This is a genomic window from Edaphobacter sp. HDX4, from assembly GCF_036877565.1.
In the GTDB taxonomy this organism is placed as follows: Bacteria; Acidobacteriota; Terriglobia; order Terriglobales; family Acidobacteriaceae; genus Edaphobacter.
Genome location: NZ_JAEDXW010000012.1, coordinates 1 through 172,148, shown reverse-complemented (window position 1 = coordinate 172,148; position 172,148 = coordinate 1). Strand labels below are relative to the sequence as shown.

At 58.5% G+C, this 172,148-nt stretch carries 141 protein-coding genes, 1 other RNA gene, 1 pseudogene and 1 riboswitch; of the genes and pseudogenes, 75 read left to right on the top strand and 68 right to left on the bottom strand.

Going from position 1 to position 172,148, the window contains the following annotated elements:
• Both JAO29_RS13345 and JAO29_RS13340 read left to right on the top strand, forming a co-directional pair.
• Nucleotides 1–431, top strand: a 431-nt coding sequence (locus JAO29_RS13345) for a hypothetical protein (protein ID WP_334268724.1), incomplete at its 5' end; no start/stop codon positions are given.
• Between the two features lie 323 nt (nucleotides 432–754).
• Nucleotides 755–1,621 carry an FkbM family methyltransferase gene (locus tag JAO29_RS13340; RefSeq protein WP_334268723.1) on the top strand — a complete coding sequence of 289 codons (867 nt, stop codon included), beginning with the start codon at nucleotides 755–757 and terminating at the stop codon, nucleotides 1,619–1,621.
• 92 nt (nucleotides 1,622–1,713) lie between these two features.
• Here JAO29_RS13340 and JAO29_RS13335 read toward each other — a convergent pair whose 3' ends face one another.
• The 8 genes from JAO29_RS13335 to JAO29_RS13300 form a co-directional block, all read right to left on the bottom strand.
• On the bottom strand, nucleotides 1,714–1,953 hold the full coding sequence (locus tag JAO29_RS13335) for a peptide ABC transporter substrate-binding protein (protein ID WP_334268722.1): 240 nt from the start codon (nucleotides 1,951–1,953) through the stop codon (nucleotides 1,714–1,716).
• A gap of 80 nt (nucleotides 1,954–2,033) precedes the next feature.
• Nucleotides 2,034–2,816, bottom strand: a complete 783-nt coding sequence (locus JAO29_RS13330) for a phage baseplate assembly protein V (protein ID WP_334268721.1) — start codon at nucleotides 2,814–2,816, stop codon at nucleotides 2,034–2,036.
• 138 nt (nucleotides 2,817–2,954) lie between these two features.
• Nucleotides 2,955–3,155, bottom strand: coding sequence for a hypothetical protein (locus JAO29_RS13325; protein ID WP_334268720.1), 201 nt, complete (start codon nucleotides 3,153–3,155; stop codon nucleotides 2,955–2,957).
• 319 nt (nucleotides 3,156–3,474) lie between these two features.
• Nucleotides 3,475–3,936 carry a response regulator gene (locus JAO29_RS13320; RefSeq protein ID WP_334268719.1) on the bottom strand — a complete coding sequence of 154 codons (462 nt, stop codon included), beginning with the start codon at nucleotides 3,934–3,936 and terminating at the stop codon, nucleotides 3,475–3,477.
• Between the two features lie 38 nt (nucleotides 3,937–3,974).
• Nucleotides 3,975–5,084: a two-component system sensor histidine kinase NtrB gene (locus JAO29_RS13315; protein WP_334268718.1), complete on the bottom strand. Its 1,110-nt coding sequence runs from the start codon at nucleotides 5,082–5,084 to the stop codon at nucleotides 3,975–3,977.
• Between the two features lie 291 nt (nucleotides 5,085–5,375).
• The gene (locus JAO29_RS13310) at nucleotides 5,376–6,392 is read right to left on the bottom strand and encodes an alcohol dehydrogenase (protein WP_334268717.1); all 1,017 of its coding nucleotides are present in this window, start codon (nucleotides 6,390–6,392) and stop codon (nucleotides 5,376–5,378) included.
• Between the two features lie 186 nt (nucleotides 6,393–6,578).
• Nucleotides 6,579–7,994, bottom strand: a complete 1,416-nt coding sequence (locus tag JAO29_RS13305) for a PP2C family protein-serine/threonine phosphatase (RefSeq protein WP_334268716.1) — start codon at nucleotides 7,992–7,994, stop codon at nucleotides 6,579–6,581.
• Nucleotides 7,995–8,197: 203 nt separating this feature from the next.
• On the bottom strand, nucleotides 8,198–9,367 hold the full coding sequence (locus tag JAO29_RS13300) for an acyltransferase family protein (RefSeq protein WP_334268715.1): 1,170 nt from the start codon (nucleotides 9,365–9,367) through the stop codon (nucleotides 8,198–8,200).
• A gap of 185 nt (nucleotides 9,368–9,552) precedes the next feature.
• On the opposite strand from JAO29_RS13300, the gene JAO29_RS13295 reads away from it, so the two are divergent.
• Nucleotides 9,553–9,927: a BON domain-containing protein gene (locus tag JAO29_RS13295; protein ID WP_334268714.1), complete on the top strand. Its 375-nt coding sequence runs from the start codon at nucleotides 9,553–9,555 to the stop codon at nucleotides 9,925–9,927.
• 52 nt (nucleotides 9,928–9,979) lie between these two features.
• Nucleotides 9,980–10,666, top strand: coding sequence for a general stress protein (locus tag JAO29_RS13290; protein WP_334268713.1), 687 nt, complete (start codon nucleotides 9,980–9,982; stop codon nucleotides 10,664–10,666).
• 179 nt (nucleotides 10,667–10,845) lie between these two features.
• Here the strand turns inward: JAO29_RS13290 and JAO29_RS13285 are convergent, their stop codons facing one another.
• The 3 genes from JAO29_RS13285 to JAO29_RS13275 all read right to left on the bottom strand — a co-directional run bounded on the left by JAO29_RS13285 (nucleotide 10,846) and on the right by JAO29_RS13275 (nucleotide 14,407).
• Nucleotides 10,846–12,822 (bottom strand): ArnT family glycosyltransferase, encoded by a 1,977-nt coding sequence (locus JAO29_RS13285; protein WP_334268712.1) that lies wholly within the window; start codon nucleotides 12,820–12,822, stop codon nucleotides 10,846–10,848.
• A 515-nt stretch (nucleotides 12,823–13,337) separates the two neighbouring features.
• Nucleotides 13,338–14,072: a glycoside hydrolase family 43 protein gene (locus JAO29_RS13280; protein ID WP_334268711.1), complete on the bottom strand. Its 735-nt coding sequence runs from the start codon at nucleotides 14,070–14,072 to the stop codon at nucleotides 13,338–13,340.
• Nucleotides 14,030–14,407, bottom strand: coding sequence for a hypothetical protein (locus JAO29_RS13275; protein ID WP_334268710.1), 378 nt, complete (start codon nucleotides 14,405–14,407; stop codon nucleotides 14,030–14,032). Before JAO29_RS13275 ends, JAO29_RS13280 begins: the two co-directional genes overlap by 43 nt.
• Nucleotides 14,408–14,547: 140 nt before the next feature.
• On the opposite strand from JAO29_RS13275, the gene JAO29_RS13270 reads away from it, so the two are divergent.
• Nucleotides 14,548–15,468, top strand: a complete 921-nt coding sequence (locus JAO29_RS13270) for a diacylglycerol/lipid kinase family protein (RefSeq protein ID WP_334268709.1) — start codon at nucleotides 14,548–14,550, stop codon at nucleotides 15,466–15,468.
• Nucleotides 15,469–15,519: 51 nt separating this feature from the next.
• Here JAO29_RS13270 and JAO29_RS13265 read toward each other — a convergent pair whose 3' ends face one another.
• Entirely contained in the window at nucleotides 15,520–15,891 is a 372-nt protein-coding gene (locus JAO29_RS13265; protein WP_334268708.1) for a hypothetical protein, read from the bottom strand.
• 43 nt (nucleotides 15,892–15,934) lie between these two features.
• Between JAO29_RS13265 and JAO29_RS13260 the strand changes: the two genes are divergently transcribed.
• Both JAO29_RS13260 and JAO29_RS13255 read left to right on the top strand, forming a co-directional pair.
• Nucleotides 15,935–17,209, top strand: a complete 1,275-nt coding sequence (locus tag JAO29_RS13260) for an amidohydrolase/deacetylase family metallohydrolase (protein WP_334268707.1) — start codon at nucleotides 15,935–15,937, stop codon at nucleotides 17,207–17,209.
• A gap of 94 nt (nucleotides 17,210–17,303) precedes the next feature.
• A complete protein-coding gene (locus JAO29_RS13255) occupies nucleotides 17,304–17,864 on the top strand; it encodes a PEP-CTERM sorting domain-containing protein (RefSeq protein ID WP_334268706.1) in 561 nt (186 codons plus the stop codon).
• Nucleotides 17,865–18,128: 264 nt separating this feature from the next.
• Here the strand turns inward: JAO29_RS13255 and JAO29_RS13250 are convergent, their stop codons facing one another.
• Nucleotides 18,129–18,656: a pyridoxamine 5'-phosphate oxidase family protein gene (locus tag JAO29_RS13250; protein ID WP_334268705.1), complete on the bottom strand. Its 528-nt coding sequence runs from the start codon at nucleotides 18,654–18,656 to the stop codon at nucleotides 18,129–18,131.
• A gap of 136 nt (nucleotides 18,657–18,792) precedes the next feature.
• On the opposite strand from JAO29_RS13250, the gene JAO29_RS13245 reads away from it, so the two are divergent.
• Both JAO29_RS13245 and JAO29_RS13240 read left to right on the top strand, forming a co-directional pair.
• The gene (locus JAO29_RS13245) at nucleotides 18,793–19,200 is read left to right on the top strand and encodes a cupin domain-containing protein (RefSeq protein ID WP_334268704.1); all 408 of its coding nucleotides are present in this window, start codon (nucleotides 18,793–18,795) and stop codon (nucleotides 19,198–19,200) included.
• Nucleotides 19,201–19,317: 117 nt separating this feature from the next.
• Nucleotides 19,318–20,430, top strand: coding sequence for an acyltransferase family protein (locus tag JAO29_RS13240; RefSeq protein WP_334268703.1), 1,113 nt, complete (start codon nucleotides 19,318–19,320; stop codon nucleotides 20,428–20,430).
• Nucleotides 20,431–20,506: 76 nt separating this feature from the next.
• Here JAO29_RS13240 and JAO29_RS13235 read toward each other — a convergent pair whose 3' ends face one another.
• The gene (locus JAO29_RS13235; RefSeq protein ID WP_334268702.1) at nucleotides 20,507–20,716 is read right to left on the bottom strand and encodes a hypothetical protein; all 210 of its coding nucleotides are present in this window, start codon (nucleotides 20,714–20,716) and stop codon (nucleotides 20,507–20,509) included.
• A gap of 89 nt (nucleotides 20,717–20,805) precedes the next feature.
• Here JAO29_RS13235 and JAO29_RS13230 point away from each other — a divergent pair, with 89 nt between their 5' ends.
• A complete protein-coding gene (locus tag JAO29_RS13230) occupies nucleotides 20,806–21,372 on the top strand; it encodes an NINE protein (protein WP_334268701.1) in 567 nt (188 codons plus the stop codon).
• Between the two features lie 102 nt (nucleotides 21,373–21,474).
• Here the strand turns inward: JAO29_RS13230 and bla are convergent, their stop codons facing one another.
• The 3 genes from bla to JAO29_RS13215 form a co-directional block, all read right to left on the bottom strand.
• Nucleotides 21,475–22,350, bottom strand: coding sequence for a class A beta-lactamase (bla, locus tag JAO29_RS13225; protein ID WP_334268700.1), 876 nt, complete (start codon nucleotides 22,348–22,350; stop codon nucleotides 21,475–21,477).
• 73 nt (nucleotides 22,351–22,423) lie between these two features.
• Nucleotides 22,424–22,957: a dihydrofolate reductase family protein gene (locus tag JAO29_RS13220; protein WP_334268699.1), complete on the bottom strand. Its 534-nt coding sequence runs from the start codon at nucleotides 22,955–22,957 to the stop codon at nucleotides 22,424–22,426.
• 106 nt (nucleotides 22,958–23,063) lie between these two features.
• Nucleotides 23,064–24,011 (bottom strand): glycerophosphodiester phosphodiesterase family protein, encoded by a 948-nt coding sequence (locus JAO29_RS13215; RefSeq protein WP_334268698.1) that lies wholly within the window; start codon nucleotides 24,009–24,011, stop codon nucleotides 23,064–23,066.
• Between the two features lie 59 nt (nucleotides 24,012–24,070).
• Here JAO29_RS13215 and JAO29_RS13210 point away from each other — a divergent pair, with 59 nt between their 5' ends.
• The 4 genes from JAO29_RS13210 (at nucleotide 24,071) to JAO29_RS13195 (ending at nucleotide 27,984) form a co-directional block, all read left to right on the top strand.
• Nucleotides 24,071–25,186, top strand: coding sequence for a glycoside hydrolase family 76 protein (locus tag JAO29_RS13210; RefSeq protein WP_334268697.1), 1,116 nt, complete (start codon nucleotides 24,071–24,073; stop codon nucleotides 25,184–25,186).
• A gap of 239 nt (nucleotides 25,187–25,425) precedes the next feature.
• Nucleotides 25,426–26,358, top strand: coding sequence for a hypothetical protein (locus tag JAO29_RS13205; protein WP_334268696.1), 933 nt, complete (start codon nucleotides 25,426–25,428; stop codon nucleotides 26,356–26,358).
• Nucleotides 26,359–26,507: 149 nt separating this feature from the next.
• Complete coding sequence (locus JAO29_RS13200; protein ID WP_334268695.1) at nucleotides 26,508–26,843, top strand: hypothetical protein; 336 nt, start codon at nucleotides 26,508–26,510, stop codon at nucleotides 26,841–26,843.
• A gap of 160 nt (nucleotides 26,844–27,003) precedes the next feature.
• Entirely contained in the window at nucleotides 27,004–27,984 is a 981-nt protein-coding gene (locus JAO29_RS13195) for a zinc-dependent alcohol dehydrogenase family protein (protein WP_334268694.1), read from the top strand.
• Between the two features lie 4 nt (nucleotides 27,985–27,988).
• Here JAO29_RS13195 and JAO29_RS13190 read toward each other — a convergent pair whose 3' ends face one another.
• A complete protein-coding gene (locus JAO29_RS13190; RefSeq protein WP_334268693.1) occupies nucleotides 27,989–29,047 on the bottom strand; it encodes a hypothetical protein in 1,059 nt (352 codons plus the stop codon).
• 166 nt (nucleotides 29,048–29,213) lie between these two features.
• Here JAO29_RS13190 and JAO29_RS13185 point away from each other — a divergent pair, with 166 nt between their 5' ends.
• Both JAO29_RS13185 and murQ read left to right on the top strand, forming a co-directional pair.
• Entirely contained in the window at nucleotides 29,214–30,851 is a 1,638-nt protein-coding gene (locus JAO29_RS13185; protein ID WP_334268692.1) for a VWA domain-containing protein, read from the top strand.
• Nucleotides 30,852–30,953: 102 nt separating this feature from the next.
• Nucleotides 30,954–31,859 (top strand): N-acetylmuramic acid 6-phosphate etherase, encoded by a 906-nt coding sequence (murQ, locus tag JAO29_RS13180; RefSeq protein ID WP_334268691.1) that lies wholly within the window; start codon nucleotides 30,954–30,956, stop codon nucleotides 31,857–31,859.
• Nucleotides 31,860–31,963: 104 nt separating this feature from the next.
• Here the strand turns inward: murQ and JAO29_RS13175 are convergent, their stop codons facing one another.
• A complete protein-coding gene (locus JAO29_RS13175; protein ID WP_334268690.1) occupies nucleotides 31,964–33,190 on the bottom strand; it encodes a GGDEF domain-containing protein in 1,227 nt (408 codons plus the stop codon).
• 133 nt (nucleotides 33,191–33,323) lie between these two features.
• The gene (ruvB, locus tag JAO29_RS13170; RefSeq protein ID WP_334268689.1) at nucleotides 33,324–34,391 is read right to left on the bottom strand and encodes a Holliday junction branch migration DNA helicase RuvB; all 1,068 of its coding nucleotides are present in this window, start codon (nucleotides 34,389–34,391) and stop codon (nucleotides 33,324–33,326) included.
• Between the two features lie 80 nt (nucleotides 34,392–34,471).
• Here ruvB and JAO29_RS13165 point away from each other — a divergent pair, with 80 nt between their 5' ends.
• Entirely contained in the window at nucleotides 34,472–35,257 is a 786-nt protein-coding gene (locus JAO29_RS13165) for an NIPSNAP family protein (RefSeq protein WP_334268688.1), read from the top strand.
• Here the strand turns inward: JAO29_RS13165 and JAO29_RS13160 are convergent.
• The 3 genes from JAO29_RS13160 to JAO29_RS13150 form a co-directional block, all read right to left on the bottom strand.
• Nucleotides 35,254–36,621, bottom strand: coding sequence for a glycoside hydrolase family 27 protein (locus JAO29_RS13160; protein ID WP_334268687.1), 1,368 nt, complete (start codon nucleotides 36,619–36,621; stop codon nucleotides 35,254–35,256). The two genes, JAO29_RS13165 and JAO29_RS13160, sit on opposite strands and share 4 nt — an antisense overlap.
• A gap of 76 nt (nucleotides 36,622–36,697) precedes the next feature.
• A complete protein-coding gene (locus tag JAO29_RS13155; protein ID WP_334268686.1) occupies nucleotides 36,698–37,171 on the bottom strand; it encodes a DUF4126 family protein in 474 nt (157 codons plus the stop codon).
• A 123-nt stretch (nucleotides 37,172–37,294) separates the two neighbouring features.
• Entirely contained in the window at nucleotides 37,295–37,789 is a 495-nt protein-coding gene (locus JAO29_RS13150) for a GNAT family N-acetyltransferase (RefSeq protein ID WP_334268685.1), read from the bottom strand.
• A 71-nt stretch (nucleotides 37,790–37,860) separates the two neighbouring features.
• Between JAO29_RS13150 and JAO29_RS13145 the strand changes: the two genes are divergently transcribed.
• The 5 genes from JAO29_RS13145 to JAO29_RS13125 all read left to right on the top strand — a co-directional run bounded on the left by JAO29_RS13145 (nucleotide 37,861) and on the right by JAO29_RS13125 (nucleotide 43,647).
• Nucleotides 37,861–39,042 (top strand): fibronectin type III domain-containing protein, encoded by a 1,182-nt coding sequence (locus tag JAO29_RS13145; RefSeq protein WP_334268684.1) that lies wholly within the window; start codon nucleotides 37,861–37,863, stop codon nucleotides 39,040–39,042.
• Nucleotides 39,043–39,071: 29 nt separating this feature from the next.
• Nucleotides 39,072–39,902, top strand: coding sequence for a fumarylacetoacetate hydrolase family protein (locus JAO29_RS13140; protein ID WP_334268683.1), 831 nt, complete (start codon nucleotides 39,072–39,074; stop codon nucleotides 39,900–39,902).
• Between the two features lie 116 nt (nucleotides 39,903–40,018).
• The gene (locus JAO29_RS13135; RefSeq protein ID WP_334268682.1) at nucleotides 40,019–41,014 is read left to right on the top strand and encodes a transaldolase; all 996 of its coding nucleotides are present in this window, start codon (nucleotides 40,019–40,021) and stop codon (nucleotides 41,012–41,014) included.
• Nucleotides 41,015–41,218: 204 nt separating this feature from the next.
• A complete protein-coding gene (locus JAO29_RS13130) occupies nucleotides 41,219–42,364 on the top strand; it encodes an acyltransferase family protein (RefSeq protein WP_334268681.1) in 1,146 nt (381 codons plus the stop codon).
• 125 nt (nucleotides 42,365–42,489) lie between these two features.
• A complete protein-coding gene (locus JAO29_RS13125) occupies nucleotides 42,490–43,647 on the top strand; it encodes an acyltransferase family protein (RefSeq protein ID WP_334268680.1) in 1,158 nt (385 codons plus the stop codon).
• Between the two features lie 33 nt (nucleotides 43,648–43,680).
• Here the strand turns inward: JAO29_RS13125 and JAO29_RS13120 are convergent, their stop codons facing one another.
• Both JAO29_RS13120 and JAO29_RS13115 read right to left on the bottom strand, forming a co-directional pair.
• Entirely contained in the window at nucleotides 43,681–44,622 is a 942-nt protein-coding gene (locus JAO29_RS13120) for a cation diffusion facilitator family transporter (protein ID WP_334268679.1), read from the bottom strand.
• 44 nt (nucleotides 44,623–44,666) lie between these two features.
• Nucleotides 44,667–45,137: a DUF3592 domain-containing protein gene (locus JAO29_RS13115; protein ID WP_334268678.1), complete on the bottom strand. Its 471-nt coding sequence runs from the start codon at nucleotides 45,135–45,137 to the stop codon at nucleotides 44,667–44,669.
• A 134-nt stretch (nucleotides 45,138–45,271) separates the two neighbouring features.
• Here JAO29_RS13115 and hslV point away from each other — a divergent pair, with 134 nt between their 5' ends.
• Entirely contained in the window at nucleotides 45,272–45,907 is a 636-nt protein-coding gene (gene hslV / locus JAO29_RS13110; RefSeq protein ID WP_442886388.1) for an ATP-dependent protease subunit HslV, read from the top strand.
• 84 nt (nucleotides 45,908–45,991) lie between these two features.
• Nucleotides 45,992–47,575, top strand: a complete 1,584-nt coding sequence (gene hslU, locus JAO29_RS13105) for an ATP-dependent protease ATPase subunit HslU (RefSeq protein ID WP_334268677.1) — start codon at nucleotides 45,992–45,994, stop codon at nucleotides 47,573–47,575.
• Between the two features lie 344 nt (nucleotides 47,576–47,919).
• Here hslU and JAO29_RS13100 read toward each other — a convergent pair whose 3' ends face one another.
• Complete coding sequence (locus JAO29_RS13100) at nucleotides 47,920–48,969, bottom strand: mechanosensitive ion channel family protein (protein WP_334268676.1); 1,050 nt, start codon at nucleotides 48,967–48,969, stop codon at nucleotides 47,920–47,922.
• 194 nt (nucleotides 48,970–49,163) lie between these two features.
• Entirely contained in the window at nucleotides 49,164–49,595 is a 432-nt protein-coding gene (locus tag JAO29_RS13095) for a hypothetical protein (protein WP_334268675.1), read from the bottom strand.
• A 94-nt stretch (nucleotides 49,596–49,689) separates the two neighbouring features.
• Between JAO29_RS13095 and JAO29_RS13090 the strand changes: the two genes are divergently transcribed.
• Entirely contained in the window at nucleotides 49,690–50,025 is a 336-nt protein-coding gene (locus tag JAO29_RS13090) for a winged helix-turn-helix transcriptional regulator (protein ID WP_334268674.1), read from the top strand.
• A 247-nt stretch (nucleotides 50,026–50,272) separates the two neighbouring features.
• Here JAO29_RS13090 and JAO29_RS13085 read toward each other — a convergent pair whose 3' ends face one another.
• Entirely contained in the window at nucleotides 50,273–51,481 is a 1,209-nt protein-coding gene (locus JAO29_RS13085) for a serine hydrolase domain-containing protein (RefSeq protein ID WP_334268673.1), read from the bottom strand.
• Nucleotides 51,482–51,695: 214 nt separating this feature from the next.
• A complete protein-coding gene (locus JAO29_RS13080; protein ID WP_334268672.1) occupies nucleotides 51,696–52,337 on the bottom strand; it encodes a TetR/AcrR family transcriptional regulator in 642 nt (213 codons plus the stop codon).
• Between the two features lie 121 nt (nucleotides 52,338–52,458).
• Here JAO29_RS13080 and JAO29_RS13075 point away from each other — a divergent pair, with 121 nt between their 5' ends.
• The 3 genes from JAO29_RS13075 (at nucleotide 52,459) to JAO29_RS13065 (ending at nucleotide 54,389) form a co-directional block, all read left to right on the top strand.
• Nucleotides 52,459–53,238, top strand: a complete 780-nt coding sequence (locus tag JAO29_RS13075) for a VOC family protein (protein ID WP_334268671.1) — start codon at nucleotides 52,459–52,461, stop codon at nucleotides 53,236–53,238.
• A gap of 100 nt (nucleotides 53,239–53,338) precedes the next feature.
• On the top strand, nucleotides 53,339–53,830 hold the full coding sequence (locus JAO29_RS13070; RefSeq protein ID WP_334268670.1) for a VOC family protein: 492 nt from the start codon (nucleotides 53,339–53,341) through the stop codon (nucleotides 53,828–53,830).
• 97 nt (nucleotides 53,831–53,927) lie between these two features.
• Complete coding sequence (locus tag JAO29_RS13065) at nucleotides 53,928–54,389, top strand: DUF1569 domain-containing protein (RefSeq protein WP_334268669.1); 462 nt, start codon at nucleotides 53,928–53,930, stop codon at nucleotides 54,387–54,389.
• A 119-nt stretch (nucleotides 54,390–54,508) separates the two neighbouring features.
• Here JAO29_RS13065 and JAO29_RS13060 read toward each other — a convergent pair whose 3' ends face one another.
• Both JAO29_RS13060 and arsM read right to left on the bottom strand, forming a co-directional pair.
• Complete coding sequence (locus JAO29_RS13060; RefSeq protein WP_334268668.1) at nucleotides 54,509–54,904, bottom strand: arsenate reductase ArsC; 396 nt, start codon at nucleotides 54,902–54,904, stop codon at nucleotides 54,509–54,511.
• A 9-nt stretch (nucleotides 54,905–54,913) separates the two neighbouring features.
• Nucleotides 54,914–55,807, bottom strand: coding sequence for an arsenite methyltransferase (gene arsM / locus JAO29_RS13055; protein ID WP_334268667.1), 894 nt, complete (start codon nucleotides 55,805–55,807; stop codon nucleotides 54,914–54,916).
• Nucleotides 55,808–55,880: 73 nt separating this feature from the next.
• Here arsM and JAO29_RS13050 point away from each other — a divergent pair, with 73 nt between their 5' ends.
• The 6 genes from JAO29_RS13050 to JAO29_RS13025 all read left to right on the top strand — a co-directional run bounded on the left by JAO29_RS13050 (nucleotide 55,881) and on the right by JAO29_RS13025 (nucleotide 62,598).
• Entirely contained in the window at nucleotides 55,881–56,291 is a 411-nt protein-coding gene (locus tag JAO29_RS13050; RefSeq protein ID WP_334268666.1) for an ArsR/SmtB family transcription factor, read from the top strand.
• Entirely contained in the window at nucleotides 56,292–57,347 is a 1,056-nt protein-coding gene (arsB, locus tag JAO29_RS13045; protein WP_334268665.1) for an ACR3 family arsenite efflux transporter, read from the top strand. It abuts the gene before it with no gap.
• A gap of 404 nt (nucleotides 57,348–57,751) precedes the next feature.
• Nucleotides 57,752–58,231, top strand: coding sequence for a nuclear transport factor 2 family protein (locus JAO29_RS13040; protein WP_334268664.1), 480 nt, complete (start codon nucleotides 57,752–57,754; stop codon nucleotides 58,229–58,231).
• 111 nt (nucleotides 58,232–58,342) lie between these two features.
• A riboswitch (cobalamin riboswitch) is annotated at nucleotides 58,343–58,484 on the top strand.
• 143 nt (nucleotides 58,485–58,627) lie between these two features.
• On the top strand, nucleotides 58,628–60,904 hold the full coding sequence (gene metE, locus JAO29_RS13035; protein WP_334268663.1) for a 5-methyltetrahydropteroyltriglutamate--homocysteine S-methyltransferase: 2,277 nt from the start codon (nucleotides 58,628–58,630) through the stop codon (nucleotides 60,902–60,904).
• A gap of 97 nt (nucleotides 60,905–61,001) precedes the next feature.
• Nucleotides 61,002–61,817, top strand: a complete 816-nt coding sequence (locus tag JAO29_RS13030; protein WP_334268662.1) for a hypothetical protein — start codon at nucleotides 61,002–61,004, stop codon at nucleotides 61,815–61,817.
• Nucleotides 61,810–62,598, top strand: a complete 789-nt coding sequence (locus JAO29_RS13025) for a tetratricopeptide repeat protein (RefSeq protein WP_334268661.1) — start codon at nucleotides 61,810–61,812, stop codon at nucleotides 62,596–62,598. Before JAO29_RS13030 ends, JAO29_RS13025 begins: the two co-directional genes overlap by 8 nt.
• A gap of 110 nt (nucleotides 62,599–62,708) precedes the next feature.
• Here JAO29_RS13025 and JAO29_RS13020 read toward each other — a convergent pair whose 3' ends face one another.
• Complete coding sequence (locus JAO29_RS13020) at nucleotides 62,709–63,188, bottom strand: rhodanese-like domain-containing protein (protein ID WP_334268660.1); 480 nt, start codon at nucleotides 63,186–63,188, stop codon at nucleotides 62,709–62,711.
• 69 nt (nucleotides 63,189–63,257) lie between these two features.
• Between JAO29_RS13020 and JAO29_RS13015 the strand changes: the two genes are divergently transcribed.
• Together JAO29_RS13015 and JAO29_RS13010 are read left to right on the top strand one after the other, a co-directional pair.
• Nucleotides 63,258–63,596: an ArsR/SmtB family transcription factor gene (locus JAO29_RS13015; protein ID WP_334268659.1), complete on the top strand. Its 339-nt coding sequence runs from the start codon at nucleotides 63,258–63,260 to the stop codon at nucleotides 63,594–63,596.
• On the top strand, nucleotides 63,593–64,987 hold the full coding sequence (locus JAO29_RS13010; protein ID WP_334268658.1) for an MBL fold metallo-hydrolase: 1,395 nt from the start codon (nucleotides 63,593–63,595) through the stop codon (nucleotides 64,985–64,987). Before JAO29_RS13015 ends, JAO29_RS13010 begins: the two co-directional genes overlap by 4 nt.
• A 186-nt stretch (nucleotides 64,988–65,173) precedes the next feature.
• Here the strand turns inward: JAO29_RS13010 and JAO29_RS13005 are convergent, their stop codons facing one another.
• The 4 genes from JAO29_RS13005 to JAO29_RS12990 form a co-directional block, all read right to left on the bottom strand.
• Nucleotides 65,174–66,982, bottom strand: a complete 1,809-nt coding sequence (locus JAO29_RS13005; RefSeq protein ID WP_334268657.1) for an ArnT family glycosyltransferase — start codon at nucleotides 66,980–66,982, stop codon at nucleotides 65,174–65,176.
• Entirely contained in the window at nucleotides 66,919–68,838 is a 1,920-nt protein-coding gene (asnB, locus tag JAO29_RS13000) for an asparagine synthase (glutamine-hydrolyzing) (RefSeq protein WP_334268725.1), read from the bottom strand. The genes JAO29_RS13005 and asnB overlap by 64 nt, the downstream gene beginning before the upstream one ends.
• Before the next feature lie 585 nt (nucleotides 68,839–69,423).
• Entirely contained in the window at nucleotides 69,424–69,849 is a 426-nt protein-coding gene (locus tag JAO29_RS12995) for an OsmC family protein (RefSeq protein WP_334268656.1), read from the bottom strand.
• A gap of 126 nt (nucleotides 69,850–69,975) precedes the next feature.
• A complete protein-coding gene (locus tag JAO29_RS12990; protein WP_334268655.1) occupies nucleotides 69,976–70,209 on the bottom strand; it encodes a hypothetical protein in 234 nt (77 codons plus the stop codon).
• Between the two features lie 31 nt (nucleotides 70,210–70,240).
• Between JAO29_RS12990 and JAO29_RS12985 the strand changes: the two genes are divergently transcribed.
• The 3 genes from JAO29_RS12985 (at nucleotide 70,241) to JAO29_RS12975 (ending at nucleotide 74,433) form a co-directional block, all read left to right on the top strand.
• Nucleotides 70,241–71,614, top strand: a complete 1,374-nt coding sequence (locus tag JAO29_RS12985; protein WP_334268654.1) for an MFS transporter — start codon at nucleotides 70,241–70,243, stop codon at nucleotides 71,612–71,614.
• A gap of 31 nt (nucleotides 71,615–71,645) precedes the next feature.
• Complete coding sequence (locus JAO29_RS12980; protein ID WP_334268653.1) at nucleotides 71,646–73,898, top strand: GH92 family glycosyl hydrolase; 2,253 nt, start codon at nucleotides 71,646–71,648, stop codon at nucleotides 73,896–73,898.
• A 97-nt stretch (nucleotides 73,899–73,995) separates the two neighbouring features.
• Entirely contained in the window at nucleotides 73,996–74,433 is a 438-nt protein-coding gene (locus JAO29_RS12975; protein WP_334268652.1) for a DUF1761 domain-containing protein, read from the top strand.
• A gap of 23 nt (nucleotides 74,434–74,456) precedes the next feature.
• On the opposite strand, the gene JAO29_RS12970 is transcribed toward JAO29_RS12975, so the two are convergent.
• Together JAO29_RS12970 and JAO29_RS12965 are read right to left on the bottom strand one after the other, a co-directional pair.
• Nucleotides 74,457–76,139 carry a M28 family peptidase gene (locus JAO29_RS12970; RefSeq protein WP_334268651.1) on the bottom strand — a complete coding sequence of 561 codons (1,683 nt, stop codon included), beginning with the start codon at nucleotides 76,137–76,139 and terminating at the stop codon, nucleotides 74,457–74,459.
• Complete coding sequence (locus JAO29_RS12965; protein WP_334268650.1) at nucleotides 76,136–77,374, bottom strand: A/G-specific adenine glycosylase; 1,239 nt, start codon at nucleotides 77,372–77,374, stop codon at nucleotides 76,136–76,138. Before JAO29_RS12965 ends, JAO29_RS12970 begins: the two co-directional genes overlap by 4 nt.
• A gap of 46 nt (nucleotides 77,375–77,420) precedes the next feature.
• Here JAO29_RS12965 and JAO29_RS12960 point away from each other — a divergent pair, with 46 nt between their 5' ends.
• Nucleotides 77,421–78,776: an MGH1-like glycoside hydrolase domain-containing protein gene (locus JAO29_RS12960; protein WP_334268649.1), complete on the top strand. Its 1,356-nt coding sequence runs from the start codon at nucleotides 77,421–77,423 to the stop codon at nucleotides 78,774–78,776.
• A 65-nt stretch (nucleotides 78,777–78,841) separates the two neighbouring features.
• Nucleotides 78,842–80,977 (top strand): chitinase, encoded by a 2,136-nt coding sequence (locus JAO29_RS12955; protein WP_334268648.1) that lies wholly within the window; start codon nucleotides 78,842–78,844, stop codon nucleotides 80,975–80,977.
• 76 nt (nucleotides 80,978–81,053) lie between these two features.
• Here JAO29_RS12955 and JAO29_RS12950 read toward each other — a convergent pair whose 3' ends face one another.
• Nucleotides 81,054–81,674, bottom strand: a complete 621-nt coding sequence (locus JAO29_RS12950; protein WP_334268647.1) for a YdeI/OmpD-associated family protein — start codon at nucleotides 81,672–81,674, stop codon at nucleotides 81,054–81,056.
• 192 nt (nucleotides 81,675–81,866) lie between these two features.
• On the opposite strand from JAO29_RS12950, the gene JAO29_RS12945 reads away from it, so the two are divergent.
• From JAO29_RS12945 to JAO29_RS12925, 5 genes are all read left to right on the top strand, one after another.
• Nucleotides 81,867–83,186 (top strand): Y-family DNA polymerase, encoded by a 1,320-nt coding sequence (locus tag JAO29_RS12945; protein ID WP_334268646.1) that lies wholly within the window; start codon nucleotides 81,867–81,869, stop codon nucleotides 83,184–83,186.
• Between the two features lie 96 nt (nucleotides 83,187–83,282).
• Nucleotides 83,283–84,110, top strand: coding sequence for a rhomboid family intramembrane serine protease (locus JAO29_RS12940; RefSeq protein WP_334268645.1), 828 nt, complete (start codon nucleotides 83,283–83,285; stop codon nucleotides 84,108–84,110).
• A 226-nt stretch (nucleotides 84,111–84,336) separates the two neighbouring features.
• Complete coding sequence (locus JAO29_RS12935; protein WP_334268644.1) at nucleotides 84,337–85,836, top strand: hypothetical protein; 1,500 nt, start codon at nucleotides 84,337–84,339, stop codon at nucleotides 85,834–85,836.
• A gap of 139 nt (nucleotides 85,837–85,975) precedes the next feature.
• Nucleotides 85,976–86,926, top strand: coding sequence for an aldo/keto reductase (locus JAO29_RS12930; RefSeq protein WP_334268643.1), 951 nt, complete (start codon nucleotides 85,976–85,978; stop codon nucleotides 86,924–86,926).
• 60 nt (nucleotides 86,927–86,986) lie between these two features.
• Nucleotides 86,987–88,477: a tannase/feruloyl esterase family alpha/beta hydrolase gene (locus JAO29_RS12925; protein WP_334268642.1), complete on the top strand. Its 1,491-nt coding sequence runs from the start codon at nucleotides 86,987–86,989 to the stop codon at nucleotides 88,475–88,477.
• A gap of 27 nt (nucleotides 88,478–88,504) precedes the next feature.
• Here JAO29_RS12925 and aspS read toward each other — a convergent pair whose 3' ends face one another.
• From aspS to JAO29_RS12905, 4 genes are read right to left on the bottom strand one after another with little or no spacing between them, the layout of a single operon-like run.
• Nucleotides 88,505–90,370, bottom strand: coding sequence for an aspartate--tRNA ligase (aspS, locus tag JAO29_RS12920; RefSeq protein ID WP_334268641.1), 1,866 nt, complete (start codon nucleotides 90,368–90,370; stop codon nucleotides 88,505–88,507).
• A gap of 36 nt (nucleotides 90,371–90,406) precedes the next feature.
• Nucleotides 90,407–91,348: a PIG-L deacetylase family protein gene (locus tag JAO29_RS12915; RefSeq protein ID WP_334268640.1), complete on the bottom strand. Its 942-nt coding sequence runs from the start codon at nucleotides 91,346–91,348 to the stop codon at nucleotides 90,407–90,409.
• Nucleotides 91,349–91,371: 23 nt separating this feature from the next.
• Nucleotides 91,372–92,664 (bottom strand): histidine--tRNA ligase, encoded by a 1,293-nt coding sequence (hisS, locus tag JAO29_RS12910; protein ID WP_334268639.1) that lies wholly within the window; start codon nucleotides 92,662–92,664, stop codon nucleotides 91,372–91,374.
• 45 nt (nucleotides 92,665–92,709) lie between these two features.
• Nucleotides 92,710–95,871 carry a DUF3857 domain-containing protein gene (locus JAO29_RS12905; RefSeq protein WP_334268637.1) on the bottom strand — a complete coding sequence of 1,054 codons (3,162 nt, stop codon included), beginning with the start codon at nucleotides 95,869–95,871 and terminating at the stop codon, nucleotides 92,710–92,712.
• Nucleotides 95,872–95,986: 115 nt separating this feature from the next.
• On the opposite strand from JAO29_RS12905, the gene mgrA reads away from it, so the two are divergent.
• On the top strand, nucleotides 95,987–97,018 hold the full coding sequence (gene mgrA / locus JAO29_RS12900) for an L-glyceraldehyde 3-phosphate reductase (RefSeq protein WP_334268636.1): 1,032 nt from the start codon (nucleotides 95,987–95,989) through the stop codon (nucleotides 97,016–97,018).
• A gap of 46 nt (nucleotides 97,019–97,064) precedes the next feature.
• Here the strand turns inward: mgrA and JAO29_RS12895 are convergent, their stop codons facing one another.
• Nucleotides 97,065–98,066, bottom strand: coding sequence for a substrate-binding domain-containing protein (locus JAO29_RS12895; protein ID WP_334268635.1), 1,002 nt, complete (start codon nucleotides 98,064–98,066; stop codon nucleotides 97,065–97,067).
• 173 nt (nucleotides 98,067–98,239) lie between these two features.
• On the opposite strand from JAO29_RS12895, the pseudogene mfd reads away from it, so the two are divergent.
• From mfd to JAO29_RS12865, 6 genes and pseudogenes are all read left to right on the top strand, one after another.
• Nucleotides 98,240–101,907: pseudogene (mfd, locus tag JAO29_RS12890) on the top strand (transcription-repair coupling factor).
• A 135-nt stretch (nucleotides 101,908–102,042) separates the two neighbouring features.
• On the top strand, nucleotides 102,043–102,468 hold the full coding sequence (locus JAO29_RS12885) for a cupin domain-containing protein (protein ID WP_334268634.1): 426 nt from the start codon (nucleotides 102,043–102,045) through the stop codon (nucleotides 102,466–102,468).
• 129 nt (nucleotides 102,469–102,597) lie between these two features.
• Nucleotides 102,598–104,385 (top strand): DUF885 domain-containing protein, encoded by a 1,788-nt coding sequence (locus JAO29_RS12880; RefSeq protein WP_334268633.1) that lies wholly within the window; start codon nucleotides 102,598–102,600, stop codon nucleotides 104,383–104,385.
• Nucleotides 104,386–104,510: 125 nt separating this feature from the next.
• Nucleotides 104,511–105,386, top strand: coding sequence for a UTP--glucose-1-phosphate uridylyltransferase GalU (gene galU / locus JAO29_RS12875; RefSeq protein WP_334268632.1), 876 nt, complete (start codon nucleotides 104,511–104,513; stop codon nucleotides 105,384–105,386).
• Between the two features lie 220 nt (nucleotides 105,387–105,606).
• Nucleotides 105,607–106,662, top strand: coding sequence for an alkene reductase (locus JAO29_RS12870; protein WP_334268631.1), 1,056 nt, complete (start codon nucleotides 105,607–105,609; stop codon nucleotides 106,660–106,662).
• A 91-nt stretch (nucleotides 106,663–106,753) separates the two neighbouring features.
• On the top strand, nucleotides 106,754–107,227 hold the full coding sequence (locus tag JAO29_RS12865; RefSeq protein WP_334268629.1) for a ferritin-like domain-containing protein: 474 nt from the start codon (nucleotides 106,754–106,756) through the stop codon (nucleotides 107,225–107,227).
• Between the two features lie 56 nt (nucleotides 107,228–107,283).
• On the opposite strand, the gene JAO29_RS12860 is transcribed toward JAO29_RS12865, so the two are convergent.
• From JAO29_RS12860 to JAO29_RS12850, 3 genes are all read right to left on the bottom strand, one after another.
• On the bottom strand, nucleotides 107,284–110,343 hold the full coding sequence (locus JAO29_RS12860; RefSeq protein WP_334268628.1) for an LssY C-terminal domain-containing protein: 3,060 nt from the start codon (nucleotides 110,341–110,343) through the stop codon (nucleotides 107,284–107,286).
• A gap of 173 nt (nucleotides 110,344–110,516) precedes the next feature.
• Nucleotides 110,517–110,900: a hypothetical protein gene (locus JAO29_RS12855; RefSeq protein ID WP_334268627.1), complete on the bottom strand. Its 384-nt coding sequence runs from the start codon at nucleotides 110,898–110,900 to the stop codon at nucleotides 110,517–110,519.
• 26 nt (nucleotides 110,901–110,926) lie between these two features.
• Nucleotides 110,927–111,547, bottom strand: coding sequence for an FMN-dependent NADH-azoreductase (locus JAO29_RS12850; protein WP_334268626.1), 621 nt, complete (start codon nucleotides 111,545–111,547; stop codon nucleotides 110,927–110,929).
• Nucleotides 111,548–111,665: 118 nt separating this feature from the next.
• Here JAO29_RS12850 and JAO29_RS12845 point away from each other — a divergent pair, with 118 nt between their 5' ends.
• A complete protein-coding gene (locus JAO29_RS12845) occupies nucleotides 111,666–112,292 on the top strand; it encodes a TetR/AcrR family transcriptional regulator (protein ID WP_334268625.1) in 627 nt (208 codons plus the stop codon).
• 213 nt (nucleotides 112,293–112,505) lie between these two features.
• The gene (locus JAO29_RS12840; protein WP_334268624.1) at nucleotides 112,506–113,594 is read left to right on the top strand and encodes an SGNH/GDSL hydrolase family protein; all 1,089 of its coding nucleotides are present in this window, start codon (nucleotides 112,506–112,508) and stop codon (nucleotides 113,592–113,594) included.
• Nucleotides 113,595–113,987: 393 nt separating this feature from the next.
• On the opposite strand, the gene JAO29_RS12835 is transcribed toward JAO29_RS12840, so the two are convergent.
• Nucleotides 113,988–114,269: a hypothetical protein gene (locus JAO29_RS12835; protein ID WP_334268623.1), complete on the bottom strand. Its 282-nt coding sequence runs from the start codon at nucleotides 114,267–114,269 to the stop codon at nucleotides 113,988–113,990.
• 1,138 nt (nucleotides 114,270–115,407) lie between these two features.
• Here JAO29_RS12835 and JAO29_RS12830 point away from each other — a divergent pair.
• The gene (locus tag JAO29_RS12830) at nucleotides 115,408–115,590 is read left to right on the top strand and encodes a hypothetical protein (RefSeq protein WP_334268622.1); all 183 of its coding nucleotides are present in this window, start codon (nucleotides 115,408–115,410) and stop codon (nucleotides 115,588–115,590) included.
• 12 nt (nucleotides 115,591–115,602) lie between these two features.
• Here JAO29_RS12830 and coaBC read toward each other — a convergent pair whose 3' ends face one another.
• From coaBC to JAO29_RS12815, 3 genes are all read right to left on the bottom strand, one after another.
• A complete protein-coding gene (coaBC, locus tag JAO29_RS12825; protein WP_334268621.1) occupies nucleotides 115,603–116,880 on the bottom strand; it encodes a bifunctional phosphopantothenoylcysteine decarboxylase/phosphopantothenate--cysteine ligase CoaBC in 1,278 nt (425 codons plus the stop codon).
• A gap of 223 nt (nucleotides 116,881–117,103) precedes the next feature.
• Complete coding sequence (gene ruvA / locus JAO29_RS12820) at nucleotides 117,104–117,703, bottom strand: Holliday junction branch migration protein RuvA (protein ID WP_334268620.1); 600 nt, start codon at nucleotides 117,701–117,703, stop codon at nucleotides 117,104–117,106.
• A gap of 363 nt (nucleotides 117,704–118,066) precedes the next feature.
• On the bottom strand, nucleotides 118,067–119,350 hold the full coding sequence (locus JAO29_RS12815) for an MFS transporter (protein WP_334268619.1): 1,284 nt from the start codon (nucleotides 119,348–119,350) through the stop codon (nucleotides 118,067–118,069).
• A gap of 327 nt (nucleotides 119,351–119,677) precedes the next feature.
• Between JAO29_RS12815 and JAO29_RS12810 the strand changes: the two genes are divergently transcribed.
• On the top strand, nucleotides 119,678–119,902 hold the full coding sequence (locus tag JAO29_RS12810; protein ID WP_334268618.1) for a hypothetical protein: 225 nt from the start codon (nucleotides 119,678–119,680) through the stop codon (nucleotides 119,900–119,902).
• 206 nt (nucleotides 119,903–120,108) lie between these two features.
• Nucleotides 120,109–120,996, top strand: a complete 888-nt coding sequence (locus tag JAO29_RS12805) for a Nif3-like dinuclear metal center hexameric protein (protein ID WP_334268617.1) — start codon at nucleotides 120,109–120,111, stop codon at nucleotides 120,994–120,996.
• Between the two features lie 22 nt (nucleotides 120,997–121,018).
• Here the strand turns inward: JAO29_RS12805 and JAO29_RS12800 are convergent, their stop codons facing one another.
• Nucleotides 121,019–121,858, bottom strand: a complete 840-nt coding sequence (locus JAO29_RS12800) for an ATP-binding response regulator (RefSeq protein WP_334268616.1) — start codon at nucleotides 121,856–121,858, stop codon at nucleotides 121,019–121,021.
• Between the two features lie 178 nt (nucleotides 121,859–122,036).
• On the opposite strand from JAO29_RS12800, the gene JAO29_RS12795 reads away from it, so the two are divergent.
• Nucleotides 122,037–123,167, top strand: a complete 1,131-nt coding sequence (locus tag JAO29_RS12795; protein ID WP_334268615.1) for a phosphatidylinositol-specific phospholipase C1-like protein — start codon at nucleotides 122,037–122,039, stop codon at nucleotides 123,165–123,167.
• 425 nt (nucleotides 123,168–123,592) lie between these two features.
• Here JAO29_RS12795 and JAO29_RS12790 read toward each other — a convergent pair whose 3' ends face one another.
• The 3 genes from JAO29_RS12790 to JAO29_RS12780 form a co-directional block, all read right to left on the bottom strand.
• Nucleotides 123,593–125,182, bottom strand: coding sequence for a carboxylesterase/lipase family protein (locus JAO29_RS12790; RefSeq protein ID WP_334268614.1), 1,590 nt, complete (start codon nucleotides 125,180–125,182; stop codon nucleotides 123,593–123,595).
• 74 nt (nucleotides 125,183–125,256) lie between these two features.
• A complete protein-coding gene (locus JAO29_RS12785) occupies nucleotides 125,257–126,903 on the bottom strand; it encodes an ankyrin repeat domain-containing protein (RefSeq protein WP_334268613.1) in 1,647 nt (548 codons plus the stop codon).
• A 175-nt stretch (nucleotides 126,904–127,078) separates the two neighbouring features.
• Nucleotides 127,079–128,368, bottom strand: a complete 1,290-nt coding sequence (locus JAO29_RS12780) for an MFS transporter (RefSeq protein WP_334268612.1) — start codon at nucleotides 128,366–128,368, stop codon at nucleotides 127,079–127,081.
• Nucleotides 128,369–128,540: 172 nt separating this feature from the next.
• Between JAO29_RS12780 and JAO29_RS12775 the strand changes: the two genes are divergently transcribed.
• Nucleotides 128,541–129,344, top strand: a complete 804-nt coding sequence (locus JAO29_RS12775) for a 3-keto-disaccharide hydrolase (RefSeq protein WP_334268611.1) — start codon at nucleotides 128,541–128,543, stop codon at nucleotides 129,342–129,344.
• 68 nt (nucleotides 129,345–129,412) lie between these two features.
• Here JAO29_RS12775 and JAO29_RS12770 read toward each other — a convergent pair whose 3' ends face one another.
• Together JAO29_RS12770 and rnpB are read right to left on the bottom strand one after the other, a co-directional pair.
• Nucleotides 129,413–130,585 (bottom strand): Gfo/Idh/MocA family protein, encoded by a 1,173-nt coding sequence (locus JAO29_RS12770; RefSeq protein WP_334268610.1) that lies wholly within the window; start codon nucleotides 130,583–130,585, stop codon nucleotides 129,413–129,415.
• Nucleotides 130,586–130,864: 279 nt separating this feature from the next.
• Nucleotides 130,865–131,303, bottom strand: an RNA gene (gene rnpB, locus JAO29_RS12765) — RNase P RNA component class A.
• A gap of 249 nt (nucleotides 131,304–131,552) precedes the next feature.
• Between rnpB and JAO29_RS12760 the strand changes: the two genes are divergently transcribed.
• From JAO29_RS12760 to JAO29_RS12740, 5 genes are all read left to right on the top strand, one after another.
• Nucleotides 131,553–133,190: a tachylectin-related carbohydrate-binding protein gene (locus JAO29_RS12760; protein WP_334268609.1), complete on the top strand. Its 1,638-nt coding sequence runs from the start codon at nucleotides 131,553–131,555 to the stop codon at nucleotides 133,188–133,190.
• Between the two features lie 216 nt (nucleotides 133,191–133,406).
• Nucleotides 133,407–133,772: a PadR family transcriptional regulator gene (locus JAO29_RS12755; RefSeq protein ID WP_334268608.1), complete on the top strand. Its 366-nt coding sequence runs from the start codon at nucleotides 133,407–133,409 to the stop codon at nucleotides 133,770–133,772.
• A complete protein-coding gene (locus JAO29_RS12750) occupies nucleotides 133,769–136,444 on the top strand; it encodes an ABC transporter permease (protein ID WP_334268607.1) in 2,676 nt (891 codons plus the stop codon). Before JAO29_RS12755 ends, JAO29_RS12750 begins: the two co-directional genes overlap by 4 nt.
• 41 nt (nucleotides 136,445–136,485) lie before the next feature.
• Nucleotides 136,486–138,117, top strand: coding sequence for a hypothetical protein (locus JAO29_RS12745; protein WP_334268605.1), 1,632 nt, complete (start codon nucleotides 136,486–136,488; stop codon nucleotides 138,115–138,117).
• Between the two features lie 96 nt (nucleotides 138,118–138,213).
• The gene (locus tag JAO29_RS12740; RefSeq protein WP_334268604.1) at nucleotides 138,214–139,170 is read left to right on the top strand and encodes an NAD-dependent epimerase/dehydratase family protein; all 957 of its coding nucleotides are present in this window, start codon (nucleotides 138,214–138,216) and stop codon (nucleotides 139,168–139,170) included.
• A 47-nt stretch (nucleotides 139,171–139,217) separates the two neighbouring features.
• Here the strand turns inward: JAO29_RS12740 and JAO29_RS12735 are convergent, their stop codons facing one another.
• Both JAO29_RS12735 and JAO29_RS12730 read right to left on the bottom strand, forming a co-directional pair.
• Nucleotides 139,218–140,102 carry a pirin family protein gene (locus JAO29_RS12735; RefSeq protein WP_334268603.1) on the bottom strand — a complete coding sequence of 295 codons (885 nt, stop codon included), beginning with the start codon at nucleotides 140,100–140,102 and terminating at the stop codon, nucleotides 139,218–139,220.
• A gap of 3 nt (nucleotides 140,103–140,105) precedes the next feature.
• The gene (locus JAO29_RS12730) at nucleotides 140,106–140,606 is read right to left on the bottom strand and encodes a MarR family winged helix-turn-helix transcriptional regulator (RefSeq protein ID WP_334268602.1); all 501 of its coding nucleotides are present in this window, start codon (nucleotides 140,604–140,606) and stop codon (nucleotides 140,106–140,108) included.
• 658 nt (nucleotides 140,607–141,264) lie between these two features.
• Between JAO29_RS12730 and JAO29_RS12725 the strand changes: the two genes are divergently transcribed.
• Entirely contained in the window at nucleotides 141,265–141,396 is a 132-nt protein-coding gene (locus JAO29_RS12725; RefSeq protein ID WP_334268601.1) for a hypothetical protein, read from the top strand.
• Nucleotides 141,397–141,708: 312 nt separating this feature from the next.
• On the opposite strand, the gene mnmE is transcribed toward JAO29_RS12725, so the two are convergent.
• On the bottom strand, nucleotides 141,709–143,052 hold the full coding sequence (gene mnmE, locus JAO29_RS12720; protein ID WP_334268600.1) for a tRNA uridine-5-carboxymethylaminomethyl(34) synthesis GTPase MnmE: 1,344 nt from the start codon (nucleotides 143,050–143,052) through the stop codon (nucleotides 141,709–141,711).
• Nucleotides 143,053–143,267: 215 nt separating this feature from the next.
• Between mnmE and JAO29_RS12715 the strand changes: the two genes are divergently transcribed.
• Nucleotides 143,268–144,359 carry a glycoside hydrolase family 88/105 protein gene (locus JAO29_RS12715; protein ID WP_334268599.1) on the top strand — a complete coding sequence of 364 codons (1,092 nt, stop codon included), beginning with the start codon at nucleotides 143,268–143,270 and terminating at the stop codon, nucleotides 144,357–144,359.
• Nucleotides 144,360–144,451: 92 nt separating this feature from the next.
• Here JAO29_RS12715 and JAO29_RS12710 read toward each other — a convergent pair whose 3' ends face one another.
• The 3 genes from JAO29_RS12710 to JAO29_RS12700 all read right to left on the bottom strand — a co-directional run bounded on the left by JAO29_RS12710 (nucleotide 144,452) and on the right by JAO29_RS12700 (nucleotide 153,238).
• Entirely contained in the window at nucleotides 144,452–145,942 is a 1,491-nt protein-coding gene (locus JAO29_RS12710; RefSeq protein WP_334268598.1) for a TonB family protein, read from the bottom strand.
• 275 nt (nucleotides 145,943–146,217) lie between these two features.
• A complete protein-coding gene (locus JAO29_RS12705; RefSeq protein WP_334268597.1) occupies nucleotides 146,218–149,625 on the bottom strand; it encodes a TonB-dependent receptor in 3,408 nt (1,135 codons plus the stop codon).
• A 229-nt stretch (nucleotides 149,626–149,854) separates the two neighbouring features.
• Nucleotides 149,855–153,238, bottom strand: a complete 3,384-nt coding sequence (locus JAO29_RS12700) for a TonB-dependent receptor (protein WP_334268596.1) — start codon at nucleotides 153,236–153,238, stop codon at nucleotides 149,855–149,857.
• 304 nt (nucleotides 153,239–153,542) lie between these two features.
• Here JAO29_RS12700 and obgE point away from each other — a divergent pair, with 304 nt between their 5' ends.
• Nucleotides 153,543–154,643: a GTPase ObgE gene (gene obgE / locus JAO29_RS12695; RefSeq protein ID WP_334268595.1), complete on the top strand. Its 1,101-nt coding sequence runs from the start codon at nucleotides 153,543–153,545 to the stop codon at nucleotides 154,641–154,643.
• 304 nt (nucleotides 154,644–154,947) lie between these two features.
• Complete coding sequence (locus JAO29_RS12690) at nucleotides 154,948–158,109, top strand: TonB-dependent receptor (RefSeq protein ID WP_334268594.1); 3,162 nt, start codon at nucleotides 154,948–154,950, stop codon at nucleotides 158,107–158,109.
• A 422-nt stretch (nucleotides 158,110–158,531) separates the two neighbouring features.
• Here the strand turns inward: JAO29_RS12690 and JAO29_RS12685 are convergent, their stop codons facing one another.
• From JAO29_RS12685 to JAO29_RS12675, 3 genes are all read right to left on the bottom strand, one after another.
• Complete coding sequence (locus JAO29_RS12685; RefSeq protein WP_334268593.1) at nucleotides 158,532–161,060, bottom strand: ABC transporter permease; 2,529 nt, start codon at nucleotides 161,058–161,060, stop codon at nucleotides 158,532–158,534.
• A 156-nt stretch (nucleotides 161,061–161,216) separates the two neighbouring features.
• The gene (locus JAO29_RS12680) at nucleotides 161,217–163,874 is read right to left on the bottom strand and encodes an ABC transporter permease (protein WP_334268592.1); all 2,658 of its coding nucleotides are present in this window, start codon (nucleotides 163,872–163,874) and stop codon (nucleotides 161,217–161,219) included.
• Between the two features lie 2 nt (nucleotides 163,875–163,876).
• Nucleotides 163,877–164,206, bottom strand: a complete 330-nt coding sequence (locus tag JAO29_RS12675; RefSeq protein ID WP_334268591.1) for a PadR family transcriptional regulator — start codon at nucleotides 164,204–164,206, stop codon at nucleotides 163,877–163,879.
• Nucleotides 164,207–164,455: 249 nt separating this feature from the next.
• Between JAO29_RS12675 and JAO29_RS12670 the strand changes: the two genes are divergently transcribed.
• The 4 genes from JAO29_RS12670 (at nucleotide 164,456) to JAO29_RS12655 (ending at nucleotide 166,744) form a co-directional block, all read left to right on the top strand.
• Nucleotides 164,456–164,965 carry a hypothetical protein gene (locus tag JAO29_RS12670; RefSeq protein ID WP_334268590.1) on the top strand — a complete coding sequence of 170 codons (510 nt, stop codon included), beginning with the start codon at nucleotides 164,456–164,458 and terminating at the stop codon, nucleotides 164,963–164,965.
• Nucleotides 164,966–164,999: 34 nt separating this feature from the next.
• Complete coding sequence (gene nadD / locus JAO29_RS12665) at nucleotides 165,000–165,635, top strand: nicotinate-nucleotide adenylyltransferase (protein ID WP_334268589.1); 636 nt, start codon at nucleotides 165,000–165,002, stop codon at nucleotides 165,633–165,635.
• Nucleotides 165,636–165,707: 72 nt separating this feature from the next.
• A complete protein-coding gene (gene rsfS / locus JAO29_RS12660) occupies nucleotides 165,708–166,289 on the top strand; it encodes a ribosome silencing factor (RefSeq protein ID WP_334268588.1) in 582 nt (193 codons plus the stop codon).
• Nucleotides 166,289–166,744, top strand: coding sequence for a 23S rRNA (pseudouridine(1915)-N(3))-methyltransferase RlmH (locus tag JAO29_RS12655; protein WP_334268587.1), 456 nt, complete (start codon nucleotides 166,289–166,291; stop codon nucleotides 166,742–166,744). The genes rsfS and JAO29_RS12655 overlap by 1 nt, the downstream gene beginning before the upstream one ends.
• 62 nt (nucleotides 166,745–166,806) lie before the next feature.
• Here JAO29_RS12655 and JAO29_RS12650 read toward each other — a convergent pair whose 3' ends face one another.
• Nucleotides 166,807–170,079 carry a TonB-dependent receptor gene (locus JAO29_RS12650; protein WP_334268586.1) on the bottom strand — a complete coding sequence of 1,091 codons (3,273 nt, stop codon included), beginning with the start codon at nucleotides 170,077–170,079 and terminating at the stop codon, nucleotides 166,807–166,809.
• 308 nt (nucleotides 170,080–170,387) lie between these two features.
• On the opposite strand from JAO29_RS12650, the gene cobO reads away from it, so the two are divergent.
• Together cobO and JAO29_RS12640 are read left to right on the top strand one after the other, a co-directional pair.
• Nucleotides 170,388–170,951, top strand: coding sequence for a cob(I)yrinic acid a,c-diamide adenosyltransferase (cobO, locus tag JAO29_RS12645; RefSeq protein WP_334268585.1), 564 nt, complete (start codon nucleotides 170,388–170,390; stop codon nucleotides 170,949–170,951).
• Nucleotides 170,952–170,998: 47 nt separating this feature from the next.
• A complete protein-coding gene (locus JAO29_RS12640) occupies nucleotides 170,999–171,823 on the top strand; it encodes an alpha/beta fold hydrolase (RefSeq protein ID WP_334268584.1) in 825 nt (274 codons plus the stop codon).
• A gap of 52 nt (nucleotides 171,824–171,875) precedes the next feature.
• Here the strand turns inward: JAO29_RS12640 and JAO29_RS12635 are convergent.
• Nucleotides 171,876–172,148, bottom strand: a 273-nt coding sequence (locus tag JAO29_RS12635) for an energy transducer TonB (protein WP_334268583.1), incomplete at its 5' end; no start/stop codon positions are given.

The window sequence follows — 172,148 nt, the reverse complement described above, 5'->3', positions numbered from 1 at the left end:
ACCGCTCTGCCGAAGGCCAGGAGTGGAGCCCGCAGGGGAAACGACCGATCTTATTCCGCTCTGGCGGAGTGGCTCGGGTGGCGCATCTCATGCCGCCTCACCGCACGGCGGACATTCGCGCGAAACCTCTCCCATCTCCTGTCAAGCCCCCGAACCCACGAAGGACGATCTCGAAATCCCTATCCACCACCATCCAGATCACTTCCGGGACAGAGATAAACCGCCGGAAAGTGCGCATTGTCATGCCCCGATTTTCTACAATAGAAGCAGGTCAACAAAAAGAAGCCCCGGCACCCGCCGGGGCTTTCTTATTGATCTATCAAATAACCTCTTTTGAATATTTTGCAAGCGCCCAAGTCGATTTCATTGGGCTTTCTCCTGTTTGGCAACCGGATTGCGCTAGAAGTCCAGACCTAAATTATCTATTTTGAAGATTTTGCACAAAAAAGAAAGGGGTACCCATATGTACGGCGACGCTGACATCGAACCAGGCTCAACGCCCTGGCCCCTACCAAAGAACTCCGCCGGGTGCCGGGTGCCGGGTGCCCCATGTCTCGCCTTGAGACATGGGAACCATCGAGTGAAGTTCAACCTACTCACCATCCCGGCAAACGCGCTTGGCCTTTGAAGACTGCTCCGAACACGCCTCAGGGAGACCTAAGTGGAAATCCTCTATCAAAATCCATTTGCCCTTGATCGCGCTACGGTATAGCGTTTCCCCATCGGGCAAGCCATCACTGTGCAAGGGAAGCCGATGAATCTTCAGGCCGAAACAGTCGCGGCACTTAACACGACATCAGTCGGGCGCATCATTCGCAGAGCGGCGCGGCCTGCAGTCCACCTTGCCCGCCAGGTGCTGCATCCCGGAGTTCCGCCGCAACTGCAGTTAACCCGTCTCAACTGCAACGGCCAGCGCACCGCCATTCTGCATCGCCGCACCTTTGCGGATTATTCCGTGATTCGACAGTGCTTCGAAGATCGACAGTACGATCTTCCTCGACGCGCGCATTGCATCATGATCGATAACCTCTACCAGCAGATTCTCGCCTCAGGACGACAGCCTCTCATCGTGGACTGCGGCTCCAACATCGGCGCGAGCGTCTTGTGGTTCGCTTCGCGTTATCCGCGCGCGCATGTCCTTGCTATCGAACCTGCGCCAGACAACTTCGAGCTTCTCCGGCGCAACTGCGCGCACCTCGATGCGGACCTGCATCTGGCAGGAATCGCATCCGAGGACGGCTTCGCCTCACTCATCGATCCAGGAGAAGGAAGCCTTGCCTACCGCACCATTCCCGCAGGCCCTGAGAGCGGCCTGCCTACCTTCAGCCTGCCAACCCTTCTGAAACAGAAGTCACCTGCGACCTACACACCGTTTCTGCTGAAGCTCGATATCGAAGGCGCGGAGAAGCCCCTGTTCGATGGCGACTGCTCGACCATTGCACAGTTCCCCATCATCATCATGGAACCCCACGACTGGTTCCTTCCCGGTCAGGCGACGTCGCTCGGCTTCTTTCGCTTTCACGCGCAGGCCGGGCGCGAGCTTCTTATCCAGCACGAAAACATCGTCTCGATTGACTGCCGAGCCGCTGCGGGTGCCATCGGGCAGGTAGCACATACATAAATTCCCATCTATTCTCCGGGTGCCCCGTTCACGCGACTCATTCGCATTATTCCGCATTCGAAGCGAATGCTTCGAACCTTCACCGCATCCGCTTAGCCCACTTCCCCGCGCTTCCTAATCACAAGCTCATCCACCGTAAGCTTGCCGATGCTCAGCTCCTCAATCCTTCCCGTGCCCATCCCCAGCGCGTTGATCCCCAGGGCGCCGATCGCGAGCGCACCGATCGCCATTGCTCCCACGGCCATCGCTCCCACCGCCGTCCCCACCATGGCCACGCCAACAATGGTCGCGCCCTTCCGTGCTCTCGCTTTGAGGCTGCGGTTGCGTATCATGCAGACGATCTTACCCCCCGCTTGAACCCGCGCCGGTGGTTATTCAAAGCGCAGGGTGGTTTTGGGAGATCAGATATCGACTACACACAGCCGCTAAGCGCATCAACAGCCGCTCTTACAGCATCGATATCCGCCAAAAGTCCGGCAGGATCACTCAGCACGGACAGCCGGATCGGTGGCACACCCGCTATCTCGAAGAAGGAGCGGCCAAGGTCCAGAACCCCTTGAATCCCAATCGCGGCTCGTGCCTGCTCAACAGGCGGCAAAGATTCGAGACACGTCAGCGACTGCAGACTGAGGCACAGCAGATCCCTCACCAGCGGCACCGCATCGGCAGGCGAGTTCATCAGCAGCGCGGGCTGGAGAGCCATGGCCGCCCTGGCAAACTCCTTGAGAGACGCTGGCGGCGCCGAGGGCAAAGTCTTCACAATCTCGATCAACGGCTTCAACAGCGCCAGTACTCTCAACAGAGGCTCGGTCGATGCAAGCCACGGAGCTACCTGCCGCTCGAGGTCTGCACTCGCCGCACAAATGCTGGAGCCATCAGCTCCGGCGATTGGGTGCAGACTTGCCCCACTCGGTAGCCGCACCGCGTGCGTGCCTGCCTGCTCAGGTGGTGAAGAACTGCCTTGCCACAACCTTCCAATCACATAAGGACGATTCGGATCACTGTTCTCAAACGCCACCAATACCTTGTCATTCACCTGCAGTTGTCCGTCAGGGCCGACGGCGCTGACAACCTGCGCCCATTCCTGCGTGCCGGTAGCCATCGGGCCCGACAAACGGATCAGGACGCGTCCCTGCGCCAATGGGTCCGCCAGATCAGAGATGGTCGCAACGGCTACACCGCTGATAGTGCTCACGCATCCCTCCCGCCTATTCCCAGGCAGCGATGCTCTCGCTCAGGGGCACGGCTTCGGAACTCGCCTGAGCATAGCCCCTCGGCTGTCACACCCTCTTCATACGGAAACGAGCTTCAGCCCGGGCGGTTCCATTCACCGCTAGGCATTGCCGTACGGCAGCTTCGGCTGGATCGCCAGCACAGGAGAATCAGAAGCAATCTTCTCGAACGCGCTATTGATCGTGTCCTGTGTGTTTCGCGAGGCGATATGCAGCCGGCGCGTTGTCTTTGCTGCCGTCTGGCAGAGTTGATAACGATTGGAAAGAGTCTCTTTTGCACGAAAGATCACTTCAGAACGCATGAGGCCTCCGATACTTCTTTGCGGCGGATCAGATGGGCAAAGTATTTCTCTGAAGCGCGGATGAACTGCAGTGTCTTTGATCACATTGGCAGGCGATGACCGCGTGCCAATTCGTGCGGCCTCTTTGTTACATCGTGGATCAAGCTGGATCCGGGCTTTTGCGCCGATTCACCATCATAGCCCTAAAAAGATCCGCGAGGGCACTTAACGCGAGCGGCGTACTGCCCTATCTCGGGGGGCCATTCATGGAGCAGCCTCATCGCGACATGAGTGGGGGTGCCCGTCATGGTCCCGTCATACGCTGGGCTACAACCTGCTGTTATTTCTTTTTTAGCCTTTCCATCAATCTCTCCGGATGGATGGGCTTTGCAATAAGTTCAAACGAATAACCTTTTCGTTCACCCCGGCTCAGGGCATCTGAGACTCCAGCCTGTCCGGAAATGAGCAGGATCTTCGTTGCAGGCAGCATCTTGCTGATGGCAATTGCAAGCTCCACTCCGTTGATGCCGGGCATCAGCACATCTGTAAGTAGATAGTCCGGCTTGAGCTTTGCGGCTATCTCCAGCGCCGTTTTTCCGTCATAGGCGAAGACCGCCCGGAAGCCAAACCTATTCAGAATCTCCACCGTGGTGTTGGCGATCAGCTCCTCGTCGTCGACCACCAGGACCGTAGGCTTCTCAGCCGCAGATCTCTTAGACTCCGTGTTGCGCTTGTTGCCACGGGCGAGATTCGGTCCAAACTTAACCGCCGCTTGAAAGATTCCCGGGTCAACTCCCTGCATGTACACACCTCCCCTGTTCACGCTATCTGCTCGATTGCCTATACGGAAGTCCCACTCTGGGGGATGGCGAATGGAAGGAAGATGACCAGAGTCGTACCGCAGTTACCAGTATCCGTGCCACTGGTGATTGCAATCTGCCCCCGCTGTTTTTCAATCAGCTGTTTGGCTACCCAAAGGCCGATGCCCGTGCCGAGCTGGCCTTTCGTGGTGAAAAACGGCTCGAAGATCCGCTCCAGATTCTCCTGGGGGATACCCGTCCCGCTATCCTGGATAACAATCTGAATCCCTTCTTCTGAATGCTTCGTCTCCCCGATCTGAACCTGCAGGACTCCACCTTCAGGCATGGCATCAATGGAGTTGGCGATCACATTTGAGAGCACCTGCACCAGCTCACCCTTGTTGACCGTGATTGGGCGATGATGATCGAACTGGCAATCGACCGAGATATTGTAGGCACGGAGCTTCCTCTGATAAACCATCAGCACATCTTCCGTCAATTCCCGGACGTCCACCTCCACGGGAGCACCCGTCTCACGGTAGTAGCCCAGCGTCTGCCTCACGATGTGTGCAACGCGTTCCAACTCTTCTTCCGCGGTCTGCAGGTAGCCTTTCACCTGCTTCAGAGAGTCGCTGGTGCGCGCGAGAAAGACAAGATTCATCACTGCATCGAGCGGATTATTAATTTCATGAGCGATGGTTGCGGCCATGCGTCCGGTGGCAGCGAGCTTTTCCGACTCAATCAGCGTCTGCTCGATCTTCTTCCGGTCCGAAATGTCGCGGGCCGTCTTGGAAGCGCCGACGATCTGACCCGTCCTGTCTTTAACAGGCGAGATGGTTACCGCGACCTCAAACCGCTCCCCGTTCTTCCTGATCCTTGTGGTCTCATAGTGATCGATCCGTTCTCCAGATCTCAGCTTAGTGAGGATCATCTCTTCTTCATGACGCAGATCCGGGGGAATCAGCCTCACGATAGACTCGCCAACCATCTCTTCCGCCGTATACCCGAACATTCGTCCTGCGGCGTCATTCCAGCTTGTAACGATTCCGTTTAGATTCTTACTAATGATCGCGTCATCGGACGACTGGACGATCGCAGCCAGCAAAGAGTGTGAATAATCCTCTTCATGCTTCCCCGATTGCGGTGACATTTTATCCTGCTCAGCCATTGCGGTCTTTTCTGCCCTAAAAGATCGACCAATGAAAGTCATCCCACATCACAAGTATTCTTCACCTCGGCAATTAAGACAATGGGGCAGGTACCCATGCCATAAAACTTGCCGGACCGCGGGGGGCAGGGACACTACCGAATCCCCCGCACATCGAGTGCTCCATTAGTACTGCGGAGATGGCACGGATAGCTGCAGTGGATCACTGCCTCCCTTCCAGGGAACGCTCGCAGACGGAGGAGCATCGCTCATGCAGGCAATCCATGCCCAGTCTTACTCCATCGTCATCACGACCCGGAACCTTGCCTTCCCGCTCATCATCTGTTCGTACCCTTCCTTGAACTGCTCAAACTTGTATATCTCGTTCATCGGACGAACCCCCTCCAGCAAACTGAAGTTCAGCGTATCTTCCGAATCCATCGATGTTCCCGAGTACCATCCCTGCACCGTCTGCGACTGCAGAATCATCTGGATCGCAGGAACCTCCATCTTTGGTACTGCACCCACGATCATGAACGTACCCGTCACTCCGAGGCCGCCCATCACCGCTGCCATGGCATCCGCATTTGTAACTGTAGCGAGCACAACCTGTGCTCCACCCAGCTTCTGCAGCTCCGCCGCCGGATCCTCTGTCTGGCTATCGATATAGACATCCGCGCCCAGCTTCTTTGCCAGCTCGCCCTTGTCCGCACCCCGCGCAATCGCCGCCGTTCTGAATCCCATCTTCGCCGCGTATTGGACACCCAGGTGGCCCAATCCGCCCAGTCCCAGCACGGCGACCACATCACCGGGTCGCGCACCCGCATTCCTCAAGCAATTGAACGTCGTCAGCCCCGCGCACATCAGAGGAGCAGCCTCGACTGCGCTCAGCCCCTCCGGAATCTCCGCCAGCCCTATCGCCGGAGCCACAACATACTCCGCATATCCGCCATCGAAGCTCACGCCCGTCGTCTGCAGATCATTCGTGCATGCAAAGAAATTTCCTCGGCGGCAGTTGTGGCAGTATCCGCAGTTGCCACCATGCCAGCCGATACCGACGCGCTGGCCGACCGTCCACCCCTTGACACCCTCTCCCGGCTTGTCCACCACGCCCACTATCTCGTGGCCCGGAACCCGCGGGTACTGAATCCCTGGAAGAAGTCCGTCCTTGGTCACCGAATCACTGTGGCAGATACCGCACGCCTGTACCTTCACCCGAACCTTCCCCAGACCCGGCTCCGGAATCTCCCGCTCCACCAACTCCCACTCGCCACCTGCCTTGGGAACCTGCACCGCACGCATCTTCGCCATAAAAAATCTCCTTGTCAAAATTGAAGTAGAACTCAAAGTCCGAATGCCAGGCCCGGTAATCCTTGATTCCATGTCAGCAGCTTGTTGCTGTAGCTGCCATCAACATCGCATCAATCCTTAGACCGTCATAACCCGTCTGCTGCACCCCGCCACAGGCCCTGTTACAGCCCCGCATGCGGCCACATTTCAGACGACCAGCGGTTTTCCGGTCTCCGCATCCACTCGCTTGATCACTACCGCAGTCAGATCATCCACCTGCTTCGTTCCGTCCGCGAAGGCCTTCACCGCGCTGTAAAGCTCCGCTATGATCTGTTCCGATGGAAGATGACGCGCATTCCGCACTGCCTGCGTCAGCCTTGCGACTCCAAACTGTTCGCTTTCTGCGTTCTCCCACTCGAAGAAGCCGTCTGTTGCCAGCACCACCATGTCACCGACTTCCATGTGCAGCGTGACCGGCTCCGATGAATTCAACTCCGGAAGAAGACCCAGCGGAATCGCCTGCGCTGCGAGCTCTTCAAAACTGTCGCGGACCGACGAGTACACAAACAACGGGCCATGCCCCGCCGACAGCAGCTCCACCCTGCTCTCGTCCGCCGAACACACCGCCGCCACAAACGTCGCAAAGCGGCCACCGCCGATCAGGTCTTCCCCGAAGAACTGGTTCACATGCTCAAGCGCCTTCACCAGGTTGTCATGCGTATCGAAGCTCGATCTCGCATACGCGCGGCACACCGAAGCCAGCAGCGCCGGACCTATGCCATGTCCGGTCACATCCGCCAGCGTCACCACCAGGCGGCCGTCACGCATTCTCTTCCAATCAAAGTAGTCGCCTCCCGTCGCATCGGCTGGAAGGTTCCATCCGCTGATCTCCATGCCACGGATGGTCGGCCTGATCGTTGGTAGCAGCGACTGTTGAATCGACCTTGCTATCTCGAGATCGTGCTCTACCTCCTTCAGCTGCCGGGTCATCTCCGCCTCGTGCAGCGCGGCCTTCACATGCTTCGTAATCTCGCTGCCGATCATCCCCGCAATCAGACCGCTCGCCAGCAGGATCGCTGCGTAGAATGCGACTGCCGTCTGGGCCACGGTATGGTGGCTCAGGCTCTCTAGGCTGGGACGCCAGCCGTCGATATACGCTGCCACCAGATATCCCACCGCGGCAGCGGCTCCTGCAATTCGCGAGACGAGCGGGTTCAGGCGCAGCACCGACAGCATAATCAGGGGAAAGAACGCCAGGACCCACGGTGTCTCGATCGCTCTGTACTCGCCCAGCAGCGGGTTCGAGAAGTACGCCACTCCCACTGCCGGGGCCGCTATCTCCAGAACGATATTGAACATCCACATCGCGGCCGGAAGGTCCCGCCCACCCCTCAGTGCACGTCTCACCACACCAAGGGTCCACGCCTCATACGCCACCAGCAGCAGCAGAATCACCGTTCCCCACATGCTCATATGCGAGGAATAGAGAATCCCGCGAACCACGATTGCTGCTGTAAACACCAGCAGGAATGTGGTTACGCCATAGATACGACGACATTCACTCTCCAGCAGGGCCTTGCGAAAGGCCAGCGAGTCCACATCGACGGTGTTCATCGGACTCATGACCGCATGCGCTCTCTTATCTCAGGAACGGTTGCATTCCGTGGAGACCAATTCTTCCTATCGCGGCGTCAAAACGCAAGACATTAAACAACTCGCCGCAGCCGGCATCGCAGAACGATGCCAATCGAAGCACGAGACTTATTTGCCTTCGCAAAACCTGCCGTTCGGCCGCGCGCGCCGATTCCGCCACCCAGACTCGCCTCTCAGCGAGCTGCTTTCACAGAATCCTTCCTCACGCCACCCTCGCTGCGTGTCCCCATATACCGTTCGCTCAGCCACTTCCGCACCGGCTCGTCGTACAACTTCAGGGACCCATAGGCAATCGTCACCGCCGCGACAAACAGCAGCACACCGCCTGCAACGCCGTAAGCGAAAGGCACCTTCTGACGCGTCACCCACGCCGTGTACACATAGATCAGCGGATAGTGCGTGATGTACAGCGGGTACGAGATGTCGCCCATAAACCGGCACACCCTCTCTTCCACTCCCGCCACCACGCGATCTCCCGCACCCATCGCCACCACTACCGGGAAGACAACGATGATGGCAAACGCCTCGTACAGTCCATTCATCCACAGATGCTCCGGTCCACCGATCCTCGGAATGGAAAAGGCCGCGATCAGAATCAGGCTGCACCACGCGAACGCTCCGCGCACATGGATTCGTTTGCCCACACGCATCAGCAGCATGCCCGCAAGAAATGGAAACAACAGGCGCGCAAAACCGATGTGCAGTTGCTCCGCCGTCACGCTCCACCCGCCGATCACGTCTCCCCTCGGTCCCCACACCAGCAGATGGATCAGGAACCCGGCCGACAACACCACCAGCACCGACAGAGCCTTGTTCGAGATCTTGCGCAGGCCCAGCGCATACAGGACGTTCGCGATGTACTCGAAGAACAGCGACCACGCCGGGCCATCCAGCGGATGCATCTCCTGCCATCCGCGGATATCCATCGACGGCAGCAGGGGAATCATCGTGAAGCCCACCAGCATCACCAGCAGGACCTTCCATACCGGCGTTGCGCTCACCAGGTTGAACATCGGGCAGGATTGAAAGTAAAACAGCAGCGCACCGATGATGTTGCCCATCACGATCATCGGCTGCAGCCGTATCAGGCGCCGCTTATAGAAATCCCACTGCGTCATCTTCCCCCAGCGATCATCGTAGGCATACGCCACCACGAAGCCGGACAGCAGGAAGAAGAAGTCCACCGCAAGATATCCGTGATTGATGATCTGCCGGAACACGCTGCCCCCGGCGTGCGCCTCAAAGGTGTGGAACAGCACGACCATCATCGCCGCTACGCCGCGCAGCCCATCGAGAATCTCGTAGTGAGCTTTAGTCTGCAGGTATCCAGGTCGCTGGCTCATAGGCCCACAAGGATAAATGCTCCTGACACGCAGCGGCTCACCGAATCCGGGCAACCTTTTGTGAAGACAACTCTCCCTCCCCACCGGCCATCACATCCACAGTACAAGCTCGACGGAGCCGCGTTCGATCGATGTTTCGCGGCCCGGGAAACCGAAGCAGGCCCGCTTCGGGAAAGGTTCACTCTATGGCTTCGATGCAGTGGAAACATGCGGCTTCGGCCGCAACGGTAATGTTGTGTCTCGCAACAGGTTCGTTCGCTGTCGCGGCGCAGATGCCTGACAACTCAAATCAGAACAAGAACAAGCCCAATCAAACCCAGAGCGCTGACCAGCAGAGCAACAGCAAAACCGACCGCGAGACGACAGCGAAGATCAGGAAGGCCCTCATGGCCGACAAGGATCTCTCGACGTACGCCCACAACGTCAAGATCATCACCGTCGACGGCGCAGTCACTCTCAAGGGACCCGTCAAATCCGAGGAAGAAAAGGCGAAGGTCGCCGACCTCGCCGGCGGCATCGTCACGGCAGATAAAGTCACCAATCAGCTCACCGTCAAGTAATTAAACCCCGGAGCCCTCTCCGGTACGCTGCATACGCAGCAAGGAGCTATCTATGGCAGGCAAAAACACAGCGGTCTACGGCATCTATGCCAATCCCGAAACAGCAGAAGCGGCAGTCGACCAGCTTCTTCGAAATGGCTTCTCCAACGCATCCATCTCCGTTCTTCTCCCCGACGATGAAAGTTCTCGTGCCTTTGCGCATGCCAAGAGCACCAAGGCTCCCGAAGGCACAACCACCGGCGCTACCACGGGCGGCCTCGTCGGAGGTGCCGTCGGTCTGCTCGCCGGCATCGGAGCACTGGCTATCCCCGGCGTAGGTCCGCTCATCGCCGCCGGTCCCATCATGGCTACACTCGCCGGAGTCGGCGTTGGCGGCGCGGTCGGTGGACTCGTCGGAGCCCTGGTCGGAATGGGCATCCCGGAGTATGAGGCCAAGCGCTACGAAGGCGCCGTCAAAAGCGGCGGAACGCTGCTCTCCGTGCACTGCGATACCTCCGAGCAGGTGGACTCCGCAAAGCGCTCGCTCGAAGAGACCGGCGCCAAAGACATCTCCTCCGCCAGCGAGGCAAGCTCTTCAAAGAAAGAGGGAGCCCATAGCACCTACGGCGACCTGTCTTCCGGCGACAACATCCAGGACCGCGATCTGGAAGATCGTCGCCTCAGCAACGACAAAACCGCTGACGTGGTCGTGTCCGACACTGCCATCGAAGATGATGTCGCACCCAATCGCAACATGTAACTCCCTCGGCTATTACACCGGGGCGGAAGAATGAACAAGAGGCTGCGATCGCTCACAGCCTCTTGTTTCGCATCTCCATCGCGTCCTTACAGCGAGACAATACCAACCTTCAGGCATTCCTATTATGGCCGCGCCGAGATCTGCCTTGCCTGCGCGTCCGCAGGAGAACTCGCATCTCTTCAATGCGACCTTGCCGCCCGAGCCCTCTCAACCGCCTTCGAAGCCTCCGTCACATCAAAGCGCCCGTCGTACACCATCACCCCGCCATCCAGAATCGCAGCGGGCTTCAACTTCCTGAACGCCGCATACGGATTCGGTGCTCCGTATGGCAGGTCGATCCCCTCCAGCTCATCATCGCTGATCAGCACCGGCCCCTCGATCTCCCTCGGCACCTCCATCGGTGCCGGGATCCACCACAGGTTGACCATCGTCGACAGCGGACGGCAGGGCACGCCGTAGTATCTCTCGTCCGCTACACCGCTCGCCGTGTACGCCATCCAGCACTGCTTCACGCCGCGCTCATTCAGATATGCCGCCACCGTCTTCAACTGCTGCCCCCAGTCCGAGTTCGAATCGCTCAGCAGCCGATGAACGTTTCTCTGTCCGCCCCAGGCCTCGTTGGCATACGCCATGTATCCCGGAAACGATCGCGCCGAGCTGACCACCTGAAACACCAGAAGCGCCGCCACGCCCACCAGCCATCGCGTGTCCCGCGCCACCAGCCAGCCCACCGCCGACGCGCCGACGATGTACAGGAAAGGATAGATGGGCAGAATATGCCTCAACCCGATGTTCATGTCCGAGTGCATCGCCAGACCCAGGAACACGGCAACCGGAACCAGCAGCATCAGCCACCGCCGGCGCAGGCTCCTCTCGCGCACCGCGACGTAGATTGCAAGCGCCAGCATCGCGAGAAACGGCAGCGTAGACTTCACCGCAATCACCGCCGGAAAGTACATCCACGTGCCGTGCCTCCGCAGCCTGCCGAACAGGTGGCTGATGTCGCGCTGCTCGGTGAGCTTCGTGTTCGCCAGCCCCCAGAGGTACGCCTCCGGCAGAACGTGCGCCCGCGCCATCACGCGCAGCGGCGCCGGATTCGCCACCGCTGCATACTGGTTCAGGTACGCCGCCAGCCCTGGATTCTGCGCCCGGCCATCGGGCCGGGCCGCATAACGAAATCCGTATGCAGCCCACAGCACGGCCAGCGCCACTGCACCCACCACCGCCACTCCTGCAAGCCGCTTCAGCGCCAGTCTGCGGTCACGATCTTCGAGATAGGCCACCCCGACCATAAGCACCATGCATGGCGCGAGAAAGATGCCGGTGAACTTCGTCGCGCACGCCAGCCCCGCTAAAACCCCCGCCAGCAGCAGTCGGGGGAGATCGGGCTTCAATATGTAACTGTACCAGGAATAAATTGCAGCGAGGACCATGCACGTGATCGCGGCATCCGTCGTCACCAGCGCACCATGCGCCAGCAGGTTTGGATCGAAGACCAGAAACGCCAGCGCGATCAGACCTGTCGTCACTCCAAACATGCGGCGGCCAAGAAAGAAGACCATCACCGCCAGCGCCAGCGTGAAGAACGAGATCGCTACTCGCCCGCGCCCCAGCACGTGGTCCGCATCGTTCCGAAACAGAAACTCCCGCCCATCGACAAACGCCTCCAGCTGCGAGTCGCGCCCCTGCTGCAGGGGCTCATACAGCCGCATCGGGAGCACCGGCAGCGCCGCCACCACCTTTGCCAGCGGAGGCGCCTCCGGGTTCAGCCCGTAGTCGTGATGCCGCACGATGGTGTAGCCGTCAAAGAGATGATGCCCCTCGTCCCAGCACATCGAGGTACGACGGTTCACTGCCAGCAGCTGCGCAAAGAACACCACCAGCAGAGCCGCAACACCTGCGCCATACCAGACCGCCCTTCGATCCTTCTGCACCTTCTGCGCGATCTGCAGCATCCGCATCTCTCTCCGGAACTCTTCCCGATTCTGATGCCCACGCCCGGCAAACTCCAGAGGCTCGTGCAGGAAATGTGACAGAACGCACGCGACCTCAAGCTCACCGTTCCCCCGCACAGGAACCCAAGCCGATCCAAACTCTCCGTACACAATGCAATCAAGACCGATGCCCTCGATCCCATCGCCTACGCAAAGCCGCATTGTGATCGCAGCGCAACGTGAAGGGCAGCCCTCATCACATAAGTCACTAAATCGTTGTCATCCTGAGCAAAGCGAAGGATCCCTGTATTTCCCCCGGCGCGCCTACACCGCCGGGTGCCCCATCTTCGCGACGGTCTCCTCGTCGCTAAGGTGGGTTCATTCAAGCGAAGCTCGAACCTTCCTCATCCCGTGTCAAGCTCCAACCTTCTGCAAGTCAATCAATGCAAAGGTCATACGGCCTGCCGACGAATACCTCTCCCCGTGCCACACTTTAAATAGGTCTAGAACCGGACCGTATCCGCGTGTTTGCCGAGCGATATTTGATGTACAGGGAAGGAAAACTCGCCGTCAAAAAACGCAAAAAACGAGCTAACTAATTTTTATCAATAATTTGTCTTATAGCTTTTTATTATCAATATCTTGCAGCTGAGGTCCAAAGCTAAGCCCCGCGATATGAAGAATTTGCACAAAATACAGGCAGGGGGGTGGGACGTGTTTTGGACAGGATGATGCCTCTACTCCTGCCTGCCCTTCGGCACCGGACGCGGTCCTGGACCATCCGCCGTCATCTTCACCGGCTCAATGTCGCCCTTGGCATCGAAGGTCATCCGGTCGATCGCCAGCACTCGCTGATTTGCCCCGGTCGTTCCCAGCGGATGCCGATGGTACACGATGTACCACTCGTCCGTTCCCGGAATCTGCAGCACGGAGTGATGTCCCGGTCCGTTGGCGATCTTCGGATCGGTCTCAAGGATCTTGCCCACACGAACGAACGGGCCCGTCGGACTCGTACTCTTGGCATACGCAACCCCGTAGGTCGAGTTCTCCCAGCTTCCCTCCGACCACATGAAGTAGTACACGCCCTTTCGCTTGATCACGAACGGACCCTCGACATAGTGCTCCGGCGTAATCTCGCGATACATCGCGCCGTCCTTCATGGGCACGACGCTCTTCAGGTCCCCGGCCAGCCGAGCCACATTACAGTGACCCTGGCCGCCGTAGTACAGGTAGATCGTGCCGTCATCATCCTTGAAGACGAACGGATCGATCGGCTGCGCACCGTTGTGAAACTCTCCGACCAGCGGCTTGCCCAGAGCATCGACAAACGGACCTCCCGGCGCAGCGCTGACCGCTACGCCAATCCCGCCGGGAAACGTGTCCGTCTTCTGAATGTCATTAGCCGCGAAGAAGAGATAATACTTGCCCTTCAGCTCGATTGCGGAAGCGCCCAGATCGCATACGCCGCCCATGAGACGTCCTTCACATCCATCACGTCCTTGTGCTTCGTCCAGTGCACCAGATCCGGAGACGAGAGCGCGTCGAGCGAGGTGTGCAGCAGGTACACCGGATGAATCACATGCCCGGCGCGCAGCTTTTGCTGCGGCGGATTGAAGCTCTTGTCCTGGCTGTCCGACTCCGGGCTCGATGAAGTCGGATAGATCCAGTACCGCCCTCCGAAGATGTGAATCTCAGGATCGGCATACCACCCCTGCCGACTCAAATTTGCGGTCGCCTGAGAGTACGAGGTCGAGACCAGTTGCAAGGAGAGGATAAGCATCAGGGCGCGGCGGAGATGTCGATTCACGATTCTTCCAGGGTCTTCAAGTTGGATCGTCAGAAAGTTAAGATCAGATTTCGGCAGCACAACGCCGCCCACAAAACATTCTACGGATCAACCGGACCGTTTTCCGGATGTAGCATGAGACCGTGCGCAGGATCGCAATTATGGTTAATCCCGTCTTCTCGCCATGGCGACGGAGAACCATCCCGCGCATCCAGCAGATCTTCGAGCATGCAGGCATCGAGGTCCGCCTTCTTGAGACCGCGCCCCAGCCCAGCTCTGCGGCCGTGCTGGACGAGCACGAACTCGACGCGGTCATCGTCTGCGGCGGTGACGGAACTGTCTTCGGACTCCTGCAGCAGCTCGCCGGAACACGAATCCCGATCGGCATCTGCCCCTTCGGGACGGGCAACATCCTCGCCGGAAACCTCGGACTTCCCCGGAATCCGGTAGCTGCAGCACGCGCTCTTCTTACCGCAAAGCCAGTAGCCGTGCCACTGGCTAAGCTCACCTGTGGGGCTCCGCCAAAGAGCTTCTTCTTCGCCATGTCGGCGGGGATCGGCGGACATGCCGCGATGATGCGCACAGCCCACCGTTACCGGAAACATCGCACCGGCAGGTTGGCGTACTTCGCTGCGGGATTCGAAGTTCTTGCGAAGCATCTCCTCGAACCCTTCGATCTCGAGATCACCACGACCGAAGGAGACGTCATCACGCGCCGCTCCTCTGAGATGATCGCCGTTCGTGTCGAAGCTCTCAATCTCTGGCGGCCCGGCGGAGGATTGCATCTGCCCTTCCTGCGCCTCGCCAGCGTCGAGGGATCTTCGCGTATGCGACTCCTTCAGGCCTCGATAGAAGCCCTGGCCCTCGGAGCGGGGCAGCGTGATCGCAGGCCCAGCTCACGCGCCGCTGCACACTATGAAGATGTCCTGCGCGTACAAGCGCGAACCATTCCTGGAGCCACCTACACTGCGGTTCCTGCTCTCCAGGCCGACGGAGAGATTCTCGACCTTCTCACCCCCGATGCCCCGATCACTCTCGAGATGGCGGAAGTCCAGGTCAATTTTCTCTCGCTCTCCACATAGAGCGTGGTCTTTTACTGCCAGCGATCGTCCATTGATCCTGTTTCTTCATATTCAGATCCCGAACGCGAGGATGCTGACGATGCCCGCTGCAACTCCGAGAATCATTTCTACATACATTCCCAGAAAAATTGCATTTACATGGGTTTGATAGAACTCTTCTGAGCTGAGCTTTCGCTCTCTTCGATACCAGAGCTCGATGGTAGTAGCGATTCGCTTCGAAAAAGATCGCCTTTTCCCCATATCAAAGGAAGGCGTCAGAAGAGGGTGCGCGAACTGTTTTGAGGAAAGTGAGCCACCAAGTGGCAGAGTCTGCTGTGCGATAGCTGAATGAAGGAAACTCATGGTGAAATCCTCCTCGACTGATCGAACGATAGCTCCACCACAGAAAGGCTGCCACGACATAAATACAGCAAAAACAGACATCAGAACCTCTCTTAGGGCAGCTTCAAGGTTTAGAAGCTGTGGTGTGTTTGATTTCGATATACTTCCACCCATGCTTCGCATTCTGGCTGCCACCTTCCTGGTCTGCGCACTTGCTGCGCACGCTCAGCAGTACGACCTCGTCCTTCGCAACGGCCACGTCATCGATCCCAGAAACAATGTGGACGCTCAACGTGACGTAGCCATTCGCGACGGAAAGATCGCCGCCATCGAAGCGTCCATCCCCGCGAGCGCTGCAAAGAAATCTGTCGACATCACCGGACTTTATCTCACACCCGGTCTCGTCGATATTCACGAGCACGTCTTCATCGGGCTTCGCCATAACGCCTGGGGCAACGGCGATCTCTCCGTCCAGGCCGACGTGATGGCTGTTCCCAACGGAGTCACCACGATCGCCGACGCCGGCTCCTCAGGCTGGCGGGACTTCGCCGAGTTCCGCCACCGTGTCATCGAGACATCCAAAACGCGCATCTTCGCGTTCATCAACATCGTCGGAGCCGGGATGGCCAACGCCGATGACGCTGCCGAGCAGAACGAGCACGACATGGACATCGACGAATTGTCGAAGGTCATTCAACAGAACCGTGACATCGTCGTCGGCATCAAGACCGCTCACTGGCAGCAGCCCAATTTCATCTCGGTGAAGACAGCTATCGAGGCCGGCAATCGCAATCATCTTCCTGTCATGGTGGACTTCGGCTGGTTCGACAACAAGTCCTATCAGCAGATGATCTCCACGCTGCTGCGCCCCGGCGACATCAGCACCCATGTCTTCAGAATGCCCGCGCCACTGTTGACACCTGACGGCAAACCCGCGCCGTACATGCTCGAAGCCCGCAAGCGCGGAATCAAGTTCGACGTCGGCCACGGCGGCGGATCCTTCAACTTCGCTCTCGCTGAGCCCCTGGTCAGGAACGGCTTCTTCCCCGACTCCATCTCGACCGACCTCCACATCAGCTCCGCCACAGGAGTCATGCTCAACATGCCCAACGTGATGAGCAAGCTGCTCGCGCTGGGTATCCCTCTCCCCGAGATCATCCGTGAATCCACAACCAATCCCGCCACAGAGATCGGGCATCCTGAACTCGGCCAGATCTCCGTCGGCTCTACGGCAGACATCGCTGTTCTGCGCATTGATCACGGTCACTTCGGTTACGCAGACCTTGCTGGCGGAAAGGTCGATGGAACCGAGCGCATTGTGCCGGAGATGACAGTGCGTGCAGGCCAGATTGTCTTCGATCTGAATGCACGCACCGCGGTTCCCTGGCGCGAAGGGCACCTGAAGTACGCAGCCCACTGAGCCGACCTGACCGATGAAGGACGGGCCACCGTGCTACGATGAGCGGAAACACCGGGCCGCGTTTCTCCTATCGATTGGAGTCTCCCCCATGAGAATGAACTCTCGTCTTCTCTGCCTCGGCGTGTTCGTACTCGCAGCCTTTCAGGCTCCCCCTCTGCTCGCTGCGCCACTTCCGGTCGGTGTCTACAACCTCTCCGCCATTACACCGACCTCAGGGATTCATTCCGGATCCGATGTAGGCACGTTGAGTGGCACACTGATCTTCGATGCGAGCTCAAACCTGACCTCCGCCAATCTGTCCTTCGACGATATGACCTCGTCTGAGATCTTCACCTTCACGAATCCCGGTCCCACCACGATCGACATTCCGCCCGGCCTGCTTGGCGCGACTGTCTACAATGCGGTCGATCCCAGCCAGTACTACGCCTTCAGCATTCGCGTCCCCAGCAATCCGTCCGGAGCCTTCTCTCTCACCTGCGGGACCGACTGCGATAACTGGCTGCTTGTGGATGACGGCCTGCCCACCCTGGTCTATGTTGAAGTCACGGGTTCCATCACGCCTGCGATATCACCTGTTCCTGAGCCCTCAACGATAGCTTTGCTGGAAACAGGCGCCCTCGCGATCCTGGGTTGGCGTCGGCGTCTCTTCTCTTAAAAACAATCGTAGAGCATCGGCTAGCCCTAGACTCTCCCGAGAGATGCCTACCCGGCTTTCCTCATGGCATGCCAACCACGAATGCGGACCAGATCAATGCAGATATCCTCGAATTCATCACAACATCTCAGGCCCAGACCGGAAAAGCTGCTTAACGTGCGTACGGATTCACCCCGGCCGTCTACAAGCATCTGAGGTGAATCCGTAATAACGAATCGGCTCTGATAAGGCTCGCGAACGGAGACTCGCGAAGAGTCCTATCGGTTACACGCGCACGTGCCCTGCCTCGCCGACCGCCACTTTGCCGCCGGTGACGGAAGCCGCCACATATTTGGCCAGCATGATCAGCTTGCTTGAGGAGGCCTCCCAGTAATCTGCCTGGTTCACCTCGACACGCAGTACGGCAATCTCGGGATCGTCCTCGCCCTTGGGAAACCATGCTTTGTACATCGGGTTCCACAACTCTTTGATCTTGCTACGATCCTGACTGACGCTCGCCATCCCTTTCAAGGCGATGTACTTGGAATCCTTCGGCTCTGCAAAGGTCAGGGTGACATGATGATCCTGATCGAGTTCATCCACCTTCTCTGAACCTCTTCGCGTGAGAAACCATAACGTTCCGTTGAACGGCTCGTCCTGCACCGCCATCGGGCGCGAACTCATCGTGCCATCCTTGGCCTCTGTCGTCATCATGGCGATGCGAATCCCTTTGACCAGTTCCGCGATCTTTGCCAGCCCCTCGTGGCCGCTCAGTTCCTTGTAGTGGCTGTCATGGTCGTGTTTTTCACTCATATCGCATGCTCCTCAGCTTTCTAGGATGCGAATTTCCCGGATACCGGCGGCTCACCATATTCTTCTAATAGCGTTCGCTTAATGGCTGCCCGGCAGTGGAGAGCGCGCCGGAAACATCGGAAATCGTGAGGAGCCCATGTCCACAAACAGCAGATTCTTCAACATCACCCAGCTTGCCGCCACACTGCCCGATCACGCAGAAACCATGCTGACGGACATTCGCCTCACCGACGAGACGGCTGCCAGCTGCCGGATCTTCCGCGTGCACCGTCGCGCCCCCGCCCATTACCACACCAGCTGTGACGAATATCTCTACGTTCTCACCGGCCGCGCAGAGATCGTCATCGAAGGACAATCTCCAAAGGAGATCGGTCCTGGTGAGCTCGTCTTCTTTAAGAAGAACACAGTTCATGCTCTCCAGACGATCTTCGAGCACCCCTTCACCGTTCTCGCCATCGATACGCCGCGACGTCCTCCCGAGGATATCCACTTCGTCAATCCCGCGGATGGCACACCCGAGAGCTTCATCAAAACGCAGTATTGAGGTCTATCGGAGAGCGAGCTTTTCCTTCTGCAGCCATGCGGGCGAGAACAATCGAAGATTTACATCTTCTCCTAACCCATAAGAGCGCTAAGCTTTTATAGGCCCCTAGATTTGCAGATGAATACCGAGACCCCAGTTCTGGCTTCCCATACACCGCTGGCCGTTGAGAATCCCGCCAGCCCGCTTCGCCCCGGTGCGCGCATTCCCCGCCTCGACTTCCTTCGAGCTGTCAGTGCAGGAATCGTCGTCATGTATCACAGCGGATATGAGGCGATCCCCGCCGGCTTTGGGGTGCTCACGTTTTTCGTCATCAGCGGCTTCCTGATCACCCACCTGCTCATTCGCGAGAAAGAGGCGACGGGCACCATCTCGTTTCGCAACTTTTACATTCGCCGCTCGCTCCGCATCTTCCCGCCGTTCTACGTCTACTGGATCATCGCCATAGCGGCACTTCTGCTGCGCCACGCCAAAATCATCTGGCCCCAGGCGATCTGCGCGCTGCTCTACGTCAACAACTACTACCAGGGCCTGCATAACTATCCCAGCAGTCTTTTCAGCCATACGTGGTCGCTGGGTGTCGAAGAGCAGTTTTACCTTCTCTGGCCTGCCGCCTTCGTTCTCTTGCGCAACCGCCTCGGCACACTCGCACGGGGCCTTCTGTTCCTCATACCGGCGCTCTGGATCTATCGCAGCTTTCTGTACTTCCACGGTGTAAGCGATCCGTACATCTACACCTCGTTTGAGACTCGCATCGACGCCATCCTTGTGGGCTGCCTCTTCGCCATCCTGCTCCACATCAACGCCGCACCCCGCCTTATGGTTCAGCTGCGGCGGCGAAGGTATCTCCCCCTCACCCTCGCGGCGCTGGCGTTCTCCGTCTTCGGCGGAGGTCCGCTCGGACTTGCCTATCGCGATGTCGTGGGATTCGCGATCGACCCGCTGCTGCTCATGCTGCTTATCCTTCAGCTCATCGAGACGCCGCAGGCCAGCTGGATGGATAACCGATTCATCGTCTATCTGGGCGGCATCTCGTACTCAACGTATCTCTATCAGCAGCTCGTTATTCCGGCGGTAACATCGCCCATGCACGGGCTTCCAAAGCCCCTCATCTCGATGGCTTGTCTCGCAGGAGCGTGGATCATCGCCAGCATCTCCTTCGAGCTGGTGGAGAAGCCCTTCCTTCGACTCAAGGAACGCTTCACCGCGCGCTCCGTTCGTGCCGACAGATAGTTGAGAGGCTCCTCCTTAGACAACATGAGCCCGGCACGTGCCGGGCTCATGTTGTCCTCTAGAGGGGGAATCTCGCTTACGCCTCCGCCGCTGGCGTAAAACCATCACAGCCGCTGATCGGCGTGACCTTCAGGTGAAGCGTTGCATGCTTCGGGTGGCCGCACTCATCCACCATGTTCAAAGGCGCCTCATGGCTCTTGAGAATTGTAATCAGCGCCGGGGCCGAGTGATGGGTCTCACCAAAGTGAGTACAGAGACCACACTGTCCATTCTGCAGATGTTCCATAGCTTGCCTCCTCCTGCTTGCTTTGAGTCGCCAATGTCAAAAGCTGTTGCCCGGCTGTCGGGCACCATTCTGAGTTCAATGTAGTCCCGGTGCGAGAACCTGTAAATTGGGACCAGCCTGGTCCGCTGACAAGCCACACCACGGCAGTCGCAGGGCCATCGTGGAACTTCCCGCCTGTCGCGGGCGTATCTTCATCAGCAGACGGAGGTACGGCAGCTTTGAACTTCACCGATCCCATCTACACCGCTGGAATGACTGAACATCAGCGCGCCTGGTTCTACGCCGAATATGAGCATGCCCGACGCGACGAAGTTGTCGGAGTTCTTCTTGCCGTGTTTCTCGGCAACTTCGGACTTCATCATTTCTACCTGCGCCGCAACGGGCTCGGCATCCTGTATCTGCTCTTCAGTTGGACGGGGCTGCCCGCGATTGTAGCCTTCGTTGAAGCCTTCCTGATGCCCCGGCGCGTTCGCGACTACAACGCCATGCAGGCAAGCTATATCTCCGGTCAGATTCGTGCCAATGGTGCCAACGTCGGCGGCTATCCGCTGGCCATCAACTCCACCACCTGCAGCGCATGCGGGACTCCCCTGGCCGCGGGCGCAGGATTCTGTCCTCGTTGCGGACTCGCGGTGGCGGGTCAGCCCAGCGCCTGATTCCTGTCCGCTTTATAACTCCGCCCGTATAGCCTGTTCGATGAAGTCCTCGCCCCAGGGTCTTCATGTCAATTCGGCACCACGAAGGACGAGGCGCTACACCTATCTCAGGCTCGCCAGAATCGCCCTCGCCACATCCGCGTGGATTGCATTCTTCTCGTCCGTTGTTAGGGTTGTCTCCGTCAGGTAGGAGGCAATCAGGATCGGCTTTCCCGAAGGCCGGTACAGCACGCCGATATCGTTGTTCGAGCCGTGGCCGCCCGATCCCGTCTTGTCCGCGACCTTCCAGTCTGCCGGCAACCCTGCAACAAACTTTGCCTTGCCTGTCGTGTTGTCCAGCATCCAGTCCGCAAGCTGCTTTTTGGAATCTGCCTTCAGCACATTGCCAAAATAAATCTTCTGCAGATTGCCCATCATGGCGTTCGGTTCCGTCGTGTCGCGCGGATCACCCGGCGTCGCCTCGTTGAGAGTCGTCTCCGTGCGGTCGAGCCGCGTCACCTTGTCGCCGATCGAGCGCGCAAAGGCCGTGATCGCCGGTGGTCCGCCAAAGCTCGCCAGCAGCAGATTGGCCGCCGTGTTATCACTCAGCGTCAATGCTGCTTTGCAGAGCTCCGCCACCGTCATGCTTTCTCCGGCGTGCTTCTCCGTCTCCGGCGAGTACTCTACAAGGTCGCTCCTGGTGTACTTGATCGCTCGATCAAGATGTTCCTTCCCTGCATCCACTCGCTGCAACACGAGCGAAGCCGCCATAAATTTGAAGGTGCTGCACATCGGGAAACGCTCATCGCCGCGATGTGCGACTCGTTTGCCGGATGAAAGCTGAATCGCGACTCCAAGCCGGCCTTTGCTTTTGGCCTCGATCGCCGCCAGTCTTTCAGCGAGGTCTCCGGCCGAAGCGGCCAGCAACGCAGTCGGGCTGGTGAGTGCTGCGGCGATGGAGACGAGGGCGGAACGGCGGGTAAGTGTCAGATTCGGCATGGGGTGTATGCGATTCTATGCACGCCCCTTGTGGAACCCCTGTGAATCGGGAGGCGTACCCGCTTGAGTAACCTCAATGCCTTACGCGATAGAACATCTGGACCAGTCCCGTCGGAAATTGCTTGCACCCCGAAAGCTCCAGCTCAGCCTCCGGATATGGTTCCGGAAACAGCGGAACACCCTGCCCCAGCAGGCGAGGATGGACCGAGAGGATAACCTCGTCCACCAGCCGCTGTTGCAGAAACGACCGCACCATCTCACCGCCGCCCACCAGCCAGATGTCCCTGCCCGGTTGCTGGCGAATGCTCCACAGCCACTCACCGATGTCGCCGGCGACAAAGGTGGTGTCCTGGTAAACTCCCGGCGGTCGTGTGCGCGAGAATACAAAGTTCGTAATGCCCGGCCCGAAGCCGCGGCCCGGCGCAAGCTCCTGGACTTTTTCCCATGTCCTGCGGCCCATCACCGCAATGTCCACCCCTCTGAAGAACTCGGCCATTCCGTAGTCTTGGTCCGTGAACAGCCAGTCCACGCTCCCATCCCTCCGCGAGATGTATCCGTCCAGCGAGCAGGCGACGTAGTACTTCAGTCGACGCATAATACCGAGCATAGCGCGTCCCCTGCGCGGTGTCGTCCAATTTTGACGTCAGAGCTCTCCTGCACCTGAACCATCTTTTGCTGGCCTCCTGCGAAACTGGCGAAGTGTCATGAAAGGTCTAGCGGTGCAGCGGAGGGTTCTGCGTTCTCAGCCACTCCAGCAGGCCCGCAGGATCATCGGTGAGGATAGCGTCGACCTTAGCGTCCGCCAGCCTCTTCCATCCCGCCGCGTCGTTGCTGGTGTAAGGAACCACCTTGTAGCCTGCCTGGTGGGCCGCTTGGACCTCTTCCGGGGTCGCGAGGCTCTCATCCGGCGAGAGAAAGTCGCCCTTACGCAATCCAGCCGCCTCGCCGATATGCGCAAAGCTCTTATCCTCGTCGCTGATGCCCATCAGCTTGTCGTACTTCGCCTGTCCGAAGAGAGCCGAGAGACGGATCTGAGGATCAATCTCCTTCATCTCCCGCAGCGTGCGAAAGTCGAAGCTCTGCAGGATCACTCTCGACTGCAGATGGTGCCTGCGCACCGCTTCGTCGATCATCTGTACAAAGACCTCGGGAGACGGCGTGATCTCCGGATGATTGGGAAAGATCTTGGTCTCGACGTTGAAGTCGAAGCTGCCCAGCGGCGCCAGCGCCAGCACCTCTTCGAATGTAGGAATCGTCGTGTGCGGAACCGCAACCTGGTTCGGAAAAGCCTTCAGAGTGTTCGCACCGCAATCGTACTTCTTCAGCTCGGCCAGGGTCAGTGAGTGAATCGTCGTTCCCGGCGGAAGCTCTGGTCCGTCACAGTGGCGCTCTCCGGTAAGCGCGGCGTTGATGCGCGGATCGTCGAAGTGTGGCTGCGTCAGGTAGGGCGAGTGCGAAACGACCAGCACGTTGTCCTTGGTCACCGCTACGTCCAGCTCCACCGCATCGACCTTCAGCCCTGCAGCGTACTGGAATGCGGGAATCGTATTCTCCGGCCGGGCGGCGCGACCCCCGCGATGCGCATGGACAAGAATCTCCGAAGTCTGGGCGAAGGAAGGCAGTGCTGCGGCCAGCAGCAGGGCGACAAGATGTCCACGCATAACAGCGATTGTGACCGCCGGTAGTTACAACGCGATGAAGGTGCTGATAGAACGGAGGGATGACTTTGCGCCGTATCATCGTCTCCGCTCTTTGTCTTGCCGCCGCTGCCGCCTGCCTGGGTCAAACCGCGCCAACAGACGCTAAGCAGCGTGCAGAGCTCGGCGTTCAAGCGCTGCAACAGTGGTACGTGCCGAAGATGGGCCTCTATCGCACCACCGGATGGTGGAACGCGGCCAACGCAATCACCACCATCACCGATTACATGCGCGTCACAGGCTCGAAGCAGTACGAGAAGGTGCTCGCCAACACCTACAAGCAGGCCCAGATCACCATCCCCAAAGAGCAGCGCATCGACGCCAAAAAGGAGCTGACCGGCTTTCCCGGTTTCCTCAACAATTACTACGACGACGAAGGCTGGTGGGCGCTCGCGTGGATCAACGCCTGGGACCTGACCCACGACCCGCGTTATCTGACCATGGCGCGATCCATCTTCGAGGATATGGCTGCCTCGTGGGATCAGACCTGCGGCGGAGGAATCTGGTGGAGCAAGGATAAGAAGTATAAGAACGCCATCGCCAACGAGCTCTTCTTTTCCGTCGCCGCTCACCTCGCCTCGCGCGTCTACTCCGCCGAAGGTCAGGCCTACGCCGACTGGGCCTCGAAGGAGTGGCAGTGGTTCCAGGCAACAGGCATGATCAACAGCGATCATCTCGTCAACGACGGTCTCGTCATCGACACTGCTACAGGCAAGTGCCGCAACAACCAGAAGACCATCTGGACCTACAACCAGGGGGTGCTCATCGGAGCGCTCGCGGAGTGGTCTCGGACAGGTGGCGGCGGCGACGTCCTCACCAATGCGCGGCAGATCGCGGACGCTGCCGTGACTCACTTCAGCGACAAGACCGGCATCATCCATGAGCCCTGCGAGCCCAACTGCGGAGCCGACGGCATCCAGTTCAAAGGAATCTTCCTGCGCAATCTGCGCGACCTGAACGCCATTGCTCCCGAACCGGTCTACGGCAGAGCCTTCTCCGTAAATGCGGACTCCATCTGGGCCAAAGACCGCACTCCGCAGAACACCTTCGGGACTGTCTGGTCAGGACCTCCAGGCGAATCGAATGCGGGAACGCAAAGCTCGGCGCTGGATGCTCTGGTAACAGCGATAAAGCAGTAGAAGGTGCTCTCAGCGCCCTAGCCCCGGAGGTTCACAAGTCCGGAGAGCAGACCCCCGTATTCTTTCGTGCCCGCGCTCCACTCACGTGAAGGAATCATCCACATTCAGCCTTAGAGTGAGAGATTCCTCGACTCTGCGCCTCACCCTTCGACCAACCGTATCTCCTTGATTCTGGGAAACGAGGCCCTTGGCGGTAAAATAAGCAGGTTGCGGGAAAATCTGATTCAGGAAGACAGGCAATGAGCACAGTAGCGCAGACGGCAGTGGCGGGGCAGGTGGAAGCAGCAGCTAAGGCGGCAGGACTGGTTGTGGTCTCAGTGGAAGAGGGCAAGGACTTCTCCGGGGGTCCGACGGCGCGGTTCACCCTTGCGCTCGCCTCCAATAATGCAAAGCGTCAGGCGTTCGAGCTGAGCGCTGCCTTCGACTTCTCTCAGGGTGCCCTGAAGAGCGTGGTTGAAGCCTACATGCGGGAGTCCGCGACCCGGCTCCGGAACCCGCGTCCGGACTGTTATCTGACCATGCTCGGTCTCCCCCTTAGCTTCGGCAAGTTCGAGTGGCCCTTCCACTCTTCCACTTCGGGCGCTGACACCCACATCGTTCACGGCGAGGCCCGCCTCGAGGATGGAAAAGAGAGCATCCTCCACGCCAAGGTCGCCGCGTCCATGACAGTCACCTTCGCTGAGGTGGTACCTGCGCTCGAGCAGCCCTTCGCCGAGAGCTTCATCTACAACGCGGTCCGAAAGACCATGGACCAGGGACAGCTTGAGCTGGTCAAGAGCGGCAACCGTCAGCCGGTTCCTGTCACCACCCGCTACTACAGCTCGAAGCAGAAGCGCTTCATCTTTAATGACACCACCGAGGCGCAGCGCATGGAGTTCCTGGCCGCCAAGGTCTTCTGGCTTTCGGGAGTCCTCGGCGGAAGCGAGCCGGTCTGGCTGGCCGACCCCCGCGATGCCCAGTACCTGAACACCACGATCGAAGACCTTCGCAAGACAGCCCAGGCCCTCGCCGGCGAAGGGATCGTCTGTCTCGCCGCGGACACCGACTTTGCCATCCCCACCGAGGCTTTGATGGGACATCGCGACGGCTACTTCCAGGAGTTGGAAGCGGGACTCAAGTTCACCAGACCCAGCTTCAACGAGGAAATGCGGGCCGGTCACACGAATATGTAGTTAAAATGATGCAATTCGGTCACTTAACTCTCAAATAATTGCAACCCCTCCAGAGTCTGGCGTATCTTATAGGGCGGCCTGACTAAAGAGGTACCACGGCGTGCCTCTTAGGACCCTTCTTGTACAGGGCTCCTGGCCGTGAGGGATACATGAAGCTTAACCGCATTGCAACACCACTGATGGCAGTGGTCCTTATGAGCGGCGCCCCGTTTTTTGCGCATGCCCAGAACTCCCAGCAGCAGAACCCCCAGTCGCAGATCCAGGACTGGAATACACCACCTGCCGGTACCGAGCAGGCGCAGCAGGGTTTCCGCGACGGTATCGAAGCAGCCAAGCTGGACAAGGCAGCCAAGCGCAAGATCGACGCCAAATCGTCTCATCTTTACAAGAATCCCCCCGTCAAAGGTGCAGCCCGCGACTCCTATCGCGACAGCTTTGAGAAGGGGTACCAGGCCCAGCTCCAGCACGACAACTCCGGCATGTAATTGCCCGGAGCGCGAACGAGAACTCGCTCGGTGAGCGATTCAAAGAAGAGGGTCCCGTCGCGGGACCCTCTTCTTTTTGCCTCGCGCTTGCAGATTCTTTCATCTCTCATCGAGTCTTGGAGTGCAAACAGAAGTGGCGGTTCCCTTGAGTGACTCTGATATGAAAGCTGCCGTCCTTCGTGCCTCCGCCTCCTCTCTCTCGATCGAGGAAGTTCCTCGTCCCCAGGTCACCCCCGGATACACCCTGCTACGCGTCCTGGCCTGCGGGGTCTGCCGAACTGACCTCCACATCTTCGAACACGACCTTCCTACCGTCCGCGACCCTCTCATCCCCGGCCACCAGATCGTCGGCGAGGTCATCGACGGAGCCACCCCGGAGCTTCCGCTCGGCTCCCGGGCTGGAGTCTCCTGGATCGGAGGGGCTGACCTGACCTGTCCGTTCTGCAAACGGGGGGAGGAGAACCTCTGCGATTCACCCACGCTAACCGGCTATACCGTGGATGGCGGTTACGCGGAATTTGCCCTCGTGCGGTCTGATTTTGCCTTCTCTCTACCCTCTGCCATCGAACCCCAACTGCTCGCCCCGCTGCTCTGCGCCGGAATTATTGGCTTCCGCAGCCTGCGCGTGGCAGGCACCCAGCCCGGCGAACGCGTGGGCCTGTTCGGCTTTGGAGCCTCCGCCTCGCTCGCCATCCAGGTGCTTCGCCACTGGGGATGCGAGGTCTACGTCTCCACCCGTGGCGAGCAGCATCGGGCGCAGGCCGCGTCGCTGGGGGCATTCTGGATCGGCACGGAGAACGATAGGCCACCCGTCCCCCTGGATCGCGCTGTCACATTTGCTCCCTCCGGCGAGGTTGTCGTCTCGGCACTCGCCAGTCTGCGCAAGGGTGGCGTGGTGGCGATCAATGCGATTCACCTGGATCAGATGCCCGCGTTCGACTACGACAAACTGCTGTGGGGAGAGCGCCAGATCCGTTCCGTGACCAACATGACGCGGCAGGACGCACGCGACTTCCTCGACCTTGCAGCGCAGATCGGGATCCGTCCGCACGTGCGCACCTTCCCGCTCGATCAGGCGAATGAGGCATTGCAGGCGGTGAAACACGAGACCGCCGACGGCCCGTGCGTCATCCTGCCCTGATCGACTACTGAACGGTCTGGGGATTGGGGAGCGGGTTTCGCTTGTCCCGCAGCGTGTCCAGGGAGACCGAACCAGGGGCAAGCGCCTGGCCTACATCGGGCAGGAACATCTCCAGGCCCTTCTCCGGAGTCATTCTGCTGTAACCCTTTACGAGTTGCTCGTGGTACTTCGTCAGATCCAGATCGAACCACCGATCGCCCGAGGCATCGATCAGGGTAAGATCGGCGTCGCGCATTATCAGCTTGCCAAAACTCACGGAGCCTCCGCGCAGCCGCAGAAAGTTGTGCCACTTCGCCAGTTCGCTATCGTCCTCCGCCGATGTACTCCCATAGGTCACCACGACATCCGGAGCCCGCAGCGAGATGGACGAGATGTTCCCGCGGATATGAGGTGGCGGCAACAACTCGGTCGTATTGAAGTAGATGTCGTTATCTTTCACCGCCACCCCCTCGATCGGCTGCTTCCCGATGAGGTCGTCGACCTCGACCTTCAATCCGCTCAGGAGTCCCTTGACCGGCATCTTCAGCACGTTTATCTTCGCGATTCGCAGCAGAACCCTTCCGTCCGGAGTCGGCGAGACGGTCCCGGCAACCTCGACCGGCAGCGGAAGCAGAAGCTTATGCATGGTTCCGGAGAGTTTGATCTGCTGCCCTTCGCCGGTCAACTTCATGTTTGTGAGCGGCGAGCGCGCAGCCATCGAGGCGTTCAGAAAGTTGGTGATGTCGCCGATGTTGACATGGACGAGGCCGCGATCGATCTGGAGAATAAAGCTGTTCTCGTCATCCAGGGAAGGCACCACGGTGGGCCGCGTCGGAACCATCTCTCCGCGAAGCCACCGGACATAGATTCGGAACTGCGGCCCCTTTCGAAGCTCGAGATTATGCGCATAGACCGTCGTCACAGCGGAGTCCGCAGGGCTGCCGCCTGGAGCCGCGACCTGATTTGCCTGCGGGCCTGTGGCCGGCGCCTGGCTCTTCTTCGAGCCTGAGGGCCATAGGACCCAGACAAGAAAAAAAACAATGGCGGTGGCAGCTGCGGCGAGGACGTAGCGTGAGGTCTTCATAGGTGGGTCTTTCCGCTGTTTAAGAGGTCGATACGAAAGTATGCGCATTCGTGTGATGCAAAAACAAATGCAATCACTATCCGGCGGCCCGACAAAGTCGGCGATACCATGGCCCGGATCGAAACTTGACTGATACGACGGGGTTTCGATCTGTAAGGGGGAAGATATGAGGTTCGCCAGCATCGCTGTGCTTGTCTTGGCCGGACTCACGCTTCCGATGATTGCGCAGAGCCCAGCGAGTTCCCGGCAGACACCACCCACTGCTCCACAGGCAGGTGAGAGCAACACCCAAAGCGGCACCGCAGTCGAGCCCACGCGCGACACAAACGGCGTCTACACCATCACCCGCAACTCTCGAATCGTCATCCTGGATATGGTGGTAACTGACGCGAGGGGCAAGGTTGTCACGGATCTCAAAAAGGATGATTTCCACGTTACCGAGGCGGACGAGCCGCAGACCATTCTGAACTTCGAGCCCACTGGAACGCACTCACTCTCTTCTCAACTCGATATCGATTCGACCGCCGCGCTCGACAAGGTCGCTCCTGGGGCTCCCGTGAACATCGTCCTGCTCGATGAGTTCAACACCCGCTTCGAAGACATGGCCTTCGCCCGCTATTCGCTGAAGAAGTTTCTTGAGCGCCAGCCGGGCAAACTCTCTACCCCCACCATGTTGGTCGCTGTCAGCCTGCAGAACTTCACCGTGCTGCACGACTACACGCAGAGCAAGGATGACCTGATTACTGCGCTCAATCATCATCTCGCAGCCTATCCGTGGCAGACGCATCAGTATGCGTGGATCGGCGAGCGCTACACCACCGCCTTTCTGACGCTGCGCCGTGTTGCCCTGGCGACAGCCGGTCACCCCGGGCACAAGAACATGATCTGGATCGGCCGCGGCTTTCCCAACCTCAGCATGGGAGACTTTCCACTGGATACAGCGAACCGGATCGACACCGCGGTCCAGGACTGCGTCAATACTCTGCGTGACGCTCGCATTACGCTCTACACCATCGATCCGGCAGGGGTGCAGATCGACCCGGCGGCCTACGGTGCCGGAGCAGCTTTTTCAGACCCCTTCGGCGGGAACTACCAGTTTGCCAGACTCGCGACCGCTACCGGAGGCCGCGCCCTGTATGGCCGCAACGATGTAGATATGGAGATCGGCACCGCAATTCGCGATGGCGCCGCCTTTTATTCGCTCACTTATCGACCGACCAACGACTCCAGAGATCTAAAGAAGTTTCGCCGGATCAATGTTACGGTCGATCGCCCCGGTCTGACCGTGACCACGCGCGAAGGCTATTACCTTCAATACGGGCCCGAGAGGCTGACCCCGGCTAATCCCTCAAAACGCCTGATGGCCGATCTGCTTCTGGCAGATGCCAGCACCATGGTCTACGACGGTGTGCCTCTCTCCGTCGAACGAGTCCCGGAGTCTCCCGATCGCTTCAATATCCATATAGAGGCGAAAGGACTGGCATGGACCTATGCCACCGCGACGGAGCCACGCCGCGCCGAGGTCATCCTGATGGCCTCCACCTTTGACAAGAAGAACAAAGAGCTCCAGCGTGATGCCAAGATCATCCGTGCAAATGCGACAGGCGACGTTCTTCCGACAGGCAGGCTGGAACGGGCTCTCGATATTCACTACAGGATGCCGCATGATTCCAAGGCTGTCCGCGTCCGCTTCGTTATCCGGGTGGCGGCTACGGGCCATATCGGAACCGCTGATATTGATCTGACCAAGCCTTTGCCGTCCACCACAACATCCGTCTCACCCACTGGAGAAGCTGCGCGTTGATACCGGCTGCCTGTTGATGGCGACTCTCTCGATCCGGCGTGCTGCATGGCCGGCGCTCTGAGCAGTCCACAATGGCAGAAAACGACCGTATCATGGTCCTTGATGAACGACCTGAACCTAGCCGCACTCTCTACCGAAGCACGAAACCCTCGCACCACGGATATCGACCAGCTCTCCACCCTCGAGATGCTGACCGTGATCAACCAGGAGGACCAGACGGTTCCCCAGGCAGTCGCGACCCAACTGCCGCAGATTGCGCGCGCCGTCGACGAGGTCGCCACACGATTCGAAAGAGGCGGCCGCCTGTTCTATATCGGTGCCGGAACCAGCGGAAGGCTTGGTGTACTGGACGCCAGCGAGTGCCCGCCTACCTTCTCCGTGCCGCCGACGCTGGTGCAGGGCCTCATCGCAGGCGGCGACTCGGCCCTGCGGAAGTCGAGCGAAAAATCTGAAGATTCGCGCGAACAGGGCGCGGCCGATCTACTGGCTGCCGGCTTTGGGGAGGATGGCTCCCCCGATACGCTGGTCGGCATCGCTGCCTCCGGCCGAACACCCTATGTGATTGGTGCGATGGAGCAGTCGAAGCAGATGGGATTGCTGACTGTCTCGCTGACCTGCGTCGCCGATTCGCAGATGGCGGCCATCGCCGACATTGCGATTGCTCCGGTTACGGGACCGGAGATCGTCACTGGATCGACGCGTCTGAAGGCTGGTACCGCGACCAAGCTTGTGCTCAACATGCTTTCGACCGGAGTCATGATTCGCACCGGCGCCGTCTACGGCAACCTGATGGTCAACGTTCAGCCAACCAACGAAAAGCTTGTGGATCGTGCGCAACGCATTATCGCCGAGGCCACTGGAGTAGACAGGGCCACCTCAGCCAGACTGCTGGAAGAGGCGGGAAGCGTGAAGACAGCGATTGCCATGCAGAAGCTGGGGCTTAACCGCGAGGCAGCCGAGGAGCGGCTGAAGGCTTCCGGCGGAAGTCTGGCTCGCGCCCTCGCGTAAGTCGCAAAGTGACCGGGAGTCCCCCGACGACAGAGTGGAACGGCCCATGGGCCCAGGCTTCCGGGCGATCTGCTGGGCCGCCACTCAGCGAGAGAGCAACTGTCTCAAGCGGTCTTTCCGCTCTGCTGACGCTGCCCACCGAACCGCTCTACGAGCACCGGTTTTGCCGGATACGGGATCGAATCATCGGTGACGACACGATTTCTGCCTTCCGACTTTGCGCGGTAGAGCGCGGCATCAGCGCGTTTGAGTATCTCTGCCAGCGAGTCGCCGTCTTGCAGCTCCGCCACTCCGGCGCTGGTGGTCGTCTGAATCATGCGGCCATCGTAGTGAATTCGCATTCGCTCCAAAGTGCAACGCAGCTCCTCTGCCACCAGGGTTGCGTCGATGGCATCCATGCCGGGCAGGATGACGACAAACTCCTCGCCCCCCATGCGGGCGATCATATCTTCGGGACGCAGCTGCTCCTTCACCAGATCGACGAAGGCGCACAGGGCGACATCGCCGCCGCCATGTCCATAGGTATCGTTGACTCGCTTGAAGTTGTCGAGATCCATGGCGATGATTGCGATGGGACGCTCGCGCCGCTGGCACCGCGCCATCTCGCGCGCGGCATGCTTCATCATTGTCCGGCGATTAAGAGTGCCGGTCAGAGCATCGACGCCGGCCGCGTGCGCTATGCTGCTGTGCATTTCGACCACCGTGAAGAGCACATACATCAGCAGCATGCAGTACGACATCAGCATGATTCCCAGCATGGAGTACATCCAGTGCGGGTTCATCCAGGGGTCAGAGGTCGAGGCCTCCGACAGACCGTGCAGCGATAACACGCAGCGATACGCCAGCAGAAGGGTGTAGATTCCGAGAAAAGCCGCCGTAAGCCGCGAGGCAATCATGAAGCGCTTGTCCGTCTGCTGCACCATCATCCAGGTCAGTGCCATGGTGATGGCAAGCACGGGCAATGCAGCGACGCTGAATGACCACAGCCAGATACCTCTGTGAAACATCTCGGCGTACGCCACCATATCGACCACGACCAGCGCCATAGCCACCCAGTTGCGGAAAGGAGTGCGGGCCACAAACCAGCGCAGGCCTATAAAGGCCAGGACGAAGGAAGCGATGTTCAGCTCATTCGCAACAAAGACACTAATGAATCTTGGCGCGTAGCCGTTTAATCCCTGCAGAGAGGTCTTCGCAAAATCTACGAGGGTAGAGGCGGCAAGCCAGCGCGCCCCGACCACGGTACGATCGACGACCGAGAGGGAGAAGAGAGCAACGGTAAACAGACCAAGAGAGACAAGAAAAAAAACAAAAGAAGTTGTGTAATCCATTAACTGGGGCCCCATTACAACGCAATACAAATCGGGCCACAGAGTAGCGCCCGCGAAGCGGTCAATCAAATAAATTGACCTTCATGCCGACACCAAAGTTACTGTTCTGTCCCGGATGAAACCGGGAGGCAGACTAAAACAGACTGAGCTTCCTTGGCATCTCGATATTGAGATGCTCATAAGCGAGCCGGGTGGCCACGCGACCTCGAGGAGTTCTGTCTAAAAAGCCAATTTGAATCAAAAAAGGTTCATAAACCTCTTCCAAGGCATCCTGTTCTTCAGCCAGAGCGGCTGCCAGGGTATTTAACCCGACCGGACCCCCGTCATATTTTTCGATGATCGTACGCAGCAGACGCCTGTCCAGCTCATCGAACCCATGAGCATCCACCTCGAGCAATTCCAGGGCCCTTTGCGCTGTCTCGCGATCAATTTTCCCTGCCGCACGTACCTGCGCATAGTCCCGCACGCGCCGAAGCAGACGATTGGCGATACGCGGTGTTCCCCGTGAGCGCATCGCGATCTCGGCAGCGCCATCCTGGTCGATGGGCACGCCCAGAACCTCGGCAGAGCGCTCGACTACAAATCGAAGCTCGTCGTCAGTATAGAACTCCAGCCGCAGAAGAATCCCAAATCGCGATCGCAGGGGAGAACTCAGCAGACCCGGACGCGTCGTCGCTGCCACAAACGTGAACGGCTTGATGTCCATGACGTGGGTGCGCGCCGCCGGACCCTGTCCGATCATGATGTCGAGTTTGTAGTCTTCGAGCGCTGTGTACAGCTTTTCCTCAAGTACGGGCTGCAGCCTGTGGATTTCGTCGAGGAACAGCACCTGCTTCTCCCGCACATTGGTCAGGATGGCGGTCAGATCGCCTTGAATCTGCAACGCCGGTCCGCTGGTCTGCTGGAAACCCACTCCCAGCTCGTTCGCAATAATCGTGGCAAGAGTGGTCTTTCCCAGTCCGGGCGGTCCGAAGAGCAGCACGTGGTCCAGCGCCTCGCCACGAGACCTCGCGGCCTCGAGCGCGATCGCCAGCTGCTCCTTCGCTTTTGTCTGCCCGATAAATTCCCTCAGACGCGTAGGCCGCAGCTTGAGCTCGAACGCCACATCATCATCCACCCGTCCGGCCGAGACCAGCCGTTCCGCGTCTTCCTTGGATCCACGGTTGAGATCGATCTTCGACTTGTTCTTCGGAAAGTCCACTGAAGGCGATGGTAAGGCGAAGCCACGGGGGAAGCAACCGAACATTACAGTCAATGCACAGTTGATATACCGTAGACACAATGAACCGCCGCCAGATGATCACAGGTGCCGCCGCAATGTCCGCAGTCCTCTCTTCCTCCGCCCATGCGACCGGCGCCGACCGAAGCTTCCTCGAGATCACAACCTGGCGTCTTCACAACAGCGACGAGGACCAGGCAAAACGCGTCTCGGATTACCTGGAAGGCGGTCTCTTTCCGGCGCTGACCCGTGCCGGAGCCAGACCCATCGCGGCCTTCGCCACGCTGATCGGCCCGGACACCCCCACTCTCTTCAGCATCGCGGAGTACACCTCGCTCGGCTCCATGCAGGAGGTCCTCAGCCACCTGGGCTCGGACGCCGAGTACAACAAGGCATCGCAGACGGTGGGCTCCGGTCCCGGTATGCCGTTTGTGACCATGGAGAGCAGTCTCTTCCACAATCTCGCCGTGCTTCCACAGGCGGTTCTGCCGACCGACGCCTCCAGTCGTCCCGCCCGAATCTTTGAGCTGCGCACCTATCAGTCGCAGTCCATGGCAGCCCGCCAGAAGAAGGCCGGTATGTTCAACAATGGCGAGATCGGGGTCTTTCAGCGCCTCGGCATGCGCCCCGTCTTCATCGGTGAATCCATCGTCGGTCCGCGCCAGCCAAACATCACCTACATGCTCTCCTTCGACAATCTGGAGGGAAGAGAGACGCACTGGAAGACCTTCGGCTCCGACCCGGAGTGGAAGAAGATCAGCGCTCCTGCCGAGCTCAAAGACTCCCAGATCGTCGCAAACATCAGCAACATCATCCTGAGGCCGTTGGCGTTTTCCCCCATGCGCTAGTGGCCGCCGGGCTCAGCCTTCAGCTCCAGCAGCATAGCCCCGTGTGCCGGAATCACCCCGACGATCTGACGAACCTTCTCCCAGGGAGAACCTTTCCAGAGATCGCGGGATCCGCAGGTGACGGTCTTGATTCCGAATTCGCTCAGCGGCTCAATGACCCTGTGCGTCCGGTCTCCCACATTGAACAGTGCGAGGTACCGCGTGCCGGAGCCGCTCGTTGAAGTCCACGCGACGAGGTTGTTGTGCTGGAACAGAAGCCGCTGATCGTGCCCATGCTGATTCATAGCGATGACCTCACGATTCGTCAGCAACCTGGTCGTCTGGTCATCCAGCTCAGTCAGATTCGCTCCCACAAAGAGCGGAGACCGGGCCATCGCCCAGAGTGTTATCAGCGTTCTCTGTTCGTCCTCGGTCAGCCTCGTCTTTCGCGGCTTGCCCCATCCTGGCACAGGCCCCAGCGTACCCACGGGGAGCATATCTGCATCGGGCCAGTTTCCGGGCTTTACATACGGAACCCAGCTTGCAATGACGGCGAACTGGTTCTTGATGCCCTGTGGAAAGTGCTCACCCTCCGGGCGCTCCCACCGATCCCACACGTCGTCGGAGATGCGCCACAGCTGCGCATTCGCCGCGACCTCCGCGTTCTTGTCCAGAGGCGCCGGACCCGGGGATAGACTCAGAACGATAGGACGCCCGCTCTTCACAATAGCCTGGTGAATCATCCGAATCTCATCGCCCTTGTAGGGGTGGGAGGCGATGCAGTCCACCTTGATATAGTCCACTCCCCATGCGGCGTACTGCTTCATCAGGGAGTCGTACCATGCCTGTCCGGCCGCGTTGTCCCGCACGCCGAAGTTGTCCGGGTTCCATGGGCAGGTATCGCTCGTCTCCGCGACATCTGCTGCGTGGAATCGGCTGCCCGCGACGGGTGTGTTCTTCTCGACCGCTCCTTTAGGGACTCCACGGATAATGTGAATTCCAAACTTCAATCCCTTGGAATGCACGTAGTCGCTGATCGGCTTGAAACCCACGCTGCCTTTCGCGCTGACAAAGCGGTTCATCGCAGGCTCGTACCGGCCAAACTGATCCATGCGATAGCTGAAGGCCTCGCTCTTCGACTTCTCCGGATTGAGGAGATACCATCCCTCATCCACGACCGCGTACTGATAGCCAACGGGCCGGAGTCGTTTTGCGAGGGCCTCCACGTTCGCTCGAAACTGCGACTCGGTGATCGTCAGTCCATAGGAGTCCCAGCTGTTCCACCCCATCGGCGGCGTCGGAGCCAGAACCTTCTGAGCGACTCCAGACGCACAGACCAACAGCATCGCAACCATGACGGCCACACGGCCATATTGTTTCAGCAAACGATATCCTCCATATCTGTTGGACGGCATGACTTCGCGATGAGGCCCCGGTACAGACTCCAGCGGCAGGATCCTGCTACATGCGCGAGACGACATACAAGCCGCCGGAGATCGCCAGAAGGTCCTCGATCACCGCGATAACGAAATCCGGCACCTCCATGTGGGTCACAAGGCCGTGACGAACGTAGTAACCCGCGAATGCGCCCACAACACCACCTATGGCTCCCAGCACAGCCCCGATAGCCAATCCCTTGCCGGCGCTTACAGCCAGCGCAGCACCGGATAATGCACCGGTGACAGCCCGTGGAATCAGGCCCATCGGCGCTGTTCTCGGCGGAGTCTTGGGCAGCTTATCTACGACCAGTTCTCCAATCGCAAGTAACGTAAACAGACTGAGCGCCACCATCGTGTTCATGAAAGACAGCGGAGTTCCGTCCAGATGGATCCAGTGAAGGTATGCCGCAGCGCAGATGATGGCGGGCGCCATCATGGAGCGCAATCCGGCAACGCACCCGATTAGAAAGCAGAGCAGCAGGACTGTAAAAACCATCTGCCTCACATCCTTTCCGTTTACGAAGTTCAGCAGGCAGCTCACGCAGAGTGCCTGAGTGCGCAAAGGCTATCAGATCACGCGCATACGCGCTGTCTTTTTCTGAGCGGCAATCACCTGCCTTCAAAGCTCGCGCTGCATCAGCGTAATGTTCTGCGGCTGATCGAACTTCCACCCGGCACCCCGCAGAACCCCCACTGCCGCAAAGCCAAGCGCGCTGTGAAGGGCCACGGATGAGACATTCTCGCCGCCGATCACGGCAACCATCTGCTTGCAGCCGGCCTTCCGACACGCGTCCATCACGGCCTGCAGCAGACGCCTGCCCAGGCCGCGACCACCACAGTCCGCGCGAAGATAGATAGAATCCTCCACCGTAAACCGGTACCCGGGCCTTGGTCGGAAAGAGGTCGCATATCCATAGCCGACGATCTCCCCCTGCTCTTCTGCCACCAGGAAAGGAAGACCACGTCGTCGTACCTCTTCCATACGGCTCAGTATCTCTGTGGCGTCCGGTGGATCGAGCTCCATGGTGGCGGTGCTCGAAAGCACGTACGTGCGATAGATGGCGGCAATCACATCCGCATCTTTAGAGCAGGCATCACGCACTTCAACGGGCATCTCCCCACTCTATAACGGCGGCGAGCGCCACACGCTCAACCCGGTGGGGGATGATGCTAGGCTGGAAACCGATGCGCCTCCCGCCTCTTCGATCCTCATCAGGCAGCAAGCAGCAACTCCTTGCTGCATTCGCAGCCTCGGGTGCCAGTCTCTGGATAGCCGCCTGCGCCAGTCCCGGTCTGCCACGGCCGCCCTCGCTCCATCTGGCGGAGGTGGTCACCGATCTATCGGCTAAGCGCGTGGGCGACGAGGTCCATCTGCAGTGGACCACCCCTTCGCGCACGACGGATGGCTCCAGCCTGCCCACACCGCTGCGGGCGGAGATCTGCCGCGAGACGAATCCCCCACCAGTCACGCCGGTTCCCCGGAGCCGCAGATCACCAGCCGGGCTTTCCTCTGCTCCCGGCTGCGACACGGTCCTGACTCTCACCGTCAAGCCGGGCGCGACGGAGGCCGAGGATCGACTCCCGGCGGCACTTACCGCCGCACCGGTGCAGTTACTCGGCTACCGTGTCCGCCTGCTGAACCAGCAGGGCCGGTCCGCCGGCTTCTCCCACACAGCACTGGCTGCTGCGGGAGAGGCTCCCCCACCAGTAGCGGGGCTGCATGCGACAGCCGCGCGGGAGGGGGCGAGGATCGAGTGGAACCGCGTCAACTCCGCCTCCCTGGTCGAACTGGATCGCCTGCTGATTCCGTCTGCTGCGGCACCGTCATCCAGCAAGAAGTCCGGCATCGCTCTCGCGGACGATCAGCCTGACGAGGTTCGACTTCGTACGGCGAAAGAGGACCCCCCAGTGGCGGATCCCGGGGGAACGCTCGACCGTACCGCACTCCGCGGGCAGAAGTACCAGTACCGGGCGCAGCGCGTCCGCGTCGTCGAGATTGCAGGGAGCAGGTTCGAGATCCGGAGCGCGGATTCGGCTCCCGTCACTCTCGCAATGACCGACAGGTTTCCTCCGTCTGCTCCCACTGGGCTTGCGACGATCCCCGGAGGCAGCAATGGAAGCCTCGGCGTCGACCTCTCCTGGCAGGCCAACAACGAGAACGATCTCGCAGGCTATAACGTGTATCGCCGCTCCGGCACAACGGGAACCTTTAAGCGTCTGACAGTCAAACCCGTGGCGGGGCCGGCGTTTTCCGATACCGCCGTTACCGCTGGAGAGAACTATATCTATCGCGTGACTGCTGTCGATAATGATGGCAATGAAAGCCAGCCATCCAACGAAGCGACCCAGATGGTGCAACAGCAGTAGCGGGAAGACTTGAAGGAAGGACAACGACGATGAAGTACTGCAAATATCTCTCTCATTCAGGTGTTGCTCGATATGCTTTTGTGGAGCGGCAGGACGGTGAGCTGTGGGCTGTGCGTCCCATGGTCGCTCCCGAGGAGGATCTGGCGACGCGCCTTATCTCTCTTGAGGACCAATCGACTGAAGCCTTCGCGGCAGCACCTCTCGGTAGCTTGTCGTTGCTCTCTCCGGTAACGCCCTCCAAGATCGTATGCGTAGGCCGCAACTACAGCGAGCACGCTGCCGAGTTGGGCAACGAGGTCCCGAAAGAGCCCCTGCTGTTCCTCAAACCTCCGTCATCCCTTCTGGCTCCGGGCAAATCAATTCGTATGCCAGCTCTTTCGAAGCGTGTGGACTATGAGGGCGAGCTCGCAATCGTCATCGGCAAACGCTGTCGCAATATCGGTCCCGAGGAAGATGTGCGCCAATATATCCGTGGCTACACCATCGTGAACGATGTAACCGCTCGCGATATTCAGAAGTCCGACGGTCAGTGGACGCGCGGCAAAGGCTGGGATACGTTCTGTCCCGCCGGCCCAGTCGTCGCACTTACGGGACACGACGAGATCGATCCTCTCGATGGTGAACCGGTAACCGTGACAACACGCCTGAATGGAGTGGTGAAACAGGAAGGTTCCACGAAAGACCTCATCTTCCCGATCGACTTTCTGCTCCGCTACATCACCGCCTTCACAACGCTCGAACCCGGCGATCTGATCCCCACCGGAACTCCCTCCGGAGTCGGTCCCATGCAGCCCGGTGACACGGTGGAAGTGGAGGTCAGCGGTGTGGGGATTTTGCGAAATCTTGTTGAAGCAGAGTAACCCTAATCGCTGCTTGTACATACGAGTGCTGGCGACTCATTTCGATAAGCTCGGGGAAAGCGGCGCAACTTACCAAGGCTTGATAAAATCAAAGTAAGCAGCGAAGGAGCGCACAAATGGCGACAATTCTCGAACAGCTTCGTAGCATGACGACCGTGGTTTCCGATACCGGCGACATCAATTCCATCAAACAGTTCAAGCCGACGGACTCGACCACGAATCCGTCACTCATCCAAGCCGCAGCAGGGATGCCGGAGTACCAGTCCATTGTGGACGATGTCCTGCAGCAGGCGCGCAAGGATGCCGGCCCCAGCGCATCCGACAAGGACGTAGCGGCGCTCGCATTCAAGTCGCTGGCAGTTGCCTTCGGCCGGAAGATTCTTGACATCGTTCCCGGTCGTGTCTCGACCGAGGTTGATGCCCGTCTCTCCTACGACACCGAAAAATCTATCGACACCGCGCGCGACATCATTGCGCAGTATGAGAAGGCCGGGATCTCGCGCGATCGCGTCCTGATCAAGCTCGCTTCGACGTGGGAAGGCATCAAGGCCGCAGAGATCCTCGAGAAGGAAGGAATTCACTGCAACATGACCCTTCTCTTCGGTATGCATCAGGCAATCGCCTCGGCTGAGGCCAAGGTCACCCTCATCTCGCCGTTCGTCGGCCGCATTCTCGACTGGTACAAGAAAGACACCGGTAAGGATTACGTCGGCGCCGATGACCCGGGCGTGCAGTCCGTAACCAAGATCTACAACTACTACAAGCACTTCGGTTACAAGACGGTAGTTATGGGCGCCAGCTTCCGCAACGTGGGCGAGATCAAGGAACTTGCCGGGTGCGACCTGCTGACCATATCGCCAAAGCTGCTGGGCGAGCTTGAAGCGGAACAGGGAACGCTGGAGCGCAAGCTCGATCCCGAGAAGGCGAAGGACCTGCAAATTGAGAAGATCTCCATCGACAAGGAAACCTTCGACAAGATGCATGCCGCGGACCGTATGGCCAGCGACAAGCTCAAGGAAGGCATCGAAGGCTTCTCCAAGGCTCTGGAAGAGCTTGAAACGACGCTCGCAAAGCGTCTCGCTGAGATCAGCGAGCCCGCTGTCAGCCGGTAAAGAGATTTTTATCTACAGCAAGAACGATCTGATTTATCTTTAAACAAAGGCCGCGTTTACGAACGCGGCCTTTTCTTCACCGCTTCAGAACCATTCTCCCTTGGGCTGCATTGACGATATGGAAGGATACAGGGCCACGGCTACGGACTACACCCGATCCTTGTCTAAACAGGCGTTGTGCCGCCAGCAAAGGATTGAGTTAGGATGGCCGACACGTTAGCCGTAACAGTTCCTTCGTCCGAAAAGACAACTTCACAACACCATCGGATGCCCCACATTCGCGCGCTCGATGGCGTCCGCGGATTAGCGATCGCGTTGGTTCTGCTGATTCATCTGTTGCAGTCGAACGATAAGCCGACAGGCTCTCTGCTGATCAATGTGATTCTCAAAGTCAAGCAAACAGGCTGGATCGGTGTTGACCTGTTCTTTGCCCTCTCCGGATTTCTCATCACCGGCATTCTCATCGATTCTCTCGGTGAGAAGCACTACTTCCGTAACTTCTACGCTCGCCGTGCGCTTCGTATCTTCCCTCTCTATTACGGCGTCCTGCTGATCATTTTCCTGATTCTCCGGCCAACCTGGACCGATGGACGGCAGTTCTATCTACTCCTTGTCTATCTGCAGAACACTGCGCTCTGGTGGCACGGAAGCCAGCCCGCTCTTCTCCAGAGCCTGACCGGTCACCTGTGGTCTCTGGCAGCCGAAGAGCAGTTCTATCTGATCTGGCCGATCATTGTCGTCCTGGTTCGCGACCGTCGTAAACTCATGTGGGTCGCCGCAGGGCTCGTCATAGCAGTCCCGTTCTTTCGAACCTTTCTCTTCCTGCATGGCGTCAGTTACAAGGTGATCTACACGTCCACCTTTTGTCGCGCAGATTCCCTGCTGGCTGGCGCTTGGCTGGCTCTGGCTGCCAGGGGAGGACTCAAAGAAAGGCTCCTCCGCATAGCCCCTTTCACCTTCTCGATCTCGCTGCTTTGTTACATCGCAATCGGACTGAAGGGCGGCAGCTTTTACTGGGACAACCCGCTCATTGCGACCTTCGGTTACACCGTCCTTGCCGTCGCAGGATCCTCTCTCATTGCCATGGCCCTCCGTCCCGGCTCAAGGACTGGAGCTGTGATGGACCTGTCTCCCCTTCGGTGGCTCGGCAAATACAGCTATGGCATCTACATCATTCACCCGATGATCGGCTTCCTGTACATGCCATGGATCGACAGGCATATCCATGGAAAAGCTGCATCGCATGCAGCCGTCTTTGTCGCCGGGTTGCTGGTTACACTTCCGGTCGCATGGCTGAGCTACAACTTCTATGAACGTCGTTTCCTCCGCCTGAAACGACACTTCGCTTAGCCGATAGGGCGCGTAGCAATAGGAGAAGGACAGCCTCACTTCCTTCTCAGGACGGAGCTCCAGGCCTGCTGGACTCCTCACCGGAATTCTAAGTTAGTCACAAACACAGGATGGTAAAGAACACGTTGAAGGATCGCGGCGCGACGATACATGCACAGGAAAAGAGTGGCAGCCGCTTTCCCAGGCTGGGCCATCTGCCTGAACTTGACGGCATCCGCGGCATCGCAGCCCTGATGGTCTTTTTTCATCATCTCTGCGCCACGAACCTCGATATCGCTCCCTGGACCAACCCGGTCGTGCGGGACCTTTACTGGCTGGGAGGGTTTGGTGATATCGGCGTCGACGTCTTCTTCGTCCTCTCCGGATTCCTTATTACCGCGATCCTCATCCGCGATCGGGACAATCCGGACTACTATCGCGACTTCTACTGGAAGCGGGCACTTCGCATCCTGCCTCTCTACGCTCTCTGCGCGCTTGGGATTCTCTTCTTCATACCCGACTCCCACCGCTTCGTTCTGCTGTGCGTATTCTTTATCGCCAACTTCGCCAATGTCTTCCATGTAACGGCAGTCGGCGGTTTCTGGTCTCTCGCGGTAGAAGAGCAGTTCTATCTCGTGTGGCCGACCGTGGTTCGCAGGCGTTCTGTCGCTACGCTCCGGCACTGGGCGTTCGCCATCATCTGCTGCGTGATCGGATTGCGGTACATCTTCGCCTTCTTCGGTCACCACAACTACTGGCATACCTATCTGTGCTGCGATGCCCTGGCGATCGGCGCTATGCTGGCCTGCATGCTCGAACGCTGCCAGCGCGAGGGAGTCGGCCTGAAGGCCAGAAAGGGAACATTGCTCACTATGGCTGGCACCGGTCTGCTTCTGGTGGGCGTCTGCTCGCTTATCCCGACCGATCCCCGGCACATCGCCTTTTTCACGGCCACCGGGGCGACTGCGATCACCTTCTGCTGCGCCGCCTTTGTGGGTACCGCGGTCGCATACTCCGGACACCCGGCTCTCTTTTGGCTACGCTCTCATGTCCTTACTTTTTTCGGTCTCATCAGCTATGCGTTCTACATGTTCCATCTCTTTGTTCTCGACGCCTACGACCACTTCCACGGTCGGCTGCGGCCCGACGACCTGACTGGCTACTTCATGCGGATCGCAGTCGTTCTGGTCATCACCGTCGTGCTCACGCTGATCTCCCGCTATGCGTTAGAACTTCCAATTATGTCGTTGCGGAAATACGTGCTCAACCGACCGACAAAACCCGCCGTTGCAGAGTCGCTCTAGATTTAAGGTCTTGGACGCTAGCCGGCTATAGCATCAGTGTGCGTGGCCGTGACTATGCCCATGCGCCACCGTCTCCGGCTCCGGTGGTGAGCTGCAGCCATGGGTGGTCTCGCAGCCCGACGTCTCAAACTGGATGGTCGTATGGGTGATGTGAAAGCGATCATGCAGCCGGCAATTGATCTGGGCAAGAATGCTCGCGCACTCCGACGCTGGCATCTCGTGGACCATGACATGACTGGCAAGCGCGTGCGACTGTGCTCCGAGGCTCCAGATGTGCAGATCATGAACATCAAGGACACCGGAAACCCCTGCCATAGCTTCGCGCACGGCCTCCAGCTCCATGTTGCGCGGCGTTCCCTCCAGAAGAATGTTCAGCGTCTCGCGCAGAATTCCGATCGAACTCCAGAGGATCATTGCCGCAATTAGCAGCGATAGCGCCGGATCGACCCAGCTCATACCGGTAAACAGGATTGCCGCTCCACCGGCGATCACTGCTGCCGTCGAAAGCGTATCGCCCAGCATGTGCAGAAAGACGCTGCGGATGTTGACATCCCCGGAGAAACGCCACAGCAGCGCCGCCACCGTTCCATTCATCAGGACGCCGGCGACTGCTACCTCCATCATGAGCCGGGGCTGCACCTCCACCGGGGCATTCAGCCGTTGCACAGCCGTTACCGCTATCCAGACCGAAAGCACCACCAGCGTAGCCGCGTTCACGAAGGCCGCCAGAACTCCCGCTCTCTGGTACCCAAAGGTCTTTGTATCCGTCGCCGGACGGGCCTGAAAATAGACGGCCACGTACGACAGGATGATGGCAAGCAGATCGCTCAGGTTATGTCCGGCCTCTGAGATCAACGCCAGCGAGTGAGCGCGCAGGCCAAATACAAAGGTCGCCAGCACATACCCGAAGGTCAGCCCCATGGACACCTTCAGGACCCGTTGCATTCGCCGGTTGGGAGTGGCGACCATGTGCATAGACCCCAGTGTAGTCTCCGGAGGCCTATCGCATCTACGTCAGTTCAGCTGCTTTGTGTTGTTGGCGGGTTCGGTTCCGGATGGTGGTGGTGCGGTCCAGGGCGAAGTCCGCTCCAGCCTTCCGCTACGACGATGCTGTTGGCCGGATTGTGCGGCTCGTAGCGAATCTGGATCGGAAGATCGGTCCTGATGTCCTGCACCAGCTCACTCAGCGTGGTCACGTCCTGGGTAGCCTCGTAGGTAACGCCTGCAATCCGGTAGTTGTACTGGATCAGTTTCGGCGTGGGATCCGCCTCATCCTGAAGAGGCGTCTCGGTGATGCTGCCATCGGTGATCCGGCCCTGGGTGGCCAGCAACTCTCTTCGGGCGCGTTCCATCTCTTCCGCTGTAGGTCGCGGACGACGGAAGACGTACCAGGCAAGCCCTCCAACCGCTGCGGCTGCAGTAACCGCCACCACCACGTTTCGCGGAGAGCGCAAAGGAACCGAGAGATACTCTGGTACTGTCGTCAACACGGCTGTCTAGCCAAAGCATAGCCCAGGTCACGCCACTTGCAATGAAGAGTTTGCGCGATATCTCCTGGGGGCCCCTCTCCCGATCCATTCCGGTCCACCCGACCTCTCCAGCACGGCTGGCGATATACTGAGATGTGAGCAAAAACCGTGTTTTTCCGTCACCTGGAGACTCTTCCCCCCTGCTGAAATCCTCTTCTGCAGCTCATCCACTCGATCTGGCTGAAGGTCGTCGCATCCGGTCCACTACCGTCGTCTGTGTTCGGCGCGAGGATTCTGTCGTGATGGCCGCCGATGGCCAGGTATCCATGGGCTCGACCGTGATGAAGCACTCTGCCAAGAAGATTCGCAGGCTCTACCAGGATAAGGTTCTGGCCGGATTCGCCGGCTCTACCGCGGATGCCTTCTCCCTCTTTGCCCGCTTCGAGACCAAGCTCGAGCAGTATGCCGGAAACCTCAGCCGCGCCGCCGTCGAACTGGCAAAGGACTGGCGAACCGATAAGATGCTGCGCCAGCTCGAAGCCCTGCTCATCGTGGCCGATGTCAAGCAGACCCTCATGCTCTCAGGAACCGGCGACGTCATTGACCCGGACGAAGGCATCTGCGCCATCGGCAGCGGCGGCAGTTTCGCTTTGGCAGCCGGACGTGCGCTGCTTGAAAATACATCGCTGTCCGCACGGGAGATCGCAGAGAAGTCCATGAAAATCGCGGGCGACATCTGCATCTATACCAATCAGAACTTTACGATCGAAGAACTGAAATCAGCGTCTTAGGCCCTCGCCCGGCTCGCAGCGCGGGCTCTTTCGAGATAGTTTGATTTCGCTTTCAGCTTGAGCTGAAAGCCAGGAGTTTTATTGATGGCAATCTTTCTTCCAGGAACCGCAGAAGACCAGGCACTCGCACTCGACGAGATGACTCCGCGCGAGATCGTCGCCGAGCTGGATAAATATGTCGTCGGTCAGAAGGCCGCCAAGCGCGCCGTCGCCATAGCTCTGCGAAATCGCATGCGCCGTCAAAAGCTTGCCCCCGATCTAGCCGACGAGATCATGCCCAAGAACATCATCATGATCGGGCCCACCGGCGTCGGAAAGACCGAGATCGCCCGGCGGCTCGCCAAACTCACCAACTCGCCCTTCCTCAAGGTTGAGGCCTCCAAGTTCACCGAGGTCGGCTACGTCGGCCGCGATGTGGAATCCATCGTCCGCGACCTGGTGGAGATCGCCATCGACATGGTTCGCGAAGAAAAACTCGAAGAGGTCGAGGACAAGGCAGAGCTCTCTGCAGAAGATCGTCTGCTGGACCTTCTGCTGCCTCCAACACCGGCTGCAGCAACCGCAGCTGCTGCAACCCACGAACCGGGAACGAATATCATCCAGCTTCCCGCCAGCATGCCGGAGACTCCCGTCGGTGCCGAAGAGAAACCCGGCGACCGGGAGCAGCGAACCCGCGAGAAACTGCGCCAGCAGTTCCGCGAAGGCAAGCTCGACGACCGTATCGTCGAGATGGATGTGCGCGACCGCAACCAGCCCAGCTTCGAGATCATCACCAACCAGGGCACCGAAGAGATGGACATCAACCTCAAAGACATGATCCCGGGGCTCTTCGGACAGCGCACCAAGAAGCGCAAGATGAAGGTCTCTGAGGCCTTCGAATACCTGGTCCAGGAAGAAGAGGGCCGCCTGATCGATATGGATCAGGTCACCCGCCTCGCCGTCGAACGCGTCGAAGATTCCGGAATGGTCTTCCTGGACGAGATCGACAAGATCGCCGGACGCGAAGGTGGCCACGGCCCCGACGTCTCCCGCGAAGGCGTCCAGCGCGACATCCTCCCCATCGTCGAAGGCACGACCGTCAACACCAAGTACGGTATGGTCTCCACCGACCACATCCTCTTCATCGCCGCGGGGGCCTTCCACGTCTCCAAACCCTCCGACCTCATCCCCGAGCTGCAGGGCCGCTTCCCCATCCGCGTCGAGCTGCAGTCGCTCACCGTCGAGGACTTCGTCCGCATCCTCACCGAGCCCAAGTCCTCACTCGTCAAACAGTCCGTCGCCCTGCTCGAGACCGAAGGCCTCAAGCTCGAGTTCACCAGGGAGGCCATCGCCGAGATGGCGCAGTTCGCCTTCCGCGTCAACGAGACCACGGAGAACATCGGCGCCCGCCGCCTTCACACCATCCTCGAGCGGGTACTCGACGAGATCAGCTTCCAGGCTCCGGACCTTATGAAAGCGCCCCGCAGCCAGGCTACCGAAGAAGGGGTTGTCGCCCAGATCGACGCTGCAGCGCCTGCTGATGGAGCCACGCCAACATCGCCTCTTCCCGTCATTGAACGCGAGACTGCAGGCGTTCGCGAAAAAGTCATCGTCGTCGATCCGGAGTACGTTCGCCAGCAGGTCGCCTCCATCGTCAAGGATCAGGACCTCTCGCGTTACATCCTCTAACTCGAGGCAACTGTGGTCTGCACATCGGGTGCCCTGGTCATGCGTAGCTTCATCGCAACATGATCAGAGCATCCGGCCGCGACTAAGCTGAACCTGTTTTCACCGTGACTCGCCCGATGTATGCCCGTAATTTTGCAACTTGGCCGGTGACAAGCCGACCTCTGAAAGGGGACGCCCCCCGCAATCGACCTGGTGGTCGGCTACAAACCTCGCGATGGAGATGTCGTTGATTGCATCCACACGTGGCGTGGCGCTCATTTCGATTGTTAACGCCAGCAGAGCAGCGGAACAGAGAACTCGTATTGCAGGCGTTCCAAACCGTCTTCAACGAGCGTTGATAGCGGCTAGCCAGCCCGATCCGTCTCCAAGCGGATCGGCGGCAGGCCGACGATCTCGTATGTCCCCGAAGCGATGCCGATTCCTGCAGCATCCAGGCCATCCATAATGTCGCGACTGATCCTGTCCTTTAGGGCACGAACATTCTGCACGGGAGCCAGAAAGCGAAACGTGAACTCGATCCAGTTATCCGTGATGCGCATATACGAATGCGGGTTAATATCGGCTGCGGTGATGAAGAAACGTTCCTTGAGGCGGGCGAGCTCAGGTTCGGCAAGATTAGCGATCTCGCGGGTGTTACGCGTGATTGCGTCCCGGATGATCGCTTCGGCCCTATAACGATCGTCTTTGAAGGAGATCGGGAAGTGCATCTCCTCCCAGATATAGGGGAAATCGCGAGAGTAGTTATAGACGGGGTCGTCGAATATCTGTGAATTCGAGACCGTAACGATACGGCCGGAGTACTGGCGCGCCTCGACCCACATGCCCGGCGATTCGGTCTGCTCCGCCGGCGTCTCTCCCATCTCCATGATGACGGTCTGCATGAAATTCAGCGCTATCACATCGCCGCGCACCGGACCCATCTTAATGCGATCACCGACATTGAAGGTCTTTCCGCGCAAGATGACGAAGTAGCCGGCAAAACTGGCAACGACCTTCTGCAGCGCAAAAGCGAGTCCGGCCGAGACAAGGCCGAAACCGGTCGCAAGCCGCGCCGGGTTGTCGAACCAGATGGAGAAGAAGCCAAGGACCGCAACCAGGAACGTCGTCAGGCTGATACCCTGCCTGGCCCAGAAGGCGGTCTTCTGCCGGGTGCCTCCGAAGCGATGAGAGAACCAGCGGAGCAACTTGCTTAGAGCGAACAGGAAGACGAAAAAAATAAGCGTGAAGACAAGCTTCCGAACGCTGCCTTGATCCATCCCCAGGAGTTTGACGCCACCGATGGTGAGATTATGCTGCTCGCCTGTGAAAGTGATGAACGGACCCGCCATGTTGATTTTGGATGCGCGGCGCGTGCTCGGGGAACATTCCGCCGCCGGATCCGTCGCTTGAGACATAGACCAGTCCAATACGCGGGCACTCTTCCTTCCACCAGCCGGTTGTTTCTCCGAATCGACCTTCCCGGGGGGTGGAGGAATGGATCACTCCCCATAAGTGGGCTTATGTGACCCGTCTCAGGCCTCTTGGGCCTGATAACCGGTCCAACTTCGCACATGTGCGCTTTCCAATATTGATCTGAGTCGGAACCCGCTCAGCACACGAGCACGTCTGTGAGCAGAAGGGCTGCGATGGCGAGAGCGGCGATCCGCATGCGATGCCTCCTGTCCCAGATCCGATGTATCCGCTGCCAATCGGCAACACCTTCTGCGATGCGGCTATTCAGTGGAACCAGAAAAAAGATCGATACCACCGAAGTAAGCACCCAGATCGCATCCGCTGTGAGCAGGAGTCCGAGCCCCGGCGCGTACCAATGAAGCCAGGTCTGAATGCCGAGCATTAAGGTGCAGACTGGATACCAGACCGGCATCACCCTTCCAAGGACGGAGGCGAAACGGCCAAGCATCTTCAACTGTGCTTCGGGATCAAGTCGCGATGCGGCGGGGTTTACGAAGGCAGAGACAGAGAACTCGACGCCGACCAACGTGAGAATGAAAAAGTCAGTGGCCATGTTGAACAAGTGCATGAGCGGCTCCTATTGACTCCTTGGCTTCAGATGCCATCCAATTGGCACTGATACAAAAAGGAGCACTGACAAAGTTGTCAGTGGATACAACACTATGGGCGTCTCGAAGAAGGAGATCTCGCCATGCCCGATCGATGTCACGCTTAGCGTGATCGACGGGAGATGGAAGGGCACCATCCTATGGCGATTGCTGGATGGGCCGATGAGAACGAGCGAACTGCGGAAGAGTATCCCTGAGATCACAGAACGGATGCTCCTCCGGCATCTCCGAGACATGACTGAGAGTGGCATTCTCGACCGGCATCAAGAACAAGGCTTGCCTCTGCGAGTGCGGTACTCGCTGACGCCGTATGGGATGACGTTGGTTCCCGTGTTGGACGTTCTCTGCACATGGGGCAGAGAGCACCTCAAACGCGAGCGTCCGGCCTGAGCGCTCGCGGAGAATCCTGCGTGCTCATCCTTCCACAAACCTGCGATGCGGTCACCCGATAAGTACGGGAAGTCAAACCTCCGTGGCGATCCTCTCCTACCAAATGCATGTTGGTCTAAACTGATGTCCGCGGCATGAAGACGCCATCTGGACATTTCTAACAATCGCCCGACCCTCCAAAATCAAGTCTCCCGACCATGCGGTGCCCCGATGCTGCAAGCGATCTTTTTACGAGCGAAAAGAGCCTCTAGGACTTTCCGGCGTAGTCTCCGTACTCCCAGTCGTAGGGCACGCCTGTATCGCCGAGGATGAACTTAACCAGTTCAGCGAAGCCTGCCTCCGCCCGAACATCGTTCGAGAGAATGACCACGCACCGCAGACTCTTTTCGAGGCAAACGACGGTGTTGGCTGTCTGCTCGTTGTGTCCGCCTTTGAAGAAGCCGTGTCCCTGCGGTCCATCGAATACGACGATGCCAAGTCCCGCGTACAGATCTTTGCGTCGCTCGCTTACGGGAAGCGAAGCTGCAAAGTTGGGGAACTGGTGCGCTGTGGTGATCTTGAGCTGCGGCTTCGTCATCTCCCTGCGAGAGGCCGTGCTGAGTCCATCGCCACGCACAAGGGCCGCGACGAACTTCGAGATGTCGGCGATGGTGGTATCCATCGATCCTGCTACGCGCACCTTGCTGCGTTCATCATGGGGCAGCGGCTGGCCCTTATCGTTCCAACCATCGGCAAGGCTGGCAGCAAAGTCGGGCCGCCACATCAGGCGCGTGCGCGTCATGCCAAGGCGGTCGAAACTCGCCGTGGTCAGATCGTCCATGTCAACGCCCAGACCCTGCGACTGCTTGCCGTGCTCGATGGCGAACTGCAGCAGACTCAGACCTTCGCCGGAATAGCTGAAGCGGGTGCCGGGATCGAAGTGAATGCGCAGCTTCTGGTCGGGCTCGATGAACCAGAAGTTTGCGAATCCCGTCGAATGCGTGAGGGTCATGCGCGGCGTGATCTTCTCCCAGCGCGGATCGCCGGCAAGATCGGTATACGGCCCGTACTTGCTGAGAAACTTCTCATCGGAATGGGAGCCGTATTCGATTAGTGGTTTTTCAAGATCATCTTTGATCGGCGTATCAAGCTTGAGCTTGCCCTGATCGACCAGCTGCAGCACGTGATAGCTAAAGACCATCTTGGTAAGCGAGGCTCCGTACATCACCGTGTCCGTGGTGAGCGGTTCACCTTTAGCATTGCGAATACCGTAGGCCTGTACATAGCCGACCTTGCCATGATCGATGAGAGCGATAGCGAGACCGTTCGCATGCGTGCGAGCCATCACGTGCCTCACCTCTGCGTCGATGGCGGTTCCACCTGGAAGAGTGTGTGTGGCCTTTTGCGCCAGCGCGTCCACGGTAATTAAAACCACAAGCGCAGCGAGCAATGCAGGCTTCAAGTGTGAACTGTTCATCGTGAGCGAGATTCTAGCGTACAGCGATAGAAGATCTTAAAACGCCAAAAATTGTGCCCAGTTCCCTGGAAAACCCAAACACCTCACCGCCACATACCCCGCCATCGCATCGGTATCAGATTTATGCATCGCGGTAGCGATCCTCTGAGGCTGAGATACCTGTTTGTGAGACTTATAGCGCCTTCAAAGATAAGCTCGGGGCAGTCCGGTTCCGTTAGCTCAGACCACGTTCCACCATGACAACCAACCGCTCTCCCAGCGCCAGAACCATTTGTGGCGGCATCGCGTGCAGCGGCCCCTCAAGCACCAGAAGTGCCAGCCCATGAACCGTCGACCACGCAAGGTACTCTGCACCTTTGCGATCCTTCTTGCTAAGCAAGCCGCTCTCCTGCATGCGATCCAGAGCCAGCGAAAGCAGCTGAAACGGGTTCAGCCCCATCGACGCCGTATTTGCCGGATCAGGGGAATGAACCGGCGGTGGAACTGAGAAAGCTGTACGAAACATGCCCGGCTCCCTCATTGCGAATCCTAAGTACCCCATGCCCACTGCACGTAGGCTCTTTCGTGCAAATACTTGGGGATTGCTTCCTGGACGGCACTTTTTCAACTCATCTTCAATTGCCGCCGCGACCCGTGACAGACATGCCGACCGCACCGCATCCAACAGGTCAGCCTGTCCAGCGAAGTGTCTGTAAGCCGCATTCGGAGAGACACCCGCCTGCCGAGTCGCCTCTCGCAGGACAACCGCATCGGGGCCTCCAGCTCGCGCCATTTCGAGTCCTGCTCTTACGAGCGCATTGCGCAGGTCGCCATGACGAAAAGTCTTGCGTTTCTCAGGGGTGACGTTCTTTTTCATCGTGTATTCAAGGAAGAGTGTATCTCGGGGAGGGTTCGTGTGGACAGCGTCCACTTTCGGTGGTAGCGTATGTGGACGATGTTTACTTGGTGCTGATACATCGCGAAACGGAAGGTGCGCAATGGCAGACGGATTCATCTGGTACGAACTCGTAACCAATGACATGGACAAGGCAGTCAGCTTCTACAAAAAGGTAGTTGGTTGGGATATCAAGGACGCCGGTATGCCTGGTTTTACCTACATGATCTTCGGTAAAGACGGCAAAGATGTTGGAGGCATGATGACCTGGGCTGGCGCGGGCGCGCCTGAGCTTCCTACTCAGTGGGTGGGCCACATCCACACCGCGAATCTTGATAAAGAGCTGAACGCGGTAACAGCAGACGGCGGGACCATCGTGAAATCTGCTCAGGACATCCCTGGCGTGGGCCGTTTCGCAGTCGTGCTCGATCCGCAAAAGGTGAAGTACTTACTCTTCGAACCCGGCAAGCAGGATGCTCCGCCGCGTCTCGATCAGATGGCGGTGGGCAATGTGGGCTGGCATGAACTGCTCACCGATGATGCAGCAAAAGCATTCGACTACTACTCCAGGCACTACGGCTGGCAGAAAGATTTAGCGCACGACATGGGACCCATGGGAACCTACCAGACCTTCCGGACCGACAAGCCTCTCTATACCGGAGGAATGATGAACCGTACAGGCCCCGGCATGCCCGAAGGTATTCCGCCGCACTGGCAGTTCTACTTCACCGTCGACGACATTGAGGCTGCCCAGCAACGAGTGATCGAAGCCGGCGGTAAGGTGGTTTTGCCTCCAATGGACGTGCCTGGAGGCTCACGCATCCTGCAGGCCACGGACGATCAGGACGGCCACTTTGCCTTGATGCAGGGGCCAAAATCGTAACCGCGATGTACTTGATGTCCGGCGAAACCGTTCTCCTCTTCCAGAAGAACGGCCGCAGAACTTGCAGCGAAGCTTGAGAAGCTGAGAGGAGAAAAATACGATGTCCGAGAAGATGATCACCTGCCTGTGGTTCGACCACGGGAAAGCCCGCGAAGCAGCCGAGTTCTATGCCGCCACCTTCCCCGACAGCCACATTGGTGAAGCCAGCGCATCACCCACGGACACGCCATCCGGCCCGGAGGGCCAGGAACTGATCGTTAAATTCACTGTCTGCGGGCGCAATTTCCTGGGGCTCAACGGCGGTCCGAAGTTCGTCCCCAACGAAGCGGTCAGCTTCATTTTCCTGACCGAAGACCAGGCCGAGACCGACCGCCTGTGGAACGCGATTGTCACCAACGGCGGCCAGGAAAGCATGTGCGGTTGGTGCAAGGATCGCTGGGGCTTTTCGTGGCAGATCACGCCGCGGGCATTGCTTGCGGCCACGCAGGATTCGGATCGGGCTGCAGCTAAGCGGGCGATGAATGCAATGATGACCATGCGGAAGATCGACATCGCCGCGATCGAGGCTGCACGCGCCGCCAAGCCCGACTGATGAGCCCGCATAAGTATTGAATGCGTGGCGCTTGCCGGTATCGAATTACATTCGAAACTCTGTGCTCAAACCTCTACTTGCAATGGAGACAGCTGCGATGAAGGACCTGTTCGATCCAATCTGGGTAGAGGACGTTAACCGGCGCATTCTGCGACTAGGACCTGAGAGCGAGCGGCAGTGGGGCAGCATGACTGTCGCTCAAACGCTCGCCCACTGCACCTCGGGCATAGACATGGCGACAGGTATCATCAATCCCAGACGTGCGTCATTTCCTGCGCCCCTGATTGGCCGGCTCGTTAAACCGCTGGTCTTCCGCGATGACACGCCGATGCGCCGCAACTCGCCCTCATCGCCGGAGCTGTTCTCTGGGGATCCGGCAAAGTGCGAACTTGAGAGCGAACGCTCCAGGCTCAGCGCAGCAATCGGCAGCTTTGCCAGTCGAGGCCCTGCGTGCTGCTCCCGCTCGCCACACCCCTTCTTCGGTCCACTAAGCCCGCAGCAGTGGGCCATTCTCATGTACAAACACATCGACCATCACTTGCGGCAGTTCGGCGTCTAACGCGGTACGTACACCCGGATTCGCAAGAACGGCTTCGCCATTACATTCGATAACGGCAAGTCGGATTTCCGGAATAATTTCGGCAAGTGTCCAGATGACGAAAAGCGCGTTTAGCAGGATCAACAGAACCCCTCTCGCCCCAGAAGATCGGTTACCCGCCCCTTTACCTCATCCCGTATTGCCCGCACTTCCTCTATGGGCAGCCCTTTCGGGTCACGTAGAGGCCAGTCGTCACGAGGGAGACCCGGGACGTACGGGCATGTATCACCGCAACCCATTGTGATCAGAAGTTGAGCCTCCCTCGCCAGTTCCTCAGTAAGTCTCTGGGGCATGGCGTAGCTAAGGTCGATGCCGACTTCCCGCATCACGGCCATGACTTCAGGATGGACACGCTCACCCGGTTCTGTGCCTGCTGACACCGCTTGCGCCTTATCAGGGTCTGCAAGCTGATTGAAGAACGCGGCAGCCATCTGGGACCGCCCCGCATTATGTACGCAAGCAAATATAACCAACATGGCGTTCCCTTAGGAGCAGCAGCTCGGTCCGCAGCATGTAGCTGTTGCCGTGGACTGTGGCTTGATGGCGTAGACCTTTACGCTGGCAGCGGCTTCGTTCACGTCGTATTTGCTCAGAAGATCGGACAGCTCCTCATGAAGCGTGGGCGTATCAGATGCCGGGGTGCAGCAAGAACCTTCTTCCATCGCAGGAGTGCAGCAGCCCAATTGGTTCTCTACCTTTGTATAAGCATTCAAGTCTTTCCCGCTATCCACGATCTCAACATGTTCGAATCCGGCAGACATCAACCCGGCACGGTAGTCCTCCCTGCTAATAGCGCCAGCGATGCAGCCGACGTATGCCGCCATGCTGCGGGCGATGGCTTCGGGCAGCTCACTCTTCAGCGCGATATCACTGACGGCAAGGCGACCGCCCGGTTTGAGGATGCGGGCGATTTCACGGAAGACAGCGGGCTTATCTGGTGCGAGGTTGAGAACGCAATTTGAGATGACGCAATCGACTGAAGCATCTGCCAAGGGAATGCTGTCGATAGTGGATTGATAGAACTCCACATTGGTATATCCGCCCGACGTCGCGTTCGCTCTTGCGCGTTCGATCATGGCAGGAGTCATGTCAATGCCGATGGCGCGACCCTCTTCCCCTACCATCTTCGCCGCAAGGAACACATCTAGCCCGCCCCCACTGCCAAGATCGACGACCACCTCCCCCGGTCTCAGGTGAGCGATCGCCGTAGGGTTGCCGCACGATAACCCCATGTTGGCTTCTGCGGGAATGGAGGTTAGCTCTTCTGCGGAGTAGCCGAACGCCTCGGCTACAGCCTTCACGCCCTCGTAGTTGCTGGAGAGAGTGGACTCTGCCACCGCGCCATACTTCGAGCGGACTGCATCAAGAATCTCTGCCATGCCTTTTCACCTCATATACGTAAAGGTGAATATATTCATTGCCTTCACATTCGTCAACGCGTATATATAAAACATGGCTCGTCAAACGCAGTTTGACATGGAACAGTTCTTTCAGGCTCTCGGGGACAACACCCGCCTCCGGCTGCTCAATCTGATGGGAGATCAGGAAGTGTGCGTCTGCTACTTCGTGGAGATACTGGGCGGCCCTCAGCCAAAAATATCCCGCCATCTCGCCTATCTGCGCAGCGCGGGCATCGTGTCAGCCCGCCGCGAGGGCAAGTGGATGCACTATCGCATCGTCATGCCGCCACACATCGGGGCATCGCAGATACTCCGGCAGACGCTCGATTGGCTGAAGGAAGACAAGGCGATGGTGGCAGACCGGGCGCGACTCACTAGGGCTTGCTGCTCTCCCGCGAAGTACGCACTGGATGGTGCCCCGCTTCCTGCCACCGTCTCTGAGCAGAACTGCGAGTCCTGCTAAATGGCCACCACATGTGCTCCGGCGCAACGTAAGCGCCTGTCTTTTCTGGACCGTTTCCTCACGCTCTGGATATTCCTCGCAATGGCCGCAGGCGTGAGCATCGGTCACTTCGTCCCCGGTTCCGCTGCCTTCGTCAACCGCTTCCAGACCGGCACGACGAATATTCCTATTGCCATCGGCTTAATCGTGATGATGTTCCCACCGCTGGCGAAGGTTCGCTATGAAAAGCTGGGGGAGGTCTTCCGCAACAAGCGGGTTCTGGGGCTGTCGCTGGTGCAAAATTGGCTCATCGGCCCGGTGCTCATGTTCGCGCTGGCTGTCCTGTTCCTACGGAGCGAGCCTGCCTACATGCGTGGCCTCATCTTGATCGGGATTGCCCGGTGCATTGCGATGGTGCTGGTTTGGAACGAGCTTGCAGAAGGCGACACGGACTACGTTGCCGGGCTGGTGGCAATTAATAGTGTCTTCCAGGTGCTCTTCTACAGCATCTACGCGTGGCTCTTCCTCACCGTTCTTCCGAAGTGGCTAGGGCTGCAAGGAAGCGTTGTGCAGGTTGGCATCGGGCAGATAGCGAAGAGCGTCAGTCTGTATCTCGGCGTGCCGTTCGCGTCGGGCTTTCTCACCCGGTACGTGCTCATCCGCGCAAAGAGTGAAGAATGGTATCGAACGCGCTTCGTGCCGCTCATAAGCCCGCTAACGCTTATCGCGCTGCTCTTCACCATCCTCGTCATGTTTTCCCTCAAAGGCGACTTGATTGTGCGGCTGCCTCTGGACGTGGTAAAGATCGCCGTGCCTCTGGTCGTCTATTTCCTCGTGATGTTTCTGGTGAGCTTCTGGATGGGTAAGAGGTTGGGTGCGGACTACGCGCGATCCGCCGCGCTTTCATTTACAGCAGCCGGGAACAACTTCGAGCTGGCGATTGCTGTTGCGGTCTCGGTCTTCGGATTGAGCTCCGGGGAAGCGTTCGTTGGGGTGGTAGGCCCGCTGATCGAAGTGCCGGCGCTAATCGGACTGGTGAACGTCGCATTTTGGCTACGGCAGAAACTGTTCGCCTAGTCGAGGTTCAGGGATTTAGTCTCGACAGTCAGCTTATGATCACCGACCTCGCAATTTCCGCCACAGCGTTCAGCATCATCAGCCATTGTTCGCGGTGAGGTGGGCTCGTGCCATACGAACCAGATCCGCACATATCGGGCTCACTGCACATGGCGCAACTTCGTCACGACAAGTGTAGGACCGGGCAAGCGCAAGTCTCTCACAGCAGAACCCCGCATCAGAGGCGCCCCGCCCCTCCTGCTACATCGAGCGGGTGCAGCCTCCAAGGTCGATGGTGGCGTGTATCCGCCAATGTCGCCATGATGTCCTTCCCACAACCTGCTATGCCACGTAATGCTGGGAACAACTTCCACCTGCCACTCGTACTAACCCTTGCGTGCGTTTTCGCAGAGAGGGTTTTCTACATGAAGAGACTTCATCTTTTGCTGCTGTTCCTGGCAGGTATTGGAGGCGTGTGTGCACAAGCCCAATCCGGAACCCAGCCTGACGCCTTGTTCCTCACCGTAAAATCCTTGGACGCCAAACTCTTCGATGCGTATAACCACTGCGACCTGACGACGCTGGGAGCGATGGTCTCCGATGACCTGGAGTTCTACCACGACCAGACAGGACTGTCGGTCGGGAAAGCACCCTTTCTCACCGCGATCAAGCAGAACATATGCGGAAAGGTGGAGCGGGAACTGCTCCCGCAAACCCTTGAAGTGTATCCGCTGAAAGGTTACGGAGCCGTTGAGATTGGGATACATCGGTTCCACCACCCTGGCCGCCCCGAGGACGGCGTGGGGGACGCCAGATTTATAACCTTGTGGCAGAACAAGGACGGTGCGTGGAAGGTGACACGCGTGATCAGCTATGAACACAATCACGGCTTGCTGGTGAAATAGCCTCTCGACCGTTGCCGCAGGACGGGAATGCTCTGCTCCATGCTTGCTCCCTGCCTGTTTTCCTAAAGCCCGTCTAAATCTGTAAATCCATCAACGAACGCTTACCATCCGGTAAACTTTTCATGTGCAGGTCAGGCCGTACTTCGAAAGGCCTGTTAAATGGGGAAGCCGGTTCGAGTCCGGCGCTGTCCCGCAACGGTAATGGGATCATTCATCCCAGAGTCCGAACACCAACCTGCCGCCACCACCATGGAAGCGCTGGACGCTGACCGTGTGTGCGCTGAGGCCTACCGCTCTCGTGGATTGGATCGGTGACCATCGCTTGCTAACGCGCCGTGTGCGCTGAGGCATGCCTGCGCATGGGTGGTTCCCTCAGGTACCAAGGAGAGAACCAGGATGATCGCAGGTGCAGTAAACACATTCCCCAGGCTCAAGACAGCCAATCTCGGCTTTCCCCGTATAGGAAGGCAGCGTGAACTGAAGTTCGCCCTTGAGGGCTTCTGGTCTGGTAAGCAGATTGAGAGCGAGCTTCTTGAAACAGCGGCAACGCTTCGCGCAGAACACTGGAGGCTCCAGCAGGCCATCGGGCTCGACTTCATTCCGTCCAACGACTTCACGCTCTACGACCAGGTGCTCGACATGCTGGTCCTGCTTGGCGCCACACCCGCTCGTTTCGGCAGCGGATCCGTGACGCTCGAACGGTACTTCGCGATGGCGCGGAACAATAAAGAGCAGACCGCGATGGAGATGACGAAGTGGTTCGATACCAACTACCACTACCTCGTGCCGGAATGGAGCGCATCGCTGCCGTTCTCCGTCGACCTCACAAAGATTTTCAATGAGATCACGGAGGCTCGTGTTCTCGGCATTGAGACTCGCCCTGTTCTCATCGGGCCGCTCACCCTTCTCCTGCTTGGAAAAGGCGCCGACGGATTCGATCCATTCACACTCGCGGAGAAGTTGATCGCGGCCTACAAAACCGTGCTTGCAGCCCTCGCAGAGCAGAAGGTGGAGTGGGTGCAGATCGACGAACCCATCCTCGCGACCGATCTGCCCGACAGCGCCGCCGGATTCTTCAGGAAAGCCTACGCGGATCTGACGCAGAGTCCCGTCAAGCTGATGCTGACGACCTACTTTGACCGCGTGGGCGACAATCTGCCGCTCGCTGTCGAATCCAATACGGCAGGCATTCATATCGACCTCGTACGTGCACCGGAGCAGCTGCAGGACGTTCTTCCGGCACTCGCGCCGCGACAGGTGCTCAGCCTCGGCTGCGTGGAAGGGCGCAATGTCTGGCTCACCGACTTCGCCATCGCGAAGAGCTTTATCGCTGAGGCGGTCTCCAGGCTCGGTCCTGAGCGTGTCATCCTCGCGCCCTCGTGCTCGCTGCTGCATGTGCCGCACGATCTGCGCAGCGAAACCAACCTTCCCGCTCGTGTCAAAGGATGGCTGCGCTTCGCGGAGGAGAAGCTCGCCGAAGTCATAGCACTTGCAAACTCCGATGAGGCGGCAGCCATCGCGAACGCCATAGCCATCGCAGATCGCGAGGCGGCTGAATCCTCTACCGATCGCGAAGTACGCCAGCAGCTGGGAGCCCTCTCCGAGAGCGACTTCGCTCGCATCTCGCCTTACAGCCAACGCACCCTGGCCCAGCGCGCCGAACTTCAACTGCCGCTGTTCCCCACGACCACCATCGGCTCATTCCCTCAGACCGCTGAAGTACGCAGGCGTCGCGCCGCGCACAAGCACGGACGCGAGACGACGGAATCCTACGAGGCATTTCTCCGCGAAGCCATCGAGAGCTGCATCCGCCAGCAGGAAGAGATCGGGCTCGACGTTCTGGTTCACGGCGAGTTCGAGCGGAATGACATGGTGGAGTACTTCGCCGAGTATCTCGAAGGCTTTCTCTTCACGGAGAATGGCTGGGTACAGAGCTATGGCTCACGCTGTGTCAAACCACCCATCATCTTTGGCGACGTGTCTCGTCTCCGGCCAATGACGGTGAAGTGGACAGACTATGCCCGCTCACTCACCTCTCGCCCGATGAAGGGAATGCTCACCGGACCGATCACCATGCTGCAGTGGTCCTTCGTACGCAACGACATCCCTCGACAGCAGACCGCCTGGCAGATCGCACTCGCTCTGCGTTCTGAGGTCAAAGACCTGGAGTCGGCAGGCATCGGCATCATTCAAGTAGATGAACCGGCACTCCGCGAGGGTCTGCCCTTACGGAACTCAGACCGCGAGCAGTATCTCGACTGGGCCGTGAAGGCGTTCCGTCTCGCCACCAGCGCTGTAAGCGATCGTACGCAGATTCACACCCACATGTGCTACTGCGAATTTGAGGATGTTCTTCCGTCGATCGCCGCACTCGATGCAGACGTCATCTCCATGGAATCTGCGCGTTCCCGGATGGAGTTGCTCCAGGCCTTTCGTGCCCACAGCTACCCCAGCGAGATCGGCCCCGGCGTGTATGACATACACTCACCGCGTGTTCCCTCGGCGGAAGAGATGCGCGAGCTTCTCGGCCTGGCAATCGATGTCTTCAAGCCGGAACAGATCTGGGTCAATCCCGATTGCGGCCTGAAGACGCGTGCCTGGCCCGAAACCATCCTCGCACTCAAGAACATGTGCCAGGCCGCTGCATCTGCTCGCTCCGCAATGCCCCGTTAGCAAGATGGGACGCGGGATCGCCTCTGTGGCCATCCCGCGTCCCACCGGCATGCGATCGCGCCGCACCTCCGATAAACTGGAACTTACGGGAAGCCGCATGCCAGCCGAAATCATCCTTCAGCAGACCCCGGACGACGCCGCGCTCCTCGCCAGGCTGGAGCATCTTGCCACCGTGCGTGCAACGCTCGCCGAACGCGAATCCGAGCTCGCCCAGATCCGCGCCCAGCTCAAGAGCTTCGAAGGCCGTTACCTTCGCCAGGTCGGCGTCCTCTACGCCGAGCTCGACGACATCGAAGCCCGCATCGCCGAGCGCGAAGTCGACCTCTACGACTCCGACTCGGCCCGCAGCCGTGCCCGGGAGAGCCGCCAGCGCGCGCAGGAGACCCACGACGCGGCCTACTCCTCCGCCTCGCAGGCCGAGGAGTTCGATCCGCCCCCCGGCCTCAAGACCCTCTTCCGCGACGTCGCCAAGCGGATCCACCCCGACTTCGCGCGCGACGACGCCGAACAGAAGCACTTCACCCTGCTGATGGCACGCGCCAACCAGGCCTACAGCCGCGGTGATATCGAGACCCTGCAGCGCCTGCTCGACGATCATCGCGAGATCAGCGCCTCTATCGCCGGCGAAGGCATCGCCGCCGAGCTTCTCCGCATCAGCCGGCAGATCCAGCACGCCCAGCGCGACATCGCCGCCCTCGATGCCGAGCGCGAAACGCTGCTCACCGGCGAGATCGCCCAGCTTCAGCTCGACGCCGAAGCCGCGGCTCGCGAACACCGCGACCTCCTCACCGAACTCGCCACCAGCCTCCGCGAGCAGATCGCCGACGCCCGTCACCGCTTCGAGTTCGTCGAGCGCCAGGTCAAGGCGCAAAGACGCCAGAGCGACGAGGAACGACAACGCGCCGATGGATGACAAAGCCAAAACCGGCCTGCAACACGTCCCTTCGAGTGCCGTACTTTCGCTGCACTCCACGCGCTCCGGCATCATCGCCCGCGGCCGACACGATGCAGCCAGCGCAGCCTCCAACCCGCACTACCGGCAGGCCATCGCCGATTACAACGCTGGCAGCTTCGCTGAGGCAGCCAACAGCTTTCGGCTTGCCGCCGAGCAGGGCCACGCCGAATCCCAATACATCCTCAGCACCATGTACGACTCCGGCCAGGGCCTCCCGCAGGATTCAACTCAGGCCGCCCTCTGGGAGCGCAAGGCAGCCGAGCAGGGCCACGCCTACGCACAGGCCAATCTCAGCTTTCGCTTCTACACCGCCAACGACTTCGCAGAGGCCTTTGCGTGGTGCCAGCGCGCCGCCCACAGCAATCTCGCCTGGGCGCAGTACAATCTCGGCCTCATGTATCGCAAGGGCGAAGGAGTCGAACAGAGCGACACCGACGCGGCCTACTGGTATCGACTGGCCGCCACCCAGGACTTTCCCGAAGCCCAGCAGAAGCTCGCGGACCTCTACTGCATAGGGTTGGGCGTTCCGCTCAATTACGCGCAGGCCGCCCAGTGGTATCGCAGGGCCGCCGATCAGGGCAACGCTGAAGCCCAGTTTCAGCTCGGCCAACTCTACGCCACCGGTCAGGGCGTCGAGCACGATTACACCCAGTCCCGCCACTGGATCCGTCAGGCCGCGCTTCAAGGCCACAAGCAGGCGCTCCGCGAACTCAAGCGCCGCGAATATCGCGATCCGTAGCACCTCGGCTTCGACCGCATCGACGCAAGGTACATTGAAGTTGCGGCCGGAATCTTCATCACGAAGACGAAAGCCGCTTTAGAGGCCGCGTCCCATGGCAAGCGGACTCGTCACCGCCCTTTGGCTGGCCGGTTCCAGGGCATTCGCGCCAGAGCCGACGCCATCATGCAGGTGTTACTGACGCCCGCGAAGACGAGACCGGCGCCGACCAGGCCCGTGGCTATAAGAAAGTATCGCGACTTCGTCACGCCCAGCGCCAGCGTCGCAACGACAAGCGAACCCGCTACTGTGCGGACCTGGCGTTCCATGGCCCAGGGTCGATGCGCCGCCTTTACCATGGGCTTGCCCTCCGCGGCCCAGCCGTCCATGCCACCAGGCATAACGGAAAGTGCTTCGAATCCTTTGGCCGCCAGCAGCTTCCGGGCCTGCTCCGCGCGGCGGCCGCTCTTGCAGACCAGCATGATCGGCGCCGATTTGTCCCAGGCCTCACTTGCCTGCTCAATCGTGCCGAGAGGCACCAGCTGCGCATCGTGGATGTGTCCATTGGCAAACTCGGGATACTCCCGCACGTCGATTAGGATCGCCATCATCTCTCTTCCTCCCCAATATTCACTATATCGCTATATGGTGATATTATCATTCATATGAATTCGGAGCTCATGTCCGACAAGATGATGGAACTTGTAGCCCGGCGTTTCCGCATGCTTGGAGAACCCTTCCGCCTGCGTCTGCTGCAGCAGCTGCAGGCAGGTGAGAAGACGGTCAACGAGCTGGTCTCCGCCCTGGACGGCAATCAACCCAACGTCTCCAAGCATCTCGCGCTGCTCCATGACGCTGGGCTGGTTGGCAGACGGCGGGACGGAACCTCGATGCTGTATTCGATCAGTGACCCCATGGTGTTCAAGTTGTGTGATCTGGTCTGCCGGAACGCGGCCCGTAGAAGCAGGCGCGAATTTGAAGAGTTGAGCGGTAATGGCAAACGGAAGGTCAAATCATGAAGATCGAGCGGTTTGAGACACCGGGCCTCGCACAGTATGCCTACATTGTTTCGTCCGACGGCGAGGCCGTCGTGATCGATCCCATGCGAGATACAGAGCGGTATACGCGGTATCTCGCGAACGAGGGTCTGGTCCTGATCGCCATCGTCGAAACCCACATCCATGCCGACTTCGCCTCCGGCGCCAGCGCGCTGGCAAAAGAGACCGGTGCCGAACTGGCGCTCAGCGGCTACGACGAAGGGCAGCAGTATCGCTACCAGATGCCACACCGCTCTCTGCGCAACGGCGACGCGATAAAGATTGGCAGCGTCCGCCTCGAGGCCATGCACACTCCGGGACATACACCGGAACACCTCTCTTTCCTTCTGTTCGATACCAAACGCAGCATGACGGAGCCACTCGCCCTCTTCTCCGGCGACTTCCTCTTCGTCGGTTCACTCGGCAGGCCCGACCTGCTGGGAGAGGAGGCCAAGCAGGGACTCGCCCATGAGCTGTTTCAAAGTCTCCATCGCCGCCTCGATCCCCTGCCGGATGGCGTGCAGATCTATCCCGGACATGGCGCCGGATCCCTCTGTGGTGCGGGCATGGACGACAAACCGGAATCGACGCTCGGATATGAGCGCAGGACCAATCCGCTGTTTCGGATGGATGAGGCAGGCTTCATCGCCGAAGTTCTCGGAACCGTGCCCCCCATGCCCAGCTACTACCCGCGCATGAAGGAGCTGAACTCCCGCGGTGCAGCCTCTATCGCCTCTCTCCCCCAACCGAAGAAGTTCTCCCCTGCCGAGCTGGAAGACATACGAAAGAGCTCCCGTTCGGTCCTGCTGGATCTTCGCCGTCCGCAAGCCTTTGGAGGGTCCCACGTACCCGGCTCCATCAACATCGGCGCCGGGCAAAACCTTTCGCTCTGGGCCGGGTGGCTCCTCAATCCCGAGAGTCAAATCGTCCTGATCGACAATACCGGTGAAGACCAGGAGTCCCAACAAGCCCTGATGCGGGTCGGGCTCGACCATGTGCTCGGCTCTCTCGCCGGTGGCATGCCGGCATGGATCGATGCCGGTCTCGACTTCGCTCCCCTCTATCAGATCTCTACGGCAGAGGTGGAGCGACGCAATCCCGGCGCCGCGGTTCTCGATGTGAGGAGCGATGGAGAATGGCGTTCCGGCCATATCGAGGGTGCGGTACACATCATGCTCGGAGATCTCCCTGCCCATCTCGACACCCTGCCACGGGAAAAAGAGATCATCACCGTCTGTGGAAGCGGCTATCGCTCCAGCATCGCCGCCAGCCTGCTGCTCAAAGCCGGATTTACCGCCGTCAAGAGCATGGACGGAGGCATGGGCGCCTGGAAGCAGCGTTCGCGCCCCGTCTCCATGACTCAGGACTCGTGAGCAGAGCCGTCCTGAGATCAGGCCTCCCGGCTCTGCGGCATCTCCAGCTCCACATCTCCCAGCTCAAGCTGCCGCCCGTCCTCACTCCGCACAGCCATCTCCGCCAAGGGCTCCGCGAATATCGCGACCAATAGGCAGCCCCAGCATCACGACCAGTCCTACCGACACGCACTCTGGGCTTTGGCTTTATCGATTCGCAAGCAGGTAGTTCCCTCCGCTCTTCGCCACCACACTGAAGTGCTGGTCCAGTAGAACCTTCATGTGCGGCATGTCCGTTCCATAGACAAGCGCGTACATCCGCTGCGGACTGAGCCACAAACCCTTGAGTTGCGCATCATCGATAAACACCTTCTTTGCTCCGGGAGCGTAGCTACCATATTCAAGATTCGCGCTTCTTCCATTCCAAAACAGGGCGGGACGGTTCGCGTAAAAAAACGTCGCCGAGAATGCATAGTATGCATCGCCTTCAATCAGCTCGCCCGGAGGAGCCTTCTCCAGAGCTTCTGCAAGCTGATACGAACTTAGATAAGGGTCGAAGGTGATCAGCGCCTGCCGTGCGGCCTGTAAAAAGATCAGCATCATTACCGCCAGGCCGGCCACAACTCTCCCCGTTCTCTGCGCGCGCATCAGAGACACTACCCCAATCAGCAACGCGCAGCCCGCCACAATCAGCGGCAACCGGAGATACGCGAAGGCCTGGAGGGTGAGATCGCTCATGTGTCCCAGCGAAAGCGTGTACAGATCAGGATTCTGGGTCAATGCGGCAGAGATGTCACCCGGCGTTGGTAACTTCGCTGTATACACGAGAAGAAACGCAATCGCGGCGAGACACAGCGCGAGCACAGAGCCTAGCGCCATGCGCGCCCATCTGGGATATCTCTCCCTCTCGGCAAGCTGGCTGCCAAGCAGCATCGCCAGCGCAGGATAGATCGGCAGCGAGTAATACTCCTGCGTCGTCGAGAGCGTGAAGAAGAACAGAATGAAAAGTACCCAGACGAGGCCCAGCAGACGAGTTCTTCCCGCGCGGTCATTTGTCCGATAGCTCTGTCGAAAGGCAAGCGGAAGCGTCAGACTCCAAGGAAACAGCCACACAAAATGCAGCAGCCAGAACCACAGCCGCGGGACCGTGTTGTAGTCGCGCGGGTAGCGCATGTTGAGAAAGCGGAAGAGGTGCTCGTTGAGAAAGTAGAACCAGAAGAAGCCGTGATACTCGCCCGGGCTCGAATGCATGGTCCAGTCAAAGTACGGTGGATTCCGCAGCGTCGCCAGAATATGCCAGGGCGCAGCGATAACAAGCACGATGGCAAGACCAGCGAACGGGCGCAGGCGGCGCACAATCTCCCACAACGACATCGGCCTTGCTATAGCAAGATAGATCCCCCCGATAAATACCGGAAACACCGCAGCCACCAGCCCTTTAAGCAAGAGGCCACAGCCCAGGCTGACGTACAGCACTAGTAGCCAGCGTCCCGGCCTCGGCTCCTCCGCATCCAGCAGGCGCAGCATCGACCACAGCGCCAGCGTGATCGTCAGGGTCAGGGCAGCATCGGGAATGAGGATGCGTGTGAAGAGAAAAATTCCGACACAGGTCGCGAGAATCACCCCGGAATAGATCCCTGCACAGCGTCCGAAGGCCCACAGTGCGAACCGCGCCGTGACCCAGCAAAGAGCAATGTTGATCAGGGCTAGCGGAAGCCGCGCCGACCAGTCGTGCACGCCGAAGATCTTATAGGACCCCGCCATGATCCAATAGATCAGCGGAGATTTCTCAAGATAAGCTATCCCGTTGAGCCGGGCCGTGACCCAGTCGCCGCTCGCCAGCATATTACGCGCAATCTGCGCCTGTACCGCATCCACATCGTCCATCAGGTGCGGCGGGCTGAAGACCAGCGGAAGAAACGCACAGCAGGCGACCAGAAGAACGATCGTATCTACGCGGAGGCGACGGAAAAGTCGGTTAAAGCAGCCTCCGGGGCCTGGAGGTCCTGGTTGCACTGGATCCCCCACTGTCTGATCCATAAAAACAACATCAACATGCCCCATAAGTGATACCCGTAATTTGCCTTTCTTTCCATGTGCAGCTTTATCAGTGGCTCAAGATATAGCCAGGAGATGATGCCGCTCTCTTCAACCGTCTTCTGATTGAGGGTATCCAGCAGCAGCGGCTTCAGGTGACCCCGCAGCCAGTCATGCACCGGAATATCGAGTCCCTGTTTCTTCTTTGCCAGGATGCTCTGGGGCAGCTTGTCTCTCATCAAATTGCGCAGCAGAAGCTTCAGGTTGCGGCCGCGGATGCAGTAGTCCGCCGGCAGCGTCGCAGCAAACTCCACAATACGGTGATCCAGAAACGCTGGCCGTACCTCCAGTGAATGCGCCATGCTCATGCGATCCACCTTCACCAGCAGGTTATCGGGAAGATAGTACGCCTGATCGAACGCCATAAACCGACGCACATCTCCCGTGGCCGGAATCGTCGCTAACAATTTCAGCAGGTGCGTACCGTCGTAGGACATCATCAGATCTTTTCGCTGAAGCTGCGAAAAGGTTCCGTTCCAGAAGACATGCGAGCTACGCTCATCCAGCAGGGTTCCCTGTAAAAAGCGCTGGAGCTTGTAGTCCAGACCGATCTTCTTGTTCGAGGCCGGAAGCCTATTTGCAGAGTTCAACGAAATCCGGCGGACACCGCCAGGGATCCATCGCGCACGTCGTGCATACTTGTCGGCCAGATAGGTGATATAGCCGCCAAACAGCTCATCGGCTCCCTCGCCGCTCAGCGCAACGGTAGCGTGCTTGGCGGACATCTTGGAAAGGTGCCACACGGGAACGGCTCCCGCATCGGCATTTGGCTCATCTGCGTAGTAGGCCAACTCAACAATCGAGGCGGGTGTGACTGTCTCCGGTCCTAGATCAAGTTCGTAGTGTTCGGTACTATACCTCGCTGCCATCTCCCGCAGTTGAGGGGCCTCATTGAACTCCCGGCCATTGAAGGTGATCGAGAAGGTCTTCAGCGGGGTAGAAGATTGCTGGCTCGCATAATGAAGCACGGTCGACGAGTCCATGCCTCCGCTTAGCCAGATTCCGACAGGAACATCCGCCGCCAGATGGTCCTTCATGGATTGCGTAAGCAGATAGTCGAGCTTCGCCGTCGAATCCGCCAGGCTGGTATGTGCGCTCAGATCGGCCCGATCGATCTTCCAATAGCTGTGCTGCGAGATTTTCCCGTCGTTCCAGGTTAGAAAAGAACCCGGCATCAGCTTCTGGATTCCAGCCGCTAGCGTCCTCGCCCCTGGAACATAGTTCACGCCAAGGTAGGCATCCAGCGCGTTCAGATCGATGTGGCGCGGCACCTCAGGATGGCAAAAGATCGCCTTCATCTCCGACCCGAAGTAAATGTCGCGACCCACGAAAGCGTAATAAAGCGGTTTGATGCCCATGCGGTCACGCGCCAGCACGAGACGTCGGCGCGACTCCCGCCAGGCTGCGAAGGCAAACATCCCTCGCAGCTTCTCGATGCATGCCGTGTCCCACTGCATAAATGCGCGCAGAACGACCTCTGTATCGCAGGAGGTCCGGAAACGATGACCAAGCGCAATCAGTTCGGTGCGCAACTCGGCATGGTTATAGATCTCGCCGTTGAAGACGAGGGCATAGTCATTGTCCTCCGAACTCAGAGGCTGACCACCGGAAGCCGTGTCGATTACTCGAAGCCGTGTAGCGCCAAGCGAGACGGCAGAACTTTGCCAGGCACCCTGATCGTCAGGGCCACGGTGAAGGATGGAAGCAACTGCCTGGTAGATCTTCTCGGGCAGAAAAGGATGGGACACATGGGTATAACCAGCAATTCCACACATCTCGGAAAAAGAGGGGCCTTTATTTTTTTTTGCCAATATACCCGAAACTTTTTGAAATAGATCGCATTTAAAATTAGTTGCGACTTTGTAAGTCAATTTCGCATGAACGCGATCCTCGTCTCGCCTGCTTCTTTCCTAACGACCTTGTTGCGACGGGGACCGAGACTCGACAGAACACTTGATTTTCACGCACGCATTTCGGCCTCTCAACAACCTCGATACTTGAAGCACCCTAAAGATCAGTCTGAAAATCGTTTGTTCTGTTATTTGGGGAAATTCTGCACTCCGGATGGGGACACGGACGCGAAAGTGTGTCATGGGAGCGGTCGTAGCATTCGCTCGATCACCGTTTTGCTCCGGAAGAAGGCGCGACCGGCAGCAACGGCTCTGTCACGCCAAAATCCATGTAAGCCACCTCGATTTAGGAGCTTAGCTATGCCGTTTAGTTTCCCCAATTCGCTAGAATTAAGTAGAGAAGAGAAAAAGCCCCAGCAAAGCAGCTGGGGCCTTTTCGCGAACCCCGGCAGATCGAGGTCCAGAACTAAGTCACGCGTTATCAAGATTTTGACCCAATAATGGGGAGGGCTAGACCAGCGTCGCGTCCAGCGTGATCTCCGCCGCCTTCAGAACCTTCGAAACCGGGCAGCCGACCTCGGCGTTGTGCGCCAGCTCATCGAACTTCGCCTTGTCGATGTTCGGGATCTTCGATGTGTTGGTCAGGTGAATCTTCGTGATCGTCGGCCCCTCGCCATGCAGGTCCAGAGTGACAACAGCCTTGGTCTCGATGGACTCCGGATTAAAGCCCGCCTCCGTGAGCTGTGCGCTCAGGGCCATGGTGAAGCACCCGGCGTGCGCGGCGGCAATCAGCTCCTCGGGGTTGGTACCCACGCCTTCGGCGAAGCGGGCTGCAAAGCTGTACTGGGTGTCCTTGAGCGTGCCGCTCTGGGTGGAGATGGTGCCTTTGCCCTCTTTGAGGGTGCCGTGCCAGATAGCGCTTGCGCTGCGATCCATGGAAGTCTCTCCTTTTCGTTCTCGAAGTTCTCTATCGACGGTACATGATTCGATGCTCCCCTGCGGGAGCCAGGCAGTTGAAAATTCTGCAAACTGCGCTAGAGTGTCGAGATGTCCCACCTCGAATCAGCTGTCGAAGAACGCGCAGAAAAGAGCCAGGCTGACGAGCTCTGCTCGCTGCCCGCGGAACATCATCAGGTCTACTGTCCCACCTGCTCCTCGCGTCTCCAGGACAGCCGCTGCAAGCTCGTCTGCCGCACTTGTGGATACTTTCTGAGCTGCGCCGATTTTTATTGAGTTCTTCTCGAACTCGAGCGCCTTCCGATACTTCGCCTCGCCCTCTGCGATCATCTTAGACAACAGTGCTCTCTCCCGAGAGACGTCTTCCAGGATGGAACAGCAGATCGCAGCACCCGAATCCGAACGGCCCGTGCCGGAAAAACGAAGCAGCCGCTTCTCCCACGCCTGGCGCGCGCTGCGGCACCGTAACTTCCGGCTCTACTTCACCGGCCAGAGCATCTCGCTGATCGGAACCTGGATCACCCGCATCGCCACCAGCTGGCTGGTGTATCGCCTGACCGGCTCTGCCTTTCTGCTCGGCACGGTCAGCTTCGCGGGACAGATTCCGACCTTCCTGCTGGCTCCCTTCGCTGGCGTCATCGTCGAGCGGATGGATCGCCGCAAGCTGCTGGTCTGGACCCAGGTGCTTGCCGGAATCCAGTCGCTTCTGCTGGCTGCGCTCACCCTGGCGAAGATCGTCACCATCCACGAGATCCTCGCGCTCAGCGTCTTTCAGGGCCTCATCAACGCCTTCGACATGCCCGGCCGCCAATCCTTCCTCATCCAGATGGTCACCCCGCGCGAGGGAAAGCCGGACAGGACCGATCTCGGCAATGCCATCGCGCTCAACTCTTCGATCGTCAATCTGGCTCGCCTCATCGGCCCGGCGATCGCGGGTCTCATTATCGCCGCCGTCGGCGAAGGCTGGTGCTTCCTGATCGACGGCGCAAGCTACATCGCCGTCGTCGCCTCCCTGCTGATGATGCAGGTGACGCAGACCACGGCTCAGAAACCAACGCTCTCCATGGTCGAGCAGCTGCGCGAGGGCTGGTCCTATGTGACGGGCTTTCAACCCATTCGGACCATCCTGTCCCTGTTCGCCCTCATCAGCCTGATGGGAATGCCCTTTATGGTGCTGATGCCGATCTTTGCCGCAAACGTTCTGCACGGCGGCCCGCACACACTCGGGTTCCTCACGGGAGCTTCAGGGGTCGGCGCGCTCGTCTCGGCGATCTCGCTGGCGGTTCGCAAGTCCGTTCGCGGGCTGACGACGATGATCCAGCTCTCCGCATTCTGTTTCGGCGCGGGACTTATTCTCTTCGGCCTCTCTCACCATCTCGCGGTCTCGCTGGTCCTGATGCTGGTGACAGGCTTTGGAATGATGCAGGGTCTCGCTGCCAGCAACACGATCATCCAGACTCTTGTGCCCGAGGACAAGCGCGGACGCGTTATGAGCTATTACACGATGGCCTTCGTCGGAATGGCTCCCTTCGGCAGCCTGTTGGCCGGAGCGCTGGCGCACCGCTTCGGCGCTCCTCACACGGTCATCTTCACCGGCTCCGTGTGTGTTCTGGGAGGAGTCTGGTTCAGTACGCAGCTTCGCTCAATTCGCCGGATCATGCGGCCCATCTACGTCGAGATGGGAATCATTCCTGGCGAGGAGCAGACCGCACAGGCAACGGAGCACACCCTCTCCGGCAGCTAGCTCCATCTCAGCTCTGTTATCGTCATTGGCGATGGGAAACAAGGACCTTCTGCTGAATATCGCGCGCCGCTGGCGCAGAACCCCCGCGCTGCTTTTGCTCCTCTCCACCTTCGCCTTCGGCCAGGCGCACGATGCTGTGGACTGGGTGAATCCTTACATCGGCACCGGCTCGGGCAAGATCGGCTACGGCGGCACCATGCCCTTTGTGACGCCACCGTTCGGCATGACGAACTGGACCGCCCAGACGAGACAGAATCGGCTGAGCGTGGTCTCGTACAAGTACGAAGACAATGTCATCCAGGGCTTCATGGGAACCCACCAGCCGGCGATCTGGATGGGCGACTACGGCTACGTGACGGTAGTGCCGCAGATCGGTGAACTGCAGACGGCGCCTGAGGCTCGGCAGATGCACTTCAGCCACACAGATGAGATCACGCGGCCCGACTACTACTCTGTGTGGATGACTGCGAAGGACGGGAGTCGCGTGCGGGCGGAGATGACGGCGACCGAACGCTGCGCGTACATGCGTTTCACCTTTCCAAAAGGCTCAAAGGGCCGGGTGCTGATCGAAGCATCTAGGCCCGGAGTCGCAGGAGGAGCAGACATCGACGCTGCGAAGCACGAGATCACGGGCTACAACCCGGACCGTACCGATCGCGGGCTTGGTCCGTTCGCGCTGCCCAACTTCAACGGCTACTTCGCAGCCGAGTTCCGCAGGTCATGGACGAACGCAAAAACCTATGGGGCCGGCAGCGCAGGCTCACACGGCGCGTACGCTGAGTTCGGCGAGGGCGAGGTTGTCGAGGTCCGCATAGGGACCTCGTTTCTCAGCGTCGACCAGGCGCGCGAGAATCTGCACAAAGAGATCCCCGAATGGAACTTCGAGGGTGTGCAGAAGAAGCTGCGTGCCAAGTGGAACGACAAGCTGAGCCGCGTAAGCGTGGAGGGTGCGAGTGACGATCAGAAAAAGATCGTCTACACGGGGATCTACCATGCACTGCTCTATCCTCGTATCTTTTCGGAGTATGGCCGTTACTACAGCGCCTTCGACGACAAGGTACATCAGGGCGAATCGTACACGGCTTACTCCATCTGGGACACCTTCCGCGCCGAGAACAGCATGATCACGCTTCTCGCTCCGGAACGCGTGCCAGGCATGATTACCGCTCTGCTGCAGAACTACAAAGAGGGCGGATGGATGCCGAAGTGGCCGAACCCTTCGTATACAAACATCATGATCGCAACGCATGCTGATTCTCTGATCGCAGAGGCGGTGGCGAAGGGGATCACCGGCTTCGACAAAAAGACGGCGTGGGATGCAGTGTACAAGGATGCGATGACTCCTCCTGACGGAGATACCACGCGCCGCTGGCTCGATCGCGAGCCACATACACCCTATGAAGGCAGGGGGGGACTGACGTACTACAAGCAGCTCGGCTACATCCCGACCGATAAGACCGATGAGGCGGCATCGCGCACCATCGAAGACAGCTACGACGACTGGTGCGTCGCGCAGATCGCCAAGGCGCTGGGCAGGCAGAAGGACTACGAGTTTTTCCTCAAGCGCTCCCTCAACTATCAACATCTCTACAATCCGGCGCTCAGCCTGATGAACGGCCGCACGTCGGATGGCAAATGGGCGCCGATCGGAGGCACACGCGATAACCCAGGCAATCGCTCTGTCTCCGGATGGACCGAAGGCGACGCGTGGGTCTACACATGGGGCGCGTTCCACGATCTGCCCGGGATGGTCGATCTGATGGGCGGCGCGGACAAGTACAACGCCAAGCTTGATCAGCACTTTACAGGCAAGCACAACATCCACAGCAATGAGCCCAGCCATCACTACGGCTACCTGTACGACTACTCCGGAGAGCCGTGGAAGACGCAGGCAAAGGTGCGTGAGATCGCCAACGCAGAGTATGCCAATCAGCCTTCGGGCATCGACGGCGATGATGACTGCGGACAGATGTCGTCCTGGTACTTGTTTACAGCGATGGGATTCTATCCTGTGAATCCCGCCAGCGGAGAGTACATGATCGGAAGCCCGATGTTCTCAAAGTTTGCTCTGCGCGTTGCTAACGGAAAGACCTTCACGATGAGGGCCAAAAACAATAGCGCAGCTAACGTATACATTCAGTCTGCGAGTCTGAACGGCAAACCGCTCAACCGCCCCGTCGTGCGCTACAGCGACATCATGCAAGGATCAAACCTGGAGTTTGTGATGGGACCCAAGCCCTCGAAGTGGGCGAGCGAGTGGAGAGGCACACCGGTCGGTCATTGAGGCCGAAAGATTTGTTGAACGTTTCCGGACGAGGTTGACTACAATTTCGGCGAGTTTGATGGGCCAGGTTTTCAATCCAGGAGGCGAGGCTTTCTGTATGAACAACGTGCATCATTATCCGCTGGCAATTATCGTGGCGACCCTCTCTTATTTCGGTCTGGGCGCGGTATGGTTCACGATGTTTCGCAACGCGTGGCTGGAAGGAATTGGCCGCACGATGGAGCAGTTGCAGATGAGCGGTGTGAGTCCGGCGCTAGCATATGGAATCGCCCTCATCATGACGTTAGCGCTGGCGATATTTCTCTCGTGGCTGATCCAGGTGACCGGTGTGCCGACAGCCGCACGCGGAGTTCAGATCGCAGTCATTTTATGGTTCTGCGTGGTCTTTACAACGTTCGCTACTGAGTATGCGTTCGAAGGCCGCGGGGTGAAGATTCTCGCGATCATCTCAGGCTACTGCCTCACAGGCATGGTGCTGATGGGAGCCGTCCTGGGTGGCTGGACCAGACAGCGGGATCTACGCGATTCGCGATAAGGAACGGCAATGCCGAATTCAAACTACTTCTCTGAAGCTCTGCGCGCTGCCTCGAACTCATCGCCATGTAACCACTCAATCGGCTTGGGCGCTGTGATGGCTTCCCATCCCACCTCGAGACCAAAGCGAACAAGTTTGGCGTTGCCCTGGAAGTTCCAGTCCGGCCGATAGTTGTCAGAGAAGTTGTGGTAGTCGTGGTCGACGAAGTCTTTGCTCTTCGCCGCTCCCCAGGCCTCGTCGTGGCCTTCAAACAGGTCGCCCTGATCGACGGAGAAGGCGGGAATTCCTACGCGCGAGAGGCTGAAGTGGTCGGAGCGGTAATAACCTCCTGCCTCCGGGTGCGCATCGGGAACGATGGAGAGATCGAATCGCCGCGCGGTGGCCTCGACCGTAGAGTTGAAGGTGGTTCGCTGCACTCCATTGAGGTTCACCTCACGGGGAACGCCGATCGGGAGGATCATGTCGTAGTTGATGTCGAGGGCAATCTGCGATGGCGGGACGGGCGGATGTTGTCCAAGGTACTCGGACCCAAGCAGGCCCTGCTCTTCCGCGGCGACGGAGGCGAAGATGACGGAGTGTGGCGGCTTTATGCCCGACTGCGTCCATGCGCGGGCCATCTCCAGCAACATGCCGCAGCCGGTGGCGTTGTCCGCTGCACCGTTATAGATGTTGTCGCCTGCCATGCCCGGTACAAAGCCGAGATGATCGTAATGGGCGGTATACATGACGGCTTGGTCGGGCTTATGTTCCGCTACATTCAGGCCGGGCAGTATGCCGATGACGTTTGGTGACTGGAAGCTGCGAACTGCGCTTTCGATGTGGGCTTCGAGCCTCACGGGAAGCTCCCGGGCCTTGAAGCCGCGCTTGCCTGCGGCTGCCATCTCGGTGTCGAGATCAAGATTGGCGGCTTTGAAGAGAGTGCGTGCGACATCGAGTTGGATCCAGCTTGCGGCTGCGAGCTGCGGATCCTTATTGTCGCGAAGGTAAGTCTTCTCGCTGGTGTTGGAGTTCTTCACGACATCCCAGCCGTAGCTGGCGAGGTCTGTACGGTGAATGATGAGCGCGCCCACGGCTCCGTGCCGCGCGGCTTCCTCGAACTTATAGGTCCATCGACCGTAATAGGTGAGGGCTTTGCCGCCAAAGAACTTTGGATCTTCCGACGGAGGGTCGCCCACGATGCAGAGGATCACCTTCCCCTTCACATCCACGCCAGCGTAGTCGTCCCAGCCGAACTCGGGAGCAACGACACCGTATCCGACAAAGACAATAGGAGCATTGACGTCGACGGACGGCGTCAGGGTGCGGTTGCTGACGGTGTAGTCGTCACCATACTTCAGATCGTAGGAGTGGAGATCAATGGCGACCTCACCCTTTGGTCGCTCAGGGACCAGCGAGACGTGGGTTTTATCGGGTATGACCTTTGTGCCGACAAAGTTCACCTGCTGCAGATAGGTTCCGTTGTCGCCTCCGGGCTTCAGCCCGTAAGCCTCAAACTGCGCGGCGATGTACTTGGCGGCGATCTCGCCACCGCGTGTCCCCGGACCGCGACCCTCAAGCAGATCGTCGGAGAGGAACTGCACGTGAGCGCGGATTCTTTCGTCGTCGACGCTGGCCTCGGCCGATTTGACTGCCGGAGGAACTGTCTGGGCGAGGGCAGAAGAGGCGAGGACGAAGAGGCTAAGGGCCGTAATGGAAGACAATCTCACTCGCGAGCTCCTGCTGGATAGGGCGATGTCGTAATTTTAGACGCAGGACGCGAGGCGCCTGCTCTCTTGGGAGTCGGCGAGGACGCGGCCTCGGTTTCAGGTTCGGGGTCAGGCAAAACGATCGGTCGAATCTCCATGACATCGAGCCGCTGCAGAATCTTGCGGGCCAGTCCAGTGAGCGGAAGGGAAGGAAGCCGGCTGGTCCGGATCCAATGCAAATCGCCTTTGGCCGCGGGGACGGCGCGGCGCAGGGCGCGATCCAGTGAGCCCCGAGGAGCGAAGACCTGCACGTAGTAGTTGGTATTCGTGATGGAGTGGCGCACGCGCAGCAAGGGTTCGCGGCCCTCGACGGCATCGAGAGGCAATGGGGGCAGCTCGTACATGCCGGCCATCAGGCTTACGTCCGTAGCGCGCCGCTCCAGCAGAACCTGGGTCACCGGACCGCGCTTTCGCAATGAAAGCAGGTGGGCCGCCGGTCGGCTGCGTTGAGCGGCCCGCAACGGTGTGACGTGCTCTCCCCGCGTCTTGCACATGGAGAAGACGGGGCAGTTGAGACAGAGAGGCGCGCGGGGAAGACAGATCGTCGCACCGAGCTCCATCATGGCCTGATTGTGATCACCGGCAGCATTGGACGTCTTATCCACCCGGCGGCGGGGAACCAGCGCGGCAGCCTGTCGCTGCAGATAGGTTCGACTGATCGAGGTTCCGTCTTCAGGACGACCCAGCAAGCGCAGAAGCACGCGCTCGACGTTTCCATCGAGTACGGGAACGCTCTCCCCGAAGGCAATGCTGGCGATGGCGCCGCAGGTATATTCGCCGATTCCGGGCAGGGTGCGAAGCTCAGCCGCTGTACTGGGAAGCACACCGCCGCGTTCTTCGGTGATGAACTTGGCGGCTCTGTGGAGCATCCGCGCGCGGCGGTAGTATCCCAGTCCGGACCACGCGGCGAGCACCTCATCTTCGCTGGCAAGTGCAAGAGCCAGGATCGTGGGAAATCGACGGAGGAAGGCGTTGTAGTGTTCGATGACCGCTGCGACGCGCGTCTGCTGCAGCATGACCTCGGAGACCCAGGTGCGGTAGGGATCGCTTACGCCGCGCCAGGGAAGCTCACGAGCGTGCATTCGATACCAGCTCATCAGCCGCCGACGAAACAGAGTGGGATCGAGTTCGGTGTAGGGCGCGTCCGCGACAGCCTCAGGCTCGCCAGTCACGGCGGGGCGCTTCTGAGCTTGCATGCGGGGACAGTCTATCGTCTCTTGCGACGACGTACTATGGAGAAGTATGCAACCAGCGTCTTTTCCAGCGTCAAAGGTAACGAGGCGAAGTGTTCTGCAGGCAGCAGGAGCGGCAGCCGGCCTTCAACTTACCAGGGGTTTCACGTGGGCCTCGCAGACCGCAATCACAAAAAATGCTGCTTCGGCAAAAGACGCCTCGCGCTGGCGAGAGACATGGGATGCCGCCTTGGCTTGCCTGGCCGGGAACGTGCGCAATGTTCCGCGGTATGACAAACCCGTACTGTTTGAGGGTGCCGTCTATAAGGGAATCTGGCAGGAATGCGGACCGCAGGAAGGCCTTGTCTACGGAACGCTGGCGAAATACGTCCAGGAGAGCGATCCGGCCAAAGCTCCTCTTGCAGTAGCGAAGAACAATCACATGGCGTTTTTTGCACTGCAGCGCGAGGATGGTCAGCTCCCAGCCTCGGTGAAGACGTCAGAGGTCGGATACGGCCAGATCCAGATGGTGGTGCCGATCGCGGCAACGGCATGGGAGGTGTCGCAGCTAACCCGTGACGAGGAGCTGCTGGAGACCGCGTATAAATCCTGCGGGCGATGGGACGCATGGCTGCGCAGATACCGCAACACGCGAGGCACCGGCCTGGTGGAAGGCTTCTGTACGTACGACACAGGGCACGACAATAGTCCGCGATGGAAGGGCGTCCCGAACCGGTGTCCCGATGCGGATGCGAAGAAGTTTCCAACCGGTGTAGGAGTACCCCGGCTGTGTCCGGATCTTTCCGCGACCGTATATGGCGGACGAGTGGCGTTATCGGCAATGGCGAAGGCGCTGGGCAAGTCCGACGAAGCCGCGCGGTGGGAGTCTGAGGCCGAAGAGTTACGCCTGCTGATCCTTTCAAAGCTCTACAACGAAAAAGACGCGGCCTTCTATGATCTGGATGCAGATAACAAGTTTGTGCGCGTGCGATCGGATGTGATCAGCCGGGTTCTTGGAGAGCATGTGCTGAAGATGGCGGAGAAACGGGATCGCACCATCTTCGAGGCGGTCTGGAAGAGGCAGATCCATAACCCGAAGGCCTTCTGGGCACCGTATCCCCTGACTTCGATCGCCATGGACGACCCCAGCTTTGTCAGACCAATTCCACGGAACAGCTGGGGAGGCGCCACCCAGGCTTTGACTGCTCTGCGCACGCCACGCTGGATGGGCTACTACGGCAAGGATGCTGAGCTGAAGCAGTTGATGGGGAAGTGGTGCGAGGCCATCATGCGGCACATCGAATTCCGGCAGCAGATGGATCCCGAGACGGGAGACTTTACCCAGGCCGATCCCAGCGGATATTCGCCGGCGGCGCTCACATTTCTGGAGTTTGCCCGCAGGCTGGGTCACGCGCCGACTAAATAGGTCAATTGCCAGTTGCCAGCAGTCACTCCGTTGCAAGATGCTGGCTTCACATTTTCGGAGATGAGATGACGTTACCCACAAGATTGAAGGCTTTTGGCTCAGTTGTGTTGTGCCTTGCATCGTTCCGCCCCGCCGCCGCGCAGGGTACGGTTCCTACGTTTGTCCAGCATGCGGGCGATAAGTCCTATGTGTTGATGGGAGCAGATCCGGCGAAGGGCGGCACCACAACCATTCCTACGGTGCTCGCACCGGTCACCCTGTCTTTCGAGTCGAAGAAGGTTGGAGGCAAGCCGTTTGTTCTGGATGCGGGCAAGGACGTGCCTGCATTGTTGCGGTCTCCAATCTTTTCGCGATTCAAGTTTCCAACCGCCGGCGAGACACAGTATGCCGACGCGATGCTTCGCACGACCTTCCCTGCTGCAAAGGACTGGCATACGCTGCTGGGCAAGCCAGAGGTAAAGCCGATCACCGTTACCATCCCTGCGGGATATGGCTATGTGCTGACTTCGAAGGCGAGCGGCTCGGCAGCAGCCGTGGTGGACCTGGAGTTTGTGCAGAAGGAGATCTTCAAGCAGCTTCCAAAGCAGGACGGCAAGCTCGTGCTCGCGGTCACCCCCAATACGACGTTCTATGCGATGGGGGACGCTACCGTGTGCTGCTCATGGGGAACGCACGGAGTCGATCGCGCGACCGGCAACTCGTTCGTGCTCGCCAGCTATCTCAACCATGCGCCGTCCATCATTGTCGATAAAGATGCGCAGCCACTGACGCAGCAGCTGGCAGAATTTGTGAATGATTCACTGTTCGATCCGCTCTATCAGCATGAGCTGTACGAGCAGCATCTCAATCCGGCCTCTGCGCCTGGGAATGCGGTCAGCTGGATGCGACCTGCTTCCATGCGCCCCGGCGATGGCGGACGATGCGGAGGCACTCGCGTAGCCTCCACCTATTTCCAGCTGCAGCCTACGGACACAAATCTCAAGAACAACTTCCCCGCTTCGGAACCATATGTTGCAGGTGAGGGTAAGGCGGCGTATCACGTTCAGAATGTCGCCCTGATGCCTTGGTACACGGGATCGACAGAGAGCATGGGAAAGACATACAGCTTCCCTGACGAAAAGATCCTGACGGAGGCCGCTCAGCCATGCCCGGCCCGACGTGGTGGATCCGGGGTGGCGACAACGCCGACTGCAACCCCGATCGTGCCTCCGGCTGCCGGGAATGGGCACCAGCTGATCGGCTACTGGTCAGGCTATGCAGGTGCTAACGGCACGTTTCCTCTGCGGGACGTTTCGCCTCAGTGGGACTACATCCTGGTGGCCTTCGCGACTCCCGACAAGAATGCGCCTGAAGGCACGCTGCAGTTCCACACACCGACCGGGATGGACCCCGCAACCTTCAAAGCTGATATTCAGTACCTGAAGAGCAAGGGGAAAAAGGTGATGATCTCGCTCGGCGGAGGCGGCCAGCACTTTACGCTGGCGAATCCGGCGAGGATTCCGAACTACGTCTCCTCGGTGACGAAGATCGTGGAGGAGTACGGCTTCGATGGAATCGATATCGACTTTGAGAGTCCCTCGCTGTCGATTGATCCGGGTGACACGGACTTCCGGCATCCGACGACGCCTTCGATCGTGAACCTGATCGCGGCGCTGCGGCAACTTCACGATCACTTCGGTCCCGGGTTCATGATCAGCCTTGTACCGGAGGGCACGCAGATTCCCGGGGGCTATCCGAGCTACGGCGGACAGTTTGGATCGTACCTGGCCATCACCTATGCAATCCGCGACATCCTTACCTTCATCGATGTGCAGGACTACAACACGCCGCCGCTCGAGGGGCTTGACGGTGAGATCTATCAGGCAGGCCACGTCGATTATCACGCCGCAATGACCGAGCTTTTGCTGCACGGCTTCAACGTCGGAGGCGATCCGAAACAGTTCTTCCCGCCCATGCCTGCAAACCAGGTCGCCGTCGGCTTTCTTGTAGGAGACGTCGAGGTAACAGAGGTCGATGAGGCGATGGATTACCTGATTACAGGCAAAGCTCCTGCAGGTACGACGTACAAGCTGCGCAAGCCGGGCGGCTACCCGGAGATGATTGGCGCCATGTTCTGGACCATCGACGGGGACCGGCGCGGAAACTATAACTTCTCTAACTCTGTGGGTCCGTTACTGCACGGCTATCCCGCGGCCAAATAGCTATCGAAGTAGACAACAGGGCGCGACGAGAGTCGTGCCCTGTTGTATTTAACGACGCGCAATCATATTTCGACCGCTAGCAATTCTGGTACTTCCAGTTCCGCTGTTTGCCCTCGGCGATCCACTCCACGGCCTGGACGATGCGCTTCTCTTTTGTCTCGGCGCGTTTCGCTTCTGCGATCCACTCCGTGTACTCCCGCTGGCAGCTGACACTGAATCCGTCAAAGACCTTCTGCGCAACCTTGTTTTTCTTGAGGGCGGCTGCAAGTTCGACGGGAATCTCGGGAGCGGGTTTTGCTGCCATTCTGGGCCGCGTCATGGTCTTGCTACCCTCATCGATAAAGGCAGCTGCCTGCCTGATATAGCCGGTCAGAACCTTGTCCGTGGGAAGGTCCCTGGCAGTGGCGATCTTGCCGAGCGATCCCATGCCATCGCTGTCAAAACCGTCTTTCTTGAGAAGATCGCGCATGGCCGCCCCAAACAGCCCGAAGCTGCAGTGCGCCTTGAACGCTGCCAGGTTGCCGAACATCTGTCCGTGATAGGTGAAGAAGGGCATGCTCCACTTGATGTCTTCTTCGATATCGGGAAGGACCTTATGAACAAGCTCGCGAAGGTGTGTGAGCACAGGTTGAGCGAAGGGGGCGGACTTGTTGATGTAGGCGTCAACGCGAGGATCGAAGTTGCCTGCGGTCTTCATGCAGGGGAGTTTACCGCAGTTTTCGCGCAGCAGATCAGGGCAGCAGCCAACATTCGGCTGTGAACGAAGTGACCTGCTCGGATCGGGCCCGGTGCGATCGAGGCCGTGGGATCAGGGCCGTGCCTGAGGCCAGCGACAGCGCAATTTTTCTTTAGCGAATAAAAAGCAAATACAATTTGTCTGAGCGCTCCCATGTCGACTGCCTCTCATCCCGATCGCTTCCAGTTTCTGCACATCGACCTGAACAGCTTCTTCGCTTCGGTCGAGCAGCAACTTCATCCCGAGTATCGCGGAAGACCACTCGCCGTTGTTCCTACGATGGCCGACACGACCTGCTGTATCGCGGCGAGCTACGAGGCTAAGGCCTTCAACGTAAGGACCGGTACGCAGGTAGGCGAAGCCAAGAAGATGTGCCCTGGCATCATCCTGATCGAAGGCAGTCATACCGAGTATGCGAAGTACTCAAAGGCCATCAGCGATGCCGTGGATCTGGTCTGTCCGGTCTCTCACAATCCTTCGATCGACGAGATGTGCTGTCAGCTGATTGGGCGTGAGCAGGAGCCGCCTCGGGCCCGAAAGATCGCACTCGAAATCAAACAGTCAATCTACAAAAATGTCGGGGAAGCACTGCGCTGTTCTATCGGTATGGCCCCGAATCGTTACCTCGCCAAGATTGCCAGCGATATGCAGAAGCCCGACGGGCTTATCGGCCTGCTGCCCTCGCAGCTTCCGCGGGCGATCGCTCATCTGGAACTTCGGGACTTACCTGGAGTCGGCGCTCGCACGGAGACTCGGCTCCATGCCAAGGGGATTACGACAATGGAGCAGCTGCTGGCTCTCGACCGCCGGGGCATGCACGATCTCTGGAACAGCGTCTGGGGAGATCGTCTCTTCCACTGGCTGCGTGGAGGAGATACCGGTGACGATGGCGCACCGGTGGGTGCGGACGTGCAGAAGTCTCTCGGTCACTCCCACGTGATGGCGCCGGAGTTTCGCAACGAGGAGGGTGCCTGGGCGGTCGCCAACAAGTTATTGCACAAGGCCTCGATGCGGCTGCGAATGGAGAAGTTCTATACCGGTGCCCTGGCCATCACCGTCCGCTATCAGCTCACACGCGAGCAGGCGGAGCGGATGAAGTCCAAACGCCACTTCAGCGGAATCAAGCAGTCCGGGTGGGGCATGGAGGCACGCTTTCCTCAGTGCCAGGACACACTTTCGTTGCTGGAAGCGATGCGCGGGCTGTGGCAGCGACGTCCGCAGGGAGCAGAGTTCGGGCGGCCGTTCTTTGTTGGAGTGACGCTGCGCAGCCTGGTTCCCGAAGACGAGCACCAGGAAGATCTCTTTGGAGATCCCGGCAATCGGATGCAGCTTTCAGCCACGATGGATAAGCTTAACCTGAAGTATGGGCATACGACCCTGCACTTTGGCAGCATGCTTCCTGCACGTGAATCGGCACCGACTCGCATAGCCTTCACCCAGATCCCCGTGCAGTACGGTGTGGATTACATGTAGGTGGTCGGCACAACGGTTTTGTTCTGCCGTGAGTGCGGCAGATCAGGACTCGTCCGCACGGAGAGCCTGGCTGTGATGAAATAGAGGGAGAACACCATGCGTCGAACCGGGTCCATTCCGTTCGCTCTGCCAACCTTTGGGGGGGCCGTGCGCAGGTTGATCCTGCTTAATGTGGGTGTCTTTTTCGCGCTCGCCATTCTCTCCTGGGTTTCGCCCTCTCTCAGCAGACTGCTCAACTTCCACCTGCTGCTTGAGCCCTCGGCCGTTGTTCGAGGTGAGCTTTGGCAGCTGTTTACCTATTCCCTCATCAATCCCGGCATTCTTTCCATCCTCTTCGGAATGCTGACGCTGTGGTTCACCGGCACCCTGCTGGAGGGAAGTCATGGAAGCCGGTGGTTCACGGAGCTTTACTGGAGTTCCGTGGTCGGCGGTGCAGTGATTGCTACCGCCGTCTCGTTCACGCATCTGTTTGGACTGCGCCCGGACGTCGTTGCGGTTGGAGCGTGGTCAGGAATCTTCGGTCTCCTGATTGCGATCGCCATGCTCTTCGGCGACCAGGAATTCTTGCTGTGGTTCGTCCTGCGTATCAAGGCGAAGTACATGGTCGCGATCTACATCCTGATCGCAATTGCTGTCCTGCTGAAGCAGTCCGACAACTTCGGTGCGCTGCTTCAACTCTCCGGTGCGCTCTCGGGATTCCTCTTTGTCCGTTTTGCACCGCGTCGAGGTCTCGCCTTCGGTTTCACAGAGCGTCTCTATGGCGTTCGGAACGCATACTACCGATACAAGCGTCGCCGTGCAGCAAGGAAGTTCGAAGTGTATATGCGGAAACAGAACCGCGAGGTGCACTTCGATAAGGATGGCCGCTATATCGACCCGGATGAGCTTCGCCGAGATCCGAATGACAAGCGCTGGATGAACTAACACTTTCTGGTGACAGTTCCCCGCCCCGAAAAGGTCATAATCGGCTCTTGTCTTGAGGGCAGGTCGTTCCCTTATAATCAAGCCATCAGTTCTGAACTCTAGATAACCGCAAATGCTGAGTAGTGTTACGGGTCTGCAGTCAGCAACCTTCAAGAAAAATACTGTCCTTGGCGCATTAACCAGATAACAATGGCCTTCAAGTCGGCCATAAGGAGAATCGCCAACTATGCCACGCAAGCTCCCCATGCTGGCCCTTATTGCCTTGTCCGCAAGCCCTTTTATCTATGGACAAGGTTCGTCATCAAACACGCGCTATACCCTCGTTAAGCTGAAAGCGCCCAAGCCCGTCGCACCGCCGACGACTACTCCGAACGACCCACCGACGACTACGCCGAGCGACCCGCCGTCGACAACACCATCGGATCCGTCAACAACTCCTCCGACAACGACACCGACGGATCCTCCGACAACGACGCCAACCGATCCACCGTCGACAACGCCAACCGATCCACCGTCGACAACGCCGAGCGACCCGCCGACGACTACGCCATTGGATCCATCAACAACTCCTCCGACCACGACGCCATCCTCTTCTGCCTGCAGTGTGATGGGTCTCGGAGAGGGCGCGAGCCTTAATGGTTTCGTTCCCTTTCAGGCCAGCAATCCGTGGCGGCAGAACATCGCCAACGCGCCGGTCGATGCCAGCTCCGACGGCATCATCAACATCATCGGACATAGCCTCTATGCCAACTTCGGTTCGGGAACATATGCCGGAAACGTCATCGGAATCCCATACTCGGTTGTCAGCGGTGCTCCGTTCGCCAACATCAACTACAACGTGTATGGAGACGATAGCGATCCGGCACCGATGCCCATTGCGATCTCAACCTTGATGGAAGGGTCACCGAATCCCGGAGACGGTGATCGTCACGTCCTGGTCCTGGACCGCGATAACTGCTGGCTCTACGAACTAGGGGGAGCATATCCCCAGGGCGATGGAACATGGCAGGCGGCTGTTGGAACTGTATGGGATCTTCTCGATGCCAACGCACGTCCGTACCGCTGGACGTCAACCGATGCAGCAGGTCTCCCGGTATTCCCGGGCCTTGTGCGGTACGACGAGGTTGCAGCCGGCCACATCGATCACGCTATCCGTGTCACGCTTCAGCATACCCGGGCAGCATTTGTTGCTCCGGCAACCCACTGGGCAAGCAACTCCAATAGTCCGGTCTTTGCTCCTATGGGCGCACGTATGAGGCTCAAGGCGGGCTACGACATTTCGTCGTTCCCTCCGCAGGCTAAGGTCATCCTTACTGCGCTCAAGAACTACGGCATGATCGTGGCTGACAACGGAAGCAACATGTTCATGACTGGTGCACCCGACGATCGCTGGAACAACGACGATCTCTCAACGCTGAAGCAGGTTCCTTCTTCTGCGTTCGAGATCGTTCAGTCCGGAACCGTCTACACGTCAGCGAACGTGCCAACCGGCAGCGCACCGAACATCACCAGCTTTACAGCGGACAATCTCACGGTTTCTGCTGGTTCTGCTGTGACGTTGAGCTGGGCTGCTGACAATGCAAGCTACTACATCGTCTCGCCCGAGGCGGGTCCCGTACGCGGAAACAGCGTCACGGTGCATCCGACGACGACGACAACTTACACACTGTATGCAACCAACCAATACGACCGCAGCAGCAAAACCATCACAATTACCGTTCAATAAGCTGCTCGCAGTCTGAACTATCAAAGTGCCGCATGCGCATCCAGCGTGCGGCACTTCTTTTTTGTCTAGCTGGTGTCAAAATAATTTCCTCGCATAACCCTTTTAGAGAAGATGCAATCCAATGCTGCAGGAGGGGGCTATGCAAACCAGAACTCTTGGTCGTTCAGAACTATCAATTGTCCCTCTCATCTTTGGAGGCAATGTATTCGGCTGGACCATCGACAAAGATGCTTCGTTTCGAATCCTCGATGAATTCGTCGATCGAGGATTCAACTGTATTGATACTGCCGACGTCTACTCACGCTGGCTGCCTGGAAACAAAGGGGGAGAGTCGGAGTCCATTCTCGGGGATTGGTTGCAGCGCTCCGGTAAGCGCGAGAAGGTTGTGCTGGCAACCAAGGTTGGGATGGATATGGGGGAGGGGAAGAAGGGCCTGAGCAAGAGCTACATCCTTAAGGAGATCGAATCGTCGCTTCGGCGGTTGAGGACGGACTACCTCGATCTCTATCAATCGCATCAGGATGACCCCGCCGTTCCGGTGTGCGAGGCTCTGGAGGCTTACGATCTGCTAATTAAGGGTGGTAAAGTCCGCATCATCGGAGCTTCAAACTTCACGTCGGAACGCCTGGAAGAGGCGCTCGACTGCGCCCGCGAGAAGAATTTGCCTGGCTACCAGGTCCTGCAGCCGGAATATAACCTTTACAGCCGCCGGCAGTATGAAGCGGAGTTGGCGCCGACGGTCGAGAAATATGGTCTCGGAGTTATCACCTACTTCTCTCTCGCGAGCGGATTCCTTACGGGGAAATATAAAAAGCCATCGGACGCCAAAGGTGCAAACCGGGAGGCGAGGGTGCTTAAATACTTTGATGAGAGAGGCCAGAGAATCCTTGCCGCTCTTGCCAATGTTGCTGCGCAGACCGGAGCGTCTCCGGCGTCTATCTCTCTGGCATGGCTGCTGGCACAGCCGACGGTAACCGCTCCTATCGCCAGCGCAACCAGTACCCGTCAGCTTAAGGATATGTTTGCTGCGGTTGAACTCAGACTGTCTAACGAGCAATTAGATCTTCTGACGAAAGCGAGCGCCTACTAGCCGGTCCACGAGGTTGAGAACTAATGGCCGCCCTTCACGGAAGCGGCTATAGTTTTGTGAATGATCAAAAGATGGTTGTTCGTCTTGTTTGCCGCCATCGCTTCAGCCGTTCCGCTGCATGCCTTACCCTGTGAGCAACTCGTCTCTCTGACGACGCCCAAGACCTCGATTCGCTCCGCGAAGATTGTTGCTTCCGGAGATCTTGTCATTGAGGACACGCGAAAAAAGATTACCGGACTGCCATCTTTCTGTCGTGTCGCGGCTGTACTTGCGCCAACAGCCGACTCTGAGATCCACACGGAAGTCTGGCTGCCATCTTCAGGGTGGAACGGAAAGTTTCTCGCGGTAGGCAGCGGAGGATGGGGAGGCTCCATTGCTTACGAGGCAATGGCTGATGCTCTCCGGCGTGGATACGCAACCAGCGCCACCGACGACGGTCATACGGGAGCAAGCGCCAGCTTTGTTGTCGGTCATCCGGAGAAGCTCACGGACTTCGCGTATCGCGCCGATCACGAGATGACGGTGGAAGCGAAGAGCCTGATCCAGGCATTTTATGGACGGGCCGCCCGCTATGCATACTGGAACGGTTGCTCTGGAGGCGGCCGCGAAGGATTGTTGCAGGCATACCGCTACCCTGACGAGTTCGACGGCATCATCGCAGGCGATCCTGCGGATATCCGGCGCAACAGCTGGGCTTTATGGCTTGCGAACAAGACGTTCAAAGATCCACTGGACTACATTCCACCATCGAAGTATCCGATGATCCATCGCGCGGTTCTGAGAGCCTGTGATGCGAAGGACGGCGTGACGGACAGCCTCATCGAAGATCCCACCGAGTGCCATCCCGATTTCACTTCGTTGACGTGCAAAGAGGGCGATGCACCCGACTGTCTCACACCGCGCCAGGTACATACCGCTGAGACCATCATCAGTGCTCCGAAGGATTCGAATGGCAAGACTCTATTCCCTCGACTGGAGCCGGGCACTGAGCTTCGATGGGACCGTCTTGCGGGAGGACCTGCGCCTGCCGATCTTTTTTCGGATGAGTTCCGCTATGTGGTCTATCAGGATGACAGCTGGGATTGGAAGACGTTCAATATCGACCGTGACCCCGCGAAGGCCCACGCCGTCGACAAGGATGTGGATGAACTGAATCCAGATCTAAATGCCTTCGCGAGACATGGCGGAAAGCTGCTGCTCTATCACGGCTGGGCCGATCAGCAGGTCGCACCAGGCTCGACGATTGCGTTCTACCAGTCTTCCTCGGAGTTGGGTGGCGGCAGCAAACAGGTCTCCAACTGGATGAGGCTTTTCATGATCCCCGGGATGGGCCACTGCTCCGGTGGAGAAGGTCCGGATAGCTTTGACAAGATCGGCGTGCTGGAACAATGGGTGGAAAAGGGCGAAGCCCCATCGAGGATCGTCGCGGAGCACCGCACCGCAGGCAAGGTGGACAGAACTCGCCCGCTTTGCCCTTACCCGCAGGTGGCGAGATATAAGGGAGCTGGCAGCATCGATGATGCCGCCAGCTTTTCATGTGTCACCAGGTAGCAGAGATGAGCCGGACCGGCTCGTGAACTAGCTCCTCACTACGGTCTTCAGGTGCAGTTCCTTCATCTGCTGCTCTGTCGCCGGACTTGGAGCATCGACCATCAGATCGATTGCCTTCGCCGTCTTGGGGAAGGCGATAACCTCGCGCAGGCTTGAAGCACCCGCGAGGATCATCACAATGCGATCGAGGCCGAGCGCAATACCGCCGTGCGGAGGCGTGCCGTACTCCAGCGCGTCGAGAAAGAATCCGAAGCGCTGCTTCGCCTCTTCATCACTCATGCCCAGCGAGCGGAATATCTCGGCCTGCACATCCTGGCGATGGATACGGATTGAGCCGGAGCCCAGCTCCGTACCGTTGAGGACGATGTCATAGGCCAGCGCACGTACGGAGCCCTTGTCGTTGAACAGCGCTCCGGACTTGATATCATCCTCGTGCGGCGAGGTAAAGGGATGGTGCGCCGCGTTCCAGGTCTTGGACTCCTCGTCCCACTCGTACATGGGAAAGTCGGTAACCCAGAGGAACTTGTAGTCGTCGGCGGTTCCGGTCTGTTGGAAAAGCTTGTGCTTGTCTGCGAACTTCTGCGCTAAATGAAGTCGAAGCGCACCGACTTTCTTGTAGATCCACTGGCGGTCATAGTTCCACATCTCGGGCGTGCCGAGCTTAGGAGTGATGACGCCCGCCAGTAGATTGTCATCCGCGGAACCTCGGGCGGCTGTCTTAAGGAAGTCGGTGTATTCGTTCTTGAGCTCTTTAGCGATCAGATCACCGAGCGGCGCGAACTGCTCGGATTTCTCAAGTCGTTGGGTATCGAGAAAATCGAGACCGGATTCACCTAAAAACGTGCGTACTTCGTTGGCCAACGCTTTGAATTGAGTTCCGCTTAGATCAGCAGCGTTGGGAATCGAGAACCCGAGTACCGGGAGCTTTTGCTCAATCTTCAACGCTTCACGCAGTTCTGGTGTGAATAGAGTCGTCAGGTCAACCATTGCAGGCAGCCGCATATCTGGCTTGTCGATGCCGTACTTTCGAATGGCATCGTCATAGGTCATCTGCACGAATGGAGCCTTCAGCTCAATATCAGCAGTTTTGAACGCGCCAGTCAGAAACCCTTCCACCACGCGGAAGATCATCTCCTGCTGGGGAAAGGTCATCTCAAGGTCGATCTGGGTGAACTCCGGCTGGCGATCGGCGCGGAGATCTTCATCGCGGAAGCATCGCGCCACCTGGAAGTAGCGATCGAAACCCGAGATCATCAGGATCTGCTTGAAGATCTGTGGCGATTGCGGCAGAGCGTAGAAGTCCCCCGGATGTACGCGACTTGGAACCAGATAATCGCGCGCACCTTCAGGGGTTGAGCGCGTCATGAAAGGCGTCTCAATCTCCAGAAACCCATTCTCCGAGAGATACTCCCGGATCGCTCGGGTCACTTTATGTCGCGTCAGAAAGTTCTTCTGCATCTGCTCGCGACGCAGATCGAGATAACGGTACTTGAGGCGAACCTCTTCGTTCGAGATGGCGTCTTCCGCGGGCGAGAAAGGAGGCGTCTTTGCTTCGTTCAGCAGCAGCAATTCCTTGACGACGACTTCGATCTGACCGGTAGCCATGTTGGGGTTCTCAAGGCCCTCGCCGCGCTTGCGTACACGCCCCTTGACGGCGACGACGAACTCCGAACGGGCGGCCTCCGCCTTGGCATGGGCCGGCCCTGCGACCTCAATATCGGAGACAACCTGAGTAATCCCGGTACGATCCCGTAGATCCAGGAAGATGAGGTTACCGTGATCGCGGCGCCGGTTGATCCAGCCCATCAAGACCACGTCTTGTCCGTCCTGCTCCACACGGAGCTCACCACACCGATGGGTGCGCTGCAGATTGCCTAAAAAGTCGAGTGTCACGATGCCTTCTATTGTACGGACATCGGGTGCGAATCGCTAAATCCGCTGGGCATGCGCGCGAATGTAGTCGTCGAGCTCATGGCTCGGCCCGATGTAGTGAAACTCCTCGGCATACTCCAGCCCGTACTTGGCTCCGATGCGTTTGTCTCGCTCGAGAAATGCCGCCTGAATGTACTCCTCGTTGGCCGCTTCCTGGGGACCTGAGAAGGCCGCAATTCGAAGCCCACGCGCCGCCAGGGATTCGTTGGTGCTCTTCACCATATTGGTGATCATGTTCCTGCAGGATGCGATGTAGGTGGCTTTCTGCTTAATGGTGGGTCCGATGTCGACGACTCGGTTGACCAGCTGGGGACCGCGGGCGAAGTAGTACTTTTCGCGGACGGAGTGGGCCTTCAGCCCGACGTCAAACTGCTCCGGGAAATCCAGGTGATCGGCCGCGGTCCAGCAGGCGGCTTCAACAGCCTGGGCCGTCACGTAATGGTCGGGGTTCTCTTCGTAGTGGCCCCACGGATCGTAGCTCAGGACGGTGTCCACCTTCAGGAGACGGAAGAGGAAGATCAAACGGACGCGAATCTCCATGCGGGAGACGTCGTCGAGGCCGTGATTGCGGTACTCGAGGTCGTAACGCTTTCTGAGGCCGGCGACCTCGACGAAGCGTGCGGCGTCCTGTTCGTTGACCAGGACGGTCTCGCCCATGGTCAGGTTGTAAGAGTCCTTCTCGTCGTTGCTGACACGGATGAAATAGCCGGTGTAGCCCTCGTTCAGCAGCTTGGCAATGGTGCCGCCGGCGAAGATGGGCCCATCGTCCAGGTGCGGGGTGATGAGTGCGAAGACCTTGCCCTTGTGGGGCTGGCCGGGGTTAGCGCGCTCGATAAAGGGCGCCGGCCCGGCGACTGTTGTCTCTGCCATTCCCGGCGTTTGAGCGGCGGTCCCAAGACCAGCCGCTGCCGCTACCTTGAAGAACTCCCTACGCTCCATCGCCGCTCCTGCAAAGAGAAGATCTACGACTTCAACGCACCCACCAGTTCTGTTCTCGCCAGCTTAGCCTGCTCACCCTGGGAAAAGTCCTTCACGGTGAAAATCCCGCTGTTTACTTCGTCCTCGCCGACGATGATCATCTTGCGTGCCAGCTTATCAGCCGTCTCGAAGGATTTCTTCAGCCGCCAGTTGCCGTCGCCTACCTCGACACCGAGCCCCGCTCGGCGCAACTCCTGCGCCAGCTTCAACGCCGCTGGGTTCTGCGCGACTCCCATGGGAGCGACGAAGGCATCGAGCTTCGCTGCTTCGGTCTCTTCTGCCTGCGCCTGCAGCGTGAGAATAAGACGGTCTTCACCGATGGCAAAGCCGATTCCCGGAGCCTTGGGTCCGCCCAGCATCTCGGAGAGGCCATCATAGCGGCCGCCGCCCAGCAGGGCGTTCTGGGTGCCCAGCCCGCTGCCGCCTCCAACAGTGAACTCGAATGTCGTGCGGGTGTAGTAGTCCAGCCCGCGTACCAGCCGCGGGTCTTCGACGTAGGGGACGCTGCAGGCATCGAGTGCAGCTTTTACCTGATCGAAGTGCGCCCGCGAGTCGTCGCTCCAGAACTCAGAGATCTTCGGCAGCCCGTTGATGATCTCCTGGTCGCCCGGGTCCTTGGAGTCCAGCACGCGCAGCGGGTTTGTCTCCGCCCGGCGCTGATTGTCCTCGCAGAGCTTGTGCTTTACGGGTTCCAGAGCATCGCGGAGTGCGGCGCTGTATCGCTGGCGGTCTTCGGCCGAGCCGACCGAGTTTAATGCTAGCCGCCAGCCCCGGATGCCGAGCTCAGTCAGTAGCGTCGCCAGCATCTCGAGCACCTCGGCATCGCGCAGGGCGGAATCCGACCCCGACCACGGGGGGCCAAGCACCTCGGCGCCGATCTGCCAGAACTGGCGGTACCGTCCACGCTGCGGGCGTTCGCGCCGGAACTGCGGGCCGATGTAGAAGAGCTTCTGGAGCATGCCGGTATCAGTCATTCCATGCTCAATGTAGGCGCGGACGACCCCGGCGGTATTCTCCGGACGCAGGGTGAGGCTTTGACCACGATCGCTCTCGGCGCGTCCGCGATCCTCCCAGGTGTACATCTCTTTGGAGACGATGTCGGTCTCTTCGCCGACACCGCGCGCGAAGAGCTCAGTCACCTCAAAGACGGGGGTACGGATCTCACCGAAGCCGTAGCGCGCAAATACGGAGCGTGCGGTAGCTTCTACGTGATTCCAAAGAGTGGTATCCGGGGGGAGTAGGTCCCTAGTCCCGCGTACTGCCTTGATCGTTGCCATTACATCTCAGTGTAGCGAAACCGAACGTTCCAAAGTGGGATCGGCTTACATTGGATAGATCACCAGCTCACAGACCAGGCCGTGGCAGTTTAGAGTCCCTTGTTTGATGATGCGAGCTTCCGAATTTTGAGGAGTCCAGTTTGCGAGGTTCGCCCTCTGCAGCGCCATCTGATCTTCAGGTCCAGCCTTCTGCCCGGAGCCTGAACCAGCTACATCCTCTATCTTTTCCTGGTGCAGGGAGAAGGTGAACTCCTTTAGAAGATTTGGCCCCTTCCACGGGCCTAAGGGCAAAACTCTGACGTGCTGCAACTGCACTCGGGCATCGCCGTTGTGCGAAGCCTTTTCTTCCTGTTTGAGAACATCGAGGCGGTCCTGCAGCTTGCGTCTTATCTCTTCCGTCTCTTCTTTTGACCTTCTTGGGCTGACAAGCTCCGCGAACGCCATTCGATATGTCTTCACGGCCTCCTGTTCGCGTCCCTGCTTCTCCCGCAATCGTCCCAGATGGAACCCGATCTCTGGATCGGAGTCGTTGAGCCAGGCCGCATGGAGCCAGGTCTCGGCCTCACTCAGCCTGTTCTGGCCGACAAGCGCCCATCCGAGGGTGTCCCATGTACTTACCAACAAAAGCTGTCGTGTCTTCTGCTCCTGTGGGATATCGGTCATCACCCAGTTGGCGGATTCTGCGGTCAGCTGATCGATCGCTTTACGGGCGCTCTTTTCAGCCACATCCAGTGAAAGACCCGCCTCTGCCAGTTCGTCGGCTCCGTTGTTGAGGATGGCTGGGTCGGCAGTCCTGGTGAGGGCTGCGACCAGGGTAGCTCGCGCAGGCTCCTGATGTCCTGTCCGCATCTGTGCTGTTCCAAGCTGGACCTGAATGGCGGTACTGTCCGGATCTTTCGCCGCCGCCTTCTCCAGAAGGGGCAGAGCGTCTGTGTAGTGGTGGAGATACATGAACAAGGTAGCCGCCGTTTTGCGATCGTCGTCCGCTGCGAAAGGCTTCTGCAGGAGGTCCTTCATGGTTTTGACGGCTTCATCCGTCTTTCCCCGCATTAGCTGCAGCGAGATCATCTGCCGGTAGACCCAGGGAGAGTTAGGGTCGGTCTGTCGGGCCTGCGCCAGGGTGGCCTCCGCGGAGTTCATCTCTCCCCGCTGCATCTGTTCGAAGACCTGGTGAAGAAGCTCGTTCACATCCGGCTTTGCTGTCGGCCCCTTTGCTCCCTCTTTAGTTGCAGAAGACGCCTCGGTGGTGATCAGGGTGATGTAGGGTTCGCCCTCGCTCACGGTGGCGTCCAGCCATTTTTTGTAGCTCTTCCATTCCGCCGCCGGAACCTCGCGCCGAAAGATCTGTACCTTTCTTTCGACGATCAGTTTCTCGCCTTCAACCTTATAGGTTTTGTCGAAGCTGGCAAAAGCGGTCTTTTCGTGAACGGCCGCTGGAGGAACGGCTCCCCAGCCGTCCGGAAGCGTGATCGTTGAGAGCGATTCCTCGAGACGGGGTTCCCCCAACCGAATCGGCTGCTCTTTCGGAGGATTCTTTTCATCTACAGATGGCAGAAAGACGACCGGAAATAAGGGCAGAATCCTGTGATTGTCCCAGTCGCCCGTCTTCTCGCGGACGTAGTCATAGTTCAATCGAACCGGCTCCGTCGTCTTTTCGGGAGAGCTGGCGTCGGGATTGCTGGTAATTCCACCGAAGCCAAATCCCTGCGACAGCCGCTGCATTAGCTCATTCCACTGGCCGCGGGGAACCTGTCGTAAGAGCGCGCGTAGCAGAAGCTCGTCATCACCTCGCTCGGTGAATTCGATCTTCGCCTTCATGATTCCGTCTTTTGTAAGCGCTCCCGTGCCTGCGAAGTTGGAAAAGGACGTAAAGGGTAGTTCGGCAGGCGTGTTCTCGATCGCCGCGTGTCCTGTGGGGGTAACGACCAGAACCGGTTTATCTCGAATCAGCTGAACCAGCATGCCGTAAGGGGCAAGTTCTGCAGTGGTGTCCAGCCACGTCTGCTTCCCGTCAACAGGCACTGCAGAGATCATGTGGTTGAAGGCTGCGGGAGACGGTACCTCTTCGTTCATCCGTATGCCCGCGCCGACGAGCACACCTTCGGGATGAAAGCCTTCGGCCGTCAGCATTGCCGCTAGAAGCGTGTGCTTATCCTTGCAATCACCATATTGGTTTCGGAGTACCTCCGCCGCCATGTGAGGCTGGTAGCGGCCGATTCCGAAGGCCACCCCGATGTAGCGGATCTGGGTTGCGACATAGCTGTAGAGCGCCTGTGCCTTCTCGGTCTGGGTCGATTTGCCAGCCGTCAGCTCGTCCGCTTTCGCCTTGATCGCGCTGTCCGGAATAATTCTGTCGGCCTCAAGCGCGTGATACCAGCCTGCAACTTCATCCCAGCTCTTGAAGGTTGTCCATGCCATCTGCGCTAGCTCTCCTTTCGGGTCGAACTCCCGCTGGATCGCCTTGCCGTCCTTTCCGACCGTCGGATCCGGCTGTGACCCGGTCCAGCGGTATACCACCTCATCAGAGGTCTCCGACTTCAGCGGCTGGAGGTCCGGACTCCATACCTTAACGTAGGTACCTTTGGGAACATGCAGTTCGATGTTCTCGTTCAGGATGACAGTGGCGCTGCGGAAGGTGTCCTGGCCCCAGAAGTGATCGGGAACCTCTGCCTTCGTGTCGACGATTCTGACTCGATACTCCAGGAGGTCTCCCGGCTGCAAATTTCGGACCGGAAGCTGCTTTTCTTTGAGATCACTATAAAAGGGAGCTTCCCGCGTGACCTGTTGCGGCATCTCCTGCGCGTCGGAGACGGGAGTCTCCACGAGAGACCCGTCCGGCTTTCTTACGCGCAGATAGTCGAACTCGACCTTCTGGCTGTCACCGGCGAATGGGACCGAGAAAACCCCATACTGCCGTGCGGCACCGTCGGACTGAATCCGGACGACAGCAGTGATCTCGCGGGAACCGGTGCCGTCGGCACGATATCTGTAGACGGTATCCAGTTTTTCGATGATCAGTGATTCAGCAGAGTAGTCACGTACAGAACCGGGCGCCTGACCCGTTTTCTGCGGTTCGGAGGAAGAACCCTTTTGCGGCGAAGAACCCTTTTGCGGCGAAGAAGCCTTCGTCGCGCCAGTAGCCTGACCCCTGCTGCGAGCTGGATACATTCCCAAGGCAAAAACAAGCAAAACAACAATGAAACGCATATCTGTATCTGAATACAGCAGGCACGGACGATAAGCTATGAAAAACTGAGACGGGGCTTCCTTTGTTTTCCGGAATTGAGCAGTGAAGCCCTGCCAAACTCAGAAGGAGTTGTTCATGAGCTACATCGCAAACCCGAACCGATATCAGCAGGCGAGCTTCCGGCGCTGTGGCCGCTCCGGCATCGTGCTTCCTCCCATCTCGCTGGGCCTGTGGCAGAACTTTGGCGGGGCGGATGTCTTTGAGACCGGCCGGGCGATGGTTCTTCGTGCCTTCGACCGCGGTGTAACTCACTTTGACCTTGCGAACAACTATGGCCCTCCCTACGGTTCAGCTGAGGAGAACTTCGGCCAGATTCTGCGGAAGGATCTCGCCCCGCATCGCAACGAGCTGATCATCTCCACCAAGGCGGGTTGGGACATGTGGCCCGGTCCCTACGGAATCGGCGGCTCGCGCAAGTACCTTCTCACATCGCTAGATGACAGCCTTCGCCGCATGAGTCTGGATTATGTGGACATCTTCTACTCGCACCGGCCTGACATGGACACACCCCTCGAGGAGACGATGGGCGCGCTGATCCAGGCTGTACGACAAGGCAAGGCTCTCTATGTCGGCATCTCTTCCTACAGCCCCGAACGTACTCTGGAAGCAGCAGATATTCTGCGCAGCGAAGGCGTGCCTCTCTTCATTCATCAGCCGTCGTACTCCATGCTGAATCGGTGGATTGAGCAGGAACTTCTGGATGTGCTGGATACGGTCGGAGCGGGATGCATCGCCTTCTCCCCACTGGCGCAGGGGCTGCTGACCAGCAAATATCTCGGCGGAGTTCCAGAGAACTCCCGCGCGAGCCAGGAAGGTTCGCTGAAGAAGGATTTCCTCAACGAGGAGAACCTGCAGCACGTTCGCGCGCTCAATGAGATTGCACGCAATCGAAGCCAGACGCTCGCCCAGATGGCGATCGCCTGGGTGTTGCGCGATCCCCGCGTGACCTCGGCGCTCATCGGCGCACGCAACGTTGACCAGCTCAACGATTCGCTCGATGCCGTGAAGAATCTGAGCTTCAGCCCAGCGGAGTTGGCCGAGATCGACAAGCACGCCACGGAGGGCAACCTGGACCTCTGGAAAGATGCCCGCGAAGGAAGAGGCTGATTCCCGGCAGATCTGAGCTACTGATCGAGAGCTATCATCCCGACAGCTATTGTGGCCCGGACTGCCGGCGCGTAAGGATGCCCTCGACGTTGCCTTTATCCACGAGCGACACCCCGGTATCCACAAATGCGGGGAACGGAGCGAAGGGATCGAGTTCGTAATCTCCCTTCATGGGATTGTCGGTCGGATAGTGATGGATCTCATCCAGCGCCTTCAGGCCAATCAGGGCCATGGTGTAAGGCTTCTGAGAGATCGTGGAGTCGATCACACCATCCTTAATCAGCTGCAGAGTGGGGAGGTCCGTATCCATCGCCACAAGGAGACGCCCGGAATCCCCTTCTGCTTTTGCCCGGCGCAGCGCCTCCCCCACGTCCCTGCCTGAGGAGGACTGCAGGCAGATGAATGCATCGATTCGATCCTTGCCTTTGAGGGCAATATACTGTTGCGCCTTGTCCATAGCCAGGCCGGAGTCACCCTTCATGTCAAAGACCTCCACAATTTTGATACCTGGATAATCGGAGAAGACATCCTTATAGCCCTTCAAACGTTCGTCAAGGTTCGGCTGGCCGGGCATCGTAAAGAAGACAACGTTTCCCTTGCCATTCAGCATAGCCGCTGCCCGCTGGCCGCCCAGACGACCTGCCTGGATATTATTGGTCCCTATGAAGTAGAGCCGTTTGCTCGCGGGAGCATCCGAGTCCATGGTGATCACTGGAATCCCGGCAGAGATCGCAGCGTCGATCTCGGGCCCAAGCAGATCCGGGTTGGTCACCGAGATCAGAATTCCTGTGGGCTTTAGCGCCACGACGGACCGGAGTTCCTGAAGCTCTGCCTGTGGGTCGAAGTTTTTAGGTCCCCGAACCACCGCAGTCACGCCATACTCTGTGGCCGCCTTCTGGAAACCCTCTGCTGCCGTTGTCCAATATGGAAGTTGAACGTTTACGGCTACCAGGTAGTAATGCTCTTTTTTGGAGTGGCGCGTGCACCCTTCAAGCAGGGGAAGCACACATAACAGGGCAAGGAATGTACCTCTGGTCCACATGCTCATCTAAAGCCTCCAATGAGACATGCTGCCCGCACTCTGTCGAACCGGGGCCCATCGGGCAGCACCGTGGCTGCAAGTCGCGGCAGGCGAGATCATACGCCTGTTCCGTTGAGTCTGGCAGAGCGGATCAGTGAATATGCGCCTCCCGACGGAATTCTTCTAGAATTGAATCCAGCATGATCTTGCCGTTCGTCCGCGAACTTCTTGCGGACCTGGAACACACCGATGCTTTCGAGCGTGTACGTCGCCATCTGAGCGCCGGATCGGGGCGCCGTCGTGTCTCGGGCCTGACAGCAACCGCGCGTGCGCTCTATCTCCCCTATTTTGTTCGCGCAGGCCAGGCGCCTGCGCTTGTCCTCGTCTCCGACAACAAGGCAGCCGAGACCCTGCAGGCTACGGTTCTGGCGGCCTGTGAGCTTACGGGAGCATTAGAGCCCGAGCAGGTTCTGAGACTGCCGGCTCACGATGTTCTCCCCTTCGAAAACCTTTCACCCCACTCTGAGATCCAGGAGACACGAGCGGCGGCCCTGTGGAAGATCTGTGCTGGCGATCGGGCGCTCGGCTGGTCATCGCTCCTATTGAGTCGGCATGCATGCGCCTGTTTCATCGCGACTACTACGCCGCGCTCGCCCTCCATCTCCGCACCGGCGAGGAGCACATCCCGGACCTGCTGATCGAGCACCTGCTCTCCGTCGGGTATACGCGGGTCGATGTCGTCGAGATGCCGGGACAGGTCACGGTTCGTGGAGGCATTATCGATGTCTATCCACCGGAACAGGACCGTCCCGTCCGGGTCGACTTCTTCGGCGATGAGATTGAATCCATCCGCCGTTTTGACCCGGAGACACAGCGTTCCAGTTCGTCGCTGGACGACGTCCTTCTGCTTCCCCTGACCGAGACGCCCGTCACTGAAAAATTGTTGTCGGCCATCAATGCGCGGCTGACGAGGGCAGGATCTGCGGGTGCCGTCCTAGAAGGCGGGGAAGAACCGGTCGAGCTGCAGACACATGTTACTACTCGGACGGGCGAAGCCACCGTCTTCCCCGGCTGGGAGTTTTTCGCTCCAGTGGCAGGCGCAAATCAGACCCTGCTCGATCTACTGGGACCCTCAACGCGTGTCTTCGTTGAAGAGCCAGCCATGGTCAAGAACCAGGGAGAACGCTGGTGGAACAAGGTTGAGCAACGCCACGAACGGTCGGGGATCGGTTCGCTGGTACGGGCAGAAGATATCTACCTCTCTCCATGGGATCTTGAGGATCGAGTAAGGCGCACGACCGGTTGCGATCTTGATCAGCTGGGAGCCGTCGATGTGCTCGATGCGGAACGCAACGAGCTCTCCGAGATTGAGTTCGCGACCCGTCCCACGCAGAGATTCCATGGTTCCATCCCGGCTCTCATTGACTCTCTGAATTCGCTGATGCGACAGGAGGCCCGCATCCTGCTGGCCGCAGCGAACCAGGGCGACGTGGAACGGCTTGCCGGGCTGCTGCAGGAGTACCAGGTGCCCTACCGGCTCGGGTCTCGCAACGACCAGCAGGGTTCCGCAACCGTCTATTCGGAATCGAGCTATCTGGCAGGAGATCTCCGGACGCCGGTCATCGTGAAGACACCGATTGGGACAGGCGTCCAGATTCTCGATCTTGAAAAGGCAAGCGCACGACAGATTGTGATCTTCGGGGCACAGGACCTCTCCGACGAAGCCGACGTTACGCAGCGTCCGGCTCGCCGCGGAAAGTCCAAGTCCTCCGCGTTCATCTCAGACTTCCGCGATCTGAAGGTTGGCGACTATGTCGTGCATGTGGAGCACGGCATAGCCCGCTACATGGGCCTGCGTGTCATCGAGGAGAACGATCAGCCGCCGCTTGAGCTGATGATTCTCGAGTTCGCAGATGAGGCAAAGCTCTACGTCCCGCTCACGCGGCTCGATCTCATTCAGAAGTATCGCTCCACTGAGACGGGACCTGCGCCGCAGCTCAACAAGCTTGGCTCGCAGAGCTGGCAGAAGACAAAGGCTCGCGTCAAGAAGGCGATGGCCGATATGACGGCCGAGCTGCTGAAGCTCTATGCCCAGCGTGAAGCTGCGCAGGGAACGCCGTTCTCGCCCGACACAAACATGCAGCGCGAGTTCGAGGACGCCTTCGACTTCAATGAGACCGACGACCAGTTGAACGCCATCGCCGACATTAAGTCAGATATGGAATCGCCCCGCCCCATGGACCGTCTGCTCTGCGGAGACGTTGGCTATGGCAAGACCGAAGTGGCCATGCGCGCTGCCTTCAAGGCCGTCCAGGACGGCAAGCAGGTGGCGGTGCTGACGCCGACGACAGTGCTAAGTTTCCAGCACTTCGAATCGTTCAAGCGGCGCTTTGCAAACTTCCCCGTCAACATTGAGATGATCTCTCGCTTTCGAACGGCGAAAGAGCAGAAGGAGATCCTGGAACGCGTCGCGGACGGGAAGGTGGACATTCTCATCGGGACGCATCGCCTCCTTTCCAAGGACCTGAAGTTTCAGGACCTTGGCCTTCTCGTGGTCGATGAGGAGCAGCGCTTTGGTGTGCGACACAAAGAACGTTTAAAGCAGATGCGCGCAGCGATCGATGTTCTCTCCATGTCGGCGACCCCGATTCCCCGTACCCTGCATATGTCCCTGATCGGCCTTCGAGACATGAGCGTGATCGAGACGCCTCCCAAAGACCGTATGGCGATTCAAACGATCGTCGCCAAATTTGACGAAAAGCTTGTGCGAACCGCGGTCGAGATGGAACTCGAACGCGGCGGACAGATCTACTTCGTACACAATCGCGTCGAGACAATCTACGACATCGCGGCAAAGATTCGCGAACTCGTCCCTCAGGCACGGATCATCGTTGGCCACGGTCAACTGCCAGAGGCAGAGCTGGAGCGAGTGATGCTCTCGTTTATGAATCATGAGTATGACGTCCTCGTCGCAACCTCCATCATCGAGAATGGACTGGACATCTCGCTCGCGAACACGATCCTGATCAACCGCGCAGACCGTCACGGTCTCAGCGAGCTCTACCAGCTGCGTGGCCGCGTCGGCCGCTCCAATCGTCGCGCCTACGCCTATCTGCTGATCCCTCCCGACACGGAGCTCACCGAGATCGCCCGCCGCCGTCTTGCAGCCCTCAAGGAGTTTTCCGACCTCGGAGCCGGCTTCAAGATCGCCGCGCTTGATCTTGAGCTTCGCGGAGCGGGGAACATGCTGGGCGGGGAGCAGAGCGGACACATCGAAGCCATCGGATTCGAGATGTACACCTCAATGCTGGAAGAAGCCGTACGCAAGATGAAGGGCGAGGAAGACATGCCTGCGCATGCCGCGACGGTCGTCAATCTCGGCATCTCGGTTCGGATCGATGCCGACTACATCCAGGAAGAGAATCAGCGGCTGCGGATGTACAAGCGAATCGCTGGAGCGGAGGACTTCGCCGCGCTCTCCGATGTTCGCGCTGAGTTGCAGGATCGCTACGGCCCACTGCCGGAGGCCGTCGACAATCTGCTCACCGCGGGCGAGATTCGCCTGCATGCACAACAGCTGGGCATTGCGCAGATAGATCGCAAGCGGACCCAGCTCGAGGTTAACAAGGTCAAGACCTTCGTGGAGATGCTGCACATCAAGTTTGCGGAGCGTGACGGAGATAGCTCCGGCAAGACCATCGATCCAGGTGTGCTGATGAAGCTTGTCAGTCGCAATACGAAGCGCGGTGCGCAGTTCACGCCGCAGGGTATTTTGCGGTGGCCTCTGACGAGCGCCAGGTCTGAAGACGTTTTGCTCGAAACGCTGGGGTTACTAGAGTCGCTAGACATAAGCGTAGTGAGTAAATGAAGTGCCTGTATTTCAGCAATATACGCAGCTGTGGAAAAAATGCGGGAACGAAAGTTGAGAAAGCTTTTCATTTCCGACGTGGATTTGCCAGTATTGCGCAGTATGATCGCCCTCAACCCTACGGAGGGCCCCCGCATGGTTGAAACAATCCGTCTGGGCGGAATGAGTGTTACGTTTCTCATGACCCGTCACGAGACCGCTGACGCGCTGGATTTGTTCGAGCTCACCATTCCCGCCGGCGGCAGCGTTGTTGTTCCTCATACCCATCGCAACTACGACGAATGGATCCTCGGGATGAACGGCATCACGACCTGGACGCTCAACCGCGAAATTATCTCGCTGCGGCCTGGAGAACATCTCCTGATCCCTCGGGGAACGCCGCACTTTTTCGCCAATCTGGACGACCAGATGGGTCGAGTCATGTGTCTGCAGACCCCAGGAGTGATGGGACCGGAGTATTACCGGGAGATCGCGCGGCACTATCGTTATGAAGATCCCGATGCCTCCGGGATAAGCGACGTGATGTGGCGTTATGGAGTCGATCCACTGAGTCACCCATAATTCAGTTGCACAGAGCGCCGATCGAACCAGGCCACCGGTTGCTGTGAAATCCCCTGATTTCCTTACCCGCCGGGTCTGCGTGGGCAAACCCTCCGGGCCGTGTCTTACACTGCTTGCAGAAGACTTCTCATGGCCAACCGACCTCTTCTCACCGCCCTGCTTGGATTCGCTATGCTCTCACCTGTCGCACCCGCTCAGAGACTTGCTGCCGATGGCGCAACGCAGACCTTCACGTTCCTCAGCGATCAGTATTTCTCGGACGTACTCTTTCACTTCGCCCCTACGTACGGTACCCAGTCCGGACTCCACCAGTACGACACACAACTCGAGGACTACTCTGCCGCTAGCGTGCAGCGACAGACAGCTGCGCTGCACATGTACGAAAAGAAGATTGAAGAGGTCCCGGCAGATGCGCTGGACGCCTCTGTAGCGGCCGATCGCCAGATTCTGCTGAACAGCATTCGATCGCAGCTTCTCTCCCTTGAAGTTATCCGAAACTGGGAGAAGAACCCCGACAACTACTCCAGTGGCGTAACCAACTCGATCTTCGTCCTGATGGAGCGTCCCTTCGCTCCTCCTAACATGCGCCTTCGTTCCGTTGTGGAACGCGAGAAGCAGATTCCGCAGGTGTTCGAAGAAGCGCGCAAGAATCTGAAGAATCCTCCTCGCATCTTCACCGAGATCGCCCTGGAGCAGATCGACGGTATGGTCAGCTTCTTTGAGGAAGATGTTCCTGCCGCGTTTACTCAGGCGGATGATCCCAAGGCGAAGGCGGATTTTGACCGTGCCAATGCCGCGGTCATCCAGGCTCTGAAAGATTACGGCGCATGGATGAAGAGCGATCTATTGCCACGCTCCAACGGTGACTATCGCCTCGGCGCCGATACCTTTGCGAAGAAGCTCTCCTACGACGAGATGGTCGACATCCCGCTCGATCGTCTGCTGCAGGTGGCCTTCGACGATCTGCATCGCAATCAGGCTGAGTTTGCGCGCATCGCGAAGGAGGTTGATCCCCACAAGACTCCCCAGGAGGTCCTCGCGGAACTGGCGACGATCCACCCTGCTCCAGACAAGCTCCTCGATTCCTTTCACAACACCTTTGACTCGCTGATCGCCTTTATCCGTGCCCACCAGATCATCACGATCCCCAGCAACGTGCAGCCTACCCTTGAAGAGACACCTCCCTTCATGCGCGCTACGACATTCGCGTCGATGGATCCTCCCGGCCCGTTCGAGACTCGTTCCACGAAGGCGTATTTCAATGTGACCTTGCCTGAGCCGGGATGGGCGCCGGCCCATGTCGCCGAGCACATGGCCAGCTTCAATGTTGGGACCATCATCTCAACCAGCGTGCATGAGGCTTATCCCGGCCACTACGTGCAGTTTCTGTGGCAGAACCAGTTTCCCTCCAAGATCCGCAAACTGATTGGAGCGAACTCGAACATCGAAGGCTGGGCGCATTACACCGAGCAGATGATGTTGGATGAAGGCTATGCAGCGGCTCCACCCAATGCCACTCCCGAACAGCTTCGGGAGGCGAAGCTGATCCGTCTGGGCCAATTGCAGGATGCGCTTCTCCGCGATGCTCGTTTCGTGAACTCAATAAAGCTGCATACCGGCCTCGGCGAACCGAATGGAAAGTGGACCATCGAGCAGTCTGTCGATTTCTTCGTAAAAGAGGGCTACCAGTCGCGTTCCGTGGGGCTTGTCGAAACCAAGCGTGGAACAGCGGACGCGACGTATCTCTACTACACCCTGGGTAAACTCGAGATCATGAAATTGCGAGAGGATCTGAAGAAGAAGCAGGGAAGCTCCTTCAATCTTGAGACCTTTCACGACAATTTCATGCGTCAGGGATTTGCCCCCATCAAGGTCATTCGCAAGGCTATGCTTCACGACGACTCGCCCGTGCTATAGCGGAGAACTATATCCGTGCTCCTCCATCAACCATAGGGAGTACGCATTGTCACTCGATCGTGCTATCCCGCACTCTTGTAACCCTGCTAGCATTTTTACAAACAAAACGTGCATCCAAAGGAAATATGACTCAGAAGATTCGGAAAGCAGTATTTCCCGCAGCGGGACTCGGAACCAGATTTCTTCCAGCCACGAAAGCCACTCCGAAGGAGATGCTCTGCCTGGTCGACAAGCCTTTGATCCAGTACGGCGTCGAAGAAGCAGTCGCCGCCGGATGCACCGAGATCATCATCGTGACCGGCCGTGGCAAGACGACCATGGAGGATCACTTCGACAAGTCCTTTGAGTTGGAAGCTACGCTCGAGGCCAAGAATAAAACTGCTCTGCTCGAGATCGCTCGCTCCGTCTCCAAGCTCGCTAAAATTACGTACACCCGCCAGTCAGAACCTCTCGGTCTCGGCCATGCCGTCCTGCAGGCAAAAGAGATCGTCGGTAACGAGCCGTTCGCCGTTCTTCTGCCCGACGATATCGTCGACGCCAAGGTTCCCTGTATGAAGCAGATGGTCGAAGCCTTCGAGCAGACCGGGTCAACCATCTTGGGATCAGAAGTCGTAGAAGGCGCAGCGATCTCGGCCTACGGCTGCCTCGCCGTTACGCCTGATTCGAACAATCCGCGTCTGCTCCAGGTAAGCGACATGGTCGAGAAGCCAAAGCCGGAAGAGGCGCCCTCGCAGAACGCGATCATCGGGCGTTACATTCTTACTCCGCGCGTCTTCGAGATGCTTGAGACCATCACTCCCGGAGCCGGCGGCGAGCTTCAGCTGACCGACGGCATCAAGGCTCTCCTCCAGCACGAGAAGGTCTACGGCTTCACCTATGAGGGCAAGCGACACGATGCTGGCGACAAACTCGGCTTCCTCAAAGCGACCGTCGAGTTCGCGCTCAAGAACGAAAAACTCGGACCAGATTTTCGTTCCTGGCTGAAAGAATTCCCCCTGTAAGCGCTTTCTAAGAGAACCCCTCATCTCCGCCGCACCTTTCATGACATTGTCGTTAAAAGTGCGGCGGAGAATCTCATTTAAGGAGCGGAGAATCTGTAAACTGCGCCCTCTCCGCGCGAGAGAGCTCGCCTGGGCCTCTTCCCTCTCGCCCTCTTCCCTCTCGCATCGTTCAGCTTTCGTCAATCATCTAAACATTCGATCTCAGATTACGGAGCCAACGATGCCCTCACTGTTCGATCCAATCCAGGTTGGAGATCTTCTTCTTCCCAATCGCATATTCATGGCGCCACTGACGCGTCTGCGGGGAACTCCCGACCATATCCCGACTCCCATCATGATCGAGTACTACACGCAGCGCAGCTCTGCCGGCCTCATCATCTCCGAGGGAATTCCGGTCGATCCGATGGGCGTCGGCTACCAGAACGTTCCGGGTATCTGGTCGCGCGAACAGGTGGAGGCCTGGAAGCCCATCACCAGGGCTGTACATGACAGAGGCGGCCACATCTTCGCCCAGATCTGGCATGTAGGCCGTATCTCCGATCCTGAGCTGCTAGACGGCAAGATGCCGGTAGCTCCCAGCGCTATCGCTGCCACGGGACATGTCAGCCTCTTGCGTCCTCAGCGGCAGTTCATTCCTCCCCGGGCTCTTGAGATTCCCGAGATCAAGCAGGTCATCGAGGCCTTCCGTCGAGCCGCTCAAAACGCGCAGGAGGCTGGCTTTGATGGGGTGCATCTGCACGGAGCGAACGGGTATCTGCTCGATCAGTTTCTACAGGATGGTTCCAATCAGCGTACGGACGAATATGGCGGTACTGTAGAAAATCGTGCTCGCCTCATGCTGGAAGTCACCGACGCTGCCGTCTCAGTCTTCGGCCCGGGAAGAGTTGGTGTGCATCTGGCGCCTCGTGGAGACTCCCACGGCATCTCCGACTCCAATCCGGGGGCAACTTTCAGCTATGTCGCGACCGAGCTGGGCAAGCGGGGAATCGCCTTCCTCGCAGCTCGCGAACACGTGGGGTCCGATAGCCTCGGCCCTCGCCTGAAGGAGCTCTTCGGCGGTACCTTTGTGGCCAACGAGGCAATTGATCAGAAGGTTGGCCAACAGCTCCTCGACGAAGGAAAGGCGGACGCCGTCGCCTTCGGCAAGCTGTTCATTGCCAATCCGGATCTTCCTGCGCGCTTTGCCAGACATGCCCCGCTCAACCGACCCGAGCCCAGCACCTTCTATGCGCATGGCGCACAGGGCTATACGGACTATCCCGCTCTAGCGGAATAACCTGCGCTTCATAAAGCGGAGAACGTCTGTTAACTTTTGTGCATCAGATTGGGAGGAGCCCGGTTCCCACCAGGTTTCAGAGAGAGGAACGATGCCAGAGACCGTAGGACCCAATGTTTCGATCACACGTGAGAAGCTGATCGATCTGCTCAACGAAGATCTCGAGCGCGAGTACCAGGCAATTATCGCCTACGTGAACTATTCTCAGGTGCTCAGGGGAGCTGCCTACATGAACATCGCCGCAGAGCTGGCCGTTCATGCAGGCGAGGAGCTGGCGCACGCCATCACCATCGCGAACCACATCGACTATCTCGGCGGCATGCCTTCCGTAAAACCGAAGCCCGTCAAGACATCCGAAGTCGCCGAAGACATGCTCCGCTTCGATCTTGAAAATGAGAAAGAGACCATCGCGCAGTACCGTCGCCGGGTTAAGCAGTGCGACGAACTGAACGAATTCGCGGTAAGCGAATCCATTCGTGAAATCCTCATGCAGGAGCAGGATCATCTTGTTTCGTTGGCTACCGCTCTGGGAATCGATCCACCCAATCCCGGCATCGCCGACTGAACTTCGTCGTAAAAAGAGCGCCGTCCACTGCTGGCGGCGCTCTTTTGTTTTCCGTTTCAAAACGTAAAGGCAACGCCTACTGTGTAGCGATCCTGAATGAACTTCTGGTCGGGCTTCGCATTGAACACGTCGGTGGTATAGGTCTCATCGAGCGCGTTTGGGTCGTAGTCCTCGTAGCTGTTTGCGATGATGTCAGGATTCTTGCTCCAGGTCTCCCGCCAGTCGGCTCGCAATGTAACTCGCGGCCTGAGCCGGTACTTCACTCCGGCGCCATACTGCAGGCCGATGTGAAAGATGCCTCCTCCATCCAGTGGAGGGGTACTCCCGAAGTCGAAGGCCGCCTTGATCAGACCGATGTTCTTGAGGCCGAGCGTATAGACGCCCGCCGGCTCCTTAAGGGGCGCGCCATTCAGGGCAATCAGTTGCAGCACCGGGCCGACTGCGGCGTAGGGTCTCCACCGCGAAGTAGGTCGAGTCGGATGGATCAGCAGGTTGTACTCAAACTGCCGTGTGACCAGACCGATGCGGTCGGTGTCGAGATCCTTATCCGTGATAATCGTGTTCTCATTCGGTGGCAGCGTGGCATTGATGGACTGCAGTTCATATTTGACCTGCTGGCGGAAGTAAGAAAACTCGTTCGAGAAGTGTCTCCAGCTGTTAACAGTTACCGAACCACCGGCGGCCCAACCGTCACCCACTTCATCTCCCATGAACAGGAAGTACGCCGGATTGGTATCGACAGACGAGAGCTCAAGCACAGCTACGGCAGACAGAAAATCCGTACGCATATGCATGTAGCCCCCTTGCAGCGCCAGTTCATATCGCGGCGGATCCCACTTGTGATCCTTCTTCGCCTTCTCGATCGCCGCCTGGTCAGCGGCGGACGCCGGTTCTGGCTCCTCACCCGGCTGCCTTCGGTGCAGGTCCGGACTCTGACCCAATCCCTTGTACTGCGCTCCTGACGCGTCGGTCTTCCGCCAGGAACCCGAGTCTGCAGGAAGCTCGCCCGAGCTGCGGAAATAGTCGCGAGCCTTGATTCCTCCCGCGATTCCCTGGTAAATCAGGTTGCCGCGATAAAAGCTGTTTCGAATTGTGAGAGAGGTGTCGCGCGTCGCCCGGACCATGCGATTTGGCGGCGGCGCAGGGGTTACCGGAGTGGTTCGCGGATGCTCGCATGCATTCATCTGCACCACAGCGGCCTCTCCATCCGTCAGCAGTCGATCGCCGGTGGAGTTGTAGGCATCCCTTGGGACCCAGGGGCGTTGCACCATATCGAGATGGTCAACGCAGCCTGTAAACATCAGATCGCCTACCACCTTCGAACGCTCGTTATCGATGTGCTGATCGATCACGTGGATGAAGGTCTTCTGCTTCTTCGAAAATGCGATCCCGATATCCTGCGTGGAAGAAGAGGTCAGTACCGTCGAGCCGTCATAGGTCTGCTCCGTTGCGAACACCCGCAGATGATGACGTGAAGCAAAAGTATTCGTCGTCTTGCTGAGAGCAAACAGTGGAGGACGCTCGTCCAGCAGCAGTACGGACATGGGAGCCTGCGTGTAGCTTTGGTTTCCCGTCAGCGTCTTCACCGTGCGAAACGTGGAGTTCGCATTCAGCTCATCGGTAGGCAGCCAGCCCGCCGCTGCAAATGCTCGTTGCAGCGCTGCAGACGAACCGATGAAGACGAGGTTCGTTATGTCAGAGACCTTGTTCGATCCCTTCGCACGCGTTCGATAGGGAAGCTCTTTTACGAAGGCCTGCAGCTTCTCCTTCTCTGGCGCTGTCACTGCCTGTGGTCCTACGGTCGGCGGATAAACCTCTGCCGTAATCAGCGGCCTCTTGTTCTCCAGGATCAGCTCGGTTCCTGCTGGATAAAGAATCTCCGCCTCAGCAAAGCCCAGAACGGCTGAACCGGATGCCGTTGCAAAGACATAGGCGACCGGGTCGATTCCGGCGAAGGTCAGAACGCCGTTCTCGACCGAGTTACCGATCGTACCTGTGGCACGAATTCCCTGGATCTTCCCCTTGCTATCGACCTTTTCCTGCGCATTCTCCACTTCGGAGATGCGTGCACTAAGCTCAAGTACCCGCTGGTCCGGCAGTGTCGCCCGGTTCCAGTCAATCGTCAGCGATGCCGTCTCGTGTTTGAACCCCCACCCTACCGAATCGGCTTCAACCACCTTGCCTTCGAAGATGGAGCCGGACGGGATAAGGATCTGTTCGTTCACCACCGCCGGACTGATCGCGACTGCTTTTATGGTGCTGCCCTCGTGCGTGTCCCGGGACGAAAGCTCATCCAGAAGCCTTACCTGAATGCGCGCTCCGCCGGGGACTCCTTCAACCTGTTTAAGGTCGTGCAGGAGAACCGTGTATGTCGCGGTGCCTGCAAGGAGGGTCAGCGTTGTGCCATCCGTATGCCATTGGCCTTTATGGAGGGACCCGTCCTTCAACTCAACAAGTGCGTTGCCGTCTGGAAAGACCTGCATATACTTCGGTGCGGCCTGTAACGTCGCAGGTGGAACATAGATCGATTGCAGATCGCTTCCCAGCAGAACTCCCAGCGCAGCAGTCTTCGCGGCACCAGATTCCGCGTACTCGAGCGTGGAGTCATTCTGGAAGACAGGATTCGTGGCGTTCCTGATCAGCCCCGGAATTGCCTGATCGTCGCCGATAACAACTACTGGATCGCCCTCCGTTGCTTGGCCGCTCAGCGCAAAGGCCCATCCGTCATCGAACGGTTTGGTCTCTGTCAGAGAAGCGGAACTAAAAGGAACCAAGCCCAGAATGCGCTTTCGGCCGCTGTCCATCTCATAGTAACGAAGCACATATCGCTGTCCTGTATCTCCATGCTCCTGCACGATTACAAGGGCGCCTTCTCCACCTCTCACTCGCCAGGCAGCGACGGCATGCGGACTGATCTTTCTGACCTTTCCGTTCTCTACAATCTGGGCCTCTCCCGATGTATGACCGGGTTTTCGCACGATGGTGATGGGAGAGATTGAAGATGCAGAGTGATGCTGCTGTGCAGTCACGGGTAGAACAGAAAATTCAGTAACGAGCGAGCACCAGCCTGCGAACAGCAGGGCGCCGCGCACTAATCCCTTTGACCACAAGTCCATATGGCCTCACGCTTCGATGTCAGAGAACGGAGCCCGACTCCGCTCCGACATCATATCCCAGAGGCCATCCCGTACCGTCACTTCATCCGGCTGCACGAAAGCTCAGATCAGCCGGAGATGTCTCGCCCGCAAAATATATCTCTGCACGCAGCGAAACATCCCCGGTCTGATGTTCAGGCTTCCACGCGCTGTACGAATACTCCCGCGAATGCGCCGCGCACCCCTGCGAAGACGATCAGCCAAAGGAGAGCGGCGACAAACGCCAGCGGCAAACCTTCGGGAGCCAGCAGGGAGTGGAAGAGGACGATGTTCACAACCACCGGCCCAAGCAGCAGCAACGCCAGCGGAACATAGCGATTCGCCAGCAGCAGCAAGCCTCCAGCCAGCTGCAGCGCGAAGACCACCACCAGGTAATGCGAAACAAACAGGGCACCCATGTACTGCCCGGCCAGACCGGTAGGCGGCTGCATGGGGATGAAGTGGAGGAAACCGTTGAGGCCGAAGACCGTAAACAGAAGTCCCAGCAGAATGCGTGCGATCGTAAAGGCGATCTTCATCTTCGTTCTCTCTTTCGTTCCGATAGTTACGCCGGCAGCGCGCGCACCTGGTCCAGGGTCGGCTTGAGGAAAGCCTCGCGGTCGATCGCACCCGTCATGATCTGGGCTGTCCCGGAGGCCGTCACGAACGTCACATCCGTGATCCCCAGAAAGCCGAAGACGGCACGCAGATACGGCTCCACGAAGTTCATCGAAGCGCCGGGAGTTCCGGCTTGGTAAACGCCACCGGTCGACACCAGGACGGTGAGCTTCTTCCCTTTCAGCAACCCCTCCGGACCGTTTGCTCCATAGGAGAATGTCTTGCCGCTTCGCGCTACCTGGTCGATCCAGAGCTTCAGGACGGAGGGGATGCTGAAGTTGTGCATCGCTACCCCGATCACGATCTCGTCGGCCTTCTGTAGTTCTCCGATCAGGACATCCGAGGCAGCCAGAATGGCCTTCTGCTCCGGTGTCCTTCCTTCCTCAGGCGTGTAAGCAGCACCGATCCAGACCTGGTCAATGGGCTTGGGAGGAGCAGCGGAAAGGTTCCTGTCGATCACCGTTCCGGCTGGGTTCTTCTCCCTCCAGCTTTTGGTGAACTCCCGCGTCAGCTCCCGGCTGATGGAGCTATCCAGCGGACTCGAATCAATACGTAGAAGTGTGGACATAGCGAATCTCCTTTACGACAAACGACGGTAAAACGACGTGAGTCGTTATACTCAATAGACAACAATTGTCGTGCTCGCGATTCTTTTTCTCTCTGGTAGCCTCTAATGAGGTAGAGCGATGCCTATCTCAGACTGCGAAGTTCGTGATCCACGTATCCGGAGAACCCGGCAGGCCCTTCAGGGGGCGCTGCGCGACCTTATGCTGCAAAAAGGTTTTGAGGAGATCTCGGTTCAAGACATCACCGATCTCGCCGACGTCAATCGAGCGACCTTCTACGATCACTACACCGACAAGTTCGCGCTCTTGGACGCAATGGTGGCAGGCGGCTTCCACAAGCTCCTTTCGGAACGCAATGTGATCTTCGATGGCACCTGCCCCTCCGCCGCCAGCGCCATCATCCTCTCCACCTGCGACTATCTTGAAGCTACTCACGCCAATGGGTCCTTCAATCGCAACAGCGCATTTGAGCCGTTAGGGGATGCTGGAATCGTCGCAGCTATCCGTCGCGTCATCCTGCAAGGTGTCCAAGGCAAGCCAGTACCGGAGCTCCTTACTCCCGAGATCGTCGCGACGACTGCCGCCTGGGCCATCTATGGCGCGGTCAAGCAGTGGTACTACACACCCGACCATCCTCCCGCTGGCACGATGGTCCCCTCGATCCTTCAGCTCGTCCTGCCTATCCTGATGACCGCCGGCCCGATCGGTCCCCACGACCACATCGAAGCTCCACTCCTGGCAGACTAAGTCCAATCAACTCAACGGCCCTCGGGTACGTGCTTCATCCACTCGCGGATTGTCTCGATATTGTCCAAACACAAACTACTTTTGTTTGTACCGGGATCCCGGGAAACTGCCACATCCTGCGTTGATGACGCTGTAAGATTGTGCGGCAAATCCAAAAGCTTGGAGATTCGCGTGTTCCACACTGATTTTTTAGACCGTCCGCTGAGATGGAATTTGTTCGTTGCCGCTGTGCTTGTTGTCTCCATCTCTCCGCTACTGACCGGCTGTGGGACTGCACAGGCTAAGCCCGCTGATAGCTCAACACCGGTAACAACTCAAGGTGCTCCTGGCCCGGCGGGACCTCCAGGCATGGTCTACCGCAAAACGTACGATCCAACCGTGCAGTATGCGGCGAATGATGCCGTGACTTATCAAAAGTCCACTTACATCGCTCTCTCGGATACGAAAGGTGTACCGCCGGCAGGATCACCTCAGAGTCTGACGAACTGGTCTTTGCTCGCGGCTGCTGGTCAGGATGGAGCTCCTGGACCACAAGGGCCGCCGGGAGTTGCTGGAGCGCAAGGAATAACCGGACCATCTGGCCCACAAGGTCCGACCGGCCCGACTGGACCGCAAGGCCCCGCCGGACAGGGTGGCCCCTCTTCCCTATCAGGGAAGCGATTCTTTGTCCTGGGGGATAGTATTTCGTCCGAGGAGATGTCACATAAGTCCTGGCAGAAGGCAGTTGCCAAGCGAACTGGCCTCATTCCAACCTTCACAGATGCATGGCCGGGGCGTCGGCTGACAGAAGCCTTTGTATGTTACGGAGCCAATAACCCAGGAGATCCGCTCGGAACGTATTCGTCTGCAATCCGGCCAGGGTGTACGGCTGATGGAGGAAAAGACGGAGCAACGCTCGCAGAGAACCTGGCGGGCTCGGATCTGGCAATCATTGCTCTTGGAACGAATGATGAGAGGGCTCCCATAGGGCAGCTCGGGGATGCGATAACATCCGGAACGTCTGAAGGGGCGCTGCGGTGGATCGTTGAAACGATGGAGACTGCGAAGCCTCAGATTCGCGTGGTAATCGTAACTCCTCAATGGAATAATTTCGCACCGATCGCCACTGTAAAACTGTTAGCAGATGCGGAAGCGGAGTATGGTGCAAGTGTTGGAGTACCGGTCATCAACATGTTCCGATTGGGCGGAGTGAACTCGATCAACGTGAGGGCTTTGACGGAAGACGGAACTCATCCCCGGCTGTGGACCTTCGATAATTTTTATGGACCAGTCGTCGCGCAGGGCCTGATGCAGATCTTCTAGCAGGAACGCTGTCCCATGTAGGAGCGAGCGCCATCCCTGTAGTACTGGGGTGGTTCAGTGTCGCCAGCCTGCCCAACGGATATCCAGACCTAATGCGCTCAAGAGTAGCCCTAATGCAACGCCCCCCGTGAGAAGTACGCCAAGCGCAATAACAATTCGTTTAGCCACAAGTAGATCGTAGTCGCAGTTGGAAACAAAAACGCAACAACAGTAGTTATCGTCCCGGACACTTCTGATTGATAGCTCTCCTTCGGCTTCTAAGGGAAAGATTGGAAGCGAAGGAGAAACCAGCGAATGCGATGATGCCGAACACGAGATCCCCGGTGATCGACGTATGCACCTCCGCGCCAGAAGTATTGTCCTAAGGCACAAATAACGTGCCAGGGCATACCTTCAGTCCCTCGCGCGATCTTCCATCCACAACTCGAGCTGTTCGAGTGCGAATGTCTGGTAGAACAGGACAGTCTCTCCTTCGCAGAGCCTCTGCATAACCCGAGCAGCTGTTCCGGCATCCACTAAGGAAGCGATATCCAGGCTCAACGCGCCTGTGTTCTGAATGACCCAGCGATGCGATGCGATTCCATTGGTTGCAACGAATACAACGCACTCAATTCGTTTGCCGTCAGCTTTATGTGAGTCGATTTGTGGCGCGGCTACAAGGAAATAGTCGTTCATTCGTCCCGAAGACTATGCTGTTCCCCTTAAGCAAAACTTAAGGTGATGGGGATAGGCGCTGATCCGCTACACACGCAAATAGTCTGTGTATGGGAATTGCCTCATTCCCATCAATGCCGCCATTGTGAGGCCATGACGGATGCCTCTACGGCTCCAGTCTCGTATGTCCAAAGCCGATCCGTCCACAGGAGGCGTTGTAACTCAGCTGCTCGATGAGGGCTCCACCAGCGATTCTCGTTGGAGACATTAGAGCCCTCGTGTGGCGGAACCTCATTGTTACCCCTCGCACTGCTTGGTGTATTCGATGGTAACTTCACGAGCTTCCTTTCATTCCATGAAGTAACGTCAATCATTCCAGCAACTTTCCAGCGGGAAAGCGGCATCTCCAGAGATGCGGCAGAAGCGTCTTAGTAGCTTCAAAGTAGAAGACCTCAGGTGGATTGCGAAAAAAATTCCAGCTGTGCAGAAAAAAATACTTCATTCATGCGAAGATTCGTACAACTCGAGGAATAAACTTCCTCATCTATAAAAACGTGGCAAATCTTTGCATAGTCGGTGAGCAGCTAATAGAAGGCGTGAAACGCGCGGAAGTCGAGGCATGGCCCCCGGTCACTGCTGTCCCCTACCCTGATTTGGTAACGAGGCGCAAGCCGCTCCTCTCTGCGGAGACGAACTTGCTCATCCATGCCAAAGCTTGTAACTCTTGCAATCCTGCTGTCCATTTGTATTTCCTGCCTTAGATTCGATCCAGAAGTTCGGAGAGTCGATCAGGTACGGAGGGACGCAGTCAAACGGGTGATCACGTCGATCCCTCAACCCTCGAGGCATGCGGGTCCGGTGAATATCGCTAGTCCGGACCCGGCCGAGGTAGATATACCGCTTGAATCAGCGCGGGCACTCACTCGCCCCGCCAGGTGAATCTGAAGATCGTGTTGGTCGCCTAGCAGGCGCTCACGATTTCAGACGTCGCTGGATAAGCCACGCCATACAAAACATGTTTTAGGGGCTCCCTGTGTGTTTCGATCCTGAACAGTCTTTTCCCAACTCAGCCCTGTCCCCATCAATAAGATAGCTTCCGGCATCCCGTGCTGCTGAAATCAGCATCTCTTCACGGAAGAGTTCGCGAGGAGGGAAGCCAATGCCTGTACCGGAAGTCGGTCAGATCGTTCATTTGGAGAATGTGGAAGGTCGGCTCGTCGTCAAAGAAGTGGACGAGGAGGCGCAGACCGTTGATCTAGTCTCCGCTCACGGCACACCGCGCTCTTTCGGGAAGGTACCGGTCGCGGACCTTTTGCCCGGTGAGGACCTCTCCGCAGGGTGATCTTATATGAGCTCAGGAACGCACGGCTACCGCGTGGCTCTGGGCCTTCCGCAACAGAACGGCCTGATCGAGGATCCGTTCAGCCATCTCTACCTTCGTACTTTCGCTCAACTCTACCTGAGTCTCTGGAGTCACAAACCAGCCGGCGTTGCGGTCGGAGTCAAAGCCCGTTTCGTTGCCGGATACGTCGTTGATAACTAAAGCATCCGCGCCCTTACGGACGAGCTTGGCGCGGCCGTTGGCGAGCACATCCTCGGTCTCGGCGGCGAATCCGATGACGAGAGTATCGGGATTCCTCTGCTTTACGACCTCTTTGAGGATGTCGGCGGTCGGCTCAAGTTGCAGAATCCGTGGGCCTTCCCGCTTCAGCTTCTGGGGAGCTGCCTGGGCCACTCGATAGTCGCTGACCGCTGCGGCCATGATAACTATCTTTGATTCAGCGAGTTTCGCGAGAACGGCGGTGCGCATCTCTTCGGAGCTCGTTACGGGGACCAGCTCGCAGCCTTCAGGAGCCGGCAGGGCAGTGGGAGCGCTGATGAGGATCACTCGGGCTCCTCTCGAGCGGGCGGCGGCGGCCAGGGCGTAGCCCATCTTGCCGCTCGATCGATTTCCTATAAACCTCACAGGATCAATGGCTTCTCGGGTTCCACCCGCGGTGATGAGGATCGTCTCCCCTACAAGGCCGAGCTTCTTTCCTGCGGCCAAGGCGAGTTTCTTCCCGGCGGATGGGTGAGCCAGAACCTCTGCGACAGTGGCGACGATGGCGCTCTCTTCAGCCAGTCTTCCACCCCCAACCATGCCGCAGGCGAGGTAACCACTATCCGGCTCTACGATGGTTACGCCCCTTTTTCGCAGGGTCTCGAGGTTGGCCTGAGTGGCAGGGTGCTGCCACATCACGACGTTCATCGCCGGGGCTACGATGACTGGGGCGGTGGTGGCGAGGTACATGGTGGTGAGAAAGTCGTCGGCTATGCCGTGGGCAAACCGGGCCAGAATGTCGGCCGTGGCGGGGACGATGACGAGGGCGGCGGTGGTCTGGGCCTCGTTGATGTGCTCGATCCCGGAGACCTCGCCTCCGGAGGCGCCTGCATCCTCGTTCCACAGGCTGGAGATGACCTTATGGCCGGTGATCGCCGCAAAGGTGAGGGGCTGGATGAACTTCTCCGCCGCTGCGGTCATGACGACGTGGGGATTGAGGCCGGCGTCCTGCAGCTGCCGGACGACCTCGACGGCCTTGTAGGCGGCGATGCCACCGGCGACCCCCACCGTCACTTTGATCCGCTCGGCCACTTGCGATTCCTCCCTTCTATATATACGCCCTGTGCAAATCGAGGTCGCGCTGCCGCTCACGTGGCCCGCGAGAGATCTGCGAGTTGATAGGACACTTCGAACGCAGATCCTTTGAACGCAGATCCTAACGACCACAGATCCTTCGACTGCGCATCTCGCGGTAATGCTGCGAGATGCTTCGCCCAGGATGACAGTCAAACGACGAATTGGGTTTTGGGGACGGTCAGCGGATGGCTGCCATTGCGGCACGGAAGAGGGTCTCGAAGTCTTCGGCGGCTGCGGGGGACTTCTGGATGGCGGTTTCGATCGCCTTCTGGGCGATGGGCCGGGGATAACCGAGATTGACCAGCGCCGAGAGGGCATCATCGCCGATGGGTCCGTGATGGGGGCCGGTCGAGGAGTCCAACGTCGGAACGGCCAGATCGTCGAGTTTGTCCTTCAGCTCCAGCACGACACGTTCGGCGGTCTTTTTGCCGATCCCTGGAATTTTGGTCAGGGTGGCGTGATCGCCGCCACGGATTGCAGTTACCAGTCGCTCTGACGAGATTCCGCTGAGGACGGTAATGGCCAGTTTGGGCCCGATTCCGCTGATGGTCAGAAGGCGTTCGAAGAGGCGCTTTTCCTGAGTGTCGGCGAAGCCGAAGAGCGCGATCTGGTCTTCGCGGACATGAGTATGGATGAAGAGCTTGGCCTCAGCTCCTTCGGCGGGGAGCTCGGAGAAGGTCGCGATCGAGATGATGACGTCGTAACCCACGCCGTTGCAGTCGACGATGGCTTGGTTGGGAGATTTGGCGAGCAGGCGTCCGCGCAGATGAGCAATCATGCTTGGCTGATTGTAATTTGCAGGGCTGGGCTTCCGGACGCTTTCGTCAGGGAAGCAGATCCTTCGACTGCGCCCTTCGGGCTTCGCTCAGGATGACATCCTTTATTTTCTCGTTCGTGGCGAACAGAATGGATCCCTGTATTCTGCCCGGGCGCCCTGGACGCAACCCGGCAAAATACAGGGATCCTTCGCGTTGTCAGGATGACGGCTTAACCGCTACACCGTAGCTAAAGCTGCTCTAAGCGAGGAGTGGTCTGGCATCCCCGATCGCTTTTTGGACCACTTACTGCGGCGTGGAGCGCCGTTCATCACGTACAGGTTCTTTCTGAGAAGATGACGTGATCTTCATTCAGGTCAATCCTGCTAGGCGGCAACAGCCTTAGCGCTTCGCTTCGGGTGTTCGATATCGGGGAGCAGGCCGGTCAACAGGCCGATCGCCGGGAGGTAGGCGCACAGCTGATACACGAAGAAGATTCCCTTCATGTCTGCGAGCTTTCCGAGCACTGCCGCACCGATGCCTCCCATGCCGAAGGCCACGCCAAAGAAGAGGCCTGAGATCATGCCGACGCGGCCGGGCAGAAGCTCCTGAGCGTACACCAGGATGGCCGAGAAGGCAGAGGCGATGACGAAGCCGATGACAACGCTCAGAACGCCGGTCCAGAAGAGGCTGGCGTAAGGAAGCATGAGAGTGAACGGTAGAACGCCGAGGATGGAGATCCAGATGACGAGTTTGCGTCCATAGCGATCACCTGCCGAGCCCCCGATCAGGGTTCCCGCAGCGACGGCGCCGAGGAAGAGGAAGAGCAGAATCTGCGAGGTCTGCACGGAGACGTGGAAGCGCTGGATGAGATAGAAGGTGTAGTAGCTGGTCAGGCTTGCGAGATAGAAGTACTTCGAGAAGACCAGCGCGATCAGCACAGAGATACTGACAGCGATACGGGTGCGTGACAGCTCGAGATGGCTATGCTGTTCCTGCTTCTTCGGTCCTGATGTCTCCGCCTGGCGCGCCTTGTACCAGCGACCTACACGCATGAGGACGACGATGCCCAGGATGGCAGGGAGAGCGAACCATGCCATACCCTTCTGGCCCTGCGGAAGAACGATAAACGCTGCCAGCAGAGGACCGATCGCGGAGCCGCTGTTTCCTCCAACCTGAAAGAATGACTGCGCGAAGCCGTGTTTGCCACCGGAGGCCATGCGGGCGATACGCGAGGATTCAGGATGGAAGATTGCCGAACCTACACCGACCAGCGATGAGGCGATGAGCAGCCATAGAAAGCTGGGCGCGACCGCGAGCAGGATGAGCCCTATCAGGGTGAAGGTCATGCCGACGGGAAGCGCATAGGGCTTGGGCCGGTTGTCGGTAAACTGGCCGATCAGCGGCTGGAGCAGCGAGGCCACTACCTGATAGGTCAGGGTGAGCAGACCCAGATGCGTGAAGTCGAGGTGGAAGGAGCTTTTGAGTATCGGATAGATGGATGGCAGAAGCGACTGCACCATGTCATTGAGCAGGTGGCAGAAGCTGATGGCAGCCAGAACCCGGAACAGGGTCTTCGACGGTCCGTTGAGACCGGGTTCGGTCTGGCCGGACTCAAGGCCGGTTACATCGGTGGCGGGATAGCTCGCCGAGATGGATGTCTCGCTCATGCGGTGCCATCAGTGTAACTTCCCTTTGAGAGCTCCCTCCCGGAAAGATGTTGTAGCTCGTTTGGCTCATCTTAAAAAAACAAAATGTCTTTCTATTTGTAAAAGTTATTTTGCATGTGTAAAACTTTCTTCCTCTCTGCGAAGGGCCGTCTTTCCGTGCTGTCTGCGAAGTATCCGCCTGAGGAGACCACCGGTGGACAGGATTGATGATGGCAGAGGCCGGATATTGTGGAGCGGCTGACCCGATATCTCGATGATTTCAAGGAGTCGGGACACTCGCGTTATTGATGCGCAACAGAATGGGTTCTTCGTTAAAATAGGTCTGCAATGCCGTTTCCGATCAAAGTCTGCGTGGTGTGCAAGGAAGAGTTCGAGCTGAAGCCCGATAAGCCGGGATTCGCGAATCGCTGCCCTGAGTGCAGTGTGGAAGAAGAGCCGGAGGAGACCGGAGCGAAGGGCTCGATGAGTGCCGAAGAGCGTCAGGCTCAGCGTGAGGCGGATGCGGAGCGGCGGAAGGCGATTCGGGACCTGCTGTATCGCAAGGATCGCTGAGGTTTTTTCTTTCGGTGTGCTCTGCCGGGAATGGTGGAGGCGCTACGGGCGAGATACAGGGATTCATCGCTTTGCTCAGAATGACGGCGTTTTTAGGATGACACCGAACTTCAGACGGGTTCTCAGCATTTTCTGAGACGGATGGGCGTTCCCGGAATTGATTTAGCTGGTGCCTGCAGCAGCTCTTCTTTGGCAGAATGGACGGCATGACTTTCACACGACGTTCCTTTCTTGCCGGCGGAGCTGCGCTGGCGTCAGCCACAGGTATGCGCGGTCTCGGTCAGGCAGGCTCCCCGACGCTTAGCGTGATGGATGTGGTGGAGCGCATCAAGGGCAAGGTAGGGATGCCATGGATGGCGCAGACGGTCGACCGGATCGTAGCGGGAGACGGGAATATCCAGGTGCGCGGAATTGCGACCACCATGATGGCGACGCTCGAGGTCATTCAGCGAGCGGTGGCGGCCGGAAACAACATGATCGTCACCCATGAGCCGACGTTCTATTCGCATCAGGATACGACGGACGAGCTGGTGGGAGATCCGACGTATCAGTGGAAACGGAAGTTTCTTGCCGAGCATGGCGTGGCGGTCTTCCGCTTTCACGATCACTGGCACAGGATGTCGCCGGACGGTATCAACGAAGGCATGACGCGCGAGCTGGGATGGGAGAAGAACGCGACGGAGAAGGGTTCGCACGAGTTCGTCTTTCCACCGACAACGCTCAAGGCACTGGTGAGCACCATGGCGACGCGGCTCAATGCACACTCGATGCGCATTGTGGGTGATCCCGGCCTGGAGGTGCGCCACGTGATGGCGAGCTGGGGATATGCGAGCCTGATGCCGAAGATGATTATGGTGGCGGCACGGCCGGACATCGATGTGGTGATCTGCGGCGAGACCCGGGAGTGGGAGATGGTGGAGTACGTGCAGGACCAGATCGCTTCCGGGCTGAAGAAGGCGCTGATTGTGATCAATCATGTTGCCTCGGAGCAGGCGGGCATGAGGTATTGCGCCGAGTGGCTGAAGCCGATCGTGCCGGAGGTGCCGGTCACGTTTATGGCGAACCAGGAGCCGTTCTGGATTGCGCACGCGTAGGCGTGAGGCCGCGACTCTCGCGCTAGTTTCCTTTGGTGTATTTGATCAGGAGCACCTCGTTGCCGAGCTCGCTATAGATCAATTCGTTGACGGTGCCCCTTGCTAACAGAAGACCGTATCCTCCAGGGCGAAGACCCTCTCTTTCGCGCCTGTCGATGTGGGCGACAGGGTCCTGCGAGACCTCGGTCATTGCAATGTCACTGACGGATTCCGGACGGAAGCCGGAACCTGGATCGCGCAGATAAAAGACGTAAGCGCGGGCGGTGCGGACGGCCGAAATCTCGACGACCTGCTCGGGGTTGAAGGCGGCGCCGTGCTCCATGGCGTTCATCAGGATCTCGTGGAGTGCCTGCAGCATCTCGAGGCGGAGGTCGGGAGCAAGCTGCAGGCTGAGCTCGTTGATGAAGGTGAGGAGGCGTTCGCCAGTAAGGATGGTGCAGTTAGCCCGGACTGTGACCCAGCCGGGCTTTGCGGTGACTACCTCAATGGCGTCGTGCCAGTGGCTGTCAGAGGCAGCGACCCGGGCGAAGTTAGCGATGGTTTGTGGATCGAAGGGCGCCGTATAGCAGGCGAAGACCCGGGCGCGCAGGGCTGCGATGACTTCGTCGGCGGTACTGTGAGGAGCCAGCACGATGCACTTGACGGCAGGACGGAGGAATCGCATCTCTTCAAGGAGAGCGATGTCCTCCTGGATGGAAGTGTTCGGACTTGTGACGACGACACCGAAGGATCGCAGCCGCAGGCGCTGCAATGCGCCTACGGGACCGGCGGCATAATCGACGGGAACACCGGCGTGGGAGAGTGCATCGCCGATCTCGTGGGTGATGGGATTATCGGTTCCGATGACGAGGACCCGGCTCATGATGGTGAACTCCAGGAATGGAATAGGTTCGCGAAGACACTGAACAGCGATCTATGCATTCAGACGAATGCGGGGCCGGTAAGAGAATGATATCTAAGTCGGGGGTCGGTGTAAGCCGTTTCCAGGCGCGTCGGTGCGGTATGGTTGGAAGATCGACTGGATTGAGGTTTCTGACTGCATGTTTCGTTCCGTGGCTGTGGTGTCTCTTGCGTTGGTCTCGTTACCGGTGTTTGCCCAGAACCAGAAGACGCAGGACAGTATCCTGCATATAAATCAGATTCAGGTAATCGGCACCCACAACAGCTACAACATGGGGTTTGCGCCGAGCGAGGCGAAGTACTTCGAGCAGCATTACGCCAAGGCGTATCACGGCCTGGAGTATCACCATCAGACCCTGACGCAGCAGCTGAATGCGGGTGTGCGGCAACTGGAGCTCGACATTGTGCAGGACCCCAAGGGTGGACGCTTCGCGCATCCGAAGATCGTCGAGCTGACGAAGGAAGCGGGGCTTCCGGCAGACACGGACTTCGATCCGAAGCACGATTACATGAAGCCGGGATTCAAGACACTGCACCTGGGCGACCTGAACCAGAGGAGCAGCTGCATTCTGTTTACGGAGTGCCTGCGCGAGGTTCGCACCTGGTCGAAGGCGCACACGGCGCATGTGCCGATCTTCTTCCTCATTGAGGACAAGCAGGGCAAAGTGAGTCAGCTTCCGGATGCGGTAACTGCGGAGCCATGGACGGCGGCGACGTGGGATGCGATGGATGCGGAGATCCGCTCAGTCTTCAAGGAGAGCGAGATCATCACTCCCGACAAGGTGCGCGGAGGCGCGGCGACGCTCGAGGAGGCGGTGCTGGCGGGCAAGTGGCCAACAATGAAAGAAGCGCGCGGCAAAGTGGTGTTTCTGCTCTACAACCGCAGTTCGGCCCCGGCGTATCTTGCAGAACACGCCATGATGAAGGGCCGCGTGCTGTTTGTGAACGGACGTCCGGGCGAGCCGGAGGCAGGCTTCGTGGAGCAGGATAAAGGGACGGCGGACGAGATTGCGGGGCTGGTGAAGAAGGGCTACCTTGTGCGCACGCGCGCTGACTTCAACACCGATCAGGGCCGCGCGAACGATACGACTCGCAAGGACGAGACGCTGAAGAGCGGAGCCCAGATGGTGAGCACGGACTTTCCTGTGAGTGAGCCTGCTCCGTGGACTGGCTATACGGTGGGACTGCCGGGCGGAGTTGCGGCGCGGTGTAATCCGGTGAATGCCCCCAGCGGGTGCAAGGATGAGTGGGTGGAAGGGAAGGGACGTTGACGGGTGGGGAATTTCCGAGGGGCCCGAGAAGAAGTCGTGGAAAGAGATCTTTGCCCGGCTTGATGCGGCTGTGGTGCGAGAAGATTTTCTGTCGGATCGTGACAGGAGAGTACCGCAGGAACGCGTTGTCTGTCGAGGCTGAGATCCTGGCCTGAACGCTAACAGGCATTCCGATGATCAGGAAAGCTGAAGCGATTCCAGCAGGCATCCGGGCGACCGGCCTCAGTCGCGATTCGCCAGAGCAGTTGTCACTTAGATGTATTCTCAATCCGTCATTCTGAACGCAGTGAAGGATCTCTGTATTTTGCCTGTGGCGTCTCCAGCGCTCCGGGCAAAATACAGGGATCCTTCGCGTTGCTCAGGATGACGACGTTTTTACGACTGCGACGAAGACCTCTTAACAGTAAACCGCCGCGAGAACGGCTCTAATGCGTCTCGGCTGGCTTCGGCTTGCCCCAGATGCTGTCCAGGAACAGATAGCGTTCGCGGTGAGCGTCCGGTTTGGCGGCGCTGTTCTTGTCTAGGTGCATCACTTGCCACTCGGTGGGTCCATAGGTGGGCCACTTGGGCAGGCCGGAGCTGTTGGGGTCGCCGGTGCGGGCGAAGTTGGTCCAGTAGGTCTGAATCTCGTTCGAGAGCTTGCGGTCTTCAGGCCGCCACATGGCCTCGGGGCGGGAGTCCAGCGTGCCGAAGACATACTCGATGTCGTCGGAGTGGAAGGCTCCGGCAGAGGTCGTGTGGAAGCGGTCGCCGGGGTTGCCGAGGGCAAAGTAATAGCGATAGACGGGAGCCTTGCCGGTGGCGACCTGCTCTTCGAGCCACTTCCAGGTGGAGTAGGCGATGAACTTGTCTCCGGCGTAGTCGGCAGCGGAGTTGAGGGCTTCGGTCTCGGTGGCATTGGGATAGAGCTTGAGGAACTCTGCCGACTGTGCGTGGAAGTCATGCTCGGCATCGACGGCGAATCCGGCGGCGGAGAAGGTGTTGAGGCTGCCGGCGATTCCTCCGCGGCCCTCATCGGCGTTCCATCCGGCGAGCGTGGGGACGTGCGCCTCTTCGCCTGCGGCGTAGATGGCGGCGACGGATTTGGGAAGGAACCAGCCGTCAATGTCGGGGCCAAACCGTGGCGTGCCACCGGGGGCGCGAAGAGGACGCATGATGTCTTCGGTGGAGAGGCGGCGCAGCTTCGCGAGGTCGCTGGTTCCGTAGAGGGTGACCGCAGCGGCGGAGTCGATCTTTTCGCGCTGCTCACGCGGAAGGTCAGCCGGGCGTGAGGAGGCGATGGCGCCGCCGCTCTCGCCGATGGCGTGCTTGATGAGATCGCGCGTCATGGGGGAGGCCATGTGGAAGTTGACCGAGAACGAACCTGCGGATTCACCGAAGATGGTGATGTTGTCAGGGTCGCCACCGAAGGCGGAGATGTTGCGCTTGACCCACTGAATGGCGGCGTTCTGGTCCATCAGGCCGTAGTTGCCGCTGGCGTGGTGTGGAGACTCGGCGGTGAGCTCCGGGTGGACGAAGAAGCCGAAGATGCCGAGCCGGTAGTTCATGGAGACGACGACCACGTCTTTGCGCGCGAGGAACTGGCCGTCCTGGCGGCCCTCGGAGCTGGCTCCGCCCTGCAGACCGCCGCCGTAGATCCAGACCATGACGGGCAGCTTACCGGGTTGGGCGTTGGCGGGTGTCCAGACGTTGAGGGTGAGGCAGTCCTCGGAGGCGCCGGGGTCGTGGAACATCATGTCGCGGAAGATGGAGGCCTGGACGCAGTGATAGCCGAAGTCGTGCGCGGAGCGAACACCGGTCCATGCCTCAGCCGGTGCGGGCGGTGCCCAGCGCAGGTTGCCGACCGGTGGTGCAGCAAAGGGAATTCCCTTGAACGCCATCACCTTTCCGTCGGTCGTGGCTTCGCCTTCGACGGTTCCCTTGTCGGTCCGGATCTGTGCGGGGATGGCGGCGAAGACGGCGGTGGAGGCGAGGAGCAGGGCGGCGGCTAGGAGTTCGCGACGGAGAAAGGACATGGTTTGGTCTCGGGGAAATGGTAGTACAGATGGGGTGGAGCGGTGAGGCATCGGCGCGAAACGGCTTAGTCTCGCTACTTCGACACTGCGCCAGCTTGAATGGCCGTGAGCAGGGCATCGTGCCTGAGTCGATTCTTCTCGCTCGCTTCGAGTGCGGTCTTGCCGTCTTTGTTACGGAGATTGGGATCGGCTCCGTGGCGAAGGAGTAGCGGGATGGAATCGATGTCCTCGGTGGTGAAGAGCGGTGTGTCGCCGTCTTTGTTGCGGGCATTGACGTCGGCGCCTAGCTCAATGAGGGCGGCGGTAACGTCCTTGTCTCGGGGAGTATGGAGCGCAGTGTTGCCGTCTCCGTAATGAATGTTGATGTTGGCGCCGGCTTTGGCGAGGATACGGACGCACTCGGCGCGGGCACCTTCGGGGTTGTCGCTGTATCGCCAGGTGGCAGCGATCCAGAGTGCCCCATCGACATCCTGGTTTTTGAGTTCGAGTTTTGGTTGGTAATGGAGGATCTCGCGGATGAGATCGGGATTGCCGGACTTGGCGGCTTCTGTAAGGATGCTGCCGGTAGTGGGATAGGTCAATGTAAAGCCGCTTGTTTCCGGCACGATAATTTTGGATAGGTCGGCGTTGGGGTTGGCTCCGTAGGCGAGGAGAGAATGCACCGACGCGAGGTTGCCGTCCGCGGCAGCACCGGCAAGAGCGAGGTCTTTGTCATTTTGGTCGTCTTTGCTGGCTTTGGCAGCGATGAGGACCTGAAGTGTGTCGGGATGCAGTGCTGCTGCGTGGAGCCAGGTCGCATTGGCGAAGAAGACGGGCGCAGAGCTACCCTCCGGCTTCGGTGGAAGTGGCTGAAGCGGTACACCTGCTGCGAGAAGCTGCTGAACGGTAGCAGTCTGGCCTTGGACGGCTGCTCTCTTTAGTACAACCTGTGCTTCTACGGTGTGAAAGTTGTACTTCTCGGTTTTGAGCTGATCGACGAGACCGTCAGCGCCTTCGATCCAGCGGCTGGTGCGGGCGAAGTCGTCGACAGCTTCTTCGAGGTCTTCAGTTACAGCCGGCATGCCAACGAATTGACCGCTGTAGTCCTCAACCTTCATCGACTGACCATCGATGTCGATAGAGAGCGAGTCGGTCGGGGACCAATTGGTGGTTGTGGTGTTTGCGGCGTAGCGTGGGCTCATGGAGTAGAAGTCGGCATCGACAAATCGCTTCGCCAGTTTTCGTACGGCATCCGGGTCGGTCTTGTCGGTGTGCTTTCCGTCGGCGACGGTGAAGGCGTGACTCTCGTAGACGATGCCTGCGTTGGTAATGGTTACGGAGTATGCGGGGTCAGGGCCATAGAGGCTATGGGTGCGCTCGAGCCTAATCGCGATCCTCGAATCAGGTTTGATGGGGGGCGGGGTGACGTGTGTCGCAGGCAGGCGCTCGGGAGGGACGACGTAGATGTCTTCCTCGACTTCGACGGGTGTGGGCTTACCGTCTTTTTCGAAGGGGATGTACTTCCATCGGTAGACCTCATTCTGCAACTGAGGCCAGAGAGTCATGGTGTTGTTGCTGCCGGTAGCCTGGACGCGGGTGACATCGCCGGTGGGAGAGATGGTGAGGGCGAGGTGGAGCCGAATATCGCCACGTCCGCCACCTTCGACGGGTATGATGCGACGGTGGGGCTTGATCACGTGGGTGCGTGCTGTCTGGTAATCGACGTGAGGCGGTGAGGGCATTCTCTCTCCGTTGGAGAGGAAGGCGACCGTGGAGACGAACAAGGCAGACACTGACAGGAGCCGTGGCATGCTGAGCATCGTATAAAGAAAGACCCCTCGTGACGCACTTTTGTTCACGATGGATAACAAATTTCAGTGGAGGAGAACCATCATTCCGGATATGGCACGCTTTGGCTCAGACGGCGATTTTCGCCGGCTTCGGCTCCATCCACAGCTTGCCTGCGGCTGCGAGCAGCAGGACGACGATGGCGCAGAGGGCGAAGATCTGCCGGACGGTGATGTAATTCGTCAGCAAGCCGCTGAGGACAAGGCCGCCGATCTGCGCGGTGAAGATGATGGACATAAACGTAGAGCCGACGCGGCCCATCAGCTCCGGCGGAGTCGCCTGCTGGAAGAGGGTCTGCGAAGGCACGATGATTCCGGCGACCGAGAAGCCGATGATGAGGTTGCCGAGGATGGTGGACCAGACGTGCGTAAGTATTGTGAGGAAGGCCAAGCCGACGGCGATGCCGCAGAGCCCGCCATACACCTGCAGGGTGTCTGAAAGTTTTTTGCCGAAGGCGTTAAGGCCGTTGATGCCAATCAGCATGCCGAGCCCGATCATAGCGGCGACGATGCCGAAGGCGCGGGTAGACGCGTGCAGTGAGTCGCGCACGTAGACGGCGATCAGCGGGCCAAAGCAGCCGAGGACGAACATTCCCGCGGCCATCGCGAGGATGACGAAGAGCAGAGCAGCGTGGTGCAGGATAAAGTCAATGCCCTGCTTCATGTCGCGACCGATCTTCCCGAGAGCGGATACGTTCTCTGAGGCCTGAGCTGCCTTCGGTTGCGCAGCAGCGGCGACGAAGGTGAGCGACGCGATGAGCAGTGCCGACCCGCAGAAGCTGACGGCATCGAGCACATAACAGCTGCTGGGACCGAAGGAGGCGACCATGAAGGATGCGATGGCCGGACCGATGATGCGCATTCCGAACATGACCTGCTGCATGAGCGCATTGGCAGAGCGCAGGCCGTGGAGAGGAACGGCGGAGCGAATCGCGACTCCCTGGGCCGGGCTGAAGAAGCTGGAGACGATGGAGATGGCCGCGAGAATGATGTAGAAGTGCCAGGGCTGCCGGGCAAACATGAGCAGAAGAACAAGGCCTGCACGGATGGAGTCGCTCGAGACCATGGTGGGCTTGAGCGGCCACCGATCGACGAAGACTCCGGCGAGGACGCCGAGCACGGCGATAGGAAGCATGTAAGCGATCTGCACGCCGGTGACCTGCTGGGCATTTGCGTGCAGGTTGAAGGTAAGGACCCCGATGACGGCGAAGAGGGCGAGGAAGTCTCCGAAGACGGAGACGATCTGCGCGTACCAGAGACGGCGCAGCATGGGGTAGCTGAGGACCTCGCGCATGGAGAGCGGCGCGGGCAGCTCGGGGTCGATGGGCGGGGTTGCTGGCTGAGTGGCAGCTGTGCTCATAGGTGGATCGCGGAGGCTCCGGGATTGGATGGCGAGAAGAGGAAGAAGATTCGATCGTTCGGGCCGCTTCGTAACTTTCTACCACCAAATTTTGACGCGGGACAATCTTAGGGTGCTTCCCCCGTCCTCAGCAACGGGTGTATCTTCGCTAATACTTATGCGTATCGAGAAATTGAAGCTCTTAACTTCCTTTGCCGCCCTGACGTTTGCCGCCACCCTTTTCGCACAGCAGTCCGGCGCTCCTGCTGAAAATGCCACGATGAAGCATCAGGACACGGAGGTCTACTCCCCCGTGCCCCCAGTCGTCACGCCGGGCGCAACGGATTCGCAGCCACCTTCGGACGCCGTGGTGCTGTTTGACGGCACGAACGAGGACCAGTGGGTCTCCGCCCAGGACCACACGCCTGCAAAGTGGGTCGTGCACGACGGAATCCTGACTGTGAGCAAGGAGAAGGGCGTCGGCAACATCGAGACCAAGAGGAAGTTCAAGGACTACCAGCTCCATATCGAGTGGAGGATTCCGGCCGACATCACCGGAAGCGATCAGGCGCGCGGAAACAGCGGCGTCTTTCTGGCCTCGACCGGACCGGGCGACGCTGGCTACGAGCTGCAGGTGCTGGACAACTACAACAACAAGACCTACACGAACGGCCAGGTGGGCAGCATCTACAAGCAGGGCATTCCGCTGGCGAACCCCGCGCGCAAGCCGGGTGAGTGGCAGACCTACGACATCGTTTGGACTGCACCGCGCTTCAAGGAAGACGGTTCGGTCGACACGCCGGCCTATGTGACGGTCTTCATGAATGGCGTGCTGGTGCAGAACCACTTCCAGCTGAAGGGTCAGACGCTGTATATCGGCAAGCCCTTTTACAAGAAGTACGACGAGGCTCCCATCAAACTGCAGGCGCATGGCGATAAGAGCGAGCCCATCAGCTTCCGTAATATCTGGGCGCGGGACATCAAGCCACTCGAGTAACTGATCAGCAAACGAAATTCCTGGAGGGCACGGCAGATTCCGTGCCCTCTTTGTTTCTGGAGAGAATGCTACTTGACCGGCCAGCTGGTCTTACCGCCGTGGTGGAAGGCGAGATTGCCGATGTGGCCAGCGCGTGCAGCGGCGATGCCGGTTTCGACGGGAGCGTTCGGGTCTTTACGGCTCTTCATGCACTCGAAGAAGTTCCGCATGTGGTCGATGGTGCCGTCCTCAAAGCTCTCTTCTTTCAGGACGGGGTTGCGGTCGCCCTTCAGACCTTCGTGATAGACGCTCATGCCGGAGCGGGTGAGCTTGAGGGTGGCCTCGCTGCCACGGAATTCTAGTCCGCCATCGTCGATGGAGGAGGCCATCATTCCTTCGTAGACGACGTCGAAGCCGGGATAGCGGAAGGCCGCTTGGATAGTGTCGGGGCATTCCCAGGTCTTGTAGGTGTACTTGTCGCCGAGCATGAACGCCATGGATGGCTCGTCGGACTTCATGGCCCAGTGCACCACGTCGATCCAGTGGGCGAAGAGATCGGTCATGGCGCCTCCGCCGAAGTTCCAGAACCAGCGCCAGCGGAAGTACTTCTCGAGTGAGAAGGGTTGATCGGGCGCTCCACCGAGCCACTGATGCCAGTCGAGCTGCGCGACATCAACGGGTTTGGGGACCCAGCTGAATCCGTAGTTCTGCCACCAGTAGGTTCGCACCTGCGTCACCTGTCCCAGGGCTCCTCCCTGAATGAGGTTGACGGCGTTGCGAAAGTGGCTCCAGCTTCTCTGCTGCATGCCGCACTGCAGAACCTGCTTGCCGGAGCGGACAGCCTTCTGGAGCGTGGCCCCTTCTTCGAGCGTGTGGGTGACCGGCTTTTCGAGGTAGACATCTTTTCCCGCCGCGAGAGCTGCAGCCGCGATGCGCACATGCCAGTGATCCGGAGTGGCGATAAAGACGGCGTCGATGTCCTTATTGTCGATGACTTCGCGGTAGTCCATGTGGGTGGTTGCGGTGGTTGCGTTGGCGCGTGCCTTTACCTCTTCGCGCCGGGGAGTGTAGACATCACTCACGGCAACGATCTCAAAGGGGACGTCTGTGCTGTCAGCAGAGCCGAGCAGCTGGCGCATGCGTCCACCAGCTCCGATGACTCCGATGCGAATCTTTTCATTTGCTCCGAGGGCGCGGGTGGAGCCCAGCGCTGTGAGACCGCTGGCGATCAGAAAGCTGCGACGATTTGCTGTAAAAGACATGGCGCTCCTGTGGTTTTTTGATTCGGGAGGATGGTATCAAACGCTGCTGAACAGAGGCATCCGGGCAACTCCAGCGGGGGCTGGATTTGCCGGGACTGGCGATGTGGCGGGGCAGAGTGCATATGCGCTTCACTCCTCGTGAGTGTCGTTGCAAGCGCAGTACCTTCGTGGATAGATCGGTGATTGCACCACGAAACGAGGACAGAGTGACAGGCGGAGCGGCGCGGAGGCAAAAGATGATGGCCCCGGAATCGTTTTCGCGATGCCGGAGCCATTGTTTTCTGCAGACGGCCCGTAAGCCGAATTCTGTTCTAGATGATCATTCCTCTACGCGACGCATTACTGCGGCGCTTTAGCAACCTACCCGCAGGTTTCGGCTCCCGCGAACGGGTCTCTGCGCCTGGGCGCACCGGGCCGATACGCCATCGCCGCCTGCAGAGGAGCGGCGAAATCCCTGCCTATTTGGTCTTGCTCCGTGTGGGGTTTACCATGCCGCGTCTGTTACCAGCCGCGCGGTGCGCTCTTACCGCACCTTTTCACCCTTACCGTCGCTCGCTTACGCTCACGAAGGCGGTATGTTCTCTGTTGCACTGGCCGTCCAGAGGTCTTGAAACCTCCGTCCCGGACGTTATCCGGCACACTGCCCTGCGGAGTTCGGACTTTCCTCCCCCGCGCTCCCTTTGTGGAGAGACGCGGCAGCGATCATCCAGCCGTCTGCACCTTCAAGTGTATCGCGCGTGAGAGGCAGCGGACGAAAAGAATCGTGTTTATGCCGGCTGCTCTTCTGCGGCGTTTTGCATCTCGGCGATCACGATCTTCTTCATCTGCTCCGAAAAATCAGTGGCAGCAGTTTGCGGGTATGATAGTCCGCACTTATCCCCTCACGCGGCTCTTCAAGATGCGAGCGGCGCCGGCTATCAATTGTTTCCAGGCCCTTGCAGTCACATTTTTTTGCCGAGGATACACCATGGAAAACACCATTACCATAACCTTGAATACCCTTCACTGCAACCGCGAAGGACAGGGCTCAGGAGGATCTGCGCCGTATCTGTGGCCTGCGATGCTGTGGGTCAATAAAGACTCTGCTACTGTCGGCGTTCTTGGAATTCTCGACACCGACTCTCACACCATTCTGAAGCGTGGAATGAAGCCGGGCGATACCGTCGATATTCCGACCAAGGTCGGAATGATCCTGCGACCGTTTGATGACGATCTGACGAACCACGTCATCATTGTGACGGTTGCACTCTGGCAGGATAATGAAACCCCCGGCTATGCCGTTCAGGCAGGATATCGCGCGTTCCAGACATCCCTGCAGGACGCTGTCCAGCATAACCTGCTGCAGCTCAACTCGAGCGACCCCGACACGGTGAACCAGGCGGAGAGCGACATCAAGACCGCTGTAACGGAAGGGGTGACGAAGGGTATCGGCGATAGCCTCTCCACCGGAGACAAGATCAAGGTTGCAACCGGCATCATCACCCTGGACAGTCCCATTGATAGCTCATCGACATCCTTCTCAAATCTCGTAAATACGGCCTTCACCATCTCGTTCGGAGGCCCGCTGGGAGGGCGGTTACTCTTCTATCGCGATTACACCCGCAACGGAACAGGCGATGTCGACACACCGAGCGTCATCGGGCTCGGAGGCTGGGCCGGTTTCAAGTTTCTCTTCTCCGGCGGAGACGGAATCATCTACGCCGTCGATCCTCAGGGGCAGCTGCTCTTCTATCGCGATAACACGCAGAACGGGACGGGCGATGTCGATACACCGAGCGTCATCGGACTTGGAGGCTGGGCTGGCTTCAAGTTTCTCTTCTCCGGCGGAGACGGGATTATCTACGCGGTCAATCAGCAGGGCCAGCTTCTCTTTTATCGTGACTACACCCGTAATGGAACAGGGGATGTCGATACGCCACAGGTCATCGGCCAAGGTGGCTGGGCTGGTTTCAAGTTTCTCTTCTCCGGCGGAAACGGAATCATCTATGCGGTCAATCAGCAGGGTCAGCTGCTCTTCTATCGTGACTACACACGCGACGGGACAGGGGACGTCAACACGCCGCAAGTCATCGGGCAAGGCGGCTGGGCCGGTTTCAAGTTTCTCTTCTCCGGGGGTGACGGCATCATCTATGCCGTCGACCAGCAGGGCCAGCTTCTCTTCTATCGCGACTACACCCAGAACGGCACCGGCGACGTCGACACACCGCAGGTGATCGGGCTGGGCGGCTGGGCTGGTTTCAAGTTCCTCTTCTCCGGGGATAACGGCATCATCTATGCTGTCGAACCCGTGCTCAGTCCGAAGGATTCTTATGAGATCGCCGGCAACCTTCAGATAGAGGCAGTTGTCTGTGTGGATGAGCGCGCGGCAGTAAGTTCGGCGACTGCTGATGTGCAGTCGGCCAAGCAGATCGTTGCCTCTCTGGAGGAGGAGTTTCTAAACGCTCCGGCTTCACAGAAGGCGTTCCTTCGTCAGCAGATAAGGGAAGCGCAGCAGGACGAGGCCGCGGCGGAACAACGATTATCGGCAGCGAAGCAGGCGCTGAATTCGTGCCTCGCCCGGAACCCGCCTCCGCGAAGAAAGCCTCATCCGGTTGCCGTCGGATAGCTGAGGCTACGTTTTCACGTACCGAGATGAGGAAACGTGCCGATGGGGGAGAGCTGCGGGGACTGAGTGCCCCCAGTGGGCCTCTCAGCTCTTCCACTCGGCAGGGCAGGAGTGAGGCGCCTGTGACTGCTTTCGACATGGAGGTGCGAGCGATGATGTAGACAGACTACTGCCTTGGGTGTAGCTTCTCTACATCCTCCAGGAGGGTCGAGCCGAATGGCGCCTAAAAAAAAGTACAGAAACAGGATGGAGCTGCTGCAGGGAACGCTGGACATGTTGATTCTCCAGACGCTGCAGTGGGGGCCTCAGCATGGCTATGGCATCGTTCAGGCACTGCGCACACGGTCGGGAGAGGTGCTGCAGGTGGAGACGGGTTCCCTCTACCCGGCCCTGCACCGGTTGGAGCGACAGGGGTGGGTCTCCTCTGAATGGAAGCAGACCGAGAGCAATCAGCGGGCGCGTTTCTACCAGATCACGGCTGCGGGCAAAGAGCAGCTGACCTCCGACCACAGCCGCTGGCAGCAGATGGTCGAAGCCATCACGGCAGTCATGCAGGCCACCTCCAACGGAGGTGGGAGATGAGATTCTGGCGACGCAGGGCCGATGACATCGACGAAGAGATTGCAACGCACCTGGCGATGGCCGCGACGGAACGGGAGCAGCGGGGCGAGTCGCCTGAGCAGGCGCTCCGGGCTGCGAGGCGCGAATTCGGCAATGCGCTGCTGGTACGCGAGACGACGCGTGGAGTATGGGTAAGCGAACGGATAGATCATCTGAAGCAGGATTTCCATTACGCGTGGCGCCAGATACGCCGATCGCCGGGATTTTCGCTGACCGTAATTGCCACCCTGGCCCTGGGGCTGGGAGCGACCGCGGCGATGTTTACGGTGGTGGAACGAGTCCTGCTCGAGACCCTGTCGTATCCCTCACCGGAGCGCCTTGTGTTGCTTAACGAGTCCGGAAGAAGAGGCGACCGGGAGTTAGTACCCTTACCGGATGTGGAACAGTGGCGGCTTCGGAGCCGCTCTTTCGAGGAGATCGGCTTTTATACCTCTGCCCGAGGACGGGCCTTTCTTGAAGGAGACGCGTCGGCGGAGCAGGTGGGCCATTTCCTGGTGAGCGCGAACCTGTTTTCTGTCCTTGGCGTGAGTCCGGCGATCGGAAGAGGCTTTGCGAGCAGCAGTCAGAATCGGTTTGCCCGTGCTGGGGATGAGAACACAATCGTCCTGAGCGATGCCGCGTGGCGCGATGCCTTTGGCGGAAGAAAGGACATCCTGGGCAGGATCGTACGGATCAGCGGTGACCCCTATACGGTAGTCGGGGTGATGCCCCGTGGATTTGCGTTTCCCTGGCAGACCTCCAGGCCGCAGGTCTGGACGGCCGTGCCTCTCCGAGAGACCGACGACAGCCGGTTGAGTCCGGCGACACTTTACATTCCAATTGCACGGCTGAAGCGTGGTGTGAGTGTTGCGGGGGCAGAGGCCGAGATGAAGGTTGTTCAAGCCGACGTAGCAAAGCTGTACACCGATCCCTATGCCAGAGACCTGGTTACATCGGCGACGGTCAAGCTCTACGGCGAATCGCTGGTGAAGCCTGAGGTCAGGCGGGCTCTCCTGGCGCTGTTTGGGGCGTCCGGCGTGCTGTGGCTCATCGCTTGTGTGAATGTGACCGGCCTGCTGCTGGCGCGTGCGGCGGTTCGCCAGCGTGAGATTGCCATCCGAGGTGCGCTGGGCGCAAGCCGGAGGCGGATCGTGCGCCAGCTGATGATCGAAGGAATAGTTTTGAGCGCTGGTGGTTCGTTGCTGGGACTGGCTTTGGCGGTGGGGCTACTGAAGGTCTTCGCCCATAACCTCGCCACGGAGCTTCAGATTAAGGGCGCAATGCCGGATGGAAGAGTGATCGCAGTGCTGTTTGCTCTGACGGTGGGGAGCGCAATCCTTTCCGCCGTGTGGCCCGCGGTCGCGAGCGCTCGAGCGTCGATAGAGCCTGCCCTGCGTCAAGGCGGGGGTGGCCGCGCTGGGCAGAGCCTGGAACAGCACCGCCTGCGCTCGGCGCTGGTGGTGACGCAGATTGCGCTCTCGCTGATGCTGCTGGTCTCATGCGGGCTGTTGCTGCGGACGATCTACGCGCTGCGCCATGTTCCCCTGGGGTTTAGGACGGACCATATCCTTGTGGGGAGCATGGCGATCCCGTCGTATCGGTTCGCCGGGCGGGATCTGATGGAAGATCTCTACGGCCCGCTGCGGGAGCGGGTCAAAGCTCTGCCCGGCGTGGAGGCGGCAACGCTCATGACTGAGGTCCCGCTGGGGCACACCTTCAATGTGGTTTTCTCTTTCAGTGCGGAGGGCAACAGCGCCGATGCAGTAAGGAAGCGGGATTTCCGGGCGCAGCTTCGAATCGTGGGTCCCGACGCCCAGAAGGTCTTCGGTTTCAAAGTGCTGAAAGGGAGATTCTTCAACGATGGGGATACGGCGGGCTCACAGGGAGTTGTCGTTGTGAACCGGGCCTTCGTGAAGGAGTTTTCGCAGAGCAATGATCCTGACAAGGTGATGGGGCAGCGCCTGATGGATCTTGAAAAGGGCCGGCCCGCGATTGTGGTTGGTGTGCTGGACGATACGCGTCAGGTCTCGGTGGCAGAGCAGTCTCGGCCGGAGATGGAGTTCTATCTGCCGCAACTGAAGCCGGACAGCAATCTGTACAAGAATGTCGAAGGCATCGCGATGGATCTGGCCGTTCGTACGCAGCGGTCCTCGGGGTCCATCGTTCCGGAGTTGAAGGAGCTGATGCGCAAGGCGAGTCCGGAGTTGGCGAATACGGAGTTTGTCACCATGGATCAGATCGTCGAGGACTCGTATGGCAACCAGCAGATCATGGCGCGATTGCTGATCGTCTTCGGCGGGGCGGCGCTGCTGCTGTGCCTCTCAGGGCTTTACGGTCTGCTGACGCAGTTGGTGGCTCAGAGAACGCGCGAGATCGGGGTAAGGATGGCACTGGGCGCCGATCGAGGCCGGGTCATCTGGATGGTTCTGGGACAGGCCGGTCGTATGCTGGCCGCCGGAGCCCTGACCGGGCTTGCACTGGTGTACTTTACCGGGAGACTCGTCGGGGGATTTCTTTATGGGGTTGGGGCATACGACGTCTGGCCCCTCATAGCGATCTCCGCTCTGCTTCTGGCAAGCGGTCTGGCCGCAGCCTATGTCCCGGCGCGGCGGGCGGCGGCGATCGATCCCATGGAGGCTCTCCGGGCTGACTAGGGAAGACTTTGCATCCGGGATAGCGTCTAAACTTACGAGCGATGAGATACCGGATACTGAGCGCAATCACAGGGGCGACGATCGCGGCCGCGACCGTCTGCATGGGGCAGACGCACAAGGTCGCTCCGCAACCTGAAACTGTTGTGCGGGCCGTTGGAGTCTATGAGTGGACAGGCGACCTGTCCAAACCCTCGGGAACCCGCTTTATGCCTGTCACGGTCTTTATCAATGGCGACCTCGAGGATGCCGGAATCTATAAGCCTCAACCGGTTCCCTTTGCCCTGGACCCGGGGAATGTCTATGAGCTTCAGAATGCGGGACTACCCAAAGGTACCGTCGTGCTGGAGTCCGCGATCCATGCAAAGCTGCCGGACGGTGCTCCCGGCCCTGCCTTCGATGAGGGGTGGATGGGGTATGGAAGCTACAAAGCTCCCGCGGCTTCGAGGCATAGCGCAGCGCTGAGGCCTTCAAAGAATCTCCCGGTCATCAGTGTCTCGGGCGGCGACGGAAGCAAGCCGCATCTGGGAGACAAGACCGGGGATGCGGCGGGCAAGAGTCCGGATGCGGGACGGTCGCAGCCGAGTTCCAAGCCGGACGCGAGCGGAGGGGATGGACAGGCGGCTCCCGATCCGGACCGGCCTACGATGCACCGTCGGACCAGCGCTGACGATACGGCTTCAAACGCGGGTGGCGGAGACACGGGATCGGACCATGACGCGGAACGGCCGACGTTGAAGCGGCGTTCTCCGGAAGAGGAGAAAGAGGCGCAGCAGGAGAAGAAAAAGAAGGAGGTCGCGACGGTGACCGGAACGGGATCACTGAACGACGATCCGGACCGGCCACGGCTCCATCACGGTGGGGAGGAGCACGAGGATAACGAAGTGCCCAAGTTGAGGGGGGTTCCTAAGGACATGCACCAGATGGTCGCAGTTTCGGACGCAAAGAACCGCGACCCGCATCCGTTCGCCCGGCCATGGGAAGACTCCAATGAGCATGCAGCGATTCTGGGAAAGATGCAGGCGTTTGCCCGCGTCAAGCTGGCAGCGTATGGCGTAGTTCCTGGCGTCACTCCAGCCTCCGCAGTGGTGGGCACGTCGGCGGCAGGCGCTGGAAACCCGACCACGGCTGCAGCGGCCACAAGCGCACCCGACAGCGGTCCTCCTACCCTGAAGCGGGGAATCCCCAAGCAGTCGACGGTGACGACTGCCACACCGTCTCCGTCTCCGGCTCCGTCTCCGGCGAAGAGCACAAAAGCTGCAACGGGCTCGTCAGCACACGCACGCAGCAAGATTCGGCACGGTGCACCCGGCGGCCCTGCCCCGGTTACCCTAGCTGACGAAGATCTGAAGGGATACACGCTGAGCTATGGGGGGGCGGCAACCTACGTCTACATGGCCCACACGGTCGAGACCGGGTCGGTGATGCGATATGTAACTATCGTTGCGCAGGACGATGGTATGGGTCAGCTTAAGGTCGCACTTGCGAGCGTGACCGATGCGGCTCACCTGGATCGCACGCCATGGATGCGGCTGATCGACGCGGTCGATGTCGAGGCGAGCAATCGTGCGAGTCTCCTGTTCGAGCTGCGCGGCCAGAGCTCGCGCCAGTTCGCCTTGTATCGCGTCATCGCAGCCAAACCGGAGCAGATCTTCCTGACCGGAAATCCAGCGTAGCCTGTAGCAGGAGCACGCGAGGGGAATCAGTTCAGCACGTCTCGCGAGCCTCTGGTTGACTGGTTGCAGCAGGAATTTCGCAAGGAGAGATCACCCATGGCAACGATTGCCCTGTTTGGGGCGGCTGGAGCGATAGGAAAGAGCCTGGTCGAGGCACTGAAGCAGCGGGGCGAAACGTACCGGGTGGTCGGAAGGGATCGAACCAGGCTGGAGCAGGCCTTTGGCCAGGACGATAAGGCAGAGATCGTTGTGTGGGATCCGGAGGATCCTGCCTCTGTACGGGCCGCCGCTGCGCGAGGCATCGATACGCTGATCTATCTGGTGGGCGTGCCTTACAACCACTTTGAACTGCACCCGCCGACGATGCAGAAGACGCTGGATGGCGCGATTGCAGAGGGTGTTCGGCGCGTGTTGCTGATCGGTACCGTGTACCCCTACGGAACCCCGACGATGCAGAAGGTGACCGAAGAACACCCGCGGAATCCGACAACTTTCAAAGGGAAGATGCGCAAGGAGCAGGAGGAGCTTCTACTGGCTGCCGATGCGGCAGGGAAGATCGAAGGAGTGATCCTGCGATTGCCGGACTTCTACGGGCCGGGTGTGGAGGCAAGCCTTCTGGATGGAGTGTTCAAAGCGGCGGCCTCCGGAGGCACGGCGGATATGATTGGCCCGATCGATACGCCCCACGAGTTTGTGTACGTGCCTGATGTGGGGCCGGTGGCGCTCGATCTGGCAGCGAAGCCTGAAGCGCGCGGGCGCTGGTGGAATCTTGCCGGGGCTGGTGTGACGACCCAGCGCGAGCTGGCAGAGATAGCCTTCAGGGTGGCGGGAAGAAAGCCAAAGATTCGTGCCGTTGGGAAGACCATGTTGCGCGTGATGGGACTGTTCAATCCGTTTATGCGCGAGCTGGTCGAGATGCACTATCTGCAGACTACTCCGGTCCTTCTGGACGATTCGGCGCTTACGAAGCTTTTGGGAAACGTGAAGAAGACACCGTACGAAGAAGGCGTGAAGCAGTCTGTGGCGTACCTGCAAAAGAAAGGCCGACCCTGAGGTCGGCCTGATCCTGAGATGACGGGATCTATCTGAGACTGGCTCGATCAAAGCTGACCGAATGCGCCGGACTGGAAGTCCTTCATGGCCTGCATGATCTCCTCGCGAGTGTTCATGACGAAGGGACCGTAGCTTGCGACGGGCTCGTTGATGGGCTCGCCACTGAGCAGCAGAAGATGCGAGTCAGCGGTAGCTTTGAGGGTGACCGTATCGCCTTCCTGACCGAGCGTCGCGATCCGGGCCTCTCCGCTGAGTTGGCCGGAGTCGCCGTTGATGGAGACATCGCCCTTGCGCAGGACAATCGCGGTGTTGTGGCCCTCGGGAACGGGAAGCTCTACCTGTTCACCTGCCTTCAACTCGATATCCCACACGTTGAGCGGGGTAAAGGTGCTGGCTGCTCCACTGGCGTCGTTCAGCGATCCGGCGATGATGCGGGCGTGGCCTCCTCCGGGAAAGCTGACCGTCGGGATCTGCTCTTTGGTGATCGCCTGGTAGCGGGGTTTCGACATCTTATGAGCCGCGGGCAGGTTGACCCAGAGCTGAATCATCTCGAAGATGCCACCGTTTTTCGTGAACTCGGCCTCGTGCAGTTCCTCGTGCAGAACTCCTGAAGCTGCCGTCATCCACTGGACATCGCCGGGATAGATAACCCCGGAGTTTCCGGCGGAGTCACGATGGCCGACCGAGCCCTGGTAAGCAATGGTCACGGTCTCGAACCCACGGTGCGGGTGCTCGCCGACGCCACGGCGCTTAGGAGCAGGCTTGAAGTACTGCGGACCTGCGTAGTCCAGCACGAGAAACGGGCTAACCTCAAGCTGGATCCCATTGGAGGGAAAGAGATTGCGAACGGGGAATCCGTCGCCGACCCAGTAACTGGATCCGGGGCCGTAGGTTCCGAGGACTTTTTTCTGCGTAGTGGTTGTGGTTGCCATGTGTTACTCCTCCCGGCGCCCCTTGGCGCCTGTGGGTTGCGTTGTTGCGTGAAAAGTCGAGTCGGCGACACGTCCCAGTCTCCGCAGCAGCGGCAGAAGGCTGGCACGCTCTTCCGTGCTGAAATCTGCCAAAGCGGCTTCCATCTGCTCGCGATGCCGGGTGAAGGCACACTCGATCAACTTGCGGCCGTCAGGGGTCAGCTGAATGATGCGGGCACGCCGATCGGTTGCGTCGTCATGCCGCGTGACCAGACCGCGAGCTTCAAGACGGTCGACGGCAGTGGTCATGGAGCCACTGGTGAGAAGCACCTTCTCTCCAAGCTGCTTTACGGTCAGCTGGCCTTTGTGAAGCAGAGCCTCAAGGACGCCAAAGTCGCTGGTCCCCATTCCAAACTGCGCCACGCTGCGGGTAGAGTGTGCCTCCACCGCCCGGGAAGCCTTCCAGAGGAGGAGCCAAAGGTGGACGCCGGCGAGGTCCTGTTCGTTTTGAATCGTATTCGTCATAGCTTGATATAAAGATGCTTGATATCAAGTTAAAGATTCGAAAAGGGTCTCCAACCCTGACTCCTCTCTCTCTCTCTCTCTCTCTCTCTCTGCGAATCTGGCCGTAGCAAAGCCGCCTTCGACGTCTTCGCGTCCTCGTTCCGAAGGTTTGGCACCTGCTGATAAGCCGTCAACAAACGAACGATTTTATATGAATTCAATGGTTTAGAAACTATCGAAGAGGAGCTGGAGAAGTAGCCGAGCCTCTACAGCGGTGGATGATAATCCTTTACTCGGTCTCGCATGACAAAGGGGAGAGAAAGCAACATCCCTAAAATCGGAATTAAGATGCTTGCTTCGAAGAACAGCTTAAGTCCCTGCTCAACTCCCATGTGATCCATGTGATCCTCCCGTATTCATTTGGAGCGCTAATCGCATCCAATCGTTGCAGGAGCGATGTATGGACCCCTGGGCTCCCGGAAGTCTCCACCTTCGATGAAATAAAGTACGGCATCGCACGCGCTCTGGTAGAGCTGCATGGACTGACGGGAAAACATCCCGCAGACCTTCGACATTGAGCACGAAGGCGCAGACTGGGTGGTCTTCGCAAGAATCGAATCGACTGAAGACGGCGACCTGCCCAGGACCCATGACAGAGATCCACAGAGGAGCTTCCAGAATGAAAGAATCGAACAAGTTCTCCGAATGGCTCGACAGGTACTGGACGATTCTGGTCATCATCTTCGGGATTGCGTTCACACTGTTTTTGGCTCTGTTCAAGCCTCATAACAATGGCTGGGCGAACTATTAGGCCCTCAAGGGATTCGAAACCTGATTGATCGTTAGGAGCATCGCCCGACATGGATCTACCGAGAATATTGAGCGGGTAAGTCCTTTGTTTATGCAGAAATGCCCATAAACCGAAGTGGATCAGCAAGTTAGATGAGATTTGTGTCGACAGAAGGAAAAATGTGTGTCTCCGACGCGGTCTGTGGACACATTTGTGGACACAAACGTTCGGCTTCCACGAGACCTCTGTGGACACTATAGGCACATAAATCATTGCAACCAAGGTATTTATGACGTTTTTTTTGGACCAACTGGGAACTATCTGGAACTCGGTCTATTTGCCGATGCAGAAGCTAGAGAAGATGAGCTGCAGAATGTCGTCGGCTGTCGTTGCTCCGGTCAGCCGGTCGAGAGCGTTCAGTGCCTGATAGAGGTCGACCAGAAGGACCTCGTGGGGTAGGGCGGCGGCGACCGCTTCATCCGCCTGCTGCAGCGACTGGAGGCTTTCCGTGATCGCCTGCCGCTGGCGGAGGTTGGTGACGAGCGCAGTCTCCTGCCATGAGCTTGCCCCGGTTGCAATGGTGAGGATGGAGGATCGTAGTCCGGCCATGCCCTGGCCTGTAACTGCGGAGGTTCGCACGAGCGGGAACGGAGGGTCGAGGATGAACTCCGCGGCTCCAAGGTCTAGTTTGTTCGCCGCAATCAAGATGGGGCGATTGGCGACGAGTGCCATCGTTTGCCGATCTTCCGGATGCAGCTGCGATGTTCCATCGATCACCATCAGGACCAGGTCGGCTTCGGCCATAGCCTCGCGAGACTTCGTGATTCCAATGGTTTCTACTTCATCAGTGGTCTCGCGCAGACCTGCCGTGTCGATCAATTCGACGGGGATGCCCTCGATGGAGACGCGCTCAGTCACCAGGTCGCGCGTGGTTCCGGGAGTTGCTGTCACGATGGCCCGGTCGCGCTTGACCAGACGATTGAAGAGCGATGACTTGCCGACGTTCGGTCTGCCCACAATAGCCAGGCGAAGTCCCTCATGGACGAGCCGGCCGTAGCCGAAACTTTTCTCCAGCTGGAGCAACGGCAACTGGATCTGATTCAGCCGCTCGGTGATCTCGGCCGACGGCATGGTATCGATGTCGTCTTCTGCGAAGTCCACACCGGCTTCAAGGCTGGCGATCAGGCCAATCAAACGATCTTTAACGGGAGCGATGCTGCGGGAGAGTGCCCCGCCCATCTGCTGCGCGGCGACGCGGGCCTGGTGCAGCGTGGAAGCGTCGATGAGATCGCGCACGGCCTCGGCCTGAGTGAGATCGAAGCGGCCTGAGAGAAAGGCGCGCTGGGTAAACTCGCCGGGTTCGGCGAGGCGAGCGCCTGCGTCGATTGCCCGCTCCAGCGCATAGTGCAGGAGGACAGGAGAGCCGTGCATGGCTATCTCAACGACATCTTCGGCGGTGTAGGAGTTGGGCCCGGCGAAGAAGGTGACAACGACCTCATCCAGTGTTTCGCCGGTGGCAGGATCCGTGACGTGACCGAAGCGGGCTCTGCCCGGCTCGAGCGGTTTCGCCAGCCGCACCAGACCCTCGCCGATGGCCTTGGCCAGGCCTCCGGAGAGGCGGACGATCCCGATTCCTCCCCGGCCCGGAGGCGTCGAGATGGCAACGATCGTCTCCATCTCTACAGGGACTTCCGAGGGCCTGGAGCTGGATCTGAATGTGCTCTCCATAACAGAAAGTATGGCAGACGGCGGAGAGTAGCAACATTGCGTCAAGCTGGTCGGGCCCATTCTCTTTTCAAACGAGAAAATGTTTCAGGATGTATAGGCAGGGATATATCCCGGTGATTAGAATGGGCCGGACGGAAAACATAATGTACGGAAGGAAATAAGGGATGCCACTGAAAGGTGTATTTGCTGGATTCTTGCTTGTATGTTCGATGGCGGCGACAGGTGTGGCGCAGGAGAACTACTTTACGAACTGGCCCGCGGGAACCAGTCCCCAGGAGGTCGGGAAGCACCTGGCCGATCATTTTGTGACCAGTCCGCACCAGTACACCAAGACGATCCACTACTCAGAGGTGTGCACCTGGTATGGCGCCCTCCAGTTTGCTGAGCTGACGCACGACACCGCGTTGCGTGATGCGCTGATCAAGAAGTTCGAGCCGCTGATGCCCGGGGGCGTCGAAGAGGCGCGCCGTCCGGTGCGCCATCATGTCGACGACTCCATCTTCGGCGTTGTGCCGTTGGAGATTGCCCGCCAGACCAAGGACGAGAAGTTTTTGAAAGAAGGCGTGTGGTGGGCGGATCGTCAGTGGGAGAATCCGCAGCCTGATGGGCTGTCAGCGGAGACACGGTTCTGGATCGATGACATGTACATGCTGACCATGCTGCAGCTGGAGGCGTATCGCGCGACCGGCGACAAGAAGTACCTGGATCGCGATGCCAAGGAGATGGTGGCATACCTGGACAAGCTGCAGCAGCCGAATGGCCTGTTCTTTCACGCGCCGGATGTGAAGTACTTCTGGGGCCGCGGTGATGGGTGGGTGGCTGCCGGAATGGCCGAGATGCTGAGCGAGCTGCCGGAGAATCATCCTGACCGGGCGCGCATCATGAAAGGCTACAAGCTGATGATGAGCTCGCTGCTGAAGTACCAGGGCAAGGATGGCATGTGGCGGCAGCTGATCGACAAGGACGACGCGTGGCCGGAGAGCTCGAGCTCGGCGATGTTTGCCTTTGGCATGATCAGCGGAGTGAAGCACGGATGGCTGGATGCGAAGACCTACGGTCCAGCGGCCCGGAAGGCGTGGATTGCCGTTGTCGGTTATGTCGATCAGAACTACGACGTCACGCAGGTGTGCGAGGGCACAGGCAAAAAGGATTCGCTGGAGTACTACTACCAGCGCAAGCGGCGCACGGGAGACTTCCACGGACAGGCACCGGTGCTGTGGTCCGCTGATGCTCTGCTGCGTGAAGGTGTGAAGTAGAAGGTATCTGCAAGCTGATTGATATGAGCAGCTGATTCAAACGAGAAAGAGCCCTCTGAGGGGCTCTTTCTTTTTCTGCACCGCGATCTCTGCTACGGCAGACGAAATACGATACGTACCTGGGTCACGGCTGCAACCGGTCTTCCATTGAGGAGGTACGGCTTGTATCTCCACTTCCTCACTGCTTCTTCCGCTGCTGCGCGCAGATGAGAATCTCCTTGGATGACGCGCACGTAGTCGACAGCGCCTGTTCTTGAGATAACCACATCGAGGAGGACCGGCCCTTCGATCTCCATGGCCTTGGCGGCTTCCGGATAGACCGGAACCCGCGAGGAGATGAGGTTCGCTTCCATGGCAGCGGCCGGAACCCGGACCGCTCCCCGTCCTGCCAGCGACTGGTCAGGTCGCGCAGTTGAAGACGGTAGAGCGTTGGTCGGCGGAGTCGGATTCTGGGTGGACTTACTTCGCGCTGCTGGCGGAACCACGGCATCGCTTGCCTGCGAGGGCTTGAGTTCCGTGGGCTGCTGGGGGCTGGATGGCGCTGGTTGTTGCTGGCCTTGAGGCTTGGCCAGTGGGGTAGCGAGATCGTGCAGCTCCTCACCAAAGAGACCGACCTTGGTCCTGAGTGCTTCGCGAGAACGACTCAGCAGATTCTGACCGTAGCCGTAGTGCAGGGCCAGCCACGCGCCACCTATCAGCAAAATCAAAACGAGGAGAACGGCGACTCCCCATCGAACACGTGGCGTGGTTGAGTCGGTGTAAGTGGAGAGCGGAACGGGTATCGAAGGGTCATCATCGAGATCCTGCAACACGAGCCCGCGACGAGACAAGCTACTGTACGGACGGGGCGCAAAGACCACAGGCTCGCTCACAGTTGCGCGAGGAGGTTCTTCTGTGGACCGAGACCGGTTCTTCCGATCTGACTTGATATCTCTTCCGGGCCTATGGGGTGCAGAGGAGACTACTTCGATGTTTGCTGTAGAGGCGGCAGTATCGGCAGCCGGAAGAGGACTTCCCTGAACGGTCTCGGACCTCTTCTGCGGCTCAATCTCGTCCTGCGTATGCGCGTCAGTCCTGGCCGTCGGAACAGCATCGGGTGTGGCCTCAGATCGGTCGCGAGAGACCTCCCTGGTTTTGAGCTCTTCGATAGCCGCCAGCTGTTCCCGAAGCTCGCGGCTCGTCTCTTCCAGGCGGCGCAAAGCTTCCGCGATGGAGACATGCGCCTGGGATACATCCGGGACGGATGAGCTGGTGCTATCAGGAGTGCCCACATCGTGCGCGGCCGGGAACGGTTCTTCCTTTGAGGATGGTTTCGTCTCTGCAGTGACTGTGGCCGGAGTGTCGGAGACCGGCTCGGATTCCAGCGGTGATTCGACATCGACTCCAGCGAGCAGGTTCTTCAACTCGGCGGTTGCGATCTTCTCCCTTAGCGGCAACGCCGCTATCGTAAGTCCTGTCGAACCCTCAACGAGAGTGAGCAGCATCTCGTCATCACTGAGCACACCTCTTTCCCGTGCGCTCAGGTCTCCTGCCATCGCCCAGAAATCCATCGCGAAGTGGCGATCGTTCTTGAGCGCGGTCATGAAATCTCTGAGATTGCCGGCTTCTCCAAACGGAATCCGGTGCATATCACACAGGGAGCGAAACCGCGTCACTGCCTGATCGTGATTTTCTTTCTCTTCCAAAACGAGTGTTATCCTTCGGTCCATTTCTGGCACTGCCTCCGTGACACACTCCCCCTTGGTATTGGATGCAATCCGATGGTATGGGTCGACGTGCAAATGCACGAGAGGTGATGTGCAGCGCCTTCAGCAGGTTAGGAGGAGAATGGCTGCCGGCACGACGGCGTTTGTGGAAATCAGAACTGCATTCGCAGGCTTAGCTGGACCTGGCGCTCGCGCGAATTGTTTGCCGCAGAAGCCGTATACGTTCCGAAGGAAGGTACGTTGAGCCCCTCTGCCGCCACTGTCGCGCCGTCCTGAAAGATCAGCGGGGTCACGCCATTGGCCGCAGGAACTCCCACGAGAAACGCCCTTTGCTGTACGCCGGTATAGCTGATGTGGTTGGCGAGGTTGAATGCCTCCGCCGCGGCAACCAGACGCACGCGTTCCGTCATCCTGACGGCTCGGGCTATGCGCAGATCGATCCGATCTGTGTCGGGCAGGCGGAGTGTATTACGGCCCACGGTGGGCAGGTAGACGGCTCCGCCGGAGCCATTGATGCTTTCGCGGCCCCCGGTCAGGCGCGTGCCACCAAAGATCTCGTAACTGTAGGGTCTTCCGCTGGTCTCATAGAAGATTCCCGAGAGGGTCCACCCATTTGTCATGCCAGAGACCCAGCGCTCGGAGGCTCGAAATCGCGGCGCCCAGACCACACTCGCAACCATCTTGTGAGGGAAGTTGAGGCGGGAGAGTCCCTTATCGTATTGCACGGTGAAGGGATCGAACTGCGAATTGATCTGGGGTGACGCACCGGCATTCTGTCCCTGATCGATAGCCTTCGACCATGTCCAGGCAAGGTGAAACTCCAGCCCCTTGCGGCTTCTTCGCCGAGCCTCCAGGGTGAGCGCGTTGTAGCTCGCGCCGATGTCAGAGGTCAGCATGCTGACAGCGCCATACTTGTCGGTCATGCGAGCGGAATAGACGGGAATCGCGAACAGTTCGCCGTCGATTACGCCCGGGGCTCGTGTGTCTCCTTCGATCTGGAATGTTCGAACAGAGGCTGATGGAGAGATATTACGATCGACCGCACCAGACAACTGACGGTCTATGTTGACCAGATATGTCGCACTGGCGACGATGCCAGCGCCAACGCCTCGCTCGATGGCGGCGCTTCCCTGCTGGATCATCGGCGTCCGAAATCGTTTGCTGAAGATGGTGGCCGTTGTCGTTGAGGCGATCGCAGATGGAGGAGTCGAGGTATAGCTGCAGACGTAGCCGAAGCCCTGGTTGGCAACCTGAGGGCACGCTGTGATGGTGCTGGGAGTGATGCTGATGTGCGTGGAGGAGGTGGACTGTGCGGTGTTTACAAGCGCGCTCTGGATCGTCGCTCCGGGGAGGCGACCGTAATAGATGCCGTAGCCGATGCGCAGTACGCCGCTTTGTAGCCCGAAGGGTGCCCACGATACGCCGATGCGTGGGCCGAAGTTATTCCTGTCTTCCGGGAGAACACCGGTTGCACCGTAATCGCCGAAGATGGCGTCGAGGGCGGCATTTGGATGCTGCGGTAGTGGAAGCAGCTCGTATTCATAGCGCAAGCCCGCATTGATCGTAAGCCCCGGACGGAGGTGCCAGCTATCCTGCACGAAGCCTGCCCACTCCTGGGTTTGGAATGCAAGCCGCTGCTGGCCAAAGCTCTGCGTGTACGAGCGAAAGCAGAAGTTGTGCGTGGAGGCAAAGATGGAAGGACAGCCGCCGTTGGGATAGGCATGTACGTTGAAGGTGTAATCCGTTATCCAGTCGACCAGGCCACCGGCATGGCCATTGGTCAAGCCGCTGTCGTAATGGAAGGTGCCGACGGTGTTGTTAAGCGCATTCGTATCGTCATGAAGGAAGCTGGCGTCGATTCCAATCTGGATGAGATGGTGCGCGACGGCCCAGCTCACCGTGTCGATGATCTGGAACCGGTCCTCGTCCGGGTAGGCGAGCCGACCTACACCAGCGGGAGTACCGAAGGTGAGGCCGCTTGGGCCGATGGCAATCTCAGGCACAAAGCCTCCCATGCCGACGGCCGGTTCCTGCGGCAGGGGGAGCTGTGCCTGTTCGAACTGCAGATCGCTCGCATAGGCAAACCGTACCTCGTTGCTGAAGCTGGACGAAGGAGTCCAGCTCCAGCGTGCGACGGCGGTATCGAGGTTGATGTATCCGCTGCCGAGGCTCGCGGCGCCACGATCGACCACTGGAGCCCCGCGCAGACCCGCGGGTGAGGCGGAACGCAGGCGGTTGTACTGTACGCTTACGCGGTTCTGAATCGATAACTGCCAGTCCAACTTCCCGAAGTTGATAGTCTGGTCATCCCTGCGGTTCACCTTCCCTGTCAGACTGCTCAGATAGTTGAGTGCGTCGTTGACCTTGGTCTGCGTCACACCGCGATTGGCCAGCAGTGCAAGCTGCATCGGGGTGAGGCGATAGAACTCAGGATCTGCCGGTGCGCCGATTGCAGGAAACCCGCGACGCTGTTGATCGAATGCATAGAAGTAGAACAACCGGTTACGAATGAGCGCCCCTCCCAACGTGCCGCCAAACTGTTGGCGGAGGTCATGAGGCTTCACGTACTCCTGGGTGATGAGGCCGTTCGAATAATGGCTAGCGATGGAGAAGGGATTGGTTGCCGCCCATGAACTGGAACGAGCCTTATAGAAGGCTGCACCGTGCAACTCGTCGGTTCCACTCTTTGAGATGGTCGCGATGGAACCTCCGGCTCCCTGCCCATACAGCGCAGAGTAGTTTTGCGTATTGACTCGAAACTCGCGAACTGCCTGCTGAGAGAACGTATAGGCCGCACCTCTCCGTCGCCAGGACGCTGCATTGCGCCGTGCACCTCCTGCTTCTGCTCCACTGAGATCCTGGCTGCCTCTGTCGTCGCTGTCGGACATTCCGCGGGGCACCGACTGGAAGCTTTGATCGTCGGACACCCCATCAAGCGTGGTGCTGTTTTGCGTTACGGCCATCCCGCGAAAGCTGAGCAGATCTCCGCCCTGGTCATCGGGATTGGCTGCCGGCGTCAGGAGAGCAAAGCTCTGCCAGCGATTTCCGTCAACAGGAAGGTCATTCAGCTGGGATTGCCCGACAACACTCGTCACAGCGGTGCCCTGTGGCTGCTCGAGATTTATGTCATTCTGCTGGTCCTCCACGACCGTGACACTGGTCTGGACGTTGGAGATTGCGAGCTGGACCTCGAGCGAGCTGACGCCGCCAACCTGCACGGATATCTGGCTCTGGATCAGCCTGGCAAAGCCAGGCGCAACCACGGTCGCGGTGTAGCCGCCCGCAGGAACGCGCGAGAAGACGAAGCCTCCCTGCCGGTCAGACGACGTTTTGAAGGTAAGCCCTCGCTGCTTATCTTCGAGAACAATTGAAGCGCTTGCTATCGCTGCCTTCCCCGAGTCAACCACCGTTCCGCGAACAACGCCTTCAACCGCGGTTTGAGCTTGAAGTCCCGAGGAGAGAAGCACAAAGATGACGGACACGAGCAGACAGATATTCGTGGTCTTTCTTCTGACGAGCATGAGGAGAAAGGTTCTACTGCGCAACTGCCGAACGTGCATGTCTTCTCCAGCAGTAATCTATTCGCCTTATGTTCAGCATCGACGATCGGCTGAGCACGCGAGACGAACCTCGTCTTCCCGCCACGACACGCAGCGCTTCAAAGCTGGCACGGGAGAGACAGCCGCAGACTAACCAAGCTTCGCGAGCGGCGAAAGTCCCTAAAGGATGTAGACACAACAAGAAAAGGGCGGCAGCCGAAGCCGCCGCCCTGAATGCAAGAGCCAATTGTTAGAACATCAACCGGAGAGCCAGCTGAATCTGCCGCGGGCCATAGGCATAGTTCGAGTTGGCACTCGTGACCGTGCCAAACGTCGGCTGGTAGGTCAGAGAGTTGACCGTCGACGAGGGAGTAGAGCCCTGTGACGTGCTGATTTGGTAGCCAGTGCTGTTGATGCCCGTGACGTTCTGATGATTCGCCAGGTTGAAGGCCTCGCCGATCAGCTGCAAGCTGTACTTCTCCATAAAGGTGAAGTCCTTCTGTGCACGAAGGTCGAGCAGGATGGTACGAGGCATGGTGAACGTATTGCGTCCGAGGAACGGCAGATAGGAGGATGACGAGCTCGTTCCAGCGATACCCGTTCCAGCAGGAGCGAAGCAGGTGACGGCTGCTGAAGTCGGGTTATAGCAAGACTGCGGCGTTGTTCCCGTGGAGGTTGCCGAATAGGGCAGGCCGCTCTGCATCTGCAGAAGTGGCTTGAGCGACCATCCATTCGCAAGGTACTTCCAGGCAGAATCGCCATGGACTCCCGGCGCGTTCAGGATCGCCCACGCCACGGCACGGTGACGGACGTTCAGAGACGACGTACCGTAGTTGTTGCGCGGATTCGAGAATGGATCGATGAAGTTATTCACGCTTGCAGCCGTGAACTGATTCTGGCTGAAGTCCAAAGCGTGCGACCAGGTGTAGTTCGCATCGAACTTGACCCATTTCGAGTTACGGTTCGTGATATCCACATTCAGCGCATGATAGTTCGAGTTGATGTTGCTTTGGACCGCCGTGACCGAGCCGAAGCTGGGATCGATCGCGCCCAGGTTGGTGGTGCCTCCGGTGGTTACGCGGCGCCCCGCATAGCCAGTCACGTTATAGGTCGTTCCGCACTGCAGCGGACCGCAGCTGCCGTCTGATCCCGCTTTGGCGGTGTATGGGATGGTATAGGTCGCTGTGGGGTCCAGGTTGACGTTGGTAAAGTTCGGCAGCTCGCGCCCCAGTGCTCCCAGATAGCTGAGCGAAAGCACGCTCTGGTAGCCCAGGTCCTGTTGGACCGCCAGGTCGAACTGCTCTGTGTACGGATTCTGCAGGTGTTTGTCCAGATAGTAGGCGGTGCGGGTTCCCGGAGCGGGTCCTGTCGGAGCGATCTGCAGCGTCGGCAGTGCGCCAGCCGAGGTGTTGGATGTCGTAAAGCTCGGTGTCGACTGGCTGTTGGGAGAACCGGTGTTCTCGTAGGCGTTCAGGATGACTGCGTTCGGAATGCGGCCGAAGTACATGCCGAATCCGCCGCGGACCACGGTCTTCCCCAGGCCAAACGGATCGTATGCGAAGCCAACTCGGGGCGAGAAGTTGTTCTTGTCGCTCGGATGCGAGGTGGTGATATCCAGCGTCCCTGCGGACGTTCCGTTGAGACCGGCGAAGGGAGCCGGAATCGACTCGTAGTCATAGCGAACACCGAGATTCAACGTGAGTCTCGGCGTCGCCTTCCAGTCGTCCTGTGCAAAGAAGCCGTAATCGACGGTTGCCATCTGGAACTTTGCCGGGCCGAAGCCATTTGCATAGAAGGAGTAGCAAGGGAAGTTGCCCACGCCGCTGCCGGACGAGTTGCAGGTCTTGCCCTTCGACAGCAGGTCCGAGAAGTAATTTACAGTCGAGGTGTAGTTGATGTAGCCATTACCTTCGTACACATTGTTCTGTAGATCGTAGTTGTGGACGATATCTTCGCCTACGCGCAGATTGTGCTTACCGAAGAGAATGCTGGCCGTGTCTCCGATCTGCCACTTGCGCTCGTCCGGGTACGCAACGCGGAAGCTGTAGTAGGGCATTCCCATGTAGAAGCCGAGGCTGGTGTTGAGAGCAACTTCGGGAGCGAGGCCGGTGTTGTTGATCAGATTGTTCTTGGTGTACTGACTGGAGGGCTGCAAGCCTTCCCAGTTCAGTTCGCGACCATACTGGTAACGCAGCTCATTGGTGACATTGGAGCGGAAGATACTGTCCAGCTTCGCCACTCCGTAGTCGAGCTTGACGAAGTCGGTTCCGAAGGTATCGATGGCGTAGTTGTTTGTGCCCTGGGTCTGCACTCCGCCAGGAGAATCCCACCGCAGCCGGTGATACAGGAAGCTCACGTGATGCTTCGAATTGATCTGCCAATCGATCTTCGGAGTATTGATGAGCTGGTTTCCGAAGCGCGGAACTGACCCGAGATTCGAAAGCAACGATTGCAGTTGGGTGTTGTAGGCTGAGGCACCCGCCCCATAACTGGTGTACTTCAGACGCGCTGCCAGGAGGCAGGCAGCTGAATTCGTGCTGCTCGCCGTACCGCCAGATACAGCTCCAGTGGACAGGTTGCAGGTCTGCGATGTCGGCAGGGCTGCATCGGCGTTCACAAAGAAGGCTGCCGGATTGTTCGCCTTTGCGGTGCCGGGAAAGTTTCGTCGATACGCGTCAAACGCATAGAACCAGAAGAGCTTGTCCTTGACCAGAGGGCCACCCACACCAAATCCATACTGGTTGCGGTTGTCCTTGGGACGATAGGGAGAGGTGACATACTGCGAGCCCACCGGGTTTGTAGCCACAAAGGTTGTGTTGTTCGCACCGGGGACAAAGGCCGATCGGCTCGAGTTGCGGTTGTAGAAGTAGAGCTCGCCATGGAGCTGGTTGCCGCCGCTCTTGGTCACGGAGTTGACTACGCCGCCGACCGCCCGGCCGAATTCGGCGGAATAGACTCCGGTATTTACCTGGAACTCCCGAACCGCAACCTGCGAGGTTGAGTAGCCGGCGCGTGTGCGTCCGCGCTCTTCGCCGAAGAAGCCTTGGTTGTCGTCAGCGCCATCGATCTGCACGTTATTCAAAACGGCTGAGATAGCGCGGAAGCTCAGGAGGCCGAAGCCGCTGGCATCGTTCGTAACGCCTGGCGTGGTCAGAGCAAGGGCAGACCAGCGCCGATTATTGATCGGGATATTCTCAATCTCATTGTTGTTCAGGTGGCCGCCGAACTCGGGAGAGTCAAACTTCAGCACCGGAACATCGGCTGTCACTTCGACCGTGGTGTTCACATCGCCAGTCTTCAGGTGAGGGCTGAGATTGGTCACGGAGTTGACCTCGACGATGACGTTGGTCTCGCGGCGCTCCTGGAAACCGGGCATGGTGAAGGTGACCGTATAGGTGCCCGGCGCCAGCTGAGGAGCCCGGTACAGGCCCGATTCATCCGTGGTGACCTGCAGATTTGCGTTGGTCCCGTTGTTACGAATCACAACCCTGGCATTCGGAACTGCGGCATTGGTATCATCCGTTACCGTTCCGGAGATGGCTCCCTGGGTGGTGGACTGCGCGTGACTTGGGAGGCAGACTCCACCGAGCAGCATCGCTATAAATGCATGCCGCACTAAACTCTTGATCGTCATCTAGATCTCCTGAAAGACTGGACCGTTCGCGCTTTTTTGGGCGCGAGGATTCTGTCAAAACTTCTTATCACCACATTCATCAGCAAAAAGATTTAGCCATCGCGTGGATTCGCGATGAAGTGCCCTTTATCGGAAGGGTACGGCCGGACCATCGAGAGAGCTCGATCCGGATCATGATGTCGGAGTAGTTCGTTGGCTCCCTATATTCTGCGTATCTATATAGAGGTCAGGACATACTCGCTACAACGGGACTGTCTGTGTATGTGGCTAGTCTATCCCGCTGCCTGTAAACTGAATATGAAAAATGTTTATTGATGAAGCAAAAATTCGCATAAAAGCCGGGGATGGCGGGAACGGCTGTATGGCCTTCCGGCGCGAGAAGTTCGTTCCCCGTGGGGGTCCTTCCGGGGGCGACGGCGGTCATGGCGGCGACATCATGATGACCTCGTCGCTCAGCCACAATACTCTCGTCCACTTCCGCTTCAATCCCGAACATAAATCGGGACGCGGGGAACACGGCATGGGCTCGAACATGTCAGGACATGCAGGCGACCCGCTTCTGCTTCAGGTTCCGGTCGGGACCGTGGTGTACGACCAGGATAGCGGGGAGCTGGTCCACGACTTCACCCGGCCAAACGAGACCATCATTGTTGCTCGCGGAGGCCGCGGGGGACGAGGCAATCAGCACTTTGCGACCAGCGTTCACCAGGCTCCACGCGAGCATGAGTTAGGGCGGCCAGGCGAGGAACGCCATCTGCGCCTTGAACTTCGTCTTCTGGCAGATGCTGGCCTCGTCGGCTACCCCAACGTCGGCAAATCCACATTGATCTCGCGGCTTTCCGCTGCACGACCGAAGATCGCAAACTATGCCTTTACCACGCTCGAGCCCAACCTCGGCGTAGTCAAAGTAGGGGACTGGCCCCATCAGCAATCCTTTACCATCGCGGACCTGCCGGGACTGATCGAAGGTGCGCATCTCGGCGCCGGCCTGGGAATTCAGTTTCTAAAGCACATCGAGCGCACAAGCGTTATCGTCCATCTTGTAGATGTGTCGGATGCAAGTGGTCGGCCCGACCCGGTCGAAGACTTCAAGGTCATCACCGAAGAACTTGCAAGCTTCGATCCCGAGCTCCCGAAGCGGCCTACCATCGTCGTCGCCTCCAAGGCGGACGTAGCCAATCCGGATAAGCTCAAGAAGTTGACAACTTATGCCAAACGGCGCAAGCTTCCTCTCTACACCATCTCTGCCGTCACGGGTGAAGGACTGGAGCCGTTGAAGTACGCGATCGCTGAAGCAGTGGCCGAACACCGTCCTGTGATCCTGGAGACCGCCCCCGAACCTGCAGTCAAATTGAAGCCTGCCTATCCTCCGCCGGCTGCTTCTGCCCGTCGCAACCGACGCTAGAAGATTCTAAGAACGCCGGGATCGATCTGAGCCGAGCTGAAACTGCCGTTCTCGTATCTGGGTATGGTGAAATCGTCGTTGCGGAGGGTGCAACGGAGAAATCTTTACCGGAAGACGACTTTTTTTTGAATCCTTGCGAGCTTCTAAGGCAATTGCCGTACGACGGCGATCGGATTCCGGTCTTTAATCTTTTCACTGGAAATTCATTTCTCCCTATTTAGAGCACCTACAACGTAACGCAGTGCCGGTGGATTGCATCATGAGTGAATCCAGAGGACATTCCTACCGTTTTTCCGGAGGTTTTATGCGCAAGTTGCACGGCTGTCTGTTCCTCCTCCTGCTGTCTTTTCCAGGTTCGACCCTCTTCGGTCAGACCGTGGACACTTCCATTCTCGGATCCGTCACGGATCCGCAGGGATCTGTCATTCCCGATGCAACTGTGGTGGTTCACGCAGACGCAACGGGACAGGAGAAAACCGTCAAAACAACCGGTGACGGTCAATACCGTGTGCAGTATCTTGTACCGGGTCTTTATACCGTTACGGTTAACGCTGCTGGCTTCGCGTCTTCCACACGAAGTGGAATTCAGCTGGCTCTTTCACAGCAGATTCACCTCGACGTGGCTATGTCGCTGAGCGGAACAGCGCAAACAGTCGACGTGACCGCCACACAGCCTCTGCTGCAGAGTGAGAATGCAGCTCTGGGGACCACGGTCGATACCAACCGCACTGTGAATCTCCCCTTGAACGGACGCAAGTTCAATGATCTTGCGGTACTTACCCCGGGTGTGAGAATTTCGAACCCCGATAACCACTCATCCTCAACGGCTGGGTCTACGATTGCCTCAAACAGCGGTCGCGGTGACTGGGGAGCGGTTCAGGTCGACGGAATCGTCATGACCAATACCCGGTCGGCTTATGTAAACAGCTATCCTTCGGTCGATGCGATTGAGGAGTTCCGCGTCCAGACGGGAAACTTCTCCGCAGAATACGGTTTCTCCGCTGGAACCAACATCAATGTTCAATTGAAGAGCGGAACGAACAACTTCCATGGCAGCGCCTTTGAATTCATCCGCAACGATGCCGTTGACGCACGCAATTACTTTCGCAATGCTCCGCTGAAGAAGAACGTGTTGAAGCAGAACCAGTTTGGCGCCACCCTGGGCGGTCCCATCTTCCGCAACAAGACCTTCTTCTTTGCAAGCTATGAAGGCCTCCGCTCCATTGCAGAGACTCCGGCGCTCAGTAAGGTGCTTACGACTGCCGAGCGCAATGGCGATTTTTCTTCCTTCGCTGGCCAGCTTCGAAACCCATATACGGGTGGAACCTATGCAAATAATCAGATCCCGGTAAACGCGGTCTCTAAGAACATCATCGACACCTACATGCCGCTTCCGAATGGAAGCTTCGCAGGCGGGCAAAACTACTCCGGCGTAAGTGTCGGGAATCAGTCGAACAACCAGTACATCGGGCGCCTGGACCACAGGTTCAACGACCACAACTCCATCTTCATTCACTACATCTACAGCAACCGCAACTTCCCGGATACGGACGTCAATCCGAACTTCCGTTACACCGGAACGTATCCGATGCACAACGCTGCACTGCAGTACATCCACGTCTTCTCTCCGTCGCTTGTGAACGAGGTCCGCGCCGGAGTCAACATGGAACACGTCAAGCAGCTGAGTGTGCGCACGGGCACGGGCTTCACCATCGAGTCGCTTGGAATCAACGGCTTCCTCGTGGGCGGACCTAACGGCAGGCCGCTGAGCCCCAATGAAGAGGGTTTCCCTCTTCTGACGATCTCTAACTACCTCGGAATGGGCGACTCGCGCGCCTCCTCCAACCTCGACTACAGCAGAACCTTCATGGTGGCCGATAACATTACGCTCACCAAGGGTAAGCACACGCTGTTGTTTGGAGCGGATATTCGCAAAGTTGCCGGCAACGCCACAACCAACAACACTCCTTTTGGACAGGAGAGTTTTACTGGCGATGTAACGACCTATGCTCCGGCTGACTTCATGCTTGGGGTTCCGCGGACGTCGGTCACGCCAGAGGGCGTTCCGATTACGGCAGCCCGGCAGTGGAGGACCGCCGAGTACTTCCAGGACAACTACCGGATGAACGACAAGCTGACGTTGAATCTTGGCATTCGATACGAGATCTATGCGCCTCCTGTTGATACCAATAATGTCTCTCGCACGCTGGACTTCAGCCAGACTCCACCTGTACTTACACCCGCTCCCGGGCAGCGGCTCAACAATATCTGGTCCATTACCCATAAGGATATTGCGCCACGGGTGGGCTTCGCCTACAGTGCCACTCCAACGACAGTCATCCGCGGCGGTTACGGGATTACGTACTACGGGGGTCAGTTCGACAACATCAACATTCTGCAGTTGAATCCTCCGACCGCAGGAAGCCTGACGATCACGAACCCCACTCTCAATCCCATAGCAACCATCCAGACTCCGGTTCCCGCAGCCCTCTATCCAAACCCGCCCTACTTCAACGTGGTAACGATGCCGGCGGATCGGCACAGACCTGATGCGATGATCCAGACCTGGAACGGTACGATCGAGCAGCAGTTCGGCCGTGCGGTGCTGGCAACCTCCTACGTTGGGACCAAGGGGACCAACCTGGACACCAGCATTCAATACTTCAACTCGCCGCTGCCTGGCCCGGGAACTATCCAGCCGAGGCGACCCTACCCGACGTATGCACGAATCCGCGCGCTCGACTTCACGGGTGCTTCGAACTACAACGCTCTCCAGGAGCATCTGGAGTGGAGAGTTAACACGCAGTCGAACATTACTGTCTCCTATGTGTGGTCGCACATGTTCGACAACCAGGGTAACTCCACCAACACCGGAGGTTGCACCTGTCAGGACGTACGGCACCCACATGAGTGGGCGTCAGGTACGAACGATCAGCGGCATAACCTGGTGGTCGCTTATGTTTACCGTTTGCCCGACTTCGCCACGACCAAGCTTGCCGGATTGGGAGCTAACGGGTGGACGCTCAACGGTCTGATCAGTCTGGCCAGCGGAAACCCGGTGAACGTAACCCAGAGCACCGATTCACAGAACGTCGATAACCCATGGCAGAGACCAAACATTGTGGCGGGAACCAATGCATATGTCGCCAACAAGTCTGCTGTGAACGGCTGGTACAACCCGAATGCCTTTGCATTGAGTGGATTCGCCTTCGGAAACACTCCGCGCAACTACCTGGTGGGACCGGGAACAAAGACGGTCAACGTATCGGTCATGAAGAACTTCGCAATGCCATACGCAGACACACACAATCTGCAGATCCGGTTCGAAGCCTTCAATGCCCTCAACACGCCGCAGTTCTCGAATCCGAACTCCTCCTATTCGCCGACAAACTCTTCCTTTGGGCAGATCTCGTCGACGAAGATCAACAATCGCGAACTACAGCTGGCTGTGAAGTATCTGTTCTAAGCAGCTCCGAAGAACCCGAGAACGCAGCTTCGAAATTCGAGCGAGATCTCTGAACGGCAGTACAGGATGCCCCACTCATGCAGATGGCATGGGTGGGGCATCCTTTTGCACTGAAGGCCAGCATCCATCTCTCCCGACATGATTCAGGAAACCTGCATCCTAAATAAAGAGCGTCATCGATCAGGACCTCGATACAGCCAGGAGGTAGTCATATGAGTGATTCGAAAAAGTGCGCACATCCAACCTGTAGCTGCATGACACAGAAGGGCGAGGATTTTTGCAGCACCTACTGTGAAAGCATCAAGGGAACAACCGAGATTATGTGCAAGTGTGGCCACTCGGGCTGCAGGGGCGACGTTACGACTTAGTGGGCACCTGGGGAGGGTGGCGCGCTACCTGCGGAGCATCCGATTCGCGCCGCCCTATTCCGCTCGAAGCACTGCAATCGGATCGACGGAAGCCGCCTTTCGCGCGGGTAGAAAAGCAGCAAGAAGTGCAACCAGTGCAACCAGCGCCACGGCTCCTCCCAATACAAGCGGATCAGATGGAGTAACACCAAACAGCTGACTGCGCAGCAGGTGCGCTGACGCAACCGCCAGAGGCAATCCCACGAGCACACCCGTTCCTGCCAGCCGGAAGACGTCTCCGAGGACGAGGCCAGAGATTGCAGTTCGAGATGAGCCCAGGGCGATGCGGATTCCAATCTCTTTCGATCGCTGGCTCGTGGTGTACGCCAGAACTCCATAGAGCCCTACTCCAGCCAGCGCGGTAGCGAGTAGGCCGAAGGTGGTCGCCAGCAGTTCGATCATGCGTTCATTCCGGAGATCCTCATCCACCTGCGCATCCATCGTGCGCAGATTGTCGATCGCCAGCATAGGATCAATCGTGGTTATGGAGCGGCGGATGGAGGCGAACATGGTCGTTGGCGCGACATAAGTCCGAACATAGAAGTAGATTGCGCGGCTCAGGTCCGTACCTTTCGCCTGTTCCAGCGGCATAAACAGGGCTGGTCCCGCAGGTTCTCGAACCTCCGCACGATGGAAGTTTCGGACGACGCCGATTATCTCCATATCGAAGAGAGGATTTGAGGGGGCGCCATCAGCGACCCTCTGTCCAACCGCCTTCTGAGCTGAACCGAAGTATCTCTTCGCCAGTGCCTCATTCACCACCGCGACCTTCGGATGCTCCGCGTTGTCCATAGCTGTGAAACCGCGCCCAGCGATCAAAGAGACTCGCAGGGTATCGAAGAATCCGGTACTTACGTTTGCTTTGTCGATCACAACGTCTTCTTCTGGAGCCGCCTTGTAGCCCGCGAAGGTCATGTTTCCGGAGTGGGTCTGGTCAGCCAGTAGCGGACTGTTTGCCGCTCCAGTCCCTTCCACGCCCGGCAGAGATTTGAGTGCATCGAGCACACGTAGTTGTAGGGGCGAGATGCGCTCCGGAACGTAGCCCGCAAGCCGCGGCGCCAGGCCAAATCCGATGACATTGGCAGTCTTGTATCCCATATCTACCGAACGCAGCTGATCCAGAGTTTTTACGAATAAACCCGCGCCGACCAGCAGCAGGAGACTCAAACCGATCTGCGAAGCCACGACGATACGGCGGAAGCCGAGCGTTCCACTGGTGCTTGTAGACGGCTGGGTTCGCAGGGCCTGCGCTAGTTGCGGGCGGAGTAGCTGAACCGCCGGCGCGAGGCTAAAGAAGAGACTGACGATAATCGAGACTGCGAAGTTGAAGAACAGCAAGCGCTGGTCGAGCGCAACCGCAAAAGGACCAAGGCCGTCCTCACCCGCGAGCCGCTGCACCAGAAAGCGGATCACGGCTGGGGCTATCAGTATCCCTACAAGGCCGCCGCCCACACCGATCAGAAAGCCCTCCAGAAGAAGTTGCTGCACAATGCGGCCGCCGCGCGCTCCCAGCGCGTACCGCAGGGAGAACTCCTTCAATCTCCCGGACGACCTCACCAGAAGCAGGCTGGCGACATTGACCGCCGCAATGAGAAGCACCAGGAAAGCCATTCCCATGATCGCGAGCAGCGGCGTCTGGAAGCTTTTCCGGTTATAGGAAAATCCTCGTGCGGCGGGCTGTATCAGGAGATGGCTGTTCGTCAGATACTCATCGACAAATCTCTGTGAGCTTGTTCCCAGATTCCGCAGCTCGTCTGCCCGCAGAGCATGCCACAGTGGCGCGCTCATTGCCTCTGCCTGTCTGGTCGTGACGCCGTCCTTCAGCCTGCCGATGATGTTAAGCCAGCGGTCTGTGTGATCGTTGAGCCGTTTTCCTTGGCCGGGAACCACCTGGTCGAGCATGGCCATCGGGACGAAGAGCGCCGGTGTCTCACCCCAGACTGCGCTGCGAAATCCCTCTCGAGCGACGCCGACGACCCTGAAAGGCTGCCCATTGAGCGAGATCGTCTCATTGATCACCGAGGGGTCGGAGTTCATGTGCGCACGCCAGTAGTCGAAGCTCAGAACTGCCACCGGCGCTGCTCCCGCAGTCGTATCCTCTACCTGGGTGAACACACGGCCAAGCGCGGGCCTGACGCCCAGCAATGTGAAGTAGTTCCCGCTTACCACCTCAGCCTCAGCAAACTCCGAGACCTTGGCGCGAGTAAGATCCACGGTCGCCTTCGACGTGGCCAGCAGGCCCTCGAATGCCGCGTCCTTATCCCGGAGATCGCGATACATGGGATACGAGAAGTAGGAGGCTATTCCACCTCCGTGACTGCTGGTGTGGCCACGCCATGCATCGCCGGTACCCTGCAGGTAGACCAGCTGTTGCGGCTCAGTCACTGGCAGGGCTCGCAAGAGCGCCTGGTCGAGCAGAGAGAAGATCGCGGTGTTTGCCCCTACGCCGAGGGCCAGCGTCAGAACAGCGGTAAAGCCGAAGACCGGGGAGCGGCGCAACTGCCGCACGGCATATCGCAGGTCGCTCAGGATGTTCTGCATCATCGACGTCACCTCGGGGTAGAAAGCTAACCTATCAGCGTCCTTGCACGCAGACGTCCAGCGTCCCACGATGTGTTTTCAGCGATTTAGACGCGGCGATGCCCCACAAACGTGTCCGGATCTGTACTGTGTTGTCCGATAACGAACAGCATCACCTCTCTACTCCGTTCTCAAGGCCTCAATGGGATCGATCCTCGACGCTCTTCTTGAAGGGATCCAGCAGGCCGCGAGCGATATCGCCAGCAGAAGGCAGGGGACTGTGGTGAAGGTCATCGCGTCCCACGGGGTAATTCCATATAAGAGGCTTCCCGTAAGACGTGCCCCCGCCAAAGCAATGGGGATTCCGACGAGAATCGCAATCACTGCCAGTCGCAGGCCCTTTCGGATCACCATCGTCTGTACCTGTTGGGAGCGTGCGCCCATGGCCATCCTCACGCCGATCTCTTTGGTACGCTGACTGACCGAGTAGCTCATGATGCCGTAGAGGCCGATTGATGCCAGCAGGACTCCAGCAATACCAAACACAACGAAGAGAGTTCCAACCAAGCGCGGCAGGAAGAGCGCGTCATGGATATGCTCTTCCATCGTCTGAACGTTGAAGATAGCGAGCGAAGGATCAACGGAGTGGATGACATCCTGCATCGCCTTTATCAGCGGAGCGGGATCGCCCTCATAGCGGGTCATTAAGGTGTATCCATCCTGCGAGGGATCGCTCGCCACATTCTGGTAGATGGAGCGATACAGCACTGGCCGTTGCCGTTCGCCCAGGGTGCGCGATTTTGTATTCTTCACCACGCCCACAATCTCGTATCGCACTCCCGCCCCGTTTACGATGTGACCGACGGGATTTGCGCCATCGAAGAATCTCTTCACGAACTCTTCGTTGACGATTCCTACCTTCTGGGCGGAGGGATTCTCATCTCCAAGGTCCCGTCCAGCCACACGCGGTATTCCAAGCGTCTGGAAGTATCCCGGTCCGGCCATGTAAAGCTCAACCACATTTTCTCCTCGCGGCTTTGGCATTCCTGGAACCTGGAAGCCATCACTGCGATGGCCCATCGAGAGCGGAACGCCATCGGTGGTGGTTGCCGATATGACTCCCGGCAACGATGACACCCTGCCAAGCACTCCCCTCAACAGGTTGACCGTACGTTCAGGAGTGTAACGATGCAATTGAGGATCGATGGCCATCATCACTACTCCCCTCGAGCGGAAGCCCACATCTATCCTGGCCGCATGCTGCAGGCTTCGCAGGAAGAGACCCGCAGCACATAGCAGCGTTAAAGACAACGTAATCTGCGTTGCCACCAGCAGATCGCGGAGGCTCCATCGTCGGCCAGAAGACGCGAGTACATCCTCACCCTTCAGCGCATTCGAGATCCGGGGTCGCGACGCCGCCCAGGCTGGAACCAGACCAAATAACAGGCCAGCCGCAAGACTGAGAAGAAACGAGTACGCCAGAACGCGCCAGTCAACCTGTACGCTGAGGTCCATCGCAATCGGTACCGGTAAGCGGAACGACGACAGTGCATAGGTCGACCAGAGCGAGAGCAAAACTCCAGCACCTCCACCTGCAATCGCAATGAGCATGCTCTCCAGCAGCATCTGTCGCAAGAGCTGGCCCCGCGTAGCTCCCAACGACAGTCGCACCGCCATCTCGCGCTGTCGCTGTGCGGCCTGGACCAGCAACAGCGTTGCGACATTTGCGCAGGCTATGCACAGCACCAGCAAAGCGACCGCCGACAGGGCCACAAGAAAGAGCATGAACGACCGTTTGTCACGGGCCGGTAAAGAACCGGCCCGTTCCACCATCAGACCGTTGTCTTTATCGGTGGCCGGGTTCGCCCGGGCCATTCTCTCGGCGATAGCATCCATCTCTCCGGCAGCCTGCGCCTGTGTCACCCCCGGTTTGAGGCGCGCAATCGTTCGCAGCCACTGTGTCTCTCGTGATTCTTCTTTGGGCGAGTTTGCCACCAGCTCCCCGAGATCACCCAGCGGAACCCAGAACTGCGGGTCAAGGATCTGATCCATCCCATGGAATCCAGGAGCCGCCACACCCACCACTGTGTACGGGTGTCCCGATACGTTGAGCGGTTTTCCGACGATCTCCGGATCACCTTCAAACTTCTGCTGCCATATGCGGTAGCCAAGGACGATAACCGGCGCTCTCTCTTCGTCGGCAACGAATCCTCGCCCTGCAGCCATCTTCATCTGAGCCACATCGAAGTAGTTCGCGCTTGCGGCCTGACCCCAGATCCGGTCCGGCTTGCTGCCGCCGCCGATGGATGCCGGAACCAGTTCGTCATAGGCAGCTACGCCGGTAAACGATTGCGCCATATGCTGAATGTCACGAAAGACCGGGGCCGGAAGATTGTTGCAGCACTGTCCATGCTCATAGGTTCGAAGGATTGAGACCAACGTCTTCGGATCGCCAACCGGAAGTGGCTTCAGGAGGAACTTGCTCACGATGGAAAAGATGGTGGCATTCGCCGCAATTCCAATCCCGATGGAGAGCACCAGCACCGAGACCAGACCACGCATTCGCGAGAGCCGCCTGAGGGTATAACGCAGATCGGCCCACAGCCTCTCTGCACCTGCCTCCCATCCAGCGTTCCACACGCGATGCTTTATGACCGCTGCACTTCCGGCCTCTGCACGCGCCGCCCTGGCAGCATCCTCGTGGTTCGCTCCGCGGCGCATCTTTTCGTGCATCGATTCCTCAAGGAAGGATCGGAGTTCTTCGTCGATTTCGGCATTGCGCATATGCTTGTTTCGCAAAGCCCACATACCTGCACGCAAACTCTTCATCAAGCTCATGGCTATGCCTCGAGGATCTTGTGAATCGCCGCAATCTGTCGATCCCAGGTCGCTGTCTCACTCTTCAGTGACTTCCGCCCCTTCTCGGTGATCGCGTAGTAGCGGGCACGGCGATTGTTCTCTGTCGCCTTCCACTCGCCCTTGATACGCCCGGAGCGCTCCATCCGGCTGAGAGCGGGCAGGAGCGAACCTGGATTCACTCGGAACGCACCCTCACTGATCTGTTCCATCCGCAATGCAATCCCGTAACCGTGCATCGGCATCAGGCTCAGGGTCTTCAAAACAAGCATCTCCAAAGTCCCTTGCACCAGTTCTGTAGGCTCATCCTGCATGGTGAAGCTCTCCTCTTGATTGTCAAGATGTAGCCGCTTTTCCTCTAGGCCGTCAAGGGGAATGTGACGAGCGCATGTCCTTTTGTCATAAACGAGTTCGGTATCTTGTTGTCCTTGCGCGCGACAAAGAATCCAGACAACCTCTATCGCCGCATGTGCAGCAAAACAGGGTAATAGATCGGGTTCGTATCGTCGCAAATTCAGAGATCTTCGGAAGTGCTGCGCTACCCTGAGTTAAGAGGCCCTCCCATGAACCGTTATCGTATTGTATTTGCTGCTCTTATCGCTTTTTTTCTCGCCCCCCTTGCCGCTCCTGCACAGATTGCTCTCTATGCCGGTTTCAGTGGCGCTCCTCTCAGTGGAACAACGACGAACTGGGCGTTCGGGCCACTCTTCGGCGCATACAAGCAGACCGGATATGCTGCCAACATCGTCAGTATCGGTGGGGATGTTCGCGCTTCATTTCTGTCGCGCGACAACTTTCACTTCTACACCGGGGCTGCCGGTCCACGGGTGGCATTCAAGCTTCCCGTTCTCCCGTTTCGTCCTTACGTCGAAGGATTGGTAGGAGTGGGAAATCTGGAAACAGACGGCCGCAACTCCAGTAATCATTTCAACTACCAGGTACTCGGCGGCCTCGACACAACGCTGCTTCCGCATCTGGATTGGCGTGTGCTCGAATTCGATTACAGCGCTGCGTCAAGTCAGTCCTTCAACGCGAAGATTCTTACGACCGGGCTCGTCCTTCGACTCTGGTGACGAAGAGCAGAGTATTCTCGGTCGAGGGTGAGGCATGCGTGTAGCGCTCTTCGGCGGAACCTTCGACCCACCCCATCGGGGTCACCTGAGCGCGGCAACCGCAGCCGCTCAGGCCTTTCAGCTGGATACCATTCTCTTCGCGCCCGTCGGGGTGCAGCCTCTCAAAGAAGGAAGCACCGCTACGCCCTATGCAGACCGGCTCGCGATGGTGGAGCTGGTCTGCGCTATCGATCCGCGTTTTCAGGCTTCCGTCATCGATGCTCCCCGGCCTGACCACTCCCCGAATTACACCGTGGACACCCTTGCCACACTTCAGCGTCAGATGCCAGGTGCAACGCTCTTTTCCATCGTTGGTGCGGATAGCTTTCTCTCGCTTCCACAGTGGCGACTGCCGCATCGCCTGCTTGAGCTGGCCGAGTGGATTGTAATCAGCCGCCCTGGATCGACCCTGGACAACCTATCCGCCCTGCAACTCACTCCGCAGGAAGCAGCCAGAGTTCATCGCATCGACACCGTGCACGAGGATGTATCCGCAACAGAACTGCGAAGGCGCCTCTCCGCCGGGGAGGACTGTACTGGGCTGCTTACCCCGGCGGTGGCAGCGTACATTCGTCGGCATGGCCTCTATCGCGACTCCTCTGGAGAAGACGGTCTGCGGGAAGGCCCTTAGATTTTCTGCCTTTGCTTCAGGCGACTGGCATCCTGGAAGACGACCCGATACCATGGAGGATCAAGGAGCCGCATGCCCTCAATCGAAAGCAACCAGTTACTTCTGACCGCGTCTGCGGCCGCTGAAGACAAAAAAGCAGAAGAGATTCGCATCCTCGCACTGGATCCAGCGGAGAGCGGCCTGGCCGACTACTTCCTCATCTGCAACGGCACCAACGACCGCCAGAACCTCGCCATTTCGGACGAGATTGAGATACGTCTGAAGCACGAGTTCGGTGTGTATCCAAACTCTGTCGAGGGGCGACGCCAGGCCGAGTGGATCCTGATGGACTACGTCGACTTCATCGTTCATATCTTCTCGCCGGAGAAGCGAGCCTTTTACGGCCTGGAGCGCTTGCGCAAGTCGGCCACGACCCTTTCGGTCGATGAGATCAGCGCGGACCTGAAGGCCCAGATCGCCGCCTCGCGCAAGACCGCGACAAAGACTCCCACGAAGGTGGCGAAGAAGGCTGTCGCTAAGAAGACACCAGTCAAAGCGGCTCCAAAGAAGAATACGATCAAGAAGACAGCCGCTAAACCAGCCGCAAAGAAGGCTCCTAAGAAAGCCCCGGTGAAGGCTAAGAAGACAGCTTCGTCTCGCTCCACTCGATCATAATGACCATCTACCTCGGCGCGGTTACCGCTCGCGGCGGACGCTCGAAAGCGTCTGCTGCAGCGAGCCTGACCTGGGAATACGTCGAGCGAGCTTCACGCTACACAGCAGTTGAATCCATTCACTTCTCGGATGAACGCTCTCTCTTTACATGGGTTGATAAAGGGAAGGGTCGTACCGACTGTTTTGTCATTCTGCTCGACTCCGCCGGCCAACAGCATTCGTCGGAAGAGATCGCTTCCGTTCTGACAAAGCTGCGCGATGACGGCAAGCAGCGGGTTCTACTTGCCATCGGTCCCGCGAGTGGGTGGTCGGAAGACTCTCGCAAGCGAGCCAATCTACTGCTCTCACTTGGCCGCATCACCTTGCCGCATGAGCTCGCCGCGGTAGTTCTGGCGGAACAGATCTACCGCGCTCTCACCATCATCGCGGGCCACCCCTATCACTGCGGCCACTGATTGCCACGGAAGCAAAAAGAGGACGCTTCGAGAGCGTCCTTCTTTTTGGTATCGCGGCTGGATCAGAAGCTGTACTTCAACAAGAACCGCAATTGACGGCCTCCAGAGTTCGTCAGTCCATAGTTCAGGAACGTGTCGTTTCCATAGAGGGGATCGTTGATGGCATCACTGATCAAGGTTGATTTGACCGCATAGCCGGGTTGGTTGGTGAGCGCATGATTGAAGACGTTGAACGATTCCGCCCGGAAATCGACCGCGTGGGTTTCGAACAGTTTGAAGGTTCGCTGGATCGACATATCCCATTGCTGATTCGTCTTGCCATAGGTCGAGTTGCGGCTGACCGTACGACCTTGCGTGTACAGGGAAGCTGTCACCCAGTGCACCTGGTCCAGGCTGACCGGATGGCAGTCATCGGCTGTGTACCAGGCTGCCGTTCCATCGCAGTAAGTACCGGTTGGCAGGTCGAAGAGATCGCCGGGAACTGCCCACGAACTTAGCGGAGCCTTCCGATTCGCCAGTATTGGCCTGTCGTTGGCGATTCCATCTCCATTCCAGTCATAACCGATCTCTACGTTGACTGGGCTTCCACTGTAGACAGAGGTAATTCCTGAGAACGTCCAGCCGTTAACCACTGCCGCAGCAGCCTTGGCATATCCTTCCGCATGCCACGTCGGTGGGGTATAGAGATACGTCATCGAGAACACATGCCGGAGATCGAAGGCAGATGGCGCCCACTCGAGACCGCGCGGATTAGGGTACTGGCGCTCCGCATAGGTGGACCAATTGCCATCATTGGGCGTGAAGAGCTCTGATCCGGTATCCAGGGACTTTGAGTACGTGTACGTTCCGCGGAACGTCAACCCCTGTCTCAGCTTGTGCTCCAGAGTTAACTGGCCGGCGTGATACATCGAATCGTTGGTGTTGTCTTCGCGGATGATGCGGCCACGGCTGGAGATCGCCCGTGTCACGGATCCGGGAAGCGTGGGATTGAACTCCGTCGTTGCGTATTGATGGACTCCACGATTGCCGACATATGCAGCCGAGAGGACGAAGGATGCCGGCAGTTCGCGCTGAACTCGAAGATTCCACTGATAGTTCTCAGGATCGACAAGATTGGAGGCGATGACGTTCGCCGTGTCGGTCGGGAGCGGATTCTTATTCGTAATCCGGTTCAGAACGCCCGACCAGTTTCTTGTTCCACGATCAGCAGTACTGCTCCTGATCTGCTTGGAGGCTGCATTGGGTGCGCTGCCCTGAATGTTGTCGATGATGTTGGTGAAGATGTGCGAGTAAAAGAGCCCGAAGCCACCGCTGATGACCGTCTTTCCATTTGGAATGGGAGACCAGTTGAAGCCAAGCCGCGGTGCGATGTTGTTCTTATCCGGAACCTGCTTCACATTGCAGAGGAAGCACGCCGGATCATTCGAGTTGAAGGCCGGGTACCCGAGATAATTAAACGGGGCGCCGTTGTACTCGTATCTCACCCCGAGGTCCACCGAAAGATTCGGGCGCAGCTTCCAGGTATCCTGCGCATAGTAGTTCTGAGACCAGATCTCTGGGCGCGCCACGGGATTTCCAAACGTGATGGATGCCAGGCTGCTATCAGTTCCTCCAAAGTCATCGATATAGTTGGCGAGCGCGCGGTATTTCGCACCCGCGACCTGGTCGGTATACGGAACGGTGCCGTAGAAGTTGAACGGCACCTGGTCCCGAACCCGGATATCCGAGACGTCGAACCCGAACTTCATGAAGTGATTGCCGCGCGTAACGCTGATCGCGTCCTGCAGAACATAGGTGTTCTGATAGCGTCCCTGCGGAACGCTGGTCGGGATTCCATACCCTGTAATCCCGCTGATCGATACCACCGGCTCGACCGAAAGCGGGTTTGCCTGTGTCTCTGGACGGAGAAAGAAACCGAAACCAATGCGGCTCCAGTTCAGCCGCACTTCATTCAGCACGTTAGGCGAGAAGATGTGCGTCTCCGTAATTCCCGCGTTACGGGAATCTCCGGACTGCATGGTGTCGAAGCCGGGCAGTTGATCGGGAAAGTTGGTCGTATCATACGGAGTGCTCGATGGGCTTTGAATGTAACGGAGCTGCAGCTTGTCCGAGGCGGAGATGTTTACATCCCCTTTGGCGATCAGCTCATAACCGTTCGTCTGGTTGCCCAGACTCCGCTGTACACCGGCGAAGTCAACACTTCCACGGTCCGATCCCGTCGCAGGGTCAATTCCCAGTGGAATCGTCTTCGCATAGTTGGGATTGACTCCCCGAAGGGTGCCATAGGCGGCCAGGAGCGTCGCAACGCGCGGATTGGATGAGAACTGCTGAAGCTTTGCAAAGCCCGCATCAGTTGGAACCGTCAGGATACCGAGGTTGGCCGTCTCGCGGCGGTGATCCCATTGGGTGGAGACAAAGAAGAATGCCTTGTCGTGAACGATCGGACCACCGATACGAAACCCGTAGACGTTCTCGCGATACTTCGCCTTGGGGTTGCCGTTCAGAACGTCGTTATGATCGGTCGCATCCAGAGAAGAGTTGAACAATCGATCCCATACAGCGCCGTGGAACTGATTGGACCCGCTCTGGTAGATGAGGTTCGAAACAGAGCCGCCGTGTCCGAACTCCGCCGAGAACGAGTTCAGCAGGAAAGTCACCTCCTGCACTGCCTCGGTGTTCGTAGGCTGGAACGCCTGGCCGTGGATTCCCTGGTCGTTGTTGTCCATACCTTCGATCAGGAAGTTGTTATCTCTCGGCCGGGCCCCATTCACCGAGAACGAGGTCCCGTTGGTCAGGTCCACCGTCTTTACCGCGGCTACGCCCGGTAGAGTCGTCGCCAGAGCATAAGGATTCAGGCTGGAGATCGGCAGCGTCTGGATCTCTTTCATATTGAGCGTGTTGCTCAGCTCACCGCTGTCGGTACGGAGAAGTTCGGCATCAGCTGAGACATCAACAGATACAGCCGCACCACCAACCTGCAGCACGAGGTTGACGGAGGTCACGACCGAGCTGGTCACATGGGCGCTGGGCGCAGTCGTCGTCCCAAAAGTATCTGCGCTGGCCGAGATCTTGTAGTCGCCGGGTAGAACGGCCTCGATGCGATAGGCACCCGTGCTATTGGCGGTGGCGGTACGAGTATCGTTTGTCTGCAGGGAGACAGCCGTGACGGTAGCTCCCTGCACCGCCGCTCCGGAGGAATCGGTAATCGTGCCGGCGATGGTTCCTTGCGGAGTCTGGGCTGTGACAGGTAAAGCTAAAAAGCAGGTCCCCAAGAGCAACAGGCAAGTGCCGAGCCTTTGCGGGAGAGAACGAATCAGAGAGTGAATTGCGCGCATGTATATTCCTGTCCTCAGCCAGAGGGTGAAGTAATGTCGGAGGGCATTCTGGACCTGCGACCTAAATCGACAGTAACGGAAGAGGTTACTTTAGTGTTGCAGCTAAATTAGATTTAGCAATTGTATTGCCATACTTAGTACGCATTTGAGACGCGGATGTTCTTTGAAGTTGAGACTTTTAATAGGCCAAATCTTAGTGGATATGGATTTCTGGATTCGGTGTGTAAACGATACCCTAATCTCATATCTGGAGGAAGTTGAGGGTTGGATGCATTCGTTGGGCAGCCGACTTATGTTCTTATTTGTCTATGACTGAAACCTCTCGTCGTGGACTCGTACTCGTCAACACCGGCCCCGGCAAGGGAAAGACCACGGCTGCGCTTGGCACGGCACTTCGTGCTGCGGGTAATGGGATGCGGGTTCTGATCCTTCAGTTCCTCAAAGGTTCCTGGCACTATGGTGAGCTGGACGCGATCCAGGCGCTTGGCACCGCGCTGGGATCGGCCGAGGATCCGGCCATCGTCATTCGCCAGATGGGCCGAGGTTTCGTAAAGGTGGGCGGGGCCGAGACGGATCCGGAGGATATTCGGCTGGTAGAAGAGGCCTGGGGCGAGGCAGCCTCCGCCATCCTCTCCGGAGAGTGGGACCTGGTCGTCCTCGATGAGATCAACTACGCCATCGGATACAAGATGCTCGACCCCGAGAAGGTCGCCGAGATCCTGCGTCAGAGACCTGAGATGGTCAACGTGATCCTCACCGGCCGCAACGCTCATCCGACGCTGGTCGAGTTGGCCGATACCGTGACTGAGATGCGCGAGGTCAAGCATGCATACCAGAAGGGAATTCTCGCGCAGCGCGGCATCGAATTCTAGCGTCGGAGAAGTAAGCGACGATTCGGTTCGATGAGCATCCATCAAACATGAATAAACAAGTCCCATACGAGGATCACGGGCTGGAAAGGTTCGAAGGCGAGGGTTCACCTCCGATCCTTGTTGCGTCAGAGAAGCCGGGCTATGTTGAGACCAGTGGCGCCAGAATATGGTTTGCTGCGTACGGGTCGGGAACGCCGGTGATCATGCTGCACGGCGGCCTGGGCCATAGCGGGAACTGGGGTCACCAGGTAAACGCACTGGTCGAAGATGGCTACCGCGTCATCCTGATCGACAGTCGAGGTCACGGGCGCAGCACACGCGACGAGCGTCCGTTCTCGTACGAGCTGATGGGAACCGATGTGCTCGCCGTCATGGACACTCTTGGGATCGCGAAAGCTCCCATCATTGGGTGGAGCGATGGTGCCTGCACGGCGATGGTACTGGCCGCTCAACAACCCGCGCGGGTCTCCGGAGTCTTCTTCTTCGCCTGCAACATGGATCCCAGCGGGACCAAGCCAATCGATGAGCTGCCTCTTGTCGTCCGGCGTTGTTTCAACCGCCATGTTGCTGATTATGCTGAACTCTCAGCCACGCCGGATCGGTTCGAAGAGTTCCATGCGGCGGTAACCCGAATGATGCAGACAGAGCCCAACTTCTCCGCGGATGACCTCGCCCGTATCCGTGTGCCCGTCACGGTCGCGATCGGAGAGCAGGACGAATTCATTCGCCGCGATCATGCGGAGTACCTAGCTCGTACCATTCCTGATACGAAATTCGTTCTCATGGAAGGCGTGAGCCACTTCGCTCCATTGCAGCGGCCCACACTTTTCAATCAAACGATGTTGGGATTTCTTCGCGACCTGCACCTCTGAGGGAGATTCCGGCTGCAGCCCTTAGCTGCTCAGATCTCCAAGGTGCTTTGGTTTAGAAGTAAGCAAACTTTACTTCGACTGTGAGTTGCCTTGCGACGGGTTTGCCGTCAGCCATGGCTGGCTTGAAGCGGTATCCCCGGACCGCATCCGTCGCATTCTGGTCGAAGTCCGGGCGCAGGCTTCGGATGATGTGCACATCCTGCGGCATACCCTGTTGATCGACCGTCAGCCCAACCAGGCAGATTCCGCTCAGGTGAGCTTCCTTTCCTTTGGCCGGGTATTCGGGAGCCTTGCTACTGATGAGGACAGGCATGCTCAGATGAGC

Excerpts from the sequence above, each read along its gene's own strand:
- JAO29_RS12915 (WP_334268640.1), bottom strand. The coding sequence starts at position 91,348 with ATGGAGCGTAGGGAGTTCTTCAAGGTAGCGGCAGCGGCTGGTCTTGGG.
- JAO29_RS13060 (WP_334268668.1), bottom strand. The coding sequence starts at position 54,904 with ATGTTGGTTATATTTGCTTGCGTACATAATGCGGGGCGGTCCCAGATG.
- JAO29_RS12685 (WP_334268593.1), bottom strand. The coding sequence starts at position 161,060 with ATGATGCAGAACATCCTGAGCGACCTGCGATATGCCGTGCGGCAGTTG.
- JAO29_RS12860 (WP_334268628.1), bottom strand. The coding sequence starts at position 110,343 with ATGGACTTGTGGTCAAAGGGATTAGTGCGCGGCGCCCTGCTGTTCGCA.
- JAO29_RS13145 (WP_334268684.1), top strand. The coding sequence starts at position 37,861 with ATGCGCCTCCCGCCTCTTCGATCCTCATCAGGCAGCAAGCAGCAACTC.
- mgrA (WP_334268636.1), top strand. The coding sequence starts at position 95,987 with ATGAGCTACATCGCAAACCCGAACCGATATCAGCAGGCGAGCTTCCGG.
- JAO29_RS12880 (WP_334268633.1), top strand. The coding sequence starts at position 102,598 with ATGGCCAACCGACCTCTTCTCACCGCCCTGCTTGGATTCGCTATGCTC.
- JAO29_RS12995 (WP_334268656.1), bottom strand. The coding sequence starts at position 69,849 with ATGGATCGCAGCGCAAGCGCTATCTGGCACGGCACCCTCAAAGAGGGC.
- JAO29_RS13205 (WP_334268696.1), top strand. The coding sequence starts at position 25,426 with ATGAGCACAGTAGCGCAGACGGCAGTGGCGGGGCAGGTGGAAGCAGCA.
- JAO29_RS12980 (WP_334268653.1), top strand. The coding sequence starts at position 71,646 with ATGGGAAACAAGGACCTTCTGCTGAATATCGCGCGCCGCTGGCGCAGA.
- JAO29_RS13050 (WP_334268666.1), top strand. The coding sequence starts at position 55,881 with ATGGCTCGTCAAACGCAGTTTGACATGGAACAGTTCTTTCAGGCTCTC.
- galU (WP_334268632.1), top strand. The coding sequence starts at position 104,511 with ATGACTCAGAAGATTCGGAAAGCAGTATTTCCCGCAGCGGGACTCGGA.
- JAO29_RS12940 (WP_334268645.1), top strand. The coding sequence starts at position 83,283 with ATGCGTCGAACCGGGTCCATTCCGTTCGCTCTGCCAACCTTTGGGGGG.
- hisS (WP_334268639.1), bottom strand. The coding sequence starts at position 92,664 with ATGGCAACGATCAAGGCAGTACGCGGGACTAGGGACCTACTCCCCCCG.
- JAO29_RS13070 (WP_334268670.1), top strand. The coding sequence starts at position 53,339 with ATGTCCGAGAAGATGATCACCTGCCTGTGGTTCGACCACGGGAAAGCC.
- JAO29_RS12700 (WP_334268596.1), bottom strand. The coding sequence starts at position 153,238 with ATGACGATCAAGAGTTTAGTGCGGCATGCATTTATAGCGATGCTGCTC.
- JAO29_RS12810 (WP_334268618.1), top strand. The coding sequence starts at position 119,678 with ATGCCGTTTCCGATCAAAGTCTGCGTGGTGTGCAAGGAAGAGTTCGAG.
- JAO29_RS13020 (WP_334268660.1), bottom strand. The coding sequence starts at position 63,188 with ATGATGGCGATCCTAATCGACGTGCGGGAGTATCCCGAGTTTGCCAAT.
- JAO29_RS12640 (WP_334268584.1), top strand. The coding sequence starts at position 170,999 with ATGAATAAACAAGTCCCATACGAGGATCACGGGCTGGAAAGGTTCGAA.
- JAO29_RS13295 (WP_334268714.1), top strand. The coding sequence starts at position 9,553 with ATGGCTTCGATGCAGTGGAAACATGCGGCTTCGGCCGCAACGGTAATG.
- JAO29_RS12785 (WP_334268613.1), bottom strand. The coding sequence starts at position 126,903 with ATGCCCTCACCGCCTCACGTCGATTACCAGACAGCACGCACCCACGTG.
- JAO29_RS12755 (WP_334268608.1), top strand. The coding sequence starts at position 133,407 with ATGGCGCCTAAAAAAAAGTACAGAAACAGGATGGAGCTGCTGCAGGGA.
- JAO29_RS13155 (WP_334268686.1), bottom strand. The coding sequence starts at position 37,171 with ATGGTTTTTACAGTCCTGCTGCTCTGCTTTCTAATCGGGTGCGTTGCC.
- JAO29_RS12835 (WP_334268623.1), bottom strand. The coding sequence starts at position 114,269 with ATGAACGACTATTTCCTTGTAGCCGCGCCACAAATCGACTCACATAAA.
- JAO29_RS12855 (WP_334268627.1), bottom strand. The coding sequence starts at position 110,900 with ATGAAGATCGCCTTTACGATCGCACGCATTCTGCTGGGACTTCTGTTT.
- mnmE (WP_334268600.1), bottom strand. The coding sequence starts at position 143,052 with ATGGAGACGATCGTTGCCATCTCGACGCCTCCGGGCCGGGGAGGAATC.
- JAO29_RS12770 (WP_334268610.1), bottom strand. The coding sequence starts at position 130,585 with ATGTCTTTTACAGCAAATCGTCGCAGCTTTCTGATCGCCAGCGGTCTC.
- JAO29_RS13080 (WP_334268672.1), bottom strand. The coding sequence starts at position 52,337 with ATGAAAAAGAACGTCACCCCTGAGAAACGCAAGACTTTTCGTCATGGC.
- JAO29_RS12650 (WP_334268586.1), bottom strand. The coding sequence starts at position 170,079 with ATGCGCGCAATTCACTCTCTGATTCGTTCTCTCCCGCAAAGGCTCGGC.
- JAO29_RS12795 (WP_334268615.1), top strand. The coding sequence starts at position 122,037 with ATGTTTCGTTCCGTGGCTGTGGTGTCTCTTGCGTTGGTCTCGTTACCG.
- JAO29_RS12975 (WP_334268652.1), top strand. The coding sequence starts at position 73,996 with ATGAACAACGTGCATCATTATCCGCTGGCAATTATCGTGGCGACCCTC.
- cobO (WP_334268585.1), top strand. The coding sequence starts at position 170,388 with ATGACTGAAACCTCTCGTCGTGGACTCGTACTCGTCAACACCGGCCCC.
- JAO29_RS12730 (WP_334268602.1), bottom strand. The coding sequence starts at position 140,606 with ATGACGAATACGATTCAAAACGAACAGGACCTCGCCGGCGTCCACCTT.
- JAO29_RS13240 (WP_334268703.1), top strand. The coding sequence starts at position 19,318 with ATGAATACCGAGACCCCAGTTCTGGCTTCCCATACACCGCTGGCCGTT.
- JAO29_RS13270 (WP_334268709.1), top strand. The coding sequence starts at position 14,548 with ATGGTTAATCCCGTCTTCTCGCCATGGCGACGGAGAACCATCCCGCGC.
- JAO29_RS13250 (WP_334268705.1), bottom strand. The coding sequence starts at position 18,656 with ATGAGTGAAAAACACGACCATGACAGCCACTACAAGGAACTGAGCGGC.
- JAO29_RS13165 (WP_334268688.1), top strand. The coding sequence starts at position 34,472 with ATGAACCGCCGCCAGATGATCACAGGTGCCGCCGCAATGTCCGCAGTC.
- JAO29_RS12960 (WP_334268649.1), top strand. The coding sequence starts at position 77,421 with ATGCAACCAGCGTCTTTTCCAGCGTCAAAGGTAACGAGGCGAAGTGTT.
- JAO29_RS13265 (WP_334268708.1), bottom strand. The coding sequence starts at position 15,891 with ATGTCTGTTTTTGCTGTATTTATGTCGTGGCAGCCTTTCTGTGGTGGA.
- JAO29_RS12760 (WP_334268609.1), top strand. The coding sequence starts at position 131,553 with ATGGAAAACACCATTACCATAACCTTGAATACCCTTCACTGCAACCGC.
- JAO29_RS13025 (WP_334268661.1), top strand. The coding sequence starts at position 61,810 with ATGGATGACAAAGCCAAAACCGGCCTGCAACACGTCCCTTCGAGTGCC.
- JAO29_RS13255 (WP_334268706.1), top strand. The coding sequence starts at position 17,304 with ATGAACTCTCGTCTTCTCTGCCTCGGCGTGTTCGTACTCGCAGCCTTT.
- ruvA (WP_334268620.1), bottom strand. The coding sequence starts at position 117,703 with ATGATTGCTCATCTGCGCGGACGCCTGCTCGCCAAATCTCCCAACCAA.
- JAO29_RS13150 (WP_334268685.1), bottom strand. The coding sequence starts at position 37,789 with ATGCCCGTTGAAGTGCGTGATGCCTGCTCTAAAGATGCGGATGTGATT.
- JAO29_RS12850 (WP_334268626.1), bottom strand. The coding sequence starts at position 111,547 with ATGTCCACACTTCTACGTATTGATTCGAGTCCGCTGGATAGCTCCATC.
- JAO29_RS13010 (WP_334268658.1), top strand. The coding sequence starts at position 63,593 with ATGAAGATCGAGCGGTTTGAGACACCGGGCCTCGCACAGTATGCCTAC.
- JAO29_RS12710 (WP_334268598.1), bottom strand. The coding sequence starts at position 145,942 with ATGACCGCGCTCAAGAACGATCGCCACTTCGCGATGGATTTCTGGGCG.
- JAO29_RS13280 (WP_334268711.1), bottom strand. The coding sequence starts at position 14,072 with ATGGGCGGCGTATGCGATCTGGGCGCTTCCGCAATCGAGCTGAAGGGC.
- JAO29_RS13100 (WP_334268676.1), bottom strand. The coding sequence starts at position 48,969 with ATGTCTCAAGCGACGGATCCGGCGGCGGAATGTTCCCCGAGCACGCGC.
- JAO29_RS13090 (WP_334268674.1), top strand. The coding sequence starts at position 49,690 with ATGGGCGTCTCGAAGAAGGAGATCTCGCCATGCCCGATCGATGTCACG.
- JAO29_RS13315 (WP_334268718.1), bottom strand. The coding sequence starts at position 5,084 with ATGTCACCGCAATCGGGGAAGCATGAAGAGGATTATTCACACTCTTTG.
- JAO29_RS13320 (WP_334268719.1), bottom strand. The coding sequence starts at position 3,936 with ATGCAGGGAGTTGACCCGGGAATCTTTCAAGCGGCGGTTAAGTTTGGA.
- JAO29_RS13300 (WP_334268715.1), bottom strand. The coding sequence starts at position 9,367 with ATGAGCCAGCGACCTGGATACCTGCAGACTAAAGCTCACTACGAGATT.
- obgE (WP_334268595.1), top strand. The coding sequence starts at position 153,543 with ATGTTTATTGATGAAGCAAAAATTCGCATAAAAGCCGGGGATGGCGGG.
- JAO29_RS13085 (WP_334268673.1), bottom strand. The coding sequence starts at position 51,481 with ATGAACAGTTCACACTTGAAGCCTGCATTGCTCGCTGCGCTTGTGGTT.
- JAO29_RS12955 (WP_334268648.1), top strand. The coding sequence starts at position 78,842 with ATGACGTTACCCACAAGATTGAAGGCTTTTGGCTCAGTTGTGTTGTGC.
- JAO29_RS13210 (WP_334268697.1), top strand. The coding sequence starts at position 24,071 with ATGACTTTGCGCCGTATCATCGTCTCCGCTCTTTGTCTTGCCGCCGCT.
- JAO29_RS12945 (WP_334268646.1), top strand. The coding sequence starts at position 81,867 with ATGTCGACTGCCTCTCATCCCGATCGCTTCCAGTTTCTGCACATCGAC.
- JAO29_RS12935 (WP_334268644.1), top strand. The coding sequence starts at position 84,337 with ATGCCACGCAAGCTCCCCATGCTGGCCCTTATTGCCTTGTCCGCAAGC.
- JAO29_RS12985 (WP_334268654.1), top strand. The coding sequence starts at position 70,241 with ATGGAACAGCAGATCGCAGCACCCGAATCCGAACGGCCCGTGCCGGAA.
- JAO29_RS13030 (WP_334268662.1), top strand. The coding sequence starts at position 61,002 with ATGCCAGCCGAAATCATCCTTCAGCAGACCCCGGACGACGCCGCGCTC.
- JAO29_RS12725 (WP_334268601.1), top strand. The coding sequence starts at position 141,265 with ATGAAAGAATCGAACAAGTTCTCCGAATGGCTCGACAGGTACTGGACG.
- metE (WP_334268663.1), top strand. The coding sequence starts at position 58,628 with ATGATCGCAGGTGCAGTAAACACATTCCCCAGGCTCAAGACAGCCAAT.
- JAO29_RS12680 (WP_334268592.1), bottom strand. The coding sequence starts at position 163,874 with ATGAGCTTGATGAAGAGTTTGCGTGCAGGTATGTGGGCTTTGCGAAAC.
- JAO29_RS12790 (WP_334268614.1), bottom strand. The coding sequence starts at position 125,182 with ATGTCCTTTCTCCGTCGCGAACTCCTAGCCGCCGCCCTGCTCCTCGCC.
- JAO29_RS13015 (WP_334268659.1), top strand. The coding sequence starts at position 63,258 with ATGTCCGACAAGATGATGGAACTTGTAGCCCGGCGTTTCCGCATGCTT.
- JAO29_RS12805 (WP_334268617.1), top strand. The coding sequence starts at position 120,109 with ATGACTTTCACACGACGTTCCTTTCTTGCCGGCGGAGCTGCGCTGGCG.
- JAO29_RS13200 (WP_334268695.1), top strand. The coding sequence starts at position 26,508 with ATGAAGCTTAACCGCATTGCAACACCACTGATGGCAGTGGTCCTTATG.
- JAO29_RS12815 (WP_334268619.1), bottom strand. The coding sequence starts at position 119,350 with ATGAGCGAGACATCCATCTCGGCGAGCTATCCCGCCACCGATGTAACC.
- JAO29_RS12705 (WP_334268597.1), bottom strand. The coding sequence starts at position 149,625 with ATGCACGTTCGGCAGTTGCGCAGTAGAACCTTTCTCCTCATGCTCGTC.
- rsfS (WP_334268588.1), top strand. The coding sequence starts at position 165,708 with ATGCCCTCAATCGAAAGCAACCAGTTACTTCTGACCGCGTCTGCGGCC.
- JAO29_RS12925 (WP_334268642.1), top strand. The coding sequence starts at position 86,987 with ATGATCAAAAGATGGTTGTTCGTCTTGTTTGCCGCCATCGCTTCAGCC.
- JAO29_RS13175 (WP_334268690.1), bottom strand. The coding sequence starts at position 33,190 with ATGGATTACACAACTTCTTTTGTTTTTTTTCTTGTCTCTCTTGGTCTG.
- JAO29_RS12845 (WP_334268625.1), top strand. The coding sequence starts at position 111,666 with ATGCCTATCTCAGACTGCGAAGTTCGTGATCCACGTATCCGGAGAACC.
- asnB (WP_334268725.1), bottom strand. The coding sequence starts at position 68,838 with ATGTGTGGAATTGCTGGTTATACCCATGTGTCCCATCCTTTTCTGCCC.
- JAO29_RS12830 (WP_334268622.1), top strand. The coding sequence starts at position 115,408 with ATGCCTGTACCGGAAGTCGGTCAGATCGTTCATTTGGAGAATGTGGAA.
- JAO29_RS13245 (WP_334268704.1), top strand. The coding sequence starts at position 18,793 with ATGTCCACAAACAGCAGATTCTTCAACATCACCCAGCTTGCCGCCACA.
- JAO29_RS13215 (WP_334268698.1), bottom strand. The coding sequence starts at position 24,011 with ATGCGTGGACATCTTGTCGCCCTGCTGCTGGCCGCAGCACTGCCTTCC.
- JAO29_RS13195 (WP_334268694.1), top strand. The coding sequence starts at position 27,004 with ATGAAAGCTGCCGTCCTTCGTGCCTCCGCCTCCTCTCTCTCGATCGAG.
- JAO29_RS13335 (WP_334268722.1), bottom strand. The coding sequence starts at position 1,953 with ATGATACGCAACCGCAGCCTCAAAGCGAGAGCACGGAAGGGCGCGACC.
- JAO29_RS13185 (WP_334268692.1), top strand. The coding sequence starts at position 29,214 with ATGAGGTTCGCCAGCATCGCTGTGCTTGTCTTGGCCGGACTCACGCTT.
- JAO29_RS12905 (WP_334268637.1), bottom strand. The coding sequence starts at position 95,871 with ATGCGTTTCATTGTTGTTTTGCTTGTTTTTGCCTTGGGAATGTATCCA.
- murQ (WP_334268691.1), top strand. The coding sequence starts at position 30,954 with ATGAACGACCTGAACCTAGCCGCACTCTCTACCGAAGCACGAAACCCT.
- JAO29_RS12780 (WP_334268612.1), bottom strand. The coding sequence starts at position 128,368 with ATGAGCACAGCTGCCACTCAGCCAGCAACCCCGCCCATCGACCCCGAG.
- JAO29_RS13075 (WP_334268671.1), top strand. The coding sequence starts at position 52,459 with ATGGCAGACGGATTCATCTGGTACGAACTCGTAACCAATGACATGGAC.
- JAO29_RS12930 (WP_334268643.1), top strand. The coding sequence starts at position 85,976 with ATGCAAACCAGAACTCTTGGTCGTTCAGAACTATCAATTGTCCCTCTC.
- JAO29_RS12655 (WP_334268587.1), top strand. The coding sequence starts at position 166,289 with ATGACCATCTACCTCGGCGCGGTTACCGCTCGCGGCGGACGCTCGAAA.
- JAO29_RS13190 (WP_334268693.1), bottom strand. The coding sequence starts at position 29,047 with ATGAAGACCTCACGCTACGTCCTCGCCGCAGCTGCCACCGCCATTGTT.
- JAO29_RS12670 (WP_334268590.1), top strand. The coding sequence starts at position 164,456 with ATGAACCGTTATCGTATTGTATTTGCTGCTCTTATCGCTTTTTTTCTC.
- nadD (WP_334268589.1), top strand. The coding sequence starts at position 165,000 with ATGCGTGTAGCGCTCTTCGGCGGAACCTTCGACCCACCCCATCGGGGT.
- hslU (WP_334268677.1), top strand. The coding sequence starts at position 45,992 with ATGGCAATCTTTCTTCCAGGAACCGCAGAAGACCAGGCACTCGCACTC.
- JAO29_RS13310 (WP_334268717.1), bottom strand. The coding sequence starts at position 6,392 with ATGGCGAAGATGCGTGCGGTGCAGGTTCCCAAGGCAGGTGGCGAGTGG.
- JAO29_RS12750 (WP_334268607.1), top strand. The coding sequence starts at position 133,769 with ATGAGATTCTGGCGACGCAGGGCCGATGACATCGACGAAGAGATTGCA.
- JAO29_RS13095 (WP_334268675.1), bottom strand. The coding sequence starts at position 49,595 with ATGCACTTGTTCAACATGGCCACTGACTTTTTCATTCTCACGTTGGTC.
- arsB (WP_334268665.1), top strand. The coding sequence starts at position 56,292 with ATGGCCACCACATGTGCTCCGGCGCAACGTAAGCGCCTGTCTTTTCTG.
- JAO29_RS12745 (WP_334268605.1), top strand. The coding sequence starts at position 136,486 with ATGAGATACCGGATACTGAGCGCAATCACAGGGGCGACGATCGCGGCC.
- JAO29_RS12690 (WP_334268594.1), top strand. The coding sequence starts at position 154,948 with ATGCGCAAGTTGCACGGCTGTCTGTTCCTCCTCCTGCTGTCTTTTCCA.
- JAO29_RS12885 (WP_334268634.1), top strand. The coding sequence starts at position 102,043 with ATGGTTGAAACAATCCGTCTGGGCGGAATGAGTGTTACGTTTCTCATG.
- JAO29_RS12675 (WP_334268591.1), bottom strand. The coding sequence starts at position 164,206 with ATGCAGGATGAGCCTACAGAACTGGTGCAAGGGACTTTGGAGATGCTT.
- JAO29_RS13120 (WP_334268679.1), bottom strand. The coding sequence starts at position 44,622 with ATGCACATGGTCGCCACTCCCAACCGGCGAATGCAACGGGTCCTGAAG.
- JAO29_RS12800 (WP_334268616.1), bottom strand. The coding sequence starts at position 121,858 with ATGAGCCGGGTCCTCGTCATCGGAACCGATAATCCCATCACCCACGAG.
- bla (WP_334268700.1), bottom strand. The coding sequence starts at position 22,350 with ATGCCGAATCTGACACTTACCCGCCGTTCCGCCCTCGTCTCCATCGCC.
- JAO29_RS12965 (WP_334268650.1), bottom strand. The coding sequence starts at position 77,374 with ATGCAAGCTCAGAAGCGCCCCGCCGTGACTGGCGAGCCTGAGGCTGTC.
- JAO29_RS12735 (WP_334268603.1), bottom strand. The coding sequence starts at position 140,102 with ATGGCAACCACAACCACTACGCAGAAAAAAGTCCTCGGAACCTACGGC.
- JAO29_RS13040 (WP_334268664.1), top strand. The coding sequence starts at position 57,752 with ATGAAGAGACTTCATCTTTTGCTGCTGTTCCTGGCAGGTATTGGAGGC.
- JAO29_RS12895 (WP_334268635.1), bottom strand. The coding sequence starts at position 98,066 with ATGAGCATGTGGACCAGAGGTACATTCCTTGCCCTGTTATGTGTGCTT.
- JAO29_RS12865 (WP_334268629.1), top strand. The coding sequence starts at position 106,754 with ATGCCAGAGACCGTAGGACCCAATGTTTCGATCACACGTGAGAAGCTG.
- JAO29_RS13135 (WP_334268682.1), top strand. The coding sequence starts at position 40,019 with ATGGCGACAATTCTCGAACAGCTTCGTAGCATGACGACCGTGGTTTCC.
- JAO29_RS13220 (WP_334268699.1), bottom strand. The coding sequence starts at position 22,957 with ATGCTCGGTATTATGCGTCGACTGAAGTACTACGTCGCCTGCTCGCTG.
- JAO29_RS13325 (WP_334268720.1), bottom strand. The coding sequence starts at position 3,155 with ATGCGTTCTGAAGTGATCTTTCGTGCAAAAGAGACTCTTTCCAATCGT.
- JAO29_RS13285 (WP_334268712.1), bottom strand. The coding sequence starts at position 12,822 with ATGCGGCTTTGCGTAGGCGATGGGATCGAGGGCATCGGTCTTGATTGC.
- JAO29_RS13290 (WP_334268713.1), top strand. The coding sequence starts at position 9,980 with ATGGCAGGCAAAAACACAGCGGTCTACGGCATCTATGCCAATCCCGAA.
- JAO29_RS12715 (WP_334268599.1), top strand. The coding sequence starts at position 143,268 with ATGCCACTGAAAGGTGTATTTGCTGGATTCTTGCTTGTATGTTCGATG.
- arsM (WP_334268667.1), bottom strand. The coding sequence starts at position 55,807 with ATGGCAGAGATTCTTGATGCAGTCCGCTCGAAGTATGGCGCGGTGGCA.
- JAO29_RS12870 (WP_334268631.1), top strand. The coding sequence starts at position 105,607 with ATGCCCTCACTGTTCGATCCAATCCAGGTTGGAGATCTTCTTCTTCCC.
- JAO29_RS13235 (WP_334268702.1), bottom strand. The coding sequence starts at position 20,716 with ATGGAACATCTGCAGAATGGACAGTGTGGTCTCTGTACTCACTTTGGT.
- JAO29_RS13130 (WP_334268681.1), top strand. The coding sequence starts at position 41,219 with ATGGCCGACACGTTAGCCGTAACAGTTCCTTCGTCCGAAAAGACAACT.
- JAO29_RS13140 (WP_334268683.1), top strand. The coding sequence starts at position 39,072 with ATGAAGTACTGCAAATATCTCTCTCATTCAGGTGTTGCTCGATATGCT.
- JAO29_RS13305 (WP_334268716.1), bottom strand. The coding sequence starts at position 7,994 with ATGAGTCCGATGAACACCGTCGATGTGGACTCGCTGGCCTTTCGCAAG.
- JAO29_RS13340 (WP_334268723.1), top strand. The coding sequence starts at position 755 with ATGAATCTTCAGGCCGAAACAGTCGCGGCACTTAACACGACATCAGTC.
- JAO29_RS13065 (WP_334268669.1), top strand. The coding sequence starts at position 53,928 with ATGAAGGACCTGTTCGATCCAATCTGGGTAGAGGACGTTAACCGGCGC.
- JAO29_RS12950 (WP_334268647.1), bottom strand. The coding sequence starts at position 81,674 with ATGAAGACCGCAGGCAACTTCGATCCTCGCGTTGACGCCTACATCAAC.
- JAO29_RS12740 (WP_334268604.1), top strand. The coding sequence starts at position 138,214 with ATGGCAACGATTGCCCTGTTTGGGGCGGCTGGAGCGATAGGAAAGAGC.